Raw genomic sequence first — 230686 nt, 5'->3', positions numbered from 1 at the left:
GCCAGCCGGCGCCTGTCGAAAATCGAATGCATAAGGGGTGGTAATGTGAATGCTGGCAGCGCCAGGTTCTCGTACCACCCCGATTTTTAGGAGTAGCTCATGAGTTATGTCGCCCCGTTGAAAGACATGCTGTTCGTATTGAACGAACTGGCCGGTCTGGAGCAGGTCAGCACGCTGCCCGGTTGCGAAGACGCGACCCCGGAAACCGTGGAAGCAGTGTTGCAAGAGAATGCCAAGTTTTGCAGTGAGGTAGTGGCGCCCCTGAACCGTAGCGGCGATCAGGAGCCAAGCTATTGGCACGATGGCGAAGTCACTACCAGCAAGGGTTTCAAGGAAGCCTTCAAGGCGTTTGCCGAAGCCGGCTGGCAGGGCGTGCAGCATCCGGTCGAGTTCGGCGGCCAGGGCTTGCCGAAGCTGGTGGCGACGCCTTGCATCGAGATGCTGAATGCAGCCAATCTTTCCTTCGCTCTGTGCCCGCTGTTGAGCGACGGCGCGATCGAAGCGCTGCTGACCGCCGGCAGCGACGAGCAAAAGCGCATCTATCTGGAAAACCTGGTGTCCGGCAAATGGACCGGCACCATGAACCTGACCGAGCCGCAAGCTGGTTCCGACCTGGCGCTGGTGCGTACCCGTGCCGTGCCGCAGGGCGACGGTACTTACAAGATTTCCGGCACCAAGATTTTCATCACCTACGGTGAACACGATATGGCGGAAAATATCGTGCACCTAGTGCTGGCGCGCACTCCGAACGCACCGGAAGGCGTGAAGGGCATCTCGCTGTTCATCGTGCCGAAATTCATGGTCAACGCCGACGGTACGCCGGGCGCGCGCAACGACGTCCATTGCGTCTCGCTGGAACACAAGCTCGGCATCAAGGCCAGCCCGACCGCGGTGCTGCAGTTCGGCGACCATGGCGGCGCGGTCGGCACCCTGGTCGGCCAGGAAAACCGCGGCCTCGAATACATGTTCATCATGATGAACGCGGCGCGTTTTGCTGTCGGCCTGCAAGGCATCAGCGTGGCAGAGCGGGCTTATCAAAAAGCCGTGGGATACGCCAAGGACCGAGTGCAGTCGCGCGACCTGGCCGGCTCGGCAGGCGCCGTGACCATCATCCATCAGCCGGATGTGCGGCGGATGCTGATGAGCATGCGCTCGCAGATCGAAGCGGCGCGCGCACTGGCCTACGTCACCGCGGCGGCGCACGACGCCGCCCATCACCACACAGATGAAGCAACCCGCAAAGCCAACCAGGCGTTCTATGAATACATGGTGCCGGTAGTCAAGGGCTGGTCGACCGAGATCTCGATCGACGTGGCCTCTACCGGCGTGCAGATCCACGGCGGCATGGGCTTCATCGAAGAAACCGGCGCTGCGCAGTTCTATCGCGATGCGCGGATCCTGACGATTTACGAAGGCACCACGGCGATCCAGGCCAACGACCTGATCGGCCGCAAGACCGCACGCGACGGCGGCGCTGTCGCCAAGGCGATCATCGCCCAGGTACGCGCTACCCAGGCGGAACTGGCGGGCAGCGGTGCGGCCGACCTGGTGGCGATCGGCAAGCAGCTGGCCAGCGGCGCCGATGCGCTGGAGCAGGTGGTCAGCTATGTGGTCGACAACCTGAAAAGCGATATCAAGGGTGTGTTTGCCGGCAGCGTGCCGTACCTGAAGCTGGCCGGCATCGTGCTGGGCGGCTGGCAGCTCGGCCGTGCGGCGCTGGTGGCAAAGCGCAAGCTGGCCGAGGGCGCCGGCGACAGCGGCTTCTACCAGGCCAAGATCGGCACGGCGCGTTTCTTTGCCGAGCATATCCTGTCCCAGGCCGAGGCTTACCGCATCTCGGTAGTCGACGGCAGCAGCGGCGTGATGGCGCTGACGGAAGATCAGTTCTGAGATCGCTTCAAGTGTAAAAAAAGCAGCCTCGGCTGTAATGCCGTTCAGTTAAGACTGAAGGCATTTTTATTTGCGGAACTCGTAGGGAGGGCACTCCGTGCCCACGCGGACGGGCCGGGGCGCGTAGCCGGGGCACGAATGTCAGGGACACGAATATCCATGATACTGCGTGGGCACGGAGTGCCCACCCTACGCCATGTCGTTCTACCCTAACTGAACAGCATTACAGCCTCGGCTGCTTTTTTTTTGTGGCTCATGGGCTGGTTCAGCCGTAGGCGCCGCCGGTGTACATCAGGTCGAAGGTGCGCGCAATCGCGCCGATCAGGCCAATCGCGCCTATGCCCAGGGTCAGCACCACCAGCAGGACCACAAACCAGCTGGAGTCCGATTGTCGGCCGGAATCGGCATTGTATCTGGCGTCCCACTTCTCATCCGGGGTCAGGCCGATGAGCAGCGATTCCAGAAAGGCAATCAATCCGGAAACAATCAATGGTCCGAACAGGAATGCGGCCTGCTGATCCTTGCCCCATAGCCAGTAAGCCAGCAGCGAAATTGGCAAGGAAGAAAGATGCAGCCAGCCCCAGATATCGCTGAATCCCTTCAGGTAAAACCGGTGCAGGCCAATGCTGCCGAATACAGTAGCGAGGAAAGTGGTGAGTGTCTTGTTCTTGTGGGGTGATGTCATTGGCGGGGAGTTGAGTGGTTTGTCTGGTCCATGCGGCAAAAAAGGAAGGCAAAAGTACACAATTTGCCTCAAATACGGAAATTGCTCATATACTAGCGCCCTGAGCAGGTAGTTCGCCGAAGAAAAACGATGTAATTGCTGCCATGCGTCGTTGCAAATACTCGCAAGGGTCCACCCTTGCTCCGTTTTGCGCCTAGCCTGGCACCAATTGCATCATTTTTCTCACTCGGCGAACTACCTGCTCAGGGCACTAGCACCGTTATCGCTACTGATGTTGCTAACACGCATCGTAAGCATCGGACAGCGAATTGAGGGCTCAGTGTACAGCCTGTATCAATTGACTGTCACTGATAGCACCCACCCAGAGCGCCTGCTACTTGCTCACAGAGCAGTACGGCGATTTTTACAGCCTGCAACTACCTTTTGACGTGGTGACGCCACACCGATGACCAGCTTTGGTTGCGGGGTAGGCATAATTTGCGTTATAATTTGCGGCTTTTTCCGTGTTCGAACACTTTTTGGAAACATTATGGTCGTTATTCGTTTATCCCGTGGTGGCGCAAAGAAGCGTCCTTTTTACAACATCGTAGCTACTGATTCGCGCAATCGCCGTGACGGTCGCTTCATCGAGCGCATCGGTTTTTACAATCCGGTAGCGTCCGGTGCTGAAGAGACTTTCCGTATTGCTCAGGACCGCCTGACGCATTGGCAAGGTGTTGGCGCGCAAATGTCGCCGACAGTTGCACGTCTGGTTGCTGACGCTGCCAAGAAAACTGCAGCTTAATTTTGCAACTGAGTCTGCAGCCTGAACCGTTGAGCGCGTTAGCAGAAATGTCGACCACAGCACAAACCGGGGCAGCAATACCTTCGGATCTGGTGGTGGTCGGTTACATTACCGGCGCTTACGGTATCAATGGCTGGGTGCGGATAAAACCGTATTCGGCGGATGCAGATGCGTTGTTGAACGCCAAGACATGGTGGCTGGGCCGGCAGAATTCGCCGGAACTGCGCGATGTCGACATGCTGCAGGCGAAGAACCACAGTGGCGACATTGTGGCGCGCCTGATGGGCGTGGCAGGGCGCGATGCAGCCGAGGCCATGAAGGGCACCGTGGTGCACATTCCACGCAGCCATTTCCCGGCGCTTGACGACGATGAATTCTATTGGGTCGACCTGATCGGCTCGGTGGTTGACAATCTGCAGGGCGAGCATCTGGGCGTGGTGGCTGACCTGATGGACAACGGCGCGCATCCGATTCTTCGGATTACCGTGCCGGCAGTCGAGGGTCAGGACAAGGCAGCACCGGAATTATTGATCCCCTTCGTTGAGCAGTTCGTCAAGACGGTGGATCAGGCTGCAAAGAAAATCACGGTTGACTGGGGCCTGGATTATTGAATCCGGACTACGCTCCAGGCAACTGAAGCGGCAAACAAGATCGCAAGCGAAACAAGAAGGTGAGCGGTATGCAATTTGATGTCGTCACTCTGTTTCCCGAAATGTTTGCCGCATTGACGCAGTCGGGCGTGACCCGGCGCGCGTTTGAACAGAAAAGATGTGAGCTGGCGTTGTGGAATCCGCGTGATTTCACTACCGACAATCATCGTACCGTGGACGACCGGCCTTATGGCGGCGGGCCTGGCATGGTGATGATGGCAAAGCCGCTGGAAGCTGCGCTGGAGGCAGCCAAGGCGCGCCAGCTGCAGCAAAGCCTGCCGGCGCCAAGGGTGATCTATCTGTCGCCGCAAGGCCAGCCATTGACGCATCAGCGCGTCATGGAATTGCGTAGCGAGCGGGGTCTGGTATTGCTGTGCGGCCGTTATGAAGCGGTCGATCAGCGCTTGCTGGACCGTTGCGTGGATGAAGAAATCAGCCTCGGCGATTTCGTTCTGTCCGGCGGCGAACTGCCGGCGATGGCCTTGATGGATGCGGTAATCCGGCAATTGCCGGGCGTATTGAATGATGGCGCTTCGGCGGTCGAGGACAGTTTTGTCAATGGCTTGCTGGATTGTCCGCATTACACCCGGCCGGAGCAGTATGAAGGCGTGCCGGTGCCGCCGGTCTTGATGGGCGGCCATCACGCCGAGATTGAAAAATGGCGGCGTCAGCAAATGCTGTCGGCAACCGCGAGGAAGCGCCCGGATCTGATTCAAAAGATACGCGCAGCAGGCTTGCTCAGCGCCGCAGATGAAAAGTTTTTACGGAATATGGGCTGAGCGCGCGAGCGTGCGGCCATGTCGGAGTAGCAAGCAGCAGTAAAAGTAGTACCGACGGGAGGCCAGCCGGCCACCTGTGTTTAACCCCATCCTCTACTGAGCAGTCTCGGCCAACAGCCAAGGCAAAAAACGGCGTCAGCAAGATGGTATATGGAGCTAAAAATGGACTTGATCCAACAACTTGAGCAAGAAGAAATTGCTCGTCTTGCCAAAAATATCCCTGAATTCGCACCAGGCGATACAGTCATCGTCAGCGTCAACGTGGTCGAAGGCACGCGCAAGCGCGCCCAGGCTTACGAAGGCGTCGTGATTTCGCGTCGTAACCGTGGTTTGAACTCCAACTTCATCGTCCGTAAGATTTCTTCCGGCGAAGGCGTTGAGCGTACATTCCAGCTGTACTCGCCATTGATCGCTTCGATCGAAGTCAAGCGTCGCGGCGATGTCCGTCGCGCCAAGCTGTACTACCTGCGTGAGCGTTCCGGTAAATCGGCGCGTATCAAGGAAAAACTGCCACAACGTCGCAACACTGCAAAGGCTGCACCAGCAGCTGAGTAAGTTGTGCCGGAGCAGGCATAGGTATTGCATGAGAAGGGGCGCCGTCAGGCGCCCCTTTTTTTATCTGTCATTCCGTTGCCGATTGCAGATCGGGCCGCAGCTTTAGTTGCTCCAAAGTAAAATGTCGTAAATTGTTATTATCTGTGAATGTGGTAGGTCATCCGTCGCCGTCGCGGTAAAGTACAGAATAGTTGCTATAGGAATTTTCTTGGTTAAATTGACTTTCGATCCCTTGATGCTGCCGGTCGATGCCGTCGCCGGCGAGTCTGCACTGGCGCCGGAAAGGATGAGTGCGGCATGGCTGCGCAAGCGCTTTGCGCACCAGCCGGAATGGCATCCCGAGAACATGGACAGCCAGGCCATCCTGCGCATGTCGCCGGGCAAGCCGGTGACGCCTGCCTCGGTGCTGATCCCCATCGTCATGCATGAAGAGCAGCCGACCTTGCTGTTCACCCAGCGCTCCGCCCACCTGACCGATCACGCCGGCCAGGTGAGTTTTCCGGGCGGGCGGATGGAGCAGAGCGATGCCTCGCCGATAGAGACAGCCCTGCGCGAAGCTGAAGAAGAGATCGGCCTGGCGCGCAGCCAGGTCGAGGTGATCGGCAGCTTGCCGGAATATTTTACCGGCACCGGCTATCGCATCACGCCGGTGGTGTGCCTGGTCAATCCGCCGGTGAACTTGCGCGCCGATCCCAATGAAGTGGCGGAAATCTTCGAGGTGCCGCTGGCCTTTCTGATGGATGGCTTGAATCATCAATTGCGCAGCATCGATCTGCCCGATGGTTATCGCCGGACTTTTTATGCAATGCCTTACGAACGCTTCTTCATCTGGGGCGCAACCGCCGCCATGCTGAGAAACCTGTTTCATTTTTTGCGCGCCTAGGGCGGCAAAACAGCCGGCGGAAAATATGAAATTGCAGAAGGCAAAGTTGATACAAGTTTGATTCTGCGCCTGTGCTGCGTTATCGTATGGGCTATTGCAATTGTTAGATGTTATGGCAAGGCCAGCGCACAGCACATTCGTGTTCTATGGCGCTGCGGACGGGTTATGCATATCTTGCAGCAGCATGCTGCACTGTTGGTTGACTTATAAGGCTGGTTGATGACATTTCTCTCTATTCTGTTTGCATTGCTGATCGAGCAACTCAAGCCGCTCCGTGCGGACAATCCCGTGTATGCGTGGGTGAAGCATTTCGCAAGCAGGATAGAAGCTTTGTTCAATGCCGGCCAGGCGCGCCAGGGCCGGCTGGGCTGGTTCTGCGTGATCCTGGCGCTGACCGTGCCGACCGCGCTGATCTATTGGCTATGCGTGCATATCGGCGCCTGGGCGGCGCTGCTGTGGAATATCCTGATGGTCTATCTGACCCTCGGTTTCCGCCACTACAGCCATTATTTCAGCTCGATCCAGCTGGCGCTCAACAGTGGCGACGAAGCTACCGCGCGCACCTTGCTGGCGGAGTGGGCCAAGATCGACACCACCGATATGGACGTCAGCGAGATCTCGCGCATTGCTGTGGAGAAGGCGCTGATCACTACCCACCGCCACGTGTTCGGCGTGTTTTTCTGGTTCCTGATGCCGGTCGGACCGGCCTGTGCCGTCATGTACCGCATCGCGGAATACCTGGCGCGCGGCTGGAACGAGCCCGACCATATGCGCAACGAAAATTTCGGTCGTTTTGCAGCCCAAGCCTTTTACTGGATAGACTGGATCCCGGCGCGCCTGACGGCGGCGGCGTTTGCCGTGGTCGGCAATTTCGAAGATGCAATTTACGCTTGGCGCAATTTCGCCGGGCGTTGGAAAAACGAAACCGACGGCATCATCCTTTCCACTGGCGGCGGCGCCATGGGCGTACTGCTCGGTACACCGCTGGAAACCGCCGCGGTGATCCTGCCGGCGGACGCATCGACCGTCGATTCGACCGCCATGGACGGTGACAGCCCGCCAGGCGACCTGCCTACGCCGCGCGCGCTGCAGAGCACGGTCGGCCTGGTGTGGCGCGCCTTGCTGCTGTGGATGTTCTTATTGCTATTGTTGTCAGTTGCAGTCTGGCTGGGATAATCAGCCGGCGGCACGGAGGCGGGGCATTCGGGATGGTGTCTTAGTCTTCTATAAGATATAATACGTAAGAATAATCCTGGCGCAAGCCGCCAAGGGTTTTGACCACGTAATTGAGTTGCTTGAAAATTGTAGCTTGCCGGCGGTACACGGCAAGCAAATCTCTGTAGCAAGCGTTATAGAAGAAACGAGCTGTACGCATGGCTGATAACATTCCATCTCCTGACGCGCCCGCCAAAGAATTTTTCATCCAAGGCATCACCAGCGATGGCCGGCAGTTCCGCCCCAGCGACTGGGCGGAGCGCCTGTGCGGCGTCATGTCCTGTTTTCGCCCGGAAGGCGCGGGCGGACGCAACGCGCATCTGCAATATTCACCCTATGTCCGGCCGGTGCTGCTGAATGGCGTACGCTCAGTGGTCGTCAACGAAGATCTGCGTCAGATCGAGCCGCTGGCCTATCATTTTGTGGTCAATTTTGCCAAGGACAACGATCTGCAGATCTTGCAGGGTTGCTTGCTGCCTGACGCCGAAGCGCCGAAATCCACTTGATTTTTCGTCAGTGTTTATGCCTGCATGATCGTCGATTCTTGCCCCGCGGCTTTTAGTTGATTTTGTGCACTAAAAAGAAATCAACACTCGGCGTTATCAGGTAACAAGTCCGTGTAATATTTCGCCTATTGTTCGCAATGGAGTAGAAATGTTTCGTCGTGGTTCGTCAATTTTCATACCCATTGCCTCTTTATCCAGTTTGATATTGGGTCTGGCCATTACGCTCGGCTTGTTTGTCTCGGTGCGCCATCTCGAATACGAGAAAATGGATGCCGAATTCCGGCGTCTGGGCAGCGGTCACCTCAAGGCCGTGGTCGACGGCCTCGACGGCCTGGTGCATGAGCTGGAAACCGTGAACCGCCTGTTTGTCACGATGGACGGCGTCAGCCGCGAACAATTCCACAATTTCACGGCGCCGATGCTGCGCCGCGCTCCGTTTATCAAATCGCTCGGTTTCCAGCGCCTGGTGTCAGCCGCGCAACGGCAGACCTATGAAGCCGAAATCCGCAAGCACATTCCCAATTTCACGATTCGCCAGCTGAGCGACGGCAAGCCTGAGCCGGCTGCCGGCCATGAGCAATACCGGGTGGTGGAATATATCGAGCCGATGGCGGGCAACGAAGCGGCATTCGCCCTGGACGTCTCGTCCAGCACGATCCAGGCGGATGCGATGCAGCGCGCGCGCGACACCGGCCAGGCGGCTTCCACCGATTTGTTCGAGTTGAAGGCGAGCAAGGAGGGCGGCAAGCTGGCCATGCTGGTGCTGATGCCGGTCTACCAGCATGGCGCGGTGCTGGAGAGCGTCGACGACCGGCGCCGCGCCCTGGTCGGTTTTACCAGCGCGGCGCTGCGGGCTGATGCTTTTGTCAATAACGTGCTGGCGCGCGACGGCGTGCAGGCGCGCGAAGATTTCTTTCTGCGCGTGTATGCCAGCGCCACGCCGGAAGCGGGCACGCTGGTGTATCGTCAAGGCAACCCGGCAGCGCCATCCAGCGCCAGCCGCTGGCTGCCGGCCTGGCTGCTGTACGATGCGCCGCAAGACATGTCGCAAACCTTCGAACTGGCCGGCAAGTCCTGGTATATCGAAGCCTCGGCGCCGCCGCGCGTGTTCACCAAGAAAAATGCCGGCTCGATCCTGGTGCTGGTGCTGGGCAGCCTGCTCAGCTGGATGGGCGCAACTTACCTGTATTTCTTGTCGACGCGTTCCAAGCGGATCGAACAGCTGGTCGACGCCCGCACCCAGCAGGTGCGGCTGGCGACGCAGATGATGAAAGAGGACATCGTCGCCCGCAAGCGCGCCGAGGACGCCTTGCAGCTGCGCGAGCGCGCCATCGAATCGAGCGCCAATGCGATCATCATCTCCAGCGCCAAGCTGCCAGACCATCTGGTGGAATACGTTAATCCGGCCTTCGAGCGGATTACCGGCTACAGCGCCAGCGACATGATCGGCCGCAACCTGGAAGTCTTGCAGGGCGATGACCATGACCAGATCGGCCTGGAAGAAATCCGTTCCGCCCTGCGCGAGAAACGCAGCGCCAATGCAGTGTTCCGCAGCTACCGCAAGGACGGCACCTTGTTCTGGAATGAGCTGTACGTGGCGCCGGTGAAAGACAGCTCCGGCCGGGTCAGCCATTTCGTCTCTTCCCTGTACGACATCACCGAGATGAAGAGTTACGAGGCGGAGCTGGAACACCAGGCGCGCCACGACACCCTGACCGGCCTGGCCAACCGCAACGTGCTGAGCGACCGCCTGAGCCAGGCGATCGTCTACGGCGAGCTGTACGGCCATCGGGTATGGGTGCTGTTCGTCGACCTCGACCGCTTCAAGTTCGTCAACGATACCCTTGGCCACAATGCCGGCGACCTGCTGCTGAAGGAAGTCGCCAGCCGCCTCAAGACCTTCACCCGCGAGGCCGACACCATCGCCCGTCTCGGCAGCGACGAATTTGTCCTGATCCTGCCGGAACGTCTCGACGAAGAACTCAGCGTCGGCCTGATCCAGGGCATGATGGACGCCATCGCGCGGCCGCTGCAGATCGAGGGCTACGACTTTTTCCTGAGCTGCAGCATCGGCGTTGCGGTTTATCCGAACGACGGCGCCGATCCGGAAAGCCTGCTCAAGCATGCCGATATCGCCATGTACCGCGCCAAGGAAATGGGCAACAACAATTACCAGTTCTATACCGCGGCGATGAACGAGCGGGCGCTGGAGCGCCTGCGCATCGAGGGCGACCTGCGCAATGCGCTGGAGCGCAAGGAACTGCTGCTGTATTACCAGCCGCAGGTCGACCTGCGCACCGGCCGCATGGTCGGCATGGAAGCCCTGATCCGCTGGAAGCATCCTCAGCTCGGCATGATTTCGCCGACCCGCTTCATCAACCTGGCGGAAGAAACCGGCCTGATCGTGCAGATGGGAGCGTGGGTCATGCACACCGCCTGCGAACAGAACAAGACCTGGCAACGGATGGGCCTGGGCTACCTGCGCATGTCGGTTAACCTGTCGACCCGCCAGTTCTTCCAGCAGAACCTGGTGCAGCAGGTGGCCAAGGTGCTGGAAGATACCGGACTGGCGCCGCATTATCTCGAAATCGAGCTGACCGAGAGCCTGGTGATGACCGATGTCGAGCTGGCGGTCGGCATCCTCAACGACTTGAAATCGATAGGCGTGCAATTGTCGATCGACGATTTCGGCACCGGTTATTCCAGCCTGGCCTACCTCAAGAGTTTCCCTATCGACGCCCTCAAGATCGACCAGTCGTTCGTGCGCGATATCACGGTGGACCAGGACGATGCGGCGATTGTGGCGTCGATCATTTCCCTGGCCCACAACCTGCGCCTGCAGGTGATCGCGGAGGGCGTGGAAACCCAGGAACAGCTGTCATACCTGCAACGCCATCGCTGCGATGAAATGCAAGGTTTCTATTTCAGCGAACCGGTCTCGGCGGCCGACATCGAAATCCTCCTGCGCGAGGGAAAAGTATTACCATAAGGTTTTGACGCTATGCCTGCCTGATCTAATTGCGCGCAACGCCGTCCCTATGGAGCTCACATGACCACCACCAGAACCGAACGCGACACCTTTGGCAAGATCGAAGTGCCGGACGACAAGCTATGGGGTGCGCAGACGCAGCGCAGCCTGCATCATTTCCATATTTCCAGCGAACGCATGCCGACCGAACTGATCGTCGCCCTGGCGGCCGTCAAGCAGGCCTGCGCGCAAGTCAACCTGGATCTCGGCAAGCTGCAGAAGGGCCAGGCCGGCGCCATCATCCAGGCGGCGCAGGAAGTGATTGCAGGCAAGCATCCGGATGAATTCCCCTTGTCGATCTGGCAGACCGGCTCCGGCACCCAGAGCAATATGAACATGAACGAAGTGCTGGCCAACCGCGCTTCCGAAATTCTCGGCGGCGTGCGCGGGGAAGAGCGCCTGGTGCATCCCAACGATGCCGTCAACATGAGCCAGTCGTCCAACGATATCTTCCCGACCGCGATGCACGTCGCCGCCGCGCTGGCGGTCGCCAGCAAGCTGTTGCCGGCGCTGCAAAAACTGCGCGCCACCTTGCAGCGCAAATCCACTGAATTCGACGACATCGTCAAGATCGGCCGTACCCATCTGCAGGACGCCACGCCGCTGACGCTGGGCCAGGAATTTTCCGGCTATGTTGCGCAGCTGGACCTGGCGGAGAAAATCATCAAGGCCGCGCTGGAGCCGCTGTGCGACCTGGCTGCCGGCGGCACCGCGGTCGGCACCGGCCTGAACGCACCCAGGGATTTTGGCAGCCGCGTGGCGGCCCAGCTGGCCAAGACCGAGGGCCTGCCATTCCGCACCGCTGACAATAAATTCGCCGCGCTGGCGGCGCACGACGGCCTGGTGGCCGCCCACGGCGCTTTGAAAACCCTGGCCGCGGCTTTGATGAAGATCGCCAACGATGTACGCTGGCTGGCTTCCGGACCGCGCTCGGGCCTGGGCGAGATCAGCATCCCGGAGAACGAGCCGGGCAGCTCGATCATGCCGGGCAAGGTCAATCCGACCCAGTGCGAAGCGCTGACCATGCTGTGCTGCCAGGTATTCGGCAACGATGTGGCGATCAATTTCGGCGGCGCATCCGGCAACTTCGAGCTGAATGTTTTCAAACCGCTGATTGCGCATAATTTCCTGCAGAGCGTGCGTCTGCTGGCGGACGGCATGAGCAGCTTTGAAGAGCATTGCGCCGACGGCATCGCCGCCAACCGCGACCGCATCGCCGAACTGATGGAGCGCTCGCTGATGCTGGTGACGGCGCTGGCGCCGCATATCGGTTACGACCGCGCGGCGCAGATCGCCAAGCATGCGCATCATGACGGCAGCACGCTGAAACAGGCGGCATTGGCGCTTGGCTATGTGACAGAGCAGGAGTTCGTGGAATGGGTGCAGCCGCAGAAGATGACCTATCCCGAGTAAGTTGTTTGCCGGCGGCATGCGAATGCGCCTGCGTTTGGCAGGCATGACGTTAAATCATGTTACAACTGGCCAGAAGCACTTCTCTTCCCCTACAATATCGACAGGGGACTAATGTCGTTTTCGCAATATAAAAATAATATTTGTTAGAATGAGCCTCCGTATTGTTGCTCTTGCCTATGTTCCTACAGTTTCTCTCGAAGATAAAAACCATGCCGCTGCCCCTTGCGGGTAATTGCGCATGATGCATCGTTTCGGCAGGCCCTGCGCTCGCTTGACGCCAGCCGTCCATAGCACGGTTTTTGCGCTGCTCGTCATGGCCGGCAGTCTTGCTGCGCCCGCTGCCCAGGCCGCGTATCGGGTGGAGATCGACGCGCCCGGCGACTTGAAAGCGCTGCTGGAACAGCATCTGGATTTGTCACGCTATAAAGATCGCGAAGATTTGAGCGAGGACCAGTTGAAATTCCTGATCGATACGGTGGACGAGCAAGTCGCGCAGCTGACCTCGACGGAGGGTTATTTTTCGCCGAAGACCAAGGTGACCGTGGAGTCCGGCGAGAAAAAGACGATTCGCCTGGCAGTCGATCCGCAACAGCGCACCGTGGTGTCCGCCGCCGCCGTCGATGTCGCCGGCAAAGCCGCGAGCGAAGCACCCGAACGCGTCAGCCAGATCAAGCAGAACTGGGGACTGCCGGTCGGCCAGCCGTTCCGCCAGGCCGACTGGGCCAAAGCCAAGGAGGACGGTTTGCAGCTACTGCTGAAGAAGCGCTATCCGGCAGCCAAGGTGGCGCAATCGGAAGCGCGGATAACCCCGGAAGACAACGATGCGCAACTGAGCGTGCAATATGACAGCGGCCCTGGCTTTACCCTTGGCCCCTTGCGCATCACCGGCACCAAGCGTTATCCGAACAGCATCATCGAGAACGTCAATCCTTTGCAGGTGGGGGAGGAGTACAGCGTGGAGCGCTTGCTGCTGCTGCAACGGCAGATCCAGAACACGCCATACTTCGGCAATGTCATCGTCAGCATCGACGACGATCCGATGCATGCGCAGGAAACGCCGGTGAATGTGCAGGTGACCGAATTTCAGACCCAGCGCATACGCACCGGCCTCGGCTATGCCTCGGATACCGGCGCTCAGGTGCAGGGCCGCTACACCAACTACAATGTGTTTGGCAAAGCCTGGGTGTTCGACGCCCAGACCAAGATCGAGCAGCGGCGGCAGTATGGCGCGCTGGACCTGTCGATGCCGCCGGACAGTCGCAGCTTCGTCAATGGCGTCAACGGCTCGTATGACCGGACCACCTTGCAAGGGGTCGATTTGCGCAGCATGAAAATCGGCCTGAAGCGCGCCCGTTCGCTGGAAAACTACGATACCGCATTGACCCTGGACTATTATCGCGACCGCCTGCAGCAGACCGACGGCGCCGTGCTGCCGCCGAACACCGTGATCCAGCCGGGCCAGCACCAGGCCCTGGTGCCCGGTTTCTCCTGGGTCAGGCGCGCGGTGGACAACTCGATTTTCCCGCGCAGCGGCCATATTTTTTCGATACAGACCGGTTTCGCCGTAAAAGGCTTCCTGACCGACCAGACCTTTTTCCGGGCCGACGGCCGCTATAAGTATTATTTCCCGGTGGCCAAGCGCGACGTCGTGATCTTGCGCACCGAGCTGGGCGGCGTATTTACTGCCGGCTCCAGCGCCGCCGTGCCGGCTTCCTTGCTGTTTCGCGCCGGCGGCAATGAGTCGGTGCGCGGCTACAGCTATGAAAGCATAGGCAACTCGCAAAACGGCACGGTATATCCGACCAAGTATATGGTGACCGCCAGCGCGGAATATCAGCACTGGATCAGCGAGCAGTGGGGCGGCGCCCTGTTCTACGATGCCGGCACCGCCACCGACAGCTGGGCCAGGCGCAGCATCAAGGTCGGGGTCGGCCCCGGCGTGCGTTACCGCAGTCCGGTCGGCACCGTCAACCTCGATCTCGCCTATGGTGTCCAAGCCAAGCAGTTCCGGCCGCATATTTCGCTAGGCATCGCCTTTTGATTTTTTCATTTCCACGATTGAACGCATGACCGAAGCTACCACCAGCCCTGCCGAACCAGTCGCACCGCCACCGAAGCCGGGCGCTGCTGCTGGCCGCCTGCGCTGGCTCTGGCGCTTGCTGGCAGCTTTGCCGTTGGCGCTGCTCCTGCTGGCGGCGGCCTTGTTCTATGGCCTACGCACGGAGTCTGGCGCGCGCACTCTGTGGCAACTCAGCACCTGGGGGCTGCATGGCAACCTATCGGGGCAGTTGGCCGGCGGTACGCTGGCGGATGGCTTGCGGCTGCGCAATCTGGTGTATCGCGACGCTACCCAGCAATACAAGATCGACCACATCGATGCCAAATGGCGGCTGAGTTTCTCGCCCTTGAAGCTGCAGGTCGCCTATCTGCATGTGGGCGATGTCGACGCCCGCCTGGAGCCGACGCCACCGACGCCGACGGTGATGCCGGCCAGCCTGAAGCTGCCGCTGCAACTGCTGCTTAACGATATCTCGCTGAACAAGCTGTCCCTGCACCAGGGTTTGAGCACGACTGAATTGAGCCATCTGCAATTGCACGGCGAATCGGACGGCGTGAAGCACAATCTGGTGCTGGAACAGCTAGCTACGCCCTACGGCAAGGCCAGCGCCAAGCTCAGCCTGAACGGCGTGTCGCCGTTTGCGCTGAGCGGCGGAGCCGAGCTTGGCGGCGAATATGAGAAAGAAAAATATCAGCTGGACGCGGTATTGTCCGGCAGCCTGGCGGCGCTGGGGGTAGACCTCACCGCGCGCGGCGACAAACTGAGCGGTAGCGCCAAGGTCGCCGCCACGCCGTTTGCAGCGATCCCGTTCAAGACGCTGGACTTGCAGGTCGCCCACGTCAATCCGAAACTGTTCAGCAAGGGCGCGCCGCAGGCTGACCTGAACCTGCAGGCAAGCCTCAAGCCGGTGGCGCCGCCGGCGACGGCGGCCGGCGCCAGCGTCGATTTGTCTACCCTGGCGGTAAGCGGTCCGGTGCGCATTGTCAACGCCATGGCCGGCGCGCTGGACCAGGACCGCTTGCCGCTGATCAGCGCCAGCGCCGAGCTGCGGCTGGATACCCAGACCCAGCAACTCTCGCAACTGCAGCTGAAGCTGGTGAAAGACGCCAGCATCAGCGGCCAGGGCGAATATCATAGCGACGGCAAGAACAAGCACAGCGGTGAATTCAGCTTCAATGTCGCCGGCCTCGATCTGCAGGCCTTGCATGGCAAGTTGAAGCCGACGCAGCTGCGCGGTCCGCTCAACCTCAAGCTGACGCCAGACAACCAGCAGATCAGCCTGAATCTGGCAGATGCCACTTACAAGGCAAAGCTGGAAGCGGTGGTCGACGCCAAGCAGGTCCTCCTGAAAAGCGCTCAGCTGGCTGCCGGCGCCGCGCGTCTCGACGCCAGCGGCAGCCTGGGCCTGGATGGCGGCATGGCATATACGGTAAAGGGCAGCTTGCGCGACTTCAATCCCTTCCTCTGGATTAACAGCGGTGCGCCGGCCAAGGCCGTGGCGCATGCAGGCAAGCGGCCGGTCTCGGCGCCCGCCGCGCGCGCGGTCGCCGCCAATATCAACATGGATATCGATGCCGCCGGCAACCTGACGCCGGAACTCAAGTTGAAACTGAAATTCGCAGTCCGCGACAGCAGCTACGACCAGTTGCCGATGAGCGGCAACGGCTTGCTCAATCTGGAGGGCACGCGCCTGCTGCCGAGCGAACTGGCATTATCGGTGGCTGGCAATGAAGTGCACGCCAAAGGCAGCTTTGGCGCCGCCGGCGATCGTCTCAACCTGAAGGTGGATGCGCCGGAATTGCAGCGGCTGGGATTCGGCATTACGGGTGCCGTACACCTGGACGGGCAACTCAGCGGCAGCATGCAAAAACCGAATGTGCAGGCGACCTACCATGCAGAGAAACTGGCCTTTGGCGAGCATCGGCTGGACAGCCTGTCAGGGCAAGCCGATGTGCAGGCGGACCTGAACGCCAGTCTCAATTCAAGCAGCAACCGCCTGGCGCTGAGCATAGACGGGCGCGGCCTGCATAGCGCCGACGTGGCGCTGGACAAACTCAACCTGAACCTGGCCGGCACCTATGCAGCACACACCTTGAAACTGGAGAGCAACGGCACCCTGCACGGCAAGCCTTTGCACCTGACCATGGCGGCGCAGGGGAAACTCAGCGAAAGCAAGACAGGCTACGGTTGGCAAGGGCAGATCAGCGAACTGCAAAACCAAGGCGTGCCGCGCATCAGCATGGCGAGCCCGTTGTCGATCACTGCCGAAGCGGGGCGCGTGCTGCTAGGCGCCACGCGTCTCAACGTGGCGGATGCCCAGATCGACCTGAAGAATTTCAGCTTCGATCATGGCAAGCTGCAATCCGCCGGCGCCATCAATGCCTTGAATGTGGCAACCATCCTGAGCCTGGCGCACGAGTTTGGCGCCCCGGAATTGCCGGTCAAGACAGACCTGGTGCTGGATAGCAACTGGGATTTCACGCTGGCGGACAGCATGAGCGGTTTCCTGCAGATCGCTCGCCGCAGCGGCGACCTGCGCGTCAATCCGGGACGCGGCGATGTCAGCCTGGGTTTGTCGGAACTGAAATTGAGGGCGGATCTGCAGGCCAGCCATATCAAGCTGGATAGCCAGCTGGCAGCATCCAGAATCGGCACGTTGGCGGCGCAGGTGCAACTGGCTTTACAGAAGACCGACGGCGTCTGGGGCTTCAGTGATAGTTCGGCTTTGTCCGGACAGGCCGCGCTGCGGGTGCCGCAGCTGAAATCGATAGGCGCGCTGATCGGGCCGCAAGTGGCGCTCGACGGCAGCATCGGCATGGATTTGAACCTGGGCGGCGAGCTGGGCAAGCCTAAGCTGTCGGGCAAGGTCAACGGCGACCAACTGGCCGTCACCTTGTTCGACCAGGGCATCAAACTGAAAGATGGTACTGCACGCCTGAACCTGGCGGATAACGTGGTCGATCTGCAGCAGCTGGAATTCCATGGCGGCGACGGCAATGTGCGCGCCACCGGCAGGCTGCAGCTGGGTCACGACAATCCGGATCTCACCGCAAGCGTGATCGCCGATCGCCTTCAATTGTTCGCCAGTCCGGACCGCCAGCTGATGCTGTCCGGCCAGGCCAAGATCGCCAACGTCAAAGAGCAACTGCATGTCGACGGCAAGTTCAAGATCGACAAGGCGCTGTTCGACTTGCCGAAGAGCAGTGCGCCGACGCTGGGCGACGACGTCGTCATCGTACGCAAGGACGTGAAGACAGCGCGGGCGACGCCGCTGACGGAACAGGAAAAGCTGGCCAAGACGGCGCAGAAGCCGGCCGGCGCCGCCACCCCAGTGATGAATGTAGAAGTCGATTTCGGCGATGATTTCCGTTTCCGCGGCAGCGGCGCCGATTTGCTGCTGCGCGGCGCCATGCAGGTGCGTAGCGAGCCTTACCAGCCCCTGCGTGCGACAGGCACCATCCGTGTCGCCAACGGCACCTACGAGGTATTCGGCCGCAAGCTGGCGATTGAACGCGGGCTGATCAATTTCCAGGGACCGATCGACAATCCGAACATCAATATCCTGGCCATGAAGCGCAACCAGGAAATCGAGGCCGGCGCCGAAATCACCGGCAATCCATCGAATCTGCGGGTCAAGCTGGTGTCCGAACCGAATGTGTCGGATGAAGAAAAACTGTCCTGGCTGATGTTCGGCCATGGCAGCGACAGTTCGGCGCTGGGCCAGCGCCAGGCGGCCGGACAGGCGCTGGCGCTGCTGGGGAATTACGGCGGCAAGAAGATTGCCCAAGGCATAGGCTTCGACGAATTTTCAATCGGATCCAGCGATTCCGGCATCGACAACGAGCAGGTGGTGAACCTGGGCAAGGCGATTACCGAGAAGATTAATCTTGGTTATGAACAGAGCTTGACCAGCGCCGCCAGCATCCTGAAACTGACCTGGCAATTTTCACGGCGCTGGTCGATGGTGATGCGCGGCGGCACCATCAACGGCCTGGAAGTCACCTATAACCTGCGTTTCGATTAAGACCAGCTCGCGAAAAACGGTCATGTACCTCTGCCAAGTGACCTCACCTCGTCGGCCTGTCTAGGCGACCCGGACTACGCGACACGGACTACGCGTCCCGGACTACGCGTCCCGGACTACGCGTCCCGGACTACGCGTCCCGGACTACGCGTCCCGGTCATTCCCGCGGACGCGGGAATCCATTTTCACAGCCATATTCAGTAACTTGGATTCACCGCCTTGGCGCCCGCGTTCGCGGGAATGACGGATTTTTAGAGCTGACTCAGCGTCGGCCCGACATTTCGGCGCCGGCATCCGGCTGCAGCTTCAAGGCAAACGGCAGCGAAGCCATGGCGATCAGGGCGATCACCAAAAAGGCTGGCCAGAAGTCGGCGCTGACGATGGCGGCATGGCCTTGAACCTGGTTCGAGACCTGCAGCGCAAAGCCGCCGACCGTGACGCCCAGGCCGATCGCCAGTTGCTGGGCGACGCTGGTCAGGCTGGTGGCCTGGCTCATCTGCCGCTGGTCGATTTCGGCGTAGGCGATTGCATTCAGGCTGGTGAACTGCATGGAACGTACACAGCCGCCCAGCAGCAATAAAAGAATAATGAAGACATGCGAGGTGTCCGCCTTGAGTACGCCGAAGGCGGCCATCGACAAGGCGCCGAGCAGAGTGTTATACACCAGCACGCTCCTGAAGCCGAACCGTTTCAGCACCTTGGTGGTCATGGTCTTGACGAAGATCGCACCGGCTGCAGAAGCGCAGGTCAGCAGGCCTGACTGGAACGGCGTCAGGCCGAAGCCCAGCTGGAACAGCAGCGGCAGCAGGAACGGCAGGGCGCCGACGCCGATGCGAAACAGCGAGCCGCCGTAGACATTCATGCGCAACGTGGGGATTTTCAGCAAGCGCAGATTGATCAGCGGATGCGGCGTGCGAAATGCATGCCATACATAGGCCAGCAAACTGAGGCTGCCGACCGCCACGCAGATCAGCGAAACATCGCCGGCCACCAGGTGACGGCCGGCGCTGGCCAACCCGAACATCAAGGTCGAACAGCCGATCGCGGATAGGAGGAAGCCGGGCAGGTCTAGCGGCACGGTGTCGTCGCTGCGCAGGTTTTCGATATAGCGCGTCGCCAGGTAGATGCCGAGAATGCTGATCGGGACGTTGATGAAGAAAATCCAGCGCCAGTGGAAATAGGTGGTGATGAAGCCGCCCAGCGGCGGCCCGATCACCGGTCCCAGCAAGGCCGGGATGGTCAGGTAGCTGAGGGCGCGCACCAGCTCCGCCTTGGAGGTGGTGCGCAGGATCACCAGACGGCCCACCGGCACCATCATGGCGCCGCCTATCCCTTGCAGGAAACGGGCAGCGACGAATTGCGCCAGCGTACCCGACACGCCGCACAGGATAGAGCCCAGCATGAAAACGCCGATGGCGCTGCGGAATACGGTGCGGGCGCCGAAGCGGTCGGCCATCCAGCCGCTGATCGGGATGAACACCGCCAGGCTTACCAGATACGATGTCATCGCCAGCTTGAGCGCGATCGGACTCTCTCCCATGTCTTGCGCCATCATCGGCAACGAAGTAGCGATCACGGTGGAGTCCATGTTTTCCATGAACAGGGCGCAAGCCACGATCAGTGGCGTGAGAAAGACGCGGGATATAGCCATCGGGGATAGGTGAGAAGTGCTGTTCAAGACGCAAACTGTGTCGCCACGGCAAGCTTGGCTGCACAGTAAATCTGCTGCGGATCTGCTGCGGATCTGCTGCGAATCTGCTGCGTTTACAAGAGCATAATTATAACGTTTTAACCATTGTCCTTCCGATCAGGTAGCATGCAGGCTGTCGCATCAGCCGCTGGCAGCATCTTTGCAAAAAATCATGACCAACACGCCTCACTCACCGACCGAATGTTTCGCCTTGCTGGATGACCGCACTGCGGCCGCGTCGGACTCTCCCTCATCACGCCTGTACACCGGCCATGTGCGCAGCCTGCAATGTTTTGCCGCCGACCAGCTGCCGCTGCTGATCGCGCAGATGCAACAGGCCTTGCGCGAGGGTTTGCACGCGGTCAGCCTGTTCACTTATGAGCTCGGGCTTGGCTTGCAAGGGATTCCCCAGTCTGCGCCGGCGCTGTCACCGCAGCCTGCGCTGGCGCAGATTTTATTGTTTTCGCAATGCCGGCATTTGAGCGACAGCGAGGTGGACGACTGGCTGCAACAGCGCCAGGCCGCTGAAAGCGACACCGGCGGCAGCGCCGGCATCGCCAACCTGCAGCCGAATGTCAGCGCCGCGGAGTTTGCCGAGGCCATTGCCAGGATCCATGCCTACATCGAGGCGGGCGACACTTACCAGGTCAACTACACTTATCGCCTGCGTTTCGATGTCTACGGCAGTCCGCTCACGCTGTTCCGACAGCTAAGAAGCCGACAGCCGGTGCCTTACGGCGGCTTGATCCAGCTGGCTGACGGTGCGACTGTGCTGTCGCTGTCGCCGGAACTGTTTGTGCGGCATGCCGATGGCTGGCTGACGGCGCGGCCGATGAAGGGCACCGCCGCGGCCAGCGGCGATGCCGGACTGGATCTCCAGGCGGCGCAGGCACTCGCTGCCGATCCCAAGAACCTGGCGGAAAACCTGATGATCGTCGATTTGCTGCGCAACGACCTGGGACGCATCGCGGTGCCAGGCTCGGTGCAGGTACCGCGTCTGTTCGAAGTGACGCAGTTCAATACCGTGCTGCAGATGACATCCACGGTGCAGGCCCAGGTGCGCGACAATGTCGGCCTCAGTGACGTCATACAGGCGCTGTATCCCTGCGGTTCGATTACCGGCGCACCCAAGCACCGCACCATGCAGATCATCCAGGAACTGGAACCCGAGCCGCGCGGCCTGTATACCGGCGCCATAGGCTGGTTCGATGCCGAACCGGCCGGCCGCCAGTTCGGCGACTTCTGCCTGTCGGTGCCGATCCGCACGCTGTGGCTGCAACCGGCGGCGCCGCAAGAGCCGGATGGCGCCGCTGTACGGCGCGGCGAAATGGGCGTCGGTGCCGGCATCGTGCATGACAGCGTGGCGGCGGAAGAATATGCGGAATGCGCTTTGAAGGCGAAATTCCTGACCGGCTTGCCGCCTGATTTTTCCTTGTTTGAAACCATGCATGCGACCAAAGCCGACGGTTGCCGTCACCTGGATCTGCATTTGCGGCGCCTGCATCAATCAGCCGCCTATTTTGGCTTTCCCTGCGACGATGTGGCCTTGCGCGGCGCGCTGCAAGCGCATTGCGCCGCCTTGCCGGCTACCGGCGCCATGCGCTTGCGCCTGAGTCTGTCCGCCGATGGCGTTTGCAGCCTGCAGAGCGCGGAGCTGACGGCCTTGGCGACTCCGGTCAGCTTGCTGATCGCGCCGGCGCCGACGCAGTCAGACGATTTGTTTTTGCGTCATAAGACCACCGTGCGGCAGCGTTACGACCAGGCCTGGCAGCGGGCCCAGCAGCTGGGCGCTTTCGACATGCTGTTCTTTAACCAGCGCGGAGAATTGACCGAAGGCGGCCGCAGCAGCGTCTTCCTCAAGCTGGACGGCCGCTGGTATACGCCGCCGCTGGGCGCGGGATTGCTGCCGGGCGTGATGCGTAGCGTGGTGTTAAGCGATCCGGCGTGGAATGCCGCCGAGCGCAGCCTCGGCATGGAGGAATTGCTGGCGGCGGAAGAGATCATGGTGTGCAATGCCTTGCGCGGCACGATGTCGGCAACGCTGCTGCACGTCGCTTAGCATGCGCTTTAGAACGCGATAATCACAACCGAGCCGGCCACGATCAGCGAGCCGCCGATGGCCACTGGCCAGGTCAGCTGTTCGCCGGCAAACAGCAGGCCCAGCACGATGGCGAAGGCGACGCTCAGTTTGTCGATAGGCGCTACTTTTGAAATCGGGCCGATTTGCAGCGCGTGGTAGTAGCACAGCCAGGACAGGCCGGTGGCGATCGCCGACAGCACCAGGAACAGCCAGTTGGAAGCGCCGACCAGCGCCGGCTTCTGCCATTCGTCGCGCAAGGTGACGATGCCGGCGATCACGAACAGGATCACCACGGTGCGGATGAAGGTGGCGAAGTTGGAGTTCATGCCGACTACGCCGAACTTTCCGAAGATCGCTGTCAGGCCTGCGAAAAATGCCGAGCCAAGCGCAAATAATTGCCAGCTGGAGCTGAATTTCATGATTCCCCCGTTTATCTCAGTCTTATCCCGAACTGCGCCGCCTACGGCCAACAGCTACTTCGCGGCTGGTTTGCCGCTGGCGCCGGCAATAGTAGCGTCGCGGTCATTCAACACCTTGTTGGCCGGCAGTTCAGCCTGGTCCCAGCCGCCGCCCAGCGCCTTGATCAGCAACACGCTGGCAGACAGGCGCCGGTTCTGGATATCCAGCGCCGAGCGCTCTGCGCTGAGCGCAGTTGCCTGGACCGTCGCCACGCTAGTGTAATTCACCAGGCCTGACTTGTATTGATTGAGGATCAGTTCCACCGCCAGCCGTGCCGACTTGACCGTTTCATCCTGCACCGCCGCTTCCTGTTCCAGGATACGCAAGGCGGCTAGGTTGTCTTCAACCTCCTGGAAGCCGGTCAGCACGGTTTGCTTGTAGGCGGCGACGCTGGCGTCGAAGCCGGCGATCGCCTGGTCGCTCTGGGCGCGCCGCGCACCGCCGTCAAACAGGGTTGCCGCCAGCGCCGGGCCGAGCGACCAGATGCGGTTCGGCACGGTCAGCCAGTTGGCAAAGCTGTTGCTCTGGAAGCCGCCCGAAGCGGACAGGGTCAGGTTCGGAAAATAGGCGGCCTTGGCGACGCCGATCTGGGCATTGGCTGCCGCCGCGCGGCGTTCGGCGGCGCTGATGTCGGGACGCCGTTCCAGCAAGGTGGAAGGGACACCGACCGGAATCGTCGGCAGCACCGCCACCATGGCGGCCGGCGCAATCGAGAAAGCCGAGGCCGGCTGTCCGGTCAGCATGGCAATGGCATGCTCCAGCTGGGCGCGCAGCACGCCATTGTCGAGCGCCTGCGCCTGGGCGCCCTTGAGCTGGGTCTGGGCCTGGATGACGTCGGACTTGGCCACCACTCCAACCGCATACTGGTTCTGCGTCAGCTGGTACGATCTCTGGTAGGCGGCAACGGTATCGTCGAGCAAGGTTTGCTGCGCGTCGAGCACCCGCAGTTGCAGGTAGTTTTGCGCCAGCGTGGCTTGCGCGCTCAGCCTGGTGGCCTGCAGGTCCGCGGCGCTGGCCTGGGCCGTGGCCTGATTGGCTTCCACTGTGCGGCTGATGCGGCCCCACAGGTCCGGTTCCCAGCTCACGCTTGGACCGAGCGAGAAGCTGTTCGACACTGAGCCGCCACTGGTGTTGGTGCTGCTGCTGCCGGTGCGTCCGCCACCCGAGCGGGTGGCGGAAACGCTGGCCGATACCGTCGGCAGGTAAGCTGCCCGAGCCGATTGCACCAGCGCCGCGGCCTGGCGGAACTGCGCTTCGGCCTGCACCAGGTTCTGATTGGAGATATTGACCTGTTCGATCAAGCCGTTCAGTTGCGGATCCTGATAGATTTCCCACCAGTTGCCGCGCAGCTCCTGATCTTTCGGCGTGGCGGTTTTCCAGTCCTTGTTTTCCTTGAAGGCGGTCGGCGCCTCGGCGGCCGGCCGTACATAGTCAGGGCCGACCGCGCAGGCGCTCAGCAACAGCGCCGCGGCAGCCGCCGCCAGCAGGGTTTTATGCATAGATGCTTGCGAGTGTTTCATATCAGATCCGTTGATTGTCTTTTTGGTCGTGCTTGCGGTGTCTCTAGCCTAGCTAGCTTACACCGCTTCAGCTGCATCCGGCGCCGCTCTGCCGCCGCGCCGTTCCCATTTATCCTTGCTCCACAGACGGAACCTGTCCATGTACAGATACACCACCGGCGTCGTGTACAGGGTCAGCAGCTGGCTCATGATCAGGCCGCCGACAATCGCAATCCCCAGCGGCCGCCGCAGTTCGGCGCCGTCGCCGGCGCCCAGCGCCAGCGGTACCGCACCCAGCATGGCGGCCATGGTGGTCATCATGATCGGCCGGAAACGCAGGCGGCAGGCTTCGAAGATCGAATCGCGCGGCGACAGCCCCTGTTCGCGTTCTACATGCAGGGCGAAGTCGATCATCATGATCGCATTTTTCTTGACGATGCCGATCAGCAGGATCACGCCGATCAGGGCGATCAGGCTGAAATCGGTGCCGGTCGCCAGCAATGCCAGCAGGGCGCCGACGCCGGCCGAAGGCAGGGTCGAGAGGATGGTGATCGGGTGCACATAGCTTTCATACAGGACGCCGAGCACGATGTAGACCGCTAGCAGCGCCGTCAGAATCAGCATCGGCTGGCTGTTCAGGGATGACTGGAATACATTGGCGGTGCCCTGGAAGCTGCCGTGCACCGAGGTCGGCACGCCGATCCTGGCCATGGCGTCGTTGATCGCCAGCGTGGCGTTCGACAGCGATTCGCCGGCCGGCAGGTTGAAGGAGATAGTGGAGGCGATGAACTGGCTCTGGTGATTCACTGCCAGCGAGGTGTTGGTCGGCTGGAAGCTGGAGAATGCCGCCAGCGGCATCTGCTGTTCGGCCGCGGTCGACAAGGTTAGCGCCAGCGACGAATTGGACGCTAGCTGGCCGCCCGCGGTCAAGGCTGGCGGCGTGCCCAGCGCCGAGGTGGTGGGCGACAGATTGGCGGTGCTGGCAGGAATGCTGACATAAGTATTGTGCAGGATCTGCGGGCTTTGCAAGTACTGCGGCCCGGCTTCCATCACCACGTGATACTGGTTCATGCCGCTGTAGATGGTCGACACCTGGCGCTGGCCGAACAGATCGTTCAGGGTGGCGTCGATCAGCTGCGGGGTGACGCCGCTGCGTATAGCCGTTTCGCGGTCTATGGTCAGGGTGGTTTGCAAGCCCTTGTCCTGCTGGTCGGTATTGACGTCGGCCAGCTGCGGCAGCGCGCTCAAGGCGTCGCGGATTTTCGGTTCCCAGGTGCGCAGCTCGTTGAGGTCGTCCGACTGCAGGGTGTACTGGTACTGGGCATCGCTGGAACGGCCGCCGGTGCGGATATCCTGTACCGATTGCATGAACAGGTTGGCGCCCGGCACATGGCTGAGCTTGCCGCGCAGGCGCGCGATCACCTGGTCGGCGGTGAGCTTGCGTACGGTCAGCGGCTTGAGCGTGATGAACATGTTGCCGCGATTGCTCTGGCCGCCGCCGGTAAAGGCGATCACGCTTTGCACATCCGGGTCGCTGCGCACAATGCTGACAAATTGATCAAGCTTGACCTTCATCGACTGGAACGAAATCGACTGATCGCCCTGGATGCCGCCGATCACCAGGCCGGTATCCTGTTGAGGGAACAGGCCTTTGGGAATCGCCGTATACAGATAGACGTTGAGGAAGATGGTGGCCACAAGGATGATGATCATCAGCGGCGAGAAGCGCAGCGCCCAGGCCAGCGAACGCTCGTAGCCGCGCAACATGGCATCGAAGGCACGCTCGGTGGCGGTGAAGAAACGGCCCTGCTTGCGCTCCGGTTCGTGTTTCAGCAGGCGCGCGCACATCATCGGGGTAGTGGTCAACGAAACGACCAGCGACACCAGGATCGCCACTGACAGGGTGACCGCAAACTCGCGGAACAGGCGGCCGACGATACCGCCCATCAACAGAATAGGGATGAATACCGCGATCAGGGAGATGCTCATCGACAGCACCGTGAAGCCGACTTCCTTGGCCCCCAGCATGGCGGCCGCAAATGGTTTCTTACCCTGTTCTATATGGCGCGAGACGTTTTCCAGCACCACGATGGCGTCATCCACGACGAAACCGGTGGCAATCGTCAGCGCCATCAGCGACAGGTTGTCGAGACTGTAGCCGAGCAGGTACATGACGCCGAAAGTACCGATCAGCGATATCGGCACCGCTACCGCTGGAATCAAGGTGGCGCGGCCGCTGCGCAGGAACAGGAACACCACCATGATCACCAGCGCGATCGACATCAGCAGGGTGCGTTCGGTCTCGCGCAGGGAAGCGCGGATGGTCGGCGTGCGGTCCATCACGACATCTAGGTTGATGGCGGCCGGGATCGAGGCGCGCAGCTGCGGCAGCAAGGCCCGCACTTCATCGACGGTTTCGATGATGTTGGCGCCCGGCTGGCGGTTCAGGATCACCAGCACGGAAGGTTTGCCATTGGCCGAACCGGCATTGCGCACATTGGCCACCGAATCGGTTACCTGGGCGACATCGCTGACCCGCACTGCCGCGCCGTTGCGATAGGCGACGATCAGCGGCATGTATTCGGCGGCGGTCTTGGCCTGGTCGTTGGCGTAGATCTGCCAGTTCTTGTCGCCGTCTTCCAGCACGCCCTTGGGACGGTTGGCATTGGTGGCGGCAATCGCGGTGCGCACATCGGCGCTGCCGATGCCGTACTTGTTGAGCGCGGTCGGATTCAGCTCGACCCGCACCGCCGGCTGCGAACTGCCGCCGACGCTGACCTGGCCGACGCCTTTCACCTGCGACAGTTTTTGCGCCAGGATGGTGTCGGCGGCGTCGTACATCTGGCCTTGCGTCATGCTGTCCGAGGTCAGCGACAGGATGATGATCGGCGCATCGGCCGGGTTCACCTTGCGATAGCTCGGATTGCTGGGCAGGCCGGTTGGTAGCAGGTTGCGGGCAGCGTTGAGCGCGGCCTGGACGTCGCGCGCGGCGCCGTCGATGTCGCGGCTGAGATCGAACTGCATGGTGATGCGGGTCGAACTCAGCGTGCTGGAGGAAGTCATTTCGGTGACGCCGGCAATCGAGCCGAGCGCACGTTCCAGCGGTGTCGCCACGGTGGCCGCCATGGTTTCCGGGCTGGCGCCGGGGAGGCCGGCCGAGACCGAGATGGTCGGCAGATCCACCTGCGGCAGCTGCGATACCGGCAACAGCCGGAACGCCACCATGCCGGCCAGCGCCACGCCGATGGTCAGCAGCGTGGTGGCGATCGGCCGCTGGATAAAGGGACGCGATATATTCATGCTGTCATCACGGCTTGACCGGCTCCGCTGTGCTGCCGTCATGCTGGTCGTCGTCGCTGTCGGCATCCTTTCTGCCGAAACGCTCGCGCATGCGGCGCGCCAGATTGTCGAACGCCAGGTAGATGACCGGCGTGGTGAACAAGGTCAGCACCTGCGATACCAGCAGGCCGCCGACCATGGTGATCCCCAGCGGCTGCCGCAGCTCCGAGCCGACGCCGCTGCCCAGCATCAGCGGCAGGGCGCCCAGCAAGGCCGCCATGGTGGTCATCAGGATAGGACGGAAGCGCAGCAGGCAAGCCTGGTAGATCGCTTCACGCGGGCTCTTGCCCTCGTTGCGCTCGGCATCCAGGGCGAAGTCGATCATCATGATGGCGTTTTTCTTGACGATACCGATCAGCAGGATAATCCCGATGATGCCGATGATGCCGAGATCGCTGCCGGCGATCATCAGCGACAGCAAGGCGCCGACACCGGCCGACGGCAGCGTCGACAGGATGGTGATCGGATGGATATAGCTTTCATACAGCACGCCGAGCACGATATACATGGTGATGATCGCCGCCAGGATCAGGATCAGGGTATTGCTCAACGATGCCTGGAACGCCAGCGCGGCGCCCTGGAAGTTAGTCTGGATACTGTCCGGCAAACCGATTTCCTGTTCCGCCGCATGGATCGCCGTGACGGCGTCGCCCAGCGAGGCGCCCGCCGCCAGGTTGAAGGAAATGGTGGTGGCGGGGAACTGGCCGATATGGTTGATCACCAGCGGCGAGGTGCGCTCTTCGATGGTAGCGATGCTGGACAAGGGTACCTGGTTGCCGTTGCCTGCTACCAGGTAGATGCTGTTCAGCGCCGCCGGGCCTTTCTGGAATTCCGGCTTCACTTCCATCACGACCCGGTACTGATTGGACTGGGTGTAGATGGTGGAGATCAGGCGCTGGCCGAAGGCGTTGTACAAGGCATTGTCGATCGCGGCAGTGGTGATGCCGAGGCGCGAGGCGGCGTCGCGGTCGATGGCGATATAGGCTTGCAGGCCGAGATCCTGCTGGTTGCTGGCGATATCCGCCAGCTGCGGAATCTGGCGCAGGCGTTCGATCAGCTTGGGCACCCAGATGCTGAGCTCGGCGGGGTTGGCATCCTCGACGCTGAACTGGTACTGGGTGCGGCTGACGCTGTCCTCGATGGTCAAGTCTTGCACCGGCTGCATGTACAGCGTGATGCCGCCGACCTGGCGGTCCAGTTCCGGCTGCAGGCGGCGGATGATGTCGCTGGCGCTCATGTTGCGCTGGTCGCGCGGCTTCAGGTTGATCAGCATGCGGCCGCTGTTGAGCGTGGCGTTGGTGCCGTCGATGCCGATGAAGGAAGACAGGCTTTCAACTGCAGGATCCTTCAGCACCACGGCCGCCAGCGCCTGCTGCCGTTCCGCCATGGCGGAGAAGGAAACCGACTGGCTGGCTTCCGAAATGCCCTGGATGACACCGGTGTCCTGTACCGGGAAAAAGCCTTTCGGAATGAAAATGTACAGCACCGCGGTCAGCACCAGCGTGCCGATGGCGACGATCAGGGTGGAGAACTGATGGCGCAGCACCCATTCCAGGGCGACGCCGTAGCGGGCGATGATCCTGTCGAGAAATGCGCCGCTCTTGCGGTAGAACCAGCTTTGCTTTTCTTCCGGGATGTGATGCAGCAGCCTGGCGCACATCATCGGCGTCAGCGTCAGCGAAATCACGGCCGAGATCAGGATAGCCACCGCCAGCGTGATGGCGAATTCGCGGAACAGGCGTCCTACCACGTCGCCCATGAACAGCAGCGGAATCAGCACTGCAATCAAGGAAAACGTCAGGGAAATGATGGTGAAGCCGATCTGCTCGGCGCCTTTCAAGGCCGCCTGCAGAGGCTTCATGCCTTCTTCGATATAGCGCGAAATATTTTCGATCATCACGATCGCATCGTCGACCACGAAACCGGTGGCGATGGTGAGCGCCATCAGGGTCAGGTTGTTGACTGAAAACCCGGTCAGGTACATGACGCCGAACGTGCCGATCAGCGACAGCGGCACCGCCACGCTGGGAATGATGGTGGCGGGGACGCTGCGCAGGAACAGGAAAATCACCATCACCACCAGCGCGATCGACAGCAGCAGTTCGAACTGCACATCTGACACCGAGGCGCGGATGGTAGTGGTGCGGTCGGTCAGGATCTGGACATCGATGGCGCCGGGCAGGGTGTCCTGCAGTTTCGGCAGGATCTTCTTGATGTTGTCGACCACGCCGATGACGTTGGCGCCCGGTTGCCGCTGGATGTTCAGGATGATCGCCGGCGACTGGTTGGCCCAGGCCGCCAGCCGCACGTTTTCGGCATCGTCGACGACATCGGCGACATCGGAGACGCGGATCGGCGCGCCGCTCTTGTAGGCGATGATCAGGTTGCGGTATTCGTCGGCTGAGCGCAGCTGGTCGTTGGCGTCGATGGTCGAGGCGCGCGAGGGGCCGTCGAAACTGCCCTTGGCCTGGTTGACGTTGGCGTTGCCGATGGCGGTGCGGATATCGTCAAGATTCATGCCCAGCGCGGCGATGGCGCGCGGATTCAGCTGCAGCCGCACGGCAGGCCGCTGGCCACCCGACAGACTGACCAGGCCTACGCCCGGCACTTGCGAAATCTTTTGCGCCAGGCGGGTATCGATCAGATCCTGCACCTTCGGCAGCGGCAGGGTTTTGGAGGTGATCGCCAGCGACAGGATAGGGGTGTCGGCCGGATTGACCTTGTTGTAGATCGGCGGCGTCGGCAGGTCGGACGGCAGCAGGTTGCTGCCGGCGTTGATTGCCGCCTGTACTTCCTGCTCGGCGATATCCAGGCTCAGGTCCAGGCTGAACTGCAGCGTGATGACCGAAGCGCCGCCGGAACTGGTGGACGACATCTGGTTAAGGCCAGGCATCTGGCCGAACTGCCGCTCCAGCGGCGCCGTCACCGAGGAAGTCATGACGTCAGGGCTGGCGCCGGGATACAGCGTTACCACCTGGATGGTCGGATAATCGACTTCCGGCAGGGCCGAAAGCGGTAGCTGCTTGTAGGCGACGATGCCGGCCAGGAAAATCGCCAGCATCAACAGGGATGTGGCGACCGGCCGGAGAATAAACTGGCGTGAGGGATTCATGCGTTCCGTTCTTTACAGCCGGTTATTGGCTGTTGCTCTTGTTGGCGGCGGCGGGCGCGGCAGGCGCATCGCCAGCGGCAGCGCCATCCTGGCGACGGCGGTGGCCGCCCTTGTGGGCGCCGGCGGCATCGGCGGCGGCTGGCGCCGCGGCAGGACCGCCGCGCATCACGGGCTCCACTTTGGCGCCTTCCTTGAGTTTGTCGATGCCGTCGATGACGACGGTTTCGCCGGCGGCGATGCCTTGCTCGATGGCGGTCGATTCGCCTTCGGTCGGACCGGCCATTACCTGGCGGATGGTGACGCTGTGGTCGGGCTTGACCACATACACGAAAGTGCCTTTGGAACCGCGCTGGATAGCGGCGTTCGGAATCACGATGGCGTTCTTGCGGGTGTCGAGCAGCATGCGGGCATTGACGAACTGGCTCGGGAACAAGGTGTAGCCGGCATTCGGCAATTCAGCTTTCAGCTTGACCGTGCCGGTAGTGCTGTCGACCTGGTTGTCGATGGTGAGCAGGTAGCCGCTGTCGAGCTTGTTCTTCTGGTCGCGGTCCCAGACGTCGGTCGGCAGTTTCTTGCCGGCCTGGATCTGCTTCATGACGCTGGGGATATTATCTTCGGGAATGCTGAATACGGTGGTGATCGGCTGTAACTGGGTGATGATGACGATGCCGTTGGTGTCGCTGGCATGCACCACGTTGCCGAGGTCGACCTGGCGCAGGCCTAGACGGCCGCCGATCGGCGCGGTGACACGCGAGTAGGTGAGCTGCAGACGGGCGCTGTCGAGCGAACCCTGGTCCGACTTGACCGTGCCTTCATATTGCTTGACCAGCGCCGCCTGGGTATCGACCTGCTGGCTGGCAATGGAATCCTGCGCCAGCAAGGTGCGATAGCGCTGCAAATCGATTTGCGCGGCTTTCAGCAAGGCAGTGTCTTTGGCCAGTTGGCCTTCGGCCTGCGTCACGGCAACCTGGTAAGGGCGCGGATCCAGTTCTGCCAGCAAGGCGCCGGCTTTCACTACCTGGCCTTCCTGGAAATGCAATTTCATCAACTGGCCGTCGACCCGGCTCTTGACGATAGCCGTGGCTTCGGGAGTGACGCTGCCCAGGCCCGAAATATAGATGTTGATATCGCCGCTCTTGGCGACCGCGACACCGACCGGCAATGGACCGCCGGCGCCGGCGAAGGCGCCGCGCTTACCACCTTTACCCGCGCCTTTAGCGCCGCCGTTTGCGGCTTGCCCTGCCTGGTCTGGCTTTCCCGCGGCGCCGTCGGCGGCCGGATGAGTGCGACCCCAGATCAGGTAGGCTGCCAAGGCCAGCACCACGACTGCAACCAGCCACAGCCAGCCGCGCTGAAATCCGTCCTGGCGCTGGTTGGGAAGCAGGGCAGGCCGGCTTTGCGGCTGGCTAGGTTGGTCGATTTTTGGAGTCGGTGTAGTAGTCATCGCAGGCAGGAGGTCAGTCAGAGTGTGGTCGGATGCAATGCTGGATCCGCTGGAATCAGGAGTCAACGGATTGTCGAAGTGTAATTACATGAGTTTAGCGAGTAAATTTTACCGCCGTGTGTATTTATTAGAAATTGTTTCAAATTAATGAACGGCGTCTGGCAGTGTAGCGGCAGGCAATGCCAACGGCAATTGGCGGCTGCCGCGCGCCAAAAGCAGGGCGGCAAATGATGAAGCCGCAGGGTTGCGCGCCGTGATGCGCGCAACGTCTACGGCTTCGCCTGTTGCCCGGCCCGGCAGGGGCCGGCGGCGGGATCTGGCTCCCGCGTTATGGACGGCCTTCCGGAGCGCCGTCAGGGCCGCCGCGGTGCTCACCGTGATGGCCGAAACGGCGTTTTTCCAGCTGCTTGAAGTGCTCGTCAAAGACCTTTTGCTGCACCGGCGTCAGGACAGCATAGAATTCCTTGACCGCGGCAGTATGGTCGGCCAGGCGGGTTTCAGCGCGTTTCAGGAATTCCATCCGGTGCTCCAGGCGTTCCGGCGCTGTCAGTTTGTCCCAGTCTTCCTTGCTTGGGCGCTTGGGCGGCTCGGCCGGCCGGACCGGCTTGATCTTGCCGATGAAGGTTTGCCAGGCAGGTTCCTGCGCTGCCGTGATCTTCAGGTCGTCATGCCATTTGGCCTGCATTTTTGCCATGCGGTCGGCGAATTTGGCTTGCTGTTCCGGTGTCGGCGGGCCCTTCCTGGCGCCGTCGGTCTGGGCGTAGGCAGTCAGGCCCATGGTGGCAATGCTCAATGCAGTCACGCCGATCAGTAATTGTTTGCGAAGCTTGAACATGGTGGAGTCCTTCTATGAATGTGAGTGCAATCCGCACAGTTCGCATTGGAACGCGCTGGTGTATCGCCGGTTTTTCATAGAGATCGAGCTTTGTATCCGCATGTATGGCGTCAAGTTTGCTTTGTATCCTAAAGTGTCGGGGTGCGTGGCGGATATGCCAATATACAAATTACTATCGTCTTTCTTGCGCCGGCTTGCCATAATCCCGAAAACGGCAAATACTTGCTGTCGTTGCGTATCGGCTATAGTTTGTCTTGAATGCATCGTTATCAACGACGATGACCGGCATGGATAGCCTGAATTTTGGATTGGCCGTACTTCCGGTCTTACTGCAGCTACTAGGATAATCAAGCACATGGAAACCGCTGCTCATATATTGGTGGTCGACGACGACCACGAAATCCGGACTTTGCTGGCCGAATACCTGGATGCCAATGGCTTCCGCACCCTGATGGCGACCAACGGCAGCGACATGCGCAAAGTGCTGGCGGAAACCCGGGTCGACCTGGTGGTGCTGGATCTTACCTTGCCGGGCGAAGACGGCCTGACGCTGTGCCGCAATCTGCGCGCCGATTCGAATATCCCGGTGATCATGCTGACCGCGCGCGGCGAGCCGCTGGACCGCATCCTGGGGCTGGAAATGGGCGCCGACGACTATCTGTCGAAGCCGTTCGAGCCGCGCGAGCTGTTTGCCCGCATCCGCAGCGTGTTGCGCCGCACCCAAGCCTTGCCGCCGAATATGGCGTCGCCGGAAGCCCAGCAGATCCAGTTCGGCCACTGGACGCTGGACCTGATCGCGCGCCACCTGGTCAACCACGACGGCCTGGTGGTGGCCTTGTCGGGTGCGGAATATCGCATTCTCAAGGTGTTCCTCGATCATCCGAACCGGGTGCTGAACCGCGACCAGCTGCTGGAACTGACCCAGGGCCGCGAATCCGATCCTTTCGACCGTTCGGTCGACATCCAGATCAGCCGCCTGCGCCAGAAGCTGGGCGACGATGCCCGCACGCCAGTAATCATCAAGACCGTGCGCAACGAAGGCTATGTCCTGGCCACCGCAGTGACAGTAGAGTCGTGATGCGGCTGCATGATCCAGTCGCGACGTCCGCTCGGTAGAAAAAGGAATACTGTCAGTGAGAAATTTCTTTGGCTCGGTGGCGAACCGGGTATTCCTGATTCTGCTGGCGGGGATCCTGGTTGCGGTCGGCAGCACTGGCTGGCTGGCGGATAGCGAACGGCGCAAGAATTTCAAGGAATGGTACGAATCGCGGATTGCCGACCGCATCGAGCAGATCGTCATTTCAATCGACAATGTCGGTCCCGATACCCGCAGCATCGTGCTGCAGACCAGTGAAAAATTCGGTCTCGAGTCTAGCCTGGTCAACGAAACCGAACCGACGGTCAACGACAACCCCTCGCTGACGAGCGCGATAAAATCCAAGCTGGGCAGCGAACGCCGCGTGACCGTCGTCAAGCAGAAGGATTGCAAGCTGCGTGAACGCACTGGTCCTCGCCATTTCGATGAATGCCAGGCGGTATATGTCGCCCTCAAGGACGGCGCCGTCCTGAAGGTCAAGCTGCGCGTGATGCGCGAGCCCGGCGCACCCGGCGGAAGGCCGCCCGGGATGCCTTTTCCTTCGCTGTATTTCGCCTTGTTCATGGTGCTGATCGCGGTGCTGGCGTTTGTCGTCGCCAAGATGACGGCGCGCCCGATCCAGCTGCTGGCGAATGCCGCCGGCGAACTGGGCAGCGATATCGACCGGCCGCCGCTGGATGAAAGCGGGCCTACCGAAGTGCGGCAGGCTGCGACCGCTTTCAATGCCATGCAGGCGCGCATCAAGCGGCAGATCCAGCATCGGACTCACATGCTGGCGGCGATCACGCATGATTTGCAGACGCCTTTGACGCGCTTGCGCCTGCGCCTGGAAAAAGTGGGCGACGGCGAATTGCGCCAGAAATTGCTGGAGGACCTGGCGGTCATGCAGAGCATGGTGCGCGAGGGGCTGGATCTGGCGCGCAGCATGGATTCGGCGGAGGCGATGCAGAAGCTGGATATCGATTCCTTGCTCGATAGCGTCTGTGCCGATGCGGTGGATGCGCGGCAGGATGTCACGCTGGAGGGGCGCACGCGGGCTTCGATCGTGGCGCAGCCTAACGCTTTGCGTCGTTGCCTGATTAATCTGGTGGATAACGCGACCAAGTACGGGCGTTATGCGCGTTTGCAGGTGGGGCGGGAGGGGGCGGATATCGTGATCCGTATTCGGGATGGCGGGGTGGGGATTCCTGCGGAATTGCTGGAGAGGGTGTTTGATCCATTCTTCCGGCTGGAGACTTCGCGGTCGCGGGATACTGGCGGCACCGGGCTTGGGCTGACGATTGCGCGGAATATCGCGGAGAATCACCGGGCTACTTTGCAGTTGCGGAATCACCCGGCGGGCGGCCTGGAAGTGACCTTGCGTTTGCCCGCTCTGAACTAGCATTTCCGCCAAGCCAGCACTGTAAATCACCCGCTAAGCAGTCAAATGGGGTCAGAGTTTTTTTTCGCGTCCTTTGCGAAAATTACTCTGACCCCATTTGACGTTCTACGGAGCATGGTCGGTGGCATGCTAAGAATGGTCTGAGGGTTGCTAAAACGTTTTGTACTCCGTGGACGCTTGCCGGGGGTAGCCCGGCAGCTACTTACTTTCTTTTGCTTGCCTGCGCGGCCCGGCCAAAAGAAAGTAAGCAAAGAAAAGGCGACCGCAAAGCCGTTGCCCTCCCTTCGGTCGGGTCCCCAAATCCGGCGCGTATCAGCCGGGTGGGGGACAAAACTCGCCTTCGGCTCAAACATGTCCCCCACAATTCCCGGCTGACACGCGCCGGATTTGGCAACGTCTCAATGCGGGGTACGTCAAAAACAACGGCAACGGCAACGTCAAAAGCAACATCAACGTCAAAACTGCGGCGCGATAGTCAATTGGGGTCAGAGTTTTTTTTCGCGTTCTTTGCGAAAATTACTCTGACCCCAATTGACGGGCTACGGAGTGCGTGCGGTGGCATGCTAAGAACGGTGGCAGGCATGCACTTTCTTTTGCTTGCCTGCGCGGTAATTCAAAAACAAGGGCAACCCCCAAACGTGAAAAACAGCATCTGCGACAGTGTGTTTTTTTAGACTATGCCCGTCAGGTAGTAAGTCCCGATCACCACAAACACCGCTGCCGTCTTGATCAGGGTTACCACAAAAATATCCTTGTACGACTGCCGGTGCGATAGCCCGGTTACAGCCAGCAGGGTAATCACGGCGCCGTTGTGCGGCAGGGTATCCATGCCGCCGCTGGCCATGGCGGCGACGCGGTGCAGGACTTCCATGGGGATGCCGGCGGCCTGGGCGTTTTCTATGAAGGTGTGCGACATGGCGGCGAGGGCGATGCTGAGGCCGCCGGAGGCGGAGCCGGTGACGCCGGCCAGGGTGGTGACGGTGACGGCTTCGTTGACCAGCGGGTTGGGGATGCTTTTCAGGGCGTTGGCGATTACCACAAAGCCTGGCAGGCCGGCGATGACGGCGCCGAAGCCGTATTCGGAGGCGGTGTTCATCGATGCCAGCAAGGCGCCGCTGACGGCGGCCTTGCTGCCTTCTGCGAATTTTTCCTTGACGCTTTTAAAAGCGAACAGCAGCACTGAAAAAATCCCTATCAGCAGGGCGGCTTCCACTGCCCAGATAGCCACCACGCCCGACACCTGGGTGGTGATCGGCTTGCTGGCGCCGGCCAGCGTCATTTCATGGCTGGCGCCGTAGACCGTGGGGATCCAGCTAGTGAAAAATTTGTTCATGACGCCTACCAGCACCAGCGGCAGCAGGGCGATCAAGGGATGCGGCAGCTTGCCGTCGGCTATCGGCTCCGGCTCGTTCAACAGTTCGGTGCCATAGCCTTCGCCATTGGCGGCAGCCTTGCGGCGGCACCACTCCAGGTACAGCAGGCCGGTGACCAGGATGAAGACGGCGCCGATCACGCCCAGCCAAGGCGCGGCCCAGGTGGTGGTATTGAAAAAGGTGGTGGGAATGATGTTCTGGATCTGCGGCGTGCCTGGCAGGGAATCCATGGTGAAGGTAAAGGCGCCGAGGGCAATGGTGCCGGGAATCAGGCGCTTCGGGATGCCGCCCTGGCGGAACATTTCCGCGGCAAACGGATAGACCGCAAACACCACCACAAACAGCGATACGCCGCCGTAGGTCAGCAGTCCGCATACCAGCACGATGGAGAGCATGGCGCGCTGCCGTCCGACCACCTGGATCACGCTGGAGACGATGGACTTGGAAAATCCGGAGAGTTCGATTACCTTGCCGAATACCGCGCCGAGCAGGAACACCGGGAAGTAGAGCTTGACGAAGCCCACCATCTTTTCCATGAAGACGCTGGTGAACATCGGCGCCACCATGCCGGGATCGGTCAGCAATACCGCGCCGAGAGCGGCGACCGGCGCAAACAGGATAACGCTGTAGCCGCGATAAGCGACAAACATCAGGAACAGCAAAGCCAGAATAACTACGATGAAACTCATCCTCTATCTCCTTGGGATTGAAACAGGTCGGCGCCACGGGATTGCATATTGCCATGGATTAAATGGCGGCGCGTCATTGTCAATATTGTAACTTGAGGCGAGGCCGGGCCGAAGGCAAAAGTCGCGTTGCTTCAGATCCGCTGGAGGAGGAATTCGAGGCGGGCAGCAGCAGAAATGCACGCCCCGGAATGCACAAAGACATGCCGCAGCATGTCTTTGTAGTGGTCGTGATCAGCCAGGATCAGTAAGGCGCGTAGTCTGGCGGAGGGCCGTAGTTGCCGCGTTGCGGCGGATAGTAGTCGGGCGGCACCGAGTACTGCGGCGCCGGTGCATATTGCGGCGGCGCATACTGGCGGCGGCTGTTGGCATAGCCGCCGGAGACCGGTACCTGGTTGCCCTTGGCGTACATGCATTGGGTATACACATTGTTGTACTCACGCTGCATGCCATAGCTGCTGCGCGCAGCCGAGTCGCCGGCGACCGAACTGCCAGCCAGCAAACCGACACCGCCGCCGATCGCCGCGCCGGCGCCGGCACGGCCGGTTGCCGCACCGATCAGGGCGCCAGCTGCTGCGCCGATGACGGTGCCGGCTGCCGCTGTGCCGACAGCATTATCTGCCGCCGCCTGCGGTGCATATGGACCTATGCGGTCTTGCGCTGCACGCTGGCAGGCTGCTTCGTCATTGCGGAACTGTTCGTAGCTCTTGCCGGCGCCAGGCAGCGCCATCACATTGGGACCGGTTGGCGCGGTGACGCAGCCGGACAGCAGGACGGCCATCGAGACCGCAAATATCTTGGTTGTACTGTTCATCGTTACACCGCCTTATCGAGGTTGAGCTTCATCCGGCAATACTTTCATCCAGCCTTTGGGGCAGCGCGGGATCTGCGGATAATAGCCCGCCGGACTCGGGCAGTAATAAGCGTAGTTAGGGGCTTTTTCTATATAGGTTTGCGGTTCGGGTTCCACATACACCGGCGCCGGTGCGTAATAGACCGGCGGCGGCGCGTAGTACACCGGCGGCGGGCCCCAGTACAGCGGTCCGCCTATGGTGACGCCAAAGCGCGGGCCGTAGAAGCCGCCATGTCCATAATAGCCGTATGCAAAGCTGGCCGAACTGGTCGCCATCAGGGCCGCTGCAGCCAGTACCATCAGAACAATTTTCTTCATGATATTTCCCACGCATTTCTTAGTGATTAAATAGTAGACCGCGCGCCAGCAGCAGCCAAAAGGAGTTACTTCTGGTTGCACATGTTGCGTGGCGCTACATGCTATTCTAACCCGTCGGCGGCGGCCAGCCGCAACGGGCCTGGCGATGCGAGTAATTGTTGCGTTGCGGCACGTATTTTTCCGCCGAAGCCAGGGCTGGCGCCGTTCTTAGCCGTGCACGTGCGGACATATTCTATAATCGGCGATCCGCAGCCAGCAGATTACAGACATGAACCAGCCATCCGCAGAACAGCAATCCTCCCTCCAGGGCGTCAAGGTGATCGAACTCGGCACCTTGATTGCCGGCCCCTATGCCGCCAGCCTGCTGGGCCAGTTCGGCGCCGAGGTCATCAAGATCGAGTCGCCCGGCGACGGCGATCCGCTGCGCAAGTGGCGCAAGCTGCACAACGGCACCTCGCTATGGTGGTATTCGCAGAGCCGCAACAAGAAATCGGTGACGCTGAACCTGAAATCAGAGCAGGGTCAGCAGATCGTGCGCGACCTGGTCAAGGATGCCGATATCGTGATCGAGAATTTCCGCCCCGGCACGCTGGAGGGCTGGGGCCTCGGTTGGGAGCAGCTGTCAAAGATCAACCCGAACCTGATCATGGTGCGCGTTTCCGGCTACGGTCAGGACGGTCCCTATCATGCGCGCCCGGGATTTGCCGCGATTGCCGAGTCGATGGGCGGCTTGCGCAACCTGGCCGGCTATCCGGACCGGCCGCCGGTGCGGGTCGGCGTCAGCATCGGCGACACGCTAGCGTCCTTGTATGGCGTGATCGGCGCGCTGCTGGCCATGCATCACCTGAAGGCCAATGGCGGCAAAGGGCAGTTCATCGATATCGCCTTGTATGAAGCGGTGTTCGGCGTGATGGAAAGCCTGATTCCCGAATACGCCGAATTCGGCTTCGTACGCGAACGCACCGGCGCCAGCTTCCCCGGCATTTCGCCGTCCAGCACCTATCCTTGCCTGAGCGATGAGCGGGGTGAACATTATGTGATCATCGCTGGCAATGGCGACAGTATCTTCAAGCGCCTGATGCATGCCATCGGCCGCGGCGACCTCGCCGAAGATCCACGCCTGGCGCGCAATGACGGCCGCGCGCAGAACAACGATATGCTCGACGCCGCCATCACCGAATGGACTTCGCAACATGCGCTGGAGCACGTGCTGCAAGTGCTGGAGCAGGCGGAAGTGCCGAGCAGCAAAGTATATACCGCTGCGGACATTCACCAGGACCCGCATTTCCGCGCGCGCGACATGATCCAGCAGCATACGTTACCGGATGGCCAGCCGATCGACCTGCCGGGCATCGTGCCCAAGCTGTCGGCGACGCCGGGTCAGACTAACTGGGTCGGTCCCGAACTGGGCCAGCATACCGCTGAGATATTGGCAGGTATCGGCAGAAGTCCGGAGCAGATCGCCGCGCTGCGCGAGCAGGGCGTGATCTGAACATAGTGGAACTAGCTTTCCGGATCGTTACTTCATCATCCAGCCGCGCCGGATCAGCGGCGCAAACAGGAAGCCGTAGATGGCGGAAGCGCAGCGGAACAGCGGCGCCATGAACCAAGGCGTGCAGCGATGGCAGATGATGGCGCTGACCGCGGCGACCGCGGCGGCGCCCGCCATGTCGAATGGATAGTGGACGCCCAGATACATGCGCGCCCACGCCATCGGCAAGCCGAGCAGGCTGTACACCAGGCCGAGAGTGCGCAAGCGCTTGTGCAGCAGGAAGCTGAAAGCGACGCTCCACTGCAGCGTCAGGTGATCGCTGGGGAACGATGAATCCGGGCTGTGCGCCAGGAAGTTGGTGCCGAGGCCGATCGCGAAAGGCCGCGGATGCTGCCAGAGCATGCCGCACAGCATGCTGATGGAGAGGCCGACGATGCCGGCCACGACTGCTTCCAGCATCAGCTTGCGGGTGGCTTCTGAGCCGCGCAGCCAGCCGACCAGCAGCGAAACCGGAATCAGGTAAATGAGCAGGTCTGCAGCAACCATCGCGGTGTTGAGGGTGATCGGATTGGGATGCGCGCTGGCGTTGAATAACAGGAACAGCGATTGATTGAATTCTTCCATGGGGCCTTTAAGTTTCAGGATCTAGCGAGATGCCGCTGCGTCAATTTGGTCGTTTGAGACTTGCTGGCGACAGGATAGTTGCAAATACTTAGCGCTGGCTGAGGAGGCGGAATGGATAGTTCTGTACGGAAAATCGCGCCTGAAGCCGGCAACAGTTGCCGGCAATAAAAAAGCTGGCAAGACCATAGAGTCCTTGCCAGCTTCAAGTTTTACGGCAGTCCCGGCAATGACGCCGGATTCAAACAGGGTTAAAAATAGGGCTAGAAGCGGGTGCGCATGCCCATCGCGAATTCAGTCTGGTTCTTGAAGCCGTTGGCCGAACCGACGCGATAGCCGTCGCTAAGTTTCATATAGTCGGCAGCCACATACAGTTCGGTACGCTTCGACAGATGGTAGAAGGTCGAACCGTACAGGGTTTTCTTGTTGCCGCTGCCGGTGGCGGTCGAGCCGCTGGCGTCGGCGTAGGCGTTCAGGGTGCTGGTGCCGGCTGCGTTGTAGGCAGCGTTGTCAGCCTTCATCACCTGGTAGCCGATTTCATAGTCAAACGAACCTTGCGGCGTGAATTTGGCCGATACGGTGTACGCATTGTCCTTACGCTGGCCGAGTGCACCTTGCTCTGCCGTGTAATGGAAGTAGCCGGCATTCAAACGCACCAGATCGAAAATGTAGCTGCCGCCCAGCCCAAAAGATTTGTGCTTTTCGAGGTTGGTATCGACGCCGTTGCCGACATCGGCCTGGTTGATAAAGCCGGAAACGATGAAGTTCGAACCGTTGTAGCCGATCGCTGCAGATTTGGTGGTATTGCGCGCGAACTGGCCGGCGGTGTTGCCGAACTGGTAACCCAGACCTGCCACCACGCCGTTGCTGAATACCTTCTTCCAGACCAGGCCACGATCGTAACGAGTGCCGGTGGCGCTGCCGGAGTAGAAAATCAACTGCTTGAAGTTGTTGTTGTTGGTGAAGCCGCCTTCTTCCAGGCCCAGCTTGGAGCCGTAGGCGTCGCCGTAGACCTGGGAAAAATCCCGCGCCAGGGTGTTTTGGCGGCCCAGTGTGATCTGGCCGAAAGTAGTGTCTTGCAAACCAACCCAGGAGTCGCGGTTGAACAGCACGCCCGGTGTATCCATCTCACCGGTGCCGACCACGAATTCCGCTTCCAGCTTGAAAATGGCTTTCATGCCGCCGCCCAGATCTTCAGCGCCGCGGAAGCCAAGGCGGTTGCCGCTGAACCATGCGACCGGAATCCCGGTCAGGCGGTCGCCTTGTTTGTCAGCGTGGTTGACGGTGCTGATGGTGGCGTCGATCAAGCCATAGATGGTGACATTGGATTGGGCATGGACAGTACTCACGGATCCCAGGGTCGCGAGGGCGGCCAGCGCCAGCAGCGATTTTTTCATTTGTGTCTCCAGATATTTATAGTTAAATTTGCCAATCGCGTGGATCGGTCCGCAGACTATAAAATTCACAAGCTTACTAACTGCTTTCAGAGCGCAAATCAGGGTGTTTCGACTGTGGAAACCGCGCCACAGCTGAGGTGAAATATATCCCGGATTTGAAAGCTGACTGTAAGTTTTCTTCTGAAAAGGCCTCACTGTGTTGTTTGCGATCCACCCGCGGCCGCCGGGTAGGGCTGGGCAGGGGCGGAAAGCTGATCGTCACCAGCAAGCCGTTGCCGCAGGGTGGTGTCGATAATGCAACTTCAGCCTTGCTGGCCGCCGCAATTTCGCGGACGATCGCCAGGCCCAGGCCGCTGCCGTCGGAACGGTCTTCCTGCAGGCGATAGAAGCGTTCGAAAACACGTTCCCGTTCAGCTTCGGGAATGCCGGGACCGTTGTCCTCCACCCGCAGCAGCGTGCCGTGCTCGTTGCCGTCGACGGCAAGCGTCACGATGCCGCCGGCCGGCGTATAGCGCAACGCATTGTCGAGCAGATTGGCCACCAGCTCTTCCAGCATGGATGGGGTGGCCCGCACCATGACCGGATTGTCGCGGAATTCGAAACCGAGATCGATGCCTTTGCTCTGCGCCAGGGTGGCCAGTTCTTCGATCACTCTTTGCACCACCTCGATCAGGTTGACATCGCTTTGGCGCAAGGGATGGCCGGTGCCGGTTTCGGCGTTGGACAGGGTCAGCAGCTGGTTCACCAGCCGGATGCCGTGCTGTATGCCCTTGTTGATCGCGCGCAGCGCGGCATCCTTGCTGGCGCTGTCGCTGCTGCGCAAGCCATAGTCGACTTGAGTGTTGAGCACTGTCAGCGGCGTGCGCAGCTGATGCGATGCATTGGCCAGGAAGCGTCCCTGCGCCGACATATGCTCGTCCAACCGCTGTACGTAGTCATTGATGGCGTGCACCAGCGGCACCAGCTCGGAAGGCACCGGCGCGGTGTCGAGCTCTTCCAGGGCGCCTGGCTTGCGGCGCTGTACGCGGTCGCGCAAGCGCATCATCGGCGCCAGTCCATGGCGCAGGCCGAGCAGCAGCAGCAGGCCCACCAGCAGCAGGATTACCAGCTGCTCCTGCACCGTGTGTTCCCACATGCGGTCCGACAGCGCGTTGTAGGAATGCTGGGTTTGCGCGACTTCGATGATGACCGGCGCGCGTTCCGGGTTGCCGACCACTTGCTGGAAAAAAGCGACGATGCGCACCGGTTCATCGCGGAACGTCGCGTTGAAATAGACGGCTTCCTCGTTATGGCTGGCTTTCGGCGGCGCCGGCAAATCGGGCTGTCCGGCCAGCAGTGCGCCATGCCCCGTCACCACGCGGTAGTAGATCAGGTCATGCGAATCGGACTGGAACAGTTCCAGCGCTGCCGGCGGAATCGTCACCTGCAGGGTCTCGTCTTCATAGCGTATCTGTTCGGCGATGATGCGCGCCGAACCCAGCAGCATGCGGTCATGCACCACAGTCGCCATCTCGATGGCGTTGTTGTAAGTGACCCAGGCATTAAAGCCGACGAACAGCACCAGCGGCACCAGCAGCCACAGCAGCAGCTGGGTGCGCAGGCTGTTAAACCACATGCTGGTGCTGCAGCAGGTAGCCGAGTCCGCGCAAGGTGATGATGGCGGCGTCGCCATGCTCCAGTTTCTTGCGGATGCGGTGGATATAGACTTCGATGGCGTCTTGCGACACTTCTTCATCCATGGCGTACAGGCTTTCCGCCAGCGCTTGCTTGCTGACAGTCTTGCCCATTTTCATGATCAGCGTCTCCAGCACGGCGTGTTCGCGCCGCGTCAGGGTGAGCGCGACGCCGTCTATCGAAAAGATCAGGCTGTTGCTGTCATAGCTGAGCGAACCGCATTGCAGGACCGGATTCTTTTGATGGCTGGCGCGCCGCAGCAGGGCGCGGATGCGCGCCTCCAGCTCGTGCACGTCGAACGGCTTGGCCATGTAGTCGTCGGCGCCGCTGTCGAGGCTGCCGATGCGGCCTTCGACCGAATTGTTGGCGGTCAGGATCAGCACCGGCACATTGTTATGGCGCGCGCGCAGCCGCCTGAGCACCTCACTGCCTTGCAGCTTGGGCAGGGACAAGTCAAGGATAACCAGTTCATATTGCTGGGTCAGCAGCAGGTGATCGGCGTCGGCGCCGTTATACACGCAGTCGACTGCATATTTGTTTCGGTGCAAGGTAAGCGCCAGCCATTCGGACAGTGGCCTGTTGTCTTCTACCAGCAATATTCGCATATTCGTTTCCACCCAGGGGATGCCGCATGTTTATTATCGCCATGCGATGACGCGAATTATAAGTCCGCAATTGCGGCTGCGGGGCATGCTGCTTGACAGAGCGAAGATTTAGCGGGATTCCAGGCGGTTTTCAATTGCCCGGTCAAAATTGTGCATGCTATTATTGGTCCAGCCAATAGACCTTTTTGGGTCGCGAATTGCCTGGCCGCGACGAGGCCCGGCTAGCGGCTTAATATAACAAACCAGCCGTTGCAGGTGGAAAACCGGAAACGTGCTGCATTGATTGTAGCAGGAAGGATGAAACGCAATGGTTCTTGAAAACGGCGGCGTCATGCGCATCGACGCCCATCAGCATTTCTGGCTGCTGGCCAACCGGGCAGGGCAATGGCCGCCGCCAGGACTGGCGGCTATCCACCGCGATTTCCTGCCGCCCGACCTGGCGCCGCTGCTGCAACAGCATGGCATAGGCGGCAGCGTGCTGGTGCAATCCTTGCCAAGCACGAGCGATACCTTGTTCATGCTCGGCCTGGCGGAACAGAACCCGTTTATCCGCGCCGTGGTCGGTTGGACCGACTTGAAGTCAGCGCATGCCACGCAGCAGATCGCTGTGCTGGCGAGCCATTCGAAAATGCGCGGCCTGCGGCCCATGCTGCAGGACTTGGCCGACGACTGGATAGACGATCCGCTGCTGGCGCCGGCGATCGCCGCCATGCAGCGTCATCGGCTGAGCCTGGATGCGCTGGTCTTGCCGCGTCATTTGCCGGCCTTGCTGGCGTTTGCCAAGCGCTACCCGGAACTGCCGCTGGTCATCGACCATGCCGCCAAGCCGCACATCGCGGACGGACGGATGGAACCCTGGCGCTCGCTGATCAGCCAGCTGGCGGCCTTGCCGCAGGTGTACTGCAAATTATCCGGCCTGGTGACGGAGGCGGCTGCCGGCTGGCAAATCTCCCAGCTGCAACCCTATGCTGTGCATGTGCTGGAAGCTTTCGGGGCGGAGCGGGTGATCTGGGGCAGCGACTGGCCGGTGCTCAAACTGGCGGCGGACTACGACCGCTGGCTGGAGGTTACCGAGGTGTTGCTGGCAATCCTGGAGCCCTGGGAAAAGCAACAGATCATGGGAGGCAATGCACAGCGCTTCTATCGTTTGTAGCGGCGCTAGCGCAAGAACACTTTGTTCATGATCTGCGTCACCGGGTAGGCCACCATGGTCTGCACGGTTGGCGGCAAATCCAGCGGCCGCATGATCATCTTGATGGTCATGTCGGCGGACAGGTGAGCGCGGATGGTAGTGTTCATCTTGCTGTGTATGCGCCGCAGCATGGCCTGGTCATTGGCAAGCGACGGCGCCCTGGTGCCGAGCACGTGACGCAGGGCGCAGGCGGCGTCTTCGTTTTTCATTTCCATGGTGCGGCGGCGCAAGGCGCCAAAGATGCGATGCCGGCGCAAACCCTCGTTCTGGCGGAAGCGCCGGAAGTAGCGGAAGAAATGCTTGTAGTGATTCACTTCGTCCTTGGCGATGCGCGACGCCAGGTCTTTCATTACCGGCTCGCTGGTGCTGCGCGACAGCGCACTGTAGAAGGTGGCGGTGCCGGCTTCCACCACGCAGCGCGCTACCATTTCCAGTCCCTTGCTGGGTTCCAGCAGCTCAACTTTGCAATAGCTGGAATACTCGCTCAGGAAATTGGCGTAGGCGGCCGGCCAGTCGAATTCCGGCCAGATATATTCGACATAGGCGCGCAGCGCCTGGCCGTGCTGCAGTTCTTCTACTTCCCATTGTTCACGCAGCCAGCTGGAGATTTCCGGTTCGTCGCCATAATAATCAACCAGATTCTGCGTATAGAGATCTGAACCGCTCTCCACAAACGAGGCGCAGGCAACCAGGTAAAACAGGTTTTCATCGGGGCGTACTTGCGCGATATCGATTTTTGAAAAATCCAGATCGGCGATTTTCCAATGCGTACTCTCTTCGCGACCTTTGTGCATGATCAATCTCTCCGGTTGGTTGTGACTGATGAAGGTATGACGCATTCCTCGGCAATAGGTTCAAGGTACACGATTTTTCAGCAATGTGCGTATTTGCGGCTCATGCTAGGATTACTCTTATTTGTAGCGAGGTGAATGTATGAGCGATCAAAGCAGCCAGAACGTCGAATATCGCGGCTATAGCATTGTGCCGAAACCCGTGCAGGGCCACGACGACCTGTGGCATGACGGCTACCAGATACTGAAGGGCGACGCCAGCGTTTCCAGCCGCACCAATACCGAAAGCGCGCACAGCACCTTGCATGCGGCGTTTGACAGCAGCGTCGAATTTGCCAAGATCGAGGTCGATAACCTGGTTGCCCTGACCGGGTAAAGCCGCGGCAGCCCACCGTACGGTGCATTCATTGCCAGTCTGTGGATATTTTATAAATAAATTATAAAAGCTGCTTATGCGACCAGCCTTGTCCTTGGACACCTCTTATGCGCTGGCCTTGCTGGTTGTGCTGGCAAGCTCGCCCGGCCACGCCAGGGAACCTGCCGCGCTGCCTGCGGCCAGCCAGGTTTTCCATGCAGCCGGCTTGAAAAAGCCTGCCGAAATATTGATCGACCAATGGGGTGTACCGCACATATACGCTGCGAATCAGAACGATGCCTTTTTCGTCCAGGGCTTTAACGCCGCGCGCGATCGTCTGTTCCAGATCGATTTATGGCGCCGCCGCGGCCTCGGCCGGCTGGCGCAGGTGTTCGGCCCGGCCTATGTGCAGCAAGACCGCGCCACCCGGCTGTTCCTGTACCGTGGCGAAATGCAGCGCGAATGGCAGTCCTACGGTCCGCATGCGCAGCAGGTGGCGACTTCTTTCGTGGCCGGCATCAATGCCTATATCGCATACCTCAAGGCTAATCCGGACCAGCTGCCCTTTGAATTCAAGAAGCTCGGCTATGCGCCGGCCAGATGGCAGGCGGAAGACGTGGTGCGCATCCGCAGCCACGGCCTGACGCGCAACCTCGACAGCGAAGTGGCGCGCGCCAATGTAGTTTGCAAGGCCGATCTCAAATCCGATGAAATCCGCGTCGGCCTGACGCCGCAATGGCAAACCTCGCTGCCTGACGGTCTCGATCCCTGCCTGCCCCAAGATCTGCTAAACGTATTCAAGCTGGCGACCCAGGGCGTGAAGATCAGCAAGGACAGCCTGGCTGAGGGCGGCAAGGCCGATGCAGTAGTCATGGCCGCCGCCGAGAATCCGGAAGAAGTCGCCGAGGGCAGCAACAACTGGGTGATTGCGCCGGCCAAATCTGCCACCGGCCGCGCCATCATGGCCAACGATCCGCACCGCGCCTACTCGACGCCGTCCCTGCGCTACATCGCCCATCTCCATGCGCCGGGGCTGGATGTGATCGGCGCCGGCGAACCGGCGCTGCCGGGGATTTCGATCGGCCATAACGGCAAGGTCGCTTTCGGCCTGACGATTTTCAATATCGATCAGGAAGATTTATACGTTTATCAGCTCAATCCCGAGCATGAAAACCAGTACAAATACCGGGGCAGGTGGGAGCCGTTCAATATCATCAAGGAACAGATCGAGGTCAAGGGTGCTAAGCCGGTCGAAGTCGAACTGACGTTCAGCCGGCACGGCCCAGTGGTCTTTGTCGAGCCGGGCAAGAATCGCGCCTTCGTGGTACGCTCCGGCTGGCTGCAGCCAGGCATGTCGCCGTATTTCGGCAGCATAGAGTACATGCGCGCCACCAGCTTCGCCCAGTTCAAGCAAGCGCTGCTGCATTGGGGCGCGCCGACCGAGAACCAGGTCTATGCCGACACCAAGGGCAATATCGGCTGGGTGCCGGGCGGACTGGCGCCGATCCGGCCCAACTGGGACGGTTTGCTGCCGGTGCCTGGCGATGGACGCTATGAGTGGGCCGGCTTCTGGCCGGGCGATCAGCTGCCCTCCAGCTACAATCCGAAGCAAGGCTGGTTCGCCTCGGCCAACCAGATGAACCTGCCGGCCGGTTATCCTTACCGCGAGCGCAAGCTGGGTTTTGAGTGGACCAATAATTCGCGTTTTACCCGCATCAGCGAAGTGCTGTCGTCGCGCAACAAGGTCTCGCTGGAAGACTCCATGCGCCTGCAAAACGACGACCTGTCGATACCGGCGCGGCGCCTGGTTGCCTTGCTCAAACCCTTGTCCTCCAGCGATGCGCAGACGCAGGCCGCCCTCAAGCTGCTGGCCGGCTGGGACGCGGTGGAGCGCGCCGATTCGGCACAGGCTGCCTTGTTCGAAGTGTGGCTGGCGCGCCATCTGGGCAAGGCCTTCAAGGCTGCGGTGCTGAGTCCGGCTGCTGCGGATGCCATGGGCGCACCGGATACCGCGGTGCTGCTGGATACGCTGGAGCAGCCGCAGGCACGCTTCGGCCAGGATGCGCCGCAAAAGCGCAACCAGGTTTTGCTGGCCAGCCTGACGGCGGCCTATGCTGAAATGGAAAAACTGCAGGGCAGCGACAGCGCCCAATGGCAGTGGGGCAAGCTGCACCACAATCTGATGGAGCACCCGCTGGCGGCGGCCGTGGACGAGGCGACGCGGGCTAAGCTGAATGTCGGACCGATGCCGACCCATGGCGGCGCCTATTCGCCCAACCAGTCGACTTACCGCAGCAGCGATTTCCAGCAAACCAACGGTCCCTCGTTCCGGGTCGTGGTGGACGTCGGCAACTGGGATAATTCGCGCGCAGTCAACTCGCCCGGACAGTCGGGCGATCCGGACAGTCCGCATTATCGCGACCTGGCCGACAAGTGGCTGAAAGGCGAATATTTCCCGCTGCTGTATTCGCGCGCAGCGGTGGAGAAAGCCACGGTCGAGCGGATCAGCTTGCAACCCGCTGACTGAACGCAGCCCGGGCAGTGTCTAGCCGGGCCGTTTGTCAGGCCAGTTCGATGCGCTGGGTGGTCTCAGGATTAAACCAGTGCAAGGCCGCGGCATCGAAGCCTGCCGTGATGGCCTGTCCGGCTTCGACCGCAGTCGCCGCCGGCACCCGCATCACCAGCAGCTGGTCGCCGATGGAGGCGTGCACCAGCAAATCGGCGCCCAGCGCTTCCACCAGTTCCGCCCGCAGGCTCAAGCCCCGCTGGCCGAAGATCAGCTGCTCCGGACGCAGGCCCATGATGCAGTCATGGCCGGCGATCGGATTGCAGCTGAACGGCAGGCTGACGGCGGCGGCATTTTCGATGGCGAAGCTGTTGCCGTCAGCCGCCACGCGGCCGCGCAGCAGGTTCATCGGCGGCGAGCCGATAAAGCTGGCGACAAAGGTGGTGGCCGGGCGCGCGTAGACTTCCGCCGGTGTGCCGATCTGTTCGGCGCGGCCGCCGTTCATGACGATCATGCGCTGGCCCAAGGTCATGGCTTCGACCTGGTCGTGTGTTACATACAGGCTGGTGGTGCCGAGGGTGCGGTGCAGCTTCTGGATTTCCAGGCGCATCTGCACGCGCAGCTTGGCGTCCAGGTTGGACAGCGGTTCGTCGAACAGGAATACCGCCGGCTCGCGCACGATGGCGCGTCCCATCGCCACCCGCTGGCGCTGGCCGCCCGATAGCTGGCGCGGGGTACGCTGCAGCAGCGCCCCCAGTTCCAGGATCTTGGCCGCCTTTTGCACACGCGTCTCGATATCGTCCTTGCTCAGGCCACGGATCTTCAAGCCGTAAGCCATGTTCTCGTAGACGCTCATGTGCGGATACAGAGCATAGTTCTGGAACACCATGGCAATGTCGCGGTCCTTCGGCTCCAGCTTGTTGACCACGCGCTCACCGATCACGATGTCGCCCGAGGTGATATCTTCCAGCCCGGCCACCATGCGCAGCAAGGTCGACTTGCCACAGCCGGAGGGGCCGACCATGACGATGAATTCGCCATCGGCGATATCGATCGAAATGCCGTGGATGACATCGACGGCCTTGGGCGCCTTGCCGTAGGTTTTCTTGACGTTTTTCAGATGTACTTGTGCCATATCACTTCTCGGAATCAACCAGACCTTTAACAAACCATTTTTGCATCACGACTACCACCAGGCCCGGCGGCAGCATCGCCAGCACCAGGGTGGCCATCACCATATTCCACTCCACCGCAGAATCGCCGCCGACAATCAGGGTCTTGATGCCGATACCGATCGGATACATGTCCTGGTTGGTGGCGATCATCAGCGGCCACAGATACTGGTTCCAGCCGTAGATGAACATGATCACGAACAGCGCGATGATATTGGTGCGCGACAGCGGCCAGATCACATCCTTGAAAAAGCGCAGGGGTCCGGCGCCGTCGATGCGGGCTGCTTCCGCCAGTTCATCCGGAATGGTCAGGAAGAACTGGCGGAACAAGAAGGTCGCAGTGGCCGACGCGATCAGAGGAATGGTCAGGCCGGCATAAGTGTTGAGCATGTGGAAATCCGACACCACCTGGTAAGTCGGCGTGATGCGCACCTCCACCGGCAGCATCAGGGTCATGAAAATCATCCAGAAAAACAGCGAGCGTCCGGGGAAGCGGAAATAGGTCATGGCAAACGCCGACAGCATCGAGATCGAGATCTTGCCAATAGCGATCGCCAGCGCGGAAATCAGACTCACCATCAGCATGCGGCCCACCGGCGGCGCCGAGACGTTGCCGGAACTGCCCTTGGTCAGCAGCGCGCTGTAGTTTTCAATGAAGTGGGTGCCGGGCAGCAGCGACAGCGGCGAGGCAGCTGCCTGTTCCGCGGTCTGCGTGCTGGCGACGAACGCCACGTAGAGCGGGAAGGCGATGATGATCACGCCCAGGATCAGCACCAGGTGGCTCACCATGTCGAGGATGGGGCGGCGCTCAATCATGGGATTCTTTCGTGATGAAGCCGTCATCCCCGCGAACGCGGGGATCCAAATTACTAGTTCGGAAGGCGAAAATGGATTCCCGCGTTCGCGGGAATGACGGTAGGAGGGTGTTTATCATATCCATCATGCGTACTGGACTTTCTTTTCAACATACTTGAACTGCACCACGGTGAGGACGATGACGATAGTCATCAGGATCACCGACTGCGCGGCGGCGCCGCCCAGGTCGCCGCCCTTGAAGCCGTCGTTGAAGACCTTGTAGACCAGGATCTCGGTATCCTTGCCGGGACCGCCCTGGGTAGTGGCTTCGACGATCGCGAAGGTGTCGAAAAAGGCGTAGACGATATTCACCACCAGCAGGAAGAAGGTGGTCGGCGACAACAGCGGGAAGACGATGGTGGCGAAGCGCTTGACCGGCCCGGCGCCGTCGATGGCGGCCGCTTCGATCAGTGATTTAGGGATCGATTGCAAGCCAGCCAGGAAGAACAGGAAGTTGTAGCTGACCTGTTTCCAGACCGCGGCGATGACGATCAGGATCATGGCGTGGCGGCCGTTCAGCACGTGGTTCCAGTCGATGCCGATGTAATGCAGCCAGTGGGAGACGATCCCCAGCGTCGGGCTCAGCATGAACATCCACAGCACGCCGACCACCACCGGCGACACCGCATACGGCCAGATCAGGAAGGTTTTATAGATTGCCGCGCCTTTTATCACGCGATCGGCAAAAGCGGCCAGGATCAGCGACAGCGACAGGCCGAGCACCGCGACCAGCACCGAGAACACGGCCGTGGTCTTGAACGCGCCGAGGTAATTGCTGTCGGCGAACAGGGTGCGGAAGTTGTCGAACCAGACGAATTCCGAATAGCCGCCGAAGGCGTCCTGCAGCAGCATCGACTGGTACAGGGCTTGCACCGCCGGCCAGACGAAAAACAAGAGGGTGACAATGATCTGCGGCGCTACCAGCGCATAGGGCAGCCAGGCAGATTTGAAGCGAGCGCGTTTTTCCACGATGGGACTTTCTATCGTCCGCGGCGATGCGGGGTATCAGGGTAAGACTAAGACGGAGCTGCAATTGGTAGGGTGGGCACTCCGTGCCCGCGCGTAAACCCAAATAGCTTACATGCTTTATTCGGTAACGCGTGGGCAAAAATGCCCACCCTACGTGCTACAGGAAAGACCAGGTATCAGCTTGCTTTATTTGTTGGTTTTTTCGAAACGTTCCAGCAGCAGGTTGCCGCGTTCCACCGCGGTATCCAGCGCCTGCTTGGCAGTCAGTTTGCCGGTCCAGACGTTTTCCAGTTCTTCGTCGATGATGGTGCGGATCTGCGGCATGTTGCCGAGGCGGATGCCGCGCGACTTGTCGGTAGTCTTGGTGATCATCTGCTTGACCGGGACGTCGGTGCCGGGATTGCGGTCATAGAAGCCGGATTTGCGGGTGATGTCGTAAGCGGCCAGCGTGGTCGGCAGGTAGCCGGTCTCCTGGTGCCACTTGGCTTGCACTTCAGGCTTGGACAGGAACTTGAAGAACTTGGCCACACCCTTGTAGTCCTCGGTTTTCTTGCCCCCCATGACCCACAGCGAAGCGCCGCCGATCATGGTGTTTTGCGGCGTGCCCGGGACGTCGTTGTAGTACGGCAGGGTGGCGATGCCAAACTTGAACTTGGAATTCTTGGCGATATCCGCATAGCTGGAAGAGGAACCGGTCAGCAAGCCGCATTCGCCGGAATAGAATTTCGAAGTTGCCTCGTCCTTGCGGCCGGCATAAGTGAACAAGCCTTGCTTGGCCCAGTTGGCCAGGTTCTCTATATGCTTGACGTGCAGCGGGCTGTTGAACTTCAGGCGTGTATCCAGTCCGTCGAAGCCGTTGTTCTTCGATGCGAACTCGACGTTATGCCAGGTTGAGAACGATTCCAGTTCTACCCATGATTGCCAGGTGGTGGTGTAGCCGCACTTGGCGCCGCTGGCTTTCAGCTTGGCGGCATCGGCCGCCAGCTCGGTCCAGGTGACTGGCGGCTTGTTCGGATCGAGGCCGGCCTTGGTGAACATGTCCTTGTTATAGAACATCACCGTGGTCGAGCTGTTGAAAGGCAGCGACAGCAGGCCGGCGCCTTTCGGGGCAGCATAGTAGCCGCCGATGGCCGGTACGTAGGCGGCCGGATCGAAGGATTCGCCAGCCAGCTTCATGACTTCCGACACCGGCTTGATGGCGCCCTTGGAATACATCATGGTGGCGGTGCCGACTTCGAAGACCTGCAGGATGTCGGGGGCGTTGCCGGCGCGATAGGCGGCGGTTGCCGCGGCCATCGCTTCATCGTAGGCGCCCTTGTAGACCGGCACCACCTTGAATTCGGTCTGGCTCTTGTTGAACTCGTCGGCCAGGCCGTTGACGCGATCGCCGAGGGCGCCCGCCATCGAATGCCACCAGGAGATCTCGGTAACGGCATGGGCCGATACGCTCACGGTCGCAAGCGCGCAGGCAATGGCAAGTGCGTTGAATTTGAATTTCATGGGGCCCCCGTAAAATTTTTGATAGTAACGAATCGTTATGACGACCGCATGACTTTTCTGACTGGTCCTGGATCGGGACTCTGTAAAGCCGGATTCTATAGGTGACTTTATGGGCGGCGCAATGTTTGTTTTACCAATTAGCAATGACAGTCTAAATATGCACGCTCTCGGTCGCCAGCCTTTGCCAGTCATCGTTTGGGCCTAAGTAAGGCCAATGTGTAATAAATATTACCCTTCGGTCGAGGCGCAGTACTAGCTTTAAGATTGACAAGCGATAAATCCTTAAATACCATCGATTGGCTGGTTTTTTCATCCAAAATCAATCTAAGTGTAAAAAAAATTACACATTATAAAAATATCTGGAGAGTCAATGATCCCGCGTCAGTTGTTCAATGCCGACCACGAAGAATTCCGTCAAAACCTGCGCCGCTTCCTCCATGCCGAGGTCCTGCCGCGCCACGCCGCCTGGGAAGAGCAGGGCTTTGTCGACCGCGACATCTGGCAGCGCGCCGGCGAGCTGGGTTTCCTGTGTACCAACATGCCTGAAAACTACGGCGGTTCCGGCGTCGACCGCAAGTTCAGCACCATCGTGCTGGAAGAACTGGCCAGCAGCAACGCCTCCGGCATTGGCTGGCCGCTGCATTCGGACATCGTTGCGCCTTATCTGCTGCGCTACGGCAGCGAACAGCTGAAACAGGCCTGGCTGCCGAAGATGGCGGCGGGCACGGCGATCACAGCGATCGCGATGTCGGAGCCGGGCACCGGCTCGGATCTACAGGCGATACAAACCACAGCTATCGAAGACGGCGACGACTACATCGTCAACGGCTCCAAGATTTTCATCACCAACGGCTATAACAGCGACATGGTGGTGGTGGCGCTCAAGGTGGGCGACAAGGCGCGCGGCGCCAAGAATGTCTCGCTGCTGGTGATCGAGGCCGACCGGCCCGGTTTCAGCAAGGGCAAACCGCTGAAGAAGATCGGCATGAAAGCCCAGGATACCTGCGAACTGTTCTTTGACAACGTGCGGGTGCCGAAGACCAATATCGTCGGCGAGGTCGGCGCCGGCTTCAGCATGCTGATGCAGGAGCTGGCCTGGGAGCGCCTGCTGATCGCCATCACTTCGGTGGCCAATGCGGAAGCGATGCTCGATGTCACCATCGAATACACGCGCGAGCGCCAGGCCTTTGGCCGTTCGGTGTCGTCGTTCCAAAATACCCGCTTCAAGCTGGCCGAGATGAAGACCGAATTGCAGATTGCCCGCGTGTTCGTCGACCGCTGCGTCGAGCTGGAGGTCAAGGGCGAGTTGCAGGTGGACGCCGCCGCAGCCGCCAAGTACTGGTGCTCGGACCTGCAGGGCAAGGTGCTGGATCAATGTTTGCAACTGCACGGCGGTTATGGTTTCATGCAGGAGTACCCGATTGCGCGCGCCTTTATCGATGCGCGCGCCCAGCGCATCTATGGCGGCACCAATGAAATCATGAAAGAGATCATTTCCCGCACCATCTGATTGCGGGATGGCCGGAGCAGTTTTTTTAATTGAATAAAGATAGAAATCATGGCAAATGAATTACGAAATGAATTACGCTATGACGGTCGCGTGGCGATTGTCACCGGCGCCGGCAATGGCCTCGGCCGCGTGCATGCCTTGCTGTTGGGAGCGCGCGGCGCCAAGGTAGTGGTGAACGACCTCGGCGGCGATGTCCATGGCGGCGGCAAGTCCAGCGCTGCTGCCGACCAGGTGGTGGCTGAGATCGTCGCCGCCGGCGGCACGGCGGTTGCCAATTACGACTCGGTGGAAGCCGGCGGCCAGATCGTGCAGACCGCGCTTGATCATTTCGGTGGCATCGACATCGTCATCAACAATGCCGGCATCCTGCGCGACAGCAGCTTCGCCAAGATGAGCGAGGATGACTGGGACCTGATCTACCGCGTCCACGTGCTGGGCGCTTTCCGCGTTACCCACGCGGCCTGGCCGCACATGCGCAACAAGGGCTACGGCCGCATCGTCATGACCACCTCGGCCGCCGGCATCTACGGCAATTTCGGCCAGGCCAACTACAGCATGGCCAAGATGGGTTTGATCGGCATGGCGAATACGCTGGCGGTGGAAGGCGCATCCAAGAATGTGCTGGTCAACACCATCGCGCCGCTGGCCGGTTCGCGCATTTCCGAAACCGTGATGCCGCCGCAGATGCTGGAAGCGCTCAAGCCGGAATACGTCGCGCCGCTGGCAGCCTATCTGTGCCACGACAGTTGCAAGGAAAGCGGCAGCCTGTTCGAGGTCGGCGCCGGTTTCCATGCCAAGCTGCGCTGGGAGCGCACCCAGGGCCATCATTTCCGCGGCCAGGCTTTCGGTCCCGAGGAAGTGGCGGAACAATGGGCCGAGATCGGCGACTTCAGCGATGCCACCTATCCCAAGACCATCGGCGAATCGCTGATGTCGATACTGCAAGGCGTCAACTCGCCGTTCGGCCAGAGCAAGTAGCGAAAACCTGACCCGCCATGGCTAATCCGCTCCTGTCCGGCATCCGGGTGCTCGATCTGACCCGTTTGCTGCCCGGTCCTTTTTGCAGCTTTTACCTGGCGCAGCTGGGCGCCGAGGTGATCAAGCTGGAAGAACCCCAGGGCGGCGATTATGCCCGCTTGCTGGCGCCGGAACTATTCACGCTGGTCAACCGCGGCAAGCAATCCGTCACCCTCGACCTGCGGCAACCGCAGGCGGTGGAGTTGCTGAAGCAGCTGGTGGCCGAGGCAGATGTCTTGATCGAATCGTTCCGGCCCGGCGTGATGGACAAGCTGGGCTGCGGCTATCAAGTTCTGAAACAGATCAATCCGCGCCTGGTCTACGCGGCGCTGACCGGCTATGGCCAAACCGGCCCATACAAGGACCGTGCTGGCCACGACATGAATTACTGCGCCTATGCCGGCTTGCTGGACCAGACCGGCGCCGCCGACGGCGCGCCGGTGCTGTCGAATTTCCAAAGCGCCGACTTGGCCGGCGGCGCACTCACTTGCGCCCTCGGCATCCTGGCCGCTGTGATCGGCGCGCGTGCGTCAGGGCAGGGCACACTGGTCGACGTCGGCATGCTGGACGGCACGCTGGCGCTGCAGGCGCTCTCGCTGGCCACCATCCGCACGCTGGGCGAGAGCAAGGCGCGCGGCAACGATGTGCTGAGCGGCGGCCTGCCCAATTACAGCATCTATGCCTGCGCCGACGGCAAGCATGTGGCGCTGGCGGCGCTCGAACCGAAATTCTTTTTCAATTTCTGCCAGGCAGTCGAGCGGCCTGATCTGGCCTCCTTGCCGATGGCGTCCGGACCTGATGGCGCAGCCTTGCGCGAGGCTTTGGGCAATCTATTCAAGACGCGCAGCCGCGATGAGTGGGAGCTGTTGCTGGCGGAGCGCGATTGCTGCGTGTCCGGCATCTACAGTCCGGACGAAGCGCTCGCCAATCCGCAGGTCAGGGCCCGCGGCCTGATCCGGATGGAAGGCGGCAAGCCATTGTCCGATCTGCCGATCCGCTTCAGCGATACTGCCGTCGCGGCGGCTGGAGCCTGTCCCGCCTTGGGGGCGGATACCGCCGATGTACTGGCAAGGCTGGCCGGCATTGACGACAAGCAACTGGCCGCCTTGGCGGCGAACGGAGCGATCTGAGTCTGACATAAACGATTTTAATGCGGGGCGATTCAAGGCAAACTCGAGCAAGACCAAAGAAAATATAAAAACCAGCAGCATTCCTGAACTTCGTGCGAGGAGACACCGGTGGACGAACAAAAGAATTCAGTGCAAATGATGCTGCAATGGGCAGCCGCCAAGCCCAATGTACCTTGGCTGTTTCAACCGGTTCTAGACCAATGGAAAGTCACTACCTGGGCGCAGGGCAGCGACCAGGTAAGGCGCATGGCGGCAGCGCTGAAGGCGATGAACTGGGAGCCGGGCAGCCGCATTTGCATCTCCGGCCGCAACACCGCGCATTGGATCATGGCCGACCTGGCTATCTCCATGGCCGGCCACGTCAGCGTCGGCATGTATCCGAAACAGGCAGCGGCCACCACTCGTTATATCTTTGAGCATAGCGAAGCCAAGGCGGTGTTTCTAGGGCCGATGCCGGACGCCGATGATTTCACGGGGGCGATCCCGGACTCGGTGCGCACCATTTCCTTTCCCTATGAGGAAGCGCCGGCAGGGCAAGTCAGCTGGGATGAGCTGGTCGCCGCCAACGCGCCCATGGCCATCGAAGACTATCAGGCGCCGCCGGCGGAGGCGCTGATGACTCTGATCTACACCTCTGGCACCACAGGCAAGCCGAAAGGCGTGATGCTCAGCTACGGCAATGTGCTGTTTGCCGTCTACAGCATCATGAACCTGGCGCCCTCGCTCGGCCAGGAGCGCTATTTTTCATACATGCCGCTGGCGCATGCCTTCGAGCGCTTCGCGATCGCGCTGCCGAGTTGCTACAACGGCGGCGAAGTGCACTTCCTCGAAAACGTCGACAAGATGGGCGAGCAGCTGGCGCAGGTCGCGCCCACCCGTTTTTTTGGCGTGCCGCTGGTTTATGGCCGTATCCAGACCGCCATCCTGAACAAGATGCCGCAGCAGAAGCTGGACCGGCTAATGAAGATTCCCCTGCTGCGCACCATCGCCCGGCGCAAGATCCGGGTCGCGGTCGGCTTGCAGCATGTGCGCTTCTGCCTGTCCGGGGCGGCGCCGATACCGGCGGCATTGCTGGACTGGTACCAGCGCAATCTCGGCCTGACGGTGCTGCAGGGTTATGCGCCCACTGAAGCCTCGGTCTATTCCAGCGCCTGCCTGCCGGACCAGAACCGCGTCGGCTCGGTCGGCAAGCCGCCGCAGAACGCCGGCTTCAAGCTGTCCGGCGACGGCGAAATCCTGTTCAAGCATCCGGGCCTGATGATGGGTTATTACAAGGATCCGGAGAGCACGCGCGCTGCCTTCACCGAAGACGGCTATCTGCGCACCGGCGACCAGGGCCGGGTGGATGAGGACGGTTACCTGTATATTACCGGCCGCGTGAAAGACATCTTCAAGACCGCCAAGGGAAAATACGTGGCGCCGGCGCCCATCGAATGCTCTCTGGCGCGCAATACCGACCTCGAAAACCTGCTGTTCATCGGCAACGGCATGAACCAGCCGGTGATGGCGGTTACCCTGACCGCGGCGGCGCGCAGCAAGCCGCGGGCCGAGGTGGAGCAGGGGCTGATCGACGACATGGCAGCGGTCAATGCGACGCTGGAGCCGCATGAAAAGATCGCCAAGTGCGTGGTGCTGAAAGATGCCTGGAGCATAGACAACGGCTTGATGACGCCGACCATGAAGGTCAAGCGCAGCGAGGTGGAAAAGCGCTATGCCGGCCTGATGGAGCGGGAACTGCAGGTGCGCAGCGCGGTCGGATGGGAATGACAGGTCAGCCCTGAGCCTGCTCAAATATTGTAGTAATAGATTTTAAAAACAATCCGAGGATAAAAAATGACCGTTAACGACATTATCAAGCTCATGCCGAGCGCGCTGGATGCGGCCGCAACGCTGAACATGAAGAACAGCATCCAGTTCGATATCTCGAAGCCGATGTACCTGCTGATCGATCACGGAAAATGTACCGCCCACGAAGGCGTGATGGATGCGCCAGATGTCGCGCTGACAATGGCGGATGACGACCTGAAGGCATTGTTGAAAGGTGAGCTGAACGGTGCCATGGCTTTCATGAGCGGCAAGCTGAAGCTGAAAGGCGACATGATGCTGGCACAGCGCATTCCTTCCCTGTTCGACGCCAGCAGGATCTCCTGATCGGATTGAGTGGATCCAGCCTGGATTGCGCTGCGCGCATCCAGGCTGCTTTCCACGCCCGGCTTATTCGAACTGCCTGCCTTGTTCCGCCATCTGCACCAGGATTGCAGCTGGCGTAAAGTAACTGCCGAACTGTTCCGCCAGCTGCCGCGCCCGCTTGACGAAATTGGCGACGCCGTAAGCATTGATGTACTGTAGCGCGCCGCCCTGGAACGGTGCAAAGCCCCAGCCGAAAATGCTGCCGATATTGGTGTCGGCCACGGTCAGCACCACCTTCTCTTCATAGCACTTGGCCGCTTCATTGGCCTGTACAAACATCATCCGTTCGATCAAATCCTTTTGCGGCAGCTGCGTGGCTGCCAGCGGAAATGCCTGCTGCAAGCCTGGCCACAGGTGCTTGCTTTCATTTTCCGGATAATCGTAGAAGCCCTTGCCGGCTTTCTTGCCCTTGCGATCCAGCTCAGTCACCATTTTTTCCAGTCCGGCATCGGCCGGGTGGCCTGCAAACGGCTTGCCGGCTTCGGCGAAATCCTTGCGGGTCTGTTGCAGTATGTGCAGCGACAGCGACAGGCTGACTTCGTCGTGCACCGCCAGCGGTCCTACCGGCATGCCGGCCTGCAAGCCGGCCATTTCAATGGCGCGCGGATGCTGGCCTTCCATCAGCAGCTGCAAGCCTTCCATCACATAGGTGCCAAACACCCGCGAGGTGTAGAAGCCGCGCGAGTCGTTGACCACGATAGGCGTCTTCTTGATCTGCTGCACATAGTCGAAGCCGCGCGCCAGGGTTTGCTGGCTGGTATGTTCGCCGACGATGATTTCCACCAGCTGCATCTTGTCTACCGGCGAAAAGAAGTGCAGGCCGATGAAATTGGCTGGCCGCACGCTGGCCTGCGCCAGGCCGCTGATCGGCAGGGTTGAAGTGTTGGAAGCGAAGACGGCGTCGGCGCTGATCAGCGCTTCGGTCTTGCGGGTCACGTCGGCCTTGATGGCGCGGTCTTCAAACACCGCCTCGATGATCAGGTCGCAGCCTGCCAGATCGTTGAAGTCGGCAGTCGGCTGTATACGCTGCAGCAAGGCGCTCTTGCCGTCTTCGGTTTGCTGCTTGCGGCGGATCGCCTTGTCGAGCAGCTTGGCGGAGTAGTTCTTGCCGTTTTCCGCATTTTCCAGGCTGTTATCCAGCAGCACCACGCCGATGCCGACTTTCGCCGATGCGTAGGCAATCCCTGCGCCCATCATGCCCGCGCCCAGTATGCCGACCTTGCTGACCTTGGATGGGGCAAAGCCTTCCGGACGCGACTTGCCCTTGTTGATGGCGTTGAGCTGGAACCACAGCGTGCCGATCATGTTCTTGGCCACCGGCGACAAGGCGCAATTGACGAAGTAGCGCGATTCGATTTCGCAGGCAGTATCGAAATCGACAATCCCGCCTTCGAACACGCAGCTCATGATGTTGGTGGCGGCCGGATAGTTGCCGAAAGTCTTGGCGCTTGCCATCGACGGTACAATCGCCCACAGCTGGCCGTTGCCCGGACTACGCGAATCGCCGCCGGGCCAGCGGAATTTCTTGTCGTCCCAAGGCTGCTTCGCCTTCGGGTTAGCCAGGCACCAGGCCTTGGCTTTGGCCAGCAGGTCTTCCTTGTCGCTGGCCAGTTCCTGGACTATTCCTTGTTGCAGGGCTTCTTCCGCGCGCAGTTCCTTGCCTTCCAGGATCAGCTGCAGCGCGCTCTGGATGCCGATCATGCGCGGCAGGCGCTGGGTGCCGCCGCCGCCCGGCAGTAGTCCCAGCTTGACTTCTGGCAGGCCGAACTTGGCTTTGGGATTGTTGATGGCGATGCGGTGATGGCAAGCCAGCGCCAGCTCCAAGCCGCCGCCCAGCGCGGTGCCGTTCAACGCCGCCACCACCGGCCGGCCGCACAGTTCCAGGCGGCGCATGAAGCCTTTGAATTCCTGCACCAGGTCAAAGGCCGCTTGCGCTTCAGTGATCTGGTACAGCTTTTCGATATCAGCGCCGGCCACGAAATCGGCCTTGCCTGAAGTGATGATGACGCCGGCGATAGTGGCGTCCGCTTCGATGGTGGCAATCGCCTGCATGAACGGCGCCGTCAGCGCCTCGTTCAGCACATTCATCGAACGGCCCGGCATGTCCAGGGTCAGGGTGACGATGTTGTCGCTGTCTTTGTGAAAATTCACACTCATGATCTGTGCCTCTGAAGTGTTGGTATCTAGTCAGTTGGGGACAGAGTCGCACGGATAGTGTAATTCGCCACGCTGCGGTGGCTCTCAAACCCTACCCGGGCAGCACTTGCCGTGCGCCTCTGTCCCGCAATAAATTAAACTCGCTCGATAATGGTGGCGATACCCATGCCGCCGCCGACGCACAGCGAGATCAAGGCAGTCTGCTTGCCGCTGCGCTCCAGTTCGTCGAGCGCGGTGCCGAGTATCATGGCGCCGGTAGCGCCCAGCGGATGGCCCATTGCGATCGAGCCACCATTGACATTGACCCGCGCCGGGTCGATATCGAGATCACGGATGGCGCGCATGACCACCGCGGCGAACGCTTCATTGATTTCAAACAGGTCGATATCCTTGGCCGACATCTTGGCCTTGGCCAGCGCCTTGCGCGCCGCAGGGGCGATCCCGGTCAGCATGATGGTCGGCTCGGAGCCGGTGACGGCGGTGGCGACGATGCGGGCGCGCGGCTTCAGTCCCAGCTTCTGGCCCATCTCCTTGCTGCCGACCAGCACCAGCGCGGCGCCGTCGACGATGCCGGAGGAATTGCCGGCGTGATGCACGTGGTTGATTTTTTCGACCGTGGTGTATTTGCGCAGCGCAGTCGCATCGAAACCCATCTGGCCGATCTGCTCGAAAGCAGGATTCAAGGCCGCCAGGTTTTCGATGGTGGTCTGGGCGCGGATGTATTCATCGTGATCCAGCACCACCAGCCCATTCAGGTCGGTCACCGGCACCAGCGATTTGCTGAAGCGTCCTTCGGCGCGCGCATGGGTCGCTTTTTTCTGTGATTGCAGGGCGAAGTTGTCGACATCGCTGCGCGAAAAATTTTCCAGCGTGGCGATCAGGTCGGCGCCTATCCCTTGCGGCGCAAAGCCGGTGCTCTGGTTGACGCGTGGATCCATGAACCAGGCGCCGCCGTCCGAACCCATGGCCCAGCGCGACATGCTCTCGACGCCGCCGGCCACCACCAGCTGCTCCTGGCCGGACATGACCTTCATCGCCGCCAAGTTGACCGATTCCAGGCCGGAAGCGCAAAAGCGCGATTGCGTCACGCCCGCCACCGACTGGTCCCAGCCGGCATACAGCACGGCAGTGCGGGCGATGTCGGCGCCTTGCTCGCCGACCGGCGTGACGCAGCCGAGCACGACGTCGTCCACTTGCGAGGTATCGAGCTGGTTGCGTTGCTCCAGCGCGTGCAGCAGCTGCGCCAGCAGATTGACCGGCGTCATCTGGTGCAGGCTGCCATCCTTCTTGCCCTTGCCGCGCGGCGTGCGTACGGAATCGAAAATATAAGCTTCAGTCATAGCGTCTCCGGCTTGTATGTTTGCGTAATAATTATTACACTTTGCGTGTGTCTGATTGCAGCTGAATACTTACTGTATTGAAAGCCGTGGTAAGCGTCAATTGGTAAGGCACTCTAAATAAAGCAATTAAAGTGCAAATGGATACATCGGTAATTTTAATTACACATATGACAAAAATGACAAAAACCATGGCTGTGGAAAAGCAGAAAATCATCCTCGACCGCTCCCTGCTCAAGCCGGTGATACGGCAAAGGATAGAAAGCGCGGTGCTGGATTTGTTTTCGGAGCGCGAATTCCACAGCGTCAGCTTTGGTGAAATAGCTGCCGCCGCCAATGTCTCCTTGCAGACCATCTACAAATATTATGGCAGCAAGGAAGCGCTGCTGTTTGCCTGCCTGGAAACCTGGCTGGGTACGCTGGCCTCGCGCATGCTCGATCACTTGCAAGGCATCGAAAGCTGCCAGGACAAGCTGCGCAAGGTGTTCTGGGTAGTATTGGATTTCTTCGACCGCAATCCCAAGGTGAGCCAGCTGATCATGAGCTCGCTGCAGATCAGCGCATGGGGCCGCGACCGCACTTTCCGCCAGCCGGAAATGATGGAAGTCCTGATGAAAACCTTGACAGACGGCAGGGCGGAAGGCGTCCTGACGGATGAGGTGGATGAAAAAATCCTGCTGGATTATTTCATCGGCATCCTGGAGCGGCTGGTGCACATGCACACCATGCGCGGCGAGACGGAAGCGCTGGCGCTGCAGGCGAATGCGCTGTTCAGGATGTTGTGGCGGGCGATCGCCAGGCCCGCGAACTAATCTAGAAAATCGAAGGATCCCACATAGCGCGCCCGCGGCCTGATCAGTTGCCCGCTCGCCGCCTGTTCCTTGGCGTGGGCGATCCAGCCGGCGCAGCGGCCTAGTGCGAACAGGGTTTGCGAGGCACCGCGCGCCAGTCCGAAGGCGTGCTCGATTGCCGCCAGCGCGAAATCGATATTCGACGCTTGTCCGCTGAGCTCGCTGGCAGTATCGGCGATCGCCAGCAGCGCCGCGGTCTTGGCGTTGCCTGCCTGCGCCGCCAGCATCTGGATCAGCATGCGGCCGCGCGGATCACCGTCCGGATACAGGGGATGACCGAAACCCGGCAGCCGGCTGCCGTAGCCCAGCATGAAGACGGGCTGGCTCAAATGCCGCTGCAGCACGCCGCGCATGTCCTCGCTGGCCATGGCGGCGTCGATCATGGCCCGCACGCGCAGTGATTCACCGCCATGGCGCGGACCGGACAAGGCCGACAAACCAGCCAGCAGCGCCGCTGGAAGTGCGGCGCCGGTCGAGGCCACGCAGCGGACGGTAAAGGTGGAGACATTCAATTCATGATCGGCGCAGGCGATCAGCGCCGCTCGCAGCAGGTCCGCATGCCCTGCGTCTAGATGCCAGGCGTCGCAGCATTGCTGATGCAAGGGCGCGGTGCGTATATCGGCATCCAGCAATGCCGCCGCCAGCAGCCGCATCAGCTGTGCGCCGTCCCTCGGTCCATCAGACTGCGTCAATAAAGGCGCCGCAGCCGCCAGCAGGGCGGCGCCGCGTTGCAGCGGCAGGCAGCCGGCAAACGGCTGGCGCATGGCTGACCAGCGTTGCGGATCGATGACGGGGACGGCGCCATCGAAGCAATCCTTGCTGTCCCACAGGATCATGGCGACCTGTTCCAGGGTGGCGCTGTGCGCCAGCTTCATGGCGTCGTGGCCGCGGTAGCGGATGACGCCATGCTCGATCAGGGTGATGCGCGATTCCAGGATCGGCTTGCCCCAGTCGATCGCCTGTTCTACTGTGTGGCCGGCCTGGCGGCCGTCCTTGCGGCGGGCCACCAGGCGCAGCACCTGGTCGCGCGGATACAGCTTGCTGCGTTCGCTGTTGCCAGGCAGGGAACTGAGCATGCCGCGGCTAACATAGGAATACAATGTAGCGGTACTGACGCCGAGCAGGCTGGCGGCTTCAGCCGCGCTAAGCAATTTCTTCATTTGGAAATTTCTTTGTATTGATTGCCGCAATCAAGATTGACGCGGCCGGTCGCCAAATTCTAGACTGAATCTTTAGGCCCCATTAGAAAATAAGTTGAACATTTGTGCTGGCCGTAGCTGGTGCGCTGCTGCGTTGCCCACCGCTTGCAGTGCTCGCACTGCGGCGCGTCGTGCGCCTTGCATCGCATCCAGCTACGGCCGCCCAAATGCCCAACTTATTTCCTAATGGGCCCTTACTTTCCATAAGGACGATCATGCAAGCCGATACCATGGCCGATCAATTGCTCAACACGCTCTGGGATCTCGCCGGCCAAGCGCCGGATGCCCTGGAGCAGCTCAGTTTTTCCAACTTGGCGCAACAGTTGCCTTCGCAGTTCCAGGTCGGCGCGCTGGCGTCCGCCACCATCGGCGCGCAGGCGCTGGCGGCGGCCGAGTTCTGGCGTTTACGCAGCGGCCGCCGGCAAAGTGTGATGCTCGACCAGCGCCATGCGCTGGCCATCTTCCGCAGCGAACGCTATCTGCTGATAGACGGCAAGCCGCCGGCCGATCCCTGGAGTCCGATCGCCGGCTACTACCAGGCCGGCGACGGCCGCTGGCTACAGCTGCATACCAATTTTCCGCATCACCGCGACGGCGTGCTGCGGGTCCTGCAATGCGCCGGCAATCGTACCGCCGTGGCTGCCGCCATCGCCGGCTGGCAGGCCAGCGAACTCGATGCGCGCCTGGCGCAAGAGGGCATGTGCGCAGCGCTGATACGCAGTCCCGACGAATGGCTGGCCCATCCGCAGGCGGCTGCCATCGCCGGTTTGCCGCTGTTCGAAATCGAACGCATCGCCGACAGTGTTCCAGAACTGCTGCGCGGCAGCTTGCAACGTCCGCTCAGCGGCGTGCGCGTGCTCGATCTGTCGCGTGTGATTGCAGCGCCGGTAGCGGGGCGCACGCTGGCCCAGCATGGCGCCGAAGTGCTGGCGATAGGCGCCGCGCACTTGCCGAACATCCCGACGCTGGTGATCGACAACGGCCGCGGCAAGCGTGCCGCCCAGCTGGATTTGCGCAACGAGGCAGGGCGTCAGCGCCTGCGCGAACTGATACGCGACGCCGATATTTTCCTGCACGCATACCGCCCCGGCGCACTCGCCGCGCACGGCTTTTCCAGTGAGGAATTGCAGGCGCTGCGGCCGGGCCTGATCGAGATCCGTCTGTCTGCCTACGGCCATGCAGGCCCTTGGGCCGAGCGGCGCGGCTTCGACAGCCTGGTGCAGTCGGCTACCGGCATCGCCTGGGAAGAGGGGCAGGCCGCAAGCAGCGACAAGCCCGGCAAGCTGCCTTGCCAGGCGCTGGATCATGCCACCGGTTACCTGGCTGCTTTCTGCGCCATCACTGCGCTGCAAAGGCGGGCCATAGAAGGTGGCGGCTGGCGGGCGCGGGTTTCGCTGGCGCAAACCGGCCGCTGGCTGCAGTCCATGCCGCGCCTTGCCGACGGCTTACAGCATGCCGATCTCAGCGCTGCCGAAGTCGATCAGTGGCGGCAGACGATCCCGTCCTCCTTCGGCGAACTCAGTGCGATCGCGCCGGCCGAGCAGATGACGGAGACGCCGCCGCATTTCGATCTGCCGCCATCGGCCCTGGATGCTTATGAGGCGAGCTGGCAGCAATAATGGCGAGAGGCGGCTAACAAAAAAAAGGCGAAAAAAAAGCGCCTACGGTGAAGCAGGCGCTTTTTAACATGCATGCCGGTCAGTCTTTTATTCCTGGCCGGCTGTAGTAAATTGCGTGTTATGCGAAATTCTTCGAAGCAAATTCCCAATTCGCCAATGCCCAGAATGCTTCCAGGTATTTTGGACGGGCGTTGCGGTAGTCGATGTAGTACGCATGTTCCCAGACGTCGACGGTGATCAAAGGCTTAGCGTCGGTAGTCAGTGGGGTAGCTGCGTTGGAAGTCGACACCAGACCGAGCGAACCGTCAGCATTCTTCACCAGCCAGGCCCAGCCGGAACCGAAAGTGCCGACTGCAGTCTTGGTCAGTTCAGCCTTGAAGTTGTCGAACGAACCCCACTTGGCGTTGATCGCATCTGCCAATGCGCCGGTTGGTGCGCCGCCGCCACCTTGTGCTACCGGCGACAGGCTATGCCAGTAGAAAGTGTGGTTCCAGATTTGCGCTGCATTGTTGAAGACGCCGCCGGACGATTTCTTGACGATATCTTCCAGGGATGCGTTTTCGAATTCTGTGCCTGGGATCAGGTTGTTCAGGTTGGTCACATAGGTCTGGTGATGCTTGCCATAGTGAAATTCCAGAGTCTCTTTGGAAATGTGTGGAGCTAATGCATCCAGAGCGTACGGCAGGGGCGGGAGAGTGTGTGCCATGTTGTGCGTCCTTCCTATAGTTTTATTGGGATTACAAAGAAGCTGTTGCCTATACAAGTACAAGTGATGAACAGTTTCCAGGAAAGAGCTATTGTAAAGCGCTTAGCTATTCCATGCAGCAAGCTTGCGCTTTCCGGCTCCTTTTTATTCCATCCATTATGTGGCCTGCGCCGCATCCAGCAAAATCGTTGCTCAATCCAGTGTTGCCTGCACGCTGTCTATGCCGACCTTGGCGCTGCCTTCTGCCAGTTGGACAGTAACGAAATGGCGTGGCTGCAAGGCTTGCGGCGTGCGGATTACATGCCCTTTGGCGTCGGAAACGATGGCGTAGCCGCGTTCCAGCGTGCGCTGCGGATTCAGCAGTTCGAGTTGCGCATTGAGCGCTGCCAGCGCCTGCCGCCGGTCCTTGTTTTTTGCCGCCAGCGCGCTGCCGAGGCGGCGGCTCTGCTCCAGCAGTGCGCTGCGTGGCGCCGTGGTATCGGGAATCCGCGCGGCCAGGCGGGTGCGCAGGTTGAGCAGGGCGTAGCGCGACTGCGTCAGCGGAATGCGGGTGGCGTGCAGCAAGCGGCTGTGCAGGCTTTGCAACTTGACTCGTTCGTGGGCAATGGTGGCGGCCGGGCTGCTCAGGCGGCGTCCCAGCCAGTCCAGCGTCTGGCTGGCTTCGCCCAGCTGCCGGCGCAAGGCGCGGGTGAGGTCGTCGGCGTGCGCTTCCAGCGTCGCCAGCCAGTCGCCGCGCGGCACCGTGGCCAGCTCGGCGGCGGCGGTCGGGGTGGCGGCGCGCAGGTCGGCGGCAAAGTCGGCGATGGTGAAGTCGGTCTCGTGGCCGACTCCGGAAATCACCGGCATCGGCGCGGCGACAATCGCGCGCGCCACCGCTTCGTCATTGAACGACCACAGATCTTCGATGCTGCCGCCGCCGCGGCACACCAGCAGCAACTCGCATTCGGCGCGCGCCGCCGCGGTGTTGATGGCGCGCGCGATTTTTTCCGCGGCGCCGTCGCCTTGCACCGGCGTCGGGTACAGAATCACGCGCACATGCGGCGCACGGCGCGCCAGCGCGGTCAGGATATCGCGCAGCGCCGCCGCCTGAAGGCTGGTGACGATGCCGATGGTTCGGGCGAACGGCGGCAGCGGCCGTTTGCGCGCCGGATCGAACAAGCCTTCGGCGTTGAGTTTTTCTTTCAGGCGCAAAAACGCTTCGTACAGATTGCCGACGCCGGCGCGCCGGATCGCCTCGACATTGAGCTGATAGTCGCCGCGCGCGGCGTACAGGGTCACCAGCGCCCGCACTTCCACCTTGTCGCCGTCGCGCGGGGTAAAGCCAGCATGCTGGGCGCGGCCCTTGAACATCACGCCGCGCACTTGCGCTGCATCGTCCTTCAGCGTGAAGTACCAGTGGCCGGATGCGTAGCTCTTGAAATTCGAGATTTCGCCCGAGACCCAGGCCAGTGGAAAACTGCGTTCCAGCATCCGCGCAACGGCTTGATTCAAGGCGGACACCGTCAATATCTGAGGGCCGCTGGAACGGTTGTCGGGAGGGCTGGAGAGATTCATGCTGGCTTTCGATTCAAATAATTACCTTGTCCGTTGAAGTAGGCGGAACAGGGAGCGCTGATATTGTAAAGCACAGCCGCTGCACAGTAATGGAAAAGTGAAACAAATCAAAGGCTTGTCCTGAATGCAGTGAGCTTGCGCACAAGCTTATCCACATATTCTGTGGGTAACTGCGGATTTCTGCCGGCTTGTGGATATGTGTCGGATATGCGCCAGGTAAGCATGGCAAAACGATCACGGATGATGGTGAAAATTTCTCTCGCCATCCGTAAAGCCCTGTTTCAGGCGCATTTGCGGCATTCCTTCACACTGGTGAAAATGCGTTTCCAATCAATGACTTCAGATGAATCCAGTGCGCTTGTGCACAAAGTTATCCCCAAAATCTGTGGAGAACTTTGCGCGCGCAGCGCCGGCAAAACCTGCCTGTTTTTGCAACAGCGGGAAAAATTCCTTTTAAATCATGGACTTCAATATCGAGTTCGCTACTTGTCCACAATCTTGTTCACATAATGTGTGTGAAACTTCGGGAAGCGTTTTATCAACATAAAACACAGCAGAAAACACATCGATAAAAATTTCTGCTCAGCAATGCTTGTCACGCTTGCCCACAAGCCGTCAACAAGTTACATTCTGCATCCATGCCGATGAACCCCTCATCTGCATTTGTCTAGGCGACCCCGTCTCGTCAATACGCTCTACTGTATTCGTACCTCACCAAGGAGTTTCTTTTGTTTGCCATTATTCAAGCTGCGGGCTGGCCAATCTGGTTGTTGTTAATTGCCTCAGTCATTGCCACCGCATTGATTATCGAACGTCTCGTTTATTTGCGCCGTCCGCGGATTCTGCCGCCGCAACTGTTGCAGGAAGTGATACGGGTTTATCACAACGGCAAGATCAATGACGACGTCTTGACCAACCTTGCTTCCAATTCGCCGCTGGGGCGGGTGCTGGCTGCCGGCCTGCGCAATGTCGATGCGCCGCGCGACCTGATGAAGGAATCGATCGAAGAGGCCGGCCAGGCGACTGCGCATGACCTCGAACGGTTCCTGACGACGCTGGGCACGATTGCCTCGCTGGCGCCATTGATGGGCTTGTTCGGCACGGTGGTCGGCATGATCGAAATCTTTGGCGCGACCACTGGCGCCGGCGCCGATCCTACGCAACTGGGCCATGGCATTTCGGTGGCGCTGTATAACACAGGCTTCGGTCTGGCGATCGCCATGCCTGCCTTGATTTTCTATCGCCATTTCCGCGCCCTGGTGGACGGCTTCGTGGTTGATATGGAGCAGCAGGCTGTAAAATTTGTCGATACAGTTCATGGTGCGCGTAAATGAATTTCCGTAAAGGCAAGGGCCGCGAGGACCCTGAAATCAACCTGATTCCGTTCATCGATGTCTTGCTGGTGATCGTGATCTTCCTGATGGTGACCACCAGTTACAGCAAGTTCACCGCGCTGCAGATCACCTTGCCGACCGCCGATGCCGACAAGGCCATGACGCAGCCGCAGGAGATCAACGTCGCGGTCAATCCGCAGGGTCAGTACGCTGTGAACAACGTGCAGGTGTCGTCCAAGGATGCGGCGTCGCTGGCGCTGGACCTGAAGAATGCGGTGCAGGCCGATGGCCAGTCCAAGGCGGACCCGGTGGTGATCATCAATGCCGACGCCATGGCGACCCATCAGACTGTGATCAATGTGCTGGAAGCTGCGCGTCTGGCAGGTTTCGACAAGATCACGTTTGCCGCCCAGACTAGTGGCCACAAGTAAAAGTTCGCTTGAATCGACCCTGAGCGCCGCCTGGCAGCGGCGCGGCTTGCTGGCATGCCTGCTGTGGCCGCTGTCGCTGCTGTTCGGCTTGCTGGCGGCATTGCGGCGCCGGCTCTATGCCGCCGGCTGGCAGGCCAGCACCCGCTTGCCGGTGCCGGTGATCGTGGTCGGCAATATCTTTGTCGGCGGCACCGGCAAGACGCCGCTGACGATCTGGCTGGTGCAAGCCCTGCGCCAAGCCGGCTATGTACCGGGCGTGATCTCGCGCGGCTATGCGGCGCAATCTGCCGATGGAAAACCACAGGTGCGGCAAGTGAATGCAACTTCGCTGGCGGCCGAGGTCGGCGACGAACCCTTGCTGATCGCCGGCCGCGCGCAGTGCCCGGTGGTGGTCGGGCGCGACCGGGTGGCGGCGGCGCAAGTCTTGCTGCATGCGCATCCCGAAGTCAACCTGATCTTGTCTGACGACGGCTTGCAGCATTACCGTTTGCAGCGCGATATCGAAATCGTCCTGTTCGATTCCCGCGGCCCCGGCAACGGCTGGCTGCTGCCGGCCGGGCCCTTGCGCGAACCGGCTTCGCGCCGGCGCGACTTTACCGTGGTCAATGCCCCCGCGATTCCCGCCTCCATGCCGGCCGGAGCTATCCGCATGCAGCTGGTGGGTGAGCAGGCCGAACGCCTGGCCGATCCGGCGCAGACGCGGACGCTGGCCAGCTTGCGCGATCCGGCGCTGAAGCTCGCCGCAGCCGCCGGGATAGGCAATCCGCAACGCTTTTTCAACATGCTGAGCGCGGCCGGCCTGGCGTTCGAGACGCTGGCCTTGCCCGATCATCATGACTTTTCCGACAATCCGTTTGCCGCCCTGCAGGCAGAGCTGATCCTGATCACGGAAAAGGATGCAGTAAAATGTCGACAAATAGCTTCTATTAAAAACGACCCGCGCATCTGGGTCGTTCCGGTGACGGCGCAGATTGACGCCGCACTGTCACATCAAATTCTGGAGAAACTCCGTGGACACTCAACTGCTTGACATCCTGGTCTGCCCGATCTGCAAAGGACCGCTGCATCATGACAAGAAAGCCCAGGAACTGATTTGTAACGCTGACAAACTGGCTTATCCGATCCGCGACGGCATCCCCATCATGTGGGCCGACCAGGCGCGCGACCTCAGCGCCCCGGCCGGCGGCGCGGCTCCTGCAGCCTGAGTGGCGGGAGACACTGTGAGTCCGAGCAAGCCTTTCACGGTCATCATTCCGGCGCGGCTGGCTTCCACCCGCCTGCCCAACAAGCCGCTGGCCGACATCGGCGGCAAGCCGATGATCGTGCGCACCGCCGAGCGCGCTGCGCAATCCGGGGCGGCGCAGGTGATCGTGGCCACCGACCATGCGGAAATCCTGGCGGTCTGCGCCCAGCATGGGATTGCCGCACGGCTGACGCGCGCCGACCATCCTTCCGGCACCGACCGCATCGCGGAAGTGGCGGCGGCGCTGGGTCTGGCGGCCGATGCCGTGGTGGTCAACGTGCAGGGCGACGAACCGATGATCGATCCGGCCCTGATCGCGGCCACTGCCGCCCAGATCAGCGCCGAGGTGCCGATGGCGACCGCGGCCCATGTCATCGATGCGGTGAGTGATATATTCAATCCGAATGTGGTCAAGGTAGTGCTGAACCAGGCCGGGCGCGCCCTGTATTTTTCACGGGCGACGATTCCCTGGCACCGGGACGGTTTTGCGCAAACGCAGCAGAGCCTGCCAGCCGGCTACCAGCCTTTGCGGCATATCGGCTTGTACGCCTACAGCAATGGTTTTTTGCAAACCTACCCGACTTTGGCAGTGTCGCCGCTGGAACAGATCGAAGCGCTGGAGCAGCTGCGGGTGTTGTGGCACGGCTATCCGATTGCGGTGCATATTGCGCCGGCGGCGCCGGCGCCTGGCGTCGATACGGCGGAAGACCTGGAGCGGGTGCGCCGTTTTTTCACTGCATGAAATACCAGGAAATAACAGAAAATCATCGTTGAACCAACAGAAAACGTGCCCAAATCGTGGGCAAAGCGCGCTGTTTGGTAAAATTGTATGGTAAGTTTCATGCAAAGATAGCGTGATATAAATAAGCATCTCAGGAGACGTCGCTGCCAGTTCGCTGTGCGCCGTCGCCACAATCAATTCACAAACTCACCTTAGGACTTCAACATGCGCCTCATCCTTTTAGGAGCGCCTGGTGCCGGTAAAGGCACGCAAGCGACTTTCATTAAAGAGAAATTCAACATTCCGCAGATTTCCACGGGCGACATGTTGCGCGCAGCAGTCAAGGCTGGCACTCCGCTAGGCATTGAAGCGAAGAAGGTGATGGATGCAGGCGGCCTGGTCTCCGACGACATCATCATCGGCTTGGTCAAGGACCGCCTGAAACAGTCGGATTGCGCCAACGGCTACCTGTTCGACGGCTTCCCGCGCACCATTCCGCAGGCAGACGCCATGAAAGAAGCGGGCGTGTCTATCGACTACGTGCTGGAAATTGACGTTCCCGACAGCGCCATCATCGAACGCATGAGCGGCCGCCGCGTGCATCTGTCCTCGGGCCGTACCTACCACGCCAAGTTCAATCCGCCGAAAGTGGCGGGCAAGGACGACGTCACCGGCGAAGACCTGATCCAGCGCGACGACGACAAGGAAGAAACCGTCAAGAAACGTTTGTCCGTGTATCACGAACAGACCGAAGTGCTGGTCAATTACTACGGCGACTGGGCCAAGGCCGGCTTGCCGGGCGCGCCCAAGTATCGCAAGATCGCCGGCGTCGGTCCGGTCGAGCAGATACGCGACAGCGCGTTTGCGGCATTGGAAGCATAAAGAAAGCGGACTTCGGTCCGCTTTTTCTTTTAATCAATACTTTGCGACAAAGTCATTTAGAATAAATCCAAGCTCCAATCTTCAGGCAGCAGCAACCCGTCAAAGCCAGCCCAAGCATCTCACTGAAAATAAAAGGGCAACGAAAAATTTTGCATTACGCGGTATCGGCCGGGAATCGCAGGCGCCAAGTTGGTGTCGCGCAGACCGGTGAAATGGTGTGATTGTCTTATTTTGTCGTGCAGCCGTTCGAAAAACAGGAGGAGTCAACATGGCATCAAGTCTATGGTTTGCCGTCGCTTGCGGCATCATTGCCGTTATCTACGGGCTGGTTTCACGCAGTTGGATATTGAAGCAGGATCCTGGTAATCCGCGCATGCAGGAAATTGCCGCCGCGATCCAGCAGGGCGCCGCCGCCTACCTGGCGCGCCAGTACCGCACCATCGCCATCGTCGGCGCGGTGCTGTTCATCGTGATTGCCATATTGCCGGGACTGGGGCTGGTGACCGCCGCCGGCTTTCTGATCGGCGCGGTGCTGTCGGGCGCCTGCGGCTTCATCGGCATGAATGTCTCGGTGCGCGCCAATGTGCGCACCGCCCAAGCCGCCACCAAGGGCATCGGGCCGGCGCTGAACGTCGCTTTCCGCGGCGGCGCCATCACCGGCATGCTGGTGGTAGGCCTTGGCTTGCTCGGCGTAACCTTGTTTTTCCTGTGGCTGCTGGCCTTCACCGGACCTGCCAGCGCGTCGCTGCATGATGTCATCCGGCCGCTGATCGGACTGGCTTTCGGCGCTTCGCTGATTTCGATTTTCGCCCGTCTCGGCGGCGGCATCTTCACCAAGGGCGCCGACGTCGGCGCCGACCTGGTGGGCAAGGTGGAAGCCGGCATTCCGGAAGATGACCCGCGCAATCCGGCGGTGATCGCCGATAACGTCGGCGACAATGTCGGCGACTGCGCCGGCATGGCGGCCGACTTGTTCGAAACCTATGTGGTGACCTTGATCGCCACCATGCTGCTCGGTTCGCTGCTGGTGCATGGCGCCGAATTGCTGGCGGTGCTGTATCCGCTGGCCCTGGGCGGCGTCTCCATCCTGGCCTCGATCATCGGTTGTTCCATGGTCAAGGCCAAGCCGGGCAAGAAAATCATGTCGGCGCTGTATACCGGCCTGTGGTGGGCGGCGATCCTGAGCCTGATCGGCTTTGCAGTGGTGACCTGGCTGATCCTGCCGGAGCCAATGCGGATACCGCTGATGGGCTCAGCCTTCATCGGCATCGTCCTCACCGGCTTGATGGTCTACATCACCGAGTATTACACCGGCACCGATTTCAAGCCGGTGCGCCACATCGCGCAAGCCTCCACCACCGGCCACGGCACCAATATCATCGCCGGTCTCGGCGTCTCGATGAAATCGACTGCCTATCCGGTGCTGGCGGTGTGCGTCGCCATTCTGGCGTCTTATTGGCTGGCGGGCCTGTACGGCATCGCCATCGCTGCCACTGCCATGCTGTCGATGGCCGGCATCATCGTGGCGCTGGACGCCTACGGTCCGATCACCGATAACGCCGGCGGCATCGCCGAAATGTCGGGCCTGCCGGATTCGGTGCGGGCGATTACCGATCCGCTGGACGCGGTCGGCAATACCACCAAGGCGGTCACCAAGGGCTATGCTATCGGCTCGGCCGGCCTGGCGGCGCTGGTGCTGTTCGCCGATTACACCCATGCCCTCGATTCGGTCGGCAAGAGCACCGTCTTCGATCTCTCCAATCCGCTGGTGATCGTCGGCCTCTTCATCGGCGGCCTGATCCCCTACCTGTTCGGGGCGATGGCGATGGAAGCCGTGGGCCGCGCCGCCGGCGCGGTGGTGGTGGAAGTGCGGCGCCAGTTCCGCGACATCAAGGGCATCATGGACGGCAGCGGCAAGCCGGAGTACGACAAGGCGGTCGACATGCTGACTTCATCGGCGATCAAGGAAATGATCATCCCGTCGCTGCTGCCGGTGGTGGTACCTATCCTGGTTGGCCTGATCCTCGGCCCGGCGGCGCTGGGCGGCCTGCTGATGGGAACCATCGTCACCGGTCTGTTCGTGGCGATCTCCATGACCACCGGCGGCGGCGCCTGGGACAATGCCAAGAAATATATCGAGGACGGCAACCACGGCGGCAAGGGTTCGGAGGCGCACAAGGCGGCGGTGACCGGCGACACGGTCGGCGATCCCTACAAGGATACGGCCGGTCCGGCGGTCAATCCGCTGATCAAGATCATCAACATCGTGGCCTTGCTGCTGGTGCCTTTGCTGCCGGGGAGCGGCATGAACCAGGCGGTTGCAGGGCCGGAGGTGATCCTGGTGCCGGCGCCGGTTACGGCGCCCGCAGCTGAAACGGCCAGCGCCGGCAGCGCAGCAGCAGCGGCGACTGCGCCGGCTTCGGCGCCGTCTGCGGTGATCTATTTCGAATCGGGCAAGTCGGAGGCGCCGGCCGACACCAGCGAAAAGCTGGCGCCGGTCATCGAAGCGGCCAAGGCCAAGACCGACGCCAAAGTGGTGGTGAGCGGCTTCCATGACACCACCGGCGATCCGGCCAAGAATGAAGAAATCTCCAAGGAACGCGCCAAGAGCGTCAAGGCGCTGTTGCTGATCGGCGGCGTGGCGGAAGACGCGATCGTACTGGAGAAGCCGCAAGTGACTACCGGCAGCGGCGACAACGCCGAGGCGCGGCGGGTCGAGGTGAGTGTGCGCTGAAGCGGGGCGGGGCCGGATCGGGCAGGGCGGCAGCGACAGGCCGCCTTGCAGCTTCCTATACAGCTTTCCGTTCCGATGCGCGCAGCAGACTGCTTGTGCTACGCGTATCACGACGGCAGCCACAATAAAAATGGACACCACGCGGTGTAATGCCGTTCAGTTAAGACTGAACGGCATTTTTATTTGCGGAATTCGTAGGGTGGGCACTCCGTGCCCACGCGGACGGGCCGGGGCACGAATGTCAGAGACACGAATATCCACGATACTGCGTGGGCACGGAGTGCCCACCCTACGCCAGCGATTTTCAGTAAGAAATGATTAATTGCGTAGCGATTTTGTATCCGGCCGGTTGCTGTGCCCCTGCTTGTGTGGTCGAACTGATGGCGCTGCTGTTCGCATTCGGCGCGATAAGCGCTGCGGGCTTCCTGAGTTCGCGACAAAGCACCGGTAGGGTGGGCACTCCGTGCCCACGCGGACGGGCCGGGGCGCGAATGTCAGGGACACGATTATCCATGATACTGCGTGGGCACGGAGTGCCCACCCTACGGCAGCGATTTTCAGTAAGGAATGATTAATTGTGTAGCGATTTTGTATCCGGCCGGTTGCTGTGCCCCTGCTTGTGTGGTCGAACTGATGGCGCTGCTGTTCGCATTCGGCGCGATAAGTGCTGCGGGCTTCCTGAGCTCGCGACAAAGCACCGGTAGGGCGGGCACTCCGTGCCCACGCGGATAGGACGGGGGCGCGTAGCCCGGGTGCGAATGCCCAGGGACGTAAATCTCCACGGCACTGCGTGGGCACTCCGTGCCCACGCAGTGCCATGTCGTTCTGCCCTAACTGAACAGCATTACACCAGGCGGTGTCCTTTTTTATTGATGCCGTTGGCAAGCGCTTAGCGATTTACCTTGCACGCCGTATCGGTATCCCAGCGTCCGGAGCAAATACGCCAGCGGCACAGCTCGCCTTCGATCATGCCTAGTTGCCGGCAGCGCAGCAACAGGCCGGCGGTGCTGTCGCCGCTTTTGCGTTCGACGATATCGGGTCCTCCGTCAGAGGCGTTTTGCGCCAGCACAGGTTCAGCCGCTTTTTTCTTGGCTTGCTGCCTGGATTTTGCCGTCTCTTTAGCTGGCTTGGCCGGCTCGTTCACGCTGTCGCCGTGCGACACCAGTGCGCTCAGGATATTCACGTCGCTGTCGGGAGGCGTGCTGGCTGCTTTTGCCGGCTTCTGCGCAACTGCTTTTTTGTCCGGCACGTTGCGATTCACCAGCGGCGCATTCACGCTCTTGGCGGCCGGTTTCGCCTTTGCCGGCTTCGGTTCCTCCAGCGCGCTCTTCAGCGAAGTGGCAGTCACCGGCACGCCGGCTTCCAGGCTCTCGGTCAGCTTGGCGCGCGGATCGGCAGGCGCCGCGTCGGCAGCGGCATCGGATTTCTCAGTGTGGGTGGCTGGATCGTTTTCGATGACCGCAGCTTGCGATTCGGTTTTTTCAGGCGCGGGCGTATTGGCGGCAAGGACTGGAGTGCTCGACGGCAATTCTTTTGGTGCGGCCGGCGTAGGTGCGCTGGCCGCGGTGGCGTCGGCAAGCTGGGCGCTGCGTTGATTCCAGGCAAAAAAACCGCCGGCGCCGATCGCTGCCAGCAAGGCCAGCACGACGGCGCCGCGCACTACGCCGGATTTCTTTTGCGCAATGCCTTTCGCAGGAGAGTTCTTGCCCTCCAGGGCGTTCAGGATGCTCCCGCTGCTATTGTCTGTCGCTGTCGAACCCGATAGCAAATTCGGTTTTACAGAGCCGCGCGCAGTTTCTTCTGGTGGTTGCAAGACACAGTTCTCCAAATGTCAGGTATTAAACACAGACCGACGTGACGCCCAGTTTGATAAGGTATACTCTCTGACAACTAAATATGTCAACTGGCAATATATTACCAAAAAAGTACAATTTTTTTTTGGTAATATTCACGAAAGGTATTTGCGTTGGTCTTAGCCGTTGCTCTTTATTTCCTACTCGCCTGCGGCATCTCGGGTCTGCTGTTGTTTCCGGCTGCCCGTGAAATTGTATTTTCGGCACTGCTTAGAGGGCGGCAGCAACTCGGCGCCCAGGTCCAGAACTGGAAAGAACGCCGGTCAAGGACAACAAAATCCTTTACACAAAACCTGCAAGCGTCGAGACTCTCGACTTGGCAGTTTATTAAAAAACATCATTTGATTCTACTCGCAGGAACGGCGGTTGTGCTGATTCCGCCGTTAATTGCCTGGATGTTGAGTGGAAAAGCGATGCTGGGCAGCTATGATGATTCAGGGCAAGTTGTGAATCAGCAGATCGCCGCGCTGCTGGAAGGGGAGCAATTAGTACCGCCGCCACCGTTGCCGCCCGAGGTGTTTACTACCCAGGAAGTGGCGCAGGTGCGGCCGATGCTGGATAGCGCCAGCCGCAACTGGCAGCAGCTGGATGCTGATTTCACCCAGCGCCTGCTGATGACTTTCAAGATCATGAAAGAGCAGCATGGTTATGACATGGTGATTATCGAAGGGTATCGCAGTCCGGAGCGGCAGAATGCGCTGGCGCAGATGGGTGGCAGCGTGACCAACGCCAAGGCGTTCCAGAGTTACCACCAGTATGGCTTGGCCGCCGATTCGGCGTTCATGCGCAACGGCAAGCTGGTGATTACGGAGAAAGACCCGTGGGCCATGCGCGGTTATCAGCTGTATGGCGAAGTGGCTGAATCGGTCGGACTGACCTGGGGCGGCCGCTGGAAAATGATGGACCTGGGGCATGTGGAGTTCCGCAAGCCCGGGGTAATGAAAAAATGAAGCAGCTGTTTCGCAGTGCAATCCAGATTTACCGTTTAGGTTGATGCAGTCAGGCGCGGATATCGGCGTCGAACAGGGCAGATTTTCTGTTGTGTAAAAGCAACAGTAAGCAACAACCTGCAGTCGTGACGCTGAATCGGCTATCGTCACGGCTGCCGGTGGAAATTGCCGTTTTGCATCACTTTCAAAAGAATCAATTACTTAATTACTGATACCTATGCAACGAATTTGGCAATTTTTGACGAATGCACGCACTCTGGCAATCGTCGGTTTTGTGGCCCTGGCCTGTTTTCTCTTTCTTGCCGCGGATGCCTTGCAGGTCGACGGCATCTGGGTCGTGATTTTCCTGGTCGCGGTGCTGCTGATCTGGGGCCTGGTCTGGCTGTACCGCAAGCAGCGTACTAAAAAGGCGTCGCAAAACCTGAGCGACATGCTGGAAGGGCAGGCGGAGAAAGCCGCCGACAAGCCTAGCGCCGTCGGCCGCGACGAGACTGAGACCATCCGCAAGCGGATGCTGGAAGCGATTTCCACCATCAAGAATTCCAAGCTCGGTGAAAAATCCGGCGCCACTGCCTTGTATGAATTGCCGTGGTACATGATCATCGGCAATCCGGCTGCCGGCAAAAGCACGGCGGTCGCCAACTCCGGCCTGCAATTCCCGCTGGCCGACAAGAACAGCAATATCGTGCAGGGCATAGGCGGCACCCGCAATTGCGACTGGTTCTTCACTACCGACGGCATCCTGCTGGATACGGCAGGACGCTATTCCGTCCATGAGGAAGACCGCGCCGAGTGGTTCAGCTTCCTCGGCCTGCTGAAAAAGCACCGCAGCCGCGCGCCTATCAACGGCATCATCATCGCCGTCAGCGTCGCCGAGCTGGCCGGCAACAGGCCCGAGTTCGGCATCAACCTGGCCAAGAACCTGCGCCAGCGCGTGCAGGAGCTGACCGAGAAACTGGAAGTCTTTGCGCCGGTCTACGTGATGTTCACCAAGGCCGACCTGATCACCGGCTTTACCGAATTCTTCGTCGACATGGACCGCGGCGAAAAAGACCGCGTGTGGGGCGCCACCCTGCCGTACAACAGAAAGACCAGCAGCCAGGATGTGCTGGCGCATTTCGATGAACGCTTTGATGAATTGTTTGAAGGCCTGAAGGAAATCAGCCTGGCCAATATGGCTCTGAACCGCGGTGACCGCCTGCCGCCGGGCGTGCTGACTTTTCCGCTCGAATTCGCGGCGGTGAAGAGTTCCCTGCGCGCGTTCATCGCCACCTTGTTTGAAGAAAACCCGTTCCAGTTCAAGCCGGTATTCCGCGGCTTCTATTTCACCAGCGCCTTGCAGGAAGGCAGCGGCATCAGCAGTTCCTCGGAACGCATCGCCGACCGTTTCGATCTCAAGCTGCAAGCGATCGAGCGCCCGGAAATCCACTCCAAGCACGGCTTCTTCCTGCTCAACCTGTTCCGCAAAGTGATTTTTGCCGACAAGGACCTGGTGTCGCAATACGCCAGCCGCCACAAGACGCGCTTGCGCTACACCATGTTCTTCGCTGCTACCGCCTTCGTCGGCCTGGCGTTGGCCGGCTGGAGCTGGTCCTACATCGGCAACCGCCAGCTGACCGCCAACGTCCAGGCGGACCTGGACAAAGCCATCAAGCTGCAGGAAAAACGGATCGACCTGCAATCGCGCTTTGAAGCGATGGAAATCCTGCAAGACCGCATCGAGCAATTGCAAAAATATGACAACAGCCGTCCGCTGTCGCTCGGCTTCGGCCTGTACCAGGGCGACCTGCTGCAGCAGAAGCTGCGGGAAGAATACTTCGCCGGCGTCAAGGACATCATGCTCAAGCCGGTGACGGCGAATATCGAATCCTTCCTGTCTGAAATGAATGCGCATGCCGGACAGCTGGAACCGATGTCGCATCCGGTGCAGCTGACCAGCGCGACGGCGCCGGCGGCGGGTGCAGCAGCCGCGCAGCCGGGCCAGCCCGCGGCTGGCGGCGCCGTGGCGGGCGCCAGCGCCCAGGCAGCCGTTGCGACAGGCAGCAGCGGCGCTACCCAGCAATACAAGGATTCCTCGCCGACCAATGTCGAGGACGGCTACAACGCCCTGAAAACCTATCTGATGCTGAGCGACCGCCAGCGTGCCGAGTCTAGCCATCTGAACGATCAGCTGACCCGCTTCTGGCGCGGCTGGCTGGAAAGCAACCGCGGCAATATGACGCGTGAACAGATGATCCGCAGCGCCGAACGCCTGATGAGTTTCTACCTGTCGCAAATCAGCGATCCGTCCTGGCCGACCGTCGAAAGCAAGCTGACCCTGGTCGACCAGTCGCGCGACAACCTGCGCCGCGTGGTGCGCGGCATGGCGGCGAGGGATCGCGTGTATGCCGATATCAAGGCGCGCGCCTCGACCCGTTTCCCGTCGATCACGGTGGCCAGCATCGTCGGCGAACAGGACAAGGAACTGATCGTCGGCAGCTATGCGATTCCAGGAACATTTACACGCGACGCCTGGGAGAAGTTCGTCCAGGGCGCGTTCAAGGAAGCCGCCAACAAGGAATTGCAAAGCGCGGACTGGGTGCTGAAGACCGCTTCCAGCGACGACCTGACGCTGGAAGGCAGCCCGGAGCAGATCCAGAAGGCGCTGGTCACGCAGTACAAGACCGAATACGCCAAGGAATGGCAGAAGTTCATGCAGGGCGCGAATATCGCCGACCTCGGCGGCTTCGACAACGCGGTCAAGGCCATGAACCGTTTCGGCGATCCGTCCACTTCGCCGATCAACAAGTTCGTCAGCGCGGTCTACCAGCAGACCTCGTGGGACAATCCCTCTCTGCTGAACAATAGCCTGGGACGCGCGCAAAGCGGTGTAGTCGCCTGGTTCAAGCAAACCATCCTGCGGCAGGCGCCGTCCGGGGTTAATGTGAATGTCAACGTCAATGCCAACCCCGATGGCACAGCACTGCCGATGGGGCCGGTCGGCAAGGAATTTGCCGGCGTGGCGCGCATGGTGAGCGCCAAGGACAATAACGCCACGCTGATGCGCGGCTATATGGAAACCTTGTCGAAACTGCGGACCCGCTTCAACCAGATCAAGAACCAGGGCGATACCGGTCCGGGCGCCAATCAGCTGATGCAGCAGACCTTGAACGGCAGCGGCTCGGAACTGGCGGATGCGCTCAAATATGTCGATGAGCAGATGCTGGTCGGCATGAGCGATTCGCAGAAACAGGCGATCCGTCCGATCCTGGTGCGGCCGTTGATCCAGGCGTTTGCCGTCACCATTAAACCGACCGAGGCTGAGATGAATCGCACCTGGGCGGCGCAGGTGTACGCTCCGTTCGAGAAAACCCTGGCCGAGAAATATCCGTTTGCCGCCAATTCGAAGATCGAGGCGACCAGCGCGGAGATCGGCCAGACCTTCGGCCCGGACGGCAGCATCGCGAAATTCGTGAATGCCTCGATGGGACCATTGGTGGTACGCCGTGGCGATACGCTGGCGGCCAAGACCTGGGCCGACATGGGCATTACCTTGTCACCGACCATGGTGTCGAGCTTCGCGCGCTGGGTTGCGCCGCTGGGCGCCAGCAGCGCCGCGGCGGCTGGCGGCGGCGGGGCTGCGGCCGATGCGCAAACCGTGTTCCAGATCCAGGCGCTGCCGGCTGCCGGCACCACCGAGTACACCATCGAGATCGATGGCCAGCAGCTGCGCTACCGCAATACCCAGGCGCAGTGGACCAACTTTGTCTGGCCTAATCCGCAAGGCGTGGCAGGCGCCCGCATCACGGCGGTGACGTTTGACGGCCGCACCGTCGAAATCGCCAACCAGCCTGGCCGTTTCGGCCTGGAACGCCTGATCAACACGGCGGTGCGCAAGCGCAAGGACGGTAACTTCGAACTCAGCTGGACCAATGAAAATATCACCGTGCCGATCAACCTGAAGATCATCAGCAGCCCGCAAGTCAGCGCCAAGGCGCCGGACGGCGGCGCCCAGCAAGGACAGGGCTTCCGTGGCCTGAAGCTGCCGGAGACCATCGTCGGCAGCGCCGCCAGCCCGGTCAGCAATCCGGCTGCGGCGTCACCGGCGGCGACGGCAACAGCGGGAGCAGCAGGAGCAGCAGGAGCAGCAACGGCGGCCACTGCGGCAGGCGTAGCAACTGCAGGAGGGGCAGCACAATGAGCGTTGGAGAAAAGTTGGCAAATATCGGTTATTTCGGGAAAATCCCCAGCCGCGGCGATTTTATCAAGGCTACCGACAACATGCCGCTGGTGTCGATTCTCGACGAGTGGCTGGCGCAAGCCATGGACCTGCTGTCGGCCGAGCCGCGCTGGAAGATCGCTTACGACGCCGTCAGTCCGCTGCACTTCGCGTTCATCGGCCCACGCAGCCGGCGCGCCATCGCCGGCCACCTGATCGCCAGTAACGACCAGGCCAACCGGCGTTTTCCCTTCCTCGCCGTCAGCACCATGGAAATCGACGAGCCGCAGGATTTCACGGCCAAGAGTCCGATGGCTTTTTCGCGCCTGTGGAACCGTATGGAGAGCCAGGCATCCGAAGTGGTGGCGGCTACCGATCCGGCGATTTCCCTGCAAAACCTGACCGCTACCGGCATTCCTTTGCAGCTGGGCAGCGGCGCTTATCACGCGGCGTTCACCGATTTCATGGAAATTCAGACCGTCGGCGGACTGGAGAACATGTTGCGCAGCACTGGCTTCAAGGGTTCCTTGCGGCACCTGATCCTGGCGCTCGGCATCCTGTTGCAGCCGGTGATGGCGAGCGCTTCCTCGCGCCTGGAAAAGAGCCTGGTGATGCCATTGCCCGAGGATCCGCTGTACCGCAACCTGGTGGCGTCCTACTGGCTGCACCTGATCACGCCTTTCCTGTTGCGCGGCAATTTTGAGCTGGCCACCTTCGTCACCCGCATCAACGACCGGCCGGCGATGGTGATCGGCTTCAGCGGCGCTTCGCCGCGCACCCTGCAAGCCATCATGGATCCGCAGGTGGCGCTGGAGCACCACATCTCTTTCGAGGACGCCAACTGGGTCGAAGAACAGGTCAGCACCGACTACAGCATCACCAAAATCGCCAGCTACCTGGCGCAACCCACCTTATCGTTAAAATCGGCTCATGATTCGTTTCGTGAAGCATTTATTGGAGCCTGACGCATGCGTTATCTGAGCATTGCCCTGACATCGTTATTGCTGTCGAACCTGGCGCTGGCACAAAATGTGGCGCCCCCGGTGGCGACACCCAAACCCGGCCAGATCCTGGTCAGCGGCACCGTGCCGGACGAAGCCAGCAAACAGAGCGCGCTGAGCAAGTTGCAGGAACTGTACGGCGCCGACCGCGTGGTCGACCAGATCTCGGTCGGCTCGGTGGTGGCGCCGGCCAACTGGAACGGCTATGTGCAAAAGCTGATCAATCCCAGCCTGAAGCAGGTCAGCCGCGGCCAGCTGAAAATCGACGGCAACACCGTCAGCATCAACGGCGAAGTCAGCAACGAAGCGCAGCGCCAGCAGATCGCCAGCGAAATCGCCGGTAATTTGAATCCGACCTACACGGTCAAGAATGGCTTGCGGGTATCGGCTTCAGAACAGGGCTTGCTGGACCAGACGCTGGCCAACCGCACCATCGAATTCGAAAGCGGACAAGCGACGCTGACGCCTTCCGGCATGCGCATCCTCGACGAAATGTCGGCGGCGCTGTCGAAGCTGAAGGACAAGAAGGTGGAAGTGATCGGCCATACCGACAACCAGGGCCTGCGCGCGCGCAATATCGCGCTGAGCAAGGCGCGCGCCGATGCGGTCAAGGATTATCTGGCGCAGAAGGGCATCAATGGCGACCTGATCGTCACCTCGGGGCAGGGACCGGACCGGCCGATCATGACCAACGATACCGCCGACGGCCGCTCGCGCAACCGCCGGATTGAGTTCCGGGTATCCCAGTAAATAAAGAAACCAGGCGAAACTGAGGTGGCTGCGCTCGGCACCTCAGTTCTGGTCGTGCGACTGGTTGTCGCCCTGCAGTCCCAGCAATTCTTCCACATGCGCCAGCGATCCCGGATCCTTGATGACCGTGCGCAGCCAGTGATGCAGCGGCAGCTCGCCCCAGTGGGCGGCCTTTTCCGCGAGATAGGCAACCGGGCTGTGCGGCTCGGTGCGGCGGAAGAAATCCGCCACGTGGCGTAGTTGCATCAGGGCCTGGGTGCGATTCTGGATCGGGCCGTTGAGGCCTGTTGCTTGCGGTTCCTGCTGTTCCACCTGGTTCACCTCCGGTTGCATCTTGGCTGCGCTTTGTCCCGCGTTTTGTCCATTGTTGGCATGGGTGTCGGCGCCATTGGCTTGCGCTGCAGGGCGGGTATTGATCCCGGCTTCCTGGGCGAAACGGGTAATGGTTGCAATCACGCTTTCCAGCGCTTCCTTGACCGCGGAAAAAGCGGGGCCGTCCTGGCCGACCCGGAAATCTATCGATTTTTCCAGCTGCAGCAGCGCCTGCTGGCAAGCGTTAGCGTCGGCCAGCAGTTTTTCATAGTAAGCGGGAGAGGATTTGCGCCGTGCCGACTCCACATCCGCCAGCTTGACGCCGTCACCGCCATCGCTGTTGCCGCGTTCTTCATTGGCGGCGCGGATGCGCGCGGATTCGAAATCGATGGTAGAAAACGCCGTGCCGCGGCCTTCGGTGAGCGGGATTTCGCGCACCAGTTGCACCGAGCGCGACAATAGCCAGCCGACATTGCCGATGCGCAGTTCCTGATCGTCGTCGTCCGGTATCGGATACAGCATGTCCCAAAAGCGGTCGCTCAAGCCGGCCAGCAGCAGATAGCCATCGGCCAGTCCGCGGAAATGGCGCACCTTGGCATTGGCTTCGCTTAGCCAGACTGCCAGGCGCAAATCCTTGCTCTGGGTTTCGATCAGGCGCGCGCAGTTGTCGACCACAAATCCCCAGTCGGCTTCTTTCAGTTCGGTGATCCACTCGCCCTGGTCCAGCGACGGGTCGTCGAAACGGCGTGCATGGGCGATGGCGTCGAGGTCGCTGGAAAAGGACAGGTCGGCGCCGCAAGGTGCGGAGTCACTGATTGGATTAAGTAATTGTTCGACAGAAAACATAAAAGAAAACCCACAAAAATAATTCGAGCTAAGAAAGGTTGCAGTCGCCGGATCGAGGAGAAACCCGTTGCCGCCCCTGACCGGGAATATATCGCAACAGTAAATAAAATCTTGCCAATACATTACATGAAACGCCGGACAAATGCTGACATTTCCTCGGTGCAATCATACTCCAGTGTGTCCCCAGGGCTTTAAAAACGATAGGTAAATTGCCAATGTCACCAGTTGTGGTTTTTCTGTAGCTTGTATGCGATGCGGGTGTCAAAAAGGAAAAGGATATGTTTCCGTAGTAACATGTGTCCACAGTGCATGTATTGATCAGTTGCTGTTGCTCGCTATGCGATGCCGGAGCCCGGATTGTTATCGACAGGTGAAAACCGAGATCTCATGTTGAGAAAGCGGTCGTTGCACCTGCGTGAATTGTCATTATTTGTTAATTAGGCGGCAATAGTCGTAGCGGCGGTTAATAGCCGATTATGATTGTCATATGTGAAACGGCTGTGCCGTGCTGCCTCGGTTTTAATATTTTTAAGAAAGTGAGTAAGGGACTATGAATCATTGGAAAAACAAACTGATCTGCAGCGTTGCCATGAGCTGCCTGATGCTGCCGCTGGCCGCATCGGCCGCTGCCACCGCTCCTGCCGTGGCGGATACGGCGCAGAAGAACAGTGCAGCCGACCAGGAAATCAAAGTGCTCAAGGACGTAGCACAGGCCCGTCCGACCGAAAAAACGCCATGGCTGCGCATGACTCAGATCAAATACGATGCCGGCAGCTATGGCGACGCGGTTGCCTACGCACTGGAAGTGCTGCAACGCGATCCAGCCGACAAATATGCGCGCGGCGTGGTCGCCCTGGGCAGCCTCAAGCTGTCGATCAAGGCCCTGAATGACCTGAACGCGCAGAGCGATTTGAACGGCACGGTGCTGACAGACGCGCAAAGTCAGACAAAACTGCTGCGCGAAAGCCTGGGAGAAACCGTGGTTGATCCGTCGGCAGTGGCAGAAGCCAAGCCTAAGGCCAATCGTCCGTTGCGCAAGAAAGCCGTGCGTGCCGCCAAAGCCGCGGCGCCGACCGATGCCGGCGGCGACGCCAAGCCGTTTGGCGCGCTGCAATAACACACTGCAAACATTCAAACAGGGCGATGCCAGGCATCGCCATCTGAGCTGTTTCTCCGCATGTATCTTCCCGCAGCCGGTTGCCGGCTGGCTGCGCAATTGCCTGGCCTTATTCACCGCTAATCCTGGCAATGTAAATTATTGTCGCGGAATGTCGCATTTCCCCCAAATCTCGATATAATTGCTTTCCGGCAATAATATTGCCGATCAGTCGTTCGATGAAGTATCCACGCGCGCCAGTGTCCGCGCCTAACTCATTCGGGATCATGGCTTGAATAGCTATCCTCAGCAGAGCCATTCCTTTTGCGAAACGGAGAATGTCAATGTATCCAAACGCCTCTGCGATGCTGGCCCGCGTCGGCCGCTTCAACCAGGATCGCCGCCTGGTCCGTATCAAGACGCCGCTGGACGCCGACCTGCTGCTGGTGCATCGCTTGCACGGCACGGAAGCGCTATCCAAACCCTTCGACCTGACGCTGGAGTTATTGTCGCCCTACGAGCAGCTTGAGCTAAAGCAGCTGGTTGGCCAGCCGCTGCTGCTGACCATGCAGACCAAGTCCAGCGAACGCCATTTCCATGGTTTCGTGCGCGAATTCGCGCGCACCGGCAGCGATGGCGGCATGGCCACTTACCAGGCGCAGCTGGCGCCCTGGTTTTCTTTCCTCGACTACGCCAGCAACTGCCGCGTGTTCCAGGATCTGTCGGTACTCGATATCGCCCAGGAAGTGTTCCACAAATACGGCCAACTGGCCGACTACCGCTTCGACCTGATCGCCAGCCGCTATCCGAAACTGTCTTACTGCGTGCAATACAACGAATCCGATTTCAGCTTCGTCTCGCGGTTGCTGGAGGATGCCGGCATCTACTATAGTTTCGAGCATGGCGAGAGCGGCCATAAGCTGGTGCTGGCCGACGATTCCACCCAATCCCTGCCGCTGGAAGACGATGCGACAGTGCGTTTCCAGCCGAACCCGGAACTGCAGGCCAGCGACGTGCTGGACGACTGGCGGCCGCGGCGTCGGGTCGGCGCCACCGTGCACAGCATCAAGAGTTTCGATTTCAAGCAGCCGCGCAATCCGCTGGCCGTGGAGCAGAAAACCGATGTCCCGCGCGGCAACCTGCCGCAGTTCGAGCGCTATGCCTACGACGGTTCCGCCAGCTACGGCAATAGCGCGGTCGGCGAGCAACTGAGCGCGGTGCGCGCCGAGGAAGCGGGCTGGCAGACCAAGCTGTTCGAAGGCTCCGGCACTTATCGTGAACTGGTCGTTGGCCGCTATTTCGATCTGCAAGGCCATTTCGAGCATGAGAGCGACGACGCCACCGAGCACCGTTTCATCGCCCTGCAGATCACGCATGACGCCCGGAATAATTTCGCCAGCGATTTCAGCACCGCCCAGGATTGCATCTACCGTGTCGAGGTCACCGCCTTGCGCCGCAAGATTCCTTTCCGCCCCACGCGCGATACAGTCAGGCCACGGATGCCGGGGCCGCAGACTGCGACCGTGGTGGGGCCGAAAGGCGAGGAGATCTGGCACGACAAATACGGCCGCGTCAAATTGCAGTTCCACTGGGACCGCCTGGGCCAGTTCAACGACCAGAGCTCCTGCTGGGTGCGGGTCGCCAGCCCGTGGGCCGGGGCCGGTATGGGCGGGGTATCGGCGCCGCGCATCGGCCAGGAAGTGGTGGTCGATTTCCTCGACGGCAATCCGGACCGGCCCATCATCACCGGCCGCGTCTACAACGCCGACAACATGCCGCCTTTCGGCCAGGAAGTCAGCGGCATGCGCTCCAAGACCGTGCGCGGCGGCGGCTTCAACGAAGTCACCATGCACGATACGGCCGGCGGCGAACTGCTCAACATGCACGCCCAGAAGGATATGGCGGTGACGGTGCTGAACGATCACAACAGCACAGTCAAGAACAACAAGGCGACCACGGTCGCCGTCAACCACAGCCTGAATGTCGGCGCCAACCAGGATATCTCGGTGGGCGGCAATCGCGGCGCGACCGTGACCGGCACCGATACCCGCACAGTGACCGGCGCCTCGACCGCCACGGTGACCGGTGCGGTGACGCAAACCTATAATGCCGGCCAGACGCGGACCATCACCGCGGCGGGCTATACCGAAAACATTACCGGCAATCACAGCAACACGCTGATCGGCAACTATAGCGGCAATACCAACGGTGACTGGAAACACGATATCAGCGGCACGCTCACGCACACCGTCAACGGCGCGGTCAACCAGACCATGCGTACCGGCCGCGAAGTGACGGTGACCGGGCTCGATAAGCGTACGGTCACGGGCGAGGTAACGGACAGCAATACCGGCCCTCGTTTGTTGTCGGTGACGGGCGATATGCAGCACGAAGTATCTGGTACCCACACGCAGTATTCGGGCTCCAACCAGACCATTGTTTCCGGCAGCAAGGTCGACCTGATCGTCGGCGGCGCCGGCATCAGCATCGATGGCGGCGAAATCACGATTACCGCAGGCGGCTCGACTATCAAGGTCAACGGCGGAGGCGTGTCGATCAACGGCAGCAAGATCAATCTGAACAGTTAAGCATTATTGAGAGGGGGCCAGCATGGCTAAGAATCCTGTCGAAAAAAGAGTCGCGACCCTGCGCGATCTGTGGCTGGAACACACCCAGGACCCACGCATGAGAGTGCTGGTATGGCGCATTCCCGCCAATGCCGACCGCATGCTGCAGGCATTTTTCGAAATACAGCAGCATCCCGGCGATTGGACCACGCCGGATCTTTTCCTGCGCTTCGATGCCGCGTTCGAGACCAGTTTCGGCTACAGCCGCGCGCTGCGCCAGTCGCTGGTGCAAAACTATATCGACAGCAAGGACAGCCTGCACGAGCAAGGCGTGACTACCGACTGGTCCGTTACACAGACGCCGCAACACGATTCGGCCGCCGGCGTGATGACCACGCTGGCATCGTTTGCCAGTTACCACCACGCTCAGCTGGAACATCTGCGCTATGTCGCGGCAGTACTGGCGCCGCATCCGGTCACCAGCCAGGAAGCCTGGGAAGCTTGGCTGGATGCCGCGCTGCGCAGCCCCGCATTGACGGCGGATGGCGCCGGCGTGCGGCTGGTGCTGGTGGATACGGTCACTGATCAACGCTGGCAGGCGCTGGCGCAGCGCCATGGCGACCGCGTGCGTGTGGTCGAAGCGCCCATCGACATGTTTGACATCGCCCGCGAAACCGTGGCCCAGGCCGGCGGCGCCGGTCCTACCGTGGCGTATCGCCAGCTGCTTACCGATGTCATCACCCTGGTGGAAAAGGGCAGCGCCGCGCAAACTGCCGCACGCGCCGAAAAAGCGATGGAGATCGCGCAGCGCGAACAATGGCCGGACCAGCAGGTAGTGCTGCAGATGGCGGTCGCCGGCGCCCACCTCAAGGAAAAAAACTATGCCGACGCCATCAAGCGCTATCGCGACGCCCGCGCCTGCGCGACCGAGGCCGAGCAAAGCAAGCATCCGATGGGCGCCGACCTGATCATGCAAACCTGGTTCGGCGAAGCCGGTGTATGGCTGGTGGCGAAAGAACCAGAACGCGCCGCGCAAGCCTATCGCAGCGCGGCCGAACAGGCGCAGCGCGTACCGAATCCCATGTTTGAAATCGAAGGCTTCCGCATGGCCGCCTACTGCTATGCGCAGAACGGCCAGCAGCAGCCGGCGCGCGAGCACGGCGCGCTGGCTTTGCGCGCCGCCAAGGCAGTGAGCCCGGCCGAACGTCCGCTCACCACCATGGCGCTGGCCCTGCATGACTTGCTACGCGTACAGGACCCGGCGCGCACCGCAAAACTGGAACGCAGCGCGAGCGACTACCAGGCCGCCATCTCTACCGCGCATTTGCTAGCGGAACAGCAAGCCGCCAAGCTGGGCGCACAGCCGCAAGCCAGCGACCTGGAAAAAATCGAAAACGCTATGCATATACGCTTTGAAAGCAGCTTCCAGCGCCAGCGCCAGGAGCGCGAACAGCTGATCGCCGGCGGCGACGAATATTTCCGCAAGGTGGTGGCGTTGGCGCGCGAGCTGCTCAATCCGCTCTGGAACGGACTGCCGGAAGTCAAGCATCCGCTCGATAAAGACGTCCCGCAATGGAGCGAGCCGCCGCAATTCACCAAGCTGCCTGATTCCTCCGGCGTGATCGACGGCCCGCTAGCCGCCAATCCAAACGCGCATGCCGCGGAGACGTTGGGCGCCGCCGCAACAGCCTGATAGGAAAGCGCCCATGACCAACGCCGCCAAACATTTCGATCCGCAGATCGGCATCGATATCCACATGTACGAGATGCCGCCGGGGCCGCTGCCTACGGCGCATATCTCCATTGTGCTGGATCCGTTCGACTACCTGCCGTTCATCGGCGCCACGGTGCAGGTGGCCGGCGTCAAGCGTGCCACGGCTGGCACCCAAGGCTTGTCGGTCCACATCCCCCTGGGAGTGTGGATGCCGCCGTTGCGCACTCCCGAGGGGCCGCAGTTTGACGATCAGATCTTCATGGGCAGCAAGACCGTGCTGGCCGATGGCTCGCCATTTTCGCGCCTGGGCATGCCGGTGCTCGATTGCAGCGTGGTCGGCATGGTGCCTCCGTTCCGGCTCAAGAAATCGGCCGAACCGCATATGTCGATGACCCTGCCGACGTCGGTCAACCTAGCGATACCCGACACCGTCTTCGTTGGCGGCCCGCCGAGTATTATGGAGGCATTGGAGGGAATCGCCGCCCAGCTGGCGCTGGCGGGCCTGGCCAAAGGCCTGGGTAAAGGCTTAAAGGCTCTGCGCGAGACCAAAGCTTTCAAGCGCGCCGCCGACGCCCTTAAAGCGAAATACAAGAAGCTGTTCGAGAATATGGAGTCCGGCTTCCTGAAGTGCAAGGTATTGCGCGCGGAGCCGGTCGATATTCGCGATGGCAGCGTCGCCGTTTCGCATGAAGATTTTTCGATACCAGGTCGCTTACCGTTGAGCTGGAGCCGCGACTATTCATCGGCCAATAGCCATGACGGCATGTGCGGCCACGGCTGGCAGAGCCCAGCCGACTTCCGCCTGGAAATCGACGCTGACGGCACTGTCCTGTTCTTCGAATCCAACGGTGCCGCAGTCTTTCCGCAGCTGCCCGCCGCCATCGGTGCCGAGCATGCCGTGATCGAATTTGTCGATGGCGCAAGGTTGATCTGGGTGCAGGAGGGCGGAACTGACGTACTGCAAGTGCTGACCAAGGACGATCTGCGCTACGTCTTCGGCAAGTCGGCCGCCAATGTCGCGCCGCTGCATCAAGCCCTGCACCTGCAGATCGAACGGATCGAAGACCTGTGCGGCAATCACTGGCGCTTCGAACGTGTCGACGGCCATCTGACCCGCATCGTGGAAAGCGGCATCGACGGCTTGCCGGGCCGCTTCATCGAAGTGCATGAACTCGATGGAAAAATTCATCAATTAAGCTTGCATGATCCCGCCACCGGCCTGACCCACTCGCTGGTGGCGTACAAATATCAGAACCGGGACCTGGTCGCCGCGCTCGATGCGCTCAACGCTGCCCGTACTTTTGAGTACGACCGTCACCACATGGTGTGCCACGCCGACCGCCTCGGTCTGTCCTTTCACTACGCCTACGACAGAGAATGGCGGGTAGTGCACGCCTGGGGAGATCACGGACTGCATGACTACCGGTTCGCCTACAACGAACTGCTTCGTGAAACAGAAGTCACCGACTCGCTGGGTCATACCTCGCTGATCAAGTTCGATGAGAACAACCTGCCGTTATGCGAAATCGACCCGCTGGGCGGCGTCACCATCTTTGAATATGACGAGGTGGGCCGCACCACGGCGGTAGTCGATCCGGTCGGCGCGCGCACCGAATTTGACTATGACGAGCGCGGCAATCTGCTCAAGGTAGTGCAAGCCGACGGCACCGCCACCGTCATGGTCTTCGATGACGTCAATCGCATGACCGAAGTGGTCGACCCGCTCGGCCAGCACTGGCGACAGAGTTGGGATGAGCGCGGCTTGCTGCTGGAGCAGAGCTCTCCGACGGGCGCCCGTGCACGTTTTACCTACGACGCCCACGGTCAACTGCTCTCTCGAATCAACCCGCGTGGCGCCGTCACTGTGCTGGCTTTTGATCGCTACGGCAATCTAGCGCGGTTGACCGACGCCCTCGGTCACCACAGTTTTTTCGAACATAACGCACTGGGTCATTTGAAACGTCGCACTGATCCTATTGGTGACGTCACCGAATATCGCTATGACGTCAAAGGCCGTCTGCTGCAGGCACTGCAACAGGGCGGCGCCAGCATCCATTGCGACTACAACGCACGAGATCAACTGATTAGCTACACCAACCAAAATGGTACGCGGACCCGACTGGAATATTTCGGTACCGGTCAAGTTACCAGGCGCGTGCAGTCCGACGGCTACGCCATGCAGTATCTCTATGACACCGAAGAGCAACTGGTCGGCTTGGTCAACCAGCGTCAGGAAAGCTATCAGCTCAAGCGCGATGCTCTGGGCCGGGTTGTTGAAGAAGTCGATTATTGGGGACAGCCGCGTCACTACCGCTATGACGCTGGCGGCAACCTGCTGAGCGCCACCGATCCGCTGGGGCATATCATCGCCTACACCACCGATAAGCTGGGCCGCATCACCAAAAAAACCTTGCCCGACAGCGACCATCCGGCCCAGCAAATCCACGAAACCTTCAGCTACGACAAGAACGGTGCTCTGGTCGAGATGCGCAATCCGCATCGGCACATCCTGTGCAAGTTCGACGCTGACGGCCGTCTTAGCGAAGAAGTACAGGACGGCTTCCAGATCGAATACCGCTACGACGAAGTCGGTAACCGACTGTCGCGGCAAACCAGCGCCGGCAACCAGATCGTCGCCACCTATGACTTGCGCAATCTGGTGGCAACCATCGTCATCAATGATGAGCCGCCCATCCTGATCGAACGCGATACGCTGGGGCGCCCGGTCAAAGAGCAGTTGAGCAACAGTGTCCAGCGCCAGCTGTGCTATGACGCGGCCAGTCACCTGACTGCCCAGACCGTGCTATGTGACCATATGCCGCTGTTCGCGACCAGCTACGAGTACGACCGTGCCAGCAACCAGACCCGGCGCAACGACAGCGAACACGGCAGCGACCTGTACCACTACGACCCGCTGGGTAACCTCCTGCACCATACCGATCCTGCCGGACGCGTGACGGAATTCCTCAACGACCCGGCCGGCGACCGCCTGCGCACGCGGATCCGGCAGATGGAGATGCAGCAGGCCGCAGGCGCTGAAGGTCAGGCCGAAGTCCTGTGGAGCCGCGAAGGCAGCCATGAAGGCACGCACTATGTGTTCGATCGTGCTGGCAACCTGATCCGGCGCGGTACCAGCCCAACCTCCTCAGCCAATCCGTCGGCGACCGATTCCACTTTGCAATTGCGTTGGGACGCCAACCAGCGCCTGATCGGAAGCAGCCAGGCGGGCCAGACGACCCGCTACGGTTACGATTCGCTCGGGCGACGGGTGTTCAAACGCAACCAGACCCACACCACCTGGTTCTTCTGGGAAGGTGACGCCTTGCTGGGAGAGGTGAAGCAAGCCAACGATACCCAGAGCGTGGACATCTGGTCGACTGGCAATGTGGCCGATTTCATGGCGGCGCGCAAGCGGCTTACTGCTCTGAAGACGTTGCATGCCCAGGTACGGGAGTATGCCTATTACCCCGGCACCTTTGTGCCGCTGGCGTTGATTGATCGGCAGGCCAAAGTCGCCAAACGGCCAGCTCATGCGACAGCAATAAAAGCAGCATCGCCTCCGGTTGGACAAATGCCAATAGCGCCAGCTCCTCCCTCTATAACAAAGCCGGTACCCCAGGTCTCGTCAGATTCACAGGCGGTTGCCGTTGGTGGTATGGGAGGCGTGGTATTAAGCGGGATGGGCGAATTGGGCAGTGTCAGGCTCGGTCAGCATGGCGAAGCCACTCCGTTGATCTCAGAGGGCAGTCGCCAAACTAGTCTCACCAATACTAGTGGATCGGACCGTATTGGTTTGGGAGCCGGAATGCAGTTGGGCGGCAGTTCTAGCACGCCGCCACCTGTGTTCACGCCAGCTGTTGTTGTACCAGACGTAGCGGTAGTTACCCGACGGGAGATCAACATCAGCGATACAAAGTCATTAGGTGATCGACCTGATAGCTGTGTCTTTCACTATCACGTTGACCCCAACGGCTGTCCGACCAGATTGACGGATCAAGACGGACAGGTGGTATGGTCTGTCAGTCACACTGCCTGGGGGGCGGTACAAAGATTGCATGTGGATATTGTGGACAATCCCATCCGACTACAGGGGCAATATTTTGACGTCGAGACCGGATTGCATTACAACCGATACCGGTATTACGATGCAGATATCGGCCAGTTCGTTGGGCAAGACCCGATTGGATTGGCAGGGGGGGATAATCTCTATCAATATGCGCCGAATCCGACAAGGTGGGTGGACCCGTTGGGCTTATGGCCCCTAAGTGGTGCAAAGGTCAAAATTACAGTCGGTGAAGTAACAAAGGAATTTTCTAGCAAAAAAAATATGCACGCCGAAATAGTTGGCCTGAATTGGTTCATGAACAAAGGCGGAGGTTTTGATGGTGAAGATGTCATTATTCACGATGTGGTTGGGAAGGAAAATAACGTAATTAAGCCAGTTGGTGTTTGTTCTGAGTGCCGAGAGAATATATTTGCTTTGCTGAAGAAAGGTGGTGCCTCCAGCGTAACAATGCCGAAAACAGTCGCCAATGTGATTATTATGGAAAAAATGAAAATTCCTTCTTCAGCATTTGATACCTTGGAAGAGGAAATTGGCGAAATCAATAGAACGCATAAAAAAGGCGACATCAATCGATCTAATAAATCATGGGAGGCCTTGGAAAGGGAAAAAACATGTTAAAAAAAATACGTAAAATTAACGAATCAAAATTTTCATGTACGCCACGCTCGGTAGAGCTAAATATTGTTTGTGGTTTATCGTTTTATTACAACCCAGATACATGCTTATTTGAAGTAGATCAAAATCCATATGGTGAACGTGATTTAATTCCAATAAAAAATTTACAGTTCTCGCCAGATTACTCAAAAATGACATTTGATTGTTTTTATCAAGGGAAAGACGTTTCTTTTGATATATCAATAGGCAGGGAGCGTGAAAAAAACTTTTTAAGATTTTTCCATGCATTTCATGGAAAGGCATTCTTTTTTGGTGAAAATGATTTTCAACCAGTTGTTTTGCTCTTCGATGAAGGTGAAATTTCGGCTAACTCGAATATTCGAAATCCTGAAAAGGGCACCGATTATCTAACTTTATTTGGTGAGGATGGAGAATTTTTCTTTATCATACCTAGACCATGGAAACGGTTTCCCTTGTCAGCATTTGGCTCTAAAGGAAATACATTTTATTTTAAATCCGAAGAGAATTTATTTGAATATGAATTCATTCTTGAGCCATCTGTTATGCAAGTGGTGAAAGCATTTTTGCAAATGGAACTTTCAAATCTTGATGAGATTGAGATTGCCTAAGGATGCGTTGATCAATTCGCTTTTTTAAGCAGGGATCGGCCGCCGAGCGGACAAACAAAGAGTGCAGCAAAAATTACCGATTTTTCGAGCCGGCGCGGGCGCAACAATAGGCGCGTCGGCTACCACGACGCACCAGCTTCCGAATACGCTCGAAAATAGTTAGGCCAAGTTGGCCTGACAGCTATCCGGTAATCTGGATAATATGCAACCCCGGCTGCTCCTTGCACCGCAAGTGATAACTCTTATTCCCCACCTTCAGCGTAATGTGCAGATTATTGTCCACCCCACGCTGATCCCCAATCCCGCCCTCATGCGCCGTCGCTGAAGGCAGCCACGGCCACCCCTGCATCAGCTGCAGCAGGCGGCGTGCCGGTGCGCGCGCGGCCGCCGAGGCCGTATCCAGCAAGTCGATGATGTCCGCCGGCGTCAGCTTGACGTAGTTGCGCACATCGGTCGCCTTGTCCTGGTACTGGTGTCTGCGGCTGTATTTCTCATCGAACCGTTTCGAATAGCACTGCTTCAGAATTTTCTGTTTGACTGCTGCATCCATGATTTCTCCTGGTTTTATTTGATTGCGTACTTGAATTGTCCCTGCTTGTTGGCAGTGACCTTGATCTTGGCGATGCTGCCGCCTTCGGCCATCTTGGCCAGCACGGTTTCGGCAATTTCCGGCAACAGCGTGCCGTTGAGGATATTGTCGACGTTGCGGGCGCCGGAATCGACTTCGGTGCAGCGCGCCAGCACGGCTTCGACCAGCGGCTCGTCGTAGCTGAATTCGGCCTTGTGGTTGATGGCGATGCGTTTCTGGATGCGTCCCAGCTTGAGGTTGATGATTTCCACCAGCACGTCGTCCGAGATCGGGTAGTAGGGGATCACCTTCAGGCGGCCGAGGAAGGCCGGCTTGAAGGCTTTCACCAGCTGCGGCCGGATCGCTTGTTCGAGGTCGTCGGTGCTCGGCAGTTCCGCTGCGGCCTTGTTGAGGCAGCTTTGCATGATCAGGCTGGAGGCGACATTGCTGGTCAGGATGATGATGGTGTTCTTGAAGTCGATCTCGCGGCCTTCGGCATCGTCCAGCACGCCCTTGTCGAACACCTGGAAGAACAGTTCGAGCACGTCCGGATGGGCTTTTTCCACCTCGTCGAGCAACACCACGCTGTATGGATTGCGCCGCACCGCTTCGGTCAGGACGCCGCCTTCGCCATAGCCGACGTAGCCCGGCGGCGAGCCTTTCAGGCCGGAGACGCTGTGCGCTTCCTGGTATTCGCTCATGTTGATGGTGACCAGCTTGCGTTCGCCGCCGTACAGCACGTCGGCCAGCGCCAGCGCGGTTTCGGTCTTGCCGACACCGGACGGGCCGACGAACAGGAACACGCCCTTGGGTTTGTTCGGGTCGTCCAGGTTGGCGCGCGAAGTGCGCACCCGCTGCGCCACGGCTTCGATCGCATGCGGCTGGCCGAGCACGCGCTCGTGCAGCAGCGAGCCGAGGTTGATCACGGTCTTGATTTCATCCTTGACCATCTTGCCGAGCGGGATGCCGGTCCAGCTGGCGACGATTTCCGCCACCACCAGGCCGTCGACCTGCACCGGCACCATCGGCGTTTCGCCTTGCAGCTGCTTCAGTTCTTCGATCAGCTTCGCCAGTTCCTGGTTTTCCTTGCTGTCCTTGGGCGCCTTCTTGGAAGGTTTGGCGCTTTCTTCGGCCGCCGGGATCGCTTCCAGTTCGGTGCGCGCTGCCTTGATGCGGTCGGTCAGGGCTTTTTCCTTTTCCCAGCGTTCGCGGTGGATCGCTAATTCCGCATTCAATGTGCTTTGCAGTTCGCGCAATTCCTTGAGGCGCTCGGCATGCTTGCCGCCGGCATTCGATTCGCGTTCCAGCGAATTCAGTTCAGCCACCAGGCGGTCCAGTTTCTTGACGATGTTCTCGATCAAGGCCGGGGTTGCATTCTGGCCCAGCGCGACCTTGGCGCAAGCGGTGTCAAGCACGCTGATGGCTTTGTCCGGCAACTGGCGGCCGCTGATGTAGCGATGCGATAGGCGCACCGCTTCGGTGATGGCTTCGTCGAAGACGCGCACGCCGAAGTGCTTTTCCATCAGCGGCGCCATGCCGCGCAGCATGGCGCAAGCCAGTTCTTCGCTCGGCTCTTCAACTTTGACGACCTGGAAACGACGCGCCAGGGCGGCGTCTTTTTCGAAATATTTCTTGTACTCGCTCCAGGTGGTGGCGGCGATGGTGCGCAGCTCGCCGCGCGCCAGCGCCGGTTTCAGCAGGTTGGCGGCGTCGTTCTGGCCGGCTTGGCCGCCAGCGCCGATCATGGTGTGGGCTTCGTCGATGAACAGGATGATGGCGTGCGAGCTTTTCTTGACTTCGTCGATCACGCTCTTCAGGCGGTTCTCGAACTCGCCTTTGACGCTGGCGCCGGCTTGCAGCAGGCCCATGTCGAGCGTATGCACTTCCACGCCTTGCAAGACGTCGGGCACGTCTTTCTGGGCGATGCGCAGCGCCAGGCCTTCCACTACCGCGGTTTTGCCGACGCCGGCTTCGCCAGTCAAGATAGGATTGTTTTGGCGGCGCCGCATCAGGATGTCGATGGTCTGGCGGATTTCGGTATCGCGGCCGATCACCGGATCGACCTTGCCTTCGCGCGCGCGCTGCGTCAGGTTGGTGGTGAACTTGTCCAGCGACGGCGTTTTCGAGGCTTCGCCCTTGTTGGTCAGATCCTGCACCGGATCGCCGCCTTCGTCGTCAGCGCCGGCAGTACCGCCGCCATTGACGGCTGCGCTTTCCTGCGAGCCTTCGGTCAGCTTTTCCAGGTCGTGCTTGAGGTCGTCCAGCTTGAACTTGATGAACAGCTTGGAGCCACGGTAGGCCAGCTGCACCAGGTCCGGCTCGGTCAGCAGCGCCAGCAGCAGGTGGCCGCTGCGGATACGGCCGGACTGGTTGTCCAGCGAGGCGATCAGCCAGGCGTGCTCGAACAGCTTGGGCAGGTGAGGGGAAAATACCGGAGTGCGGGCATTGCCGTTCTTGAAGCGGTCGATCTCATGTTGCAGGTCGCTTTCCAGCGCCGCGATACTGATGCCGCATTTGCGCGCGATCACGGCAAAGTCGCTCTTCGGCTGTTCCAGCAGAGCCAGGAACAGATGCTCGATATCTACTTCGTACTGGCCGCGACCGACGCAGATGTTTGCAGCGCGTTCCGCCGCCAGGCGCGAGGTGTCGTTCAGTTTGCTGATTAAGGTTTTGAGATTAATGCTCATTGAAGCCTTCCCATCCATGCATGGTCAAAGTGAGTGAATTTCGTAACAAACGTCGGTGCGGTCATGCTGTTCCGGCTTGCTGGTGACAAAGGTGTCCCAGCCCAGCTGGCCGCCCTCGCGGTCGGAGTTCAAGGTCACGCTGCGTACCTCGTCCGCCCGCAGGATCAGCTGTACTTCGTATTCCAGGAAAACGCTGGTAAACATCGCCAGTATCTTTTGCAAGCCGACGGCGGCGGAGCCGCCCGGCAAGAAGCTTTCGAATTTCTTGCGGCGCAGCGGGCCTATCCTCAGACGCATGCGCAAGTCGCGCTGCCAGACCCGCTCGCCGACCATGGCAACGCTGCCCAGCGTCGCATTGGTGGCTCCCAGCACGGTTTGCTGATCGAGCGGGACGTCGTACCAGTGGCCGACAAACTGCTCGATCGCGATCGGCACCGCAAAATATTCGCACAGCACCCGCTGCATATACGCGGCCGACGGCGGCCGGTGCCGGATCGCCGCGGCGAAATGGCCGATCGATTCGTCCAGCAAGCCTTCGCCTTCTTCCGACATGCGGTCGCGCAAGGTGCGATGGCCGAGGCCGGCCAGCGCCATCAGCAGCGGCAGGAAGCTGTCCTTGCCGTCGATCTGGTACTTGAACTCCAGCCGGTATTTACGCCAGGCTTTAAAGAACAGCGCCACACCGCGATTCGAAAAGACATCGAGGAAGGCGCGCGGGCCGTGATCCTTTTCATACAGCTGATGCGCGGCAATCCGTTCCGAATAATGACTGGGGAGCGTGCCGTTGCTGCCTAAAAAGCCGATGAACGCCGGCGTTAGCGCAATATTGTCGAGCCGGTTGCTCTGCAAGGCTTCCAGCAGTTCTTCCACGGTTTGACTGGTCAGCTTGGGCGTAACGTGCAGAGCCTCAATCTCGCTCGGCGGGAAGTTGAGCGACACCGTGTTCTGGAAACGCAGGAAATCGCTGACCGCCTCCTCATGCGGGACGCCATTCTGCTTCAGCCACAGCTCCAGCATCATCACTGCCTGAAAAAACTGGAAACGATGCGGCTTGTCGAGCAGGCGCTGGATTACACTAGGTTCGAATCTCCGCTGCGCGGTAAGCATCGCAGTATCTCCTCACCTGTTCGTTTTGAAGCTATCACCAATTGCGTAAAGCTGTTGGCATGCACATACAGGCCGAGGAAACGGTCCAGGATGTTGGCAAACACATGGATGCCGCTACCTACAAAGCCTTCCTCGTCCAGCGTCACCCGGATTTCGATGCCGCGCACCAGCGAGGCGAACGGATTGCCCGGCAGCCATGCGGTCGCAGCCTTGTGATCGATGCCGACCACGCTGCCGATCTGGCGTTGCGAGATGGCCGAACGCGGCAAGTCATACAGGCTGAGGGTTTCCTGCAGCGCTTCCAGGCCACCCTTGGCCAGCGACAGATGGTTCAAGGCCAAGTGCGAAATCAGGCGCCAGTGAGCGCCGCGGCCGCGTTCGAAGCGGCAGGGCTCGGAAGGCTTTCTCAAGAAACTGATCTCGTTTACCAGCGAACCGCCTTCCAGGAACAGGTCGCCGCCCTCCAGGCCGTAGGACAGCGAGGAGGGCAGGTTGCGGTTGCAGCAAGTCAGCTCGATGCTCAGCGTGTCGGTTTCTATAGCGGCTGGATCGAAGTCGATGTCGACGATGGAAATCTCGGTTTCGTAGCCGGGGCTGCGGGCAGCCACCATTTCGTCGCGCCGCATGGCCCAGTAGTGGCCGGCCTTGTCCGCGCTTTCGCCGTGCCGCAGCGAATAGAAGGGACGGAATTCGGTAATCGATTCGCCTTCAGGCGTTTGCCGCACCAGCTGCACCGAATCGATGGAGTGCACTTCGTAGGCGTAGGCGCGGCGCGAGTCGCCCACTACCGGATAATACGCGCTGGTGTGGGTCAGGCGGATCGGGTCGCCGCGCTGCTTGAACAGGTTGATGACCGGGGTGCAGCCCAGCAGCAGGTTGTTGGTCGACATGGTGCCCAGCATGCGCGCGGTGTTGGAATCGGCACGCAGACCCGACAGCACCAGATGCAGGGTGAATTTCTTGCATCCCGGCGGCAGCAGCTTGGTGAGGTCGGCGACATTGACGTCAAAGAAATTGAATTTCTCGGGATAGGAGAAATACTCGGTCAGCAAGCGGTAAGCCGGATGCGAGCGCGCCGGAAAATCGATCAGCGATTCGTCTTCTTCAAAGCCGACTGGCGTCACCGGAATCTTGCTGACGGCATGCCATTTGCCGCTCTTGCCGGCTTCCACATAGGCGCGCACGGTGCGCATGAAAAGCGTATCGCGCAAGGCTGCGCAAAACGACGGTTCGCCGTCGATGAAGACGCGCAGGCTGGTGACGCCGAGTTCGGCAAAGCCGGCTTGCTCGGCAATGCTTTCGAAAGTAATGCCGATGCGCGAGCTGGCTGCCGGCGGTAACTGCACTGCATCCGGCGGTTCGATGATGGGATCGAATATCGCGTGCGACAACTGCACCGGCGCTACCGTGACGTCATAGCTGGTCTTGAATTTGCAGGCCACGCCCTTGACCTGGCGTGTGGTCAGCTCAGTGCCGCGCGGCACCGGCATGGCCATGGTCAGCTGCGCGGCGGCAGCGGCATAGTCCATGCGCGCGATCGAGCAGGAGGGGAAAGGCCGCAGATAGTGCGGATACAGCACCTCGAACAGCGCTTCGGTGAATTCGGGATAGTCGTCGTCCAGGCGCTTCGAGGTGCGGGCGTTGATCAGCGCAAAGGACTGGATCATGCGCTCGATATGCGGATCTTCCGACACTTCGCCTGACATCAGCAGGCGGCCGGCAATCTTCGGGTAGCGTTCGGAAAACTCGCGCGAATAGCGCCTCAGGAAACCGAGCTCGCGCTCATAATAGGGGAGTAGTTCGTCCACGTTAACCGTCCATGCGCGCTGCGCGGCGTGCTTTGCTGATTGAGTATTGCAAGGTCGATGGCTGCAGCACGGCGTCGAAGCTGACGGCTTCCTTGGCCGGCCCGACCACCAGCATGGCTGCAATCGCAAAATTCAAGCGGTTGATCGATCCTTCGCGCAGTTCGAGCGAAGCCCGGACATTCCTCAGGCGCGGCTCGTGGCGCGCAATGCCTTGTTCCAGGCATTCGCAGATGTACGCGCGGTCATCCATGCTGGCCAGGCTCATGCCGGAAAAATCGTTCAAGCCGTAGGTCAGTATCGACTTGCTGCATTCGGGGAAATTCTTCAGTATTTCTTCGGGAATCACGGTGCGCGTATTCAGCATGGCTTCGAGGTCGCGGGCAACCGCGTCTTTCAAGGAGTCCGTGGACAGCCGCACTACCAGATCGGATTGCGCAGGTGTGCTGTCGCCACCCATCAGTCTGTCAAACAATCCAGGCGTGAAACCTTTCATCGCATACCATTCAAAGAAAAAAAGAGCCGCAGCATGCCGCGGCTCCCATTACTGGTGCAAAAAAATTACACGACTTTATTGGTCGACAGATCCCAGCCGCCGGAAGTATTGCCGCCGGAGCCGCCGCCGATTTTTTGCTGGGTGTACTTCCATTTGACCTTGGAGTACTTCAGGCTGACGCTTTCGCTCAGCACATCGCCTTCCTGGACGGAAGGAGTGACGTCGGAGATCAGCAGGTTCGACAGTTCGATTTCGAAATACTTGATGCGGTCGCCCTTGCCGTCGGCGCGCAGGAATTCGAACTTGGCGCTGTCGATGGTCTTGCCGGACGAGCAGTTCTGCAGCAGCAAAGGCGTAGCCAGGTCGGCGATCTTGGTGATCACGATATCCTTGTGCTCGCAGCGCTCGGCTGTGTGGCCGCCGCCGGTCGATGCAGTAGCCGACTTAGGCTGCAGCACTTCCCATTGCACCGATTTGCATTCGATCCAGTCCTTGTGGGCGCTGTCGGTCGATTCGCCCTTGATGCCGTTAATTTGCAGATATACGTCGATTGCCATGGTAATACCCCTTATTCAATAAAATTAAGACTTGGTTGACGCCGGTAATTCTGCGACCAAGCGGAGTGAAACTGAAAGTTCGTCAAGCTGGAAGTGAGGGCGCAGGAAAGACACTGCACGATAGACACCCGGACGTCCTGGTACTTCGGATACCTGCACTGAGGCTTCACGCAACGGGAATTGCGCCTTTTGCTCCTGGCTGGCATTGTCATCGAGCAGCACATACTGGGTCAGCCAACGGTTGAGGAAGTCTTCCACGTTGCCTGCCGAAGCAAAGCTGCCGATCTTGTCGCGCATCATCGACTTCATGTAATGCGCAATACGCGATACCGCGAAGATGTACTGCAGCTGGGCTGACAGCACCGAGTTCGCGTTGGCTGAATCGGTATTGTATTTCTTGGCTTTCTGGGTCGATTGCGCGCCGAAGAAAGCGGCGTAGTCGGTGTTCTTGCAATGCACCAGCGAGATGAAGCCGAGGTCGCTCAGTTCTTTCTCGCGGCGGTCGGTAATGGCGATCTCGGTAGGGCACTTGAGCGCGACTTCGCCTTCATCGGTCTTGAAGGTATGGGTCGGCAAGTCTTCCACCAGGCCGCCGCCTTCCACGCCGCGGATCGCCGCGCACCAGCCGAAGTCTTCAAATGCCTTGGTCAGCTTGGTGCCGAAAGCATAGGCTGCGTTGCACCACAGGTATTTGGAGTGATCGGTGCCGTCGACATCTTCCACGAAGTTGAAGCCGTCGACGGTCTGGCCGTCTTTCGGATTGAACGGCAAACGTCCGAGGAAGCGCGGCAGGGTCAAACCGACATAGCGGGAATCTTCCGACTCGCGGAAAGACTTCCATTTTGCGTATTCGACGGTTTCGAACACCTTGGCCAGGTCGCGCGGCTTACCGAGTTCGCTGTAGGTTTCCAGTCCGAACAGTTCCGGCGATGCGGAACTGATGAAGGGCGCATGGGCAGAAGCGGCGATGTGCGACATCTGCTCGACGAAATACATGTCTTCCGGTTGCCGCGTGATTTCAAAATCGCCCAGCAGGGCGCCGAACGGCGAACCGCCGAAAGTGCCGAACTCTTCTTCGTAGACTTTCTTGAAGATCGCGCTCTGGTCGAAATCCAGGGCGGCCTGGAAGTCTTTCACCAGCTCGCGCTTGGTGGCATTCAGCACCTTGATCTTGATGTTCTGGCCGGTGGTCGAGTTGAACACCAGGTAGTGCAGGCCGGTCCAGCTGCTTTCCAGCTTCTGGAATTCAGGCGCATGCATGACGGCGCTGACCTGCTCGGAAATCAGGCGGTCCAGTTCAGCCACGCGGGCATCGATGGTCGCCGACAGGTTGGGCGAGACCACCACGGTGCCTTGCATGACCTGGTTCACGAGTTCCGAAATGATGTCCTTGGCGCGGTCATGTTCGGCGCCGGATTTGGCGACTTTGCTCTGTTCTACGATCTGGTCGAGCAAACCGGATTCTTCCGCTACCGGGCTGGCTGCCGCCGCAGAGTTATGCTGAAAGGACATCTCAGTCTCCTTGTTTCTTGGTTTGCTTGCTCAACGCCGTCAGCTTCTCGGTGCTGTTGAGCACATCGTTGAGGATGTCTTCCAGCTTGTCGTTGCCGGCCAGCTTGTTGCGCAGATCCGCCAGCTTGGTGCGGGCTTCCAGCAACTGCTTGAGCGGTTCGATCTGCTGCACCACGGCTTCCGGACGGAAATCGTCGATCGACTTGAATTTCAGCTCGACGCCAAATTCACCGCCTGCATCGCTCAGATGATTCGGCACGCGGAAAGTGGCTTTCGGCTCGATGCCCTTCATCACTTCGTCGAAGTTGTCGTTGTCGATGTTGACGAACTTGCGGTCTTTCAGCTTGGCCTGGGCCACATCTGATTTGCCGCTGAAGTCGCCTACCACGCCCATCACGAACGGCAATTCCTTTTGCTCGATGGCGTCGCCGATTTCAACGTCGTAAGTCATTTGCACCCGTGGTGGACGGACTTTCTGCAAACGTTTTTGAGTACTCTCTTTTTTGGCCATAAAACCCCCGCTGATGCTTACCGGATAATAATCAAGCCCTGGCCCCGTGGCGGGGCGCAGGATTCATTTAGAGTTACTGCAACGATCCGAATGGATTGGCGCCGTCGCCGCTAGGTTCAGGCGTGGAGCCAGGTTTGGCCGCCACGGCACCCTTCTTGGGGGCGGCGGCAGGACGCGCCACGACCTTGGGACGGGCCGGCACTAGTACTGTCTCGCCCAGGCTTTCGCGCAGGATTTTGGCCAGGCCTTGTGCTTCGGTACGGACATTGCCGTTCAAATCGTTTTGCGTGCGCAGGTCGTTCAATGCCTTGGTCGACAATCTCAAGCCGCCCACCGCGACGATGCTGTTGGCGACCTTGTCTTTCGGATCGCGGTTCAAACCTTCCAGCGCATAGGAAATGGCGTCGCCATAATTTTCCGCATCGAAACGGATTTGCGCCAAACGTACCCATGGACCCTTGTCTGCCGGAAATGCGCTGGTTGCGTCTTTCAGCAATTTGACGGCCTTGTCGGTCTGGCCGGCTTTCTGGGCCGCGTCCGCTTCAGCCACGATGGCATCCAGTTTGGCAGCCGGGTCTACTGGCGGCGGCGTTGTTGCACAGGCGCTTACCAAACATGTCAATGCCATGCCGTAGATAAATTTACTCTTCCATTGACTCATCTTAAACTCGCTTTCTATGTGGCAACTTTTAAATAGCCCAAATCTTAACAAAACCTAGCAGATGCAGATATCATATTGCCAATCTACATCAAAATTTGTTAACTTTGGTTACACCATTGCAACAAGTTTAGTCCAGACCCATACTATATGTCTAGGCAGCAACTAGTGCGGTGTTGTTGTTTTGTATAAAATTAGTAACAAAATATTAATCCAGACAGTATTATCTATCCAGCATTTTTGCAACCCAAATAAAGACGATAATTAATGTTAATGCGACCACTTTATCTCTTGGCTTCGCTCACCGCCGTATTGAGCCTGGCCGGTTGCGCCGCCGGCGCCGTCTCGGCGGTCGGCTCGATTGCCAGCTCGGTATTGCAGATGTCAGGCATCACCAAACCCGAAATTCCGGATGCCCAAAAGCCGCCCAGGACCGTTGCCATCAAGCTGCACGCCGGGTCTAACTTGAATACTGATAGTGGCGGTGCGCCGCTGGCGCTGGTGGCCAGAGTATATAAGTTAAGACAAAATGGTGCATTCCAACAGGCAACTTACGATACATTTACTAACCCGCAGAAAGAAAAGGACGTGCTAGGGGCAGATTTGATCGAAGTTAAGGAAATCACCCTGGTCCCTGGACAACGCTATGAAGTCAGCGAAAAGGTCTCCCGGGAAGCCGGTTTCGTCGGCGTTGTCGCCTTGTTCCGCAAACCGGCGGCGCAACGCTGGAAACTGACTTTTCCGGCGGAACAGGCTGAGAAATCCGGTATAACCTTGGGTGCGCATGCGTGTGCGTTGACGGTCGGCACTGGCGTCACGGTGGCGGAAGACGTCGGCGCCAGCAAGTTTTTAACCCCGGCTCCGTGCGGGTAGCGCTTTGCCGGCAACTGCATGATGGTGGCTTGAATAAATTTACATGTGAGTCAAATACGTGAATCGAACATCGAAAATCTTATGGGGCGAGGGCTTGTTTCTGCGGCCCCAGCATTTCCAGCAGCAGGACCGCTATCACGAGAATCGCCTGCATGAAACCACCAATGCCTTGCATCCATATGCCTGGGGCGTGCTGTCAGTGCAGCTGGACCGCGATGCGCTGGCCAACAATACCTTGCGGCTGTCAGAGTTGTCGGTGATTTTCCAGGATGGAGAAATCTACAAGGCGCCCGAGGCCGATGACCTGCCGGAAGTGGTCGACCTGACCAATATCCCGCACGCCCAGCAAACCATTACCTATTACGCGGCGCTGCCTTACATGAAGGGCTTCGGCGGCAATTTCTCGCCGCTGGGCCAGACCAGCAACGCCACCCGTTATGCGCAGAACAATGCGGCCACCGCCGATCTGTTCACGCAGGCGGCTGAAGCGGAGCTGACCTATTTGAAGAAATCGGTGCGGCTGGTGTCGGAAATGGAGCCGCGCGACTCCCTCATCAGTTTTCCGCTGATCAAGCTGCGCCGCATCTCTACCGGCGGCTTTGAGCCGGACCCGACTTTCGTGGCGCCTAGCCTGACCATCCGCAGTGCTCCTGCGCTGTACATCCAGCTGCGGCGCCTGATGGACGCGCTGCAAGCCAAGGTCAGCGCCTTGTACGGCCATCACCGTGAGCCGAGCAAGAATGTCATCGAATTCCGCTCCGGCGATATTTCTTCATTCTGGCTGCTGCATACGGCCAGTTCGGCGTTTGCCGGACTGACGCACTATTTCCATAATCCGGCGTTTCATCCGGAGCGCCTGTACGAGCAATTGCTGAGCCTGGCCGGTGCGCTGATGACGTTTTCCAAGAGCTACGCGCTATCCGACCTGCCGGTTTACCAGCATCAGGATCCGGGCCCGTGTTTCGCCAAGCTGGATACCATCATCCGCGAGTTGCTGGACACGGTGATTTCGTCGCGCTATTTCTCCATCGCGCTGTCGGAAAACAAACCGTCGCATCATCACGGCATGCTCGACTCCGGCAAGATCGACGATAAGACCGCGTTCTACCTGGCCGTCAACGCCAGCATGCCGGCCATCGAACTGGTCGACATCGTGCCGCTGCGCTTCAAGATCGGCGCACCTGACGACGTCGATAAATTCGTGCTGTCAGCGATGCCCGGCGTCAAGCTGTCGCATTCGCCGCAAGTCCCGGCGGCGCTGCCGGTGCGGCCGGACACCTATTATTTTGCACTGGAAAACAAGGGCGCCTTGTACGATCGCATGTTGCAGGCGCAATCGATTTCGATCTACGTGCCATCCGGCATCAACGACCTTAAACTTGAGCTCTTAGCGGTTACATCATGAACAGAACTTCAGCCCCATCCCTGCTTGGCGACATGGCTTCCGGCCAGGGCCAAGGCACATATGCAGCGCCGGACAGCAGCAGCTCGGCCAACTCCTTGCTGGACCTGATGTACGACGGTTTCTACGCCCTGTTCCTGCTGAAGAACCGTTGCTCGCCGGCCGACGAAGCCGGCTTCACAGCCAAGATGCAGCGCTTCCTGAGCGACTTTGAACGCGGCGCCAAAAAGCTGGATGTTTCGGCGGAAGACGTGCACGCGGCGAAGTACGCGTTTTGCGCGGCGGTCGACGAGAACATCCTGCATTCGCAATTCAGTATCCGCGAATCGTGGGCGCGGCGGCCGCTGCAGCTGATCCTGTTTGGCGACCAGCTGGCCGGCGAACACTTCTTCACGCGCCTGGAAGACTTGCGCGCCAAGGGCGCCTTGCACCTGCAGGCGCTGGAAGTTTTCCACATGTGCCTGCTGCTCGGTTTCCAGGGCAAATACATCATCGAAGGTCCGGAAAAACTGAACTACCTGACCGCGCGCCTGGGCGACGAAATCGCCCGCATGAAAGGCAAAAGCGCCGGTTTCGCGCCGCACTGGGAACGGCCGGACCAGATCAGCCACAAGCTGCGCAATGAAGTGCCGTTGTGGGCGCTGTGTTCGGTGTTTGCACTGATCGGACTGGGCGGCTATTTCGGCTTGAACACCATGCTGTCGCACGCCACTGCATCAAGCATCGCCGGCTACAGCGACATCGTCAAACTGGCGCCGCGGGCGGCGAATCTGACTATTACCTTGCCTTGACAGTTGCCTGGCTTTTTTGTGTCCGAGGCTTTGGCCGGATGCGCAAACGGGGAGGGGGCGCCGGTGTTTTTCCGGTTTGCTGGCCAGGTATTCACTGGACATCAATTGGATAGAGCGGTAATACATTTCTGCTGGTAATCTTCTGTCTCATGGAGACAAAACAAAAAACCGGCCTCATCCTCACCGGCGGCGGTGCTCGCGCCGCCTACCAGATCGGCGTGATGGACGCGGTGGCGTCGATCTTGCGCGAGCATGGCTGGGCGCCGGAGCAGAATCCTTTCAATATCATTTGCGGCACCTCGGCCGGCGCGATCAATGCGACGGCGCTGGCCTGCCGGGTCGACAACTTCGGCCTCGGCGTGCAAAAACTGAAGGATGTCTGGGAGCACTTCGCGGTGGAGCAGGTGTACCGCGCCGATTCGCTGGGCGTACTGCGTTCGGGTGCGCGCTGGCTGTCGTTGCTGTCTTTCGGCTGGCTGCTGCGCAAGTGGCATGCCCATCCGCCTAATTCCCTGCTCGACAATACGCCCCTGATCACCTTGCTGCACCGCTTGCTGGACCTGGACCGGCTCGACAAGGCGCTGGCCGACGGCAGCCTGGACGCCCTGGCGATCACGGCATCCTCGTACAGCGGCGGCCAGCACATTACTTTTTATCAAAGCGCCATCGAGATCCAGGGCTGGACCCGCAGCCAGCGCCGTGCAGTGAGAGACCAGATTGGCGTTGGCCATCTGCTGGCGTCCTCGGCGATCCCTTTCATCTTCCCGGCGATCCCGATCTTCTGCGAAGGCCGCCGCCAGTTTTTCGGCGATGGCTCGATGCGCCAGCTGGCGCCGATTTCTCCGGCGATTCACCTTGGCGCCAGCAAGGTGATGGTGGTCGGCGCCGGCCGCCGCCAGGAAGCGCCGACCGATTCCCCTACCTTTGCCAGTTATCCGAGCCTGGCGCAGATCGCCAGCCATGCGCTGTCCAGCATTTTCCTGGACGGGCTGGCGGTGGATATCGAACGGCTGGAACGCATCAACCACACGCTTTCCTTCCTGACCGAGGAGCAGCGCCAGCGCACCCCGCTAAAGCCGGTGGAAATGCTGATTATTTCACCCTCGGAACAAATCGACGATATCGCCACCAAGCACTTCGGCAGCCTGCCGCTGCCGATCCGCACCTTGCTGGGCGGCCTCGGCGCCAAAGACGTGCAGGGCGGGGGGCTGGCCTCGTATCTGCTGTTCGAGTCCGGCTATACCCGCGAGCTGATCCGCATGGGCCAGAAAGATACCCTGGCGCGGCGCGATGAAGTGGCGGCTTTTTTCGGGCCAGCCGAGAGCGTTGCCTTTGCCGCGGTGGGCAGCGCCGCCTGAGAGTTGTTCGATATTGTCAAATATTGCAACACTTGATTGCGCTGTAAGTATACGGGTTGATTCGTTTTCAGCAACACGTTACCCTACGGTATCGCATATATAAAAAATATGGAATTTATGAAAAGCCACGCAACCCAGCGCCATTTCTCTGGTCTAAATGCCGGTTTCGCTGCTGCCATGTTGCGTGACGGCATATTTTTGCTGCTAGCTTTGCTGCTGTCTTTTCAGGTGTTTGCCCGAGAATCCTTGCCGCAGGACACGGTTGCGCTGGACCAGCTGCCCTCGGAAGCACAGACGACATTGATGTTGATCAAGCAGGGCGGGCCTTTTCCTTATGCCAAGGACGGCGTCATATTTGGCAATTATGAGGGAGCCTTGCCCAGGCAGCGGCGTGGTTATTACCATGAATATACTGTAAAGACACCGCGTGCCCGCAACCGTGGCGCGCGCCGTATCATTGCGGGCGGCAATCCGCAGTCTTCCGGTGAATATTATTACACTGACAATCATTATCAAACCTTCAGACGCATCCAGGAGTGACTGAGACGAGTGAACCAGATACCACAACAGCAACCCATCAATGCTCTAGCTGAGGGAAAAATGAGCTTGTTTAAAACCGTGCCGCCAAATGTAGTGCAGTCTATCCGCGCCTTCCGTGTGACCGACCTGCAGGCGGAAGCTCAGCGCCTGGGGCAGCATTTCCTGTATGCCTACTGCGCGGAAGCGACGACTAAACAGCAAGTTCTGGGCAAAATCGCGCATGCTTTCCAGTTTCCCAAGCATTTCGGCAAGAATTTCGATGCGCTGCACGACTGCCTGACCGACCTGGCGCACAAGGCAGGCCCGCAACCCGGCTTTATTGTGGTAATCGAACAACTGCCGAATACGCAGAAATTCGACAAGGAAGCGCGCGAAACCCTGCTCGACGTATTCCGCGACAGCGCCGATTTCTGGGCTGACAAGAAAGTTGCCTTCCGCGTCTTTTATTCATTCCAATAACGATATTTGCCGCCGGTTTTGCTCAAAAACTGCGTTGCAACGGGTACAATGCGCGCCATGAGAAGCATTGTTATCCTGATTTCCGGGCGTGGCAGCAATATGCAAGCCATCGTCCGCGCCGCTCAAGCCGAACAATGGCCTGCCCGTATCGCTGCAGTGATCAGCAACCGCGCAGATGCCGAAGGTTTGAAATTTGCTGCCGCCCAAGGTATTCCAACGGCGGTGGTAGCGAATAAAGACTATCCTGATCGTGAACAGTTCGATGCCGCCTTGCGTGTCGTGATTGACGGCTTTGCACCGGATCTGGTGGTGCTGGCCGGTTTCATGCGCATCCTGACGGCGCCCCTGGTGGAACACTACGCCGGCCGCATGCTGAACATCCATCCTTCGCTGCTGCCAAGCTTTACCGGCATGGCGACACACCGGCAAGCGCTGGCGGCTGGCGTCAAGGTGCATGGGGTGACCGTGCATTTCGTCACGCCGACGCTGGACCATGGCCCGATCGTGGCGCAAGTTGCAGTGCCGGTGCTGGAGGGGGATACCGAGCAGTCACTGGAGCAGCGGGTGCTGGTCGAAGAGCATCAGCTATATCCGCGTGCGGTGCGCTGGTTCATCGAAGACCGCCTGGCTATCGAGGACGGCCGGGTGCATGTCAGCGTACAGCCAACCTAGTGCTGGCCCGCTTCACATTCTCAGTTGCGTTACTTATTGCGTTGCTTAGTTGCGTTACTTAGTTGCGTTACCTAATTACGTGATTCACTACACATCACCATCGTTTGCCGTACAGGCACGATAAACAGATTTTTAAGAAAGAATCATTATGAGATTGCCTCCCGCGATCATCGGTCACACCGAAGAAGTCCTGCGCGAAATTCTACGTTTTACCGGTCCTGCCGACGGCACCTTGTCGCACTATTTCCGCGAGCACCCGAAGCTGGGGTCGCGAGAGCGCGGCGTGGTTGCGGAAGCGGTGTACGGCCTGCTGCGCAATAAGTCGATCTACACCAGCTTTGCGGAATCGGGCAACGGTCCGACCATGCGCCGCATGACCTTGCTGGGGCTGGCTGATGCAGTCGGCGTCGAGTCACTGGGCGGTCTGTCGGAAGAAGAAACCGAATGGCTGACGCGGGTCGGCGAAATCGACCGTACGCTGATGCCGGCGCTGATGCGCTCCAACCTGCCGCAATGGCTGTTCGACAAGCTGGTGGCGCGCGATGGCGAGGCCGCCACGCTGGAGCTGGCGTACGCGATGAACCAGCCGGCGCCGCTGGATTTGCGCGTCAATACGATCAAGTCGAACCGGGAAGATGTCAGCGCCGCCCTGGCGGAAGCGCCTATCCTGTGCGAGCCGACCCCTTATGCGCCGCTGGGCCTGCGCGTCATCAAGAAGCCGGCCTTGCAAAACCTGCCGCTGTTCAAGAGCGGTGCGATCGAAGTACAGGACGAAGGCAGCCAGCTGCTGGCGCAGATCGTCGGCGCCAAGCGTGGCGAAATGGTGGTCGATTTCTGCGCCGGCGCCGGCGGCAAGACGCTGGCCCTGGGCGCCACCATGCGCAATACCGGCCGCCTGTATGCTTTCGATATTTCCGAGAAGCGCTTGGCGAAACTGAAGCCGCGCATGGCGCGCAGCGGTTTGTCGAATATCCATCCGGTCTTGATCGCCCATGAGAACGACGGCAAGGTCAAGCGCCTGGCCGGCAAGATCGACCGCGTGCTGGTCGATGCGCCGTGCAGCGGCCTCGGCACCCTGCGCCGCAATCCGGACGTCAAATGGCGCCAGACGCCGGCGGCGATTGTCGAGATGAACACCAAGCAGATCGCGATCCTGTCGAGCGCCGCGCGGCTGGTGAAATCGGGCGGGCGCCTGGTGTACGGCACCTGCAGCCTGCTGGACGAAGAAAACGAAGAGATTGCAGCGCAATTCCTGGCCAGCCACGAAGATTTTTCGCTGGTGCCGATGAAAGATGTGCTGGCCGAACAGAAAATCCCCCTGGAAATGGGCGACTACCTCAAACTCCTGCCGCACCAGCACCAGACCGACGGCTTCTTTGCCGCGGTGTTCGTGCGCAAGTAATCATGCCGCTCCGGGCCGGCGGTTTCAAGCTGACCCGGAGCGCGCAGCACGATAGAATGCCGAGACACTAGGTACTCAACGCCGTATCTAACACATGCCAGATATTTTCACGGAATTGCTCAACGACTTGCTGACCAACCTGGGCGCGCCCGGGCTGGCGCTGCAAGTCGGTTTGCTGCTGCTCTGCATAGCCGTGGGCTGGGTGCTGGCACGCCTGCTGCGCCGTACTTTCACGCTCAGCGCGGTGCAGCCGCCGGCGATGCAGATCGGCCTGGGCAGCTTCGTCAAGGTGCTCACGCCTATCCTGACTTTCCTGCTGCTGTTGCTGATCAAGCTGGCTTTGCAGAAGTGGCACCAGCCGGTGAATATCCTGCGCCTGATGGTGCCGCTGGTGGCTTCGCTGGCGCTGATGCGCTTCGTGTTCTACGTGTTGCGCCGGATTTTTGCGCGCAACAGCGGCGTCGGCACCTTCCTGCTGCTGTTTGAAAAGAGTTTCGGCGCCCTGGTCTGGATCGGCTTGCTGCTGTATATCACCGGCTGGTGGCCTGACCTGTTCGATTATCTGGACAGCACGGTGCTGCCGATCGGCCGCTACAAGGTGTCGCTGCTGGCCATCATGCAGGCGCTGGTGTCGGTGCTGGTGACCCTGGTGATCGCATTGTGGGCCGGCGCCACCATCGAAGAGCGCCTGATGCGGGTCAACACCATGCATTCCTCGATCCGCACCGTGGTGGCGCGCATGGCGCGCGCGGTGCTGATCCTGATCGCGGTATTGCTAAGCCTGTCGCTGGTGGGTATCGACCTGACCGTGCTGTCGGTGTTCGGCGGCGCGCTGGGTGTGGCGCTGGGGCTTGGTTTACAGAAAATCGCCAGCAGTTACGTATCGGGCTTCGTGATCCTGCTGGAGCGCAGCCTGGCGATCGGCGACATGGTCGGCGTCAGCACGTTCTACGGCAAGGTGGTGCAGATCAATAGCCGCTACACGGTGCTGCAAGGCCTGGACGGCATCGATACGGTAATCCCGAACGAGATCTTCATGATCAATTCGGTGCAGAACTATTCGCTGACCAACCGCATCCTGCGGCTGGCGACGCAAGTGACGATCGTCTACCAGGATGATGTCGAAAGCATACTCACCATGCTGGAGCAGGCGGCGCTGGAGGTGGAGCGCGTCTCGCATGAAGTGCTGCCGCAAGCCTTGCTGCTGAAGATCGGCCCTGACGGACTAGAGCTAGAGCTCGGATTTTGGATCACGGATCCCGAGAACGGACGCCTGAATGTGTTGTCAGATGTTAACCGGGCGATCTGGCGCGTATTGCAAGCCCATCAGATTAAAGTTGCCCACGTGAAACGAGAGATCAAGGTATATGAGGATGAATTGCATAAAAGTAATTTTCACTCAGATACACAACAGGATTTGCAATTAGATGGCCCGGTTGATTCGCCGAAACCTAAAAACGGCTGATATTCAGGGTACAATTGCAGTCGAATTTCGGGTAATTGGTCGGTAACTACCCGTCAACTTACCCGCATCACACTGCAAATCAGACATTAAAACAAGCAGTGGCGTAATCATTCATTACACATGGAGTACACATAGTGTTCAATGCAATTCTCGATTTCTTGTCGAATGGCGTAACAGGTGCAAGCGCCTGGCAGGTGGTCGTGTTCACGCTGGTCGTGACGCACATTACAATCGCTGCGGTGACTATCTACCTGCATCGCGGCCAGGCGCACCGTGCCCTGGATCTGCACGCGATCCCGAGCCATTTTTTCCGTTTCTGGCTGTGGTTGACGACCGGCATGGTGACCAAGGAGTGGGCAGCTATCCATCGCAAGCATCACGCCAAGTGCGACACCGAGGAAGACCCGCATAGCCCGGTCACCCGCGGCATCAAGAAAGTATTCTGGGAAGGCGCCGAGCTGTACCGCGCTGAATCGAAGAACCTGGAAACAATGGAGAAATTCGGCCATGGCACGCCGGACGACTGGATCGAGAGAAACCTGTATACCAAGCACAGCGCCTACGGCATCGTCGCCATGCTGTTCATCGACCTGCTGCTGTTCGGCGTCGTCGGCTTGAGCGTCTGGGCAGTGCAGATGGTGTGGATCCCGATCACCGCCGCCGGCATCATCAACGGCATCGGCCACTATTGGGGCTACCGCAACTACGATTGCAATGACGCTGCCACCAACATCATTCCGTTCGGCATCATCATCGGCGGTGAGGAACTGCATAACAACCACCATACTTTCGGCACATCGGCCAAGCTGTCGTCGAAGTGGTACGAATTCGACATCGGCTGGATGTATATCCGGATCCTGGAAATCTGCGGCCTGGCCAAGGTCAAGAAAGTTGCTCCGGCGCCGAAGTTCAACCACGCCAAGCTGGTGCCTGACCTGGATACCCTTCAATCGGTGATCGCCAACCGCTACGACGTCATGGCCAAGTACGCCAAGTCGCTGAAGAACGCCTGGCACGAAGAGCGCAGCCACCTGACCGACAAGGCCAAGCTGGGCGCCGGTTTCCTCAAGTCGTCGAAGAAATTGCTGCAACGCGAGCCGACCAAACTGGAAGCGCCGCAAAAGCAGCAGTTGACCGAGCTGTTCCTGCATAGCAAAGCACTGCAAACCATGCACGAAATGCGGGTTGAGCTGGGCGCGATTTGGGAACGTTCGCATTTCACGCGCGATCAGTTGCTGCATCAGTTGCAAGACTGGTGCGCACGTGCCGAGGCTTCCGGCATCAAGTCGCTGCAGGATTTCTCGCTGCGCCTGCGCAGCTACTCCTGATCTGAAATAAAAGACGGCTCGCCGCTAGCATTGCGGCAGCGGTCTTTATCGGTGAAACGGTCCATGCAAATCGGACCGTTTTTTTTCGCCCGGAATTCTTGTGCTGCAGCTGTTCTCCAAAGCTGCTTGGGGCGAGGCGGTTTGCCGCAGACGTAAAAAAGCCCCGCAGGAACATGCCTTGCGGGGCTTTTCGGAGCACAGATCAATTACTTGATCTTGGTCTCTTTGTATTCAACATGCTTACGAACCTTCGGGTCGAACTTCATGATCGACATTTTTTCCGGAGTTGTACGCTTGTTCTTGGTAGTGGTGTAGAAATGACCTGTACCAGCGGTCGATTCCAGCTTGATTTTGTCGCGGCCTGATTTCGCCATGATTCTTCCTTTATTCTGCTAGTTAGACTTTTTCGCCACGAGCGCGCAAATCGGTCAACACGGCATCGATGCCGATTTTGTCGATTACGCGCAGACCGGCGTTGGACAAGCGCAGGGAGACCCAGCGATTTTCAGACTCAACGAAAATGCGGCGATTTTGCAAGTTAGGCAAAAAGCGACGTTTCGTCTTGTTGTTTGCATGGGAAACGTTGTTGCCGACCATCGGCCCCTTCCCGGTGACTTGGCAGACACGTGCCATGTTTTTACTCCTAAAAGATTTCCGAAACTGGAAAAAAGGAGAGTATATATAAAAAAATGAGATTTTTCAACGACTTGCAGAAAACAATTGTGTCTTCTGCTCGTTCGTGGATTTAACAATTTGTTTTCGAAGGATTTCACAGCTGGCCATGTTCGGCAAACGAGTGCACCTGCGTGCCGGCGACGATGAAATGATCCAGCACCCTGACGCCGATCAGGTCCAGCGCCTGCTTCAGGGTTTGCGTCAGCTTGTGGTCGGCGGCGCTGGGCTCCAGCGTGCCGGAGGGATGGTTATGCGCCAGCATGACGCTGGCTGCATTGTGCGTCAGCGCCGCCTTGACCACTTCGCGCGGGTAGACGCTGGCATGGGTGAGGGTGCCGCGGAACAGCTCGTCGGCGCAGATCAGGCGGTTCTTGACGTCGAGGAACAATACCAGGAAAGACTCGTAGGGCTTGTTGGTCAGAAGCAACTGTAGATATTGCTTTACCGCGGCCGGCGCGTCGAAGCTGGTGCCGGATTGCAGCTCCTCTGCCAGCGAGCGCCGTCCCAGTTCCAGTATCGCTTGCAACTGGGCGAATTTGGCGGGGCCGAGGCCGTTGATGGCGCAGAACTCGTCCTGAGTGGCGGAGAACAGCCGGTTGAGCGAGCCGAAATGGCTGCTCAATTCGCGCCCCAGGTCGACCGCGCTTTTGCCGGCGGCGCCGACGCGCAGGAATACAGCCAGCAGTTCGGCATCGGAAAGCGCCTGCGGCCCGAATTTGATCAGGCGTTCGCGCGGTCTTTGATCGGCGGGCCAGTCGGTAATTGGCATGGTTAGTCCCTCTAAGCGCGTCAGCTTGTCCAAGGTGGCTTACAATATCATCTTCAGATGAACGATTGCCTTTTTGTTAATGGTGTTTTTGCCTAATTATGTCTAACTTGTCCCTGCCCGTTGTCACCGAAGCCTCTTATCTCACTCTGCACTATCGTCTCGCGTCCCAGGAGGGCGAGGATATTGTCAGCACCTTCAAGGAGTCGCCGGCTACTTTGCAGTTCGGCATGGGCCAACTGGCGCCGTTCCTGGAAACCTGCCTGCTTGGTTTGCCGGAAGGCACGCATCAAACCTTCGACCTGCCGCCTGAGCTGGCTTTCGGCCCGCGCAATCCTGAGCTGATCCAGCGCGTTTCGCGCGCCACCCTGCGCCAGAATTCGCAGTTGGGCGAGGAATACCGCATCGGCGACCTGGTGGAGTTTGCGGCGCCGGGCGGCGGCCAGTTCGCCGGCGTGCTGCGTGAGATCGACGAGCAGGGCGCCTTGTTCGATTTCAACCACCCGCTGGCCGGCCAGTCGCTCAAGTTTGAAGTAAAGATCATCGGCATCCTGTAATTGCGCCGATTGAATGGATATGACTATGGATAAAGAAATTCTACTGGCGCAGCCGCGCGGTTTTTGCGCCGGCGTCGACCGCGCGATCGAAATCGTCGAACGCGCACTGGAACAGTTCGGCGCACCGATCTATGTGCGCCACGAAATCGTCCACAATGCCTATGTGGTGGCGGACCTGCGCAACAAGGGCGCGATTTTCATCGAAGAGCTGGCCGATGTGCCGGCCGGGAATACGGTGATCTTTTCTGCCCACGGCGTTTCCAAGGCGGTGCAGGAAGAAGCCGCGGTGCGCGGCCTGAAAGTGTTCGACGCCACTTGCCCGCTGGTCACCAAGGTCCACATGGAAGTCGCCAAGATGCGCCGCGAGGGCCGTGAAATCGTCATGATCGGCCACGAAGGGCATCCGGAAGTCGAGGGCACCATGGGCCAGACCGAAGGTGGCATGCACCTGGTCGAAACCGTGGCTGATGTCGACAAGCTGCAGGTGGCGAATCCTGAACTGCTGGCCTATGTCTCGCAGACCACCTTGTCGGTGGACGACACGGCGGACGTGATTGCCGCCCTCAAGCAGCGCTTCCCCTTGATCACCGAGCCGAAGAAGGGCGATATCTGCTATGCCACCACCAATCGCCAGCAAGCCGTGAAGTTCATGGCGCCGCAGGTCGACGTGGTGATCGTGGTCGGCAGTCCTAATAGTTCCAACTCCAACCGCCTGCGCGAAGTGGCCGAGAAGCGTGGCACCGCTGCCTACATGGTGGACAACGCTGAGCAGATAGATCCCGGCTGGCTGCAAGGGAAGACCCGTATCGGCGTCACTGCCGGCGCTTCGGCCCCCGAGGTCTTGGTGCAGGCAGTGATCGACCGCCTGACGGCCTATGGCGCCAAGAGTGTACGCACGCTCGACGGTGCGGAAGAAAACGTCACTTTCCCTATGCCCAAGGGGCTGGCGCGCACCTGAAGCGGGACCGGCGGCTGTAATTGCCCATGAGAATCTGCTTATTGTCATGGGTGATTGCATCCTTGCGGCCGATTGTTAACTTGTCAAAGTTCCCCCTGAAAGCCTTGTGCAAAGGCCCAGATGCCTCATTCTGGCGCGAAATTATATTCCGAATAAATCCCACTTTTCCATCGATAGTTTTTTGTTTTCCTCGCTATCATTGCGGCGCTGAAGTTTGATTGTAAAAGGCTGTGCTGAACTGCCTTCAGCGAGTAATATTGTAGTGCCGTCAGAGTTGATTATCGCTCAACGTTAGCTATAATCTGCACGGTCATGGTGCATTTGTCCACCGAGACAAGGCGCTTTAAGATAAAAACGTTTTTACATAAAGACGTATAAGGAGACAAATAATATGTGTACCCCGTTCATCCTTCATATTCCGGCTATTCACGCAATGCCAGATTACCTTTCCAGCTAGGCGGAAGGGCGCATCCCCACGGCACCAGGACTTCTCCAGGGTGCCGTTTTTGTATCGGGAATGATTTTTGCTGTGCAGCCTCTGAGATGGTCGCAATAGTGTTCTGACCGATTTGAACCGAAACACACAAAGGAAATTATGGATATCTTTATCCAACAAGTTATCAACGGCTTGGTGCTGGGAAGCATGTATGCGTTGATTGCCCTCGGTTATACGATGGTATACGGCGTGTTGAACCTGATTAACTTCGCCCACGGCGATATCCTGATGATAGGCGCGATGGTTGGCTTGTCCATCCTCAAGCTGCTGCAGCATGTCGCTCCCGGCCTGCCTGGCATAGTCCAGCTGGCGATCGCCATCATCGGCGCCATTCCGGTCTGCGTCATTGTCAGCCTGATCATTGAACGGGTCGCCTACCGGCCGTTGCGCAATGCGCCGCGCCTGGCGCCGCTGATCACGGCGATCGGCGTTTCCATCCTGCTGCAGACTTTCGCCATGATGATCTGGGGCCGCAGCCCGCTGCCAGTCCCGCAAGTCATGCCGTCCGACCCTGTGCATATCTTCGGCGCGCTGATCTCGCCGACGCAGATCATGCTGCTGGTGCTGGCTGCCGCTTCGATGTTCGGCCTGGTGATGCTGGTTGAAAAAACCAAGATGGGCCGCGCCATGCGCGCCACCGCGGAAAATCCGCGGGTCGCCGGCCTGATGGGGGTCGATTCCAACCGCGTCATCGTCATGACCTTCGCCATCGGCGCCGCACTGGCTGCCGTCGCCGGCGTGATGTGGGGCGCGAACTACTCTTCTGCGCAGTTCGCGATGGGCTTCGTGCCCGGCTTGAAGGCGTTCTCCGCCGCGGTGCTGGGCGGTATCGGCAATATCTACGGCGCCATGCTGGGCGGTATCATACTGGGCCTGATCGAGAGCCTGGGAGCTGGCTATATCGGCGACCTGACCGGCAACTTCTTCGGTAGTAACTACCAGGATATCTTTGCCTTCATCGTGCTGATCATTGTCTTGACCTTGCGTCCGTCCGGCATCATGGGCGAACGTGTGGCTGACCGCGCTTGATCGGGGAGGATATATGGCTAGCTTCTTCGACACCAAAAAGAACCCGACCAAGGCTTACACCAGCTTGGTTGCCCTCGCTATCCTGTTCGTGATCTTCCCGTTCATTGCCGCCAATTTCGGTAATTCCTGGGTCCGCATCATGGACTTCGCGCTGCTCTACATCATGCTGGCGCTAGGTTTGAACATCGTGGTCGGTTTTGCCGGCCTGCTCGATCTCGGCTACATCGCGTTCTATGCGATCGGCGCCTACATGACCGGCTTGCTGGCGTCGCCACAGTTTGCTTCGGTGCTGGAATCGTTTGTGAATACCTATCCGGCCATCGGCAATTTCCTGGTGATGATCTGCGGCCCGGAAATTGTCCAGAACGGCATCCACTTGTCGTTGTGGGTGATCGTGCCGCTGGGAGCGGCGCTGGCAGGGATGTTCGGCGCCATTCTCGGCGCTCCGACACTCAAGCTGCGCGGCGATTATCTGGCTATCGTGACACTCGGTTTCGGTGAAATCATCCGGATTTTCATGAATAACCTGAATGCGCCGGTGAACATCACCAACGGTCCGCAGGGTATCAACCTGATCGATCCTATCCGCATCTTCGGCGTCTCGCTGGCAGGGGAGCGCGGTTCCAATGCGACGGTCCAGCTGGGCAGTTTCAGCCTGCCGTCGGTGAATGCCTACTACTTCCTGTTCCTCGTCCTGTGTATCGCAATCATCATTATTTCGATCCGCTTGCAGAACTCGCGCCTGGGCCGTGCCTGGGTGGCGATACGTGAAGACGAAATCGCCGCCAAGGCAATGGGCATCAATACCCGCAACATGAAGCTGCTGGCGTTTACGATGGGCGCCTCGTTTGGCGGCGTCGCTGGCGCCATGTTTGCCTCGTTCCAGGGCTTCGTCTCGCCGGAATCGTTCTCTTTGACCGAGTCGATCGCGGTACTGGCGATGGTGGTGCTGGGCGGCATGGGGCATATTCCGGGCGTGGTGCTGGGTGGCATATTGCTGGCGGCATTGCCTGAAGTGCTGCGGCACACCGTGGAGCCGATGCAGATGGCTGTTTTCGGCAAGGTGCTGATCGATGCCGAAGTGCTGCGCCAGCTGTTGTACGGTCTGGCGATGGTAGTCATCATGTTGACCCGTCCAGCCGGCTTGTGGCCTGCGCCTAAGCACGAGGATCGGCCGGATGCCGATATCGATAAACCTACGCTGGCGACCGGCGTGGTAGAGGCTTAAGGAGATCACATGAGCGCACAAACTATTTTAAATATCTCCGGCGTCAATAAACGGTTCGGCGGTTTGCAGGCCTTGTCCGAAGTCAACGTCAAGATCCTGAAGGGCCAGATTTATGGCCTGATCGGACCGAACGGCGCCGGCAAGACGACGTTCTTCAATGTCATCACCGGCTTGTACCAGGCCGATACCGGCACGTTCGAGCTGTCCGGCAAGCCTTACTCGCCGTCGGCGCCGCATGAAGTGGCCAAGGCCGGCATCGCCCGTACGTTCCAGAACATCCGCCTGTTCGGCGAGATGACCGTACTGGAAAACGTCATGGTGGGTTGCCACGTGCGCACCAAGCAGGGCCTGTTCGGCGCTGTGTTCCGCCACAAGGCGGCGCGCACGGAAGAACTGGCTATCCGCAAGCGTTCGCAGGAACTGCTGGATTTCGTCGGCATCGGCCGTTTCGGCGAGCGTACCGCGCGGCACTTGTCATATGGCGATCAACGGCGCCTGGAAATCGCCCGGGCGCTGGCTACCGATCCGCAATTGCTGGCGTTGGACGAACCGGCAGCAGGCATGAACGCCACCGAAAAACTGGCGCTGCGCGAGTTGCTGGTGAAAATCAAGAATGAAGGAAAGACCATTTTGCTGATCGAACATGATGTCAAGCTGATGATGGGCTTGTGCGACCGCCTGACCGTGCTGGACTACGGCAAGCCGATTGCTGAAGGATTGCCTGCCGAAATCCAGAAGAACCCGGCCGTGATTGAAGCCTATCTGGGAGGTGGTCACTAATGGCAACCAATATCCTGAAAGTCAGCAACCTGAAAGTCGCCTACGGCGGCATCCAGGCAGTCAAGGGCATCAACCTCGACGTCAACGAAGGCGAACTGGTGACGCTGATCGGCGCCAACGGTGCCGGCAAGACCACCACGCTGAAAGCCATCACCGGGACTTTGCCGCAATGTAAAGTCGAAGGTGAGATGCACTATATGGGAGAGCATACCAAGGGCACGACCTCGTTCAACCTGGTCAAGCAAAAGCTGGCGATGGTGCCGGAAGGGCGTGGCGTATTCACCCGCATGAGCATCCAGGAAAACCTCCTGATGGGGGCGTATACCCGTGACGACAAGGCTGGCATCGCTGCCGATATCGAAAAGTGGTTTACCGTGTTCCCGCGCCTGAAAGAGCGTGCCGCCCAAATGGCCGGCACCTTGTCCGGCGGCGAACAGCAGATGCTGGCGATGGCGCGTGCATTGATGAGCCATCCAAAGCTGCTGCTGCTGGATGAGCCGTCTATGGGTTTGTCGCCGATCATGGTGGAAAAGATCTTTGAAGTCATCCGCAACGTTTCCGCGCAAGGGATCACGATCCTGCTGGTCGAGCAGAATGCCAAGCTGGCGCTGGAAGCGGCGCACCGTGCCTATGTGATGGATTCAGGCCTGGTGACCATGAGCGGCAACGCCAAGGATATGCTGGATGATCCTAAGGTGAAGGCGGCCTATCTGGGCGAGTAAGTTCGGGTTTGCCTGATTTGCAAAAAAGGGGGACTAGGCATTCGTGCCAGTCCCCTTTTTCTTGTTCTCGCCAGAAAAGTCGTTAGAAGCGATATTGCAAGTTGAGGCCGAGCGTATCCAGATTCACTTGGCTGCCGCCATAGTCCAGGCCCACCTTGCCATAGCGCGTGTAATCTGCAATCAGATCAATGTTTTTAGCCAAGGAATACTTGACGCCGAGCGCGCCGAAGAACTTGTTGCCTTTGCTGTCGGAAATCGAGCTGCCGTGCTTGATTTCATAGCGCATGATACCGGCCTCGCCGACCAGCGCCCAGTCTGGAGCGATAGGATAGGAGCCCACCGCCGACAGGCTGAAGCCGCTGGTCCTGGCCGTCATTCCCGGCAGGTCTGCGCGCGATACGGTGGCCTTGCCGAAATTCCGGTAGCCTAGCTTGACGCCGAAATTTTCATTGATGTTGTAGCCGCCATAAAGGTTGAAAGCGGTCTTGTCGCTGGACGCCTGGCCGTCTGAGGGGGCATTGACACGATTGCTGTTCGAGGAGCCGATGCCGGCGCCGATGAACGGGCCGCTGGCGTTTTCGGCAGGGGCGGACTGATTGGCGGCGAAGGCCGCGGATGACGCCATCAGCGTGGCGAGCAAGGTAACGGTAGAGATATTTTTTTTCACTATAAATGATCTTTGCAAAAATTGACGGAGGAACTGAACTGTAGATTTTCCAAATATTTCTTCGGAAAAATATATATCTGTTGATGCAAGTGCTTGATATATAAGCAGTATTTTCTTCAATTTCGACTTGACCAATGTCAGGGCAATGTCAATACATGCATGCACCGCTGCGCTTTCAAGCTGGCTGGCGCGATTGTTTGAGGAAGAGGCGGGCAGGTGGTGGATGCGGGACGCGAAAAAAAAGCCCGCCAAGGAAAGAGGCGGGCTTTGTCTTCGATGCGGAGCGCCAAGGCTCGCGCGGTCGTGGCAATGCTTAGGTCAGCGGCAGCGGATTGCGCTGGTTGTCAGACTGCTGGATACGATGTTCGATGGCATCCGGCACGCTGACTGCGGCTTCGGCTGGCGTCGGTGCAACGGCATCTGCAGGAGCAACGGCTTGTATCGGACGCGCCTTAGGCGTCGCGATCGGCGCTGTCGAACCGGTCGAAGGAACATTCTTGCCGGTAGCGACGTCTTGCAGGCGGCGATATTCAGCCAATACCTTGTAGCCGTAGCCGCCGTCGTTGGCGAAGGCGGCGGCGCCGACATAGCGCTTCAGGCCGGCTTCGACCGAACCGCCCTGGGTCACGTAGTCCTTGAGGATCATGGAGCCGACCTTGATGTTGGCAGTCGGATTCAGCGCGGCCTTGATGCCGCCCATGCTTTCAAACTTGTCTTCATGCACTTTCGACATGACCTGCATCAGGCCTTGCGCGCCAACCGGGCTTTCGGCAAACGGATTCAAGCCCGACTCGATCGCCATCACGGCCAGGATCAGGAGCGGATCCAGCTTGGTTTCGCGTGCGGTCTTGTAGGCAGTCGTCACGAACATGTTGGTGGCGTCGCCGGCGACGCGATAACGCTTGGACAGCCAGTTGGTGACCCATTGCTGCTGACGCGAGTTGTCGAGCGGTTTGACTGCCTTGGGAAAGCCATCCATGTGCAGCAGGTGATTCACGTTTGCGCTTGGCGCCGGCACGGTCAGGCTGGCGACATTTTTGCCGGCCGCCGGAGCGCTTGCCTGAACGCTAACTGCTGCAGCCGCTTGCGGAGCGCTGCTGGCGAACAGCGGCAGGCTTTGCAGCTTGAGGGCCAGATTCGGGCTGATCAGCATGGTGCTGAGTCCGATCAGGGCCAGGATGCCGCTGAACAGGACAGTGACGCGGGTAGTGGCGATAAGGCCGCCGACGGTGTCGCGGGCGAACAGCGCGCTGTTGACCGCGCCGTTGATCGATTCGCTGCTAAGTTTTCTTAAATATCCGGGCGTAGCCCAACTAGATAATGCCTTGGTAGATCTTGCTAACAATTGAACCTCCAGAATCGTCGCGGCGCATGCAGGCCCCTTGGAACAGCGGGGGGCGAAAATACTGAAGCTGCGTGCACCGTAATCAATATCGCCTGGCTTCGCATGCTGTGTGCGTCATGCCAGACGTCGTTGCTGTTTGCGCTTATGCGGCTCCAAGCTGGTCGGCTGCAGGAATGCGCCGTGCCGCTGGCAAACAACTTGTTCGGGGGAGAAGGCTGACGCCTTTTGAAAACACTCCTTAAAATGTCATGTGGGACCCCGATCCCGTGAGTATTGAGAGTCGTCATGAAAACGCTTTTTGGACGTTGCGACTGCTTCAAGCTGGGCGCATTGTAGGGGGCGGTTTATATCGAGTCAATACTATAAAAAATTAAATCAATAACTTTTATGTATAAAGAATATGCCGGTTTACCGCTGTGAGCCAATAAAATCAAGCACTTCGCTGGGAAGCCTTAATTGTCGAATTAACATTCATAAAGATTGTAAGAATCCATGAAATATTCAGATTTACGTGATTTTGTTATCAAATTGGAACAAATTGGCGAGCTAAAACGGATTTCAACGCCGATTTCACCTTATTTGGAGATGACGGAGATCTGCGATCGCACTTTGCGCGCCGGCGGTCCGGCGCTGCTTTTTGAGAATCCGACAGGGCATTCGATACCTGTGCTAGGCAATTTATTCGGTACGCCGCGCCGCGTCGCGCTAGGCATGGGAGCCGACGACGTCAGCGAATTGCGGCGCATCGGCCACGTGCTGGCGTCGCTGAAAGAACCGGAACCGCCGAAAGGTTTTAAAGATATCCTCGGCCTCGGCACGCTGGTGAAATCCTTGTGGGACATGGCGCCCAAGGAGCAGCGCTCGGCGCCATGCCAGGATATCGTCTGGGAAGGCAACGACGTCGACCTGGCCAGGCTGCCGATCCAGCATTGCTGGCCGGGCGATGTGGCGCCGTTGATCACCTGGGGCCTGGTGATCACCAAAGGACCGCACAAGAAGCGCCAGAACCTCGGCATCTACCGCCAGCAGGTGCTGGGTCGCAACAAGGTCATCATGCGCTGGCTGGCGCATCGCGGCGGCGCGCTGGATTTCCGCGAGCATGCGATCGCCACCGGCGGCAAGCCGTATCCGGTGGCGGTGGCGCTGGGCGCCGATCCCGCTACTATATTAGGCGCGGTGACGCCGGTGCCGGACAGCCTGTCCGAATACCAGTTCGCCGGCCTGCTGCGCGGCAGCCGCACCGAGCTGGTCAAGGCCATCGGTAGCGAGTTGCGGGTGCCGGCCTCGGCCGAGATCGTGCTGGAAGGGCATATCAATCCCGACCCCTCGCATCCGTCCGGCTATGAAATGGCGCTGGAGGGGCCTTACGGCGACCACACCGGCTACTACAACGAGCAGGACTGGTTCCCGGTGTTCACCATCGACCGCATCACGATGCGCAAGTCGCCGATCTATCACTCTACGTATACAGGCAAGCCGCCGGATGAGCCGGCGGTGCTGGGCGTGGCGCTGAACGAAGTATTCATCCCCTTGCTGCAAAAGCAGTTTTCCGAAATCACCGATTTCTATCTGCCGCCGGAAGGGTGCAGCTACCGCATGGCGGTAGTGCAAATGAAAAAGGCCTATGCCGGCCATGCCAAGCGGGTGATGTTCGGCGTCTGGAGCTTCCTGCGCCAGTTCATGTATACCAAGTTCATCGTGGTGGTCGACGAGGACGTCAATATCCGTGACTGGAATGAGGTGATCTGGGCCATCACTACGCGAGTGGATCCGATCCGCGACACTACAATAGTGGACAACACGCCGATCGATTATCTCGATTTCGCCTCGCCGGTGAGTGGCCTTGGCAGCAAGATGGGAATCGACGCCACCAATAAATGGCCGGGTGAAACCAGCCGTGAGTGGGGGCGCACCATCAGCATGTCGGACGAGGTGAAGACGCGGGTCGACCAGATCTGGCAAGAGCTCGGCCTGTAAATCTGGATTTATGGGAAACGCTTTATATAAATAATGCGGAAAATGGCAGCGCCTGCCAAAAAGCTGTAAAAAGCGCTGCCAGCAATGACGCAATGCGGTACAATTCACCCCGGCGGGCCCCTGCGCATTGTGGCGTGGTCAACCTGGTCAGGTCGGGAACGAAGCAGCCACAGCCATTTCCTGCAAGTGCCGCAGACAAGGCTCGCCTCTATCCTCAGTATCATTCCGCACGGTTTTTCTCAGCAACACCTCCCCAACGTTGTGCCATCGCTTGATTGCCAGTTTGTCAGCGGCCACCGTTATCGCTCAGGCAAGCCTCAGGCTGACTCAGTGCGCCGCTGGTTCCGTGGCGGGAATGCTGAAGCCGATAGTCGTCATGCCTGCCACGCTGTCGGCAAACACGCCGCCGCCGTGCATCTTGGCGATCGCCTTGACGATCGCCAGCCCTAGGCCGTGGCCGTGCAGCTGGCTTTGATCCTTGTCGTTGCGGGCGGCATCGACGCGATAGAAGCGATCGAACAGCCGCGGCAAATGGTTCTCGGCGATCGGCTGACCGGGGTTGGAAACGGCAATCCCGATCGCTGCCGGCTGCTGCGTGATGGTGACCACAATCGCCGCACCGGGCGTCGAATGCTGGATCGCGTTATGCAGCAGATTGCTCATGGCGCGCTTGAACAGCGAGGTTTCGATCGAGGCTTCGGCGCCGATGTCGCCATCCACCTTTACCGTCATTTTCGACTCGTCCAGCACAAACTCGAAGAACTCCACGGTCTTGTTGATTTCCTGGGCTATCGAGGTGCGCACCAGGCTGGTGGCGGCTTCGCCCTGGTCGGCGCGCGCCAGGAACAGCATGTCGTTGATGATCGAACGCAAACGCTCCAGCTCTTCCAGATTGGATTGCAGCACTTCCTCGAATTGCGGCGCGGTGCGCTGGCGCGACAAGGCCACCTGGGTCTCGCCGATCAGGTTGGCCAGCGGCGTGCGCAGCTCGTGGGCGACGTCGGCATTGAACGCCTCCAGCTGGTTGTAGGCGGCTTCCATACGCTCCAGCACGCCATTGAACGCGGCGGTCAGGTCCGACAGTTCGCCCGGCAGCGGCGCAATCTGCAAGCGTTGCGACAGCGTCTTGGGGCCGAGCGACTGCGCCGCGCTGGACAACTGCTTCAACGGCCGCAATCCCACTTGCGCAATCCAGTAGCCGAGCAGCATCACCAGCATCACACCCAGCAGCGACAGGCCGACCAGTGCGATCATGAAGGCGCGCAGAGTATGCATGTAAGGCGCCGCATCCACCGCCACGATCAGCCTGACCGCGGGCCTTTCGCCGAACGGCGGCAGAGCCTTGGTCAAGGTATGCAGCGGATATTCGCGGCCGCGCAGCATCAGGTTGCCCATGCCGTCAGGGTTGCGGTCTATCTTTTCGATGTCAGCCAGGTCCTTGCCATACTGGAAGCGCGGATCGTCGCTCAGCACCCAGTAGCGGAAACTGCCGTCGGCCGGCGTCAGCGTATCCAGCTTGGCCTGCACCCGCGGCCAGCGCGCAGGATCGCCGTTGTGCTGGATCATGTACTGGGTGTCGAGAAAGCGGGTGCTGAGCTCATCGTGCTGATGGCGCGCCAGTTCGCGCTGCAGCACGCCGTACAGGGCGCTGCCGATCAGCGAGAAAATCAGCAATGCGGCCAGCGCGAACATCGCCACCAGGCGGACTTTGATGGAGCGTCTCATCCCTGGCTCTCGTGATGGTGCGTTTCGTGCGTTTCGCGTGGCTCGCGCGGTTCCAGCACATAACCCATGCCGCGTATGGTGTGCAGCAGCTTAAGGCTGAACGGCGCATCGATCTTGGCGCGCAAGCGCTTGATGGCGACCTCGACCACATTCGTGTTGCTGTCGAAGTTCATGTCCCATACCAGTTCGGCGATTGCTGTTTTCGACAGGATTTCGCCTTGCCGCCGCGCCAGCACCGCCAGCAGGGAAAATTCCTTGGCGGTGAGGTCGATGCGGACATTGGCGCGATAGGCTTTGCGGCTGATCAGGTCGATCTGCAGATCGGCAATCCGCAGCTGCGCCGGCTCCAGCGCACGGCCGCGCCGGGTCAGCGCCTGCAAGCGCGCCAGCAGTTCGAGGAAGGAAAACGGCTTGACCAGATAATCGTCGGCGCCGCCCTGCAGGCCCTTGATGCGGTCTTCCACGCGGTCGCGCGCGGTCAGCATGATGACCGGGGTCTGCTTGATTTCACGCAGCGCATGCAAGACCGAAAAGCCGTCGACGCCGGGCAGCATGACGTCCAGCACGATCACATCGTAATCGTGCTGCAAGGCCAGGTGCTGGCCGTCAATGCCGTCATGGGCGACGTCGACCACACAGCCTTGCTCGGTCAATCCCTTGCATAGGTAGTCAGCGGTCTTCAGTTCATCTTCGACGATCAGGATCTTCATGTGATGCGGGTCTCCTGTTCTATCCTGCTCAGCGCTAGCAACATGGCGCAGTGCAGGATTGGGCAATTTCTGTTTTGATTATTTCGAATCTATCACGGTGGCGCCCGATGTTGCAGTGGCTTTACGCGCCGCCTTGCGCGCACGCCGCGCTTCCTTGCGGCGCTCATACCAGTAATGGGCGCGGTCCAGGTATAGATAGACTACCGGCGTGGTGAACAAGGTCAGCGCCTGCGACAGCACCAGGCCGCCGACCATGGCATAGCCCAGCGGACGACGAAGTTCCGAACCGGCGCCATGCCCCAGCATCAACGGCAAGCCGCTCAGCAGCGCGCACATGGTGGTCATCATGATCGGCCGGAAGCGCAGCAGGCAAGCCTGGTAGATCGCTTCTTCCGGTTTCATGCCGTGCTGCCGTTCTGCGGTCAGGGCAAAGTCGATCATCATGATGCCGTTCTTCTTGACGATGCCGATCAGCAGGATGATGCCGATCAGCGCAATCACGCTCAGATCATAACCGCCCATCATCAGGATCAGCAGGGCGCCGACGCCGGCCGACGGCAGGGTCGACAGAATAGTCAGCGGATGGATGTAGCTTTCGTACAGCAGGCCCAGCACAATGTATACCGCAACGAGGGCGGCGGCGATCAGGTAGGGTTGCGACGACAGCGAATCGCCGAAAGCCTTGGCGGTGCCCTGGAAGGCGCCGGTCAGAGTCGGCGGCACGCCCATCTGGTTCTGCGCCTTGGTGATGGCGTCGACCGCTTCGCCCAGCGCCACGCCAGGCGCCAGGTTGAAGGAAATCGTCACCGCCGGGAACTGGCCCTGGTGGCTGATCGACAGATAGGAAGTCTTATTGGTGTCGATGGTGACGAAAGTCGACAGCGGCACCTGCTGGCCAGTGACCGGCGAAGTCAGGTAGAGCTTGCTGAACAGGTCGGGATCTTGCTGCAGCTTGGGCGTCACTTCCAGGATCACGTGGTAGCTGTTGATCTGGGTGAAGTACTGTGCCACCTGGCGCTGGCCGATCGCATCGTAGATGGTGGAGTCGATCAGCGCCGGTGTGATGCCGAAGCTGGAGGCGCGCGCGCGGTCGATGGTCAGGCTGGCCGAGGCGGCGGCATTCTGCTGGTCGGAGGCGACATCGGTCAGCTCTGGCAACTGGCGGAAGCGGCTCAGCAATTTCGGCGCCCAGACGTTCAGTTCATCCAGGTTGGAGTCGGTCAGCGTGTACTGGTACTGGGTGCGCGACAAGCGGCCGCCGACGTTGATATCCTGGCCGGCCTGGAGGAACAGGTTGACCCCTTGCACCTTGGCCAGCTGCGGCCGCAGGCGGGTGATGATCTCGTCGGCGCTGGCGGTGCGTCCCTCATCCTTCGGCTTCAGGCTGATGAAGAAATTGCCGGTGTTGAAGGTGTTCTGGCCGCCGCTCATGCCAAAGCCGGTAACGTCCGGATCCTTGCGCACGATATCGGCCAGCGCCAGCATGCGCCGGTTCATCGAGGAGAACGACGAGTCCTGTCCGGATTCGGCAAAACCGAAAACGAAGCCGGTATCCTGCTGCGGGAAGAAGCCTTTCGGGATCACGATGAACAGCGCCACGGTGGCGATCATGGTGGCGAAGAACACCATCAGAGTGATGAACTGGTGGCGCAACACTACGTGCAAACCGCGCTTGTAGCCGTTCAGCATGGCATCGAAACCGCGCTCGAACATCTGATACATGCGGCCATGCGATTCGGCCGAGTGCGGCTTCAGGAAACGCGAGCAGAGCATTGGCGTCAGGGTCAATGAAATCGCCACCGAGACCGCGATCGTCAGTGTCACGGTAATCGCAAATTCACGGAACAAACGGCCGACGATACCGCCCATCAGCAGCAGCGGAATGAACACCGCCACCAGCGATACCGAGATCGAGATGATCGTGAAGCCGATTTCTCCGGCGCCCTTGTAGGCCGCTTCCATCGGCGTCATGCCTTCTTCTACATAGCGGTAGATATTTTCCAGCATGACGATGGCGTCGTCGACCACGAAGCCGACTGCAATGGTCAGCGCCATCAGCGACAGGTTGTCCAGGCTGAAGCCCAGCAGATACATGATGCCGGCCGTGCCGAGCAGCGCCAGCGGCACCGTCACGCTAGGGATCAGGGTAGCCGGCACGTTGCGCAGGAACAGGAAAATCACCAGCACCACCAGGGCGATGGTCAGCACCAGCGTGAACTCGACGTCGGCCACCGATGCGCGGATGGTCTGGGTGCGGTCGATCAGAGTGTTGATATGCACGGTCGGCGGGATTGCAGCCTGCAGGCGCGGCATGGCGGCCTTGATGCGGTCCACGGTTTCGATGACGTTGGCGCCAGGCTGCTTGGTCACTGCCAGCACGATCGAGCGGCCGTTGATGATGGTGTTGCCGGCCGCCGCGGCGGCGCCGGCATAGGCCCAGCCGGCGACCTTGACGTTCTCCGGCGCGTCTACCGCGACGCCGACGTCGCGCACGCGGATCGGCGCGCCGTTCTTGTAGGCCAGCACCATGTCGTTCCAAGGCTCGGCGCTCAGCAGCTGGTCATTGGTGTAGACGGTGAAGCTTTGCTTGGCGCCGTCGACCGTGCCCTTAGGCTGGTTGACGGTAGTGCTGGCGATTACGCCGCGGATGTCTTCCAGGCTGATGCCGATGGCGGACAGCTTGGTCGGATCGACCTGGATCCGCACCGCCGGTTTTTGCACGCCGCCGATATTCACCAGGCCGACGCCGGGAATCTGCGAAATCTGCTGCGCCAGGATGTTGTCGGCGAAGTCATTCACCTGGATCAGCGGCAAGGCGTCCGACTGCACCGCGATCACCAGGATCGGCGAATCGGCCGGGTTGACCTTGCGGAAGGTCGGTGGACTCGGCAGGTTGGCCGGCAACTGGCCGCTGGCGGCGGTGATTGCCGCCTGGACGTCGAGGGCGGCGGCGTCGATGTTGCGGTTGAGGTCGAACTGCAGCGTGATTTGCGAGGAGCCGAGCGAGCTGCTGGAAGTCATCTGCGACAAGCCGGCGATCAGCGAGAACTGCCGTTCCAGCGGCTGCGCCACGCTCGACGCCATAGTTTCCGGACTGCCGCCGGGCAGGTTGGCGGAGACCTGGATGGTCGGGAAATCTACCTGCGGCAGCGGCGCCACCGGCAGCAGCGGCCACACCGCTGCGCCCACCAGGAAAATCGCAAGCGCTAGCAGGGTGGTGCCGATAGGGCGTTTAATGAAGGTGGCGGAGATGCTCAATTGCTTGCCCCCTTAGATGCGGCTGCCGCCGCACTGGAAGCGCTGCTGTTGCCGTGCACTGCAGTATCCTCGCTCACCTTGATGCCCGGCTTCAGCTTGTACTGGCCGTCGACCACTACCCGTTGCCCGGCGCTCAAGCCCTTGTCGATGACGGCGATGCCGTCCTGGATATTCGCCACCTGGATGGTCTGGATCTGCGCCTTGCCGCCGGCGTCAATCACGTAGGCGTAAGTGCCGTCCTGGCTGCGCTGCACGGCGCTGGCCGGAATCGTCAAAGCTTGCTTGCGGTCGCCCAGCACCAGCCGCACGTTGACGTACTGGCCCGGCCACAGCACATGCGACTGGTTCTGGAAAATCCCTTTCAGCTGCACGGTGCCGGTGCTGGTGTCGATCTGATTGTTCAGCAGGGTCAGGCTGCCCTGCGACAGCATGGCGCTGCTGTTGCGGGCAAAGGCCTGCACCGCGAGCGGCTTCTGGCTGCCGTGCAGGGCGGCGTTGATATTCTGGAAGCTCTCTTCCGGCAAGGTGAACACCACCGCGATCGGATCGATCTGGTTGATCACCACCAGGCCGTTGGTATCGGCGGCGTGGACGATGTTGCCGGGGTCGACCAGGCGGGCGCCGACGCGGCCGCTGATCGGCGCCAGGATGCTGGTGAAGCTGAGCTGTACCTTGGCGTAACTGATTTGCGCATCGTCGGCTTGCACCGCGGCCTGCAGCTGGTTGACCTGGGCATGTTGCGCATCCAGGGTCTGTTGCGTGGCGGCGTCTTGCTGCACCAGCGTGGTGTAGCGTTGCAGGTCGAGCCTGGCGTTGACCAGCGTCGCCTGGTCCTTGGCTTTTTGCGCCACCGCTTGCGCCAGCTGCGCCTGCAAGGTGCGCGGATCGATTTGCGCCAGCAACTGGCCGGCCTTGACGTCCTGGCCTTCGACGAAGCCGACCTTGTCGAGCTGGCCGTCGATGCGCGCCTTGACTGTCACGCTAGCGTTGGAGGTGACGGTGCCGACGCCGGACAGGTACATCGGCACATCTTGTTGCTTCACCGGCGTGGTGCTCACCGATACCGCCGGCGCTGTGGCGGCCGGCGGCGCGGCAGCGTCAGCTTTGTGGCTCAGGCCCCAGCCGGCGGCGCCGATCAGGACCAGTATCGCGGCAGTGATCAGCAGCGTCGAACGGGTTTTGGAAAGTGTGGTGGTCATGTCGTCGGCTCGGAAAATTAATTGGCAGTATTGTTGTTTTTTGCTTGCGCGGCGTTGTCAGGCTGGTTCAGCTGGGACGCATCCCAGCCGCCGCCGACCGCCTTGATCAGCGCCACGCTGGCGACCAGCTGGCGTCCCACCAGCTGCACCAGGGTGCGCTCATTGCTCAGCGCCAGCGTTTGCGCTGTAACTACCGCCAGGTAGGTGGCGGTGCCGGCGCGGTACTGGCTGAGCGCCAGCTGCTCGGCCAGCTGCGAGGCTTTCACGGCTTGCCCTTGGGCCACCGATTCCTGGTCCAGCACATTCAGCCTCGCCAGGTTGTCTTCCACTTCCTGGAAGCCGCCCAGCACCGTTTGCTTGTACTGCGCCACTGCTGCGTCATACACTGCGACCGCCTGCGCCGTATGGGCGCGGCGCAGGCCGCCGTCGAAAATCGTTTCGGCCAGCGCCGCTCCCAGCGACCACACCCGGCTTGGCGTATTGAACCATTGCGCCAGGCTGCTGCTGTTGAAGCCGCCGCTGGCGCTCAGCGTCAGCGCCGGGAAGTAAGCCGCCTTGGCGACGCCGATATTGGCGTTCGCCACCGCCACATTGCGTTCGGCGTTGGAGATATCCGGCCGCCGCTCCAGCAGGTCCGACGGCAGTCCGGCCGGGATCGCCGGCAAGCCTGCCTGCATCTTGGCCACCATTTGCGGATCGGCCGGCGCCGCCGCCAGCGTGAATCCGGCTGGCGCCTGGCCGGTCAAGATGGCGATGGCATGTTCCAGCTGGCTGCGCTGCGCCTGCAAGTCGATGGCTTGCGCTTCGGCGGTCTTCAGCTGGCTTTCCGCCAGCGCCACATCCGAGCGCAGCGCGACGCCGACGGCGTACTGGCTTTGTGTCAGCTTGAGCGAGCGGGCGTAGGCCGCGGTGGTGCGCGCGTACAAGTCTTTCAGCAGGTCGGTAATGCGCAATTGCAGATAGTCTTGCGCCAGGGTCGCCTGGATGCTGAGACGGGCAGCCGCCAGGTTGGCCGCGCTGGCCTGGCTGCCGGCATCGCCGGCTTCCATCGAGCGCCGCACGGCGCCCCAGACATCCGGTTCCCAGCTGCCCTGAAGTCCGGCGCTGTAGTTGTTGCCGAGGCGGACGCCATTGCTGTTGCTGAGCGAGCGGCCGGTGCCGGCATTGACGCCGACCGTCGGCCAGAAGCCTGAGCGCGCGGCGTCCGCCGCAGCGCGCGCCTGGCGGTACTGGGCCTCGGCCTGGGCGATATTCTGGTTGGCCTGGTTGGCTTGCTGCATCAGCGTGTTCAGCGTGCTGTCGCCATACGCTTCCCACCAGTTGTGGCTGCTGTCGATCTGCTGCGGTTCCGCCTGCTTCCAGGGGCCGCTTTCCTTATAGTGGGCGGGCAGGTCCATGGCAGGGCGTACATAGTCTGGGCCGACTGCGCATCCGGCCAGCGCTAGCGCGACCGCGGCAGCCAGGATGGTGCCGGAGAGATTTTTTGAGGGCGGTGGGAAATTCATGAGTCTGATTTGGCTGGCGTCCGGAACTTCGAATGGAGTGCCTTAGCAGCCTGCGGCGAGAAATGCTCATTCGCGCCGCGCGCAGCATCGGGCAGTATTTGAAGATACTTTAAATCCTGCTGCGGTACCCGATGCTGTCACTAATATGACAATTCTGTCAGTTTCGCTTACACCGGGGTTTCCTGCATGCGCCCGTGACGGATGCGCAGCGCGCTGATGATGGTGGCAAGCAAGGTTGCACTGGCGGCAAGCCAGAGCGACAGATGCACTGCGCTGGCGTCCAGCTGGGCGGTGCTGGCGCTGGCCTGGGCGATGCTGGTGGCGGCCAGCACCACGGCAACCAGCGCCGCGCCCAGCGACTGGCCGAAGGTACGGGCAATCGCCAATACGCCGGAGGCGGTGCCGCTGCGGGCGCGCGGCGCGTTGCTCAGCATTTCGCGGTTGTTGGGACTTTGGAAAAAGCCGAAGCCGAGTCCGCAGACAAACGCACGCCATAAAATATCCGGAATCGATGCGTGTTCGCCGAGACAGGCCAGCAGCACCAGGCCGATGGTCAGCACCAGCAGGCCGCAAGTCGACAGCAGTGCCGCCGAGTAGCGGTCGGCCAGGCGCCCGGCAATCGGCGCCGTGATGGCGATGGCAACCGGCCAAGGGGTGAACAGGGCGGCGGAGAGCAGCGGCGTGAAGCCATAGGCGCCCTGGAACAGGAAGGGCAATGCAATAAAGGCAATGCCCTGGCCAACAAAGGAGCAGAGCGAGGTGGCGACCGCCATCGAAAAGCGTTGTGATGCAAAAATATCAAGCGGCAGCAGCGGCGCCGAATATTTCCGTTGTCGGATAATAAACAGAATGATCGCGGCCAGTGCAATGCCGCCCAGTATGAGTTCCTTGGTCCAGCTGTCGTGGCGCGACAAGCCGTCCACCGCCATCACGAAAGTGCCGAGGGCAACCGCCGACAGCAGCGCGCCGGTGGCGTCGAACTTGCCGCCGCGGCCGGGATCGCGTGGCAGCACGCGCCGCGCCAGCAGCAAGGTAATAATCCCGATCGGCACGTTGACGGCGAACAGCCAGGGCCAGCTCAGCACTGACAGCATCAGGCCGCCGATGGCCGGTCCGGCGGCGGTGGAGGAGGCTACCACCAGCGCATTGACGCCGAGCGCCGTGCCCAGCAGCCGGGTCGGGAAGATGTTGCGGTACAAGGCCGGCCCGATGCTCATGGCGGCAGCGCCGCCCAGGCCTTGCAGGAAGCGCATGCCGTTGAGGATGGGCAGCGACGGCGCCAGGGCGCAGCCCAGCGACGCCAGGGTAAACACCAGGATCCCGCTCATGTATAGCCGGCGGAAGCCGAACACTTCGCCGATCGAGGCGAACGCCACCATGGTCATCGCGCCGGCCAGGATATAGGCATTGGCGATCCACACCGCCGCCGCCGGATCCACCTGCAGGCTGCGTGCGATCATCGGCAGCGCGACGTTGACAATGGAGCCGTCCAGCACGGTCATGCTGGTGCCCAGGATCATGACGATAATCGCCACCCGGCGGGCTGCGCCGGGCAGGCCGTCGTCTTCCGGCATGTCGCCGAACAGCTGGCTCATAAAGGCAGAACGCGCGGCATCGGCGCAACACTTGATTGGAGGAGAGGCAAGATAAGCACGTCCGGATGGGAGAATAGGGAGAGATCGATAGGCCGGAGCCGAAGCCGGGAATTATTACATGAAGCGCAATTTCATGCAGGCAGGCAGCCGGCCGTTTGCCGATGGAGAAACACAACAGGCAGTATTTTTCCGCGCACTGGCGGCTGCCGGGAGCACTGTTTGATGTATAATTCGAATTTCCCGCATGTGCCGTTCGGCACCTTCTGTAATGACTAAGTTTGTATTTGTTACCGGTGGCGTTGTCTCATCCCTTGGTAAAGGGATTGCAGCCGCCTCACTCGCCGCGATTTTAGAATCACGCGGTCTTAAAGTCACCCTTCTTAAACTCGATCCGTACATCAACGTCGATCCAGGCACCATGAGCCCGTTCCAGCACGGCGAAGTGTTTGTGACCGACGATGGCGCAGAGACCGATCTCGACCTCGGCCACTATGAGCGCTTCATCACGGCCAAGATGAAGAAGGTGAATAACTTCACCACAGGCCAGATCTACGAATCGGTGATCCGCAAGGAACGCCGCGGCGAGTACCTGGGCAAGACGGTGCAGGTCATTCCGCACATCACCAACGAAATCCAGGATTACATCTACCGCGGCGCCGAAGGCTTCGACGTGGCGCTGGTGGAAATCGGCGGCACCGTCGGCGATATCGAATCCCTGCCATTCCTGGAAGCGGCGCGCCAGCTGAGCCTGCGCGCCGGCCGCAAGGCGGCGGCTTTCGTCCACCTGACGCTGGTGCCGTATCTGGTATCGGCCGGTGAACTGAAGACCAAGCCGACCCAGCACAGCGTGCAAAAGCTGCGCGAAATCGGTATTTCGCCGGATGCCTTGCTGTGCCGCGCCGACCGTCCGATTCCTGACGACGAACGGGCCAAAATTTCGCTGTTCTCGAACGTCCAGGGCGACGCCGTGATTTCGGTGTGGGACGCCGACACCATCTACAAGATCCCGCAAATGCTGCACGACCAGGGCTTGGACGCGATTGTCTGCGAAAAGCTCGGCCTGTCGCCGAAGCCGGCCGACCTTTCGGTCTGGACCAAGCTGGTGCACGCGCTGGAAAATCCAACCTACGAAGTCACCATCGGCATGGTCGGCAAATACGTCGACCTGACCGAATCGTACAAGTCGCTGACGGAAGCCTTGCGTCACGCCGGCATCCATACTGGCAGCCGGGTCAACATCGAATACCTGGATTCGGAAGAAATCGAAGCCACCGGCACCGCTCCGCTGGCCAAGTACGATGCGATCCTGGTGCCTGGCGGTTTCGGCAAGCGCGGTGTGGAAGGCAAGATTGCCGCGGCCCGCTTTGCCCGCGAAAACAAGATCCCTTACCTCGGCATCTGCCTCGGCATGCAAGTCGCGCTGCTGGAGTACGCCCGTAACAAGGCCGGCCTGCCACACGCCAATTCGACTGAATTCGATGCCCAGACCGACCAGCCGGTCGTAGCCTTGATCACCGAATGGCAGAACCACGACGGCAAGGTAGAGTTGCGCGACGTTAACTCCGATCTGGGCGGCACCATGCGCCTGGGCGCGCAAACCTGCGACATCAAGCCGGATACCCTGGCTTCGGAAATCTACGGCCCGACCGTGACCGAACGCCATCGTCATCGCTACGAAGCCAACAACCATTACCTGGAGCGCATCGAAGCGGCCGGTCTGGTGGTGTCGGCCCGCACGCCGACGGAAGACCTGTGTGAAATCATGGAATTGCCGCGCACTGGCGACAACGCCCACCCTTGGTATGTCGGCGTCCAGTATCACCCGGAATTCAAGTCGACTCCGCGCGATGGCCATCCTTTGTTTATTTCGTTCATCAAGGCTGCGCTGGCGCACAAGCAAGCCAACACCGCAGCTGCGTAAGGAAAGAACATGAAACTTTGTGGCTTTGACATCGGTCTGGATCAGCCGTTTTTCCTGATCGCCGGCCCCTGCGTGATCGAATCGCGCCAGATGGCGCTCGATACCGCCGGAAAACTGAAAGAGATCACCAGCGAGCTGGGCATCAATTTCATCTACAAATCGTCGTTCGACAAGGCGAACCGCTCATCCGGTTCGTCGTTCCGCGGCCTCGGCATGGACAAGGGGCTGGAGATCCTGGCGGAAGTCAAAGCGCAAATCGGCGTGCCGGTGCTGACCGATATCCACGAAATCTATGAAATCAAGCCGGTGGCAGCGGTGGTTGACGTCTTGCAGACGCCGGCTTTCCTGTGCCGCCAGACCGATTTCATCAACGCTTGCGCGCAGTCCGGCAAGCCGGTGAACATCAAGAAGGGCCAGTTCCTGGCGCCGCACGACATGATCAACGTCATCGCCAAGGCCCGCGCCGCGGCGCGCGAAGCCAGCCTGGACGAAGATAATTTCATGGCCTGCGAACGCGGCGCCTCGTTCGGCTACAACAACCTGGTGTCCGACATGCGCTCGCTGGCGATCATGCGCGAAACCGGTTGCCCGGTCGTGTTCGACGCTACCCACTCGGTGCAATTGCCGGGCGGCCAGGGCAGCACCTCCGGCGGCCAGCGCGAGTTCGTGCCTGTGCTGGCGCGCGCGGCGATCGCGGTAGGCGTCTCGGGCGTGTTCATGGAAACCCATCCGAATCCGGCCGAAGCCAAGTCGGACGGCCCCAATGCGGTGCCGCTGGGACGCATCAAAGAATTGTTGTCGACCATGATAGACCTGGACCGGGTCGTCAAAAAGAATGGCTTTATCGAAAGCAATTTCGGTTGATTGCTTGGGGGGACGGTATGGGACTATATAGCTGCCGCTATACAAGTAAGTGGTGAAGCTTGAACCTTGTCCCCGCAAATGGTTTTAATATCGCGCATATTTTTATTTGATAGGGAAATACATGAGTGCAATCGTTGACATCATTGGCCGCGAAATTATTGATTCGCGCGGTAATCCGACTGTAGAGTGCGACGTCCTGCTGGAATCCGGCGTGATGGGCCGCGCGGCTGTGCCGTCCGGCGCATCCACCGGTTCGCGCGAAGCGATCGAGCTGCGCGACGGCGACAAGAGCCGTTACGGCGGCAAGGGCGTCCTCAAAGCCTGCGAGCATATCAACACTGAAATTTCTGAAGCCATCATGGGTCTGGATGCCAGCGAACAAGCGTTCCTGGATCGCACCCTGATCGATCTCGACGGCACTGAAAACAAGGGCCGCCTGGGCGCCAACGCCATGCTGGCAGTGTCGATGGCGGTGGCCAAGGCTGCTGCTGAAGAAGCTGGTCTGCCGCTGTACCGTTATTTCGGCGGCAGCGGCGCGATGCAAATGCCGGTGCCGATGATGAACGTCATCAACGGCGGCGAACATGCCGACAACAACCTGGATATCCAGGAATTCATGATCATCCCGGTCGGCGCACCTAGCTTCCGCGAAGCGCTGCGTTACGGCGCTGAAGTATTCCACGCGTTGAAGAAAATCCTGCACGACAAGGGCCTGGCCACCTCGGTTGGTGATGAGGGCGGCTTTGCGCCTAACCTGGCCAGCCATGAAGAAGCGCTGAAGCTGATCATCCAGGCGATTGAAGCGGCCGGCTACGAGCCAGGCACCCAGATCGCCCTCGGCCTGGATTGCGCCGCCAGCGAATTCTACAAGAACGGCAGCTATGTCCTGGCCGGCGAAAACATGACCCTGACCGGCGCTCAGTTCACCGGTCTGCTGGCATCGTGGTGCGACAAGTACCCGATCATCAGCATCGAAGACGGCATGGCGGAAAACGACTGGGACGGCTGGAAACTGCTGACCGAAACCCTCGGCAAGAAGGTCCAGCTGGTGGGCGACGACCTGTTCGTCACCAACACCAAGATCCTGAAAGAAGGCATCGACAAGGACATCGCCAATTCGATCCTGATCAAGATCAACCAGATCGGCACCTTGACCGAAACTTTCGCTGCGATTGAAATGGCCAAGCGCGCCGGCTACACCGCAGTGATCTCGCACCGTTCGGGCGAGACTGAAGATTCGACCATTGCGGATATCGCCGTTGGCATGAACGCCTTGCAGATCAAGACCGGCTCGATGTCGCGTTCGGACCGCATGGCCAAGTACAACCAGCTGCTGCGTATCGAAGAAGACCTGGGCGACGTCGCCAGCTATCCTGGCCGTGGCGCGTTTTATAATCTGAAGTAATCAAGCCGGGGTGGGCATCAGTGTCCGCCCCGATTTACATATAAGACAGTAGAACCAAGCCCGAAACGATGCGCCTGATTGCCATTTTCCTGACTGCCTTGCTGATACTGGTCCAGTACCCACTGTGGCTAGGCAAGGGCGGCTGGCTGCGCGTCTGGGATATGGATCAGCAGGTGCATGCCGCGCATGACAAGCTCGACGAGCTGAAAGCGCGCAACGCCAAGCTGGATTCGGAAGTGCATGATTTGAAAGAAGGCACCGGTGCCGTCGAAGAACGGGCGCGGACAGAGCTAGGCATGATCAAGCAGGATGAGATCTTTATCCAGATCCTCGATCCGAACGGCAATCCGGCCGATGCGCCGGCGCCGCCGAATGCGGAACTGACTGCGGTGGAGAAGACGGTGGCAGTTGCCGTTCCGGATGAACGAGGCAAGAAGCCGCAGCACTGATATATGGAATTTTTGCGGGCAGCTCGGCAAGAGCGCCCGCTGCATCAAGCCACGGCGCTGCATTATGTTGAATAATGCAGCGCCGTTTTGTTTTAGTGCTTGCTGGTCCCGGTAGTCAGCAGCGCCTCGACCGGCGCTTCCGTAGCGAACAGGTGAGCGCAGTCCACTTTGTCGAATTCATAATGCTGGCCGCAGAAATCGCAATCCACCGCCAGCTTGCCCAGGTCCGCCAGGGCTTCCTCGATTTCGGGCTTGCCCAGCATTTTCAGCATGTTGCCGACTTTTTCGCGCGAACAGTTGCATTGGAAACTAGGCAGCTGCGGCTCGAACACGCGGATGTTTTCTTCCCAGAACAGGCGCCGCATCAGGGTCTGAATATCGGTCGTCAGCATTTCTTTCGGCTGCAGGGTGCCGCCCAGCGCCATGAAGCGGTTCCATGTCTCCAGGTCGTCGTTGACCGGTGCATCGATGCCGCCGTGATTCGGCAGTTTTTGCAGCAGCAGGCCGCGTGCAACCTTATCGTCGGCGGCCAGCCACAGTTTGGTATCCAGCTGTTCCGAGCGCAGCATGTAGTTTTCGATGACCGTGGAGACGCTCTCGCCGTCCAGCGGCACGATACCCTGGTAGGGTTTCTGGCCTGGCATCTTGTCTTGCGGATCGAGCGTAATGACGAAGCGCCCCTGGCCGTTCAGGTTGACCAGCTGCGACATGCTGGCATCGTCGTCGATCACCGCGTCCGGCGCCAGCTTGGCGGTAGCGCGCATGTGCAGCTGCGAATCGCACTCGGCCACCAGCAGGCGGACCGGGCCGTCGCCGTGAATCTGCATGACGATGACGCCATTGAATTTCAGGTTGGCGGACATCAAAGCCGCGGCTGCCATCATTTCACCCAGCAGGGTCGTCACCGGCTGCGGATAGTGATGATGGGTCAGCACCTGCTGCCAGGTGGTGGACAGCTCTACCAGCTCGCCGCGCACTGCGGCATTCTCCACCATGAATTTCTGCAGCGAATCGCCGGCCGTGTCGCTTGTTTCCAGCATTGTTGTTACGTCCATATCTTTATCCAGTGTTTTTCTGTTCAGTGACTGCTTGCGGATTATCCGATTTGCTTGAGCCCGGTCTTGTACTCCTGGCCACGCGCGATATAGTGGGTGGCGTTGCCGGCCAGCGCAGCGACATCCTGTTCGCTGAGGGTGCGCACCACTTTGGCCGGGGAACCGATGATCAGCGAATTGTCGGGGAATTCCTTGCCTTCGGTGACCAGCGCGCCGGCGCCCACCAGGCAGTTCTTGCCGATCTTGGCGCCGTTCAGGATCACGGCCTGGATGCCGATCAGGGCGCCGTCGCCAATCGTGCAACCATGCAACATGGCCTGGTGGCCAATGGTAACATTCCTGCCTATCGTCAACGGAAAGCCCATATCGGTATGCAGCGTACTGCTTTCCTGCACATTGCTGCCCTGGCCGACCGTGATCAATTCATTATCGCCGCGGATGGTGACGCCGAACCAGACGCTGGCGTCGGCTTCAATCTTTACCTTGCCGATCAGGTTGGCGGACGGCGCGATATAGGCCGATGGGGCGATGTCGGGGGCATGCTCGCCCAATTGGTAGATAGCCATAAGTTATGTAAAATACGCTCCGTAAAATGCTGGATGCCGTTAATTAATCTCAATAGATATGTCCGTAGTCCGATTTTTCAACCGTACCGTCATTTTACCGTCCCTGACATGAACCAGCCGTCCGATTCTTGCCTCGCCATCGCCACTGACTCCAAGGCGGAGCTGCGTACGCTCGCCCTGCAATGCCTGTGCGAGGCAGATGTCGCGGCCAAGCTTGCCGCGGTTGAGGCGATGGCAGTCGCCTGGGGTAATGGCGGCATGACACTGGCTGCGGACGCAGCGCTGAGCGCCGTCGCTGGCATTCCGGGGCGGCCGTTACTGCCGGCGCTGGTGCCGCCGCGCGAGGTAAAGCATCGCTCCATGGCGACAGTGGAAGGGCGCGCCGCCATGATCCACGCACTGGCGCACATTGAATTCAATGCGATCAACCTGGCGCTTGACGCCATCTGGCGCTTTGCCGGCATGCCGCCCGGCTATTATGCCGACTGGCTGAAAGTGGCGCGGGAGGAAGCTTATCATTTTAGCCTGCTGGCAAGGCATTTGCGCACCCTGGGCCATGCTTACGGCGATTTCTCCGCGCACAACAGCTTGTGGGAGCTGACCGAAAAGACCAGCGACGACATCGTCGCCAGGATGGCGCTGGTGCCGCGCATGATGGAAGCGCGCGGGCTGGACGCTTCGCCGCGCACCCGCGCCAAGCTGGCGCAGGCCGGCGATGAAGAGGCGGCGGCGATCATCGACATCATCCTGCGCGACGAGATCGGCCATGTGGCCATCGGCAACCGCTGGTACGGCTGGCTTTGCCAGCACCGCCAGCTGGAGCCGCTGGCAGCCTTCGCTGCCTTGGCGGTGCAATACAAGGCGCCGATTTTGCGCGGGCCCTTCAATCTGGAGGCGAGGAGGGCGGCCGGGTTTTCCGAGCAGGAGCTGCTGGCCTTGCAGCAGCAGGAGTAAAAAAGCCGCCCAGCTGGACTAATGCCGTTCAGTTAAGACTGAACGGCATTTTTATTTGCGGAATTCGTAGGGAGGGCACTCCGTGCCCACGCGGACGGGCCGGGGCGCGTAGCCGGGGCACGAATGTCAGGGACACGAATATCCATGATACTGCGTGGGCACGGAGTGCCCACCCTACGGCAGCGACTTTCAGTAAGGAATGATTAATTGTGTAGCGATTTTGTATCCGGCCGGTTGCTGCGCCCCTGCTTGTGTGGTCGAACTGATGGCGCTGCTGTTCGCATTCGGCGCGATAAGCGCTGCGGGCTTCCTGAGCTCGCGACAAAGCACCGGTAGGGTGGGCACTCCGTGCCCACGCGGATAGGACGGGGGCGCGTAGCCCGGGTGCGAATGCCCAGGGACGTAAATCTCCACGGCACTGCGTGGGCACGGAGTGCCCACCCTACGCCATGTCGTTCTGCCCTAACTGAACAGCATTAGCCCAGCTGGACGGCTATTTTTACTTTGTGGTTAGTGATACCACTTGTGCTTGGCGGTGGGAACGGTGATTTCCGCCATGTTCACCAGCCTGGTGCCGGCGATGCGGTCGTGCAGGAACTGGCGTTCGGGATCCAGGTAAATCGTCATGGCCCAGAGGATGAAATTGGCGGCCGGCACCCAGATCAGCATCCAGGTATGTGCGCCCAGCGCCCAGGCCAGCGCCAGTCCCGGCAGAAACCAGCACCAGCTCAGCAGGAAGCGCAGCGCCGCGCGCCCGGCCTTGACCGCGCTGCCATCGTGCTTGACCAGCCGGATGCGCCAGGTTTTCATGGCCAGGGTCTGGCCGCCGTGGCTCCAGCACCAGACGAAATACACGGTCAGCACCAGGAACAGCCAGGCTTGCTGGGCATGCCGCAGATAGAGGGCGTTACGCTGTTGCAGCAGGGTGGAAAAAATCCAGCCTGAAATAAACAAGATGCCGAACAGCAGCATGGCTTCATACATGATGCTGCCGAAACGGCGTTTCAACGATGGAGTCTGCTGCGCGCTGGCGAGCGCTGGGACGGCGGGTGACGCGGGCGCGTTCAAAATGCTTATTTGGCGGCAGGCGCAACGGCCGGCGCCGGCGCAGCGGTTGCCGCCGACGTTGTCGTTGCCGGCGGAATCACCGCGGTTTGATCCGTACCTGCCGGCGGCGCCAGTTTGACCGGGGCGGACGGCTTGTTCTTGTTTAAATTGGCCGGCGGCATGGTGGTCACGCGCTTATGTAGTGGCGTGGCTTGTTCGGCCAGCTCTTTCTTTTTTTCTTCGGAGAGTTGCTGGTACTGCTGCCAACGCAAGGCCCTCTGTTCGGTATCCAGCTTGTTGGCGCGCGCATAGTTTTCACGCGCGATGCGGCGTTGCTCGGGCGTCAGGGTGACCCAGCCGCGCATGCGGGCTTGCAGCCTTTCCTGTTCGGCCGGCGTCATGTTGATGTAACGGCCGCTGATTTCCAGCCATTTCTTGCGGGTAGCCGGCTTCAGCTTATCCCAGTCCGGCTCCAGCGGCGCCAGGATGTGCTGCTGCACCGCAGTCAGCTCGACCCAATTGGGCACGGCATTGCCGATCACCTTGGTCATCTTGGGGAGGTTGACGTGAGCCTCGTTGGCGCTGGCCGCGAGCGGAGCGGCATGGGTCGGCACCACCGGTCCGACCACCGCCAGTACGGCGCCGCCGGTGATCAGCAACGCAAAAGCAGCGCCGATCAGGCGCTTGGCGCGACCGCTCAGCTTGCCGGCCGCGGCTTTGCGCTCACTCGGATGGGGAGAAGTGGTCAAGGTCATTGCTCTTGCTGCGTACTGTCTTGCTGCGGTTCCTGCTGCTGCGCCAGATAGGCGCTGAAGCCACGGTCCAGGTAGGCTGATGGCGGTAGTTCATCCGACAACACGGCAGCGTCGATATCGGCGGCGGCGGCAATCCGGTGCTGCTGCTCGAATTGATACAAACCTGTCAACAACACCACGCCGGCCAGGATAGGTGCAGCGACGCCGATGCGCGTCAGCCAGGACAGCGGATCATTGAAGAAATTACCCGCATGGCCGGCCAGTACGCCCTGGCGCGCCACGACACGGGTCGGAGCGTCTTTCTTCTTGCGCGCAAGCGCAGCCTGGCGCGCTGCGGCCAGACGGTCGACTGCCGGCGCCGGCAGGTTGTCCAGGTTTTCATTCAGTGCATGCCGCACCTTGAAAGCGAAGTTGATTTGTTTGTGGTTCATAAGCTGATTCCTTTGGCCTTGAGCGACAGCGCCAGAGTGTGCGTTGCGCGAGAGCAGTGCGTTTTTACGCTGCCTTCCGAGCATCCCATTGCGGCCGCGGTCTCGGCAACATCCATGTCCTCCCAATAACGCATCAGGAAGGCTTCCCGTTGACGCGCCGGCAGCTTCTGTACTTCCTGGTCGATGATGTTGAGAATTTGCTCACGTTCCAGCTTGTTGGCGCTGGACTCCGTAGCCTGCGAATCTTCCGGCGATTCGAAGGTTTCCAGGACATCATAGTCTTCATCATTGGCGTTGTTATGCCCCATGCTGGAAAACAGGCTGACCCAGGTGTTGCGGACTTTTTCCCTGCGGAAATAGTCATGTATGGTGTTCTGCAGGATGCGCTGGAACAGCATCGGCAGCTCGGCGGCCGGCTTGTCGCCATATTTTTCGGCCAGCTTGATCATGGCGTCCTGGACGATGTCCAGCGCCGATTCATCCTTGCGGACGGCATATACCGCCTGCTTGAATGCCCGGCGCTCGACATTTTCGAGGAAGTCGGAAAGTTCTTTATCTGTGGCCATGCTGTGCGGCGGATTCGATCATTGACGGGCTAATTAACGGGCTACTGCTTTGGTTCAAGATACTGTTTCTCTGTGTTGTCATGCTGCCGGAAAACGGTCACGCCTGGAGCGGACCCCGGTGTTGACTCGTTTACGCCAGCCGCCCTTGGCCTGTGTCTGGAATTGTTTCGGCCATCGCCTTGATAAACAATGGCTTACGATTAATTTCAAGACTGGCCGAATGCTAGCAAAAAAGGCGGGTGTTGTGGGCAAAACTACAGCAAAAGACATGATTTAAAACGGATTTGATGTAATTGGGCTTGACCGAAATGAAACTACGCATTATGGTAGCTATCCGCCTCAGCATCCTGAGGTGTGACTAAAGCCTTTCGCTGACGACCCAAGATGTTGTTCAACGGACAGGCATGCTGCATATTTGTAAGCTGTTTGCTCTAACCCGTGCCACAAGCGCGAGAATCAGGCGACAACGTAAGCAGGAATTTCGGCCGAACGAGTAGCGTTTAGCGCCATTTTGAATCGTATCTACGGCTACGCAACGGAATGACGTGATCGCACAAAGAAGGGACGCCGTAGCACTGATACGCTTCGCCATTTCGTCAGGAAAGAGCATCCGATCAATTTCCAATGGACCTTGAAAGGATCTAGTAAATGAGCAAAGACACAAACTTGCCTGTCACCGGCGCGGAAATTCTGGTGCGCTGCCTGGCGGAAGAGGGAGTCGAACACGTGTTCGGTTATCCCGGTGGCGCTGTGCTGTACATCTACGACGCCATTTTCCAGCAAGAAAAATTCCAGCATATCCTGGTACGTCATGAGCAAGCTGCGATTCACGCAGCCGATGCCTATTCCCGCAGTTCGAACAAGGTTGGCGTGGCTATTGTCACGTCCGGTCCCGGCGTCACCAATGCGGTGACCGGCCTGGCCACAGCCTATATGGACTCGATCCCCATGGTGGTGATTTCGGGTCAGGTGCCGTCTTATGCGATCGGCGAAGATGCGTTCCAGGAATGCGACACGGTCGGCATTACACGCCCGTGCGTCAAGCACAACTTCCTGGTCAAGGATGTCAAGGATCTGGCATCGACCATCAAGAAGGCTTTCTTTATCGCCAGCACCGGCCGTCCCGGCCCCGTGCTGGTGGATATCCCTAAAGACATCACCATGCACCGGCACGTCTTCGACTATCCGAAGGAAATCGAGATGCGTTCGTACAAGCCGGTGGACAAGGGCCATTCTGGCCAGATCCGCAAGGCGGTGCAACTGCTGCTGACGGCGGAACGGCCGATGATCTACGCTGGTGGCGGCGTGATCCTGGCGAACGCCTCGCCGGAGCTGAACAAGCTGGTCGACCGCCTCGGCTATCCATGCACCACGACACTGATGGGCCTGGGCGGCTACAAGTCGTCGAGCGACAAGTTCGTCGGCATGCCGGGCATGCACGGCACCTACGAAGCCAATATGGCGATGCAGAACAGCGACGTGCTGATCGCCATCGGCGCCCGTTTCGACGACCGCGTGATCGGCAATCCGAAGAATTTCTCTTCGGTCTCGCGTAAGATCATCCATATCGACATCGACCCGTCGTCGATCTCCAAGCGTGTCAAAGTGGATATCCCTATCGTCGGCAACGTCAAGGATGTGCTGCAGGAACTGCTGGCGCAGCTGGATGCCGCCGAGACCCGGCAAAATACGTCGGCCCTGTCCAGCTGGTGGAAGCAGATCGAGGAATGGCGCGGCCGCGATTGCCTCAAGTTTACCGATTCGAAAGAAGTGATCAAGCCGCAGTCCGTGGTGCAGAAGGTCTGGCAGATCACCGACGGCGACGCTTTCATCACCTCCGACGTCGGCCAGCACCAGATGTGGGCGGCGCAGTACTACGGCTTCGACAAGCCGCGCCGCTGGATCAATTCCGGCGGCCTCGGCACCATGGGCGTCGGCCTGCCGTATGCGATGGGCGTGCAGATGGCCAATCCGGGTGCGACCGTGGCCTGCATCACCGGCGAAGCCTCGATCCAGATGTGCATCCAGGAACTCGCCACCTGCAAGCAATATCATTTGACGCCGAAGATCATCCTGCTCAACAACCGTTTCCTCGGCATGGTCCGGCAATGGCAGCAGATCGACTACGGTTCGCGCTATTCCGAGTCTTACATGGATTCGCTGCCGGACTTCAGCAAGCTGGCCGAATCGTTCGGCCACGTCGGCATGAAGATCGAGAATCCAGCCGACGTCGACGGCGCACTGAAGGAAGCATTTGGCATGAAAGACAGGCTGGTATTCATGAATTTCATTACGGATCAAACCGAAAACGTCTGGCCGATGGTCAAGGCGGGCAAGGGCTTGACTGAAATGCTGCTCGGTTCGGAGGATCTGTAATCATGCGCCATATCGTTTCTGTACTGCTGGAAAATGAAGCCGGCGCGCTGTCGCGCGTGGTTGGTCTGTTTTCGGCCCGCGGCTACAACATCGAGACATTGACGGTCGCACCGACCGAAGATGCGACCTTGTCACGCATGACCATCGTGACAAGCGGTTCGGATGACGTGATCGAACAGATCACCAAGCACCTGAACCGTCTGATTGAAGTCGTCAAAGTGGTCGACCTGACCGAAGGCGCACATATCGAACGCGAGCTGATGTTGATCAAGGTGCGCGCGGTCGGCAAGGAACGCGAAGAGATGAAGCGCACCGCGGATATTTTCCGCGGCCGCATCATCGACGTCACCGACAAGTCCTATACCCTGGAACTGACAGGCAACAAGGGCAAGCTGGACGCGTTCATCGATTCGATCGACCGTGCAGCGATCCTGGAAACCGTCCGTACCGGCGGCTCCGGCATCGGTCGCGGCGAGCGCATTCTCAAAGTTTAAGCAAACAGTAAATAAGACAGCGCGCTGAGACGCTCAGCGCAATTCACATCAAACATCAAATTACATATATAGGATTAAAAATGAAAGTTTTCTACGACAAAGACAGCGACCTCTCCCTGATCAAAGGCAAGAACGTTGCCATCATCGGTTACGGTTCGCAGGGCCACGCCCACGCGCAAAACCTGAATGACTCGGGCGTGAAAGTCACCGTCGGCCTGCGCAAGGGCGGCGCTTCGTGGGACAAGGCAAAGAACGCTGGCCTGAACGTGGCCGAAGTCAACGACGCCGTCAAAGCTGCCGACGTCATCATGATCTTGTTGCCGGACGAAAACATCGCCCAGGTTTACGCAGAAAACGTTGCGCCGTTCGCCAAGCAAGGCGCGACCCTGGCGTTTGCCCACGGCTTCAACGTCCACTATGGCCAAGTCGTGCCGCGCGCCGACCTCGACGTCATCATGATCGCACCTAAGGCACCAGGCCACACTGTCCGCGCGACCTACACCCAGGGTGGCGGTGTGCCGCACCTGATCGCGGTTTACCAGGACAAATCCGGCAGCGCCCGTGAGATCGCCCTGTCGTACGCAACCGCCAACGGCGGTGGCCGTGCCGGCATCATCGAAACCAACTTCCGCGAAGAAACCGAAACCGACCTGTTCGGCGAACAAGCAGTTCTGTGCGGTGGCGCGGTTGAACTGATCAAGGCTGGATTCGAAACCCTGGTGGAAGCCGGCTATGCTCCGGAAATGGCTTACTTCGAGTGCTTGCACGAACTGAAGCTGATTGTCGACCTGATCTATGAAGGCGGCATCGCCAACATGAACTACTCGATCTCCAACAACGCTGAATACGGCGAGTATGTCACCGGCCCGCGCATCGTGACCGAAGACACCAAGAACGCCATGCGCCAGTGCCTGAAAGACATCCAGACCGGCGAATACGCGAAGAGCTTCATCCTGGAAAACAAGGCCGGCGCACCGACTTTGATTTCCCGTCGCCGCATCACAGCTGAACATCAAATCGAGCAGGTTGGCGAACAACTGCGCGGCATGATGCCTTGGATTAAGAAAAACAAGATGGTCGATCAATCGAAGAACTAATCAATTAAGTTCGGATAAATGAGAGGGGACGGCACTGCCGTCCCCTTTTTGTTTACATTTGGCGGTACCTAACACTACCGTCATCCCCGCGTACGCGGGGATCCAGCTTGCTGACTAAAATGGATTCCCGCGTGCGAGGGAATGACGCGCCTAGACCGGGGCGCGTAGCCGGGGGCGCCTGGACCAGGGCGCATAGCTGGGGTCGCCAATGACGCACCTGGGAAGTCGAGCTTCTCCGTAAGAGTAAAGTACGATGCGATTGACCCGCATCCATACATTGTTTAGATTGTGGAATCAGCAATCGCCCGATTTATCTAGGAAATATGGCAACAAACACCATAGGCAGCAAATTCGGAAAACCTGACCGCGGCTGGCGCGAGCGCCTGTACACGATCATTTTCGAAGCCGATACCGAAGCAGGGCGCCGCTTCGACACTGCCTTGCTGATCATTATCGTCCTCAGCGTGGCGACGGTCATCATCGACAGCGTCGGCGCCGTGCGCGCGCGCGAATTGGCGGTCCTGAATGTCCTCGAGTGGACCTTCACAGCCTTGTTCACCATCGAGTACGTGGTACGCCTGCTGTGCGTCAAGCGGCCCTTGCGCTATGCCCTGAGCCTGTTCGGCATCATCGATCTGTTGTCCATCCTGCCGACCTACCTGGCGATCCTGCTGCCGGAATTCCATTTCCTGATCGATGTCCGTCTGCTGCGCATGCTGCGCGTGTTCCGCGTGATGAAGCTGCCGCGCTACTTCGACGAGTCGCAGGTGTTATGGCAGGCGCTGCGCAACAGCCGCCACAAGATCCTGGTGTTTCTCGGCGTGGTGCTGATCATGAGCGTGATCCTGGGCACCATCATGTATGTGATCGAAGGGCCGGAAAACGGCTTCACCAGCATCCCGGTCGGCATGTACTGGTCGATCGTGACGCTGACCACCACCGGTTATGGCGATATCCATCCGAAGACGCCGATGGGCCAGCTGATCACCTCGTGCGCCATGCTGCTGGGCTACGGCATCATCGCGCTGCCGACCGGCATTGTCGGCGTCGAGTTGGCGATGACCATGATGAAGGGGACGCCGACCACGCGCACCTGCACGCACTGCCTGACCGAGGGGCACGAAGCCGATTCGCTGTTCTGCAAGCACTGCGGCGAAAAGCTGGAGCCCTACCAGTATGACGCGGCCGCGGCCGGTACCGACCCGTCCGCCAACCTGGCGGACTTCAAGGCGCGCATGGGGCTCAATGTGCACCGCGATCCGCCTCCAAAATAAGATCACCTTGCCGCTCGCCGGTTTCTTGCGGCCTTGCGTTTGAATCTAACAACAGGCAACATTGTGAGCGAACTAAATTGACAGAATATAATCGAAGGGTGGTCTGTAATTAATAATCCTTGGAGCGCACTGTCTGTAGCGCTCCTTTTTTCTTGGAGAAAAATATGTCGCGATCACGCAAATTGATGTTGTCGTCCCTGCTGGCTGCCACCGGTTTTGCCGCACACGCTCAGGCGCCTGCGCCGACGCTGTCCAGCGGCACCCTGGTGATCGTGCCGGCCTATGGCGAAGTCAAGCACGCCAATGACCAGGTAAGGATCACCTTTAACGTCGAAGAGCAGGACAAGGACAAGGCTGCCGCGGCGTCGCGCGTCAACGTCAAGATGAAACAGGGCACCGATATCCTCAAGCGCCAGGATCCGCAGGCGATTCTGCAGACGCGCGGCTACTACACCTATCCGGTCTATCCGGAAGAGCAGCCGCAACCGCGCGGCAACGGCAACAAGCCGCGCCAGCCGACCGGCTGGCGCGTCGGCCAGTACCTGGACGCCACCACCACCAACCTCAACAACCTGCCGAAAACCGTGGCGGCAGCGCAAAGCGTGATGGGCCTGAACGGCTTGTATTTCGGCTTGAGCGACGCCACCAGCAAGAAGCTGGACGACCAGCGCATCGCTGCCACCTACAAGAACCTGACTGAACGGATCGCCTCGATCGCCCATGCAATGGGCCGCAATCCTGCGGACGCCGTGCTGGATACCGTGGATTTCGAGGGTTCCGGCAACTATGCCCAGGAATCTTCGGCCGCACCGAAGGCCATGATGATGCGCGCTGCCTCTATGAACGATGCGGCGCCGGTGGAAGAGCCTAGCTTTGAGCCGGGCGAAACCACCCTGAACATGCGCGTGGTCGGCAAGGTCCGCTTCAAATGATGCGCTCCACTGTCATTGGCCTGAGCCTGGCCGCCGCCGCATTGGCGCTGGCCGGCTGCAAGCCTTCGGCGCCGCCGCCGCAGATTTTCAAGACCCAGACCGATGCGCTGGAAAAGGCCAAAGGGGTGGAGAAGCAGCTGCAGGATGCGCAAGACAGAAACCGCGCGGCGGAAGCGGAGCAGGAGAAATAGACAGGGATCAGGCGATTGTCTGCTGATACCTGTTACAGGCCGGGTCAAGCTACGCTAGCCCGGCCTTTCAATTAGCAGCGATTTATCGATTTATTGCGTTATTATTAATGCCGTACTGACTATATTTACTCACGTCAATAAAATCGAGCGAGAAGCTTGGTCTTTTTATACAATGCCAAAGATCATCTAGTATCATGCTGACGGTCGGCAGCGTTGATTTGGCTTCCTTATCCAAGTACTACATCAGGCGGCACGGCGCTGGCATGGTTGGTTTCCGGCCTGCAGTAATCGTTATGCGGCAGGTTACATTTATTCCCTGCTCGACTAGAATAGCCACGCTTTCAAATTTCCATCATTTACCAAAATAATCCGGAGTGCAGTTGAATAATTACCCCCATCCTATTATTGCCCGCGAGGGTTGGCCGTTTTTGGGCATCACCTTTGCGGTCGCGCTGCTGATCACGTTTTTTTCCCTTGCATGGTCGCTGCCGTTCTGGATTATTGCCTTGTTCGTATTGCAATTCTTCCGTGATCCGGGTCGTGTGATCCCGCAAAATCCGGCGGCGGTGCTGTCGCCTGCCGACGGCCGCATCGTCGTGGTTGAAAAGACCATGGATCCTTACGCCAATCGCGAAGCCCTGAAGATCAGCGTCTTCATGAATGTCTTCAATGTCCATTCGAATCGCGCGCCGGTCGACGGCAAGATTGAAAAAGTAGAATATTTTCCGGGCAAGTTCGTCAATGCCGATCTGGACAAGGCATCGGTTGAAAACGAACGCAACGCCTTGGTGATCACTGCGGCCAATGGCCAGACCGTGACTTGCGTCCAGGTCGCCGGCCTGATTGCGCGCCGCATCCTGTGCTACGTCAAGGCCGCCGATGTGCTGAGCCGCGGCCAGCGCTACGGCTTTATCCGTTTCGGTTCGCGCGTCGATGTCTATCTGCCTTTGACAGCCACTCCCAAGGTTGCCGTCGGTGACAAGGTTTCCGCTACCGAGACCATCCTGGCCGAGTTTTAAACGCTGCGCCTTCAAGGCGCTGCTTGCAGGATTGTTTGCATAGTTGTTGTTTGTATTGAGTTGATTGAAACGGAACTTACATGGCCACATTCAAGCGCCGTAAAGCGAAGAGTAACGTCGCACAGTTCCCCAAAGCGCTGCGCCCGTACAAGAGTCCCGAGCGCAGCGAGTATCTGGACGAAGAAGATATCAGTCCGCCGGCGCGGCGCCGGCGCGGCATCTATCTGTTGCCGAATGCGTTTACCACGGCAGCACTGTTTTGTGGTTTCTATGCCATCGTGATGGCGATGAACCTGCGTTTCGATCAAGCCTCGATCGCCATTTTCGTGGCGATGGTGCTGGACAGCCTCGATGGCCGGGTCGCTCGCTTGACCAATACCCAGAGCGAATTCGGGGCCCAATACGACAGCCTGTCCGACATGGTGTCGTTCGGCGCCGCGCCGGCGCTGGTGGTGTACGAGTGGTCCTTGCGCGGCATGGGCAAACTGGGCTGGCTGGCGGCTTTCGTCTATTGCGCCGGCGGCGCCTTGCGGCTGGCGCGCTTCAACACCAATATCGCGGTGGTGGATAAACGTTATTTCCAGGGCTTGCCTAGTCCTGCGGCAGCGGCACTGGTGGCCGGTTTTGTGTGGCTGATGGACGATCTTGGTTTCCAGGGCACATCGCTGAGTTGGGCTGCCTGGGCTATCACCTTGTACGCCGGCCTGACCATGGTCAGCAACGTGCCTTTCTACAGCTTCAAGGACATCAACCTGCGCAAGCCGATGCCCTTCATCGCGGCGTTCCTGGTGGTGCTGGCGCTGGTGGCGATTTTCAGCGATCCGTCAAAAGTATTGTTCGGTCTGTTCGTGATGTACGCCTTGTCGGGCTTCGGCGTGTATTTCTGGCGTTGGTTCAAGGGCAAGCCGGTCAGCATCGTGCAGACGGAACTAGAGCACGACGATAAGGACTAAGGTAATGCCCGTGAAATATTTGTAAGGTTAAATGTTGTTAAACCTTGTGTTGCAAGCAGCACGGTAGCGAGGCTAGTGGCATCATCCTTTTTCAACTACTACTGGAGAAAAAAATGGGTTTACTTTCTTTTTTTAAGGACGCCGGTGAAAAGCTGCTGGGGCACAAGCCAGAAGAAGTGGCGGCAGCGCCGAATGTCGAAGAACTGCAGAATGCCGCAGCCGACGCGATCAAGACCTACGTCGGTACTCAAGGGATTGACACCAGCGGTCTGACTATCGCTTTCGATGCCGCTTCTTCCAGCGTCACCGCCAGCGGCGAAGCGCCGGACCAGGCAACCCGCGAGAAAATCATTTTGTGCTGCGGTAACGTCAAGGATGTCAAGGACGTCAACGATAACCTGACCGTCGCGGAAGCTGCCGACGAATCGCAATGGTATGACGTGGTCAGCGGCGACAACCTGTCGAAGATTTCCAAGCAGTACTATGGCGATCCAAACAAGTACCCGGCGATTTTTGAAGCCAACAAGCCGATGCTGACCAGCCCGGACAAGATTTATCCAGGCCAGAAGCTGCGCATTCCGCCGCTTGCCTGATCACCGGCAACCCCTACCAGCCGCCCGCTTAGCCCCGGGCGGTTTTTTTACGTCCATTATCTGGTGATTTATATACAGGAAAGCGCCAAAGTCTTTAAAATTGATAGTTCACAAGACCAATCTGGAGCACAGCATGGCAGCCAACTCGCCCGAAAAACTGATCATCTTCGACACCACCTTGCGCGATGGCGAACAATCGCCCGGCGCCTCGATGACCAAGGATGAAAAGATCCGTATCGCCCGCCAGCTGGAGCGCATGAAAGTGGACGTGATCGAAGCCGGATTTGCCGCCGCTTCGCCGGGGGATTTCGAGGCGATCAAGGCGATCGCCGGTATCATCAAGGATTCTACTGTCTGTTCTCTGTCGCGCGCTAACGACAAGGATATCGCACGCGCCGCCGAGGCTTTACAGCCGGCCGAACGCAAGCGGATTCATACCTTCCTGGCAACTTCGCCGCTGCATATGGAAAAGAAGCTGCGCATGACGCCGGACCAGGTGTTCGAGCAAGCCAAAAACGCGGTGCGTTTTGCCCGCAAGTTTACCGATGACGTCGAGTTCAGCCCGGAAGACGGCAGCCGTTCCGATATGGATTTCCTCTGCCGCGTGCTGGAAGCGGTGATTGCCGAGGGCGCCACCACCATCAATTTTGCCGATACCGTTGGTTACGGCGTGCCGGAACTGTACGGCCACATGCTGAAGACTTTGCGCGAGCGGATTCCGAATTCGGACAAGGCGATCTGGTCGGTGCATTGCCATAACGACCTGGGCATGGCGGTGGCCAATTCGCTGGCAGGGGTGATGATCGGCGGCGCGCGCCAGGTCGAGTGCACCATCAATGGCCTGGGTGAGCGGGCCGGCAATACGGCGCTGGAAGAAATCGTGATGGCGGTGCGGACGCGCCGCGATTACTACAACCTGGATATCGGCATCGATACCACGCAAATCGTGCCGGCTTCCAAGCTGGTGTCGCAGATCACCGGTTTTGCGGTGCAGCCGAACAAGTCGGTGGTGGGGGCCAATGCATTCGCGCATGCGTCGGGGATCCATCAGGATGGCGTGCTGAAGGCGCGCGACACCTATGAAATCATGCGGGCCGAGGATGTCGGCTGGAGCGCCAACAAGATCGTGCTGGGCAAGCTGTCGGGGCGCAACGCATTCAAGCAGCGGCTGGAGGAGCTGGGGATTGCGCTGGAGTCGGAGACTGAGGTGAATGCGGCGTTTGCGCGTTTCAAGGAGCTGGCGGATCGCAAGTCGGAGATTTTCGACGAGGATATCATCGGGCTGGTGTCGGAGGAGCAGCAGTCGCATGACCAGGAGTTTTATCGTTTCGTGTCCTTGTCGCAGCATTCTGAGACTGGCGAGAAGCCTAGTGCGCAGGTGGTGTTTTCGATCGATGGCAAGGAGTCGGCTTGTGCGGGTGAGGGTAACGGGCCGGTGGATGCGATTGTGAATGCGATCGAGACCAAGGTTGCGAGCGGGGCGGAGTTGTTGCTGTTCTCGGTGAATGCGATTACTACGGGTACGCAGTCGCAGGGCGAGGTGACCATGCGTTTGTCCAAGGCGGGGCGTATTGTCAACGGCGTTGGCGCTGACCTGGATATCGTGGTGGCATCGGCCAAGGCCTATCTGTCGGCGCTGAACAAGCTGCATTCCAAGTCCGAAAAACTGAACCCGCAACTGTAATCACGCACCTGTGCAGTCAAACGGGGTCAGAGTTTTTTTTCGCGGTTCTTTGCGAAAATTACTCTGACCCCGTTTGACGTTCTACGGAGTGAATGCGGTGGCACGCTAAGAACGGTCTGTGGGTTGATAACACGGTTGCTACTCCGTGGATGCTTGCCGGGGGTAGCCCGGCAGCTAGTCACTTTTTCTTGCTTCGCCCCCTCGCCGGGCGCAAGAAAAGTAACCAAAAAGAAGGCGACCGCAAAGCCGTTGCCCTCCCTTCGGTCGGGTCCCCAAATCCGGCGCGTATCAGCCGGGTGGGGGACAAAACTCGCCTTCGGCTCAAACATGTCCCCCACAATTCCCGGCTGACACGCGCCGGATTTGGCAACGTCTCAATGCGGGGCACGTCAAAAGCAACTGCAACTGCAACTGCAACTGCAACTTCAAAAGCAACCGCAACGTCAAAAGCAACGGCACCAGCCCTAATGCCGTTCAGTTAAGACTGAACGGTATTTTTATTTGCGGAACTCGTAGGGTGGGCACTCCGTGCCCACGCGGACGGGCCGGGGGGCGTAGCCGGGGCACGAATGTCAGAGACACGAATATCCATGATACTGCGTGGACACGGAGTGCCCACCCTACGCCATGTCGTTCTGCCCTAACTGAACAGCATTACGGCACCAGCCCGGCTATTTTTTTTGCCGCAGGCTGATCTTTGCCGGATTCGAGTTGCGCCCACAGGCGGGCCAGGTAGGGGTCTTGGAAGCCTTCCTTGAGCAGGCCTTCCAGGGTGTTGCGCAGGTATTCTCTGGCTGGGCCGTAGAGGCCGCAGGCGTCGCGCAGGTGGGAGACTACGGTTGGGTCCGGCAAGCGGCCGGTGTAGCTGTTGTGGTTGCGGTTCATGACGAAGGCCAGGGCCTTGATGCGGGGGCCGTGCTTGTCTTTCAGCTGCATCGGCAGCCAGCGCGGCAGGTAGGCGCCGGTCAGCATTTCGCGGCGCCATAGCATTTTCAGTTCGGTTTCTATGCTGACGGCGGGGATGCGGAAGGCGATGCCCTGGCAGGAACCGCCGCGGTCCAGTCCCAGCACTAGGCCGGGATTGTCCCAGGTGCCGCGGTTGATGCGCGAATACAGGTAGAAACCGCGGTGATAGCCGTACAGCTTGGCGGGTACGCGCTCGCTGTGTTCCACCATCGGATTCCAGATCAGCGAACCGTAGCCGAACAGCCAGACGTCGCCGCCGGGATCCGGCAGCGATGCCAGGGCGGCGCGCCATGATGCCTCCAGCGCTGCTTCCGACAACAGGGCGGAGGCAATCGGGGTGTTATCCAGGATGGTCCGCAGACGGTCCTGCTCAAGATCTTCACGAGTGATGCTCATGCCTACAGAATAAAGCAGATCGGCATTTCGCAACAAGCGCTTTGCTATGCCGATATCAATAGCCGTGCCTGATTATTGATAGATCAACATGGTTCAGGTGCCTGCGTGCGCCGCCGCCAGCGTTGCCAGAGCGTCGCCAGGCGGTTTTCCGCCGGCGCCATCAACAGGCAAGCGGCACGTTCGGCGCCGCCGGCCTGCAAACGCACCCAGCCGCTTCGTTGCAGTACATGGCATTCGCCCTCGGCAATGATCGTGCAACTGGCAAGCGTGATGTCGGTCAGGCATTCATTTGCTGCCGCAATCAGGATCTTGCCCCGCATGGAGACGATTGCCGTGCCGCGGCTGGCATGGAACAGGGTGCTGCGGTCGTGCTTCAGGCTGAGCGTGGTGCTGCCGGTAGGGCTGTCCATGGCGTTTTCCAGAGTCAAAAAGATGGCTCAAGCGTAACTGCCCGTGGGGCGTTGAAACAGGCACAGCAGTCGGCAGAATGCAACGCAACAGCGAGCGCTTTAACCATCTGTTGCTGTCCATTTTGACTTATTCTGTATCTGTTCCGTTTTCCGCAAATGCACCACACTGATCCACTCCGTCACCGCCATGAGCAAGCCCCCCTTGTCACACTCTCCCGCCAAGTCCTTACCCCAGCAACTGCTCTATCGCCAGCTGGCCGAACATTATCTGGCGGCGATTCAGGCCGCTGCGCTGGCGCCGGGCGACCGCATGCCTTCGGTGCGCGAACTGATGCGGCAGCACCAAGTCAGCCTGTCGACTGCCTTGCAGGCGCTACGCTACCTGGAACAAGGCGGCTGGCTGCAGGCGCGGCCGCGTTCCGGTTATTTCGTGCTGCCGGCGCGGCGGCTGGCGCTGGCGGAGGAGGCCGACCTGGCGAGCGCGCCGGCGCTGATGTCGGCCCAGTATGCGGGTATCCATGAGCGGGTCTCGGAAGTGATTGCCCGCGGCCGCGCCAGCACCGTCACGCTGGACCTGAGCGGCGCCAGCTGCGCATCCGAACTGTATGCGGTGGAAGCCTTGAAAAATGCGGCGATCCGTACTTTGCGCCAGCGGCCGCAGGTGTTGACCAGCATGATGTCGCACAGCGCCAACCCGGCGTTCCGGCAAATCCTTGCCAAGCGCAGCCTCGCCATCGGCATCCAGCTGGCGCCGGAAGATGTGATCGTCACCCACGGCTGCATCGAGGCGATCAACCTGGCCCTGCGCGCAGTGGCGCAGCCAGGCGACACCATTGCGGTCGAATCGCCCACTTACTATGGCCTGCTGCAGGTGCTGGAAAGCCTGGGCATGCGCGCGCTTGAAATCCCGACCAGCGCCCGTACCGGCATCTCGGTGGAAGCATTGCAGCTGGCGCTGCAGACCTACGGCAATATCAAGGCGGTGGTGGTAGTGCCGAACCTGCAGAATCCGCTCGGCAGCATCATGCCGGATGCGCACAAGGAGCGTCTGGTGGCGCTGTGCGAACGGCACGGCATGGCGGTGATCGAGGATGATTCCTATAGCGAGCTGGTGCCGCAGAGCAGTTCGGCGAGCGCCTTGAAAGCCTGGGATCGCAGCGGCAATGTGATCTACTGTGCTTCGCTGAATAAAGTCCTGGCGCCTGGCATGCGGCTGGGATGGATGGTCGGCGGCCGCTGGCAGGCGCGCATCGAGATGCTGAAATTTGCGCATACCCGCGCCAACGAGGAATGGGCGCAGATGGCCGCCGCGGAATTCATGGCTTCCAGCGCTTATGAGCGCCATCTGCGGCGTCTGCGCGAGGCTCTGCGGGTGCAACGCGCTCGCACCGCGGAGGCGATCACCACGCATTTTCCGGCCGGCACCCGCATCAGCACGCCGGATGGCGGCGCCCTGCTGTGGGTCGAGCTGCCGCGGCAACTGTCGTCGAAGGCGGTGTTTGAAGCGGCGCTGCGGGAAGGGATACGGATCGCGCCCGGCCTGATGTTTTCCAATTCGCAGCGCTTCGATCATTACCTGCGTCTATGCTGCGGTCAGCCGTTTTCGCCGCAGATCGAGCGCGGTATCAAGCGGCTGGGGGAAATCGTCGAAGCGCTGCTCGCGGCACAGCTTGGTTCAGTATAAGATGCTTGCGCCTCACGCCGATCCAAGTATTTCCTCAACCTGCCGCGCCTGCGGAATCGGCGCCACCGCGCCGTAGCCGGTGGTCGACAAGGCCGCGCATATATTAGCGTAGCGGGCGGCGCGGAAAGGGTCGTCGCCAGCCACGATGCGGGCGATGAAGGCGCCGCCGAAGCAGTCGCCGGCGCCGGTAGCATCAATCGCTTCGACGCTGAAAGGCGGCACCAGGCGGCGTTCCTTGGCTGTCGCAACATAGCAGCCCTCTGCGCCGAGCTTGAATGCGATCAGGCCGATGCCGTAGGACAGCAGCTCGTCGACAATCGCGTCGCGCTCGTCGAGGCCGGTGAGGGCGCTGATGTCGTCCCAGCTGGGCAGGCAGATATCGCACAGCGCAAAGGCTGCGCGCATTTTTTCCCGAGCCCGGTCCAGCGGCCACAGTTTCAGCCGCAGATTGGTGTCCAGCGAAGTCTTGACGCCGTGCTTGCGCGCATGCGCCATCGCTGCCAGGCCGGCGTCGCAGGCCGATGCACTGATCGCCAGACTGATGCCGGACAGGTGCAGCACCTTGGCCGCGGCGATCGCCGCCAGCGGCAACTGCGCGCTGTTGTAGCGGCTGGCAGCCGAGCCGGCGCGCAGGTAATCGAAGTGGTGGCCATCGCGGTCGTGCGAGACAAAATACACACCGGTGGCCGCACTGGCGTCGCTGGCCACGTGGCTGGCGTCGACCTCTTCGGCCTGCCACAGCGCGCGCAGCTTGTCGCCGAACTGGTCGTTGCCGAGCGCACTGATATAACCGCTGCGCGCGCCCTGGCGGGCTGCGGCGATGCAGAAATTCGAGGTGTCGCCGCCGAAGCCTTGCAGGTACATGCGGGCGTCGTGAACCCGCTGGTTGAATTCCACCATCGCTTCGCCGTAGGCCAGGATATCTAGGGTCATTGCTTTGCTCATTACGGTGCCGGGATCAGGATTAAAAGAAAGTCTGGATCACATCCACGACCTGATGCTGTGGATTGAGCACGGCAATCTGGCGCCATTTGTCAAAGGTCAGGCAGGGGTGCGAGATGTCGAAACCGAGCATGTCGCCGACCTTGATATCGTCGCCTGCGCTGATCTGCAGATATGCGTGCTGGTCCATCATGCCGGTTAGCTGCCAGTGCGCCGGCGTCGCTGTCGGCGCTGCATCGCCGGGGCGGTAATGCAGGGCAGGCAAAGGCAGGCCGGCATCGAAGGCGGCGTCGCGCTTGCCGAGTGCGATGATGGCCTTGCCGGCTTCCGGAATCGATTGCACATAAGCCCACAGCTGCAGGGCCGGCTGCAATTCGGTGCGCATCTTGCGGGCGATCGGATTGCGGGTCTGTATCTGCGCCTGCGCCGCGCGATAGATGCCGACGTCGTGCGTCAGGTAGCAGCCGGGACGCAGCACCACGTCCAGCGGCAAGCCGATATCGGTCTTGGCGAATTCCTCGGCGACCACGTCGTACCAGGCCGAACCGGCGCCGGTCAGGATCACCGGCTGCACCGCAGCGCGGGCGGCAAAGCGGCCATCGACGGCCAGCTGTTTGGCACAGGCGACGGCGTGCTGCAGGAAGGCGCGGATCTCGGCTTCTTCTTTCAGTACGCCCTCATAGACTTCAACCCCGGCCAGCACCAGGCTGTCCGGCCAGCGCGCCAGCGCCGCCAGCACTGCTTCCTGCTGTTGCGGATTGCGGATGCCGGTGCGGCCGCCGTCAGGACCCAGTTCCAGCAGCACGTGCAGCTTTTGCCGGCGCGCCTGGAAGAAGGCGCCCAGCTGATCGACGCCGTCGGCCGAATCGACCAGGCAGCAGAAATCAAACGAAGTATCGTCCAGCAGATCGGCAATGATCGCCATGTTCTGCTTGCCGACCAGCTGGTTGGCCATGATCACGCGCCGCACGCCGTGCTGATAGGCGACCCGGGTCTGGTGCGCAGTGGCCAGGGTGATGCCCCAGGCGCCGCCGGCCAGCTGGCGCGCGAACAGCTTCGGCGCCATGGTGGTTTTGCCGTGCGGCGCCAGCTTGACGCCGTATTCGCTAACGAACTGTTGCATCCACTGCAGATTGTGGTTCATGCGCTCTTCATACAGCACGGCGGTCGGCAGGCTCAGGTCTTCCCGCAGCAAATTCCAGTTGAGCGCCTTGGCCTCGGTGGCAGTCAGCGCTTGCTGAAATGCGCCCAGTCCCTTGTTCAGAGGATCGATCAGGGTGGCCTCGGCATTGCGTGCGCCCAAATCGTGATTGTTTGTAACATTCATGTTCAAGTCCCTTCCGTCATAATTCGTTTGACGTAATCATATCCTTGAATTTACTATATTAGAAGCATGTTACAAAGTAACATGAGAATTTCCCCGGTAGCGAAGCGTTGATAGCGGCGCTGACCGTATATTACTTTAAGTGCAATAAGACAATTGGTGGCTGCGTTAGATCGCCACCGGATCAGGCTAGAACACATGGGTCATTCCTTCGATATTGTCTCGCGTATCGCCGAACGCAGCGGCCAGCTGCGGCTGGCCGAGCAAAAAGTGGCGCAGGCGATCCTGGGCGACCTGCCGTTTGCCGCCAGCGCCAGCATCCAGACATTGGCCAGCCAGGCTGGCGTCAGCGAAGCCAGCGTCACTCGTTTCGCCAAAGCCATCGGCTGCCGCGACGTGCGCGAGCTGAAGATGAACCTGGCGCAGGCGGCGGCCATCGGCCAGCGCTTTTTGCGGATGGAGGACGCGGGCGAGGAACCGCAACTGCCGCAGATCGTCGACATGGTGTATGCCGATATCCACAAGGTGCTGGAAGTGAACCGCAGCCTGCTGAACCAGGAAATGCTGCTGCAGGCCGCACGGACGCTGCTGCAGGCGCGCATGATTTATGCCTTTGGCATGGGCGGCGGCTCGACTATGCTGTCAGATGAAGCGCGCTACCGGCTGGTGCGGCTGGGACGCCCGGTGGCCACCTACCACGACGCCATACTGCAAAAAATGGTGGCGGCCACGCTCGACAAGAATGATGTGGTGCTGGCCTTGTCCACCACCGGCAACGTCGCCGAGCTGAACGCCAGCTGCAAGGTTGCCAAGGAATACGGCGTGCGGGTGGTGGCGATCACTGCGCTCGGTTCGCCGCTGGCGGCTCTGGCCGATGTGCTGCTGCCGCTGAAGTCGCTGGAAACTGATTTTATTTTCAAGCCTTCGTCATCGCGCTACGCCATGATGATGGCGCTGGATGTGCTGATGACCGAACTGGCGCTGCTGCAGAAAGATCGCAGCCAGGAGCTGCTGCGGCGCCTGAAATTCACACTGGATACGCATCGCGGCGGCAGCAGCCGCGAGCCGTTGGGAGATTGAAATGAGCAGTGAGCTGAATACAGACAAGCAGGCAGCGATACGCGAATGCGATACGCTGATACTCAACGTTGCCGTGATCGATGGCAGCGGCAGCGCGCCGTTCGCCGCCGATGTCGCGCTCGATGGCGGCCGGATTGTGCGGATTGTACAGGCCGCCAGCGATGGCGCCTTGCGCGGCTGGCATGCGCGCCAGGTGATCGACGGCAAGGGCAAGGTGCTGAGTCCCGGTTTCATCGACGTCCATACGCATGACGACACCAATGTGATCCGCACCCCGGTGATGCTGCCCAAGCTGTCGCAAGGCGTGACTACCGTGGTGGTCGGCAATTGCGGCATCAGCGCTGCTCCGGTCAGCCTCAAGGCGGAACCGCCGGATCCGATGAACCTGCTGGGCGAAGCGAGCGCCTTCAGCTATCCCACGTTCGCCTCCTACGTAGAAGCAGTCAATAAGGCGCAGCCGTCCATCAACGTGGCGGCGCTGATCGGCCACACCGCTTTGCGCAGCAACCAGATGGACCGCCTCGACCGCGCCGCCAGCGACAGCGAAATCGCTGCCATGTGCGAGCAGTTGCGCGAAGCGCTGGCGCATGGGGCGCTCGGCCTCAGCACCGGCCTGGCCTATGGCAATGCGATCATGGCGCCGACCGCGGAAGTGCTGGCGCTGGCCGAGCCGCTGGCCGAGGCCGGGGCCATATATGCCACCCATCTGCGCAGCGAATTCGCCGATATCCTGGAAGCCATGGATGAAGCCTTCCGCATCGGCAAGCACGCGCGCGTACCGGTGGTGATCTCGCATATGAAATGCGCCGGCGTCGAGAACTGGGGCCGCAGCGGCGAGGTGCTGGCAGCGCTGGAGCAGGCACAGCGCTACCAGCCGGTCGGCTGCGACTGCTATCCCTACACCGCCAGTTCCTCCACCCTGGATTTGAAGCAGGTGACCGACACCATCGACATCATGGTGACCTGGTCTGAGCCGGAACCGGCGATGGGCGGCAAGATGCTGGCCGCTATCGCCGCCGAATGGCAGCTCAGCCTGATGGATACGGCGCGCCGCTTGCAGCCGGCCGGTGCGGTCTATCACTGCATGACGGACGACGACGTCAACCGCATCCTGAGTCATCCGGCGACGGTGGTCGGTTCTGACGGCCTGCCTAACGATCCCTTGCCGCATCCTCGTTTGTGGGGTGCGTTCCCGCGCGTGCTGGGCCACTACAGCCGCGAGCAGAAACTGTTTCCCCTGACCGTGGCGATCCGCAAGATGACCGGCCTCTCGGCCGAGCGTTTCGGCTTGACCGAACGCGGCCTGGTGCGCGAGGGCTATTGGGCCGACCTGGTGCTGTTCGATCCGGAAACGGTGCGCGATGCGGCAACCTTTGCCGACCCGATGCAGCCGGCCGAGGGCATAGAGGCGGTCTGGGTCAACGGCGCCTTGTCTTACCTGGGCGGCGCCGAGAAAGCGCCGACAGCATTGCGGGCAGGGCGCTTTCTGGCCAGGCAGGCGGGTGTCAAGGGGAGTCTTTAGAGGTAGTTGGGCGGACCGGCGGCAGAGGCCGGCCGCTGTAAGTTGAATTTCATTTTTTTACAGAGGAATAATCATGACGATCAAACGATACGGTGTTGAAGGTGGTTCTGGGACCGGCGGTCAGCATCTGCCATTCGCCCGCGCGGTGGAAGCCGACGGCTGGCTGTATGTGTCCGGTCAGGTGGCGATGGTGAACGGCGAAGTGATCGATGGCGGCATCGTCGCGCAGTCGCACCAGGCCATCCAGAACGTGCTGGCGATCCTGAAGGAAGCCGGTTATGGTCCGGAACACGTGGTACGCTGCGGCGTCTGGCTTGACGATACGCGCGATTTCCAGTCGTTCAACCGCGTCTTCAAGGAATATTTCGGCGCCAATCCGCCTGCCCGCGCCTGCGTGCAGTCGGCGATGGTGGTGGATTGCAAGGTGGAAGTCGATTGCATCGCTTATAAAAAGTAAGCCGCGAGGCAGATTGAGATGGCGCCTTGGCGGCCCCGGCTCGGTCCCGCGTCATTCCCGCGAACGCGGGAATCCATGTTGCGGCCACTAATATGGGTCCCCGCGTTCGCGGGGACGACATGGCTGGCGGTTTATCAAAAAATAGTCATGCCAGCTTTACTGGCAGCGTCAGAAAATAAATCAAACTTTTGGAGGATTTGATGGAGATGGTTCAGGGAAATCTGTTGCTGCTCTACGCGGTGATTGCAGTGATCGCACTGGTGGTGCTGATCGCCAAGTTCAAGATGAATCCGTTCATCGTGCTGATCGTGGTGTCGGTGATCTTGGGGCTGGTGGTCGGCATGCCGATGGCCAGCATCGTCAAGTCGTATGAAACCGGAGTCGGCGGCGCGCTGGGGCACATCGCGCTGGTGGTCGGCCTGGGCACCATGTTCGGCAAGATGATGGCCGAATCTGGCGGCGCCGAACGCGTTGCCAACACGCTGATCGGCGTCTTCGGCCCGAAGAAAGTGCACTGGGCCATGATGGTGGTGGCGCTGATCGTCGGTTTGCCGGTGTTCTTTGAAGTCGGTTTCGTGCTGCTGATCCCGATCGCCTTCAACATCGCCAAACGTACCGGGACTTCGATGATCATGGTCGGGATTCCAATGGTTGCCGGTCTGTCAGTGGTGCATGGCCTGATTCCGCCGCATCCGGCCGCGCTGTTCGCCGTAACCGCCTACAACGCCGATATCGGACGCACCATCATGTACGCGCTGATCGTCGGCATCCCTACTGCGATCATTGCCGGCCCGCTGTTTGCCAAGCTGATCAGCCGTTTCGTCGTGCCTAATCCTGACAATCCTCTGATTGCGCAATTTGTCGAGGAAGACAAAGGCCGTGACTTGCCAGGTTTCGGCATCACCATTGCCACCATCCTGCTGCCGGTTGCGCTGATGTTGATCGGTAGCTGGGCCGATGTGTTTTTCACGCCCAAGACTTTCGCCAACGATTTCCTGCGTCTGATCGGCAATTCGGTGATCGCACTGTTGATTGCTACGCTGGTGAGTTTTTACACCTTCGGCAAGGCACGCGGCTTTGATCGCGCAGCGATTCTGAAATTCACCACTGAGTGTCTGGCGCCTATCGCCGGGATCACGCTGATCGTCGGCGCCGGCGCGGGTTTTGGCCGGATCCTGATCGACGGCGGTGTTTCCAAGGCGATTGTCGAACTAGCCAATAATGCCCATTTGTCGCCGCTGCTGCTGGGCTGGTTCGTGGCTGCGCTGATCCGCGTCGCCACCGGTTCGGCCACTGTTGCGATGACGACTGCGTGCGGCATCGTGGCGCCTATCGTCACCGCCGGCGGTGTCGCCGTCAGGCCGGAACTGATGGTGCTGGCGACCGGTGCCGGCTCGCTGATCCTGTCGCACGTGAACGACGGCGGTTTCTGGCTGGTCAAGGAATACTTCAACATGACCGTGACGGAAACCTTCAAGACCTGGACCGTGGCCGAGACCATCATTTCGGTGGTGGCCTTGCTGCTGACTTTGGGCCTTGCTACCGTGATCTGATAGATCTCAAGCTTGCGGCAATATATGTGGATTTTATGGTATTAAGATAGCTGCGATTTTGTTGAAAAACCAATGCGTCCGAGCATACGCTGTTGCAGGGAGCAACAGTCGACTTTGGCGGCAATCGGCAAAAAAGCCCCCTAAAACCACAATATCGATCCAGCCATGAAAATCCTGAGAAAATTTCTGGTCGCGCTTGCCGCGGCCTTTATCGCGATCACCTGCGCCGCCCAGACTGCCGAAACCCAGGTTGAAATCAAGGCGGCCGTCGCCGCGGCAAACAAAGCCATGGTGGAGGGGCCAAGCAAGATCGAACTGAGCGACCAGGCTACTTTCTCTCTGCCCCAGGGTTATGGCTTTATACCAGCTGCCGCCGCGGCACGCTATCTGCGCGCCGTCGGCAACGTCATCGACGACAAGTCTCTGACCGGCGTCATCGTCCCCACGACTAAAGGCGGCGACTGGTTTGCTACCGTCGAGTTCAAGAAAGAGGGCTATGTGCGCGACGACGATGCCCGCGACTGGAAGGCCGACGATATGCTGCAGAGCCTGCGCGAGGGCACGGAGCGGGCGAATGCAAGCCGCAAAGAGCGCGGCATCCCCGAGGTTGAGGTAGGTGGCTGGGCGGAAGCGCCTACCTACGATTCAACAACCCATCGTCTGCTCTGGTCCCTGATCGTGCGTGATAAAGGCGCCATCGCCAATGATCCGCAAACCGGCGTGAACTACCGTACCCTGGCGCTTGGCCGCGACGGTTATCTCACCTTGACCATGGTGACCGGCCTGTCGTCCCTGGCAGCGGACAAGACGATCGCAAACAATCTTCTCGCGGCTATCGATTATCACCAGGGCAAGCGCTACGCAGATTTCTCGGCGTCGACCGACCACGTCGCGGAATATGGCCTGGCTGCCCTGGTAGTCGGCGTCGCGGCCAAGAAAATCGGCCTGATTGCAGTGATTGCCGCGTTCGCCGCGAAATTCTTCAAGATCGGCTTGCTGGCTGTACTTGCCTTCGGCGCCGCCATCAAACGATTCTTCAAGCGGGAACCGAAACCTGCGCCGCCGCCAGTCAATCCGGTTGACGCGGAAGAGTCGCCATTCGCACGCCCCCAGTTTCCTCAGGCTGCATCTGACAGCAAGTCTGACCGTCCGGCTGACGCCAGTGATCCGGTCAATCATGCCTGAAGGCGCAGGCCATGACTAAACTGCTATTCCTGCTGCTCGGTGGCCTGAAGCTCGGCAAGATCCTGACCACCTCCGGCACCATGCTGCTATCGATAGCCGTCTATGCGATGTTCTATGGCTGGCGTTACGCAGTGGGCTTCGTGCTGTTGCTGTTCGTGCATGAAGCCGGGCACTATCTGGCGGCGCAGCGGCGCGGCCTGGCAGTGGGCGCGCCGACCTTCATCCCGTTTGTCGGCGCCTGGATCCAGATGAAAGACATGCCGCACGATGCGGAAACAGAAGCCTATGTCGGCCTTGCCGGGCCCTTGGTCGGTTATTTTGTCGCGCGCCAGTATGACAGCAACCTGTTGCTGGCCTTGTCGTATGCGGGCTTTTTCCTGAACCTGTTCAACATGATCCCGCTGTCGCCGTTTGACGGCGGCCGCATCACTGCCGTGCTGTCGCCGCGCATATGGTTTGCCGGCGTTCCTGTGCTGGTTGCCTTGTTCGTCTACCGGCCGACGCCCTTGCTGATCGTGGTGGTCATTCTCGCCTTGCCGCAACTGAAGCGAGCCTGGAACTATGACGCCGGCAGTCCGGAAAACCAGCAGTACTACGGCATAGAGCCATCAGTGAAGGCAACTTATGCGTTTTACTACCTGGCTTTGCTGGCGTTCCTGGTGCTGATGACACATGGCGTGCACGATATGCTGGCGCCGGTTCACAGCAGCTGGCTGTAGCCGCTTATTTTCACTTGGGCGGCCTGCCGGCCACGGCTGCGGCTTCATCCGGCCGCTACGGTATTGCTTCACCGATGGTTTGTCATTCTTGCGTCACATTGCGTCTTTACAATCAATAATGTCATATTGGTAATCGCCGACATTTTTTATTGCAACCTCGCTCACTCTTCCGACCGGACCATGACTTTCCCACTGCTCAACCGCGAACTCGGCGTCCTCGCCTTCAATGAACGCGTCCTGGCGCAAGCCGAGGACCCTGCGGTGCCGCTGCTGGAACGGCTGCGTTTTGTCTGCATCACCAGCAGCAACCTGGATGAATTTTCCGAAATCCGCATGTCTGGCTTGCAGGAGCAGATCCGGGTCGCCGTCGATGGCGTAACGCCGGACGGCATGTCGTTGCAGCATGCCTACAGCACCATCAGCGAGCGCGCGCAGAAGCTGGTGGCGCGCCAGTACGCCTTGTTCAACGAGGTCTTGCTGCCGGCGCTGAATGCCGAGGGCATCGCCTTTTACCAGGAATCCGAATGGACCGATGAGCAGACCGCCTGGGCTCACGAATTCTTCAAGACCGAGCTGTTGCCGGTGCTGACGCCGATCGGCCTCGATCCTGCCCATCCGTTTCCGCGGGTGTTGAACAAGAGCTTGAATTTCGCCGTCAAGATGAGCGGCAAAGATGCCTTCGGACGCGAGACCGAACTGGCCATTGTCCAGGCGCCGCGGGTCTTGCCGCGCCTGGTGCGGATGCCCGAACATCTGACGCACCATGCTTATGGCTTCGTGCTGCTGAGCAGCTTCATGCAGCGCTTTGTCGGCGAACTGTTTCCGGGTTTGTCGATCGGCGGCTGCTACCAGTTCCGCGTCACCCGCAACAGCGACTTGTTTGTCGATGAGGATGAAGTCACCGATCTGCGCCTGGCGCTGCAAGGCGAACTGCCGACCCGCCAGCTCGGCAATGCGGTGCGCCTGGAAGTGGCCGACGGCACGCCGGCATCGCTGGTGCAGCGGCTGCTGAACCAGAACGGCCTGGCGCCGGCCGACTGCTACCGGGTCAACGGCGCCGTCAACCTGGTGCGGCTGATGCCTTTGCCCGATCTGGTGGATCGCCCGGACCTGAAATTCACGCCGCATTCGCCGGTGCTGCCGAAAGCCTTCGTCACCGGCGCTTCGGTGTTCGATATCATCGACCAGAACGATGTCTTGCTGCACCACCCCTATGAAAGCTTTCAGCCGGTGCTGGAACTGTTGCAGCAGGCGGCGATCGATCCCGATGTGCTGGCCATCAAGCAGACCATTTACCGCACCGGCAACGACTCACCGCTGATGGGCACGCTGATGCAGGCGGCCAAGAATGGCAAGGAAGTCACGGTGGTGCTGGAGCTGATGGCGCGCTTCGACGAAGAAACCAATATCGGCTGGGCCGCCAAGCTGGAGGCGGTCGGCGCCCATGTGGTGTATGGCGTGTTCGGCTACAAGACGCATGCCAAGATGCTGCTGATCGTGCGCCGCAAGCGCCACGCCAAGCACACCAAGCTGAAACGCTATGTGCATCTCGGCACCGGTAACTATCATCCGAAAACCGCGCGGCTGTACACCGATTTCGGCCTGTTGACCAATGACGACAAGATCTGCGAAGACGTGCACAACGTGTTCCAGCAGTTGACCGGCTTCGGCAAGCAGGTGCTGCTCAAGCGCTTGTGGCAGTCGCCGTTTACCTTGCACGCCAATGTGCTGCATGCGATCCAGAAAGAAGTGGATGCGGCCAAGGCTGGCAAGCAGGGTTATATCATCGCCAAGATGAACGCCTTGCTGGAACCGACCGTGATTGAGGCTCTGTACCTGGCTTCCCAGGCCGGGGTCAAGATCCAGCTGCTGATCCGCGGCGTCTGCGCCTTGCAACCGGGCGTGCCAGGATTATCGGAAAACATCAAGGTGCGTTCGGTCATCGGCCGTTTCCTGGAACATCACCGGGTATTTTATTTCTACGCCGACGGCGAGGAGCACGTGATGCTGTCAAGCGCCGACTGGATGGACCGCAATCTGTTCCGCCGCATCGAAACCGCGTTCCCGATCCAGGACAGCAAGCTCAAGCGGCGCGTGATCGAAGAAAGCTTGCTGGTGCATCTGCAAGACAATGCCTCGGCCTGGGACATGGATAGCGAAGGCAGCTACCAGCGCGCCAGCCCGGGCGAGGACACGCCGCTGGTCAGCCAGATCGACCTGTTGTCGCGCTTCTGATTCCCGCTTCTGATACCCGAATATCAGTTGGATTTGTGCGCCTGCCCGAGCTTGCGCTCAAGCCGGTTCTGCAGGCGTTCAAAGCAGATGCTCAGGCACCAGTAGATCGCGGCGGCCGCCAGATAGAGCGGCAGCGGCCGGAACGTTACGGCAATCACTTCCTTGGTAGCCAGCATCAGTTCGGTCACGGTGATGACCGAGACCAGCGAGGTATCCTTGATCAGGCTGATCAAGGTATTGCTCATCGACGGCACGGCAATCCGGATCGCTTGCGGAATGATGATATGGCGCAGGGTTTGCCAGTAGTTCAGGCCGAGGCTGTAGCTGGCCGACCACTGGCCGGCATGCACGCCCAGGATCGCGCCGCGCAGGCTTTCCGACAGGTAGGCGCCGGCGTTCAGGCTAAGCGCCAGGATACCCGCCGTCAATGGCGAGAAGCTGATGCCTATGCTCGGCAGGCCGTAGTAGATCACGAAGATTTGCACCAGCAGCGGTGTGCCGCGCATCAGGCTGACATACGCAGTGGCGGGCCATTGCGCCCAGCGCGACGGCACGATGCGCGCGATCGCCAAAGGGAAGCCGAGCAGCAGGCCGCCCAGCATCGATGCAACTGCAAATATCAGGGTGTAGCCGACGCCGCGGAACAAGGTGGGCGCTGCCTGCTGCAGCAAATCTAGTAATTCCATAGGCTCTTTGTTCTAGATTTTCTTGCTTAAAAAAACATCCCCGCGGTGGGCGGGGATGTCTGGTTTAGTGCAAGTGTAGCGCGAATCGGCTTATTGCGCTGATGGCGCTTTGCTAACATCGAAGCCGAACCATTTGAACGAGACTTGCTTGAAACTGCCGTCTTTCAGGATCTCATCCAGCGCTTTGTTCAAGGCTGCTTCAAATTTCGGATTGCCTTTTTGGAAAGGAATGCCGATCTTGTCGATGTCGCCGAAAGTGGCGCCTGCCTTCAAGGGCAGGTTCGAGCTTTTCAGCAGATAGCCTACCAGCAGGCGGTCGTTCAAGGCGGCGTCGATACGGCCGCTGGCCAGGTCTGCCAGGTATTCAGGCGAGCCGGGATAGGTTTTTACATCGATGCCCGGGACGGCTTTGGCCTTCTGTTCAAAATTGGTTCCCTGGCCCAGGCCGAGCTTGTAGCCCTTCAGCGATTCCAGGGTAGGGAAGCTGCGCTTCTCGTCTTTGCGGACAATCAGCTGGGCGCTGGAGAGGGTGTAGGGCTGCGAAAAGTCGAAGGTTTTCTGGCGCGCTTCGGTAATGCCGACCTGGTTCAGGATGACATCGTATTTGCCGGCGCCCAGGCCTGCCAGGATGCCGCTCCATTCGGTGGTCGTGAATTCCGGCTTGACGCCCAGCTTGGCTGCCAGCAATTTGGCGACGTCGACTTCAAAACCGGCCAGCTCGCCGCTTTTCTGATCCTTGAAATTGAAGGGCGGGTAGTTGCCTTCCATTGCGACCCTCAAGGTGCCGCGGGTTTTGACGGTATCGAGCAGATCCGCTGCGAAGGCGTTCAGCGTGACGCCGGTGATCAGGATTGCCGCTGCAATCTTGCTGAGTCGGGACAATGTTGTGGCCATTTTTATCCTTAGGTTGAGGGCACAGACAAGCACAAGGAGGTGTTGCTGGTGACGACTATGTTAAGGGCTTTCCAGGTCAAACGTAAAATGAAGCTTTCTCCATTCTATATGCACTTATTGTCTTTGCATTTCAGATTTTTTTCCGAATTTTTTCAGATGGCAGAAAATCTACTTTTCTACGTTCTTAAGACTTGCCGCTATTCTTGCGTGACGCGAGTTCGGTAGTGGCGGCGGCGAATTGCTCATACAGGCCGGCAAGCTGCGGTTGACGCTGCTGCAAGGCTTGCAATTGCCGCGCTACGGTCGCCAGGTCGCCGCGCGCGATGGGGCCGGTGAGGGCGGCGGCGGGGCCGAGCCGGAAGGCGTTGGCGGCGCTTTCCGATAATAGCGGTTGAATCAGCTTGAGCGCCAGTTCTGGCGCTATGCCGGCAGCGACATACGCTTGCTGGGCGACATCGATCAGGGTCACCAGATAGTTGGACGCAAATACGGCGGCTGCATGGTAAAGGGTTTTTTGTCCGGGCTCAATGGCGACCAGCCGCGCACCGATGGCCTCGAAGGCCGGGCCGAGAATCGCCAGCGCCGCGGCATCGCCTTCGCTGCCGCACCAGGTGCCGGCAAAGCTGTCGGCCACTTGCTGCGGCGAGGCGAAACTGCGGATCGGATGGATGCTGGCCACGGCTGCGCCAAGCGCGCTGGCAGAGGCCAGTTCGAGCGACGACAGGGCGCCGCTGCAATGAAACACGATGCTGCCAGGCTGCAGCTTGCCGGCGGCGGCAAGAGCATTGCAGCAGGCCGCGATCTGGTCGTCGCCGGCCGCAATCAGGTAGACGTCTGCGTGACGCAGATCGTCAAAGGATAAGGCCGCCCTGCCGGCGCCGATAAAATCGCACGCCCGTTGCGTGCTGGCGGGGGAGCGGTTCAATATGTCGAGTAGGGTAAAAGCCAGAGGATCGCCGCTGCGACGCTGCCACAGCAAACCGAGGCTGCGCCCGAGCTTGCCGCAGCCGATGATGTTCAGCGTTCTGGGGCGATGCGCAGCACCGCCCTGGTCCGCGCCTAGTTGCCCAGTTGCTCCAGCGCTTCCTGCTGTTCCAGCCATTCCGCCTCCAGTTGCGTCAATTCCTTGCTGTAGAACGCCTGATCGGTCAGCAGCGTCGCCAATTCCTTTTTCTTCTCTTTGTCGTAGATTTCCGGATCGGCCAGGCGGGTGTCGACCGCCGCCTTCTGGGCGCTGCGCTTGGCGATCTGCTCGTCCAGGCGCTTGATGCGCGACTCGATAGGCTTCTTCTGCGCCGCCAGCTTTTGCCGTGCTTCGGCTTCCGCGCGTTTCTGTTCGCGGCGATCGGCATTGTCGACTACTGGTGCGGCGGCCGGCGCCACGGCGCTGGCGATCTTGGCTTTGCTGCTGGCTTTCGGCAGAGCCGCGTCGGCGGCGCTGTTCTTGGCGGCCAGCTTGGTCTTGAACAGCCAGTCCTTGTAATCGTCGAGGTCGCCGTCGAACGGCGCTACCTTGCCGTCGGCAACGATGATGAACTGGTCGGTGGTGGCGCGCAACAGGTGGCGATCATGCGATACCAGCACCAGGGTGCCTTCGAACTGCGCCAGCGCCATGGTCAGGGCTTCGCGGGTTTCCAGATCCAGATGGTTGGTCGGCTCATCCAGCAGCAGCAGGTTAGGGCGCTGCCAGACGATCAGGGCCAACGCCAGGCGCGCTTTTTCGCCGCCGGAAAATGGCTTGATCGAACTGGTCACCATCGGGCCGTTGAAATTGAAGCTGCCGAGGAAGTTGCGCAATTCCTGCTCGCGCGTGGTCGGCGCGATCTTGCCCATGTGCCACAGCGGCGATTCGTCGTGCCGCAGCATTTCCACCTGGTGCTGGGCGAAGTAGCCGATCGACAAGCCTTTGCCGAACTGGGCCACGCCGTGCAATGGCTTCAACTCTTCCGCGATGGTCTTGATGAAGGTCGATTTACCGGCGCCGTTGACGCCCAGCAGGCCGATGCGCTGGCCGATCTGCAAGGAGAAATTGATGCCGGCGACGATCACCTTTTCGGTGACGTCGTGGCTGGTTTCGCTTTCCGTGCGATAGCCGGCGCTGACGTCTTCCATCACCAGCAGCGGATTCGGCGCGCTCAGCGGCACCCGGAATTCGAACGAGAATTCGGCGGCGGCGCGCAGCGGCGCCAGCTCTTCCATCTTTGCCAGCGCCTTCATCCGGCTCTGGGCCTGGCGAGCCTTGCTGGCTTGGGCCTTGAAGCGGTTGATGAAGGATTCCAGGTGGGCGCGCTGGCGCATCTGCTTTTCCAGGGTGCCGGCGGCCAGTTCCAGCTGCGCCGAACGCTGGCGCTCGAAGGAGGAATAGTTGCCGGAATAGCGCTTCAGCTTGCGTTCGTCGATATGCACGATCACGTTCACCACGCCGTCGAGGAAGTCGCGGTCATGGGAAATGATGATCAGGGTGCCGGCATAGCGCTTGAGCCAGTCTTCCAGCCAGATGATGGCGTCCAGGTCCAAGTGGTTGGTCGGTTCATCGAGCAGCAGCAGGTCGGACGGACACATCAGCGCCTGCGCCAGGTTGAGGCGCATGCGCCAGCCGCCGGAGAAGCTGGCCACCGGCTGGTCCATCTGCGACAGCGAAAAGCCGAGGCCGGTCAGCAGCTGCTCGGCGCGCGAGCGCACGGTGTAGGCATCAGCGTCAGCTAGCGCGCTGTACAGCTCGCCGATCAGGATGCCGTTGGAAGTGCTTTCCGGCTCGCTTTCCAGGAACGCCAGCTCTTCTTCCAGGCGGCGCAGGGTGACGTCGCCGTCGATCGCGTATTCGATCGCAGGGCGGTCCAGCGCCGGGGTTTCCTGGGCGACGTAGGCCATGCGCCATTTCGACGGGAAGTCGATTTCACCGAGGTCAGCATGCAGCTCCCCGCGCAGTAGCCCGAACAGGCTGGACTTGCCGGCGCCGTTGGCGCCGATCAGGCCGATCTTGTCGCCCGGGTTGAGGGTGACGTCGACATTGTCGAGCAAAGGCTTGACGCCGCGCATCAGGGAAACTTGTTGAAAACGTATCATGTCTACTATCTACTTGCTAAATGAATGGCCATGCATGCGTCAGTGGCATGCCGGTCGTGATGATCGTGCTGGATACGGCAAGGGCAGTGGACCCTTGCCGGTGATACTGGATTACGGCAGCTGGTCGGCGGTCAGCAGGAACACCATGTCGTCGCCGGCGCTGGTCGAGACCCAGGTCATTTCCAGATCAGGGAAGGCGGCTTCGGCGAAGGCGCGTTCGTTGCCGATTTCAACCACCAGGATGCCGTTTGCGGTCAGGCGCTGCTTGGCGCCGGCCACGATCTGGCGCACCAGGTCCATGCCGTCGCTGCCGCCGGCCAAGGCGATCTGCGGTTCGCGCAGGTACTCCTGCGGCAGCTTGCCCATTGAACCGGAGTTCACGTATGGCGGGTTGGTCACGATCAGGTCGTATTTCTTGGCCGGTACCTTGCTGTACAAATCGGATTCGATCAGCGTAATGCGGTCCTGCAGTTCATAGTCGTCGACGTTGCGGCGCGCTACCGCCAGGGCGTCCGCCGAGATATCCGCGGTGTCGACATGGGCTTCAGGGAAAGCATCGGCCAGCATGATCGGCAGGCAGCCGGAGCCGGTGCACAGTTCCAAGATGTTGCTGACCGCCGACGGTTCTTGCAGCCACGGCGAGAAATGGTCGGGGATCAGTTCGGCGATGAAGGAACGCGGCACGATCACGCGCTGGTCGACATAAAACCGGTAATCGCCCAGCCAGGCCTCGTTGGTGATGTAGGCGGCCGGCAGGCGGTCGACGCTGCGTTTTTCGATGACTTGCAGCACGGCTTCTATTTCATGCGGCAGCAGGCGCGCATCGAAGAACGGTTCGATCTTGTCCAGCGGCAGCTTCAGCGTATGCAGGATCAGGTAGGCCGCTTCATCCAGCGCATTGCTGCTGCCATGGCCGAAAAACAGGCCGACGGTATTGAAACGGGTCACTGCATAGCGCAGCAGGTCACGGATGGTGGTAAAGGATTGTGGAGTCATGGCACGTTTACTGTGTTGCGGGACAAAGTTTAGTGCAGTGCTTCGTCAGTAATGAAACTTCATAAACGGCGTCTAGCCGACCGCACCTGGCCGGCCGCATCTTTTCGCACCATGCGTCGTTGCAAATCCTCGCGATAGTCGCGCTATCGCTCCGGTTTGCGCGGGGCGGCCATCCACCTAGCCTGGCACGAAAATACACCATTTCTGAAGTCTCATTACTGACAAAGCACTACACAGGGAGCCGCCGGTTAGCGGCAAATCGCATCGTCCCCGGCTGATTAAAGTAGAGCAATTGCGCAGCGGCGCAAAGTGTCAGGCGGATTCTATCGGAAATGCCGGGCGGAATGGGGCGGAGGCGGCCAATTAGCCCGTTATTGCCTTGATTTTCCTCGATTTTATCGAGATTTGATCAACATCCCATTATATCTGAGAGTACGCAAGGCATTGCCGACATGTTCCGCCGCTTCTGTGCGCAGCGCTTGCGGATCGCTGACGCGCTGGCCGTCCTTGTGCTTGAATTCGAGCATCTGTTGTTGCTCTTGCTGCAGGATATGTTCGATTAGTTGCTCTTGGGTATGGTTTCCATCCAGCTTGGGCAGCAATAATTGTTCGACTATGTTCAGCGCTACCCGCTGGTGCCAGAGATTGGTGGCGCTGGCGGTGTCGCCACCGGGGACAAGCGCCAGATCTGCGCAGGCGGATGCCAGGGCGAGCGGCTTTTCGTCCAGGCTGGGGGCGGCTTCCAGGGCTTGCACGCGGTATTCGACGGCGCCGCGGATCACCAGCGCTTCCATCAAACTGACGATGACGCCGGTATCGTTGTCCTGGCGCTGTTGCAGGCGTTGCCGGACCGCCTCGACCAGCTCGGGCAAATGCATGGTGGCTGGAAAGCGTTCTCCTAGTATCTGCAGGGCGAACTTGCTGACCTTGCCGCGGATGACCAGTTGCTGGCCGCCGAGCGCCATGGCCTGCTCTGCATCGTCCTGCGTGATCGCGGCCGTGCCGCTGTCGACCGCACAAGCATAATGCAGTTGCAGCAGCACGGCCGGGTCGAGCTGATAGCGTATCCGGCTTTGTTGTTGCGCGTGCACCAGCAAGGTGTGGCGGAACTGGCGGTTGCGCAGGAAATCCATGTACTGTTCCAGCACCACCTGGTCATTGCCGCATTCACGCAGCAAGGGTTCGGCGACCTGGCTGCCGAGATTGCCGACGAACATCGACTGTTGCTCGGCATCGGCCAGATAGCTCAGCTTGTACTGGCGCGCCCGCGCCACGAACTCGTTCAGGTAGCAGGGCAGGTTGTAGGGCTCCAGATATTCGTGCAGCAGATAATAATCGTCGAACTGGCCGCTGAATGTGGCGCTGTGCTGCTCCAGCACCTGGTTCAGCACGCTGCCCTTGCCCGACATCTCATGCATGAAATTGAACATGCCGCGCGCATGCGCCAGCTTGTCGGCCGGATTGTCATGGTCCTTGCCGCGGAATAGCATGGCTTCCCGCACCACTTCCTTGAATTTCCAGCCGGGATAGGTGTTGTAGCTGACCACGGCGACGCCGTCGGCCGCCAGGTTTTCCGCGCAGACGCGCAGGATTTCATCTTGCACCTGCGGCGGCACCCAGCTGTACACGCCGTGGCAAACGATGTAGTCGAACTGCCCCAGCGCCGGGCTGATGTCGCTGATGCTCATGTGGTGCAGGCTGATATTTTTCAGGCCGAGCGCGGACAGCCGCTGCTGTCCGGCATCGATCTGCACCTTGGACAGGTCGACCCCGACATAGTGGCCGCCGGGATGCTGTTGCGCATGCGGAATCAGGTTGCCGCCGGAAGCACAGCCCAGCTCCAGCACGCGCGCATTCTCGGTGCGCGGCGGCTTCAGGTTGAACAGGGTGGCGACCGCCGCCAGATGTTCCGGCGCGGTGGCTTTGAACGGATGCGAGGTGTATGGCGTGGCGTCGTAGGCTTGTTCGACGATGTCCTTGCTGCTGCCAGCCATAAGTACCTTTGCGTGAGTGTGGGTTAGCCGGCTGCGGGCAGCAGGCTTTCCAAGGTACGCCGGTAAATGTTTTTCAGCGGATCGATGAACTGGACTTCAACGTGTTCGTCGATCTTGTGGATGCTGGCGTTAGGCGGGCCGAATTCGATCACCTGCGGACAGATCTGCGCAATGAAGCGGCCGTCGGAGGTGCCGCCGGTGGTCGACAGTTCGGTGTTGATGCCGGTTTCCGTCTTGATGGCGGCGGCGATAGCGTCGCTCAGCGTGCCGCGCGGCGTCAGGAACGGCCGGCCGCCGACGGTCCAGGCCAGCGTGTATTCCAGGCCGTGCTTGTCGAGGATGGCATGGACCCGCTGCTGCAAGCCTTCGACCGTGCTGGCGGTGGAAAAACGGAAATTGAAATCGATCACCACTTCGCCGGGAATCACGTTGGAAGCGCCGGTGCCGCCGTGGATGTTGGACATTTGCCAAGAGGTCGGCAGATAGTATTCATTGGCCTCGTCCCATTTTTCCGCCGCCAGTTCGGCCAGCGCCGGGGCGGCCAGGTGGATAGGGTTTTTCGCCAGCTGCGGATAGGCGATGTGCCCCTGCACGCCTTTGACGGTCAGCTTGCCGGACATGGTGCCGCGGCGGCCGTTCTTGATCATGTCGCCCAAAGTCGAGCTGGAGGTGGGCTCGCCGACGATGCAGTAATCCAGCTGTTCGCCGCGCGCCTTGAGCTTGTCGCACACCACCACGGTGCCGTCGGTGGCCGGACCTTCTTCATCGCTGGTGATGAGGAAGGCGATCGAGCCGCTATGGTCAGGACGGGCCTGGGCGAACTCTTCCACCGCCACCACCATCGCCGCGATCGAGGTCTTCATGTCGGCGGCGCCGCGGCCGTACAGCTTGCCGTCGCGATGGCTGGGCAGGAAAGGATCGGATTGCCATTGCTCGCGCGGCCCGGTAGGGACCACGTCGGTATGGCCGGCAAACACCAGCAGCGGCCGTTCCGTGCCCTTGCGCGCCCACAGGTTGGTGACGTCGCCGGACTGGATGGTTTCGCAGGCGAAGCCGAGCGGCGCCAGCAATTCGATCAGGAGCGCCTGGCAGCCCTTGTCCTGCGGCGTGACGGAGGAGAGGGCGATCAGTTGTTCGGCCAGTGCCAGGGTTTTGCTGTGCTTGTTCATGTGCGGCATTTCAATGGTGTTGCGGTAAAGGGTTTGCTGGCTTATTGGCTGCTCATTGGCCAATTACTGGCTGAAGATTTCCTGGTACAGCGCATCCGAAAAACCGACATAGGCTTGTTTGCCTGTGTATAGCACCGGGCGCTTGATGATGGACGGCAGCTCCATCATCAAGGGCGTGGCGCTGATGCCGTCGGTGATGCCGTTGCGCCGTTGTTCGGACAAACCGCGCCAGGTCGTGCCCTTGCGGTTGACCAGCGTATCCCAGGGAATGTCCGCCAGCCAGGTGGTGATCAGCTCGGCGCTGACGCCGTCTTTCTTGAAATTGTGAAACGTGTAGGCGATTTCCTGGTCTTCCAGCCAGGTGCGGGCTTTCTTGACCGTGTCGCAGTTGGGAATGCCGTAAAGAGTAATTGCCATAGATTGAATTCGTTTGCTGCGGGTGATAAGGACGCTTACAGGTCCAAGGTAAATTCGGTGAAGGTCGCGCCTTCGACGCGTTCCGGTTCCGGAGCAATCGGCGCCAGGTTTTTCTTCGAACTCGGCGTGTGATTGTTGATCAGCCAGTACAGATTGCTTGGCGAATCGGCATGCTCCAGCGCTTCGTCCTGGGTGATGACGCCGTCCTCGATCAGTTGCATCAGCGCCTGCTCGAAAGTCTGCGAACCCGGCGCCAGGCTCTTTTCCATGGCTTCCTTGATCTGGCTGATGTTGTCTTCCTCGATCAGTTCGGAAACGTGGCGCGTGTTGAGCATGATCTCCACCGCCGGCGTGCGTTCGCCGTCGATAGTCCGGACCAGGCGTTGCGAAACGATCGCCGCCAGGGTCGAAGCCAAGTCTTCCAGCAGCGCCGGACGGTTTTCCATCGGATAGAAACTGATCACGCGGTTCAGCGCGCGGTAGGTATTGTTGGCGTGCAGCGTCGACACCACCAGGTGACCGGACTGGGCATAGGCGAGGGCGGCCGACATGGTCGCCTTGTCGCGGATTTCGCCGATCAGGATGCAGTCCGGCGCCTGCCGCAAGGCGTTTTTCAGGGCGCCGTTGAGATCGGTGGTGTCGCTGCCGATTTCGCGCTGGTTGACGATGGAGCGATGGTTCTGGAACAGGAATTCGATCGGATCTTCCAGGGTCAGGATATGGCCCGCCTGGGTCTTGTTGCGATAGTCCAGCATTGAGGCGATGGTGGTCGACTTGCCGGAACCGGTGGAGCCGACAATCAGCAGCAGGCCGCGTTTGCGGCCGATCAGGTCGAGCAGCGCCGGCGGCAGGCGCAGCTCTTCGAATGCAGGGATGTCGATCGGAATATAGCGGATCACGGCCGAAATGCTGCCGCGCTGACGGAATGCCGAGAAGCGGAAACTGCCGACGCCGGCGATCGGAACGCCTAGGTTCAATTCATTGTTACGCTCCAGCTCTTGCAATCGTTCGGCGGGCAGCACTTCTTTCAGCAGCAGCAGGATGGTGTTGTCATCCATGTTCTGCTGATTGACCGGGACCATCTGGCCCTTGATCTTGAGATGAATCGGCGAGCCCGGCGCCAGGAACATGTCCGATGCTTCCTTCTCCCGCATCAGACGAAACAAGCGATCCATTGCCATCAAAAACTCCTTAAATTATTTTTCTTTGTTTTATCTGGTCAGACTAGAGTGGGCGCTTGCGCCCACTCCTTATATCAACTTCATCAGCACGCTTGTCTCGGCAACGCGTGGGCAAAAAACTTGCCCACGCTACGTGTTGGAGACAAAGCAACCATTAAGCTTCGCGCAGCAGCTCGTTGATGCCGGTCTTGGCGCGGGTCTTGGCGTCGACGCGCTTGACGATGACCGCGCAGTACAGGCTGTACTTGCCGTCGGCCGAAGGCAGACTGCCTGAGACCACGACCGAACCGGACGGGATGCGGCCATAGGTGACTTCGCCGGTAGCACGGTCATAGATCTTGGTCGACTGGCCGATGTAGACGCCCATCGAGATCACCGAGTTTTCTTCAACGATCACGCCTTCGACGATTTCCGAGCGGGCGCCGATGAAACAGTTGTCTTCGATGATGGTCGGGTTTGCTTGCATAGGTTCCAGCACGCCGCCGATGCCGACGCCGCCGGACAGGTGGACGTTCTTGCCGATCTGCGCGCAGGAGCCGACGGTGGCCCAGGTGTCGACCATGGTGCCTTCATCGACATAGGCGCCGATGTTGACGTAGGAAGGCATCAGCACCACGTTCTTGCCGATGAAGCTGCCGTGGCGCGCCACCGCCGGCGGCACCACGCGGAAACCGCCCTTGGCGAAATCTTCAGCGGTGTAGTTGGCGAACTTGGTCGGCACCTTGTCGTAGAACTGCATGTTCTCGCCAGCCGGCATCGGCAGGTTGTCTTCCAGGCGGAACGACAGCAGCACAGCCTTCTTGATCCATTGATTGACGACCCAGTTGCCGTCGATTTTCTCGGCCACGCGCAGGCTGCCCTGGTTCAGTTCGGCGATCACCTTGGCGACCGCTGCGCGGACATCGGCGGGGGCGGTCTTCGGGGAAAATTCGGTGCGCTGTTCCCAGGCTTGATCGATAAATGCTTGCAGAGATTGAGTCATGATAGGTTGCTGATAAAAAAGTTTAAAAACATGAATTTGACCATGACGACGGTCAAACTATATCGTCACGGTGCAATACGTAAGATCAGGCCGTCGCTGCAGGGCGCCCGCCGTCAAGGCCGATGCTGACGAGAGGCTAAAGGCTACGGCAAAATGCCGCAATGCGCTGCGCCGCTTCCAGGCATTCATCGACTTCCGCCACCAGCGCCATGCGTATCCGTTGCCGGCCCGGATTGCTGCCATGGGCGTCGCGCGCCAGATAACTGCCGGGCAATACCGTTACATTATATTCGGCATATAGCCGCTTGGCGAAGTCGGTGTCGGAGATTGTTGCCAACTTATTTTCCTTGTTGCCTACCTTGGCCCAGAGGTAAAAGCCGGCATCCGGCAGCGCCACGTCCAGTACGGTTTGCAGTACAGGCGTGACTTGTTGAAATTTAGCCATGTATTTGGCGCGGTTTTCGACGACGTGGGTTTCGTCGTTCCAGGCGGCGACCGAAGCCGCTTGCACTGGCGGGCTCATGGCGCCGCCGTGATAGGTACGATACAGCAGGAATTTCTTCAGGATGGCGGCATCGCCGGCGACAAAGCCGGAACGCATGCCAGGCACATTCGAACGCTTGGACAGGCTGGAAAAAGCAATCAGGCGCGGATAACCGGTACGGCCCAGAATATTGGCGGCTTGCAGGCCGCCCAGCGGCGCTTCCGGCTTGAAATAAATCTCGGAATAGCATTCGTCGGCGGCAATCACGAAGCCGTGGCGGTCCGACAGCGCAAACAATTCCTTCCAGTCTTCCAGCGACAGCACGGCGCCGGTCGGATTGCCGGGCGAGCACAGGTAAAGCAGCTTGACGCGCGGCCAGACATCGTCCGGCACGCTGCGGTAATCCGGGGCGAAATTGCGGCTCGGATCGGAATTGACAAAATACGGCTGCGCGCCGGACAGATAGGCAGCGCCTTCGTAAATTTGATAGAAGGGATTTGGGCACATCACCAGCGCATCCCGTTGCGACGGATCAACCACCGTCTGCGCCAGGGCAAACAGCGCTTCGCGCGAACCGTTGACCGGCAGGATCTGGGTCGCCGGATCCAGCGTCGGCAAGCCATAGCGGCGCTCCAGCCAGCCGGCGATCGCTGCCCGCAGGGGTTCGGCGCCTATGGTGCTCGGATAGCTGGCCAGGCCGCTCAGGTTGTCGGTCAGCGCTTGCTGGATGAATTTCGGGGTCGGGTGCTTGGGTTCGCCAATGCCCAGGCTGATGGGCTGGTACGCGGAGTTAGGCGTGACACCGGCGAACAGCGCGCGCAGTTTTTCAAACGGATACGGTTGCAACCGGTCTAGTAATGGATTCACGTGGCTAATAACGGATAAACAACAAAATGGAGTAGGGAAAAGCGACGATAGCTATGCTGTTTGCATTATATACAGAGTCAGGCCGGGATCGTTGAAAACTCTTAGCCTGGCCCCTGTTTTGACTCGCCGGCGATACTCCAGCTGCTTGCCGAGCTGACTGACGCACCGTGCCATGGATGTAATGGCGCGTAATGGACCGCAGTATTCCAAAGATGAATGATTGCTTCACATCAGGTCTTGCCGGGTAACGATTGCGGCGAGTGACGATGTGTACCTTTTTTCCACTTTATCTGACAGGAGCAACATCATGGCAAGCAATCCACCGGTAAGCGGCACGATCACCGTTACTTTCAGCCAGGGGAAAGCCAGTGTAGGAACCGGCACCCTGAGTGATGCGAAGGGCCCGCAACCCTATCTGGACTACAGCGGCAAGCCTTATCCGTCATCCATCGATATGAAAACCGCAACAGCGGTCAGTTTTGCTCCCCACATCGGGAAGACGGTCAATTTCGGCAAATGGAAATACTACTTCCAGTCAGGCTGGGTAGGGCCGCGCATCCTGGTGGACGGCGAACTGTAAGGACGTCGCCGTCAAGCAAGATTGCATTTGTCAACATAGCAATTGCGGAGGATAAAATGGCTTTCGAAGCACTCATCACAATTACGCGCAACGCCACTACATTGCTGATCGCTCATGGCGATACCGTCAGGCTAAGCGGACCTAATGGCGTCGCTAGCGGCCTCGTGTTCTTGCGGGTCGACCCTGATGTCGGTCCGGCGAACACAAGCTATCTGCATATCAGAAGCGGCGATAGCTGGATCTTTGCGGATGGCGCTACACAGCTCCAGAGATTCTCGCCAAGGCTGATTCAAACACCTGTCCTGGCAATTACGCGTCTGGACACGGTTTAGCCGGCCTGGGTAAAGTCCGCGTCATTCATGCGCGCCTTTTCAAGGCCGCCGCACGAACTGCCTGCGAGGCGATTCGTGCGGCGGCCTTGAGGAGGCGCGCGGTTTACTTTTCAAATATGCCATGGCGGCGCTTTGACCAGGATAGGTCCGGGCGATCGCCGGCTGGCTGCGCATCGTTTTTTAAGGCTTTCCTTTTCTGCCCGCGGATCGATAGCCGGGTAACAATCATATTTCCTGCGGGGGACGGCCATTCAGATCGCATATATGGTGAGGCGGAATGTTATGATGTCGACCTCCTGCGGGTTTTTTCCCCGTTTTTAGTATGACGGCAGCTTTTTCGCCGACTTTGATAAGAACAGTCGATAACGTGCGTCTAACTTCCATTAAATTATCGGGATTCAAGTCTTTCGTCGATCCCACCAATTTCCAGGTCCCAGGCCAGCTGGTCGGCGTGGTGGGGCCTAATGGCTGCGGCAAGTCCAATATCATCGACGCGGTGCGCTGGGTCTTGGGGGAATCCAAGGCTTCCGAGCTGCGCGGCGAATCGATGCAGGACGTTATTTTCAACGGCTCTTCGCATCGCAAGCCGGCCGGCCGTTCATCGGTGGAGCTGGTGTTCGACAATGGCCTCGGCAAAGCCGCCGGCCAGTGGAGCCAGTACGCTGAAATCGCCGTCAAGCGCACCCTGACGCGCGATGGCACCTCGACTTATTACATCAATAACCAGGCCGTTCGGCGCCGTGACATCCAGGATATTTTCATGGGCACCGGGCTTGGTCCGCGCGCTTACGCGATCATCGGCCAAGGCATGATTTCGCGCATCATCGAAGCGCGCCCGGAAGAGCTAAGAGTTTTTCTGGAGGAGGCTGCCGGCGTTTCCAAGTACAAGGAGCGGCGCCGCGAAACCGAGAATCGCCTGAATGACACGCGCGAAAATCTGGTGCGGGTGGAAGACATCCTGCGCGAGCTGAACGCCAACCTGGAAAAGCTGCAGGCGCAGGCCGCGGTTGCGCAAAAATTCCATGAGCTGCAGGGCGACCAGGAAGAGAAGCAGAAGCTGCTGTGGTTGCTGCGCAAGAATGAAGCCAAGGGCGAGCAAGAGAAATTCTTCCGTGAGATTGAAAAGGCGCAAACCGATCTGGAAGAGCAGACCGCCAAGCTGCGCCACGTGGAAACCGAGCTTGAGCACATGCGCCAGGCGCATTACGCTGCCGGCGACCGCATGCACCAGGCGCAAGGCCATCTGTACCAGACCAATTCCGAAATCGGCAGCCTGGAAGCGCAGATCAAGTTCGTCATCGAATCGCGCAACCGCCTGCAATCGCAACTCAATTCATTGACCGCGCAGCGCGATCAATGGCAGCGCCAGGGCACGCAGTTCCAGGACGACCTGGTGGAAGCAGAGATGCATCTGGAAGAGCTGATGGCGCGCGTCGAACAGTCGCAGGTGGCGTCGCAGCAGCATAACGACCAGTTGCCGGCGTTGGAGCAGAGCTGGCGCGAGGCGCAGCTGAAGAGTACCGAATCGCGCGCCAAGATCATGCAGATCCAGCAGCAGATCGAACTGGAATCGACCCATCAGCGCAACGCCTCGAACATCCTGAACGGACTGAGCAGCCGGCGTGAACGGCTGGCGCAGGAAAAGAATGGCTTGAACCTGCCTGACAATGCGCATCTGAGCAATCTGCGCATGCAGCTGGAAGAGAAACAGGCCGGGTTGGAAGAAGTCGGCATGCAGCTGGAAGAGCTGCAGGAACAACAGCCGCGATTGGAAGAAGAGCGGCGCGACGCGCAGCAGCAGGTGAATACCGAAAGCGCCAACAACGCTCAGCTGGAAGCGCGCCTGACGGCGCTCAAGCAGCTGCAGGAAAGCGTGCAGACCGAAGGCAAGGTACAGCCTTGGCTGCAAAAGCATGAACTGGCAGAGCTGCCGCGCCTGTGGCAGAAGCTGCATATCGACGGCGGCTGGGAAACGGCGCTGGAATCGGTGTTGCGCGAGCGCACATCGGCATTGGAAATGTCCAACCTGGACTGGGCCAAGGCCTTCTTCAACGATGCGCCGCCGGCCAAGCTGGCCTTGTTTTCGCCGAATGGTGTTGCCTCCGCCGCGCCTGCCGATGCGCCGGCCGGCTTGAAACCCTTCATCAACCTGCTGCAGCTGAATGACCCGGGCTTGCGCGTGCTGATGCAAGACTGGCTGCACAATTTCTACGCCGCCGACGACACGGTGACGGCCTTTGCCGAGCGCAGCAAGCTGCCGCTGGGCGCCAGCTTTGTGACGCGCCAGGGCCATGTGATCAGCAAGACCGGCGTCCGCTTCTATGCTTCCGATTCGGAGCAGGACGGCATGCTGGCGCGCCAGCAGGAAATCGAAAACATCACCAAGCAGCTGCGCGCCCAGCAGATGCTGGCTGACGAAGCGCGTTCGCGCTCGGTGCGGGCGGAGGCTGCATTGTCGCAAGCGACCCAGCGCCTGCAGGAAATGCGTCTGCGCCACACCAGTCTGACCCAGGCGGTGCACGGCTTGCAGATCGATGTCATGAAGCTCTCCGAATTGCAGGAGCGTTTCAACCAGCGCAGCTCGCAGATCGCTTCCGACCTGGCGGAAATCGCCGCCCAGGAAAGCGAGCAGCAGCAGGTCAAGATGGAGTCGGAAGCCAAGTTCGAACAGCTCGACATGGAACTGGCCGAGCTGCAGGAAAAACATGAAGACGGCCAGACCGACTACCTGGGCAAGGAACAGCAGCTGAACGATGCCCGGCAACGCTTGCGCGAAATGGAGCGAGCGGCGCAGGAAGCGGAGTTCGCGGAAAAATCCCACCGCAACAAGATCGAAGAACTCAAGCGCAGCATCGCCACCGCACTTGAGCAGGCGGCGCAGCTGTTCGCCAACATGCAGCAAGGCCATCTGGAGCTGGAAAGCCTGGACGACCAGGCCGCGCAAGCCGGTTTGCAGGATTTGCTGGACAAGCGTAGCGAGCAGGAAAGGGCATTGGCCGATACCCGTCACGAGCTGGACCAGGTGTCGCAGAATCTGCGCCAGCACGAAGAAACCCGCTTGCAGGCGGAGCGCAGCCTGCAGCCGCAGCGCGAACGCATCATGGAATTGCAGCTGAAGGAACAGGCGGCGCGCCTGAACCAGGAGCAATACGTGCAGCAGCTGCTCGAAGCGCAAGCGGACGAAGCGGCGCTGAGCGAGAAATTGACCGCCGAGATGCGGCCATCGTACCTGCAAGGCGAAGTCACGCGCCTGACCAATGCGATCGCCGGCCTGGGCGCGGTCAACCTGGCGGCGCTGGACGAACTGGCGCAGGCCTCCGAGCGCAAGAATTTCCTGGATGCGCAAAACGCCGACCTGACCGAAGCCATCAATACGCTGCAGGACGCGATCCACAAGATCGACAAGGAAACCCGCGACCTGCTGCAGGACACCTTCGACAAGGTCAACCATCACTTTGCCGAGCTGTTCCCGATCCTGTTCGGCGGCGGCCAGGCCAAGCTGATCATGACCGGCGACGAGATCCTCGATTCCGGCGTGCAGGTGATGGCGCAGCCGCCGGGCAAGAAGAATGCGACGATTCATTTGCTGTCGGGCGGCGAGAAGGCGCTGACGGCGACCGCGCTGGTGTTTTCGATGTTCCAGCTTAATCCGGCGCCGTTCTGCCTGCTGGATGAGGTCGATGCGCCGCTGGACGACGCCAATACCGAACGTTTCTGCAATATGGTGAAGCGTATGTCCGCTAACACACAGTTCCTGTTCATTTCGCATAATAAGATTGCGATGGAGATGGCGCAGCAGTTGATCGGGGTCACCATGCAGGAGCAGGGCGTATCGCGGATTGTCGCGGTGGATATGGAGGCGGCCAGAAGTTTCGCCAGCGATGCGGTTGCCGCTTAAATGGTGAAAGCGCAATGCGGTGCGGCTTGGCTCGCTTGACAACTTTTTGCAGCGACACTAAGCTGATTTAAGTGTCGCGATGCAATATATTGTAAAAAAATGTCTCAATAATTTTATCTTGAGAGCATATGCAGTAATACTAGTAACGTTTTTATAAGAGCAAGACGTAATTATTCGCGTGGTCACTGACAACTATTTTTGAAGTGTTTTTTCCTCGGATCTAATCAATGACCAGACCACGATTTCAATCGCAGATTTATATTTCAAGCGCATATGCCGGTGACATGGCAGTGTTCGCTATTAAGGCATCAGCAGAATGACAGATTTACAGACCAGCCTGTTCATCATTGGAGGCGCGTTTCTTGTTGGCGTCATTTCCTACAACAAATGGCAGGAATATAAGGCCAAGAAGAGTGTTGAGCGGGCGTTTTCAGGGTCGCATGACGATGTCTTGATGACGCCGCCGAGCAAGGACGGCGGCGAGGCGCCGGTGCGCCACGAGCCGAAGCTGTTCGAGAGCGAACATGAGGCCGACGCCAAGATGGCGGCCGTGCCGCACGACGATATCGAGCAAAGCGCCGAGCAGCAGGCGCTGGAGCCGCAGTTAGGCAATCCCGTTGCAGCGCCTGTGCCGGTTGCGCGCCGGGATTTACCCGTCGATGAGCTGATCGATTGCGCCATCCCGCTGGCGCTGGAAGCGCCGGTGCGCGGCGACAAGATACTGCCTGCGCTGCAAAGCCTGCGCCATGTCGGCAACAAGCCTATCCATTTTATCGGCGAGGACGCCAACGGCGACTGGGAGCCGGTGGCGCACGGCGGCGTCTACAGCACTTTGCTGGCGGGCGTGCAGCTGGCCAATCGCACCAATCCCCTGAATGAAATCGAATATTCCGAACTGGTCAGCCGTTTGCGCCAGATTGCCGACGACCTCGGCGCCGAGCCTGATCTGCCTGACATGATGGAAGTGATGCACACCGCGCGCTCCCTGCATCAGTTCGTGATCGAACACGATGCGCAGCTGGGCGTGAATATCCAGTCGAACGGTGCGCCGTGGGCCATCAGCACCCTGCAGGCGGCCCTGACGCGGCAAGGCTTCGACGCCCGGCCGGAAGGCCGCATGGTGATGTCGGACGGCGACGGCGGCCTGCTGTTTTCGCTGTCCACCAATGCCAGCGCGGTGGCCGAAACCACCAGCCGCCTGACTCTGTTGCTGGATGTGCCGCGCGTCGCTCCCGACCGTGACGGCTACGGCGCCATGGTGGCTTGCGGACGTTCGCTGGCGGCGCGCCTTGGCGGCGTGCTGGTCGACGACAGCAACCAGCCTTTGGCCGACGTCCAGCTGGCCGAGATCGCCGGCCAGGTCGATGCCTTCTACCGTGAAATGGATGCTGCGGAAATTCCAGCCGGCTCAGTGCGGGCCTTGCGTTTATTCAGTTAATTATGTCATTACAATCATCACATGCCGGCGGCACGGGGAAGCTTACCGATGCCGCCGAATGGCGCTCGCGCGCCGCCTGGCTCGCTGCCGAGCTGAATCGCCACAATCATTCCTACTACGTACTCGACAATCCGTCGATTCCCGACGCCGAATACGATCAGCTGTTTCGCGAACTGCAGGCGCTGGAGCAGGAACATCCCGAACTGAATACGCCGGATTCGCCAACCCAGCGCGTCGGCGCAGCGCCTTTGCCGCAGTTCGAACAGGTAACGCATTCGATTCCCATGCTATCGCTGGGCAACGGTTTTGAAGACAACGATATCGTTGAATTCGACCGCCGCGTCAGGGATGGCCTCGACACCCAGGTCGACAGCGAGATCGAATATGCAGCCGAATTGAAATTCGACGGCCTCGCGATTAACCTGCGCTACGAAGACGGCGTGCTGGTGCAGGCAGCCACGCGCGGCGACGGCACTACCGGTGAAAACGTCACCAGCAACATCCGCACCGTGCGCGCGATTCCCTTACGCCTGCATACCGATAAGCCGCCGAAGGTGCTGGACGTGCGCGGCGAGGTGCTGATGTTCAAGGAAGATTTCGCCAAGCTCAACGCCCGCCAGCGCGAAGCGGAAATGAAAGAGTTCGCCAATCCGCGCAATGCCGCGGCCGGCAGCTTGCGCCAGCTCGATTCGCGCATCACGGCGCAGCGCACCTTGCGCTTTTTCGCCTATGGCATAGGGATGCTGGAGGGCGCAGCCATGCCGGCGTCGCATTCGGCACTACTGGACTGGTACAGCGAACTGGGCCTGCCGGTATGCAAGGAGCGCAGCGTGGTCAAGGGCGCCGCCGGCCTGCTGGAATTTTTCCGCGGCATCGGCAGCAAGCGCCCGCAGCTGCCTTATGAAATCGATGGCGTGGTATACAAGGTCAACCGCCTGCTGCAGCAGCAGACCCTGGGTTTCGTCTCGCGCGCGCCGCGTTTTGCGCTGGCGCATAAATTCCCGGCGGAAGAGGCTACCACCCAGGTGCTGGACATCGAAGTGCAGATCGGCCGCACCGGCGCCGTGACGCCGGTGGCGCGGCTGGCGCCGGTGTTTGTCGGCGGCGTCACGGTCACCAACGCCACCTTGCATAATGAAGACGAAGTGCGGCGCAAGGATATCCAGATCGGCGATACCGTGATCGTGCGCCGCGCCGGCGATGTGATTCCGGAAGTGGTGTCGTTCGTGGCAGACTTGCGACCGGCCGATGCGCAAGCGTTCGTCATGCCGACCGCTTGTCCGATTTGCGGCTCGACTATCGTCAAGCTGGAAGACGAAGCGATCGCCCGCTGTTCCGGCGGCTGGGTCAAGTGTGCCGCGCAGCGCAAGGGCGGTCTGCAGCATTTTGCCTCGCGCCGGGCGATGGATATCGAAGGCTTGGGCGACCAGCTGATCGAACAGATGGTCGACCGCAACATCATCACCACCGCGGCCGACCTGTACAAGCTGGGTTTGCTGAAACTGGCGGAGCTGGACCGTATGGCCGATAAGTCGGCGCAAAATGTCATATCCGCATTGGAGAAGTCTAAATCGACCACCCTGGGCCGTTTCATCTATGCGCTAGGCATCCGCCATGTCGGCGAGGCCACGGCGAAAGAGCTGGCGACCCATTTCGGCGGCATCGACGGCGTCATGCAGGCTTCTGAAGAGCAATTGCTGGAAGTGGCCGATATCGGTCCCGTGGTGGCACGCTCTCTGCTGGCTTTCTTTGCCGATCCGCTGAATCGCGAGCTGGTGGAGCAGTTGCGCGCGGCCGGAATTCACTGGCCGGAGAACTTGCCGGCGGAAAGCGCGTCCAAGTTCTTGTCAGGCAAGACCTTCGTGTTGACCGGCAGCCTGCCTACGCTTACGCGTGATGCCGCCGCAGCCATGATCGAAGCGGCCGGCGGCAAGGTGACCGGTTCGGTTTCCAAGAAGACCAGCTATGTGGTCGCAGGAGCCGAGGCCGGCAGTAAATTGACCAAAGCGGAAGAATTGAATATCCCGATTCTGGATGAAGCCGCATTCCGCACTCTTTTAGAAAGCGAACAAGGAAACCAACATGAGCAAGATTAGAAAAGCCGTATTTCCTGTCGCCGGCCTGGGTAGCCGCTTCCTGCCGGCCACCAAGGCGCAGCCTAAAGAAATGCTGCCTATCGTCGACAAGCCCTTGATCCAGTATGCGGTGGAAGAGGCGGTTGCCGCCGGCATCACCGACATGGTGTTCATCACCGGCCGCAACAAGCGTGCCATCGAGGATCATTTCGATAAGGCCTACGAACTGGAAACCGAGCTGGAGGCGGCCGGCAAGGAGCGCTTGCTGGATTTGGTGCAGAACGTCATCCCGAAACATATCAACTGCATCTTCATCCGCCAGTCGGAAATGCTGGGCCTCGGGCATGCGGTGCTGTGCGCCCGTCCGGTGGTCGGCAATGAGCCGTTTGCCGTTTTGCTGGCGGACGATTTCATGGATGTGGCGGCCGGTCAGAAGCCCGTGCTGGCGCAGATGACGGATATTTTCGCTGAAGAAAATGCCAGCATGCTGGCGGTGCAGGATGTGCCGCGCGCCGATACCAAGCAATACGGCATCGTCAGCATCGACCCGTATAAAGCCAATCTGGAAAAGGTCAATAGCATCGTCGAGAAGCCGCAGCCGGAGCAGGCGCCTTCGACCCTGGCGGTGGTGGGGCGCTACATCCTGACCAACAAGATTTTCGATCACCTGGAAGGCCTGGGCAAGGGCGCCGGCGGCGAGATCCAGCTGACCGACGGCATCGCCGCGTTGATGAAAACCGAGCGCGTGCTGGCCTACCGCTACGCCGGCCAGCGTTACGATTGCGGTTCCAAGCTGGGCTACCTGAAGGCGACCCTGGCGATGGGCCTGAAGCACCATGAAACCGGCGCCGAGTTTGCCGAGTATCTCAAACAGTTCAAATAATCATCATATCGAAGAGCAGATCATGACCGTTCGCGAAATCCTGAAGATGGGCGATCCGCGCCTGCTGCGGCAAGCTGAGCCGGTAACCGCGTTTGGCACGCCAGAGCTGGAAAGCCTGATCGCCGACATGTTTGAAACCATGCATGCGGTGAATGGCGCCGGCCTGGCGGCGCCGCAGATCGGCGTGAATCTGCAGCTGGTGATCTTCGGCTTCAAGAACAACGTCCGCTATCCGGATGCGCCAGAGGTGCCGGAGACGGTCCTGATCAATCCGTTCTTGCGTCCCTTGTCGGAGGAGATCGAAGACGGCTGGGAAGGCTGCCTGTCGGTGCCCGGCATGCGTGGCGTGGTGCCGCGCTGGACCCAGTTGCATTACGAAGGTGTCGACCAGTCGGGGGCGCGCATCAGTCGCGATGTCGACGGCTTCCACGCGCGCGTGGTGCAGCACGAGTGCGATCACCTGAACGGCATCCTGTATCCGATGCGCATCAAGGATTTTACACAGTTCGGCTTTACCGAAGTGTTGTTCCCTGAACTGGATCCCAATCACGACGATTGAGCGGTGTAAAGGCACAGCGTGCCCGTGCGTGAACTCCGGCTATCTCGGGTCCGCTTGGGTACAAAAGCGTGCCTACCCCGCTTGCGCATATCGCCGCATAAAATCACTAAGCTATTAGAAATAAATATTCGATAGCGGGTAGAATTGCAATTAAGCCAAGGCCAATGCATTTGCCGGCCTCGCTGCTGCCTCACCCATCACTGCCTTGCATTGCGGCGCTGCTTGCGCTGCTCCTGTTCGTGCGCCTCCCCAATAGCCGCTTACTTCTATTCGAAAAGCCTATGCACCATGCAGTAGAAACCTTCATCCAGGATCTTGCCGTCATCATGCTGATCGCCGGCGTCGTCACGGTGCTGTTCAACCGTTTCAAGCAGCCGGTGGTGCTCGGCTATATCGTCGCCGGCGTCATCATCGGCCCGCACACGCCGCCGTTTTCCCTGATCACCGATGAGCGCACGATCCAGATCCTGGCCGAACTGGGGGTGATCTTCCTGCTGTTTTCGCTGGGGCTGGAATTCAGCCTGAAGAAGCTGGCCAAGGTCGGCGCCACCGCGTTTGTGGCAGCGCTGGCGGAGATCACGCTGATGCTGTGGATAGGCTATGAAATCGGCATCTATTTCGGCTGGAAGAAGATGGATGCGGTGTTCCTCGGCGCCATGTTGTCGGTTTCCTCTACCACCATCATCGTCAAGGCGCTCAACGAACTGGGCATGAAACGCGAAAAATTCGCGCAGCTGATTTTCGGCATCCTGATCGTCGAAGACGTGCTGGCGATAGGCATGATCGCCTTGCTCTCAGGCGTGGCCACCAGCGGTTCGGTGGATGCCGGCGACGCCGTGACGACGATCGGCAAGCTGGTTCTGTTCATGATCGTGTCGCTGGTGGCCGGCATCCTGGTCGTGCCGCGCCTGCTTGACTACGTGGCCAGGTTCAAGAGCAAGGAAATGCTGCTGGTGACCGTGCTTGGCCTGTGCTTCGGCTTCTGCCTGCTGGTCATGAAGATGGAGTACAGCGTGGCGCTCGGCGCCTTCCTGATCGGCGCGGTGATGGCCGAGTCGCGTCATTTGCATCAGATCGAACGCTTGATCGAACCGGTGCGCGATATGTTCAGCGCCATCTTTTTCGTCGCTATCGGCCTGTTGTTCAATCCTTCCATCCTGGCGCAATACTGGCTGCCGATCGCTGTCATCACGGTTGCGGTGGTGCTGGGTAAAGTGGTCAGCTGCGGCCTTGCTACTTTCCTGTCCGGCCAGGATGGACGCACCTCGATGCGGGTCGGCATGGGCTTGTCGCAGATCGGCGAGTTTTCCTTCATCATCGCCGCGCTCGGCGTCAGCCTGAAAGTCACTAGCGATTTCCTGTACCCGACCGTGGTGGCGGTGTCGGCGGTGACTACCTTGCTGACTCCCTACCTGATCAAGCTGGCCGATCCGCTTTCCAGCCGGCTGGCGCAAGCCATGCCGAATAAACTGTCGGCAGTGTTCGGCATGTACTCGACCTGGCTCGCCAGCCTGCAACCGCAGGGCGACCGCGCCGAGCTGTCGCGCATCATCCGCCGCATCTTGCTGCAGGTGGTGGTGAACCTGGCGCTGGTGGCGGCGATCTTCATCATCGGCGGTTATTTTGCCGATGCCCTGGGTGAGCACATGGCGGCCTGGGTTGCGGATCCGCAGGTACAGGACGCGATCGTGTGGGGCGGGGCGCTGCTGCTGTCGCTGCCGTTCCTGATCGCGACCTACCGCAAGCTGCATGCGCTGAGCATGCTGCTGGCGGAAATCAGCGTCAAGCCGGAATGGGCCGGTTCATATAATCATGCGGTGCGGCGCGTGATCGCGGAAGTCATTCCGGTGGTCTCCATCGTCGGCATCATGCTGATGATTGCCGCGCTCAGCAGCCGCATCCTGCCGCCGACCAATCTGCTGATCCTGGTGCTGGTCGGCGCCGCGGTGCTGGTGCTGGTGTTGTGGCAGCGCTTTGTCAAACTGCATTCCAAGCTGCAGATCGCCTTGCGCGAAACCCTGGAACAGCAGCCGGACGAAAAGCACTGACGGTGCGTCGTCGCTTGCGATTGATTTAGGGTTATCGGCCGTCGATTGGTTAAAATAACGTTTTTATCTCTTTCAAGACAATGCCATGACTGCCATGACCCAGGATCAACTCAAGCAAGCTGTTGCCCGCGAAGCAATTAAATACGTGGTGGACGGCCAGATTGTCGGCGTCGGCACTGGCTCTACCGCCAATTTCTTCATCGACGAGCTGGCCAAGATCAAGCACCGCATCAAGGGCGCCGTGGCTTCCTCGGAAGCGACCGCGGCGCGCCTGCGCGGCCATGACATCGAAGTGTACGACCTCAATCAGGTCGCCACCATGCCGGTGTATGTCGACGGCGCCGATGAAATCACAGCCGAGGGCGCCATGATCAAGGGCGGCGGTGCGGCGCTGACCCGGGAAAAGATCGTGGCCTCGGTGGCAGAGAAATTCATTTGCATCGCCGACGGCTCCAAGCTGGTCAAGGTGCTCGGCAAGTTTCCGCTGCCGATCGAAGTGATCCCGATGGCGCAGGCGGTAGTGGCGCGCAAGCTGGTCAAGCTGGGCGGCGAGCCGCGCCTGCGTTTCAAGGATGGGATTCCGCTGATTACCGACAATGGCAATGTGATCATCGACATGTTCGACCTGAAGATCACTGACCCGGTCGAACTGGAACGGCAAATCAACCAGATCACCGGCGTTGTGACGGTCGGCCTGTTTGCCCAGCAGGGCGCCGATGTGTGCCTGCTTGGCACGCCTGACGGCGTCAAGACGCTGACCTTCTAAGACTTTCTTCCTTACGGCACAGCCGGCGCGGGAAATCTGGTTTTCCGCGCCGGCTGCTGCTTGCTGCCAATTTCCCTTGTCTTACATTAGAACTTGTGACGCAGGCCGACGCGCAAGACGTTCTGGCTGCTGTCGTCCGCCGGCGAGTTGCTGTATGCGCCGTTGATCACGCCCGGATTGACGACGTCCTTGGAGCGCTGGTTGCTGTACATGGCGTACAGGTCGGTGCGCTTGGACAGGAAGTAGTCGACGCCCAGGTTCAACTGGGTAGTCTTGCCCTTGGTCGAGCCGGTGGTCTTGCGGCTGATATCGGCGCGGTCATGGATCACGCTGGCCAGCAGGTGCAGGTTGCCCGACAGCGTGTAATCCACTCCCAGATCGAAAATGTTGGCTTTGGTCGCGGTAGTGATGTTGACCAGGCCGGTGCCAGCCACGGCTGCCGCCAATGGACGCTTGGTTTGCGACCATGCGCCGTAGATCTTGGCTGGGCCGGCCTGGTAGCTGGCGCCCAGGGTGAAGGTCTTGAGATCGGTGTCGCCAGCCTTGCTTGGCAAGGCGTCAGCCGCCAGCTTGGTCTGGAAATACGCAAGGCCGATGCCGAACGGACCGTTGGCATAGTTGCCGCCAAGGCCGAACGCCTGGCCGGCGGATGTCTGGCCGGCTACTTCGCCGAAGCCGTAAAACAGGCTGCCGGTGAAGCCGCTCAGGTTGCTGCTGTCGTAGCGGATCGAGTTGTTGGTGCGGGCACCGGAAATGCGGTCCAGGTTGTTGAAGTGGCCGCCCTTGACGCCGTTGCCGCCGAAGGTCTGCACCGAGGTGTACTTGTTGCCGATGTCTTCCAGGAAATCGGTCTGACGGCCGATGGTGACCGTACCGAACGCGCCCGACAGGCCAACTACCGATTTGCGGTCGAACAGGGTGCTGGCGGTGCCGAATGAACCGTCATCCGCATTGAAGCCGTTCTCCAGATGGAAAATCGCTTTCAGGCCGCCGCCCAAGTCTTCCACGCCCTTGAAGCCGATGCGGGAAGTCGACAAATCGCCGGAATCGATGCTGAAGCGGCTATCGTTCTTGGCGCCGACCTTGCTGGTGTAGGTCAGGCTGGTATCGACCACGCCGTAGATGGTGACATTGCTTTGAGCGTGTGCATTAGCGCCGATCAGGGCGATGGCGGCTAGTGCGAATACAGTCTTTTTCATTTCTTCCCTTTGATATTTGTAAGTAATTTATCCTCGTGTCCGGCTTAAGAGGCGACGCAACAATTTGTTACTGTTGTTACTAATTGTTACTAACTGGACGGGCTAGATATTACCTGCCAAGAAGAAAAATGCACTTGTTTTTTGAAGAATTTTTTCAAATTGAATGACGTTGTATGTTTATGTTGTTTTTTGACAGTGGTTTATGACATTTATGACTGAACATATGATTTATTCGAGCAGGCGTATAGTGAGAGTTCGCTGTTGTCATTGATCGTGCCTGCCTGGTGCGCGGCGGTTGCCTGCAGAGCCTTGCTGGAGGTGCAGAAATGACGCATGGCACGCCTGTGCCGTGATTTTCAGGCGTCCCCGGTTTGTCGTTCCATATATCAAAAAGGAAATGTCATGCTGAAAGCTTCAGGATATGCCGCGCATAATGCGCACACGCCTTTGACGCCATTCGCCTTTGAGCGGAGGGAGCCTGGCCCTCAGGATGTGCAGATCGAGATCCTGTTTTGCGGCGTCTGCCACTCGGATCTGCATACCGCCCGCAACGAATGGCACAACACCGTCTATCCGGCGGTGCCTGGGCATGAAATTGTCGGCCGGGTGGTCGCGGTCGGCGCTCAGGTGAAACATTTCAAGGCCGGCGACCTGGCCGGCGTCGGCTGCATGGTGGATTCCTGCCAGCATTGTCCGAGTTGTGCCGAAGGGCTGGAACAATATTGCGAGAACGGCTTCACCGGCACCTACAACGCCGATGACAAGCATAGCGGCGGCGTCACTTATGGCGGCTACGCCAGCAATATCGTGGTCGACCAGAAATTCGTCCTGCATGTCTCGGACAAACTCGATCTGGCGGCCGTGGCGCCGTTGCTGTGCGCCGGCATCACCACCTATTCGCCGCTGCGCCGCTGGAAAGTCGGCAAGGGCCACAAGGTCGGCATCGTCGGCCTGGGCGGGCTCGGTCATATGGGCGTCAAGATCGCCCATGCGATGGGAGCGCATGTGGTGCTGTTCACTACTTCGCCAGGCAAGACCGAAGATGCCTTACGGCTCGGCGCCGATGAAGTGGTGGTCTCCAAGGACGCCGCGCAGATGGCGCAGCACGCCAACAGCTTCGATTTCATCTTGAATACAGTGGCGGCGCCGCATAACCTGGACACCTTCCTCAATCTGCTGAAACGCGACGGCGCCATGACGCTGGTGGGCGCGCCGGCTGAGCCGCATCCGTCGCCCAATGTGTTCAACCTGATCATGAAGCGCCGCACCCTGGCCGGCTCGCTGATCGGCGGCATCAGGGAAACCCAGGAAATGCTGGATTTCTGCGCCGAACACGGGATAGTCTCGGATATCGAAATCATTGCTATCCAGGACATCAATCAGGCTTACGAAAGAATGCTGAAGAGCGACGTCAAGTATCGCTTTGTGATCGACATGGCGTCCTTGCCTGCGGCTGCCTGATGGACTGAGCGGCCCGGCAAGGTATTTCCTTGCCGGGCCGCCCGGGTTCTATTGCTGGATGTGAAGCTGCAGATCAGGCAAACAAACGCAGCACGAGATTGTTGATCGCTGCGCCGCCGACGATCAGCCAGCCGAACAGGCAGGCGGCGAACAACAGGGGTTTGATGCCGGCCGTGCGTATCGATGAAAAATGGGTGGAGATGCCCAGCGCTGCCATCGCCATCGCCAGCAGCGCGTTGTCGGCATCGTTGACATGCGCCACCAGCGCGGTCGGCAGCGCGGCCAGCGAATTGATCGCCACCACCGCGACAAAACCGAAGGCGAACCAGGGAATCGCCAGGCGGCCGGCTTGTTTGGCGCTGCCGGCTTTGCCCGCACTTGACGATTTCTTCGCCACATAAGCCGACAGCAGCATCAGGAACGGCGCCAGCATCATCACCCGCACCATCTTGGCGATCACCGCGGTATTGGCGGCATCGGGACTGACGGCGCGTGCCGCCGCCACCACCTGGGCCACTTCATGCACGGTCGAGCCGGTGAATATTCCATAGGCCAGCGGCGAAGCCGCCAGGAACTGCCAGTGCAGGTTCAGCTGGTACAGCAGCGGATAGAGGAAGATCGCCAGCGAACCGAACACCACTACCGTAGCCACCGCCACCGTGACTTGCGCCGGATGGGCGCGCAGCACCGGTTCGGTCGCCATCACCGCTGCCGCGCCGCAGATCGAACTGCCGGCGCCGATCAGCATGGCGGTATTGCGGTCCAGCTTGAATACACGGGTACCCAGCAGCAGCGCCATGCCGAAGGTCGAGCACAGCACCAGCGCATCGATCAGCACGCCGCTCAGGCCGACATGGCCGATATCCTGGAAGGTCAGGCGGAAGCCGTACAGGATGATGCCCAGCCGCAGCAGGTTTTGCTTGGAAAAATTGACGCCTGGCGCGCAGGCCGGCGCTATGCGCTGATAGCCCAGGTTGCCGACCAGCATGCCTAGCACGATCGCCAGCGTCAAGGCGCTGAGGCCGTGCGCCTGCAGCCAGTCTATCCTGGCGGCGGCGATGGCGGCCGCGGCGATCAGGCCGCTTAATGCCAGGCCGGCCAACAGAGGTGACTGGGTCTTGGGTGTAGTGACAGCGCTTGCCAGCGTCGAGGTGTTCATGGTGGCTCCAATCTTGATGCGGCGCTTGAATGCGTCGGTATGGAAACCACTATAACTGGGCATGATTTAAAAGAAAAACTGATTAATTTTGTATAATTAACCTGTTTTATGAGTAGATTGCGATTTCCTTCCCGCAATCCTTCATTCTCTTGCCGCCAACGAGGTCAGCGACTATGCGTCTCACCATCCGACAATTGCAGATATTCCTGGCCGTGGCGCAATCCGGCAGCACCACCGCGGCAGCTGACCAGGTCGCCTTGTCGCAATCGGCTACCAGCGCCGCCCTCAACGAACTGGAAAACCTGCTCGACTGCCGCTTGTTCGACCGCGTCGGCAAGCGCCTGATCCTGAACGACAACGGCCGTCTGCTGCTGCCGCAGGCGGCGCAAGTGGTGGATGGCGCCAAGACCATAGAGCAGCAGTTCCTGATGCCGGGTATGGCGCAGGGCGGCGGTTTGCAGATCGGCTCCAGCACCACCATCGGCAGCTACCTGCTGCCGTCGCTGATTGCCTCTTACCGCGAGCAGCATAGCCAGCTGCAGGTGCGGGTGACGATTGCCAATACCGCCGACATAGTCGCCGCCGTGCTCAATTTCGAGGTCGACGTCGGCCTCATCGAAGGCCCCAGCCGTGCCGCCGACCTGCAGGTGGAGCCGTGGATGGTCGATGAGTTGCTGATCGTGGCTGCGCCGCAGCACCCTTTGGCTGCCGGCGGCAAGAAGATTGGCGTGGCGCAGCTGCGCGCGGCCGAATGGCTATTGCGCGAGCCGGGCTCCGGCACCCGAGAAGCGGTCGAGCAAGCCTTGCTGCCGCATCTGCACTATTTGCAGCAAAGCTATGAGTTCGGCAATTCGGAAGCGATCAAGCATGCCACCGCCGCCGGTCTTGGCATCAGCTGCCTGTCGCATGCGGTAGTGGCGGATTTCCTGCAGAGCGGACGGCTGGTGGAGTTGAACACCTCGCTGCCGCGCTTGCACCGGCACTTCTACTTGATCCACAGCAAGCACAAGATACTGTCGCTGCGGCTGATGCAGTTCCTGGCTTTTTGCCGCGGCTGGTCCTGAGCCGCCTGGGATTTCCCTGCTTTTCAAACTTCCTGCCGACGCCGGCTGGCGATTGCCGTTGGCTGGGAGGAGGTATTTCGCCTTGAAACGCATGCTGGCCGCGATACTCAAAAATTCTTCATGCTACTGATACCAAAATAGATATCGATCCCAATAAAAAAGTGATTAGTAAGACCAGCCAAGTGTTTTTACACTGGCTTCGGTATTTGTTCTCTTGGAAACGGCCTTGCAAGGGTGTCTAGAGACAGCTTATTTTCTATGTAGTAATATCGAAATAGATATCAAAATAATGAAAAAATTCATTTGTTTGATATCGGTGATGTTCGTAAGATAGCGAGGAAATCCACCAGGAAAGGTCTATATTGACAGTTTCGGCATTGCTGTTTGGAAAATACCATGCTGTACCCGCACAACTTCCATCGCTGACCGGACCAACCATGCAGTAGCAGTCGCTTCACCATGTTCTGACAGAAAATCAAAATAACTCAAGGAGACAAGCTGTGAAAATGATTAAAACAACGATTGTTGGATTGATGATAGGCATGTTCGGCCTGGTGTCCCATGCCAGCGCACAGGACAAGGGCCTGATCGGGATCTCGATGCCGACCAAATCCTCCGCCCGCTGGATCGCCGATGGCGACAATATGGTCAAGGTCTTCAAGGAAAAGGGCTACAAGACCGACCTGCAATACGCGGAAGACGACATCCCGAACCAGCTGGCGCAGATTGAAAACATGGTGACCAAGGGCGTGAAAGTCCTGGTGATCGCGGCGATCGACGGCACCACGCTGACCAATGCCCTGCAAAAAGCGGCCGACAAGGGCGTCAAGATCATCGCCTATGACCGCTTGATCCGCAATTCCAAGAACGTCGATTACTACGCGACCTTCGACAACTTCCAGGTCGGCGTGCTGCAAGCCAGCTATATTGAAAAAGCGCTGGATCTGAAGAGCGGCAAGGGTCCGTTCAATATCGAACTGTTCGGCGGCTCGGCCGACGACAACAACGCCTTCTTCTTCTACAACGGCGCGATGTCGGTGCTGCAGCCATACATCGACAAAGGCAAGCTGGTAGTGCGCAGCAAGCAGGCCGGCATGGACAAGGTATCCACCTTGCGCTGGGATGGCGCGGTGGCCCAGGCGCGCATGGATAACCTGCTCAGCGCCTATTACGGCAACGCGCACGTGGATGCGGTGCTGTCGCCATATGACGGCATCAGCATCGGTATCCTGTCCTCCCTCAAAGGCGTCGGCTACGGCACGCCCAAGCAACCTATGCCTATCGTGACCGGCCAGGATGCAGAGATTCCTTCGGTGAAATCTATCCTGCGCGGCGAGCAGCGCCAGACCGTGTTCAAGGACACGCGTGAGCTGGCCAAGGTCACGGCTGGCATGGTGGATGCGGAGCTGAGCGGCAAAACCCCGGCCATCAACGATACCAAGACCTATAACAACGGCGTCAAGGTCGTGCCTTCCTATCTGTTGAAACCGGTCAGCGTCGACGCCTCCAACTGGAAGCCAGTGCTGATCGGCAGCGGTTATTACACTGAAAGCCAGATCAAATAAGAATCGAGCGCATCGCCACGGTGCGATGCTTCAGAAGATCTTGTTTGGCCGGACCTTGCGATGCGCGCAGCGCTGTTGCAAGGTCCGTTTGTCACGCGCCAGCGCTGCTGTCATCGTCGTCGTACGCGGTATCAGGTAAGGGCAGTTCCGGAAACCACGCAGCAGGTTGATGGAGATTCCCGCAAGTGAGGTAATAAAGATGGAAACCATCCTGGAGATGCGCGGGATCGGGAAGACATTCCCGGGAGTCAAAGCATTAGACAATGTCAATCTGGTAGTACGCAGCGGCGAAATCCACGCCGTGGTCGGCGAAAACGGCGCCGGCAAGTCGACCTTGATGAAAGTGCTGAGCGGAGTCTATCCGCATGGCAGCTACACCGGCGATATCCACTATCAAGGGCAGACGCGAAAATTCGAAGGCATCGCCGACAGCGAAGAATGCGGCATCATCATCATCCATCAGGAACTGGCGCTGGTGCCCCTGCTATCAATCACCGAGAACATCTTCCTTGGCAACGAACAGGCCAGCCACGGGGTGATCGATTGGGAAGTCTCCTACGCCAAGACCAAGGAGCTGCTGGCGAAAGTCGGCCTCAAGGAATCGCCCAGCGCCCTGATCACCAACCTCGGCGTCGGCAAGCAGCAGCTGATTGAAATCGCCAAGGCGCTGTCCAAGCAAGTCAAGCTGCTGATCCTGGACGAACCGACTGCCAGCCTCAACGAAAGCGACAGCGATGCCTTGCTGGATCTGCTGCTGGAACTCAAGGCGCAGGGCATTTCCTCGATCCTGATTTCGCACAAGCTCAACGAGATTTCCAAGGTCGCCGATTCGATCACCATCCTGCGTGACGGCAGCACCGTCGATACGCTCGATTGCCACAAAGAGGTGATCAGCGAAGACCGCATCATCCAGAACATGGTGGGCCGCGAAATGGCCGACCGCTACCCCAAGCGCAGCCCGCAGATAGGCGAGACCATCTTCGAGGTCAAGCAATGGCGCGTGCATCACCCCATCCATCCGGAGCGGCAGGTGATCAAGGGCGTCGATTTCAACGTCAGGAAGGGCGAGATCGTCGGCATCGCCGGCCTGATGGGCGCCGGCCGCACCGAGCTGGCGATGAGCATTTTCGGCCGCGCCTACGGCCAGCGCATCAGCGGCAAGGTTTTTTTGCGCGGCAAGGAAATCGATGTCAGCACCGTGCAGAAGGCCATCGACAATGGCATCGCCTATGTCACCGAAGATCGTAAGGGCTACGGCTTGATCCTCGACCAGGATATCAAGAAAAATATTACGCTCGCTAATCTCGACGGCGTGGCGGACAAGACCGTGATCGATGAGGGGCACGAATATTCGGTGGCCGCGGACTATCGCCGCCAGCTGAAGATCCGCTGTTCCAACGTGTTCCAGAAAGTGCTCAACCTGTCGGGCGGCAACCAGCAGAAAGTGGTCCTCAGCAAGTGGCTGTTTTCCAACCCGGACGTGTTGATACTGGATGAGCCGACGCGCGGCATTGACGTCGGCGCCAAGTACGAGATCTATACCATCATCAGCCAGCTTGCCAGCGAGGGTAAATGCATCATCATGATTTCATCGGAAATGCCAGAACTGCTTGGCATGTGTGACCGCGTCTATGTCATGAACGAGGGAAATTTCGTCGGTGAGCTGACGGCGGCGGAAGCGTCGCAGGAAAAAATCATGCGCGCGATAGTAAGAAATGTAAAGAATGATGGAGACAACTGAAATGAACAACGAGATCGTCGCACCAGCAGCTAGCGAAAACCGGGCTCAGCCCCAGCCCACGCTGGACAAGAAAGACTACGCCGGTTTCCTGAAAAACAATATGCGCGAATACGGCATGCTGATGTCGCTGATCGCGATCATGGCGTTTTTCCAGTACATGACCAACGGCACCCTGATGGAGCCGCTCAACCTGACCAACCTGGTGCTGCAGAACAGCTACATCGTCATCATGGCGCTCGGCATGCTGATGGTGATCGTGGCCGGCCATATCGACCTGTCGGTGGGATCGGTGGTCGGCTTCATCGGCGCGCTGGCAGCGGTGCTGATCGTCAACCTGCATGTCAACTTCGTCCTCGCTAGCATCCTGTGCATCCTGGCCGGCGGCGTGATCGGCGCGGCGCAGGGATATTGGGTGGCGTTTTTCAAGATCCCGTCCTTTATCGTCACGCTGGCCGGCATGCTGGTGTTCAAGGGGCTCACGCTGGCGCTGCTGCAAGGGCAGTCGATCGGCCCGTTCCCAGACGATTTCCAGATGCTCAGCTCAGGCTTCATTCCCGATCTGTTCAATGGCATCGACCTGCGCATTACTTCCTTGCTGGTTGGCGTGCTGGTGGCGGCGATCATGATTTTCGTCAAGGTGCGCGCGCGCGCCAAGCAAAGCAAGCATGGCATGGAAGACGAACCTTATATGTTCTTCATCCTGAAAAACGCCATCTTCGCCGGCGTCATCATTTTCTTCAGCTACCTGCTGGCGTCCTACAAGGGCATGCCGAATGTGCTGATCATCATGTTCCTGCTGATGGTGGTGTACACCTTCGTCGCCAACCGCACTACCATCGGCCGCCGCATCTACGCGGTGGGCGGCAACGAGAAGGCTGCCAAGCTGTCCGGCATCAAGACTTCCAGGGTGTCGTTCTATACCTTCATCAACATGGGCATGCTGGCAGCGCTGGCCGGCCTGATTTTTGCGGCACGCCTGAATACCGCCACGCCCAAGGCCGGCACCGGCTTCGAGCTGGACGTGATCGCCGCCTGCTTCATCGGCGGCGCTTCGGCCTCGGGCGGCGTCGGCAAGGTGATGGGCGCGGTGATCGGCGCCTTCGTCATGGGCGTGATGAACAACGGCATGTCGATCATGGGCATCGGCATCGACTACCAGCAGGTGATCAAGGGCCTGGTGTTGCTGGCGGCGGTGTTTGTCGACGTCTACAACAAGAACAAGTAAGAACACAAATAAGCGCACATAATTCACGAGAAAGCCACAGATGACAGTCGATAAGAAACGCCCGCTGCGCTCGGCCGAATGGTTCGGCAGCAACGACAAGAACGGCATGATGTACCGCAGCTGGATGAAGAACCAGGGTATTCCGGACCATGAATTCCAAGGCAAGCCGATCATCGGCATCTGCAATACCTGGTCCGAGCTGACACCTTGCAATGCGCACTTCCGCAAGATCGCCGAGCACGTCAAGCGCGGCATTTCCGAAGCCGGCGGCTTCCCGGTCGAGTTCCCGGTATTTTCCAACGGCGAGTCGAACCTGCGGCCGACCGCCATGCTGACGCGCAACCTGGCCAGCATGGATGTAGAAGAATCGATACGCGGCAATCCGATGGATGCGGTGGTGCTGCTGGTCGGCTGCGACAAGACCACGCCGGCATTGCTGATGGGCGCGGCCAGCTGCGACGTGCCGGCGATCGTGGTCACCGGCGGGCCGATGTTGAACGGCAAGCACGAAGGCAAGGACCTGGGTTCCGGAACCGCCGTCTGGCAGCTGAGCGAAGCGGTCAAGGGCGGCCAGATCAGCATGCACCAGTTCCTGGCGGCGGAATCCGGCATGTCGCGTTCGGCCGGCACCTGCAACACCATGGGCACTGCTTCGACCATGGCATGCATGGCCGAAGCGCTGGGCACATCGTTGCCGCATAACGCCGCGATTCCGGCGGTCGACGCGCGCCGCTACGTGTTGGCTCACATGTCCGGCATGCGCATCGTCGACATGGTGTGGGAAGACTTGCGCTTGTCGAAAATCCTCACCCGCGAGGCTTTTGAAAACGCCATCCGCGTCAACGCCGCGATCGGCGGCTCGACCAATGCCGTGATCCATCTGAAAGCCATCGCCGCCCGCATCGGCGTGCCGCTGGAACTGGAGGACTGGACCCGCATCGGCCGCGGCACGCCGACCCTGGTCGACCTGCAGCCGTCCGGCCGCTTCCTGATGGAAGAATTCTATTACGCCGGCGGCTTGCCGGGCGTCTTGCGCCGTCTTGGCGAAGCCGGACTGCTGCCGCACAAGGATGCGCTGACGGTGAATGGCAAAACGCTGTGGGAAAACAACCAGGACGCGCCCATCTACAACGATGAGGTGATACGCGTCATCGACAAGCCGCTGATCGCCGACGGCGGCATCTGCATCCTGCGCGGCAACCTGGCGCCGCGCGGCGCCGTGCTCAAGCCATCGGCGGCGACACCGGAGCTGATGAAGCATCGCGGCAAGGCGGTCGTGTTCGAAGATTTCGACCACTACAAGAAACGCATCAACGATCCGGAACTGGATGTGGATGCGAGTTCGGTGCTGGTCATGAAGAACTGCGGCCCGAAAGGCTATCCCGGCATGGCGGAAGTCGGCAACATGGGTTTGCCGCCGAAACTGCTGGCGCAGGGAATCAAGGACATGGTGCGCATATCCGACGCCCGCATGAGCGGCACCGCTTACGGCACGGTGGTCCTGCACGTGGCGCCGGAAGCCGCTGCCGGCGGCCCGCTGGGGATCGTCGAAGACGGCGACTGGATCGAACTGGATTGCGAAGCGGGGCGCCTGCACCTGGATATCAGCGAAGCCGAGATGGCGCAGCGCCAGACCGCACGGGCGGCCATCAATGCCGGAACAGTCACCGCCCACAGCGGCTATCAGCGTCTCTACATAGACCGGGTGCTGCAAGCCGATGAAGGCTGCGATTTCGATTTCCTGGTCGGCTGCCGCGGCTCGGCGGTTCCCAAGCATTCCCACTAAGCAGGTAGGCAGACTGGATGGAGAAGTACATGTTGCTGGTTCAATTCAAGCAAGCCGACGGCCAGCGCCGCATCGGCGTACTGGAAGACGAGGGCAGGAAGATCCGCGCGATCGACGGCTATGCCTCGACCTACGATCTGGCGCAGGCGGCGATTGCCGCGCGCAGCACGCTGAAAAAGCTGGTCGACGCAGCATTGGGCGCCACCGAACTGGACTACGCCACGGTAGCGCGTGCCGGACGCCTGTTGCCGCCGTTGGACCATGGCGACAGCGCGCATTGCTACGTCACCGGCACCGGTCTCACGCATCTGGGCAGCGCCGACGGCCGCGACGCCATGCACAAGAAAATCAGCGATGTCGACACGCTCACCGACAGCATGAAAATGTTCCGCATGGGACTGGAGGGCGGCAAGCCGGCGGCTGGCCAGACCGGCGTCCAGCCTGAATGGTTCTACAAGGGCGATGGCAGCATCGTGCGCGCCGCCGAGCAGCCCTTGGGCATGCCGCAGTTTGCACTGGATGGCGGCGAAGAGCCGGAGATCGCCGCCCTGTACGTGATCGGCCCGGACGGCGCGCCTTACCGGCTCGGCTTCGCCATCGGCAACGAGTTTTCCGATCATGTCACCGAGCGCCAGAATTATCTCTACCTGGCGCATTCCAAGTTGCGCGTGTGCGCGGTCGGACCAGCCTTGCTGGTGGGCGACTTGCCGCGGCACGTGGCGGGCATGTCGCGCATCCGCGACGGCCGTGGCGAGGTGCGCTGGGAAAAACCCTTCGTCAGCGGCGAGGACAATATGTCGCATACGGTCGCCAATCTGGAATACCACCATTTCAAGTACCCGCTGTTCCGTCGCCCGGGCGATGTGCATATCCATTTCTTCGGCACCGCCACCCTGAGCTGTTCCGATGGTATCCAGGTGGCGCCCGGCGAAACTTTCGAGATCGACGTCGCCGCTTTCGGTCCGCCCTTGCGCAACCGGCTGGCGCTGGAGACGGTGCCGGCGCCGCAGATCCATCAGCTGTAAGCTAGCTATCCACATTCTGGGAAAAACATGAATATCACAGGCGAGTCGCTGATCGGCGCCTCCAGCATCAAGGGTGGCGGCGCGGATTTTTTTGCCTTCGATCCGACTGCCGGCAAGGATCTTGAGCCGGCGTTTCATACCGCCGGCAAAGCCGAAATAGACTGCGCCTGCGAACTGGCGCGCATCGCTTTCGATCCTTATCGCGCCACCGATCCGGAAACCCGCGCGCGCTTCCTGGAAAGCATCGCCCGCAACATCGTCGAACTGGGCGACCCGCTGATCGAACGCGCCATGCAGGAAAGCGGTCTGCCCAGGGCGCGCCTGGAAGGTGAGCGCGGCCGCACCGTCGGCCAGCTCAAATTGTTTGCGGAAGTGCTGCGCGAAGGTTCCTGGCAGGATGCGCGCATCGATCCGGCGATGCCGGAGCGCCAACCCTTGCCGCGTGTCGACCTGCGCTTGCGCATGATCGCGCTGGGGCCGGTGGCGGTATTCGGCGCCAGCAATTTCCCCTTGGCGTTTTCCGTGGCTGGCGGCGATACCGCGGCGGCGCTGGCGGCTGGCTGCCCGGTAGTGGTCAAGGTGCATCCGGCCCATCCCGGCACTTCGGAGCTGGTGGGCAGGGCGATCCAGCAGGCGGTGGCCGCTGCTGGCTTGCCGGAGGGTGTGTTCTCGCTGCTGACCGGTGTCGGTAACCAGCTTGGCGCGGAACTGGTGCGCCATGCAGCGATCCAGGCAGTCGGTTTTACCGGTTCGCGCCAGGGCGGGCTGGCGCTGATGGCGGTGGCTGCCGCACGTCCGCAGCCGATTCCGGTGTACGCGGAAATGAGCAGCATCAATCCGGTCTTCCTGTTGCCGCAGGCGCTGGCGGAGAAAGCCGATGCGCTCGCTGCCGGTTTTGTTGATTCGCTGCTGCTCGGGGTCGGCCAGTTCTGCACCAATCCCGGCCTGGTGCTGGCGCTGGCGGGACCGGATCTGGATCGTTTCAGTGCAACCGCAGCCGAGCAGCTGGCGCAGCGGCATGCCGGCACCATGCTGTCGGCGGGCATCCAGCGTGCTTATGAACAGGGTGTTGGCCGCCTGGCAGGCAATCCGCATGCACGCCAGCTGAGCCATGGCATCGCCAGCGATGCCGGCGGCAAGGGCGTGCCGGCCGTGTTCGCGGCCAGCGCCGAGGATTTCCTGGCCGATCCGCAATTGTCGGAAGAAGTGTTCGGTCCGGCTTCCTTGCTGGTCGCCTGCAAGGATGTGGCGCAGATGCGCGAGGTCGCCGAACATCTGGAAGGTCAGCTGACCGCGACCCTGCAGATGAGCGATGACGATCATGCGACGGCGCGCGAACTGCTGCCGGTGCTGGAGCGCAAGGTTGGGCGGATCCTGGCTAACGGTTTTCCGACCGGCGTTGAAGTTTCGTATTCGATGGTGCACGGCGGCCCTTTCCCGGCTACCTCGGACAGCCGCAGCACCTCGGTCGGCACGGCCGCCATCCAACGCTTCCTGCGGCCGGTGTCCTACCAGAACCTGCCGCAGGCGTTGTTACCGGCGGCGATACAGGATGGCAATCCGCTGGCGATCTGGCAACGCATCAATGGACAGCTGAAGAAATAAGCGGGATTTATCCGCGATACATCAAACAGGAGCAGACATGTCGGCGGTAAAGAATGTTGGAAGCGATAAGCTGGCGCATTTCCCCAGCTTGAAAGGCAAGAGCGTATTCGTCACCGGCGGCGGCAGCGGCATCGGCGAGGCGATCGTCAGTGCGTTTGCGGAACAGGGTGCGCTCGTTGCCTTTGTTGATATCGAGACGGCCGCCAGCGAAGCCCTGTGCCAGCGGCTGGCCGATGCCGGCTTCAGCAAGCCCTTGTTCCGTCATTGCGATATCCGCGATATCCCGGCCTTGCAAGCCACCATGCAAGACTTGGCGCAGGAGCTGGGCGATTTCGATGTGCTGGTCAACAATGCCGCCAACGATCAGCGCCACCAGTGGCAGGATGTCACCGTGGAGTATTGGAACGACCGCATCGCCATCAACCAGCGGCCGATGTTTTTCACTTGCCAGGCTGTCGCTCCCGGCATGCAGAAAAAGGGCGGCGGTTCGATCATCAACCTCAGCTCCATCAGCTGGCATCTGTCCAACGGCGGCTATCCTGTCTACACCACGGCGAAGGCGGCAGTGGTCGGCCTCACCCGCGGCCTGGCGCGCGATCTCGGTCCGCACAATATCCGCGTCAATACGGTCTCGCCCGGCTGGGTGATGACGGAACGGCAGATCGCCTTGTGGCTGGATGCCGCGGGCGAGGAAGACATCAAGCGCAACCAGTGCCTGCCCGGCAAGCTGCAGCCCTGGCACCTGGCGCGCATGGTGCTGTTCCTGGCGGCGGACGACAGCGCCATGTGCACCGCGCAGGAATTCATCGTCGACGCCGGCTGGGCCTGAGCGCCGCCGTTTGCCATTACACCGTGGCCAGCCAGGCGCGCAATCCGGGCGTATCGTAAGCCACGTTAAAGCGCAGCCACGCGCTGGGCCGGTGCTCGGGATCGAAGGCGCTGCCCGGCGCGAACCAGAAGCCCGCTGCTGCCGCTTCCTGCGCCAGCAACAGGGAATCCTTGCCGGCCGGATGACGGCACCAGATGAACATGCCTTGCGCCGTCGTTGAATACATTTGCCAGCCCCTATCCGACAGCAGCTGATGCATGCCGCTCCGGCCCTTTTCCAGGCGCGCGCACAGCTGCACGAGATGGCGCTCGTAGTGGCCATGCGTCAGCACCTGATAGACCGTCTGTTCGACGAATTCCGAAGTGGTGATGCTGATCATCAGCTTGATGCTGGCCAGCGTTTGCAGCAGCGGCGCTGCTGCCGCGATATAGCCGACCCGCAGGTCGGAAGAGATGGTCTTGCTGAAACCCGAGAGGTACACCACCCGCTGCAAGCCGTCCAGGCTAGCCAGCCTGGGCGCCTGGTCGGCGGCGAAGTCGCTGTAGATATCGTCGTCGACTATCGTGAAATCGTAATCCTCCGCCAGCCGCAGCAGGCGATGCGCCTTGGCCCAGCTGATGGAACTGCCGGTCGGATTGTGCAGCAGCGATTGCATGAAAAACAGCCGCGGCCGCAGGCCGCCGCGCAGCATGTTTTCCAGCGCGTCCAGATCAGGCCCGTCGGCCTGGCGCGGCACTGCCTGCATCGCCATCCCCGACAGGTGCAGCAAGCTGAACAGATTGTAGTAGCCGGGCGCTTCCACCAGCACCGTATCGCCCGCCGCGCAGCAACAGCGAATCAGCAGCTCCAGGCTGTGCGTGCTGCCGGCCGTCAGCAGGATCTGCTCGGCGCTGCAGTCTATCCCGCGCCGCGCCAGTCTCTGCCGCAGCACCTCGCGCAGCGGTGCATAGCCCAGGGCAGAGCCGTAGCAATACACATTGGCGGCGGGGCGCGCCGCGACGCTGCGCAAGTGCCGGTGCAAATCCAGTCCTTGCAGCCATTCCTTGGGTAATGCGCCGCTGCCGCATTTCAGCAAGGTGTTGGGTTCCACCAGGCCGCGGATCAGCAGCGCTACATCCAATACCTGCTCCAGGTGCGCCGGCCTGGCCTGGCGCGGCGCTGTGGCGTTGATCCGCACGTAGTAGCCGGAACCATGGCGCGGATTGAGCAAGCCCATCCCTGCCAGTTCTTCATACGCCGCCAGCACCGCATAGCGGCTGATGCCGAGCTGCGCAGCCAGCGCGCGTATCGACGCCATCTTGCTGCCGGCCGCGATTCGGCCTTGTTCTATCGCCTGTTTCAGCAACTGGCACAGTTGCTGTTGCGGCGGCAGGGGAGAGTGGCGGTCTAGCGCGATCGGCAGCATGCGGCGGTCCATGGCGAGGCAGGAGATGCCTTGATTATCGAACACTTGCGCTTACTGTGCGAACTGTTCGATAACAATTTGCGCAAGTGTTTGACGCCAGCGCCGGCGCCAGCGATATATTTCCATGCAGGCAGCCACGTCGTGGCGATTCCATCCACTTGAAGCACATCGAGGAGATCAGCATGCACGCCGAACAGCAAGGTCATTTTTCCACAGCCGAAGCGAATTACCAAGTCCACGACGCCGCCACCTTGAAAAGCGCGGCGCAAGTCCTCGATGCTTGTAAAAATGTCAGGGAAATGGCGCAGGAAGTCTCGGCGGCGGTAAAGCGTAATGAGATCTGGCGCGGCCAGCAGTGCCTCAACCTGCTGGCGCCGGAAGCGCCCACCAGCCCCACCGTGCGCAGCCTGCTGTCGTCCGAAATCGGCACGCGCGCAGCGGAAGGCCATATCGGGCCGGTCAACCGCTGGTTTGCCGGCACCCGCTATATCGACGAAGTCGAATCCTTGTGCATGGAGCTGCTCAAGCGCGCATTGCGCGCAGAGTATGCCGACCACCGCCTGTGCGCCAGCATGATCGGCAACCTGGCGGTATATACCGCGCTGACCCAGCCCGGCGACACCGTGATGACGGCGCCGCAGCCGTTCGGCGGCCATTCCAGCAACCGTGCCGATGGCCCGGCCGGAGTGCGCGGCCTGAACATCGTCGATATTCCATTTACGCCGGAGCTGGAGGTCGATCTCGACGCTTTCCGCCGCGTGGCGCAACAGCACCAGCCGAAGCTGGTCACGCTGGGCATGTCGATGACGCTGTTTGCGCTGCCGGCCAAAGAGATCAGCGAGATCATCGCGCCCTGGGGCGGCAAGCTGTTTTTCGATGGCGCCCATCAGCTCGGGCTGATCGCCGGCGGCCAGTTCCAGGATCCGCTGCGCGAGGGCGCGGCGGTGCTTACCGGTTCCGCCGGCAAGACCTGGAGCGGCCCGCAAAGCGGCATCATGGCCTGGAACGATCCCGCCATTACCGAACGCCTGGCGTGGGCAGTGTTTCCGGTGCTGGCCGCAACCCACCAGGTGAACCGGGTGGCGGCGCTGGCGGTGTCGGCGGCGGAGATGATCGAGTTCGGCCACGCCTACATGGCGCAGATCGTCAGGAATTCACAGGCGCTGGGACGCGCGCTGGAGCAGCGCGGCATCCCGGTGATCGGCGCCAGCCGTGGCTATAGCCAGACCCATCAGGTGATTGCCGACGTCAGGCAATTCGGCGGTGGCCTGGAAGTGGCGCACCAGCTGGCGCGCGCCAACCTGATCACCAACAAGAACCTGATTCCGGGCGACGCAGCGGCAGACTGGGACCGCCCGAGCGGCTTGCGCATCGGCAGCATTGAAGTGACGCGGCTCGGCATGCGGGAAGCGCAGATGGACGACATCGCGGAATTCTTTGCGCGCGTGCTGCTGCGCAACGAGCCAGTAGAACGGGTGCAGCAGGACGTGGTCGACTATCGCCGCCAGTACCAGACTTTGTACTACTGCTTTGAGAACGGCTTGCCGCCCGCGGCGTAGTCTCAATAGATTTGCGCAGCGACGTCGCGTATGGTCTGCTGCAGGATGGTCGCGCCCGGCGACAGGATCTGCAGGCGCCGGGTGATGATGCCGAAGCCGTCCATCTTGCAGGGCAGTTCGATCGGCAGGATCGCCAGCACATTGACCTGCACATAGAAGCGCGCCACTTCGGCCGGCATCACATGCAGGAAATCGGTCTGCTGCAGCAGGCTGCTGATTACCAGGATCGCGGTGGTGTCGACCACATTGGCGGGCGGCGCCAGGCCCTCCTTGTGGAACATCATGTCAACCCGGTGGCGCAGGATGCTGCCTTTCGGCGGCAGGATCCAGCCGCTGTCGGCGATATCCTTCAATTGCAGGTTGGAGACATGGCGCAGCGGATGATCGACCCGCGCCACCACGCATACCGGCTCGTCCGACAATTCTTCGTATTCGAGATTGCGGTTGTCGTCCTGGTCCATGATGCGCGCCACCAGGAAATCCAGCGAACCGCGCTGCAAGCGCTCCAGCAGGATATTGCTGCTCTCCACCTCGACGCCGATGCGCAGCATGGGCGCCTGCTGCTTGAGGCGCGCGATCGCCGGCGGCAGCAGCACCATCCCGGGCGACAGGATGGCGCCGACATTGACCTGTCCGGACAGGCCGGATTTCAAGGCGGTGATGTCGTCATGCGCGTGCGACAGGCTGGTTAGCGCCATGCGCGAATGGCGGATCATCGCCTCGCCGTAGATGGTCGGCCGCATGCCGCGCGGCAGCCGCTCGAACAGCAGCACATCCAGCATGTCTTCCAGATCCTTGAGCTGCTTGGAAGCGGCCGGCTGAGTCATGTTGAGCGCTTCGGCGGCGCGATGGATATTGCGTTCCTCGTCGAGCGCTATCAGCAAGAGCAGCTGGCGGGTTTTCAGGCGGGCGCGCAGGAACCAATTAGTGTCGTTGTTGGACATGGTTGTCTCTTTAGTTGATGTTTTTATATGCCGCCGCATCTCTCTTGCCGCAAGGCAGCGCTCAAAATGATACCAAACATAGTATCGATGTGGAGCAAAAATTCATTGGATGGATATCAATCGAATCCTTACTATGGGGCCAGCCTGATCATCAGGCCCATATAAAACAAAATAAATTCAAGGAGACGTATGATGCTTTTCACTACCACCTCGGGCGCACCTCTCAAGGCGCTGGCGGCTACCGCTGCATTCGGCCTGCTAGGCCTGGCTGCCATGCCGGCGCAGGCGCAAACCAATGTCACCATCTACGGCCGGGTCGATGCCGGCGTCGATTACCAAAGCAGCGTCGCCCTGAAAGACGCCAGCGGCAACCTGACCGGCCAGACCGGCAGCAAGCTGGCGGCTTCCGGCAACCAGTGGGGCACCAGCATGATCGGCTTCAAGGGTACCGAGGACCTGGGCGGCGGGCTGGGCGCCTTCTTCCTGCTGGAATCCGGCTTCGACGCCACCAAGGGCACCACCAACGGCAGCGCCTTGTTCAATCGGCGTTCGTACGTCGGCCTGAACGGCGGCGCCGGTTCGATCAAGTTCGGCAAGAATCTGTTCATCGTCAACGACGTCTGGTACCTCGATCCGACCGGCCAGCAATTCATGGGCACCGCCAGCCTGGTCAAGGGCCGCAACTGGCCGGGCGCCAACAACGTCATCGAATACCAGACGCCGACCTGGAGCGGCTTCAACGCCACCGCCCAGACCAGCCTGGGCGAAAAAGCCGGTTCCACCAAGAATGGCCGCAGCGACGGCATCTCCCTGGTGTACACCAACGGTGGCCTGGAGCTGCGCGGCATTTATGACGTGATCCGCGACGCCAATGGCCGCTATACCGATGTCTACACGGCGTCCAAGGATCTGATCGTGGGCGGCACTTACACGATAGATCAGCTGAAGCTGTTTGCCGGCTACGAGAATATCTCTGCTCCGGATACCGCCGCGCCCACAGCGCCTGACAAGCTGAATCACTACTGGATAGGCGCCAACTACGCAGTGACACCGGCCCTGACCCTGATCGGCGGCGCTTTCCACGCCAAGCTCAATCATGACGCCGGCAGCGCCAGCCTGTTCATGGTCGGCGCCAATTACAACCTGTCGAAGCGGACCTTGCTGTATGCGGCCGTCGGCACGGTGCGCAACAAGGGCAATGCCGACTTTGGCACCGAGTTCGACAATCCTTTGCCGGGACATGCGCAGAATGGCGGCTATGCCGGCATCAGCCATTCGTTCTGATTTATTTGCTTTAAACTGATGGGTAATGCAATAACGAGGTCGCAAGGCCTCGTTATTATTTTTTTCGAGGATCTGTAATGACAGCTGCTGCAGCCACCGCAAGCCTGGTATTCGACGGTAAACATCAGTTGGGAGAGGGCGTGCTGTGGTGCCGGCGCACGCAGCGTTTGCTGTGGACAGATATTCTCGGCGCCGCCTTGTGGTGCCTGACACCGGCCACAGGCGTGACGCAGAGCTGGCCCATGCCGGAGCGGCTGGCGACTTTTGCCCTGAGCGAGGACGATGACCGGCTGCTGCTGGGGCTGGCCTCGCAACTGGCCTGGTTCCGTTTTTCCGATCGGCAGATAACGCCGATTTGCGCGGTCGAGGCTGAACTGCCGCATACCCGGGTCAACGACGGCCGCTGCGACCGTTTCGGCCGTTTCGTCTTCGGCACCAAGAACGATGCCGCCGACATGGCTGCCTGCGCCTCGTTCTACCGGCTCAATACCGACCTGACGCTGGAGCGCCTGGCGCTGCTGCCGGTGGCGATCAGCAACAGCATCTGCTTCAGTCCGGACGGCCACACCATGTATTACTGCGATTCGCTCAGCAAGACGATCCGCTGCTGCGACTACGATACCGCGGCCGGCACGATCAGCAAGCAGCGCCTGTTTGCCGATCTGTCAGGACAGCCGGGCGAGCCGGACGGTTCTGCCATCGACAGCCAGGGTTATCTGTGGAATGCCCAGTGGGGCGGCCATCGCGTGCTGCGCCTGGCGCCGGACGGCAGCATCGAGCGCGTGCTCAAGGTGCCGGTGGCGCAACCCAGCTGCGTGGCGTTCGGCGGTGCGGAGCTGGATGATTTATATATCACCAGCGCGCGTGAATCGCTGTCGCCGGCGGCCTTGCTGGCCGAGCCTGCCGCCGGCGGCCTGTTCTTGCATCACGTGGCGGATGTGCGCGGTTTGCCGGAAGCGCGTTTTGGCGCGGCCTGATGGCCGCCGCCGTTGGCTGGCCGCTTACAGATAGCTGATGGTCATGATGACGGGGCCGGCCGCCGCATCGTGGGCAGACAGTCCCAGCTGCGTATCGCCCTGCACGGCCATGCGGTAGGCGTTGGCTTCCTTGCTACCCAATGGCTTGCCGTCGCGCGTCAAGGTGACCGTTGTCTTGGCAAAGCCGGCGTTGCTGCCGATGCGCTGGAACGAGACGTCGAAGGCGCTGCGTTGTTCGCAATGGATGTTGATCTGGCCGGCTTCGAAGCTGCTGGTGCTGCAAGGCGGTTCGACGATGCTGCCGACGAAATGAATGATGCCGCCATTGGCGCTGGCCATGGCGCCGGAGGCTAGGGACAGCAAGGCCGAGGCGGCAGCGAGTTTTAAGATGGCGATGTTCATTGTTACCCTTTCTAAGATCGTAAAACCCGCAAATGCGTTTCCACATAGAAATAGTACTATATGGAAACTACGTATGCCAGTATTTCACTGCGCTTAGCCGAGGAAACAGTTTGCTTTTATCTTGAGGAAAATCCTTTTCTTTTGAGAATATCCGGTCTGTGATGGCCTTCTTATGCCGCCAGGATGCGGCCGATCGCGGCGCTGTTGACAGCAATCTTTTCACTGTCTTGATACAGCAGTTCCATGCGCTGTTGCAGCGCATGCCAGGCCGGCCAATTCTCTGCTTCCGCCAGCGGCTCCGCCGCCTGTGGTGTTGCCGTCAGCGGTGCGGCGCCGGGCGCATCGGCTGGCGCCAACGGCGCATCAGGATTGAGCACATGCTCCGCCACTCCCAGGGTCTTGCAGACGCGCGCGGTGGCGGCATCCAGTTCCAGATTGACCGCGGCATGCGGCATGCCTTCGGCATTCCGCCGCAGCAGCATGCGCAGCGCGGCGACATGCGCCATCACCAGGTAATTCTGGACGATGAACTGATTCAGGTTTTCCACCGCGCGGTGTTTGCTGACCGGCTCGTCGAGCATGCGCACCAGGGTCGACGCCAACTCTGACATGCTGTCGAGGAAACGCTTGCGGCACAGGCGGTAGATGAAATCGTCGAGCACCTTGCCCTGCATCAGTTTGTTGCTGGCGTCGAGAAAGCGCTGGTTGTTCTTGATCACATTCTTGATCAGCTGCGGCAGCGTGCGGTATTCCCAGCTCGGCAGCACGAAACTGAAAGCGGTGGCGATCACCGCGCCGATCAGGGTATCGATCAGGCGCTCGCCGATGACGTGGCCGCTGCTGGGAATCACCAGATTGATCTGCAGCAGGATCTGCATGCTGGCGGCAATCGCCGTGTAGCGGTACTTGACGTAGATGAAGGCGGGCGCCGCCACGGTCGCCATGAACAAGATCCCGAGCAGGGCCACCGGTTCGTGCACGAAACGCAGGATCAGGGCTGTCGCCACGCAGCCGATCAGGGTGCCGATCAGACGGTCGCCGCGCCGTTGCTTGGTCTGGCTGAAGCTGGGCTTGAGAATGATGGCGATGGTCAGCACGATCCAGTAGCCGTGGCCGGCATAGGGCAGGGAATCCGCCGCCAGCAGGCCGCAGGAAATCGCCAGCGCCGCCCGCACGGAAAAGCGGAAAGTCGGCGAGTGCCAGCGCAGGTTGGACAGCAGCACTCCTAGCTGATACTTCTGCTGGGTCAGGAACGGCGTCATGTCCTTGCCCAGCAATACCGGCAGCGGTCCTTGCACGCTTTGGGTAGCGTGATGCAGTTGGTTGATCATGTCGATGGCGTCGACGATCTTGCCGTAGGCCGCGCGCAGGATGTCGAGCGCTTCTTCCGAGACCTTGCCGGCCAGGCTGTCCTGCTGCAACTGCTGCAATTCCGCTTCGATCGAACGCATTTCGGCCTTGTAGCTGACGCTGGCGAAGGACGCCCGCTTGCGCGTGACGGCGTAGGCGATCGCTTCGATATCCTTGGCAGCCTTGTTGACCAGGTCGCGCAGGTAGGTCAGCACTTCGGCGTCGGCCAGGTGCTGGCGCAGGATGGCATAGTCGGTATGGGTCGAAAGGATGTGTTCGTAGAGGTCGAACATGCCGAAGTGCACCTGCACCAGGATCGCATCCTGCTGGTTGCGCGGATCGCGCAGGATCAGGTCGCGCGAGGCCTGCTGTTTTTCAGCCAGCACGATCTGCTGCCGCACCAGGAGATTGAACTGGCTGCCGAGGTCGACGTGCATATCGTAGAAGTCGGCCTTGATATTGATATAGCGCGCCAGCTCGAACAGCGCTTCCGCCAGCACCTGCTGCTTGATGCGGCTGCGCAGGAACCACGATACCGCCATCGAGTAGGCCAGGTAAGCCAGGCCGCCGCTAAGGAACAGACCGGTGTGGAAAAACGCCTGTTCCACGTTCATGGCGTTTTCCATCGACAAGGTCATCACGAACAAGGCGGAAAACTGCAGGGGCATGGCTTTTTTGCCATACACCACCATCATGCTGGCGAGGAAGGTGACTACCACCAGCATGATGCTCAGCAGCCAGTGGAACGGCGCGCACAGGCTGATGATCAGCGTCACCGCGGTGCACAGCAGCACGCTGGACAGCATCTCGTTGAACTTGTGCCGCAGCGTGCTCGGCAAATCCATCAGGCTGGTGGAGAGGGCGCCGATGCAGACCGTCATCGCGGTCGGCAGGTCGCTGAACTGCAGCACCAGCATGGTCAGCCCCACGACGCCGGTGGCGATGCGCAAGCCAGTATAGAAATAGTGACTGAATATAAAGGTGCGCAGGTCCAGGGCGTAATGCATGTAGATGTTTTTCGGCGGTAGCTGGCGAGGCTCAAAGTGTACCGCGTTTGCCTGGATAAATTAAGGCGGATGGTGCAAAAAAGACATGAAACGGATTCATGGCAGGAATGCATGCGCCGAAAGCCGATTTTTACGGCTTTTTTACACTTTGTTTACACCCCCGTACTTTCTCTTTACGACATTTTTAGGAACTTTTCTATAGCCTGTCACTACCGAAACTAACCTGTAATGAGGGTAATGATGGACCTGGCAATGGATGGAATGTTTGTCGGTGCGATCGTGGCGATGTTTATCGTCACCTGGGCGCTGGCAGTGGGCTGCAAGAAGCTGGAGGATGGTCAATGAACCCGTTTTATGTACTCGGCGCGGTAGTCACCGTCGCGCTGCTGGTGTATCTGGTCGTGGCGTTGATCAAAGCGGAGGAATTCTGAGATGACCTCCCAATCCATCATGTTGCTGATCGCTTTCCTGGGAGTGCTGCTGGTCTTGAGCTATCCGCTGGGGAAGTACATCGTCCAGGTCGCCGCTGGCTCCTCCGACCATGCTCCGGTCACCGGCTTCGGCTGGTTTAACCGGATCGAACAATGGCTGTACCGTTGCGCCGGCATCCAGGCCAAGTCCGAGATGAACTGGAAGACCTATGCGCTGGCCCTGCTGATTTTCAATACCATCGGCGCGCTGGCGACCTATGGCTTGCAGCGCTTTCAGCTTTGGCTGCCGCTGAATCCGCAACACTTTGCTAATCTTAGCCCTGATTCTGCCTTCAACACAGCTGTCAGTTTTATCAGTAACACCAACTGGCAAGGTTATTCGGGCGAAAGCACGATGAGCTACCTGACCCAGATGCTGGTGCTGGCCGTGCAGAACTTCTTTTCAGCTGCTACCGGCATCGCGGTTGCCTTTGCCCTGATCCGCGGTTTCGCGCGCCATTCGGCACAGTCGATCGGTAATTTCTGGACCGACATCACCCGTTCCACGGCGTACATCCTGTTGCCGCTGGCGGTAATTTTCTCGGTGTTCCTGATCAGCCAGGGCGTGATCCAGAATTTCGATTCCTACAAGGACGCGACCATCGTTCAGCCGCTGACTTATCAGCAGCCAAAGGTCGGCGCAGACGGCCAACCGGCCAACGATGCAGCCGGCAAGCCGGTGCTGGAAACCATGAACACCAAGGTGCAGACCTTGGCCATGGGTCCGGTAGCGTCGCAGGAAGCGATCAAGATGCTGGGCACCAACGGCGGCGGTTTCTTCAACGCTAATTCGGCCCATCCTTATGAAAATCCGACGCCGTTGTCGAATTTCATGCAGATGCTGGCGATTTTCCTGATTCCGGCGGCGCTGTGCTTCACCTTCGGCTTCATGGTCGGCGATATCCGCCAGGGATGGGCGGTGCTGGCGGCTATGACCCTGATCTTCGTCGTCATGACCGCGGTCGTGATGTATGCAGAACAGCAGTCGCATCCCGGCCTGACCGCGATAGGCATCGACCAGACGCATAGCCTGCTGCAGTCCGGCGGCAATATGGAAGGCAAGGAAAGCCGCTTCGGCATCAGCGCATCGGCCTTGTTTGCGGCAGTCACCACCGCGGCTTCCTGCGGCGCCGTGAACGCCATGCACGATTCCTTCACCGCACTGGGCGGCCTGGTGCCGATGGCCCTGATACAGATGGGTGAAGTAGTGTTCGGCGGCGTCGGTTCCGGCCTGTACGGCATGCTGGTGTTCGCCATCATGGCGGTGTTCATCGCCGGCCTGATGATCGGCCGCACCCCAGAATACCTGGGCAAGAAGATCCAGTCGTTTGAAATGAAAATGACATCGATCGCGATCCTGGCGACACCGATCCTGGTGCTGGGCGGCACAGCCATCGCCGTCATGGCAACTGCCGGCGTGGCCGGCATCGCCAACCCGGGGGCGCATGGCTTCAGCGAGATCCTGTACGCCTTCTCGTCGGCCGCCAATAACAACGGCAGCGCCTTCGCCGGCCTGTCAGCCAACACGCCGTTCTATAACGTGATGCTGGCGATCGCCATGTGGTTCGGGCGTTTCATCATCATTGTCACGATCCTGGCGATGGCTGGCTCGTTTGCCGCCAAGAAGCGGCTGGAACCGAACTCCGGCACGATGCCGACCCATGGGCCACTGTTCATCGTGCTGCTGATCGGTGTGGTGGTGCTGGTGGGTGTGTTGAATTACGTACCGGCCTTGGCGCTTGGTCCGGTGGTTGAACATCTGCAGATGTTTGCACATTAAGCCGGATGGGGTGGGTCTCATGGCCCACCCCGGGTTTACAGAATAATTTCAAACGAAAGTAGAAAAACATCATGTCTCGCACCAATCTGACGCTCTTCGATTCCGCGCTGATGGGCCCGGCCATCGTCGCATCGTTCAAAAAGCTGGCGCCGCAAACGCAATTGCGCAACCCGGTCATGTTCGTGGTCTATGTCGGCAGTATCCTGACCACCTTATTGTATTTCCAGGCCCTGACCGGCAAGGGCGAGGCCAGTGCCGGCTTCATCCTGGCGATTTCGGTGTGGCTCTGGTTCACCGTCCTGTTCGCCAATTTTGCCGAAGCGCTGGCAGAGGGCCGCAGCAAGGCGCAGGCGGAATCGCTGCGCGCCTTGAAGCAAACCGTTTCCGCTAAAAAGCTGGAAGCCAACAGCAAGTCCAAGGGCGCGCTGAGCAACTGGTCGGCAACCCCGGCCAGCAACCTGCGCAAGGGTGATGTAGTGCTGGTGGAAGCGGGTGACGTCATCCCGGTCGACGGTGAAGTCATCGAAGGCGTGGCCTCGGTAGACGAAAGCGCGATCACCGGCGAATCCGCGCCTGTAATCCGTGAATCCGGCGGTGACTTTTCCGCCGTCACCGGCGGCACCCGGATCCTGTCCGACTGGCTGGTGGTGCGGGTCAGTGTCAATCCAGGCGAAGCCTTCCTGGACCGCATGATCTCGATGGTGGAAAGCGCCAAGCGCCAAAAAACACCTAACGAAATCGCCCTGACCATCTTGCTGGTGGCGCTGACCATCGTGTTCCTGCTGGTGACCGTGACGCTGCTGCCGTTTTCGCTGTTCAGCGTGGCCGCCGCCAAGTTCGGTACGCCGATCACCATCACGGTATTGGTGGCTTTGCTGGTATGTCTGATTCCGACCACCATCGGCGCCTTGTTGTCCGCCATCGGCGTGGCTGGCATGAGCCGCATGATGCAAGCCAACGTGATCGCTACCTCCGGCCGCGCAGTGGAAGCTGCCGGCGACGTCGACGTGCTGTTGCTGGACAAGACCGGCACCATCACCCTCGGCAACCGCCAGGCATCGGCCTTCATTCCGGCGCCAGGCATCACCGAGCAGCAGCTGGCAGATGTCGCCCAATTGGCCTCGCTGGCCGATGAAACGCCGGAAGGCCGCAGCATCGTGGTGCTGGCCAAGCAGCGTTTCAACATCCGCGAACGCGAGATGAATTCCCTGCACGCCACCTTCGTGCCGTTCACCGCGCAAACGCGCATGAGCGGCATCGATATCGGCGACGCCGGCAAAATTCGCGCCATCCGCAAGGGTTCGTCGGAAGCGCTGAAGAACTACATGACCGAGCTGGGCCATCCGTTTCCGGTCGAAGTGGCGCATAACGTCGACGACGTCGCCCGCCGCGGCAGTACGCCGCTGGTAGTGGTGGACGAAGGCGTGGTGATGGGTGTGGTCGAGCTGAAAGACATCGTCAAGGGCGGCATCAAGGAACGATTCGCCGAACTGCGCCGGATGGGCATCAAGACTGTCATGATCACTGGCGACAACCGTCTGACTGCAGCCTCGATTGCAGCGGAAGCCGGGGTCGATGACTTCCTGGCGGAAGCGACGCCGGAAGACAAGCTGAAACTGATCCGTAGCTATCAGTCGGAAGGCCGGCTGGTGGCGATGACCGGCGACGGCACCAACGATGCACCGGCGCTGGCGCAGGCTGACGTGGCGGTGGCGATGAACAGCGGCACCCAGGCGGCGAAGGAAGCCGGCAACATGGTCGATCTGGATTCCAACCCGACCAAGCTGCTGGAGATCGTCGAGATCGGCAAGCAGATGCTGATGACGCGCGGCGCCTTGTCGACTTTCTCGATCGCCAACGATATCGCCAAGTACTTCGCGATCATCCCGGCCGCCTTCATCACGACTTATCCGCAGCTGGCGGCGCTGAACGTGATGCATCTGGCCAGCCCGTCGTCGGCGATCATGTCCGCGGTTATTTTCAACGCCCTGATCATCGTGCTGCTGATTCCGCTGGCATTGAAAGGGGTGCGCTACCGCGCTGTCGGCGCTGCATCGCTGCTGCGCCGCAATCTGCTGATCTATGGCCTGGGCGGCATCGTCTTGCCCTTTATCGGTATCAAGCTGATTGACATGATCCTGTCGGTCATGCACCTGGTGTAATTAGGAGTATAGAAATGAAATCCGCTGCATCTACCGCATCTACAACATCTTCTGCAACAACACTGCCACCTGCAAAACTGGCCGTCAATTCGAAAGCTACCTCGCAAGGCGTATTGCGTCCGGCACTGGTGCTGTTCGTCGGCCTGACCGTCCTGTGCGGCGTGATCTATCCGCTGGCCGTGACCGGCATCGGCAAGGCTGTGTTCCCGGACCAGGCTGCCGGCAGCCTGATCATGCACGATGGCAAGCTGATCGGTTCGCGCCTGATCGGCCAGGAGTTTTCCGCCCCCAACTATTTCTGGGGACGCTTGTCGGCCACCAGCCCGATGCCTTACAACGCCCAGTCTTCCGGCGGCTCCAACTTCGGTCCGAGCAATCCGGCCCTGATCGACGCCGTCAAAGGCCGGGTCGACGCCCTCAAGGCGGCTGATCCTAGCAACACGCTGCCGATTCCGGTGGACCTGGTGACTGCCTCCGCCAGTGGCCTCGACCCTGAGATCAGCCTGGCCGCCGCCTACTACCAGGCCGACCGCGTGGCACGCGAGCGCAAGCTCGACGTCGACACCGTGCGCAGCCTGATCGCCAGCCTGCAAATGCAGCGCAGCCTGGGCTTCCTCGGCGAGCCGCGCGTCAATGTCATGGCATTGAACCTGGCGCTGGATCGGCAGCATCCGGCTGCAAACTAAGTTTCACCCCCGTTTCAACCTAGAGTGATAGTGGCTTGGAGGACTGGCCGTACATAGTACGGTCAGCTTCTGTACGTCTCTATCTCTCGAAAATTGAAATACAACATCGTCACACTACCTTTTGTTTCACTTGGAACTCATGAAGAAAATACTCTATTTCGCTGGCCTGATGACTGTCATCGGCGTGACTGCCTTTACCGCAAACTGCTCGCAGGCAGAAGAGGCGGCCATGGTTCCCGACAACGCGTTGACATTCAACGCCAGCCTGGTATCCGACTATCGCTTCCGCGGCATTTCGCAAACGCGCCTGAAGCCGGCGCTGCAAGGCGGCGCCGACTACAGCAACAACCCGACCGGCATCTATGTCGGCACCTGGTTGTCGACGCTGAAATGGATCAAGGATAGCGGCGGCAGCGGCAATATCGAATGGGATATCTATGCCGGCAAGAAGGGTAATTTCACGCAAGACCTGAGCTATGATTTCGGTGTGCTCACCTACGTTTATCCATCCAACGATTTGCATCCGAACGCCGATACGACTGAGCTCTACGGTCAGATCGGCTACGGCCCAGCCTACGTCAAGTATTCGCAGTCTGTGACCAATCTGTTCGGCTTCGCCGACAGCAAGAACAGCGGCTACCTGGATATCGGCGCCAATATCGATGTGACTAATGGCTATACGGTCAACCTGCATGCCGGCCATCAAACCGTGAAGAACTATTCGGCGTCCAGCTATACCGACTGGAAAGTCGGCCTGACCAAGGATTTCGGCTTCCTGTCCGGCAGCGTTGCCGTGATCGGCACCGACACCAAGAATTATGTCGGACCGTCGCCTGACCGTAAAAACCTGGGCAAGACTGCATTGGTGATCGCAGCGACAAAGACATTCTAAATATTGTTGCTTGGCTGTTCCTGCAGCAGTGGCCGACAAGGGTAAAACCTTCCGGTCGTTGCCATTTGTGGCCGCCACCGGGCAGGAACTTGAAATAGCATGCGATAGTGGCGACGGCAGATGAATTCAATCTACAATTGGCGTACAAATCAGTTGTCCCATACAACGGCAGCTCCTACCGGATCCTCAGTTAAGCATATGTCCTCACCCAATTCAAACGGCGACCTGCGTCCCGATCCGGACGCTTTGCTGGCGCAACTGCAGGTGCAGGAGAGTCTGGCCGGACGCGGTAAGTTGCGCATCTATTTCGGCGCTTCCGCCGGCGTCGGCAAAACCTACGCCATGCTCAGCGCGGCGCATAAATTGCATAGCGAGGGGCGCGAGGTATTGGCCGGGGTTATCGAGAGCCACGGCAGGGCGGAAACTGCGGCCTTGCTGAACGGCCTGGAGCTGCTGCCGCTCAAGCAGGTGGAATACCGCGACAAGCAGCTGCCGGAATTCGACCTGGACGCGGCGCTGCAGCGCAAGCCGTCGCTGATCCTGGTCGACGAGCTAGCCCATTCCAACGCTTCCGGTTCGCGCCATCCAAAACGCTGGCAGGATGTGGAAGAACTGCTGAACGCCGGCATCGACGTTTTCACCACGCTGAACGTCCAGCATCTGGAAAGCCTGAACGACGTAGTGGGGGGCATCACCGGCATCCGGGTGGCGGAAACCCTGCCGGATACGGTATTCGATGCGGCCGACGAAGTGGTGCTGGTGGATTTGCCGGCCGATGAGCTGCTCAACCGGCTCAAGCTCGGCAAGGTATACAAGCTGCCGCAGGCCGAACGCGCTTCGCGCAATTTTTTCCGCAAGGGCAATCTGATCGCCTTGCGCGAACTGGCCTTGCGCCGCACTGCCGACCGCTTGCAGGGCGATGTCCAGGCTTATCGCATCGAAAAATCGATAGGCGCGGTGTGGCAAACCGATGCCGCGCTGCTGGCCTGCGTCGGACCATCTCCCAACGCGGAACATGTGATACGCAGCACGGCCCGGCTGGCGACCCAGCTGAATGCCGAATGGCATGCGATCTATGTCGAAACGCCGAAATTACAGCGGCTGCCCTCGGCCAGGCGCGAGCGCATCCTGAAGACGCTCAAGCTGGCGCAGGACCTGGGCGCCACTACGGCAGTATTGGCGGGCAACGATGTCGCCGGTGTCATGGCAGGCTATGCGCGCAGCCACAATTTTTCCAAGATCATCATCGGCCGCAGCCAGCGCCAGTTTCCCTGGCAGCCGAATCACGCCGCGCGCATCGCAGCTCAGGCCAGCGATATCGACCTGATCGAAATCGGCGTGCCGCCGGCCAGCGCGGCGGCCAAGGCAGAGGATGCCGCCGGCCGCAGTTTTCCACGCCACCTGCCCAAGCAAAGCCGGATCGAATGGTGGGGCTACGGCTGGGCGCTCGGCGTATGCGCATTGGTCACCTTGCTGGCGACGCCGATACTGCCGTTTTTCGACCTCGCCAACATCGTCATGCTGTATCTGCTGGCTGAGGTGCTGATCGCCATCCGCTACGGCCGCGGGCCGGCGATTTTCGTGGCGCTGCTGAGCATTGCTTCCTTCGATTTCTTTTTCGTGCCGCCGCGCTTTTCCTTCGCCGTCAGCGATTTCCAGTACCTGCTGACCTTCGGCGTGATGCTGGCGGTGGGTTTGACGATCACCCATCTGACCACCGGTCTGCGCTACCAGGCTCGCATTGCCTCTGATCGTGAAGCGCGTTCGCGCGCCTTATTCGAATTCGCCCGCGCCTTGTCGGGTGTCTTGCAAACCGAACAGATATTTGAAACCAGCCGCCAGTTCCTGCAGCGCAGTTTCCAGGCCAAGACCTTGCTGCTGATACCGGACGATGCCGGCCGCTTGCAGTTGCCGGCGGCGATTCCGGAGGAGGTTGTCAATGTCGCCGCCGCGCTCGACATGGGCATCGCCCAATGGGCCTTCGACAATGCCAGCAGCGCCGGCATCGGCACCGATACGCTGCCGGCCAGTAATTACCTGTATCTGCCGCTGGTGGCGCCGATGCGCACCCGCGGCGTGCTGGCGATCCTGCCGCACAGCCGGCGCTGGATCCTGATCCCGGAGCAGCAGCAACAGCTGTATACCTTCGCCACCCTGACTGCGATTGCGCTGGAACGGGTGCACTATGTCGAAGTGGCGCAGGACGCGCTGGTGCGGATGGAATCGGAGCGCTTGCGCAATTCACTGCTGTCGGCGCTGTCGCACGATTTGCGCACGCCTTTGACGGCGCTGATCGGCTTATCCGAATCGCTGGTGCTGTCGAAGCCGCCGCTGC

The 230686-nt window shown here is 59.9% G+C and carries 184 protein-coding genes and 1 other RNA gene (1 of these 185 only partly in view); 111 read left to right on the top strand and 74 right to left on the bottom strand.

Features of this window, described 5'->3' with window-relative positions; translation table 11 throughout:
* Positions 1-99 precede the first annotated feature (99 nt).
* Positions 100-1890: an acyl-CoA dehydrogenase gene (locus BCF11_RS03560; protein WP_098493516.1), complete on the top strand. Its 1791-nt coding sequence runs from the start codon at positions 100-102 to the stop codon at positions 1888-1890.
* Positions 1891-2155: 265 nt separating this feature from the next.
* Here the strand turns inward: BCF11_RS03560 and BCF11_RS03555 are convergent, their stop codons facing one another.
* Positions 2156-2575: an NINE protein gene (locus BCF11_RS03555; protein WP_098493515.1), complete on the bottom strand. Its 420-nt coding sequence runs from the start codon at positions 2573-2575 to the stop codon at positions 2156-2158.
* Positions 2576-3104: 529 nt separating this feature from the next.
* On the opposite strand from BCF11_RS03555, the gene rpsP reads away from it, so the two are divergent.
* The 11 genes from rpsP to BCF11_RS03500 all read left to right on the top strand — a co-directional run bounded on the left by rpsP (position 3105) and on the right by BCF11_RS03500 (position 18471).
* Positions 3105-3359 carry a 30S ribosomal protein S16 gene (gene rpsP / locus BCF11_RS03550; protein ID WP_038491540.1) on the top strand — a complete coding sequence of 85 codons (255 nt, stop codon included), beginning with the start codon at positions 3105-3107 and terminating at the stop codon, positions 3357-3359.
* A 47-nt stretch (positions 3360-3406) separates the two neighbouring features.
* Entirely contained in the window at positions 3407-3970 is a 564-nt protein-coding gene (rimM, locus tag BCF11_RS03545; RefSeq protein ID WP_098497306.1) for a ribosome maturation factor RimM, read from the top strand.
* A 68-nt stretch (positions 3971-4038) separates the two neighbouring features.
* Positions 4039-4788, top strand: coding sequence for a tRNA (guanosine(37)-N1)-methyltransferase TrmD (gene trmD / locus BCF11_RS03540; protein WP_098493514.1), 750 nt, complete (start codon positions 4039-4041; stop codon positions 4786-4788).
* Positions 4789-4950: 162 nt separating this feature from the next.
* Positions 4951-5343, top strand: a complete 393-nt coding sequence (rplS, locus tag BCF11_RS03535) for a 50S ribosomal protein L19 (protein ID WP_061942602.1) — start codon at positions 4951-4953, stop codon at positions 5341-5343.
* A gap of 208 nt (positions 5344-5551) precedes the next feature.
* Positions 5552-6226 (top strand): CoA pyrophosphatase, encoded by a 675-nt coding sequence (locus BCF11_RS03530; protein WP_199110736.1) that lies wholly within the window; start codon positions 5552-5554, stop codon positions 6224-6226.
* A gap of 219 nt (positions 6227-6445) precedes the next feature.
* Complete coding sequence (locus tag BCF11_RS03525; protein WP_098493513.1) at positions 6446-7402, top strand: CobD/CbiB family protein; 957 nt, start codon at positions 6446-6448, stop codon at positions 7400-7402.
* Positions 7403-7599: 197 nt separating this feature from the next.
* Positions 7600-7947 (top strand): DUF3579 domain-containing protein, encoded by a 348-nt coding sequence (locus BCF11_RS03520; RefSeq protein WP_098493512.1) that lies wholly within the window; start codon positions 7600-7602, stop codon positions 7945-7947.
* 205 nt (positions 7948-8152) lie between these two features.
* Positions 8153-10936 carry an EAL domain-containing protein gene (locus tag BCF11_RS03515; protein ID WP_369827726.1) on the top strand — a complete coding sequence of 928 codons (2784 nt, stop codon included), beginning with the start codon at positions 8153-8155 and terminating at the stop codon, positions 10934-10936.
* A gap of 60 nt (positions 10937-10996) precedes the next feature.
* The gene (gene fumC / locus BCF11_RS03510) at positions 10997-12388 is read left to right on the top strand and encodes a class II fumarate hydratase (RefSeq protein WP_098493510.1); all 1392 of its coding nucleotides are present in this window, start codon (positions 10997-10999) and stop codon (positions 12386-12388) included.
* A 313-nt stretch (positions 12389-12701) separates the two neighbouring features.
* Positions 12702-14429, top strand: a complete 1728-nt coding sequence (locus BCF11_RS03505; RefSeq protein ID WP_098497304.1) for an autotransporter assembly complex family protein — start codon at positions 12702-12704, stop codon at positions 14427-14429.
* Between the two features lie 25 nt (positions 14430-14454).
* Positions 14455-18471: a translocation/assembly module TamB domain-containing protein gene (locus BCF11_RS03500; RefSeq protein ID WP_233212351.1), complete on the top strand. Its 4017-nt coding sequence runs from the start codon at positions 14455-14457 to the stop codon at positions 18469-18471.
* A gap of 262 nt (positions 18472-18733) precedes the next feature.
* On the opposite strand, the gene BCF11_RS03495 is transcribed toward BCF11_RS03500, so the two are convergent.
* Entirely contained in the window at positions 18734-20122 is a 1389-nt protein-coding gene (locus tag BCF11_RS03495; RefSeq protein ID WP_098493509.1) for an MFS transporter, read from the bottom strand.
* A 211-nt stretch (positions 20123-20333) separates the two neighbouring features.
* Here BCF11_RS03495 and pabB point away from each other — a divergent pair, with 211 nt between their 5' ends.
* On the top strand, positions 20334-22220 hold the full coding sequence (gene pabB / locus BCF11_RS03490) for an aminodeoxychorismate synthase component I (protein WP_098497302.1): 1887 nt from the start codon (positions 20334-20336) through the stop codon (positions 22218-22220).
* A gap of 8 nt (positions 22221-22228) precedes the next feature.
* On the opposite strand, the gene BCF11_RS03485 is transcribed toward pabB, so the two are convergent.
* The 6 genes from BCF11_RS03485 to BCF11_RS03460 all read right to left on the bottom strand — a co-directional run bounded on the left by BCF11_RS03485 (position 22229) and on the right by BCF11_RS03460 (position 32929).
* The gene (locus BCF11_RS03485; protein WP_098493508.1) at positions 22229-22660 is read right to left on the bottom strand and encodes an EamA family transporter; all 432 of its coding nucleotides are present in this window, start codon (positions 22658-22660) and stop codon (positions 22229-22231) included.
* Positions 22661-22714: 54 nt separating this feature from the next.
* Complete coding sequence (locus BCF11_RS03480; RefSeq protein WP_304441858.1) at positions 22715-24199, bottom strand: efflux transporter outer membrane subunit; 1485 nt, start codon at positions 24197-24199, stop codon at positions 22715-22717.
* Between the two features lie 78 nt (positions 24200-24277).
* Positions 24278-27499, bottom strand: a complete 3222-nt coding sequence (locus tag BCF11_RS03475; protein WP_098493506.1) for an efflux RND transporter permease subunit — start codon at positions 27497-27499, stop codon at positions 24278-24280.
* 7 nt (positions 27500-27506) lie between these two features.
* Positions 27507-30650: an MdtB/MuxB family multidrug efflux RND transporter permease subunit gene (locus BCF11_RS03470; protein ID WP_098493505.1), complete on the bottom strand. Its 3144-nt coding sequence runs from the start codon at positions 30648-30650 to the stop codon at positions 27507-27509.
* 22 nt (positions 30651-30672) lie between these two features.
* On the bottom strand, positions 30673-32094 hold the full coding sequence (locus BCF11_RS03465; protein WP_098493504.1) for an MdtA/MuxA family multidrug efflux RND transporter periplasmic adaptor subunit: 1422 nt from the start codon (positions 32092-32094) through the stop codon (positions 30673-30675).
* 328 nt (positions 32095-32422) lie between these two features.
* Positions 32423-32929, bottom strand: coding sequence for a Spy/CpxP family protein refolding chaperone (locus BCF11_RS03460; RefSeq protein WP_098493503.1), 507 nt, complete (start codon positions 32927-32929; stop codon positions 32423-32425).
* A 355-nt stretch (positions 32930-33284) separates the two neighbouring features.
* Between BCF11_RS03460 and BCF11_RS03455 the strand changes: the two genes are divergently transcribed.
* The gene (locus BCF11_RS03455; RefSeq protein WP_199110733.1) at positions 33285-34007 is read left to right on the top strand and encodes a response regulator; all 723 of its coding nucleotides are present in this window, start codon (positions 33285-33287) and stop codon (positions 34005-34007) included.
* Positions 34008-34062: 55 nt separating this feature from the next.
* Positions 34063-35406, top strand: a complete 1344-nt coding sequence (locus BCF11_RS03450) for an ATP-binding protein (RefSeq protein ID WP_199110731.1) — start codon at positions 34063-34065, stop codon at positions 35404-35406.
* A gap of 670 nt (positions 35407-36076) precedes the next feature.
* On the opposite strand, the gene BCF11_RS03440 is transcribed toward BCF11_RS03450, so the two are convergent.
* The 3 genes from BCF11_RS03440 to BCF11_RS03430 all read right to left on the bottom strand — a co-directional run bounded on the left by BCF11_RS03440 (position 36077) and on the right by BCF11_RS03430 (position 38636).
* On the bottom strand, positions 36077-37468 hold the full coding sequence (locus BCF11_RS03440) for a GntP family permease (protein ID WP_098493499.1): 1392 nt from the start codon (positions 37466-37468) through the stop codon (positions 36077-36079).
* Between the two features lie 241 nt (positions 37469-37709).
* Entirely contained in the window at positions 37710-38279 is a 570-nt protein-coding gene (locus BCF11_RS03435; RefSeq protein ID WP_098493498.1) for a glycine zipper family protein, read from the bottom strand.
* 12 nt (positions 38280-38291) lie between these two features.
* Complete coding sequence (locus BCF11_RS03430; protein ID WP_098493497.1) at positions 38292-38636, bottom strand: hypothetical protein; 345 nt, start codon at positions 38634-38636, stop codon at positions 38292-38294.
* Positions 38637-38904: 268 nt separating this feature from the next.
* Between BCF11_RS03430 and BCF11_RS03425 the strand changes: the two genes are divergently transcribed.
* Entirely contained in the window at positions 38905-40128 is a 1224-nt protein-coding gene (locus tag BCF11_RS03425) for a CaiB/BaiF CoA-transferase family protein (protein WP_098493496.1), read from the top strand.
* A gap of 27 nt (positions 40129-40155) precedes the next feature.
* On the opposite strand, the gene BCF11_RS03420 is transcribed toward BCF11_RS03425, so the two are convergent.
* The 4 genes from BCF11_RS03420 to BCF11_RS03405 form a co-directional block, all read right to left on the bottom strand.
* Positions 40156-40752 (bottom strand): phosphatase PAP2 family protein, encoded by a 597-nt coding sequence (locus BCF11_RS03420; protein ID WP_098493495.1) that lies wholly within the window; start codon positions 40750-40752, stop codon positions 40156-40158.
* Between the two features lie 260 nt (positions 40753-41012).
* Entirely contained in the window at positions 41013-42146 is a 1134-nt protein-coding gene (locus BCF11_RS03415) for a porin (protein WP_098493494.1), read from the bottom strand.
* Between the two features lie 76 nt (positions 42147-42222).
* On the bottom strand, positions 42223-43761 hold the full coding sequence (locus BCF11_RS03410) for a sensor histidine kinase (protein WP_098493493.1): 1539 nt from the start codon (positions 43759-43761) through the stop codon (positions 42223-42225).
* Entirely contained in the window at positions 43751-44425 is a 675-nt protein-coding gene (locus BCF11_RS03405; protein WP_098493492.1) for a response regulator, read from the bottom strand. Before BCF11_RS03405 ends, BCF11_RS03410 begins: the two co-directional genes overlap by 11 nt.
* A 307-nt stretch (positions 44426-44732) precedes the next feature.
* Here BCF11_RS03405 and BCF11_RS03400 point away from each other — a divergent pair, with 307 nt between their 5' ends.
* Positions 44733-45578 carry an amidohydrolase gene (locus BCF11_RS03400; RefSeq protein ID WP_233212350.1) on the top strand — a complete coding sequence of 282 codons (846 nt, stop codon included), beginning with the start codon at positions 44733-44735 and terminating at the stop codon, positions 45576-45578.
* A gap of 5 nt (positions 45579-45583) precedes the next feature.
* Here the strand turns inward: BCF11_RS03400 and BCF11_RS03395 are convergent, their stop codons facing one another.
* The gene (locus tag BCF11_RS03395; RefSeq protein ID WP_098497300.1) at positions 45584-46411 is read right to left on the bottom strand and encodes a ferritin-like domain-containing protein; all 828 of its coding nucleotides are present in this window, start codon (positions 46409-46411) and stop codon (positions 45584-45586) included.
* A 139-nt stretch (positions 46412-46550) separates the two neighbouring features.
* Here BCF11_RS03395 and BCF11_RS03390 point away from each other — a divergent pair, with 139 nt between their 5' ends.
* A complete protein-coding gene (locus tag BCF11_RS03390) occupies positions 46551-46784 on the top strand; it encodes a hypothetical protein (protein ID WP_098493491.1) in 234 nt (77 codons plus the stop codon).
* 76 nt (positions 46785-46860) lie between these two features.
* A complete protein-coding gene (locus BCF11_RS03385; protein ID WP_098493490.1) occupies positions 46861-49290 on the top strand; it encodes a penicillin acylase family protein in 2430 nt (809 codons plus the stop codon).
* A 34-nt stretch (positions 49291-49324) separates the two neighbouring features.
* Here the strand turns inward: BCF11_RS03385 and BCF11_RS03380 are convergent, their stop codons facing one another.
* From BCF11_RS03380 to ugpB, 4 genes are all read right to left on the bottom strand, one after another.
* The gene (locus BCF11_RS03380; RefSeq protein ID WP_098493489.1) at positions 49325-50404 is read right to left on the bottom strand and encodes a sn-glycerol-3-phosphate import ATP-binding protein UgpC; all 1080 of its coding nucleotides are present in this window, start codon (positions 50402-50404) and stop codon (positions 49325-49327) included.
* A gap of 1 nt (position 50405) precedes the next feature.
* The gene (gene ugpE / locus BCF11_RS03375) at positions 50406-51257 is read right to left on the bottom strand and encodes a sn-glycerol-3-phosphate ABC transporter permease UgpE (protein ID WP_098493488.1); all 852 of its coding nucleotides are present in this window, start codon (positions 51255-51257) and stop codon (positions 50406-50408) included.
* Between the two features lie 123 nt (positions 51258-51380).
* A complete protein-coding gene (ugpA, locus tag BCF11_RS03370) occupies positions 51381-52265 on the bottom strand; it encodes a sn-glycerol-3-phosphate ABC transporter permease UgpA (protein WP_098493487.1) in 885 nt (294 codons plus the stop codon).
* Positions 52266-52451: 186 nt separating this feature from the next.
* The gene (gene ugpB, locus BCF11_RS03365; protein WP_098493486.1) at positions 52452-53765 is read right to left on the bottom strand and encodes a sn-glycerol-3-phosphate ABC transporter substrate-binding protein UgpB; all 1314 of its coding nucleotides are present in this window, start codon (positions 53763-53765) and stop codon (positions 52452-52454) included.
* 370 nt (positions 53766-54135) lie between these two features.
* Between ugpB and BCF11_RS03360 the strand changes: the two genes are divergently transcribed.
* The 5 genes from BCF11_RS03360 to BCF11_RS03340 all read left to right on the top strand — a co-directional run bounded on the left by BCF11_RS03360 (position 54136) and on the right by BCF11_RS03340 (position 59573).
* Positions 54136-55275 (top strand): acyl-CoA dehydrogenase family protein, encoded by a 1140-nt coding sequence (locus BCF11_RS03360; RefSeq protein WP_098493485.1) that lies wholly within the window; start codon positions 54136-54138, stop codon positions 55273-55275.
* Positions 55276-55323: 48 nt separating this feature from the next.
* Positions 55324-56253: an SDR family oxidoreductase gene (locus BCF11_RS03355; RefSeq protein ID WP_233212349.1), complete on the top strand. Its 930-nt coding sequence runs from the start codon at positions 55324-55326 to the stop codon at positions 56251-56253.
* A gap of 17 nt (positions 56254-56270) precedes the next feature.
* A complete protein-coding gene (locus BCF11_RS03350) occupies positions 56271-57422 on the top strand; it encodes a CaiB/BaiF CoA-transferase family protein (RefSeq protein WP_098493483.1) in 1152 nt (383 codons plus the stop codon).
* 108 nt (positions 57423-57530) lie between these two features.
* Complete coding sequence (locus BCF11_RS03345; RefSeq protein WP_098493482.1) at positions 57531-59189, top strand: AMP-binding protein; 1659 nt, start codon at positions 57531-57533, stop codon at positions 59187-59189.
* Positions 59190-59255: 66 nt separating this feature from the next.
* Positions 59256-59573: an SCP2 sterol-binding domain-containing protein gene (locus BCF11_RS03340; RefSeq protein WP_098493481.1), complete on the top strand. Its 318-nt coding sequence runs from the start codon at positions 59256-59258 to the stop codon at positions 59571-59573.
* Between the two features lie 63 nt (positions 59574-59636).
* Here BCF11_RS03340 and BCF11_RS03335 read toward each other — a convergent pair whose 3' ends face one another.
* Together BCF11_RS03335 and BCF11_RS03330 are read right to left on the bottom strand one after the other, a co-directional pair.
* Positions 59637-61769, bottom strand: coding sequence for a 3-hydroxyacyl-CoA dehydrogenase NAD-binding domain-containing protein (locus tag BCF11_RS03335; RefSeq protein ID WP_098493480.1), 2133 nt, complete (start codon positions 61767-61769; stop codon positions 59637-59639).
* Positions 61770-61903: 134 nt separating this feature from the next.
* Complete coding sequence (locus BCF11_RS03330) at positions 61904-63109, bottom strand: acetyl-CoA C-acetyltransferase (RefSeq protein ID WP_098493479.1); 1206 nt, start codon at positions 63107-63109, stop codon at positions 61904-61906.
* A 176-nt stretch (positions 63110-63285) separates the two neighbouring features.
* On the opposite strand from BCF11_RS03330, the gene BCF11_RS03325 reads away from it, so the two are divergent.
* Complete coding sequence (locus tag BCF11_RS03325; RefSeq protein ID WP_233212348.1) at positions 63286-63918, top strand: TetR/AcrR family transcriptional regulator; 633 nt, start codon at positions 63286-63288, stop codon at positions 63916-63918.
* Here BCF11_RS03325 and BCF11_RS03320 read toward each other — a convergent pair.
* On the bottom strand, positions 63915-65117 hold the full coding sequence (locus BCF11_RS03320; protein ID WP_098493478.1) for a citrate synthase family protein: 1203 nt from the start codon (positions 65115-65117) through the stop codon (positions 63915-63917). The two genes, BCF11_RS03325 and BCF11_RS03320, sit on opposite strands and share 4 nt — an antisense overlap.
* A 254-nt stretch (positions 65118-65371) precedes the next feature.
* On the opposite strand from BCF11_RS03320, the gene BCF11_RS03315 reads away from it, so the two are divergent.
* Complete coding sequence (locus tag BCF11_RS03315; RefSeq protein ID WP_369827725.1) at positions 65372-66775, top strand: CoA transferase; 1404 nt, start codon at positions 65372-65374, stop codon at positions 66773-66775.
* A gap of 118 nt (positions 66776-66893) precedes the next feature.
* Here BCF11_RS03315 and sodB read toward each other — a convergent pair whose 3' ends face one another.
* The gene (sodB, locus tag BCF11_RS03310) at positions 66894-67481 is read right to left on the bottom strand and encodes a superoxide dismutase [Fe] (protein ID WP_098493477.1); all 588 of its coding nucleotides are present in this window, start codon (positions 67479-67481) and stop codon (positions 66894-66896) included.
* A gap of 192 nt (positions 67482-67673) precedes the next feature.
* Complete coding sequence (xseA, locus tag BCF11_RS03305; RefSeq protein WP_098493476.1) at positions 67674-69035, bottom strand: exodeoxyribonuclease VII large subunit; 1362 nt, start codon at positions 69033-69035, stop codon at positions 67674-67676.
* Between the two features lie 222 nt (positions 69036-69257).
* Here xseA and BCF11_RS03300 point away from each other — a divergent pair, with 222 nt between their 5' ends.
* The 8 genes from BCF11_RS03300 to BCF11_RS03265 all read left to right on the top strand — a co-directional run bounded on the left by BCF11_RS03300 (position 69258) and on the right by BCF11_RS03265 (position 76380).
* Positions 69258-69545, top strand: coding sequence for a hypothetical protein (locus tag BCF11_RS03300; RefSeq protein ID WP_143751245.1), 288 nt, complete (start codon positions 69258-69260; stop codon positions 69543-69545).
* 218 nt (positions 69546-69763) lie between these two features.
* Positions 69764-70369 (top strand): MotA/TolQ/ExbB proton channel family protein, encoded by a 606-nt coding sequence (locus BCF11_RS03295; RefSeq protein WP_098493474.1) that lies wholly within the window; start codon positions 69764-69766, stop codon positions 70367-70369.
* Positions 70366-70800, top strand: a complete 435-nt coding sequence (locus BCF11_RS03290) for a biopolymer transporter ExbD (protein ID WP_098493473.1) — start codon at positions 70366-70368, stop codon at positions 70798-70800. The genes BCF11_RS03295 and BCF11_RS03290 overlap by 4 nt, the downstream gene beginning before the upstream one ends.
* Entirely contained in the window at positions 70787-71830 is a 1044-nt protein-coding gene (gene lpxK / locus BCF11_RS03285) for a tetraacyldisaccharide 4'-kinase (RefSeq protein WP_233212347.1), read from the top strand. The genes BCF11_RS03290 and lpxK overlap by 14 nt, the downstream gene beginning before the upstream one ends.
* Positions 71811-72005 (top strand): Trm112 family protein, encoded by a 195-nt coding sequence (locus BCF11_RS03280; protein ID WP_098493471.1) that lies wholly within the window; start codon positions 71811-71813, stop codon positions 72003-72005. Before lpxK ends, BCF11_RS03280 begins: the two co-directional genes overlap by 20 nt.
* A gap of 15 nt (positions 72006-72020) precedes the next feature.
* Positions 72021-72785: a 3-deoxy-manno-octulosonate cytidylyltransferase gene (gene kdsB, locus BCF11_RS03275; protein WP_098497297.1), complete on the top strand. Its 765-nt coding sequence runs from the start codon at positions 72021-72023 to the stop codon at positions 72783-72785.
* Between the two features lie 204 nt (positions 72786-72989).
* Positions 72990-73646, top strand: coding sequence for an adenylate kinase (gene adk / locus BCF11_RS03270; protein WP_098493470.1), 657 nt, complete (start codon positions 72990-72992; stop codon positions 73644-73646).
* 268 nt (positions 73647-73914) lie between these two features.
* Entirely contained in the window at positions 73915-76380 is a 2466-nt protein-coding gene (locus BCF11_RS03265; protein ID WP_098493469.1) for a sodium-translocating pyrophosphatase, read from the top strand.
* A gap of 889 nt (positions 76381-77269) precedes the next feature.
* Here BCF11_RS03265 and BCF11_RS03260 read toward each other — a convergent pair.
* Positions 77270-78193, bottom strand: a complete 924-nt coding sequence (locus tag BCF11_RS03260; protein ID WP_098493468.1) for a hypothetical protein — start codon at positions 78191-78193, stop codon at positions 77270-77272.
* Between the two features lie 153 nt (positions 78194-78346).
* On the opposite strand from BCF11_RS03260, the gene BCF11_RS03255 reads away from it, so the two are divergent.
* From BCF11_RS03255 to BCF11_RS03240, 4 genes are all read left to right on the top strand, one after another.
* Positions 78347-79183: a M15 family metallopeptidase gene (locus BCF11_RS03255; RefSeq protein ID WP_098493467.1), complete on the top strand. Its 837-nt coding sequence runs from the start codon at positions 78347-78349 to the stop codon at positions 79181-79183.
* A gap of 217 nt (positions 79184-79400) precedes the next feature.
* The gene (gene tssM / locus BCF11_RS03250; protein ID WP_098493466.1) at positions 79401-83363 is read left to right on the top strand and encodes a type VI secretion system membrane subunit TssM; all 3963 of its coding nucleotides are present in this window, start codon (positions 79401-79403) and stop codon (positions 83361-83363) included.
* The gene (gene tagF / locus BCF11_RS03245) at positions 83360-84346 is read left to right on the top strand and encodes a type VI secretion system-associated protein TagF (protein WP_098493465.1); all 987 of its coding nucleotides are present in this window, start codon (positions 83360-83362) and stop codon (positions 84344-84346) included. The genes tssM and tagF overlap by 4 nt, the downstream gene beginning before the upstream one ends.
* A gap of 3 nt (positions 84347-84349) precedes the next feature.
* Positions 84350-85132 (top strand): OmpA family protein, encoded by a 783-nt coding sequence (locus tag BCF11_RS03240; RefSeq protein ID WP_098493464.1) that lies wholly within the window; start codon positions 84350-84352, stop codon positions 85130-85132.
* 42 nt (positions 85133-85174) lie between these two features.
* Here BCF11_RS03240 and tssA read toward each other — a convergent pair whose 3' ends face one another.
* Positions 85175-86290 carry a type VI secretion system protein TssA gene (gene tssA, locus BCF11_RS03235; RefSeq protein WP_098493463.1) on the bottom strand — a complete coding sequence of 372 codons (1116 nt, stop codon included), beginning with the start codon at positions 86288-86290 and terminating at the stop codon, positions 85175-85177.
* A gap of 550 nt (positions 86291-86840) precedes the next feature.
* Here tssA and BCF11_RS03230 point away from each other — a divergent pair.
* The 5 genes from BCF11_RS03230 (at position 86841) to BCF11_RS03205 (ending at position 96977) form a co-directional block, all read left to right on the top strand.
* On the top strand, positions 86841-87407 hold the full coding sequence (locus BCF11_RS03230; protein WP_098493462.1) for a hypothetical protein: 567 nt from the start codon (positions 86841-86843) through the stop codon (positions 87405-87407).
* Positions 87408-87730: 323 nt separating this feature from the next.
* Complete coding sequence (locus BCF11_RS03220) at positions 87731-89974, top strand: type VI secretion system Vgr family protein (RefSeq protein ID WP_233212346.1); 2244 nt, start codon at positions 87731-87733, stop codon at positions 89972-89974.
* Positions 89975-89996: 22 nt separating this feature from the next.
* Positions 89997-91646, top strand: a complete 1650-nt coding sequence (locus BCF11_RS03215; RefSeq protein WP_098493459.1) for a hypothetical protein — start codon at positions 89997-89999, stop codon at positions 91644-91646.
* 13 nt (positions 91647-91659) lie between these two features.
* Entirely contained in the window at positions 91660-96351 is a 4692-nt protein-coding gene (locus tag BCF11_RS03210) for an RHS repeat-associated core domain-containing protein (protein ID WP_098493458.1), read from the top strand.
* Entirely contained in the window at positions 96345-96977 is a 633-nt protein-coding gene (locus BCF11_RS03205) for a hypothetical protein (RefSeq protein ID WP_143751244.1), read from the top strand. The genes BCF11_RS03210 and BCF11_RS03205 overlap by 7 nt, the downstream gene beginning before the upstream one ends.
* Before the next feature lie 181 nt (positions 96978-97158).
* Here the strand turns inward: BCF11_RS03205 and BCF11_RS03200 are convergent, their stop codons facing one another.
* From BCF11_RS03200 to BCF11_RS03160, 9 genes are all read right to left on the bottom strand, one after another.
* On the bottom strand, positions 97159-97527 hold the full coding sequence (locus BCF11_RS03200) for a hypothetical protein (protein ID WP_098493456.1): 369 nt from the start codon (positions 97525-97527) through the stop codon (positions 97159-97161).
* A 14-nt stretch (positions 97528-97541) separates the two neighbouring features.
* Positions 97542-100232, bottom strand: coding sequence for a type VI secretion system ATPase TssH (gene tssH / locus BCF11_RS03195; protein WP_098493455.1), 2691 nt, complete (start codon positions 100230-100232; stop codon positions 97542-97544).
* 24 nt (positions 100233-100256) lie between these two features.
* On the bottom strand, positions 100257-101339 hold the full coding sequence (gene tssG, locus BCF11_RS03190; RefSeq protein ID WP_098493454.1) for a type VI secretion system baseplate subunit TssG: 1083 nt from the start codon (positions 101337-101339) through the stop codon (positions 100257-100259).
* Positions 101303-103147, bottom strand: a complete 1845-nt coding sequence (tssF, locus tag BCF11_RS03185) for a type VI secretion system baseplate subunit TssF (RefSeq protein ID WP_098493453.1) — start codon at positions 103145-103147, stop codon at positions 101303-101305. Before tssF ends, tssG begins: the two co-directional genes overlap by 37 nt.
* Position 103148: 1 nt before the next feature.
* Entirely contained in the window at positions 103149-103640 is a 492-nt protein-coding gene (tssE, locus tag BCF11_RS03180) for a type VI secretion system baseplate subunit TssE (protein ID WP_098493452.1), read from the bottom strand.
* Between the two features lie 65 nt (positions 103641-103705).
* Positions 103706-104197 (bottom strand): type VI secretion system tube protein Hcp, encoded by a 492-nt coding sequence (locus tag BCF11_RS03175; RefSeq protein ID WP_038491337.1) that lies wholly within the window; start codon positions 104195-104197, stop codon positions 103706-103708.
* 24 nt (positions 104198-104221) lie between these two features.
* Complete coding sequence (tssC, locus tag BCF11_RS03170; RefSeq protein WP_098493451.1) at positions 104222-105709, bottom strand: type VI secretion system contractile sheath large subunit; 1488 nt, start codon at positions 105707-105709, stop codon at positions 104222-104224.
* A gap of 1 nt (position 105710) precedes the next feature.
* Complete coding sequence (gene tssB, locus BCF11_RS03165; RefSeq protein ID WP_098493450.1) at positions 105711-106220, bottom strand: type VI secretion system contractile sheath small subunit; 510 nt, start codon at positions 106218-106220, stop codon at positions 105711-105713.
* A gap of 73 nt (positions 106221-106293) precedes the next feature.
* On the bottom strand, positions 106294-106881 hold the full coding sequence (locus BCF11_RS03160; RefSeq protein WP_098493449.1) for a M48 family metallopeptidase: 588 nt from the start codon (positions 106879-106881) through the stop codon (positions 106294-106296).
* Between the two features lie 270 nt (positions 106882-107151).
* On the opposite strand from BCF11_RS03160, the gene tssJ reads away from it, so the two are divergent.
* The 10 genes from tssJ (at position 107152) to BCF11_RS03110 (ending at position 117168) form a co-directional block, all read left to right on the top strand.
* Positions 107152-107751, top strand: coding sequence for a type VI secretion system lipoprotein TssJ (tssJ, locus tag BCF11_RS03155; protein WP_199111068.1), 600 nt, complete (start codon positions 107152-107154; stop codon positions 107749-107751).
* 58 nt (positions 107752-107809) lie between these two features.
* On the top strand, positions 107810-109156 hold the full coding sequence (tssK, locus tag BCF11_RS03150; RefSeq protein WP_098493447.1) for a type VI secretion system baseplate subunit TssK: 1347 nt from the start codon (positions 107810-107812) through the stop codon (positions 109154-109156).
* On the top strand, positions 109153-109944 hold the full coding sequence (gene icmH / locus BCF11_RS03145) for a type IVB secretion system protein IcmH/DotU (RefSeq protein ID WP_098493446.1): 792 nt from the start codon (positions 109153-109155) through the stop codon (positions 109942-109944). The genes tssK and icmH overlap by 4 nt, the downstream gene beginning before the upstream one ends.
* A gap of 149 nt (positions 109945-110093) precedes the next feature.
* A complete protein-coding gene (locus tag BCF11_RS03140; RefSeq protein ID WP_098493445.1) occupies positions 110094-111302 on the top strand; it encodes a patatin-like phospholipase family protein in 1209 nt (402 codons plus the stop codon).
* Between the two features lie 117 nt (positions 111303-111419).
* On the top strand, positions 111420-111842 hold the full coding sequence (locus tag BCF11_RS03135) for a ribonuclease domain-containing protein (RefSeq protein WP_199110728.1): 423 nt from the start codon (positions 111420-111422) through the stop codon (positions 111840-111842).
* Positions 111843-111902: 60 nt separating this feature from the next.
* Positions 111903-112301 (top strand): barstar family protein, encoded by a 399-nt coding sequence (locus tag BCF11_RS03130; protein WP_098493444.1) that lies wholly within the window; start codon positions 111903-111905, stop codon positions 112299-112301.
* A 48-nt stretch (positions 112302-112349) separates the two neighbouring features.
* Entirely contained in the window at positions 112350-112973 is a 624-nt protein-coding gene (purN, locus tag BCF11_RS03125; protein ID WP_098493443.1) for a phosphoribosylglycinamide formyltransferase, read from the top strand.
* A 148-nt stretch (positions 112974-113121) separates the two neighbouring features.
* The gene (locus BCF11_RS03120; protein WP_098493442.1) at positions 113122-114375 is read left to right on the top strand and encodes an RsmB/NOP family class I SAM-dependent RNA methyltransferase; all 1254 of its coding nucleotides are present in this window, start codon (positions 113122-113124) and stop codon (positions 114373-114375) included.
* Between the two features lie 94 nt (positions 114376-114469).
* The gene (locus BCF11_RS03115; RefSeq protein WP_098493441.1) at positions 114470-115840 is read left to right on the top strand and encodes a mechanosensitive ion channel family protein; all 1371 of its coding nucleotides are present in this window, start codon (positions 114470-114472) and stop codon (positions 115838-115840) included.
* A gap of 134 nt (positions 115841-115974) precedes the next feature.
* The gene (locus tag BCF11_RS03110) at positions 115975-117168 is read left to right on the top strand and encodes a fatty acid desaturase (protein WP_199110726.1); all 1194 of its coding nucleotides are present in this window, start codon (positions 115975-115977) and stop codon (positions 117166-117168) included.
* Positions 117169-117374: 206 nt separating this feature from the next.
* On the opposite strand, the gene rpmG is transcribed toward BCF11_RS03110, so the two are convergent.
* The 3 genes from rpmG to radC all read right to left on the bottom strand — a co-directional run bounded on the left by rpmG (position 117375) and on the right by radC (position 118612).
* Positions 117375-117542, bottom strand: coding sequence for a 50S ribosomal protein L33 (gene rpmG, locus BCF11_RS03105; RefSeq protein WP_009667251.1), 168 nt, complete (start codon positions 117540-117542; stop codon positions 117375-117377).
* Between the two features lie 22 nt (positions 117543-117564).
* Complete coding sequence (gene rpmB, locus BCF11_RS03100; RefSeq protein ID WP_014005219.1) at positions 117565-117801, bottom strand: 50S ribosomal protein L28; 237 nt, start codon at positions 117799-117801, stop codon at positions 117565-117567.
* Between the two features lie 136 nt (positions 117802-117937).
* Complete coding sequence (gene radC / locus BCF11_RS03095; protein ID WP_098493439.1) at positions 117938-118612, bottom strand: DNA repair protein RadC; 675 nt, start codon at positions 118610-118612, stop codon at positions 117938-117940.
* A 98-nt stretch (positions 118613-118710) separates the two neighbouring features.
* On the opposite strand from radC, the gene BCF11_RS03090 reads away from it, so the two are divergent.
* The 6 genes from BCF11_RS03090 (at position 118711) to BCF11_RS03065 (ending at position 124379) form a co-directional block, all read left to right on the top strand.
* Positions 118711-119166 carry a peptidylprolyl isomerase gene (locus BCF11_RS03090; protein ID WP_098493438.1) on the top strand — a complete coding sequence of 152 codons (456 nt, stop codon included), beginning with the start codon at positions 118711-118713 and terminating at the stop codon, positions 119164-119166.
* Between the two features lie 19 nt (positions 119167-119185).
* The gene (ispH, locus tag BCF11_RS03085) at positions 119186-120124 is read left to right on the top strand and encodes a 4-hydroxy-3-methylbut-2-enyl diphosphate reductase (RefSeq protein ID WP_098493437.1); all 939 of its coding nucleotides are present in this window, start codon (positions 119186-119188) and stop codon (positions 120122-120124) included.
* Positions 120125-120719: 595 nt separating this feature from the next.
* Positions 120720-121649: a branched-chain amino acid ABC transporter permease gene (locus BCF11_RS03080; protein ID WP_098493436.1), complete on the top strand. Its 930-nt coding sequence runs from the start codon at positions 120720-120722 to the stop codon at positions 121647-121649.
* 13 nt (positions 121650-121662) lie between these two features.
* Positions 121663-122877 (top strand): ABC transporter ATP-binding protein, encoded by a 1215-nt coding sequence (locus tag BCF11_RS03075; RefSeq protein ID WP_098493435.1) that lies wholly within the window; start codon positions 121663-121665, stop codon positions 122875-122877.
* Between the two features lie 9 nt (positions 122878-122886).
* Positions 122887-123657, top strand: coding sequence for an ABC transporter ATP-binding protein (locus tag BCF11_RS03070; protein WP_098493434.1), 771 nt, complete (start codon positions 122887-122889; stop codon positions 123655-123657).
* The gene (locus BCF11_RS03065; RefSeq protein WP_098493433.1) at positions 123657-124379 is read left to right on the top strand and encodes an ABC transporter ATP-binding protein; all 723 of its coding nucleotides are present in this window, start codon (positions 123657-123659) and stop codon (positions 124377-124379) included. The genes BCF11_RS03070 and BCF11_RS03065 overlap by 1 nt, the downstream gene beginning before the upstream one ends.
* A gap of 82 nt (positions 124380-124461) precedes the next feature.
* Here BCF11_RS03065 and BCF11_RS03060 read toward each other — a convergent pair whose 3' ends face one another.
* Together BCF11_RS03060 and BCF11_RS03055 are read right to left on the bottom strand one after the other, a co-directional pair.
* Entirely contained in the window at positions 124462-125046 is a 585-nt protein-coding gene (locus BCF11_RS03060; RefSeq protein ID WP_098493432.1) for a porin family protein, read from the bottom strand.
* Positions 125047-125359: 313 nt separating this feature from the next.
* Positions 125360-126391 carry a transglycosylase SLT domain-containing protein gene (locus BCF11_RS03055; RefSeq protein WP_369827724.1) on the bottom strand — a complete coding sequence of 344 codons (1032 nt, stop codon included), beginning with the start codon at positions 126389-126391 and terminating at the stop codon, positions 125360-125362.
* A 492-nt stretch (positions 126392-126883) separates the two neighbouring features.
* Here BCF11_RS03055 and ubiD point away from each other — a divergent pair, with 492 nt between their 5' ends.
* Together ubiD and ffs are read left to right on the top strand one after the other, a co-directional pair.
* Positions 126884-128368, top strand: a complete 1485-nt coding sequence (gene ubiD, locus BCF11_RS03050; protein ID WP_098493431.1) for a 4-hydroxy-3-polyprenylbenzoate decarboxylase — start codon at positions 126884-126886, stop codon at positions 128366-128368.
* Positions 128369-128479: 111 nt separating this feature from the next.
* Positions 128480-128578, top strand: an RNA gene (gene ffs, locus BCF11_RS03045) — signal recognition particle sRNA small type.
* Positions 128579-128695: 117 nt separating this feature from the next.
* Here the strand turns inward: ffs and BCF11_RS03040 are convergent.
* The 6 genes from BCF11_RS03040 to BCF11_RS03015 form a co-directional block, all read right to left on the bottom strand.
* Complete coding sequence (locus BCF11_RS03040; protein ID WP_098493430.1) at positions 128696-130093, bottom strand: heavy metal sensor histidine kinase; 1398 nt, start codon at positions 130091-130093, stop codon at positions 128696-128698.
* The gene (locus BCF11_RS03035; protein ID WP_098493429.1) at positions 130090-130803 is read right to left on the bottom strand and encodes a heavy metal response regulator transcription factor; all 714 of its coding nucleotides are present in this window, start codon (positions 130801-130803) and stop codon (positions 130090-130092) included. Before BCF11_RS03035 ends, BCF11_RS03040 begins: the two co-directional genes overlap by 4 nt.
* Before the next feature lie 78 nt (positions 130804-130881).
* Positions 130882-134061, bottom strand: coding sequence for an efflux RND transporter permease subunit (locus BCF11_RS03030; protein ID WP_098493428.1), 3180 nt, complete (start codon positions 134059-134061; stop codon positions 130882-130884).
* Positions 134058-135260: an efflux RND transporter periplasmic adaptor subunit gene (locus BCF11_RS03025; protein WP_098493427.1), complete on the bottom strand. Its 1203-nt coding sequence runs from the start codon at positions 135258-135260 to the stop codon at positions 134058-134060. The genes BCF11_RS03030 and BCF11_RS03025 overlap by 4 nt, the downstream gene beginning before the upstream one ends.
* 17 nt (positions 135261-135277) lie before the next feature.
* Positions 135278-136765: an efflux transporter outer membrane subunit gene (locus BCF11_RS03020; RefSeq protein ID WP_098493426.1), complete on the bottom strand. Its 1488-nt coding sequence runs from the start codon at positions 136763-136765 to the stop codon at positions 135278-135280.
* Positions 136766-136932: 167 nt separating this feature from the next.
* Positions 136933-138360 carry an MFS transporter gene (locus BCF11_RS03015; RefSeq protein ID WP_098493425.1) on the bottom strand — a complete coding sequence of 476 codons (1428 nt, stop codon included), beginning with the start codon at positions 138358-138360 and terminating at the stop codon, positions 136933-136935.
* Between the two features lie 268 nt (positions 138361-138628).
* On the opposite strand from BCF11_RS03015, the gene BCF11_RS03010 reads away from it, so the two are divergent.
* The 4 genes from BCF11_RS03010 (at position 138629) to ftsB (ending at position 142999) form a co-directional block, all read left to right on the top strand.
* Complete coding sequence (locus BCF11_RS03010; protein WP_098493424.1) at positions 138629-140281, top strand: CTP synthase; 1653 nt, start codon at positions 138629-138631, stop codon at positions 140279-140281.
* Between the two features lie 9 nt (positions 140282-140290).
* The gene (kdsA, locus tag BCF11_RS03005; RefSeq protein ID WP_098493423.1) at positions 140291-141145 is read left to right on the top strand and encodes a 3-deoxy-8-phosphooctulonate synthase; all 855 of its coding nucleotides are present in this window, start codon (positions 140291-140293) and stop codon (positions 141143-141145) included.
* 121 nt (positions 141146-141266) lie between these two features.
* Complete coding sequence (gene eno, locus BCF11_RS03000) at positions 141267-142550, top strand: phosphopyruvate hydratase (protein WP_098493422.1); 1284 nt, start codon at positions 141267-141269, stop codon at positions 142548-142550.
* A 68-nt stretch (positions 142551-142618) separates the two neighbouring features.
* Positions 142619-142999, top strand: coding sequence for a cell division protein FtsB (gene ftsB, locus BCF11_RS02995; RefSeq protein ID WP_098493421.1), 381 nt, complete (start codon positions 142619-142621; stop codon positions 142997-142999).
* A 92-nt stretch (positions 143000-143091) separates the two neighbouring features.
* Here ftsB and hslO read toward each other — a convergent pair whose 3' ends face one another.
* Together hslO and BCF11_RS02985 are read right to left on the bottom strand one after the other, a co-directional pair.
* Positions 143092-144054, bottom strand: a complete 963-nt coding sequence (gene hslO, locus BCF11_RS02990) for an Hsp33 family molecular chaperone HslO (protein WP_098493420.1) — start codon at positions 144052-144054, stop codon at positions 143092-143094.
* Between the two features lie 41 nt (positions 144055-144095).
* Positions 144096-144620, bottom strand: a complete 525-nt coding sequence (locus BCF11_RS02985; protein WP_098493419.1) for a gamma carbonic anhydrase family protein — start codon at positions 144618-144620, stop codon at positions 144096-144098.
* A gap of 108 nt (positions 144621-144728) precedes the next feature.
* Between BCF11_RS02985 and BCF11_RS02980 the strand changes: the two genes are divergently transcribed.
* Complete coding sequence (locus BCF11_RS02980) at positions 144729-145574, top strand: ferritin-like domain-containing protein (protein WP_098493418.1); 846 nt, start codon at positions 144729-144731, stop codon at positions 145572-145574.
* Positions 145575-146084: 510 nt separating this feature from the next.
* On the opposite strand, the gene BCF11_RS02975 is transcribed toward BCF11_RS02980, so the two are convergent.
* The 4 genes from BCF11_RS02975 to BCF11_RS02960 all read right to left on the bottom strand — a co-directional run bounded on the left by BCF11_RS02975 (position 146085) and on the right by BCF11_RS02960 (position 148373).
* Positions 146085-146582: an RDD family protein gene (locus BCF11_RS02975; RefSeq protein WP_098493417.1), complete on the bottom strand. Its 498-nt coding sequence runs from the start codon at positions 146580-146582 to the stop codon at positions 146085-146087.
* A 65-nt stretch (positions 146583-146647) separates the two neighbouring features.
* Positions 146648-147376 carry a DUF3106 domain-containing protein gene (locus BCF11_RS02970; protein ID WP_233212345.1) on the bottom strand — a complete coding sequence of 243 codons (729 nt, stop codon included), beginning with the start codon at positions 147374-147376 and terminating at the stop codon, positions 146648-146650.
* Positions 147373-147807, bottom strand: coding sequence for a DUF3619 family protein (locus BCF11_RS02965; RefSeq protein ID WP_098493416.1), 435 nt, complete (start codon positions 147805-147807; stop codon positions 147373-147375). The genes BCF11_RS02970 and BCF11_RS02965 overlap by 4 nt, the downstream gene beginning before the upstream one ends.
* Positions 147804-148373, bottom strand: coding sequence for an RNA polymerase sigma factor (locus BCF11_RS02960; protein ID WP_061942403.1), 570 nt, complete (start codon positions 148371-148373; stop codon positions 147804-147806). The genes BCF11_RS02965 and BCF11_RS02960 overlap by 4 nt, the downstream gene beginning before the upstream one ends.
* Positions 148374-149021: 648 nt before the next feature.
* Here BCF11_RS02960 and BCF11_RS02955 point away from each other — a divergent pair.
* The 10 genes from BCF11_RS02955 (at position 149022) to BCF11_RS02910 (ending at position 158986) form a co-directional block, all read left to right on the top strand.
* The gene (locus BCF11_RS02955) at positions 149022-150749 is read left to right on the top strand and encodes an acetolactate synthase 3 catalytic subunit (RefSeq protein ID WP_098493415.1); all 1728 of its coding nucleotides are present in this window, start codon (positions 149022-149024) and stop codon (positions 150747-150749) included.
* A 2-nt stretch (positions 150750-150751) separates the two neighbouring features.
* Complete coding sequence (gene ilvN, locus BCF11_RS02950) at positions 150752-151243, top strand: acetolactate synthase small subunit (RefSeq protein WP_014005248.1); 492 nt, start codon at positions 150752-150754, stop codon at positions 151241-151243.
* Between the two features lie 80 nt (positions 151244-151323).
* The gene (gene ilvC / locus BCF11_RS02945; RefSeq protein ID WP_092359613.1) at positions 151324-152340 is read left to right on the top strand and encodes a ketol-acid reductoisomerase; all 1017 of its coding nucleotides are present in this window, start codon (positions 151324-151326) and stop codon (positions 152338-152340) included.
* 323 nt (positions 152341-152663) lie between these two features.
* A complete protein-coding gene (locus BCF11_RS02940) occupies positions 152664-153614 on the top strand; it encodes an ion transporter (RefSeq protein ID WP_098493414.1) in 951 nt (316 codons plus the stop codon).
* A gap of 164 nt (positions 153615-153778) precedes the next feature.
* Positions 153779-154546: an SIMPL domain-containing protein gene (locus BCF11_RS02935; RefSeq protein WP_098493413.1), complete on the top strand. Its 768-nt coding sequence runs from the start codon at positions 153779-153781 to the stop codon at positions 154544-154546.
* A complete protein-coding gene (locus BCF11_RS02930) occupies positions 154543-154737 on the top strand; it encodes a hypothetical protein (protein ID WP_098493412.1) in 195 nt (64 codons plus the stop codon). Before BCF11_RS02935 ends, BCF11_RS02930 begins: the two co-directional genes overlap by 4 nt.
* 374 nt (positions 154738-155111) lie before the next feature.
* On the top strand, positions 155112-155756 hold the full coding sequence (locus tag BCF11_RS02925) for a phosphatidylserine decarboxylase (protein ID WP_098493411.1): 645 nt from the start codon (positions 155112-155114) through the stop codon (positions 155754-155756).
* An 80-nt stretch (positions 155757-155836) separates the two neighbouring features.
* Entirely contained in the window at positions 155837-156709 is an 873-nt protein-coding gene (pssA, locus tag BCF11_RS02920) for a CDP-diacylglycerol--serine O-phosphatidyltransferase (protein ID WP_098493410.1), read from the top strand.
* Positions 156710-156822: 113 nt separating this feature from the next.
* The gene (gene lysM, locus BCF11_RS02915; protein ID WP_098493409.1) at positions 156823-157302 is read left to right on the top strand and encodes a peptidoglycan-binding protein LysM; all 480 of its coding nucleotides are present in this window, start codon (positions 156823-156825) and stop codon (positions 157300-157302) included.
* 133 nt (positions 157303-157435) lie between these two features.
* Positions 157436-158986, top strand: coding sequence for a 2-isopropylmalate synthase (locus BCF11_RS02910; protein WP_098493408.1), 1551 nt, complete (start codon positions 157436-157438; stop codon positions 158984-158986).
* Positions 158987-159640: 654 nt separating this feature from the next.
* On the opposite strand, the gene BCF11_RS02905 is transcribed toward BCF11_RS02910, so the two are convergent.
* Positions 159641-160348 carry a gamma-glutamylcyclotransferase gene (locus BCF11_RS02905; protein WP_233212344.1) on the bottom strand — a complete coding sequence of 236 codons (708 nt, stop codon included), beginning with the start codon at positions 160346-160348 and terminating at the stop codon, positions 159641-159643.
* Positions 160349-160431: 83 nt separating this feature from the next.
* Complete coding sequence (locus BCF11_RS02900; protein WP_098493406.1) at positions 160432-160758, bottom strand: hypothetical protein; 327 nt, start codon at positions 160756-160758, stop codon at positions 160432-160434.
* A 187-nt stretch (positions 160759-160945) separates the two neighbouring features.
* On the opposite strand from BCF11_RS02900, the gene BCF11_RS02895 reads away from it, so the two are divergent.
* Positions 160946-162442 carry a PLP-dependent aminotransferase family protein gene (locus tag BCF11_RS02895; protein WP_098493405.1) on the top strand — a complete coding sequence of 499 codons (1497 nt, stop codon included), beginning with the start codon at positions 160946-160948 and terminating at the stop codon, positions 162440-162442.
* A 12-nt stretch (positions 162443-162454) separates the two neighbouring features.
* Here BCF11_RS02895 and BCF11_RS02890 read toward each other — a convergent pair whose 3' ends face one another.
* Positions 162455-163375 (bottom strand): sugar kinase, encoded by a 921-nt coding sequence (locus BCF11_RS02890; protein WP_098493404.1) that lies wholly within the window; start codon positions 163373-163375, stop codon positions 162455-162457.
* A 31-nt stretch (positions 163376-163406) separates the two neighbouring features.
* A complete protein-coding gene (locus BCF11_RS02885) occupies positions 163407-164711 on the bottom strand; it encodes an amino acid deaminase (RefSeq protein WP_098493403.1) in 1305 nt (434 codons plus the stop codon).
* 195 nt (positions 164712-164906) lie between these two features.
* Here BCF11_RS02885 and BCF11_RS02880 point away from each other — a divergent pair, with 195 nt between their 5' ends.
* The 7 genes from BCF11_RS02880 (at position 164907) to ppk1 (ending at position 173459) form a co-directional block, all read left to right on the top strand.
* Positions 164907-165788, top strand: a complete 882-nt coding sequence (locus BCF11_RS02880; RefSeq protein ID WP_098493402.1) for a MurR/RpiR family transcriptional regulator — start codon at positions 164907-164909, stop codon at positions 165786-165788.
* Between the two features lies 1 nt (position 165789).
* Positions 165790-167310: an amidohydrolase family protein gene (locus BCF11_RS02875; protein ID WP_098493401.1), complete on the top strand. Its 1521-nt coding sequence runs from the start codon at positions 165790-165792 to the stop codon at positions 167308-167310.
* A 73-nt stretch (positions 167311-167383) separates the two neighbouring features.
* On the top strand, positions 167384-167767 hold the full coding sequence (locus tag BCF11_RS02870) for a RidA family protein (RefSeq protein WP_061942375.1): 384 nt from the start codon (positions 167384-167386) through the stop codon (positions 167765-167767).
* Positions 167768-167967: 200 nt separating this feature from the next.
* Positions 167968-169320, top strand: coding sequence for a GntP family permease (locus tag BCF11_RS02865; protein ID WP_098493400.1), 1353 nt, complete (start codon positions 167968-167970; stop codon positions 169318-169320).
* A gap of 174 nt (positions 169321-169494) precedes the next feature.
* Positions 169495-170505, top strand: a complete 1011-nt coding sequence (locus BCF11_RS02860; RefSeq protein WP_369827831.1) for a DUF2167 domain-containing protein — start codon at positions 169495-169497, stop codon at positions 170503-170505.
* 11 nt (positions 170506-170516) lie between these two features.
* The gene (locus BCF11_RS02855) at positions 170517-171224 is read left to right on the top strand and encodes a site-2 protease family protein (RefSeq protein ID WP_098493398.1); all 708 of its coding nucleotides are present in this window, start codon (positions 170517-170519) and stop codon (positions 171222-171224) included.
* A gap of 180 nt (positions 171225-171404) precedes the next feature.
* A complete protein-coding gene (gene ppk1 / locus BCF11_RS02850) occupies positions 171405-173459 on the top strand; it encodes a polyphosphate kinase 1 (RefSeq protein WP_098493397.1) in 2055 nt (684 codons plus the stop codon).
* A gap of 23 nt (positions 173460-173482) precedes the next feature.
* Here the strand turns inward: ppk1 and BCF11_RS02845 are convergent, their stop codons facing one another.
* The 11 genes from BCF11_RS02845 to dapC form a co-directional block, all read right to left on the bottom strand.
* Positions 173483-174145 (bottom strand): amino acid ABC transporter permease, encoded by a 663-nt coding sequence (locus BCF11_RS02845; protein WP_098493396.1) that lies wholly within the window; start codon positions 174143-174145, stop codon positions 173483-173485.
* A 90-nt stretch (positions 174146-174235) separates the two neighbouring features.
* The gene (locus tag BCF11_RS02840) at positions 174236-175039 is read right to left on the bottom strand and encodes a cystine ABC transporter substrate-binding protein (RefSeq protein WP_098493395.1); all 804 of its coding nucleotides are present in this window, start codon (positions 175037-175039) and stop codon (positions 174236-174238) included.
* A 184-nt stretch (positions 175040-175223) separates the two neighbouring features.
* On the bottom strand, positions 175224-176141 hold the full coding sequence (locus tag BCF11_RS02835; protein ID WP_098493394.1) for a Rossmann-like and DUF2520 domain-containing protein: 918 nt from the start codon (positions 176139-176141) through the stop codon (positions 175224-175226).
* The gene (locus tag BCF11_RS02830) at positions 176099-178105 is read right to left on the bottom strand and encodes an ATP-binding cassette domain-containing protein (RefSeq protein WP_098493393.1); all 2007 of its coding nucleotides are present in this window, start codon (positions 178103-178105) and stop codon (positions 176099-176101) included. The genes BCF11_RS02835 and BCF11_RS02830 overlap by 43 nt, the downstream gene beginning before the upstream one ends.
* Positions 178106-178216: 111 nt before the next feature.
* Positions 178217-179101 carry a 50S ribosomal protein L3 N(5)-glutamine methyltransferase gene (gene prmB / locus BCF11_RS02825; protein ID WP_098493392.1) on the bottom strand — a complete coding sequence of 295 codons (885 nt, stop codon included), beginning with the start codon at positions 179099-179101 and terminating at the stop codon, positions 178217-178219.
* A 395-nt stretch (positions 179102-179496) separates the two neighbouring features.
* Complete coding sequence (locus BCF11_RS02820) at positions 179497-181095, bottom strand: methyltransferase regulatory domain-containing protein (protein WP_098493391.1); 1599 nt, start codon at positions 181093-181095, stop codon at positions 179497-179499.
* A gap of 23 nt (positions 181096-181118) precedes the next feature.
* Positions 181119-182264 carry a succinyl-diaminopimelate desuccinylase gene (dapE, locus tag BCF11_RS02815; protein WP_098497293.1) on the bottom strand — a complete coding sequence of 382 codons (1146 nt, stop codon included), beginning with the start codon at positions 182262-182264 and terminating at the stop codon, positions 181119-181121.
* A gap of 63 nt (positions 182265-182327) precedes the next feature.
* Positions 182328-182681 carry an ArsC family reductase gene (locus BCF11_RS02810; RefSeq protein WP_061942358.1) on the bottom strand — a complete coding sequence of 118 codons (354 nt, stop codon included), beginning with the start codon at positions 182679-182681 and terminating at the stop codon, positions 182328-182330.
* 35 nt (positions 182682-182716) lie between these two features.
* Entirely contained in the window at positions 182717-183862 is a 1146-nt protein-coding gene (locus BCF11_RS02805) for a PilT/PilU family type 4a pilus ATPase (RefSeq protein ID WP_098493390.1), read from the bottom strand.
* A 154-nt stretch (positions 183863-184016) separates the two neighbouring features.
* Complete coding sequence (dapD, locus tag BCF11_RS02800) at positions 184017-184844, bottom strand: 2,3,4,5-tetrahydropyridine-2,6-dicarboxylate N-succinyltransferase (RefSeq protein WP_098493389.1); 828 nt, start codon at positions 184842-184844, stop codon at positions 184017-184019.
* Positions 184845-184980: 136 nt separating this feature from the next.
* On the bottom strand, positions 184981-186195 hold the full coding sequence (dapC, locus tag BCF11_RS02795) for a succinyldiaminopimelate transaminase (RefSeq protein ID WP_098493388.1): 1215 nt from the start codon (positions 186193-186195) through the stop codon (positions 184981-184983).
* Positions 186196-186502: 307 nt separating this feature from the next.
* Between dapC and BCF11_RS02790 the strand changes: the two genes are divergently transcribed.
* The 9 genes from BCF11_RS02790 (at position 186503) to rpiA (ending at position 198774) form a co-directional block, all read left to right on the top strand.
* Entirely contained in the window at positions 186503-186775 is a 273-nt protein-coding gene (locus BCF11_RS02790; RefSeq protein ID WP_098493387.1) for a hypothetical protein, read from the top strand.
* A gap of 56 nt (positions 186776-186831) precedes the next feature.
* Entirely contained in the window at positions 186832-187107 is a 276-nt protein-coding gene (locus BCF11_RS02785; RefSeq protein WP_098493386.1) for a hypothetical protein, read from the top strand.
* 367 nt (positions 187108-187474) lie between these two features.
* Complete coding sequence (smc, locus tag BCF11_RS02780; RefSeq protein WP_098497292.1) at positions 187475-191005, top strand: chromosome segregation protein SMC; 3531 nt, start codon at positions 187475-187477, stop codon at positions 191003-191005.
* Between the two features lie 316 nt (positions 191006-191321).
* Entirely contained in the window at positions 191322-192443 is a 1122-nt protein-coding gene (locus tag BCF11_RS02775; protein WP_098493385.1) for a cell division protein ZipA C-terminal FtsZ-binding domain-containing protein, read from the top strand.
* A gap of 2 nt (positions 192444-192445) precedes the next feature.
* On the top strand, positions 192446-194539 hold the full coding sequence (gene ligA / locus BCF11_RS02770; protein WP_098493384.1) for an NAD-dependent DNA ligase LigA: 2094 nt from the start codon (positions 192446-192448) through the stop codon (positions 194537-194539).
* Entirely contained in the window at positions 194526-195401 is an 876-nt protein-coding gene (gene galU / locus BCF11_RS02765; protein ID WP_098493383.1) for a UTP--glucose-1-phosphate uridylyltransferase GalU, read from the top strand. Before ligA ends, galU begins: the two co-directional genes overlap by 14 nt.
* A 22-nt stretch (positions 195402-195423) precedes the next feature.
* Positions 195424-195960 carry a peptide deformylase gene (gene def / locus BCF11_RS02760; RefSeq protein WP_098493382.1) on the top strand — a complete coding sequence of 179 codons (537 nt, stop codon included), beginning with the start codon at positions 195424-195426 and terminating at the stop codon, positions 195958-195960.
* A 281-nt stretch (positions 195961-196241) separates the two neighbouring features.
* Positions 196242-198008, top strand: a complete 1767-nt coding sequence (locus BCF11_RS02755) for a cation:proton antiporter (RefSeq protein WP_098497291.1) — start codon at positions 196242-196244, stop codon at positions 198006-198008.
* A 94-nt stretch (positions 198009-198102) separates the two neighbouring features.
* Positions 198103-198774: a ribose-5-phosphate isomerase RpiA gene (gene rpiA, locus BCF11_RS02750; RefSeq protein ID WP_098497290.1), complete on the top strand. Its 672-nt coding sequence runs from the start codon at positions 198103-198105 to the stop codon at positions 198772-198774.
* An 86-nt stretch (positions 198775-198860) separates the two neighbouring features.
* Here the strand turns inward: rpiA and BCF11_RS02745 are convergent, their stop codons facing one another.
* The gene (locus tag BCF11_RS02745) at positions 198861-199973 is read right to left on the bottom strand and encodes a porin (RefSeq protein WP_098493381.1); all 1113 of its coding nucleotides are present in this window, start codon (positions 199971-199973) and stop codon (positions 198861-198863) included.
* A gap of 402 nt (positions 199974-200375) precedes the next feature.
* On the opposite strand from BCF11_RS02745, the gene BCF11_RS02740 reads away from it, so the two are divergent.
* Complete coding sequence (locus tag BCF11_RS02740) at positions 200376-201434, top strand: NAD(P)-dependent alcohol dehydrogenase (protein ID WP_098493380.1); 1059 nt, start codon at positions 200376-200378, stop codon at positions 201432-201434.
* A 73-nt stretch (positions 201435-201507) separates the two neighbouring features.
* Here the strand turns inward: BCF11_RS02740 and BCF11_RS02735 are convergent, their stop codons facing one another.
* Positions 201508-202593 carry a YeiH family protein gene (locus BCF11_RS02735; protein ID WP_098497289.1) on the bottom strand — a complete coding sequence of 362 codons (1086 nt, stop codon included), beginning with the start codon at positions 202591-202593 and terminating at the stop codon, positions 201508-201510.
* 173 nt (positions 202594-202766) lie between these two features.
* On the opposite strand from BCF11_RS02735, the gene BCF11_RS02730 reads away from it, so the two are divergent.
* The 8 genes from BCF11_RS02730 (at position 202767) to BCF11_RS02695 (ending at position 213433) form a co-directional block, all read left to right on the top strand.
* Positions 202767-203657: a LysR family transcriptional regulator gene (locus BCF11_RS02730; protein ID WP_098493379.1), complete on the top strand. Its 891-nt coding sequence runs from the start codon at positions 202767-202769 to the stop codon at positions 203655-203657.
* Positions 203658-204163: 506 nt separating this feature from the next.
* Positions 204164-205222, top strand: a complete 1059-nt coding sequence (gene chvE, locus BCF11_RS02725) for a multiple monosaccharide ABC transporter substrate-binding protein (protein ID WP_098493378.1) — start codon at positions 204164-204166, stop codon at positions 205220-205222.
* A 199-nt stretch (positions 205223-205421) separates the two neighbouring features.
* A complete protein-coding gene (gene mmsA / locus BCF11_RS02720) occupies positions 205422-206963 on the top strand; it encodes a multiple monosaccharide ABC transporter ATP-binding protein (RefSeq protein WP_098493377.1) in 1542 nt (513 codons plus the stop codon).
* Position 206964: 1 nt separating this feature from the next.
* Complete coding sequence (gene mmsB, locus BCF11_RS02715) at positions 206965-208188, top strand: multiple monosaccharide ABC transporter permease (RefSeq protein ID WP_233212343.1); 1224 nt, start codon at positions 206965-206967, stop codon at positions 208186-208188.
* A gap of 40 nt (positions 208189-208228) precedes the next feature.
* Positions 208229-209974: an IlvD/Edd family dehydratase gene (locus BCF11_RS02710; protein WP_098493376.1), complete on the top strand. Its 1746-nt coding sequence runs from the start codon at positions 208229-208231 to the stop codon at positions 209972-209974.
* Between the two features lie 29 nt (positions 209975-210003).
* Complete coding sequence (gene araD1 / locus BCF11_RS02705; protein ID WP_098493375.1) at positions 210004-210999, top strand: AraD1 family protein; 996 nt, start codon at positions 210004-210006, stop codon at positions 210997-210999.
* Between the two features lie 27 nt (positions 211000-211026).
* Positions 211027-212604 (top strand): aldehyde dehydrogenase (NADP(+)), encoded by a 1578-nt coding sequence (locus BCF11_RS02700; RefSeq protein WP_098493374.1) that lies wholly within the window; start codon positions 211027-211029, stop codon positions 212602-212604.
* Between the two features lie 37 nt (positions 212605-212641).
* Positions 212642-213433 carry an SDR family NAD(P)-dependent oxidoreductase gene (locus BCF11_RS02695; protein ID WP_098493373.1) on the top strand — a complete coding sequence of 264 codons (792 nt, stop codon included), beginning with the start codon at positions 212642-212644 and terminating at the stop codon, positions 213431-213433.
* A gap of 16 nt (positions 213434-213449) precedes the next feature.
* Here the strand turns inward: BCF11_RS02695 and BCF11_RS02690 are convergent, their stop codons facing one another.
* Positions 213450-214883, bottom strand: coding sequence for a PLP-dependent aminotransferase family protein (locus BCF11_RS02690; protein WP_143751243.1), 1434 nt, complete (start codon positions 214881-214883; stop codon positions 213450-213452).
* 137 nt (positions 214884-215020) lie between these two features.
* On the opposite strand from BCF11_RS02690, the gene glyA reads away from it, so the two are divergent.
* A complete protein-coding gene (gene glyA / locus BCF11_RS02685) occupies positions 215021-216397 on the top strand; it encodes a serine hydroxymethyltransferase (RefSeq protein ID WP_098497287.1) in 1377 nt (458 codons plus the stop codon).
* Between the two features lie 2 nt (positions 216398-216399).
* Here the strand turns inward: glyA and BCF11_RS02680 are convergent, their stop codons facing one another.
* Positions 216400-217341, bottom strand: coding sequence for a LysR family transcriptional regulator (locus BCF11_RS02680; RefSeq protein ID WP_098493371.1), 942 nt, complete (start codon positions 217339-217341; stop codon positions 216400-216402).
* A 189-nt stretch (positions 217342-217530) separates the two neighbouring features.
* On the opposite strand from BCF11_RS02680, the gene BCF11_RS02675 reads away from it, so the two are divergent.
* Both BCF11_RS02675 and BCF11_RS02670 read left to right on the top strand, forming a co-directional pair.
* Positions 217531-218625 (top strand): porin, encoded by a 1095-nt coding sequence (locus BCF11_RS02675; protein ID WP_369827723.1) that lies wholly within the window; start codon positions 217531-217533, stop codon positions 218623-218625.
* Between the two features lie 77 nt (positions 218626-218702).
* Entirely contained in the window at positions 218703-219602 is a 900-nt protein-coding gene (locus BCF11_RS02670; RefSeq protein WP_098493370.1) for an SMP-30/gluconolactonase/LRE family protein, read from the top strand.
* A 24-nt stretch (positions 219603-219626) separates the two neighbouring features.
* Here BCF11_RS02670 and BCF11_RS02665 read toward each other — a convergent pair whose 3' ends face one another.
* A complete protein-coding gene (locus BCF11_RS02665) occupies positions 219627-220004 on the bottom strand; it encodes a hypothetical protein (protein ID WP_098493369.1) in 378 nt (125 codons plus the stop codon).
* A 170-nt stretch (positions 220005-220174) separates the two neighbouring features.
* Positions 220175-222361: an FUSC family membrane protein gene (locus BCF11_RS02660; RefSeq protein WP_098493368.1), complete on the bottom strand. Its 2187-nt coding sequence runs from the start codon at positions 222359-222361 to the stop codon at positions 220175-220177.
* A gap of 341 nt (positions 222362-222702) precedes the next feature.
* Here BCF11_RS02660 and kdpF point away from each other — a divergent pair, with 341 nt between their 5' ends.
* The 6 genes from kdpF to kdpD form a co-directional block, all read left to right on the top strand.
* Positions 222703-222792, top strand: a complete 90-nt coding sequence (kdpF, locus tag BCF11_RS02655) for a K(+)-transporting ATPase subunit F (RefSeq protein ID WP_038491105.1) — start codon at positions 222703-222705, stop codon at positions 222790-222792.
* Position 222793: 1 nt separating this feature from the next.
* Positions 222794-224611 (top strand): potassium-transporting ATPase subunit KdpA, encoded by a 1818-nt coding sequence (gene kdpA, locus BCF11_RS02650; protein WP_098493367.1) that lies wholly within the window; start codon positions 222794-222796, stop codon positions 224609-224611.
* A gap of 71 nt (positions 224612-224682) precedes the next feature.
* Complete coding sequence (gene kdpB / locus BCF11_RS02645; RefSeq protein ID WP_098493366.1) at positions 224683-226773, top strand: potassium-transporting ATPase subunit KdpB; 2091 nt, start codon at positions 224683-224685, stop codon at positions 226771-226773.
* Positions 226774-226787: 14 nt separating this feature from the next.
* Complete coding sequence (kdpC, locus tag BCF11_RS02640) at positions 226788-227459, top strand: potassium-transporting ATPase subunit KdpC (RefSeq protein ID WP_098493365.1); 672 nt, start codon at positions 226788-226790, stop codon at positions 227457-227459.
* 139 nt (positions 227460-227598) lie between these two features.
* Complete coding sequence (locus tag BCF11_RS02635; protein ID WP_098493364.1) at positions 227599-228351, top strand: TorF family putative porin; 753 nt, start codon at positions 227599-227601, stop codon at positions 228349-228351.
* Between the two features lie 198 nt (positions 228352-228549).
* Positions 228550-230686, top strand: partial view of a two-component system sensor histidine kinase KdpD gene (gene kdpD / locus BCF11_RS02630; RefSeq protein WP_098493363.1) — the 5' portion only. The gene runs 656 nt beyond the window's last position; 2137 of the gene's 2793 nt are visible here — the first part of the coding sequence; the start codon lies at positions 228550-228552; its stop codon lies beyond the right edge, outside the window.

This window comes from Collimonas sp. PA-H2 (assembly GCF_002564105.1).
Taxonomy (GTDB): domain Bacteria; phylum Pseudomonadota; class Gammaproteobacteria; order Burkholderiales; family Burkholderiaceae_D; genus Collimonas.
The sequence above is the reverse complement of the archived record's forward strand: the minus strand, read 5'-3'. Positions and strand labels throughout refer to the sequence as shown.

Bases quoted from the DNA above. Each gene is read 5' to 3' on its own strand.
- BCF11_RS03560 (WP_098493516.1), top strand. From the start codon at position 100: ATGAGTTATGTCGCCCCGTTGAAAGACATGCTGTTCGTATTGAACGAA.
- BCF11_RS03555 (WP_098493515.1), bottom strand. From the start codon at position 2,575: ATGACATCACCCCACAAGAACAAGACACTCACCACTTTCCTCGCTACT.
- rpsP (WP_038491540.1), top strand. From the start codon at position 3,105: ATGGTCGTTATTCGTTTATCCCGTGGTGGCGCAAAGAAGCGTCCTTTT.
- rimM (WP_098497306.1), top strand. From the start codon at position 3,407: ATGTCGACCACAGCACAAACCGGGGCAGCAATACCTTCGGATCTGGTG.
- trmD (WP_098493514.1), top strand. From the start codon at position 4,039: ATGCAATTTGATGTCGTCACTCTGTTTCCCGAAATGTTTGCCGCATTG.
- rplS (WP_061942602.1), top strand. From the start codon at position 4,951: ATGGACTTGATCCAACAACTTGAGCAAGAAGAAATTGCTCGTCTTGCC.
- BCF11_RS03525 (WP_098493513.1), top strand. From the start codon at position 6,446: ATGACATTTCTCTCTATTCTGTTTGCATTGCTGATCGAGCAACTCAAG.
- BCF11_RS03520 (WP_098493512.1), top strand. From the start codon at position 7,600: ATGGCTGATAACATTCCATCTCCTGACGCGCCCGCCAAAGAATTTTTC.
- fumC (WP_098493510.1), top strand. From the start codon at position 10,997: ATGACCACCACCAGAACCGAACGCGACACCTTTGGCAAGATCGAAGTG.
- BCF11_RS03505 (WP_098497304.1), top strand. From the start codon at position 12,702: ATGGCCGGCAGTCTTGCTGCGCCCGCTGCCCAGGCCGCGTATCGGGTG.
- BCF11_RS03500 (WP_233212351.1), top strand. From the start codon at position 14,455: ATGACCGAAGCTACCACCAGCCCTGCCGAACCAGTCGCACCGCCACCG.
- BCF11_RS03495 (WP_098493509.1), bottom strand. From the start codon at position 20,122: ATGGCTATATCCCGCGTCTTTCTCACGCCACTGATCGTGGCTTGCGCC.
- pabB (WP_098497302.1), top strand. From the start codon at position 20,334: ATGACCAACACGCCTCACTCACCGACCGAATGTTTCGCCTTGCTGGAT.
- BCF11_RS03485 (WP_098493508.1), bottom strand. From the start codon at position 22,660: ATGAAATTCAGCTCCAGCTGGCAATTATTTGCGCTTGGCTCGGCATTT.
- BCF11_RS03480 (WP_304441858.1), bottom strand. From the start codon at position 24,199: ATGCATAAAACCCTGCTGGCGGCGGCTGCCGCGGCGCTGTTGCTGAGC.
- BCF11_RS03475 (WP_098493506.1), bottom strand. From the start codon at position 27,499: ATGAATATATCGCGTCCCTTTATCCAGCGGCCGATCGCCACCACGCTG.
- BCF11_RS03470 (WP_098493505.1), bottom strand. From the start codon at position 30,650: ATGAATCCCTCACGCCAGTTTATTCTCCGGCCGGTCGCCACATCCCTG.
- BCF11_RS03465 (WP_098493504.1), bottom strand. From the start codon at position 32,094: ATGACTACTACACCGACTCCAAAAATCGACCAACCTAGCCAGCCGCAA.
- BCF11_RS03460 (WP_098493503.1), bottom strand. From the start codon at position 32,929: ATGTTCAAGCTTCGCAAACAATTACTGATCGGCGTGACTGCATTGAGC.
- BCF11_RS03455 (WP_199110733.1), top strand. From the start codon at position 33,285: ATGGAAACCGCTGCTCATATATTGGTGGTCGACGACGACCACGAAATC.
- BCF11_RS03440 (WP_098493499.1), bottom strand. From the start codon at position 37,468: ATGAGTTTCATCGTAGTTATTCTGGCTTTGCTGTTCCTGATGTTTGTC.
- BCF11_RS03435 (WP_098493498.1), bottom strand. From the start codon at position 38,279: ATGAACAGTACAACCAAGATATTTGCGGTCTCGATGGCCGTCCTGCTG.
- BCF11_RS03430 (WP_098493497.1), bottom strand. From the start codon at position 38,636: ATGAAGAAAATTGTTCTGATGGTACTGGCTGCAGCGGCCCTGATGGCG.
- BCF11_RS03425 (WP_098493496.1), top strand. From the start codon at position 38,905: ATGAACCAGCCATCCGCAGAACAGCAATCCTCCCTCCAGGGCGTCAAG.
- BCF11_RS03420 (WP_098493495.1), bottom strand. From the start codon at position 40,752: ATGGAAGAATTCAATCAATCGCTGTTCCTGTTATTCAACGCCAGCGCG.
- BCF11_RS03415 (WP_098493494.1), bottom strand. From the start codon at position 42,146: ATGAAAAAATCGCTGCTGGCGCTGGCCGCCCTCGCGACCCTGGGATCC.
- BCF11_RS03410 (WP_098493493.1), bottom strand. From the start codon at position 43,761: ATGTGGTTTAACAGCCTGCGCACCCAGCTGCTGCTGTGGCTGCTGGTG.
- BCF11_RS03405 (WP_098493492.1), bottom strand. From the start codon at position 44,425: ATGCGAATATTGCTGGTAGAAGACAACAGGCCACTGTCCGAATGGCTG.
- BCF11_RS03400 (WP_233212350.1), top strand. From the start codon at position 44,733: ATGGTTCTTGAAAACGGCGGCGTCATGCGCATCGACGCCCATCAGCAT.
- BCF11_RS03395 (WP_098497300.1), bottom strand. From the start codon at position 46,411: ATGCACAAAGGTCGCGAAGAGAGTACGCATTGGAAAATCGCCGATCTG.
- BCF11_RS03390 (WP_098493491.1), top strand. From the start codon at position 46,551: ATGAGCGATCAAAGCAGCCAGAACGTCGAATATCGCGGCTATAGCATT.
- BCF11_RS03385 (WP_098493490.1), top strand. From the start codon at position 46,861: ATGCGACCAGCCTTGTCCTTGGACACCTCTTATGCGCTGGCCTTGCTG.
- BCF11_RS03380 (WP_098493489.1), bottom strand. From the start codon at position 50,404: ATGGCACAAGTACATCTGAAAAACGTCAAGAAAACCTACGGCAAGGCG.
- ugpE (WP_098493488.1), bottom strand. From the start codon at position 51,257: ATGATTGAGCGCCGCCCCATCCTCGACATGGTGAGCCACCTGGTGCTG.
- ugpB (WP_098493486.1), bottom strand. From the start codon at position 53,765: ATGAAATTCAAATTCAACGCACTTGCCATTGCCTGCGCGCTTGCGACC.
- BCF11_RS03360 (WP_098493485.1), top strand. From the start codon at position 54,136: ATGATCCCGCGTCAGTTGTTCAATGCCGACCACGAAGAATTCCGTCAA.
- BCF11_RS03355 (WP_233212349.1), top strand. From the start codon at position 55,324: ATGGCAAATGAATTACGAAATGAATTACGCTATGACGGTCGCGTGGCG.
- BCF11_RS03350 (WP_098493483.1), top strand. From the start codon at position 56,271: ATGGCTAATCCGCTCCTGTCCGGCATCCGGGTGCTCGATCTGACCCGT.
- BCF11_RS03340 (WP_098493481.1), top strand. From the start codon at position 59,256: ATGACCGTTAACGACATTATCAAGCTCATGCCGAGCGCGCTGGATGCG.
- BCF11_RS03335 (WP_098493480.1), bottom strand. From the start codon at position 61,769: ATGAGTGTGAATTTTCACAAAGACAGCGACAACATCGTCACCCTGACC.
- BCF11_RS03330 (WP_098493479.1), bottom strand. From the start codon at position 63,109: ATGACTGAAGCTTATATTTTCGATTCCGTACGCACGCCGCGCGGCAAG.
- BCF11_RS03325 (WP_233212348.1), top strand. From the start codon at position 63,286: ATGACAAAAACCATGGCTGTGGAAAAGCAGAAAATCATCCTCGACCGC.
- BCF11_RS03320 (WP_098493478.1), bottom strand. From the start codon at position 65,117: ATGAAGAAATTGCTTAGCGCGGCTGAAGCCGCCAGCCTGCTCGGCGTC.
- BCF11_RS03315 (WP_369827725.1), top strand. From the start codon at position 65,372: ATGCAAGCCGATACCATGGCCGATCAATTGCTCAACACGCTCTGGGAT.
- sodB (WP_098493477.1), bottom strand. From the start codon at position 67,481: ATGGCACACACTCTCCCGCCCCTGCCGTACGCTCTGGATGCATTAGCT.
- xseA (WP_098493476.1), bottom strand. From the start codon at position 69,035: ATGAATCTCTCCAGCCCTCCCGACAACCGTTCCAGCGGCCCTCAGATA.
- BCF11_RS03300 (WP_143751245.1), top strand. From the start codon at position 69,258: ATGGCAAAACGATCACGGATGATGGTGAAAATTTCTCTCGCCATCCGT.
- BCF11_RS03290 (WP_098493473.1), top strand. From the start codon at position 70,366: ATGAATTTCCGTAAAGGCAAGGGCCGCGAGGACCCTGAAATCAACCTG.
- adk (WP_098493470.1), top strand. From the start codon at position 72,990: ATGCGCCTCATCCTTTTAGGAGCGCCTGGTGCCGGTAAAGGCACGCAA.
- BCF11_RS03265 (WP_098493469.1), top strand. From the start codon at position 73,915: ATGGCATCAAGTCTATGGTTTGCCGTCGCTTGCGGCATCATTGCCGTT.
- tssM (WP_098493466.1), top strand. From the start codon at position 79,401: ATGCAACGAATTTGGCAATTTTTGACGAATGCACGCACTCTGGCAATC.
- tagF (WP_098493465.1), top strand. From the start codon at position 83,360: ATGAGCGTTGGAGAAAAGTTGGCAAATATCGGTTATTTCGGGAAAATC.
- BCF11_RS03240 (WP_098493464.1), top strand. From the start codon at position 84,350: ATGCGTTATCTGAGCATTGCCCTGACATCGTTATTGCTGTCGAACCTG.
- tssA (WP_098493463.1), bottom strand. From the start codon at position 86,290: ATGTTTTCTGTCGAACAATTACTTAATCCAATCAGTGACTCCGCACCT.
- BCF11_RS03230 (WP_098493462.1), top strand. From the start codon at position 86,841: ATGAATCATTGGAAAAACAAACTGATCTGCAGCGTTGCCATGAGCTGC.
- BCF11_RS03220 (WP_233212346.1), top strand. From the start codon at position 87,731: ATGTATCCAAACGCCTCTGCGATGCTGGCCCGCGTCGGCCGCTTCAAC.
- BCF11_RS03215 (WP_098493459.1), top strand. From the start codon at position 89,997: ATGGCTAAGAATCCTGTCGAAAAAAGAGTCGCGACCCTGCGCGATCTG.
- BCF11_RS03210 (WP_098493458.1), top strand. From the start codon at position 91,660: ATGACCAACGCCGCCAAACATTTCGATCCGCAGATCGGCATCGATATC.
- BCF11_RS03205 (WP_143751244.1), top strand. From the start codon at position 96,345: ATGTTAAAAAAAATACGTAAAATTAACGAATCAAAATTTTCATGTACG.
- BCF11_RS03200 (WP_098493456.1), bottom strand. From the start codon at position 97,527: ATGGATGCAGCAGTCAAACAGAAAATTCTGAAGCAGTGCTATTCGAAA.
- tssH (WP_098493455.1), bottom strand. From the start codon at position 100,232: ATGAGCATTAATCTCAAAACCTTAATCAGCAAACTGAACGACACCTCG.
- tssG (WP_098493454.1), bottom strand. From the start codon at position 101,339: ATGCTTACCGCGCAGCGGAGATTCGAACCTAGTGTAATCCAGCGCCTG.
- tssE (WP_098493452.1), bottom strand. From the start codon at position 103,640: ATGAAAGGTTTCACGCCTGGATTGTTTGACAGACTGATGGGTGGCGAC.
- BCF11_RS03175 (WP_038491337.1), bottom strand. From the start codon at position 104,197: ATGGCAATCGACGTATATCTGCAAATTAACGGCATCAAGGGCGAATCG.
- tssC (WP_098493451.1), bottom strand. From the start codon at position 105,709: ATGTCCTTTCAGCATAACTCTGCGGCGGCAGCCAGCCCGGTAGCGGAA.
- tssB (WP_098493450.1), bottom strand. From the start codon at position 106,220: ATGGCCAAAAAAGAGAGTACTCAAAAACGTTTGCAGAAAGTCCGTCCA.
- BCF11_RS03160 (WP_098493449.1), bottom strand. From the start codon at position 106,881: ATGAGTCAATGGAAGAGTAAATTTATCTACGGCATGGCATTGACATGT.
- tssJ (WP_199111068.1), top strand. From the start codon at position 107,152: ATGCGACCACTTTATCTCTTGGCTTCGCTCACCGCCGTATTGAGCCTG.
- icmH (WP_098493446.1), top strand. From the start codon at position 109,153: ATGAACAGAACTTCAGCCCCATCCCTGCTTGGCGACATGGCTTCCGGC.
- BCF11_RS03140 (WP_098493445.1), top strand. From the start codon at position 110,094: ATGGAGACAAAACAAAAAACCGGCCTCATCCTCACCGGCGGCGGTGCT.
- BCF11_RS03135 (WP_199110728.1), top strand. From the start codon at position 111,420: ATGAAAAGCCACGCAACCCAGCGCCATTTCTCTGGTCTAAATGCCGGT.
- BCF11_RS03130 (WP_098493444.1), top strand. From the start codon at position 111,903: ATGAGCTTGTTTAAAACCGTGCCGCCAAATGTAGTGCAGTCTATCCGC.
- purN (WP_098493443.1), top strand. From the start codon at position 112,350: ATGCGCGCCATGAGAAGCATTGTTATCCTGATTTCCGGGCGTGGCAGC.
- BCF11_RS03120 (WP_098493442.1), top strand. From the start codon at position 113,122: ATGAGATTGCCTCCCGCGATCATCGGTCACACCGAAGAAGTCCTGCGC.
- BCF11_RS03115 (WP_098493441.1), top strand. From the start codon at position 114,470: ATGCCAGATATTTTCACGGAATTGCTCAACGACTTGCTGACCAACCTG.
- rpmG (WP_009667251.1), bottom strand. From the start codon at position 117,542: ATGGCGAAATCAGGCCGCGACAAAATCAAGCTGGAATCGACCGCTGGT.
- rpmB (WP_014005219.1), bottom strand. From the start codon at position 117,801: ATGGCACGTGTCTGCCAAGTCACCGGGAAGGGGCCGATGGTCGGCAAC.
- radC (WP_098493439.1), bottom strand. From the start codon at position 118,612: ATGCCAATTACCGACTGGCCCGCCGATCAAAGACCGCGCGAACGCCTG.
- BCF11_RS03090 (WP_098493438.1), top strand. From the start codon at position 118,711: ATGTCTAACTTGTCCCTGCCCGTTGTCACCGAAGCCTCTTATCTCACT.
- ispH (WP_098493437.1), top strand. From the start codon at position 119,186: ATGACTATGGATAAAGAAATTCTACTGGCGCAGCCGCGCGGTTTTTGC.
- BCF11_RS03080 (WP_098493436.1), top strand. From the start codon at position 120,720: ATGGATATCTTTATCCAACAAGTTATCAACGGCTTGGTGCTGGGAAGC.
- BCF11_RS03075 (WP_098493435.1), top strand. From the start codon at position 121,663: ATGGCTAGCTTCTTCGACACCAAAAAGAACCCGACCAAGGCTTACACC.
- BCF11_RS03070 (WP_098493434.1), top strand. From the start codon at position 122,887: ATGAGCGCACAAACTATTTTAAATATCTCCGGCGTCAATAAACGGTTC.
- BCF11_RS03065 (WP_098493433.1), top strand. From the start codon at position 123,657: ATGGCAACCAATATCCTGAAAGTCAGCAACCTGAAAGTCGCCTACGGC.
- ubiD (WP_098493431.1), top strand. From the start codon at position 126,884: ATGAAATATTCAGATTTACGTGATTTTGTTATCAAATTGGAACAAATT.
- BCF11_RS03040 (WP_098493430.1), bottom strand. From the start codon at position 130,093: ATGAGACGCTCCATCAAAGTCCGCCTGGTGGCGATGTTCGCGCTGGCC.
- BCF11_RS03035 (WP_098493429.1), bottom strand. From the start codon at position 130,803: ATGAAGATCCTGATCGTCGAAGATGAACTGAAGACCGCTGACTACCTA.
- BCF11_RS03025 (WP_098493427.1), bottom strand. From the start codon at position 135,260: ATGACCACCACACTTTCCAAAACCCGTTCGACGCTGCTGATCACTGCC.
- BCF11_RS03020 (WP_098493426.1), bottom strand. From the start codon at position 136,765: ATGAATTTCCCACCGCCCTCAAAAAATCTCTCCGGCACCATCCTGGCT.
- BCF11_RS03015 (WP_098493425.1), bottom strand. From the start codon at position 138,360: ATGAGCCAGCTGTTCGGCGACATGCCGGAAGACGACGGCCTGCCCGGC.
- BCF11_RS03010 (WP_098493424.1), top strand. From the start codon at position 138,629: ATGACTAAGTTTGTATTTGTTACCGGTGGCGTTGTCTCATCCCTTGGT.
- kdsA (WP_098493423.1), top strand. From the start codon at position 140,291: ATGAAACTTTGTGGCTTTGACATCGGTCTGGATCAGCCGTTTTTCCTG.
- eno (WP_098493422.1), top strand. From the start codon at position 141,267: ATGAGTGCAATCGTTGACATCATTGGCCGCGAAATTATTGATTCGCGC.
- ftsB (WP_098493421.1), top strand. From the start codon at position 142,619: ATGCGCCTGATTGCCATTTTCCTGACTGCCTTGCTGATACTGGTCCAG.
- hslO (WP_098493420.1), bottom strand. From the start codon at position 144,054: ATGGACGTAACAACAATGCTGGAAACAAGCGACACGGCCGGCGATTCG.
- BCF11_RS02985 (WP_098493419.1), bottom strand. From the start codon at position 144,620: ATGGCTATCTACCAATTGGGCGAGCATGCCCCCGACATCGCCCCATCG.
- BCF11_RS02980 (WP_098493418.1), top strand. From the start codon at position 144,729: ATGAACCAGCCGTCCGATTCTTGCCTCGCCATCGCCACTGACTCCAAG.
- BCF11_RS02970 (WP_233212345.1), bottom strand. From the start codon at position 147,376: ATGACCTTGACCACTTCTCCCCATCCGAGTGAGCGCAAAGCCGCGGCC.
- BCF11_RS02965 (WP_098493416.1), bottom strand. From the start codon at position 147,807: ATGAACCACAAACAAATCAACTTCGCTTTCAAGGTGCGGCATGCACTG.
- BCF11_RS02960 (WP_061942403.1), bottom strand. From the start codon at position 148,373: ATGGCCACAGATAAAGAACTTTCCGACTTCCTCGAAAATGTCGAGCGC.
- BCF11_RS02955 (WP_098493415.1), top strand. From the start codon at position 149,022: ATGAGCAAAGACACAAACTTGCCTGTCACCGGCGCGGAAATTCTGGTG.
- ilvN (WP_014005248.1), top strand. From the start codon at position 150,752: ATGCGCCATATCGTTTCTGTACTGCTGGAAAATGAAGCCGGCGCGCTG.
- ilvC (WP_092359613.1), top strand. From the start codon at position 151,324: ATGAAAGTTTTCTACGACAAAGACAGCGACCTCTCCCTGATCAAAGGC.
- BCF11_RS02940 (WP_098493414.1), top strand. From the start codon at position 152,664: ATGGCAACAAACACCATAGGCAGCAAATTCGGAAAACCTGACCGCGGC.
- BCF11_RS02935 (WP_098493413.1), top strand. From the start codon at position 153,779: ATGTCGCGATCACGCAAATTGATGTTGTCGTCCCTGCTGGCTGCCACC.
- BCF11_RS02930 (WP_098493412.1), top strand. From the start codon at position 154,543: ATGATGCGCTCCACTGTCATTGGCCTGAGCCTGGCCGCCGCCGCATTG.
- pssA (WP_098493410.1), top strand. From the start codon at position 155,837: ATGGCCACATTCAAGCGCCGTAAAGCGAAGAGTAACGTCGCACAGTTC.
- lysM (WP_098493409.1), top strand. From the start codon at position 156,823: ATGGGTTTACTTTCTTTTTTTAAGGACGCCGGTGAAAAGCTGCTGGGG.
- BCF11_RS02910 (WP_098493408.1), top strand. From the start codon at position 157,436: ATGGCAGCCAACTCGCCCGAAAAACTGATCATCTTCGACACCACCTTG.
- BCF11_RS02905 (WP_233212344.1), bottom strand. From the start codon at position 160,348: ATGAGCATCACTCGTGAAGATCTTGAGCAGGACCGTCTGCGGACCATC.
- BCF11_RS02900 (WP_098493406.1), bottom strand. From the start codon at position 160,758: ATGGACAGCCCTACCGGCAGCACCACGCTCAGCCTGAAGCACGACCGC.
- BCF11_RS02895 (WP_098493405.1), top strand. From the start codon at position 160,946: ATGAGCAAGCCCCCCTTGTCACACTCTCCCGCCAAGTCCTTACCCCAG.
- BCF11_RS02890 (WP_098493404.1), bottom strand. From the start codon at position 163,375: ATGACCCTAGATATCCTGGCCTACGGCGAAGCGATGGTGGAATTCAAC.
- BCF11_RS02885 (WP_098493403.1), bottom strand. From the start codon at position 164,711: ATGAATGTTACAAACAATCACGATTTGGGCGCACGCAATGCCGAGGCC.
- BCF11_RS02880 (WP_098493402.1), top strand. From the start codon at position 164,907: ATGGGTCATTCCTTCGATATTGTCTCGCGTATCGCCGAACGCAGCGGC.
- BCF11_RS02875 (WP_098493401.1), top strand. From the start codon at position 165,790: ATGAGCAGTGAGCTGAATACAGACAAGCAGGCAGCGATACGCGAATGC.
- BCF11_RS02870 (WP_061942375.1), top strand. From the start codon at position 167,384: ATGACGATCAAACGATACGGTGTTGAAGGTGGTTCTGGGACCGGCGGT.
- BCF11_RS02865 (WP_098493400.1), top strand. From the start codon at position 167,968: ATGGAGATGGTTCAGGGAAATCTGTTGCTGCTCTACGCGGTGATTGCA.
- BCF11_RS02855 (WP_098493398.1), top strand. From the start codon at position 170,517: ATGACTAAACTGCTATTCCTGCTGCTCGGTGGCCTGAAGCTCGGCAAG.
- ppk1 (WP_098493397.1), top strand. From the start codon at position 171,405: ATGACTTTCCCACTGCTCAACCGCGAACTCGGCGTCCTCGCCTTCAAT.
- BCF11_RS02845 (WP_098493396.1), bottom strand. From the start codon at position 174,145: ATGGAATTACTAGATTTGCTGCAGCAGGCAGCGCCCACCTTGTTCCGC.
- BCF11_RS02840 (WP_098493395.1), bottom strand. From the start codon at position 175,039: ATGGCCACAACATTGTCCCGACTCAGCAAGATTGCAGCGGCAATCCTG.
- BCF11_RS02835 (WP_098493394.1), bottom strand. From the start codon at position 176,141: ATGGCTGGAACAGCAGGAAGCGCTGGAGCAACTGGGCAACTAGGCGCG.
- BCF11_RS02830 (WP_098493393.1), bottom strand. From the start codon at position 178,105: ATGATACGTTTTCAACAAGTTTCCCTGATGCGCGGCGTCAAGCCTTTG.
- prmB (WP_098493392.1), bottom strand. From the start codon at position 179,101: ATGACTCCACAATCCTTTACCACCATCCGTGACCTGCTGCGCTATGCA.
- BCF11_RS02820 (WP_098493391.1), bottom strand. From the start codon at position 181,095: ATGGCTGGCAGCAGCAAGGACATCGTCGAACAAGCCTACGACGCCACG.
- dapE (WP_098497293.1), bottom strand. From the start codon at position 182,264: ATGAACAAGCACAGCAAAACCCTGGCACTGGCCGAACAACTGATCGCC.
- BCF11_RS02810 (WP_061942358.1), bottom strand. From the start codon at position 182,681: ATGGCAATTACTCTTTACGGCATTCCCAACTGCGACACGGTCAAGAAA.
- BCF11_RS02805 (WP_098493390.1), bottom strand. From the start codon at position 183,862: ATGGCAATGGATCGCTTGTTTCGTCTGATGCGGGAGAAGGAAGCATCG.
- dapD (WP_098493389.1), bottom strand. From the start codon at position 184,844: ATGACTCAATCTCTGCAAGCATTTATCGATCAAGCCTGGGAACAGCGC.
- BCF11_RS02790 (WP_098493387.1), top strand. From the start codon at position 186,503: ATGGCAAGCAATCCACCGGTAAGCGGCACGATCACCGTTACTTTCAGC.
- BCF11_RS02785 (WP_098493386.1), top strand. From the start codon at position 186,832: ATGGCTTTCGAAGCACTCATCACAATTACGCGCAACGCCACTACATTG.
- BCF11_RS02775 (WP_098493385.1), top strand. From the start codon at position 191,322: ATGACAGATTTACAGACCAGCCTGTTCATCATTGGAGGCGCGTTTCTT.
- ligA (WP_098493384.1), top strand. From the start codon at position 192,446: ATGTCATTACAATCATCACATGCCGGCGGCACGGGGAAGCTTACCGAT.
- galU (WP_098493383.1), top strand. From the start codon at position 194,526: ATGAGCAAGATTAGAAAAGCCGTATTTCCTGTCGCCGGCCTGGGTAGC.
- def (WP_098493382.1), top strand. From the start codon at position 195,424: ATGACCGTTCGCGAAATCCTGAAGATGGGCGATCCGCGCCTGCTGCGG.
- BCF11_RS02755 (WP_098497291.1), top strand. From the start codon at position 196,242: ATGCACCATGCAGTAGAAACCTTCATCCAGGATCTTGCCGTCATCATG.
- rpiA (WP_098497290.1), top strand. From the start codon at position 198,103: ATGACCCAGGATCAACTCAAGCAAGCTGTTGCCCGCGAAGCAATTAAA.
- BCF11_RS02745 (WP_098493381.1), bottom strand. From the start codon at position 199,973: ATGAAAAAGACTGTATTCGCACTAGCCGCCATCGCCCTGATCGGCGCT.
- BCF11_RS02740 (WP_098493380.1), top strand. From the start codon at position 200,376: ATGCTGAAAGCTTCAGGATATGCCGCGCATAATGCGCACACGCCTTTG.
- BCF11_RS02735 (WP_098497289.1), bottom strand. From the start codon at position 202,593: ATGAACACCTCGACGCTGGCAAGCGCTGTCACTACACCCAAGACCCAG.
- BCF11_RS02730 (WP_098493379.1), top strand. From the start codon at position 202,767: ATGCGTCTCACCATCCGACAATTGCAGATATTCCTGGCCGTGGCGCAA.
- chvE (WP_098493378.1), top strand. From the start codon at position 204,164: ATGATTAAAACAACGATTGTTGGATTGATGATAGGCATGTTCGGCCTG.
- mmsA (WP_098493377.1), top strand. From the start codon at position 205,422: ATGGAAACCATCCTGGAGATGCGCGGGATCGGGAAGACATTCCCGGGA.
- mmsB (WP_233212343.1), top strand. From the start codon at position 206,965: ATGAACAACGAGATCGTCGCACCAGCAGCTAGCGAAAACCGGGCTCAG.
- BCF11_RS02710 (WP_098493376.1), top strand. From the start codon at position 208,229: ATGACAGTCGATAAGAAACGCCCGCTGCGCTCGGCCGAATGGTTCGGC.
- araD1 (WP_098493375.1), top strand. From the start codon at position 210,004: ATGTTGCTGGTTCAATTCAAGCAAGCCGACGGCCAGCGCCGCATCGGC.
- BCF11_RS02700 (WP_098493374.1), top strand. From the start codon at position 211,027: ATGAATATCACAGGCGAGTCGCTGATCGGCGCCTCCAGCATCAAGGGT.
- BCF11_RS02695 (WP_098493373.1), top strand. From the start codon at position 212,642: ATGTCGGCGGTAAAGAATGTTGGAAGCGATAAGCTGGCGCATTTCCCC.
- glyA (WP_098497287.1), top strand. From the start codon at position 215,021: ATGCACGCCGAACAGCAAGGTCATTTTTCCACAGCCGAAGCGAATTAC.
- BCF11_RS02680 (WP_098493371.1), bottom strand. From the start codon at position 217,341: ATGTCCAACAACGACACTAATTGGTTCCTGCGCGCCCGCCTGAAAACC.
- BCF11_RS02675 (WP_369827723.1), top strand. From the start codon at position 217,531: ATGATGCTTTTCACTACCACCTCGGGCGCACCTCTCAAGGCGCTGGCG.
- BCF11_RS02670 (WP_098493370.1), top strand. From the start codon at position 218,703: ATGACAGCTGCTGCAGCCACCGCAAGCCTGGTATTCGACGGTAAACAT.
- BCF11_RS02665 (WP_098493369.1), bottom strand. From the start codon at position 220,004: ATGAACATCGCCATCTTAAAACTCGCTGCCGCCTCGGCCTTGCTGTCC.
- BCF11_RS02660 (WP_098493368.1), bottom strand. From the start codon at position 222,361: ATGCATTACGCCCTGGACCTGCGCACCTTTATATTCAGTCACTATTTC.
- kdpF (WP_038491105.1), top strand. From the start codon at position 222,703: ATGAACCCGTTTTATGTACTCGGCGCGGTAGTCACCGTCGCGCTGCTG.
- kdpA (WP_098493367.1), top strand. From the start codon at position 222,794: ATGACCTCCCAATCCATCATGTTGCTGATCGCTTTCCTGGGAGTGCTG.
- kdpB (WP_098493366.1), top strand. From the start codon at position 224,683: ATGTCTCGCACCAATCTGACGCTCTTCGATTCCGCGCTGATGGGCCCG.
- kdpC (WP_098493365.1), top strand. From the start codon at position 226,788: ATGAAATCCGCTGCATCTACCGCATCTACAACATCTTCTGCAACAACA.
- BCF11_RS02635 (WP_098493364.1), top strand. From the start codon at position 227,599: ATGAAGAAAATACTCTATTTCGCTGGCCTGATGACTGTCATCGGCGTG.